The sequence below is a fragment of the Streptomyces bugieae genome, from assembly GCF_036352915.1.
GTDB lineage: Bacteria > Actinomycetota > Actinomycetes > Streptomycetales > Streptomycetaceae > Streptomyces > Streptomyces endophytica.
Map to the genome: position 1 here is coordinate 1 of NZ_JAZBJP010000006.1, position 230,686 is coordinate 230,686.

200 protein-coding genes and 24 pseudogenes (1 of these 224 cut by a window edge) are annotated in these 230,686 nt (G+C 69.2%); 88 read left to right on the top strand and 136 right to left on the bottom strand.

The annotated features are described in order from the left end of the window. Positions 1–816 precede the first annotated feature (816 nt). The 10 genes from V2J85_RS14165 to V2J85_RS14210 form a co-directional block, all read right to left on the bottom strand. Entirely contained in the window at positions 817–1,515 is a 699-nt protein-coding gene (locus V2J85_RS14165) for a restriction endonuclease (RefSeq protein WP_330821761.1), read from the bottom strand. Positions 1,516–1,675: 160 nt separating this feature from the next. Continuing rightward, entirely contained in the window at positions 1,676–3,937 is a 2,262-nt protein-coding gene (locus V2J85_RS14170) for a DEAD/DEAH box helicase (RefSeq protein WP_330821762.1), read from the bottom strand. 122 nt (positions 3,938–4,059) lie between these two features. Continuing rightward, the gene (locus V2J85_RS14175) at positions 4,060–5,094 is read right to left on the bottom strand and encodes a hypothetical protein (RefSeq protein ID WP_330821763.1); all 1,035 of its coding nucleotides are present in this window, start codon (positions 5,092–5,094) and stop codon (positions 4,060–4,062) included. Next, complete coding sequence (locus V2J85_RS14180) at positions 5,091–8,444, bottom strand: SMC family ATPase (protein WP_330821764.1); 3,354 nt, start codon at positions 8,442–8,444, stop codon at positions 5,091–5,093. Before V2J85_RS14180 ends, V2J85_RS14175 begins: the two co-directional genes overlap by 4 nt. A gap of 39 nt (positions 8,445–8,483) precedes the next feature. Continuing rightward, entirely contained in the window at positions 8,484–9,653 is a 1,170-nt protein-coding gene (locus V2J85_RS14185) for a metallophosphoesterase family protein (protein WP_330821765.1), read from the bottom strand. A gap of 74 nt (positions 9,654–9,727) precedes the next feature. Continuing rightward, entirely contained in the window at positions 9,728–11,497 is a 1,770-nt protein-coding gene (locus V2J85_RS14190) for an ATP-binding protein (protein WP_330821766.1), read from the bottom strand. A gap of 734 nt (positions 11,498–12,231) precedes the next feature. Then, positions 12,232–13,308, bottom strand: a complete 1,077-nt coding sequence (locus V2J85_RS14195; RefSeq protein ID WP_330821767.1) for a Wadjet anti-phage system protein JetD domain-containing protein — start codon at positions 13,306–13,308, stop codon at positions 12,232–12,234. Then, positions 13,305–17,819: a coiled-coil domain-containing protein gene (locus V2J85_RS14200; protein ID WP_330821768.1), complete on the bottom strand. Its 4,515-nt coding sequence runs from the start codon at positions 17,817–17,819 to the stop codon at positions 13,305–13,307. The genes V2J85_RS14195 and V2J85_RS14200 overlap by 4 nt, the downstream gene beginning before the upstream one ends. A 9-nt stretch (positions 17,820–17,828) precedes the next feature. After that, the gene (locus tag V2J85_RS14205) at positions 17,829–18,629 is read right to left on the bottom strand and encodes a hypothetical protein (protein ID WP_330821769.1); all 801 of its coding nucleotides are present in this window, start codon (positions 18,627–18,629) and stop codon (positions 17,829–17,831) included. After that, entirely contained in the window at positions 18,626–20,041 is a 1,416-nt protein-coding gene (locus tag V2J85_RS14210; RefSeq protein ID WP_330821770.1) for a hypothetical protein, read from the bottom strand. Before V2J85_RS14210 ends, V2J85_RS14205 begins: the two co-directional genes overlap by 4 nt. A gap of 244 nt (positions 20,042–20,285) precedes the next feature. Between V2J85_RS14210 and V2J85_RS14215 the strand changes: the two genes are divergently transcribed. Next, positions 20,286–20,675, top strand: a complete 390-nt coding sequence (locus tag V2J85_RS14215) for a VOC family protein (RefSeq protein WP_330821771.1) — start codon at positions 20,286–20,288, stop codon at positions 20,673–20,675. Between the two features lie 436 nt (positions 20,676–21,111). Here V2J85_RS14215 and V2J85_RS14220 read toward each other — a convergent pair whose 3' ends face one another. The 4 genes and pseudogenes from V2J85_RS14220 to V2J85_RS14235 all read right to left on the bottom strand — a co-directional run bounded on the left by V2J85_RS14220 (position 21,112) and on the right by V2J85_RS14235 (position 25,940). Next, positions 21,112–21,786, bottom strand: a complete 675-nt coding sequence (locus V2J85_RS14220; protein ID WP_330821772.1) for a helix-turn-helix domain containing protein — start codon at positions 21,784–21,786, stop codon at positions 21,112–21,114. Between the two features lie 32 nt (positions 21,787–21,818). Then, entirely contained in the window at positions 21,819–23,981 is a 2,163-nt protein-coding gene (locus V2J85_RS14225; RefSeq protein ID WP_330821773.1) for a hypothetical protein, read from the bottom strand. Positions 23,982–24,002: 21 nt separating this feature from the next. After that, positions 24,003–24,608: a helix-turn-helix domain-containing protein gene (locus V2J85_RS14230; RefSeq protein ID WP_330821774.1), complete on the bottom strand. Its 606-nt coding sequence runs from the start codon at positions 24,606–24,608 to the stop codon at positions 24,003–24,005. 476 nt (positions 24,609–25,084) lie between these two features. After that, a pseudogene (locus tag V2J85_RS14235) lies at positions 25,085–25,940 on the bottom strand (IS5 family transposase). A gap of 170 nt (positions 25,941–26,110) precedes the next feature. Between V2J85_RS14235 and V2J85_RS14240 the strand changes: the two are divergent. Both V2J85_RS14240 and V2J85_RS14245 read left to right on the top strand, forming a co-directional pair. After that, the gene (locus V2J85_RS14240; RefSeq protein WP_330821775.1) at positions 26,111–26,728 is read left to right on the top strand and encodes a hypothetical protein; all 618 of its coding nucleotides are present in this window, start codon (positions 26,111–26,113) and stop codon (positions 26,726–26,728) included. 113 nt (positions 26,729–26,841) lie between these two features. After that, a protein-coding gene (locus tag V2J85_RS14245) for an IS5 family transposase (protein ID WP_419836784.1) occupies positions 26,842–27,776 on the top strand; the annotation gives its coding sequence in 2 pieces (ribosomal slippage) (positions 26,842–27,219 and positions 27,222–27,776; 933 coding nt in all). A gap of 7 nt (positions 27,777–27,783) precedes the next feature. On the opposite strand, the gene V2J85_RS14250 is transcribed toward V2J85_RS14245, so the two are convergent. Both V2J85_RS14250 and V2J85_RS14255 read right to left on the bottom strand, forming a co-directional pair. Then, on the bottom strand, positions 27,784–28,008 hold the full coding sequence (locus V2J85_RS14250; protein ID WP_330821776.1) for an e9imm peptide: 225 nt from the start codon (positions 28,006–28,008) through the stop codon (positions 27,784–27,786). A gap of 131 nt (positions 28,009–28,139) precedes the next feature. Then, a complete protein-coding gene (locus V2J85_RS14255; RefSeq protein ID WP_261958258.1) occupies positions 28,140–28,523 on the bottom strand; it encodes a winged helix-turn-helix transcriptional regulator in 384 nt (127 codons plus the stop codon). Positions 28,524–28,696: 173 nt separating this feature from the next. Here V2J85_RS14255 and V2J85_RS14260 point away from each other — a divergent pair, with 173 nt between their 5' ends. Then, positions 28,697–29,047: a RidA family protein gene (locus tag V2J85_RS14260; RefSeq protein WP_330821777.1), complete on the top strand. Its 351-nt coding sequence runs from the start codon at positions 28,697–28,699 to the stop codon at positions 29,045–29,047. A gap of 60 nt (positions 29,048–29,107) precedes the next feature. Here the strand turns inward: V2J85_RS14260 and V2J85_RS14265 are convergent, their stop codons facing one another. The 9 genes and pseudogenes from V2J85_RS14265 to V2J85_RS14305 form a co-directional block, all read right to left on the bottom strand. After that, positions 29,108–30,082, bottom strand: coding sequence for a helix-turn-helix transcriptional regulator (locus tag V2J85_RS14265; RefSeq protein WP_261958256.1), 975 nt, complete (start codon positions 30,080–30,082; stop codon positions 29,108–29,110). Positions 30,083–30,160: 78 nt separating this feature from the next. Then, on the bottom strand, positions 30,161–31,102 hold the full coding sequence (locus V2J85_RS14270; protein WP_330821778.1) for a VOC family protein: 942 nt from the start codon (positions 31,100–31,102) through the stop codon (positions 30,161–30,163). Positions 31,103–31,191: 89 nt separating this feature from the next. Then, the gene (locus V2J85_RS14275) at positions 31,192–32,319 is read right to left on the bottom strand and encodes an FAD-dependent monooxygenase (RefSeq protein ID WP_330821779.1); all 1,128 of its coding nucleotides are present in this window, start codon (positions 32,317–32,319) and stop codon (positions 31,192–31,194) included. 76 nt (positions 32,320–32,395) lie between these two features. Further along, positions 32,396–32,545, bottom strand: coding sequence for a hypothetical protein (locus tag V2J85_RS14280; protein ID WP_330821780.1), 150 nt, complete (start codon positions 32,543–32,545; stop codon positions 32,396–32,398). 42 nt (positions 32,546–32,587) lie between these two features. Further along, positions 32,588–33,447 (bottom strand): annotated as a pseudogene (locus V2J85_RS14285) (IS5 family transposase). 14 nt (positions 33,448–33,461) lie between these two features. Next, entirely contained in the window at positions 33,462–34,652 is a 1,191-nt protein-coding gene (locus V2J85_RS14290; protein WP_330821781.1) for an IS110 family RNA-guided transposase, read from the bottom strand. Positions 34,653–35,010: 358 nt separating this feature from the next. Continuing rightward, the gene (locus tag V2J85_RS14295) at positions 35,011–35,451 is read right to left on the bottom strand and encodes a hypothetical protein (RefSeq protein WP_330821782.1); all 441 of its coding nucleotides are present in this window, start codon (positions 35,449–35,451) and stop codon (positions 35,011–35,013) included. An 855-nt stretch (positions 35,452–36,306) separates the two neighbouring features. Continuing rightward, positions 36,307–38,154: a PE-PGRS family protein gene (locus tag V2J85_RS14300; protein ID WP_330821783.1), complete on the bottom strand. Its 1,848-nt coding sequence runs from the start codon at positions 38,152–38,154 to the stop codon at positions 36,307–36,309. A 282-nt stretch (positions 38,155–38,436) separates the two neighbouring features. Next, a pseudogene (locus V2J85_RS14305) lies at positions 38,437–39,265 on the bottom strand (IS5 family transposase). A gap of 356 nt (positions 39,266–39,621) precedes the next feature. Between V2J85_RS14305 and V2J85_RS14310 the strand changes: the two are divergent. Next, positions 39,622–39,813: a hypothetical protein gene (locus V2J85_RS14310; RefSeq protein ID WP_261958248.1), complete on the top strand. Its 192-nt coding sequence runs from the start codon at positions 39,622–39,624 to the stop codon at positions 39,811–39,813. 107 nt (positions 39,814–39,920) lie between these two features. Here the strand turns inward: V2J85_RS14310 and V2J85_RS14315 are convergent, their stop codons facing one another. Continuing rightward, entirely contained in the window at positions 39,921–40,340 is a 420-nt protein-coding gene (locus tag V2J85_RS14315; protein ID WP_261958247.1) for an SgcJ/EcaC family oxidoreductase, read from the bottom strand. A gap of 72 nt (positions 40,341–40,412) precedes the next feature. Here V2J85_RS14315 and V2J85_RS41300 point away from each other — a divergent pair. Together V2J85_RS41300 and V2J85_RS14320 are read left to right on the top strand one after the other, a co-directional pair. Continuing rightward, positions 40,413–40,556: pseudogene (locus tag V2J85_RS41300) on the top strand (IS701 family transposase); the annotation flags it as partial. Positions 40,557–40,584: 28 nt separating this feature from the next. Continuing rightward, a pseudogene (locus V2J85_RS14320) lies at positions 40,585–41,004 on the top strand (transposase); the annotation flags it as partial. Positions 41,005–41,171: 167 nt separating this feature from the next. On the opposite strand, the gene V2J85_RS14325 reads toward V2J85_RS14320, so the two are convergent. The 3 genes from V2J85_RS14325 to V2J85_RS14335 all read right to left on the bottom strand — a co-directional run bounded on the left by V2J85_RS14325 (position 41,172) and on the right by V2J85_RS14335 (position 44,536). Further along, positions 41,172–43,325 carry a S1 family peptidase gene (locus V2J85_RS14325; protein ID WP_330821784.1) on the bottom strand — a complete coding sequence of 718 codons (2,154 nt, stop codon included), beginning with the start codon at positions 43,323–43,325 and terminating at the stop codon, positions 41,172–41,174. Further along, positions 43,322–43,654, bottom strand: coding sequence for a trypco2 family protein (locus V2J85_RS14330; RefSeq protein WP_261958245.1), 333 nt, complete (start codon positions 43,652–43,654; stop codon positions 43,322–43,324). The genes V2J85_RS14325 and V2J85_RS14330 overlap by 4 nt, the downstream gene beginning before the upstream one ends. 117 nt (positions 43,655–43,771) lie before the next feature. Then, a complete protein-coding gene (locus tag V2J85_RS14335) occupies positions 43,772–44,536 on the bottom strand; it encodes a hypothetical protein (protein WP_330821786.1) in 765 nt (254 codons plus the stop codon). A 324-nt stretch (positions 44,537–44,860) separates the two neighbouring features. On the opposite strand from V2J85_RS14335, the gene V2J85_RS41305 reads away from it, so the two are divergent. The 3 genes from V2J85_RS41305 to V2J85_RS14350 all read left to right on the top strand — a co-directional run bounded on the left by V2J85_RS41305 (position 44,861) and on the right by V2J85_RS14350 (position 46,357). Then, a complete protein-coding gene (locus tag V2J85_RS41305) occupies positions 44,861–45,244 on the top strand; it encodes an ATP-binding protein (RefSeq protein WP_419836778.1) in 384 nt (127 codons plus the stop codon). A 143-nt stretch (positions 45,245–45,387) separates the two neighbouring features. Then, complete coding sequence (locus V2J85_RS14345; protein ID WP_315975520.1) at positions 45,388–45,726, top strand: hypothetical protein; 339 nt, start codon at positions 45,388–45,390, stop codon at positions 45,724–45,726. 187 nt (positions 45,727–45,913) lie between these two features. Next, positions 45,914–46,357, top strand: a complete 444-nt coding sequence (locus tag V2J85_RS14350; protein WP_330821787.1) for an integrase — start codon at positions 45,914–45,916, stop codon at positions 46,355–46,357. Positions 46,358–46,423: 66 nt separating this feature from the next. On the opposite strand, the gene V2J85_RS14355 is transcribed toward V2J85_RS14350, so the two are convergent. Together V2J85_RS14355 and V2J85_RS41310 are read right to left on the bottom strand one after the other, a co-directional pair. Beyond that, positions 46,424–47,320, bottom strand: coding sequence for an aminoglycoside phosphotransferase family protein (locus V2J85_RS14355; protein ID WP_330821788.1), 897 nt, complete (start codon positions 47,318–47,320; stop codon positions 46,424–46,426). A gap of 135 nt (positions 47,321–47,455) precedes the next feature. Continuing rightward, positions 47,456–47,695: a Ku protein gene (locus V2J85_RS41310; protein ID WP_419836779.1), complete on the bottom strand. Its 240-nt coding sequence runs from the start codon at positions 47,693–47,695 to the stop codon at positions 47,456–47,458. A gap of 278 nt (positions 47,696–47,973) precedes the next feature. Between V2J85_RS41310 and V2J85_RS14360 the strand changes: the two genes are divergently transcribed. From V2J85_RS14360 to V2J85_RS14370, 3 genes are all read left to right on the top strand, one after another. After that, on the top strand, positions 47,974–48,609 hold the full coding sequence (locus tag V2J85_RS14360) for a TetR/AcrR family transcriptional regulator (RefSeq protein ID WP_261958242.1): 636 nt from the start codon (positions 47,974–47,976) through the stop codon (positions 48,607–48,609). Then, entirely contained in the window at positions 48,606–50,006 is a 1,401-nt protein-coding gene (locus tag V2J85_RS14365; RefSeq protein ID WP_330821789.1) for a carotenoid oxygenase family protein, read from the top strand. Before V2J85_RS14360 ends, V2J85_RS14365 begins: the two co-directional genes overlap by 4 nt. A 751-nt stretch (positions 50,007–50,757) precedes the next feature. Beyond that, positions 50,758–51,666, top strand: coding sequence for a hypothetical protein (locus V2J85_RS14370; RefSeq protein WP_330821790.1), 909 nt, complete (start codon positions 50,758–50,760; stop codon positions 51,664–51,666). A 166-nt stretch (positions 51,667–51,832) separates the two neighbouring features. Here the strand turns inward: V2J85_RS14370 and V2J85_RS14375 are convergent, their stop codons facing one another. Further along, the gene (locus tag V2J85_RS14375; protein WP_330821791.1) at positions 51,833–52,711 is read right to left on the bottom strand and encodes an IS5 family transposase; all 879 of its coding nucleotides are present in this window, start codon (positions 52,709–52,711) and stop codon (positions 51,833–51,835) included. A 268-nt stretch (positions 52,712–52,979) separates the two neighbouring features. On the opposite strand from V2J85_RS14375, the gene V2J85_RS14380 reads away from it, so the two are divergent. Then, entirely contained in the window at positions 52,980–53,447 is a 468-nt protein-coding gene (locus V2J85_RS14380; protein ID WP_330821899.1) for a GNAT family N-acetyltransferase, read from the top strand. Here the strand turns inward: V2J85_RS14380 and V2J85_RS14385 are convergent. Beyond that, positions 53,448–53,719: pseudogene (locus V2J85_RS14385) on the bottom strand (IS630 family transposase); the annotation flags it as partial. A gap of 753 nt (positions 53,720–54,472) precedes the next feature. Continuing rightward, positions 54,473–54,781, bottom strand: a pseudogene (locus tag V2J85_RS14390) (SDR family oxidoreductase); the annotation flags it as partial. A 268-nt stretch (positions 54,782–55,049) separates the two neighbouring features. On the opposite strand from V2J85_RS14390, the gene V2J85_RS14395 reads away from it, so the two are divergent. From V2J85_RS14395 to V2J85_RS41315, 5 genes and pseudogenes are all read left to right on the top strand, one after another. After that, positions 55,050–55,586, top strand: a complete 537-nt coding sequence (locus V2J85_RS14395) for a TetR-like C-terminal domain-containing protein (protein WP_261958238.1) — start codon at positions 55,050–55,052, stop codon at positions 55,584–55,586. Between the two features lie 672 nt (positions 55,587–56,258). Continuing rightward, positions 56,259–57,464 (top strand): NAD(P)/FAD-dependent oxidoreductase, encoded by a 1,206-nt coding sequence (locus V2J85_RS14400; RefSeq protein WP_330821900.1) that lies wholly within the window; start codon positions 56,259–56,261, stop codon positions 57,462–57,464. 135 nt (positions 57,465–57,599) lie between these two features. Next, positions 57,600–58,820 carry a cytochrome P450 gene (locus V2J85_RS14405; RefSeq protein ID WP_330821792.1) on the top strand — a complete coding sequence of 407 codons (1,221 nt, stop codon included), beginning with the start codon at positions 57,600–57,602 and terminating at the stop codon, positions 58,818–58,820. A 45-nt stretch (positions 58,821–58,865) separates the two neighbouring features. After that, positions 58,866–59,066: a ferredoxin gene (locus tag V2J85_RS14410; protein ID WP_330821793.1), complete on the top strand. Its 201-nt coding sequence runs from the start codon at positions 58,866–58,868 to the stop codon at positions 59,064–59,066. Between the two features lie 99 nt (positions 59,067–59,165). Next, positions 59,166–59,329 (top strand): annotated as a pseudogene (locus V2J85_RS41315) (ISAzo13 family transposase); the annotation flags it as partial. A 433-nt stretch (positions 59,330–59,762) separates the two neighbouring features. Here the strand turns inward: V2J85_RS41315 and V2J85_RS14415 are convergent. From V2J85_RS14415 to V2J85_RS14430, 4 genes are all read right to left on the bottom strand, one after another. Continuing rightward, entirely contained in the window at positions 59,763–60,833 is a 1,071-nt protein-coding gene (locus V2J85_RS14415) for an MBL fold metallo-hydrolase (RefSeq protein ID WP_330821794.1), read from the bottom strand. A gap of 111 nt (positions 60,834–60,944) precedes the next feature. Then, positions 60,945–61,475, bottom strand: coding sequence for a carbonic anhydrase (locus tag V2J85_RS14420; protein ID WP_330821795.1), 531 nt, complete (start codon positions 61,473–61,475; stop codon positions 60,945–60,947). Positions 61,476–62,126: 651 nt separating this feature from the next. Then, a complete protein-coding gene (locus tag V2J85_RS14425; RefSeq protein WP_330821796.1) occupies positions 62,127–63,995 on the bottom strand; it encodes a virginiamycin B lyase family protein in 1,869 nt (622 codons plus the stop codon). A 619-nt stretch (positions 63,996–64,614) separates the two neighbouring features. Then, entirely contained in the window at positions 64,615–65,040 is a 426-nt protein-coding gene (locus V2J85_RS14430; protein WP_330821797.1) for a hypothetical protein, read from the bottom strand. A gap of 603 nt (positions 65,041–65,643) precedes the next feature. On the opposite strand from V2J85_RS14430, the gene V2J85_RS14435 reads away from it, so the two are divergent. Next, positions 65,644–65,913 carry a hypothetical protein gene (locus tag V2J85_RS14435; protein ID WP_330821906.1) on the top strand — a complete coding sequence of 90 codons (270 nt, stop codon included), beginning with the start codon at positions 65,644–65,646 and terminating at the stop codon, positions 65,911–65,913. Here the strand turns inward: V2J85_RS14435 and V2J85_RS14440 are convergent. Beyond that, a pseudogene (locus tag V2J85_RS14440) lies at positions 65,862–67,090 on the bottom strand (transposase). The gene V2J85_RS14435 and the pseudogene V2J85_RS14440 sit on opposite strands and share 52 nt — an antisense overlap. A gap of 373 nt (positions 67,091–67,463) precedes the next feature. Between V2J85_RS14440 and V2J85_RS14445 the strand changes: the two are divergent. Beyond that, positions 67,464–68,099 (top strand): hypothetical protein, encoded by a 636-nt coding sequence (locus V2J85_RS14445; protein WP_330821798.1) that lies wholly within the window; start codon positions 67,464–67,466, stop codon positions 68,097–68,099. Between the two features lie 675 nt (positions 68,100–68,774). On the opposite strand, the gene V2J85_RS14450 is transcribed toward V2J85_RS14445, so the two are convergent. After that, the gene (locus tag V2J85_RS14450; RefSeq protein WP_330821799.1) at positions 68,775–69,488 is read right to left on the bottom strand and encodes a tectonin domain-containing protein; all 714 of its coding nucleotides are present in this window, start codon (positions 69,486–69,488) and stop codon (positions 68,775–68,777) included. Positions 69,489–70,335: 847 nt separating this feature from the next. After that, positions 70,336–71,766, bottom strand: coding sequence for a cellulase family glycosylhydrolase (locus tag V2J85_RS14455; RefSeq protein ID WP_330821800.1), 1,431 nt, complete (start codon positions 71,764–71,766; stop codon positions 70,336–70,338). Positions 71,767–72,329: 563 nt separating this feature from the next. Between V2J85_RS14455 and V2J85_RS41320 the strand changes: the two are divergent. Together V2J85_RS41320 and V2J85_RS14465 are read left to right on the top strand one after the other, a co-directional pair. Further along, positions 72,330–73,538: pseudogene (locus tag V2J85_RS41320) on the top strand (Tn3 family transposase); the annotation flags it as partial. Positions 73,539–73,671: 133 nt separating this feature from the next. Continuing rightward, the gene (locus V2J85_RS14465) at positions 73,672–74,088 is read left to right on the top strand and encodes a YkvA family protein (RefSeq protein WP_330821801.1); all 417 of its coding nucleotides are present in this window, start codon (positions 73,672–73,674) and stop codon (positions 74,086–74,088) included. Between the two features lie 25 nt (positions 74,089–74,113). On the opposite strand, the gene V2J85_RS14470 is transcribed toward V2J85_RS14465, so the two are convergent. Beyond that, positions 74,114–74,824, bottom strand: coding sequence for a TetR/AcrR family transcriptional regulator (locus V2J85_RS14470; protein WP_330821802.1), 711 nt, complete (start codon positions 74,822–74,824; stop codon positions 74,114–74,116). 126 nt (positions 74,825–74,950) lie between these two features. On the opposite strand from V2J85_RS14470, the gene V2J85_RS14475 reads away from it, so the two are divergent. From V2J85_RS14475 to V2J85_RS14490, 4 genes are read left to right on the top strand one after another with little or no spacing between them, the layout of a single operon-like run. Continuing rightward, positions 74,951–75,292 (top strand): darcynin family protein, encoded by a 342-nt coding sequence (locus tag V2J85_RS14475; protein WP_330821803.1) that lies wholly within the window; start codon positions 74,951–74,953, stop codon positions 75,290–75,292. Continuing rightward, positions 75,289–75,540 (top strand): hypothetical protein, encoded by a 252-nt coding sequence (locus V2J85_RS14480; protein ID WP_330821804.1) that lies wholly within the window; start codon positions 75,289–75,291, stop codon positions 75,538–75,540. The genes V2J85_RS14475 and V2J85_RS14480 overlap by 4 nt, the downstream gene beginning before the upstream one ends. Further along, on the top strand, positions 75,541–75,702 hold the full coding sequence (locus tag V2J85_RS14485) for a hypothetical protein (protein ID WP_330821805.1): 162 nt from the start codon (positions 75,541–75,543) through the stop codon (positions 75,700–75,702). Further along, positions 75,699–77,297, top strand: a complete 1,599-nt coding sequence (locus V2J85_RS14490) for a multicopper oxidase family protein (protein ID WP_330821806.1) — start codon at positions 75,699–75,701, stop codon at positions 77,295–77,297. The genes V2J85_RS14485 and V2J85_RS14490 overlap by 4 nt, the downstream gene beginning before the upstream one ends. A gap of 98 nt (positions 77,298–77,395) precedes the next feature. On the opposite strand, the pseudogene V2J85_RS14495 reads toward V2J85_RS14490, so the two are convergent. Further along, a pseudogene (locus tag V2J85_RS14495) lies at positions 77,396–77,648 on the bottom strand (site-specific integrase); the annotation flags it as partial. Positions 77,649–78,341: 693 nt separating this feature from the next. On the opposite strand from V2J85_RS14495, the gene V2J85_RS14500 reads away from it, so the two are divergent. Then, on the top strand, positions 78,342–78,773 hold the full coding sequence (locus V2J85_RS14500) for a GNAT family N-acetyltransferase (RefSeq protein WP_330821807.1): 432 nt from the start codon (positions 78,342–78,344) through the stop codon (positions 78,771–78,773). A 55-nt stretch (positions 78,774–78,828) separates the two neighbouring features. On the opposite strand, the pseudogene V2J85_RS14505 reads toward V2J85_RS14500, so the two are convergent. After that, a pseudogene (locus V2J85_RS14505) lies at positions 78,829–79,167 on the bottom strand (transposase); the annotation flags it as partial. A gap of 430 nt (positions 79,168–79,597) precedes the next feature. Between V2J85_RS14505 and V2J85_RS14510 the strand changes: the two are divergent. Then, on the top strand, positions 79,598–89,239 hold the full coding sequence (locus V2J85_RS14510; RefSeq protein WP_330821808.1) for an Ig-like domain repeat protein: 9,642 nt from the start codon (positions 79,598–79,600) through the stop codon (positions 89,237–89,239). A gap of 328 nt (positions 89,240–89,567) precedes the next feature. On the opposite strand, the pseudogene V2J85_RS14515 reads toward V2J85_RS14510, so the two are convergent. Together V2J85_RS14515 and V2J85_RS14520 are read right to left on the bottom strand one after the other, a co-directional pair. Next, positions 89,568–89,678, bottom strand: a pseudogene (locus V2J85_RS14515) (IS630 family transposase); the annotation flags it as partial. Then, positions 89,675–90,373 carry an SDR family oxidoreductase gene (locus tag V2J85_RS14520; protein ID WP_330821809.1) on the bottom strand — a complete coding sequence of 233 codons (699 nt, stop codon included), beginning with the start codon at positions 90,371–90,373 and terminating at the stop codon, positions 89,675–89,677. The pseudogene V2J85_RS14515 and the gene V2J85_RS14520, both read right to left, overlap by 4 nt. A 727-nt stretch (positions 90,374–91,100) precedes the next feature. Between V2J85_RS14520 and V2J85_RS14525 the strand changes: the two genes are divergently transcribed. The 3 genes from V2J85_RS14525 to V2J85_RS14535 all read left to right on the top strand — a co-directional run bounded on the left by V2J85_RS14525 (position 91,101) and on the right by V2J85_RS14535 (position 93,032). Then, positions 91,101–91,832: an SDR family oxidoreductase gene (locus V2J85_RS14525; protein ID WP_330821810.1), complete on the top strand. Its 732-nt coding sequence runs from the start codon at positions 91,101–91,103 to the stop codon at positions 91,830–91,832. Between the two features lie 30 nt (positions 91,833–91,862). Next, positions 91,863–92,309: a cupin domain-containing protein gene (locus V2J85_RS14530; RefSeq protein WP_261958222.1), complete on the top strand. Its 447-nt coding sequence runs from the start codon at positions 91,863–91,865 to the stop codon at positions 92,307–92,309. A gap of 243 nt (positions 92,310–92,552) precedes the next feature. Further along, entirely contained in the window at positions 92,553–93,032 is a 480-nt protein-coding gene (locus V2J85_RS14535; protein ID WP_261958221.1) for a VOC family protein, read from the top strand. Positions 93,033–93,291: 259 nt separating this feature from the next. Here the strand turns inward: V2J85_RS14535 and V2J85_RS14540 are convergent. After that, positions 93,292–93,431, bottom strand: a pseudogene (locus tag V2J85_RS14540) (IS630 family transposase); the annotation flags it as partial. A 54-nt stretch (positions 93,432–93,485) separates the two neighbouring features. Here V2J85_RS14540 and V2J85_RS14545 point away from each other — a divergent pair. Continuing rightward, positions 93,486–93,971 (top strand): hypothetical protein, encoded by a 486-nt coding sequence (locus V2J85_RS14545; RefSeq protein ID WP_330821811.1) that lies wholly within the window; start codon positions 93,486–93,488, stop codon positions 93,969–93,971. A 407-nt stretch (positions 93,972–94,378) separates the two neighbouring features. On the opposite strand, the gene V2J85_RS14550 is transcribed toward V2J85_RS14545, so the two are convergent. Continuing rightward, a complete protein-coding gene (locus tag V2J85_RS14550) occupies positions 94,379–94,804 on the bottom strand; it encodes a MarR family winged helix-turn-helix transcriptional regulator (protein WP_330821812.1) in 426 nt (141 codons plus the stop codon). Between the two features lie 54 nt (positions 94,805–94,858). Beyond that, a complete protein-coding gene (locus V2J85_RS14555; protein ID WP_261958218.1) occupies positions 94,859–95,740 on the bottom strand; it encodes an NmrA/HSCARG family protein in 882 nt (293 codons plus the stop codon). A gap of 96 nt (positions 95,741–95,836) precedes the next feature. Between V2J85_RS14555 and V2J85_RS14560 the strand changes: the two genes are divergently transcribed. Then, positions 95,837–96,325 carry a MarR family winged helix-turn-helix transcriptional regulator gene (locus V2J85_RS14560; RefSeq protein WP_410011393.1) on the top strand — a complete coding sequence of 163 codons (489 nt, stop codon included), beginning with the start codon at positions 95,837–95,839 and terminating at the stop codon, positions 96,323–96,325. A gap of 95 nt (positions 96,326–96,420) precedes the next feature. Then, positions 96,421–96,678, top strand: coding sequence for a hypothetical protein (locus tag V2J85_RS14565; RefSeq protein ID WP_330821813.1), 258 nt, complete (start codon positions 96,421–96,423; stop codon positions 96,676–96,678). Between the two features lie 158 nt (positions 96,679–96,836). On the opposite strand, the gene V2J85_RS14570 is transcribed toward V2J85_RS14565, so the two are convergent. Beyond that, entirely contained in the window at positions 96,837–98,150 is a 1,314-nt protein-coding gene (locus V2J85_RS14570; protein ID WP_330821814.1) for an MFS transporter, read from the bottom strand. Between the two features lie 309 nt (positions 98,151–98,459). Beyond that, positions 98,460–98,798 carry a hypothetical protein gene (locus V2J85_RS14575; protein WP_261958215.1) on the bottom strand — a complete coding sequence of 113 codons (339 nt, stop codon included), beginning with the start codon at positions 98,796–98,798 and terminating at the stop codon, positions 98,460–98,462. Between V2J85_RS14575 and V2J85_RS14580 the strand changes: the two are divergent. After that, positions 98,757–98,861, top strand: a pseudogene (locus V2J85_RS14580) (LuxR C-terminal-related transcriptional regulator); the annotation flags it as partial. The gene V2J85_RS14575 and the pseudogene V2J85_RS14580 sit on opposite strands and share 42 nt — an antisense overlap. Before the next feature lie 168 nt (positions 98,862–99,029). Here V2J85_RS14580 and mdlC read toward each other — a convergent pair. Then, positions 99,030–100,649, bottom strand: a complete 1,620-nt coding sequence (gene mdlC / locus V2J85_RS14585) for a benzoylformate decarboxylase (protein ID WP_261958214.1) — start codon at positions 100,647–100,649, stop codon at positions 99,030–99,032. 237 nt (positions 100,650–100,886) lie between these two features. Next, complete coding sequence (locus V2J85_RS14590; RefSeq protein ID WP_315975516.1) at positions 100,887–101,864, bottom strand: Gfo/Idh/MocA family protein; 978 nt, start codon at positions 101,862–101,864, stop codon at positions 100,887–100,889. Positions 101,865–102,375: 511 nt separating this feature from the next. Between V2J85_RS14590 and V2J85_RS14595 the strand changes: the two genes are divergently transcribed. Then, the gene (locus V2J85_RS14595; RefSeq protein WP_261958213.1) at positions 102,376–103,356 is read left to right on the top strand and encodes an alpha/beta fold hydrolase; all 981 of its coding nucleotides are present in this window, start codon (positions 102,376–102,378) and stop codon (positions 103,354–103,356) included. Positions 103,357–103,834: 478 nt separating this feature from the next. Next, the gene (locus V2J85_RS14600) at positions 103,835–104,011 is read left to right on the top strand and encodes a hypothetical protein (protein WP_261958212.1); all 177 of its coding nucleotides are present in this window, start codon (positions 103,835–103,837) and stop codon (positions 104,009–104,011) included. Here the strand turns inward: V2J85_RS14600 and V2J85_RS14605 are convergent. Then, entirely contained in the window at positions 104,008–104,634 is a 627-nt protein-coding gene (locus V2J85_RS14605) for an isochorismatase family protein (RefSeq protein ID WP_261958211.1), read from the bottom strand. The genes V2J85_RS14600 and V2J85_RS14605 overlap by 4 nt on opposite strands. Positions 104,635–104,853: 219 nt before the next feature. Here V2J85_RS14605 and V2J85_RS14610 point away from each other — a divergent pair, with 219 nt between their 5' ends. Further along, entirely contained in the window at positions 104,854–105,336 is a 483-nt protein-coding gene (locus V2J85_RS14610; protein WP_261958210.1) for a MarR family winged helix-turn-helix transcriptional regulator, read from the top strand. 239 nt (positions 105,337–105,575) lie between these two features. Here the strand turns inward: V2J85_RS14610 and V2J85_RS14615 are convergent, their stop codons facing one another. Next, positions 105,576–105,851 carry a hypothetical protein gene (locus V2J85_RS14615; protein WP_261958209.1) on the bottom strand — a complete coding sequence of 92 codons (276 nt, stop codon included), beginning with the start codon at positions 105,849–105,851 and terminating at the stop codon, positions 105,576–105,578. Between the two features lie 515 nt (positions 105,852–106,366). On the opposite strand from V2J85_RS14615, the gene V2J85_RS14620 reads away from it, so the two are divergent. After that, positions 106,367–107,053, top strand: a complete 687-nt coding sequence (locus V2J85_RS14620; RefSeq protein WP_261958208.1) for an HdeD family acid-resistance protein — start codon at positions 106,367–106,369, stop codon at positions 107,051–107,053. A 600-nt stretch (positions 107,054–107,653) separates the two neighbouring features. Here V2J85_RS14620 and V2J85_RS41615 read toward each other — a convergent pair. Both V2J85_RS41615 and V2J85_RS14630 read right to left on the bottom strand, forming a co-directional pair. Further along, a complete protein-coding gene (locus V2J85_RS41615; RefSeq protein ID WP_474064962.1) occupies positions 107,654–107,797 on the bottom strand; it encodes a hypothetical protein in 144 nt (47 codons plus the stop codon). 111 nt (positions 107,798–107,908) lie between these two features. Then, positions 107,909–108,868 carry a LysR family transcriptional regulator gene (locus V2J85_RS14630; protein WP_261958207.1) on the bottom strand — a complete coding sequence of 320 codons (960 nt, stop codon included), beginning with the start codon at positions 108,866–108,868 and terminating at the stop codon, positions 107,909–107,911. Positions 108,869–108,958: 90 nt separating this feature from the next. Here V2J85_RS14630 and V2J85_RS14635 point away from each other — a divergent pair, with 90 nt between their 5' ends. After that, entirely contained in the window at positions 108,959–109,813 is an 855-nt protein-coding gene (locus V2J85_RS14635) for an alpha/beta fold hydrolase (protein ID WP_261958206.1), read from the top strand. 346 nt (positions 109,814–110,159) lie between these two features. On the opposite strand, the gene V2J85_RS14640 is transcribed toward V2J85_RS14635, so the two are convergent. Beyond that, complete coding sequence (locus tag V2J85_RS14640) at positions 110,160–111,074, bottom strand: dihydrodipicolinate synthase family protein (RefSeq protein ID WP_261958205.1); 915 nt, start codon at positions 111,072–111,074, stop codon at positions 110,160–110,162. A 71-nt stretch (positions 111,075–111,145) separates the two neighbouring features. Here V2J85_RS14640 and V2J85_RS14645 point away from each other — a divergent pair, with 71 nt between their 5' ends. From V2J85_RS14645 to V2J85_RS14660, 4 genes are all read left to right on the top strand, one after another. Then, positions 111,146–112,042 carry a LysR family transcriptional regulator gene (locus V2J85_RS14645; RefSeq protein ID WP_261958204.1) on the top strand — a complete coding sequence of 299 codons (897 nt, stop codon included), beginning with the start codon at positions 111,146–111,148 and terminating at the stop codon, positions 112,040–112,042. 298 nt (positions 112,043–112,340) lie between these two features. Continuing rightward, complete coding sequence (locus V2J85_RS14650) at positions 112,341–113,576, top strand: MFS transporter (protein ID WP_261958203.1); 1,236 nt, start codon at positions 112,341–112,343, stop codon at positions 113,574–113,576. 221 nt (positions 113,577–113,797) lie between these two features. Further along, positions 113,798–114,253: a DUF5946 family protein gene (locus tag V2J85_RS14655; RefSeq protein WP_261958202.1), complete on the top strand. Its 456-nt coding sequence runs from the start codon at positions 113,798–113,800 to the stop codon at positions 114,251–114,253. A gap of 39 nt (positions 114,254–114,292) precedes the next feature. Next, the gene (locus tag V2J85_RS14660) at positions 114,293–114,469 is read left to right on the top strand and encodes a hypothetical protein (RefSeq protein ID WP_330821815.1); all 177 of its coding nucleotides are present in this window, start codon (positions 114,293–114,295) and stop codon (positions 114,467–114,469) included. Positions 114,470–114,489: 20 nt separating this feature from the next. On the opposite strand, the gene V2J85_RS14665 is transcribed toward V2J85_RS14660, so the two are convergent. The 7 genes and pseudogenes from V2J85_RS14665 to V2J85_RS14695 form a co-directional block, all read right to left on the bottom strand. After that, entirely contained in the window at positions 114,490–114,891 is a 402-nt protein-coding gene (locus tag V2J85_RS14665) for a hypothetical protein (RefSeq protein WP_330821816.1), read from the bottom strand. Between the two features lie 21 nt (positions 114,892–114,912). After that, positions 114,913–115,136 (bottom strand): annotated as a pseudogene (locus V2J85_RS14670) (IS5/IS1182 family transposase); the annotation flags it as partial. 159 nt (positions 115,137–115,295) lie between these two features. Then, complete coding sequence (locus V2J85_RS14675) at positions 115,296–116,123, bottom strand: SCO6745 family protein (protein ID WP_261958199.1); 828 nt, start codon at positions 116,121–116,123, stop codon at positions 115,296–115,298. A gap of 121 nt (positions 116,124–116,244) precedes the next feature. Beyond that, a pseudogene (locus V2J85_RS14680) lies at positions 116,245–116,498 on the bottom strand (helix-turn-helix domain-containing protein); the annotation flags it as partial. A gap of 86 nt (positions 116,499–116,584) precedes the next feature. After that, entirely contained in the window at positions 116,585–117,604 is a 1,020-nt protein-coding gene (locus tag V2J85_RS14685; protein WP_330821817.1) for a hypothetical protein, read from the bottom strand. Positions 117,605–117,809: 205 nt separating this feature from the next. Next, positions 117,810–118,070 (bottom strand): annotated as a pseudogene (locus V2J85_RS14690) (helix-turn-helix domain-containing protein); the annotation flags it as partial. A 16-nt stretch (positions 118,071–118,086) separates the two neighbouring features. After that, a complete protein-coding gene (locus tag V2J85_RS14695; protein ID WP_330821819.1) occupies positions 118,087–118,509 on the bottom strand; it encodes a MarR family winged helix-turn-helix transcriptional regulator in 423 nt (140 codons plus the stop codon). 163 nt (positions 118,510–118,672) lie between these two features. Here V2J85_RS14695 and eno point away from each other — a divergent pair, with 163 nt between their 5' ends. Both eno and V2J85_RS14705 read left to right on the top strand, forming a co-directional pair. After that, positions 118,673–119,980, top strand: a complete 1,308-nt coding sequence (gene eno, locus V2J85_RS14700; RefSeq protein WP_330821820.1) for a phosphopyruvate hydratase — start codon at positions 118,673–118,675, stop codon at positions 119,978–119,980. Between the two features lie 491 nt (positions 119,981–120,471). After that, positions 120,472–121,032 (top strand): GNAT family N-acetyltransferase, encoded by a 561-nt coding sequence (locus V2J85_RS14705; protein WP_330821821.1) that lies wholly within the window; start codon positions 120,472–120,474, stop codon positions 121,030–121,032. A 129-nt stretch (positions 121,033–121,161) separates the two neighbouring features. Here the strand turns inward: V2J85_RS14705 and V2J85_RS14710 are convergent, their stop codons facing one another. The 3 genes from V2J85_RS14710 to V2J85_RS14720 form a co-directional block, all read right to left on the bottom strand. Further along, complete coding sequence (locus V2J85_RS14710; RefSeq protein WP_330821822.1) at positions 121,162–121,737, bottom strand: hypothetical protein; 576 nt, start codon at positions 121,735–121,737, stop codon at positions 121,162–121,164. Between the two features lie 281 nt (positions 121,738–122,018). Next, on the bottom strand, positions 122,019–122,498 hold the full coding sequence (locus V2J85_RS14715; RefSeq protein WP_330821823.1) for a GNAT family N-acetyltransferase: 480 nt from the start codon (positions 122,496–122,498) through the stop codon (positions 122,019–122,021). A gap of 168 nt (positions 122,499–122,666) precedes the next feature. Continuing rightward, entirely contained in the window at positions 122,667–123,113 is a 447-nt protein-coding gene (locus V2J85_RS14720; RefSeq protein ID WP_330821824.1) for a GNAT family N-acetyltransferase, read from the bottom strand. Between the two features lie 182 nt (positions 123,114–123,295). Here V2J85_RS14720 and V2J85_RS14725 point away from each other — a divergent pair, with 182 nt between their 5' ends. The 4 genes from V2J85_RS14725 to V2J85_RS14735 all read left to right on the top strand — a co-directional run bounded on the left by V2J85_RS14725 (position 123,296) and on the right by V2J85_RS14735 (position 127,152). Then, a complete protein-coding gene (locus tag V2J85_RS14725) occupies positions 123,296–123,436 on the top strand; it encodes a hypothetical protein (protein ID WP_330821825.1) in 141 nt (46 codons plus the stop codon). Positions 123,437–123,475: 39 nt separating this feature from the next. After that, positions 123,476–123,679 carry a transposase gene (locus V2J85_RS41325; protein WP_419836785.1) on the top strand — a complete coding sequence of 68 codons (204 nt, stop codon included), beginning with the start codon at positions 123,476–123,478 and terminating at the stop codon, positions 123,677–123,679. A 233-nt stretch (positions 123,680–123,912) separates the two neighbouring features. Further along, complete coding sequence (locus V2J85_RS14730; protein WP_330821826.1) at positions 123,913–125,388, top strand: lipase family protein; 1,476 nt, start codon at positions 123,913–123,915, stop codon at positions 125,386–125,388. A gap of 624 nt (positions 125,389–126,012) precedes the next feature. After that, the gene (locus V2J85_RS14735) at positions 126,013–127,152 is read left to right on the top strand and encodes an RICIN domain-containing protein (protein ID WP_261958188.1); all 1,140 of its coding nucleotides are present in this window, start codon (positions 126,013–126,015) and stop codon (positions 127,150–127,152) included. A gap of 124 nt (positions 127,153–127,276) precedes the next feature. Here the strand turns inward: V2J85_RS14735 and V2J85_RS14740 are convergent, their stop codons facing one another. From V2J85_RS14740 to V2J85_RS14750, 3 genes are all read right to left on the bottom strand, one after another. Beyond that, positions 127,277–130,126, bottom strand: a complete 2,850-nt coding sequence (locus V2J85_RS14740; RefSeq protein WP_330821827.1) for an ATP-binding protein — start codon at positions 130,124–130,126, stop codon at positions 127,277–127,279. Positions 130,127–130,522: 396 nt separating this feature from the next. After that, positions 130,523–131,932, bottom strand: coding sequence for a serine/threonine-protein kinase (locus V2J85_RS14745; protein WP_261958186.1), 1,410 nt, complete (start codon positions 131,930–131,932; stop codon positions 130,523–130,525). 261 nt (positions 131,933–132,193) lie between these two features. Beyond that, a complete protein-coding gene (locus V2J85_RS14750; RefSeq protein ID WP_330821830.1) occupies positions 132,194–133,483 on the bottom strand; it encodes a PucR family transcriptional regulator in 1,290 nt (429 codons plus the stop codon). Between the two features lie 189 nt (positions 133,484–133,672). Between V2J85_RS14750 and V2J85_RS14755 the strand changes: the two genes are divergently transcribed. Together V2J85_RS14755 and V2J85_RS14760 are read left to right on the top strand one after the other, a co-directional pair. Continuing rightward, the gene (locus tag V2J85_RS14755; protein WP_330821831.1) at positions 133,673–135,196 is read left to right on the top strand and encodes a hypothetical protein; all 1,524 of its coding nucleotides are present in this window, start codon (positions 133,673–133,675) and stop codon (positions 135,194–135,196) included. Positions 135,197–135,385: 189 nt separating this feature from the next. Then, positions 135,386–136,248: pseudogene (locus tag V2J85_RS14760) on the top strand (LLM class flavin-dependent oxidoreductase). A gap of 310 nt (positions 136,249–136,558) precedes the next feature. Here V2J85_RS14760 and V2J85_RS14765 read toward each other — a convergent pair. The 6 genes from V2J85_RS14765 to V2J85_RS14790 form a co-directional block, all read right to left on the bottom strand. Further along, on the bottom strand, positions 136,559–137,203 hold the full coding sequence (locus tag V2J85_RS14765; RefSeq protein ID WP_261958183.1) for a dihydrofolate reductase family protein: 645 nt from the start codon (positions 137,201–137,203) through the stop codon (positions 136,559–136,561). A 372-nt stretch (positions 137,204–137,575) separates the two neighbouring features. Continuing rightward, entirely contained in the window at positions 137,576–138,217 is a 642-nt protein-coding gene (locus tag V2J85_RS14770; protein ID WP_330821833.1) for a DUF998 domain-containing protein, read from the bottom strand. A 334-nt stretch (positions 138,218–138,551) separates the two neighbouring features. Beyond that, positions 138,552–139,418, bottom strand: coding sequence for a substrate-binding periplasmic protein (locus tag V2J85_RS14775; RefSeq protein ID WP_261958181.1), 867 nt, complete (start codon positions 139,416–139,418; stop codon positions 138,552–138,554). A gap of 29 nt (positions 139,419–139,447) precedes the next feature. Continuing rightward, positions 139,448–140,206 carry an amino acid ABC transporter ATP-binding protein gene (locus V2J85_RS14780; RefSeq protein WP_261958180.1) on the bottom strand — a complete coding sequence of 253 codons (759 nt, stop codon included), beginning with the start codon at positions 140,204–140,206 and terminating at the stop codon, positions 139,448–139,450. After that, complete coding sequence (locus V2J85_RS14785) at positions 140,203–141,006, bottom strand: amino acid ABC transporter permease (RefSeq protein ID WP_330821834.1); 804 nt, start codon at positions 141,004–141,006, stop codon at positions 140,203–140,205. The genes V2J85_RS14780 and V2J85_RS14785 overlap by 4 nt, the downstream gene beginning before the upstream one ends. Next, positions 141,006–142,211, bottom strand: coding sequence for a M20 family metallopeptidase (locus tag V2J85_RS14790; RefSeq protein ID WP_330821835.1), 1,206 nt, complete (start codon positions 142,209–142,211; stop codon positions 141,006–141,008). The genes V2J85_RS14785 and V2J85_RS14790 overlap by 1 nt, the downstream gene beginning before the upstream one ends. Positions 142,212–142,335: 124 nt before the next feature. On the opposite strand from V2J85_RS14790, the gene V2J85_RS14795 reads away from it, so the two are divergent. Next, the gene (locus V2J85_RS14795) at positions 142,336–143,463 is read left to right on the top strand and encodes an ArsR/SmtB family transcription factor (RefSeq protein ID WP_330821836.1); all 1,128 of its coding nucleotides are present in this window, start codon (positions 142,336–142,338) and stop codon (positions 143,461–143,463) included. A gap of 644 nt (positions 143,464–144,107) precedes the next feature. Here the strand turns inward: V2J85_RS14795 and V2J85_RS14800 are convergent. Then, on the bottom strand, positions 144,108–145,523 hold the full coding sequence (locus tag V2J85_RS14800; protein ID WP_330821837.1) for a DEAD/DEAH box helicase: 1,416 nt from the start codon (positions 145,521–145,523) through the stop codon (positions 144,108–144,110). A gap of 948 nt (positions 145,524–146,471) precedes the next feature. On the opposite strand from V2J85_RS14800, the gene V2J85_RS14805 reads away from it, so the two are divergent. Next, positions 146,472–146,969, top strand: a complete 498-nt coding sequence (locus V2J85_RS14805) for an N-acetyltransferase (RefSeq protein WP_330821838.1) — start codon at positions 146,472–146,474, stop codon at positions 146,967–146,969. Between the two features lie 348 nt (positions 146,970–147,317). After that, positions 147,318–147,467 (top strand): annotated as a pseudogene (locus V2J85_RS14810) (IS21-like element helper ATPase IstB); the annotation flags it as partial. A 281-nt stretch (positions 147,468–147,748) separates the two neighbouring features. Here V2J85_RS14810 and V2J85_RS14815 read toward each other — a convergent pair. Both V2J85_RS14815 and V2J85_RS14820 read right to left on the bottom strand, forming a co-directional pair. Next, positions 147,749–147,907 (bottom strand): hypothetical protein, encoded by a 159-nt coding sequence (locus tag V2J85_RS14815; protein ID WP_330821839.1) that lies wholly within the window; start codon positions 147,905–147,907, stop codon positions 147,749–147,751. Between the two features lie 17 nt (positions 147,908–147,924). After that, complete coding sequence (locus V2J85_RS14820) at positions 147,925–148,383, bottom strand: MarR family winged helix-turn-helix transcriptional regulator (RefSeq protein ID WP_261958173.1); 459 nt, start codon at positions 148,381–148,383, stop codon at positions 147,925–147,927. Positions 148,384–148,444: 61 nt separating this feature from the next. On the opposite strand from V2J85_RS14820, the gene V2J85_RS14825 reads away from it, so the two are divergent. Continuing rightward, positions 148,445–149,356, top strand: a complete 912-nt coding sequence (locus tag V2J85_RS14825; RefSeq protein WP_261958172.1) for an LLM class flavin-dependent oxidoreductase — start codon at positions 148,445–148,447, stop codon at positions 149,354–149,356. Between the two features lie 26 nt (positions 149,357–149,382). On the opposite strand, the gene V2J85_RS14830 is transcribed toward V2J85_RS14825, so the two are convergent. Then, a complete protein-coding gene (locus V2J85_RS14830; protein WP_261958171.1) occupies positions 149,383–149,655 on the bottom strand; it encodes a hypothetical protein in 273 nt (90 codons plus the stop codon). Positions 149,656–149,689: 34 nt separating this feature from the next. On the opposite strand from V2J85_RS14830, the gene V2J85_RS14835 reads away from it, so the two are divergent. From V2J85_RS14835 to V2J85_RS14855, 5 genes are all read left to right on the top strand, one after another. Next, complete coding sequence (locus V2J85_RS14835; RefSeq protein ID WP_261958170.1) at positions 149,690–150,631, top strand: ABC transporter ATP-binding protein; 942 nt, start codon at positions 149,690–149,692, stop codon at positions 150,629–150,631. After that, complete coding sequence (locus V2J85_RS14840) at positions 150,628–151,995, top strand: ABC transporter permease (protein WP_261958169.1); 1,368 nt, start codon at positions 150,628–150,630, stop codon at positions 151,993–151,995. Before V2J85_RS14835 ends, V2J85_RS14840 begins: the two co-directional genes overlap by 4 nt. 4 nt (positions 151,996–151,999) lie before the next feature. Continuing rightward, positions 152,000–154,762 carry a bifunctional YncE/alkaline phosphatase family protein gene (locus tag V2J85_RS14845; protein WP_330821840.1) on the top strand — a complete coding sequence of 921 codons (2,763 nt, stop codon included), beginning with the start codon at positions 152,000–152,002 and terminating at the stop codon, positions 154,760–154,762. A 265-nt stretch (positions 154,763–155,027) separates the two neighbouring features. After that, positions 155,028–155,252 (top strand): mersacidin/lichenicidin family type 2 lantibiotic, encoded by a 225-nt coding sequence (locus V2J85_RS14850; RefSeq protein ID WP_261958167.1) that lies wholly within the window; start codon positions 155,028–155,030, stop codon positions 155,250–155,252. A gap of 15 nt (positions 155,253–155,267) precedes the next feature. Continuing rightward, positions 155,268–158,657 carry a type 2 lanthipeptide synthetase LanM family protein gene (locus tag V2J85_RS14855; RefSeq protein WP_330821841.1) on the top strand — a complete coding sequence of 1,130 codons (3,390 nt, stop codon included), beginning with the start codon at positions 155,268–155,270 and terminating at the stop codon, positions 158,655–158,657. 39 nt (positions 158,658–158,696) lie between these two features. On the opposite strand, the gene V2J85_RS14860 is transcribed toward V2J85_RS14855, so the two are convergent. Next, complete coding sequence (locus tag V2J85_RS14860; protein ID WP_261958165.1) at positions 158,697–159,158, bottom strand: hypothetical protein; 462 nt, start codon at positions 159,156–159,158, stop codon at positions 158,697–158,699. A gap of 250 nt (positions 159,159–159,408) precedes the next feature. Here V2J85_RS14860 and V2J85_RS14865 point away from each other — a divergent pair, with 250 nt between their 5' ends. Next, positions 159,409–160,626: a PP2C family protein-serine/threonine phosphatase gene (locus tag V2J85_RS14865; RefSeq protein ID WP_410011392.1), complete on the top strand. Its 1,218-nt coding sequence runs from the start codon at positions 159,409–159,411 to the stop codon at positions 160,624–160,626. A 240-nt stretch (positions 160,627–160,866) separates the two neighbouring features. Here the strand turns inward: V2J85_RS14865 and V2J85_RS14870 are convergent, their stop codons facing one another. The 3 genes from V2J85_RS14870 to V2J85_RS14880 all read right to left on the bottom strand — a co-directional run bounded on the left by V2J85_RS14870 (position 160,867) and on the right by V2J85_RS14880 (position 163,491). Continuing rightward, complete coding sequence (locus V2J85_RS14870; protein WP_330821842.1) at positions 160,867–161,751, bottom strand: hypothetical protein; 885 nt, start codon at positions 161,749–161,751, stop codon at positions 160,867–160,869. A 38-nt stretch (positions 161,752–161,789) separates the two neighbouring features. After that, positions 161,790–162,257, bottom strand: coding sequence for a peptidase inhibitor family I36 protein (locus tag V2J85_RS14875; protein ID WP_330821843.1), 468 nt, complete (start codon positions 162,255–162,257; stop codon positions 161,790–161,792). Positions 162,258–162,711: 454 nt separating this feature from the next. After that, positions 162,712–163,491, bottom strand: coding sequence for a class I SAM-dependent methyltransferase (locus V2J85_RS14880; protein WP_261958162.1), 780 nt, complete (start codon positions 163,489–163,491; stop codon positions 162,712–162,714). A 383-nt stretch (positions 163,492–163,874) separates the two neighbouring features. Between V2J85_RS14880 and V2J85_RS14885 the strand changes: the two genes are divergently transcribed. Next, positions 163,875–164,855: a S8 family peptidase gene (locus tag V2J85_RS14885; RefSeq protein WP_261958161.1), complete on the top strand. Its 981-nt coding sequence runs from the start codon at positions 163,875–163,877 to the stop codon at positions 164,853–164,855. Between the two features lie 387 nt (positions 164,856–165,242). Here V2J85_RS14885 and V2J85_RS14890 read toward each other — a convergent pair whose 3' ends face one another. Together V2J85_RS14890 and V2J85_RS14895 are read right to left on the bottom strand one after the other, a co-directional pair. Then, on the bottom strand, positions 165,243–165,635 hold the full coding sequence (locus tag V2J85_RS14890) for a zinc-binding dehydrogenase (RefSeq protein ID WP_330821844.1): 393 nt from the start codon (positions 165,633–165,635) through the stop codon (positions 165,243–165,245). A gap of 173 nt (positions 165,636–165,808) precedes the next feature. Next, positions 165,809–167,602: a coagulation factor 5/8 type domain-containing protein gene (locus V2J85_RS14895; RefSeq protein WP_419836780.1), complete on the bottom strand. Its 1,794-nt coding sequence runs from the start codon at positions 167,600–167,602 to the stop codon at positions 165,809–165,811. Positions 167,603–168,125: 523 nt separating this feature from the next. Here V2J85_RS14895 and V2J85_RS14900 point away from each other — a divergent pair. Together V2J85_RS14900 and V2J85_RS14905 are read left to right on the top strand one after the other, a co-directional pair. Further along, the gene (locus V2J85_RS14900; RefSeq protein WP_261958158.1) at positions 168,126–169,826 is read left to right on the top strand and encodes a cholesterol oxidase substrate-binding domain-containing protein; all 1,701 of its coding nucleotides are present in this window, start codon (positions 168,126–168,128) and stop codon (positions 169,824–169,826) included. 249 nt (positions 169,827–170,075) lie between these two features. After that, positions 170,076–170,567, top strand: a complete 492-nt coding sequence (locus tag V2J85_RS14905) for a hypothetical protein (protein WP_261958157.1) — start codon at positions 170,076–170,078, stop codon at positions 170,565–170,567. A 162-nt stretch (positions 170,568–170,729) separates the two neighbouring features. Here V2J85_RS14905 and V2J85_RS14910 read toward each other — a convergent pair whose 3' ends face one another. Together V2J85_RS14910 and V2J85_RS14915 are read right to left on the bottom strand one after the other, a co-directional pair. Next, complete coding sequence (locus V2J85_RS14910; RefSeq protein ID WP_261958156.1) at positions 170,730–171,059, bottom strand: branched-chain amino acid transporter permease; 330 nt, start codon at positions 171,057–171,059, stop codon at positions 170,730–170,732. Continuing rightward, a complete protein-coding gene (locus tag V2J85_RS14915) occupies positions 171,052–171,723 on the bottom strand; it encodes an AzlC family ABC transporter permease (protein ID WP_261958155.1) in 672 nt (223 codons plus the stop codon). The genes V2J85_RS14910 and V2J85_RS14915 overlap by 8 nt, the downstream gene beginning before the upstream one ends. Positions 171,724–171,863: 140 nt before the next feature. Here V2J85_RS14915 and V2J85_RS14920 point away from each other — a divergent pair, with 140 nt between their 5' ends. Further along, a complete protein-coding gene (locus V2J85_RS14920) occupies positions 171,864–172,319 on the top strand; it encodes an Lrp/AsnC family transcriptional regulator (RefSeq protein ID WP_261958154.1) in 456 nt (151 codons plus the stop codon). A 170-nt stretch (positions 172,320–172,489) separates the two neighbouring features. Here the strand turns inward: V2J85_RS14920 and V2J85_RS14925 are convergent, their stop codons facing one another. Beyond that, complete coding sequence (locus V2J85_RS14925; protein ID WP_330821846.1) at positions 172,490–173,281, bottom strand: SDR family NAD(P)-dependent oxidoreductase; 792 nt, start codon at positions 173,279–173,281, stop codon at positions 172,490–172,492. Between the two features lie 197 nt (positions 173,282–173,478). On the opposite strand from V2J85_RS14925, the gene V2J85_RS14930 reads away from it, so the two are divergent. Continuing rightward, positions 173,479–174,045: a TetR/AcrR family transcriptional regulator gene (locus V2J85_RS14930; protein ID WP_261958152.1), complete on the top strand. Its 567-nt coding sequence runs from the start codon at positions 173,479–173,481 to the stop codon at positions 174,043–174,045. Positions 174,046–174,357: 312 nt separating this feature from the next. After that, complete coding sequence (locus V2J85_RS14935; RefSeq protein ID WP_261958151.1) at positions 174,358–175,125, top strand: carbonic anhydrase; 768 nt, start codon at positions 174,358–174,360, stop codon at positions 175,123–175,125. A 166-nt stretch (positions 175,126–175,291) separates the two neighbouring features. Here the strand turns inward: V2J85_RS14935 and V2J85_RS14940 are convergent, their stop codons facing one another. From V2J85_RS14940 to V2J85_RS14955, 4 genes are all read right to left on the bottom strand, one after another. Beyond that, the gene (locus V2J85_RS14940; protein ID WP_261958150.1) at positions 175,292–176,086 is read right to left on the bottom strand and encodes an alpha/beta fold hydrolase; all 795 of its coding nucleotides are present in this window, start codon (positions 176,084–176,086) and stop codon (positions 175,292–175,294) included. 45 nt (positions 176,087–176,131) lie between these two features. Then, on the bottom strand, positions 176,132–176,455 hold the full coding sequence (locus V2J85_RS14945) for a winged helix-turn-helix transcriptional regulator (protein ID WP_330821847.1): 324 nt from the start codon (positions 176,453–176,455) through the stop codon (positions 176,132–176,134). Between the two features lie 132 nt (positions 176,456–176,587). After that, the gene (locus tag V2J85_RS14950; RefSeq protein ID WP_330821848.1) at positions 176,588–177,493 is read right to left on the bottom strand and encodes an NADP-dependent oxidoreductase; all 906 of its coding nucleotides are present in this window, start codon (positions 177,491–177,493) and stop codon (positions 176,588–176,590) included. An 83-nt stretch (positions 177,494–177,576) separates the two neighbouring features. Next, positions 177,577–178,647: an alkene reductase gene (locus V2J85_RS14955; RefSeq protein ID WP_261958147.1), complete on the bottom strand. Its 1,071-nt coding sequence runs from the start codon at positions 178,645–178,647 to the stop codon at positions 177,577–177,579. Between the two features lie 250 nt (positions 178,648–178,897). Between V2J85_RS14955 and V2J85_RS14960 the strand changes: the two genes are divergently transcribed. Further along, a complete protein-coding gene (locus tag V2J85_RS14960; RefSeq protein ID WP_330821849.1) occupies positions 178,898–179,416 on the top strand; it encodes a MarR family winged helix-turn-helix transcriptional regulator in 519 nt (172 codons plus the stop codon). Positions 179,417–179,481: 65 nt separating this feature from the next. On the opposite strand, the gene V2J85_RS14965 is transcribed toward V2J85_RS14960, so the two are convergent. Then, the gene (locus tag V2J85_RS14965) at positions 179,482–180,711 is read right to left on the bottom strand and encodes a PP2C family protein-serine/threonine phosphatase (RefSeq protein WP_261958441.1); all 1,230 of its coding nucleotides are present in this window, start codon (positions 180,709–180,711) and stop codon (positions 179,482–179,484) included. Positions 180,712–180,937: 226 nt separating this feature from the next. Between V2J85_RS14965 and V2J85_RS14970 the strand changes: the two genes are divergently transcribed. After that, positions 180,938–181,138 (top strand): hypothetical protein, encoded by a 201-nt coding sequence (locus tag V2J85_RS14970; protein WP_330821850.1) that lies wholly within the window; start codon positions 180,938–180,940, stop codon positions 181,136–181,138. Continuing rightward, a pseudogene (locus V2J85_RS41330) lies at positions 181,125–181,295 on the top strand (hypothetical protein); the annotation flags it as partial. The gene V2J85_RS14970 and the pseudogene V2J85_RS41330, both read left to right, overlap by 14 nt. A 99-nt stretch (positions 181,296–181,394) precedes the next feature. Here the strand turns inward: V2J85_RS41330 and V2J85_RS14980 are convergent. The 13 genes and pseudogenes from V2J85_RS14980 to V2J85_RS15040 all read right to left on the bottom strand — a co-directional run. Next, the gene (locus tag V2J85_RS14980; RefSeq protein ID WP_261958144.1) at positions 181,395–182,558 is read right to left on the bottom strand and encodes an oxygenase MpaB family protein; all 1,164 of its coding nucleotides are present in this window, start codon (positions 182,556–182,558) and stop codon (positions 181,395–181,397) included. A 37-nt stretch (positions 182,559–182,595) separates the two neighbouring features. Beyond that, positions 182,596–183,648, bottom strand: a complete 1,053-nt coding sequence (locus tag V2J85_RS14985; RefSeq protein WP_261958143.1) for a polyprenyl synthetase family protein — start codon at positions 183,646–183,648, stop codon at positions 182,596–182,598. Beyond that, positions 183,641–183,919 carry a polyprenyl synthetase gene (locus V2J85_RS14990; protein WP_261958142.1) on the bottom strand — a complete coding sequence of 93 codons (279 nt, stop codon included), beginning with the start codon at positions 183,917–183,919 and terminating at the stop codon, positions 183,641–183,643. Before V2J85_RS14990 ends, V2J85_RS14985 begins: the two co-directional genes overlap by 8 nt. A gap of 156 nt (positions 183,920–184,075) precedes the next feature. Then, positions 184,076–184,702, bottom strand: coding sequence for a hypothetical protein (locus V2J85_RS14995; protein ID WP_261958141.1), 627 nt, complete (start codon positions 184,700–184,702; stop codon positions 184,076–184,078). 46 nt (positions 184,703–184,748) lie between these two features. Continuing rightward, on the bottom strand, positions 184,749–185,483 hold the full coding sequence (locus tag V2J85_RS15000; protein ID WP_330821851.1) for a hypothetical protein: 735 nt from the start codon (positions 185,481–185,483) through the stop codon (positions 184,749–184,751). Continuing rightward, positions 185,480–185,980, bottom strand: coding sequence for a sigma-70 family RNA polymerase sigma factor (locus V2J85_RS15005; protein ID WP_261958139.1), 501 nt, complete (start codon positions 185,978–185,980; stop codon positions 185,480–185,482). The genes V2J85_RS15000 and V2J85_RS15005 overlap by 4 nt, the downstream gene beginning before the upstream one ends. 530 nt (positions 185,981–186,510) lie before the next feature. Then, positions 186,511–187,695 (bottom strand): cytochrome P450, encoded by a 1,185-nt coding sequence (locus V2J85_RS15010; protein WP_330821852.1) that lies wholly within the window; start codon positions 187,693–187,695, stop codon positions 186,511–186,513. A gap of 37 nt (positions 187,696–187,732) precedes the next feature. Beyond that, a complete protein-coding gene (locus V2J85_RS15015) occupies positions 187,733–189,100 on the bottom strand; it encodes an NAD(P)/FAD-dependent oxidoreductase (RefSeq protein ID WP_261958137.1) in 1,368 nt (455 codons plus the stop codon). Further along, the gene (locus tag V2J85_RS15020; protein ID WP_261958136.1) at positions 189,090–189,299 is read right to left on the bottom strand and encodes a ferredoxin; all 210 of its coding nucleotides are present in this window, start codon (positions 189,297–189,299) and stop codon (positions 189,090–189,092) included. Before V2J85_RS15020 ends, V2J85_RS15015 begins: the two co-directional genes overlap by 11 nt. 271 nt (positions 189,300–189,570) lie before the next feature. After that, positions 189,571–190,176, bottom strand: a complete 606-nt coding sequence (locus tag V2J85_RS15025) for a DJ-1/PfpI family protein (RefSeq protein WP_330821853.1) — start codon at positions 190,174–190,176, stop codon at positions 189,571–189,573. Then, the gene (locus tag V2J85_RS15030; RefSeq protein WP_330821854.1) at positions 190,173–191,144 is read right to left on the bottom strand and encodes a GlxA family transcriptional regulator; all 972 of its coding nucleotides are present in this window, start codon (positions 191,142–191,144) and stop codon (positions 190,173–190,175) included. Before V2J85_RS15030 ends, V2J85_RS15025 begins: the two co-directional genes overlap by 4 nt. A 361-nt stretch (positions 191,145–191,505) precedes the next feature. Beyond that, positions 191,506–192,920, bottom strand: a pseudogene (locus V2J85_RS15035) (MFS transporter). A 117-nt stretch (positions 192,921–193,037) separates the two neighbouring features. Next, positions 193,038–193,190: pseudogene (locus V2J85_RS15040) on the bottom strand (short-chain dehydrogenase/reductase); the annotation flags it as partial. Between the two features lie 108 nt (positions 193,191–193,298). Here V2J85_RS15040 and V2J85_RS41335 point away from each other — a divergent pair. Beyond that, positions 193,299–193,399: pseudogene (locus V2J85_RS41335) on the top strand (LysR family transcriptional regulator); the annotation flags it as partial. A gap of 108 nt (positions 193,400–193,507) precedes the next feature. After that, complete coding sequence (locus V2J85_RS15045) at positions 193,508–194,056, top strand: hypothetical protein (RefSeq protein WP_330821856.1); 549 nt, start codon at positions 193,508–193,510, stop codon at positions 194,054–194,056. A 56-nt stretch (positions 194,057–194,112) separates the two neighbouring features. Here V2J85_RS15045 and V2J85_RS15050 read toward each other — a convergent pair whose 3' ends face one another. The 11 genes from V2J85_RS15050 to V2J85_RS15100 all read right to left on the bottom strand — a co-directional run bounded on the left by V2J85_RS15050 (position 194,113) and on the right by V2J85_RS15100 (position 204,119). Then, entirely contained in the window at positions 194,113–194,421 is a 309-nt protein-coding gene (locus V2J85_RS15050) for a hypothetical protein (RefSeq protein ID WP_330821857.1), read from the bottom strand. Between the two features lie 209 nt (positions 194,422–194,630). Continuing rightward, positions 194,631–195,080 (bottom strand): S26 family signal peptidase, encoded by a 450-nt coding sequence (locus V2J85_RS15055; protein ID WP_330821858.1) that lies wholly within the window; start codon positions 195,078–195,080, stop codon positions 194,631–194,633. A 29-nt stretch (positions 195,081–195,109) separates the two neighbouring features. After that, on the bottom strand, positions 195,110–196,993 hold the full coding sequence (locus tag V2J85_RS15060) for an ABC transporter ATP-binding protein (protein WP_261958130.1): 1,884 nt from the start codon (positions 196,991–196,993) through the stop codon (positions 195,110–195,112). Beyond that, positions 196,990–197,550, bottom strand: a complete 561-nt coding sequence (locus tag V2J85_RS15065; RefSeq protein ID WP_261958129.1) for a TlpA disulfide reductase family protein — start codon at positions 197,548–197,550, stop codon at positions 196,990–196,992. Before V2J85_RS15065 ends, V2J85_RS15060 begins: the two co-directional genes overlap by 4 nt. A 55-nt stretch (positions 197,551–197,605) precedes the next feature. Further along, positions 197,606–198,166, bottom strand: a complete 561-nt coding sequence (locus V2J85_RS15070; RefSeq protein WP_261958128.1) for a MauE/DoxX family redox-associated membrane protein — start codon at positions 198,164–198,166, stop codon at positions 197,606–197,608. Between the two features lie 92 nt (positions 198,167–198,258). After that, the gene (locus V2J85_RS15075) at positions 198,259–198,423 is read right to left on the bottom strand and encodes a hypothetical protein (RefSeq protein ID WP_261958127.1); all 165 of its coding nucleotides are present in this window, start codon (positions 198,421–198,423) and stop codon (positions 198,259–198,261) included. 117 nt (positions 198,424–198,540) lie between these two features. Beyond that, positions 198,541–201,432, bottom strand: a complete 2,892-nt coding sequence (locus V2J85_RS15080; RefSeq protein ID WP_330821859.1) for an AfsR/SARP family transcriptional regulator — start codon at positions 201,430–201,432, stop codon at positions 198,541–198,543. Between the two features lie 524 nt (positions 201,433–201,956). After that, positions 201,957–202,466, bottom strand: coding sequence for a DUF2231 domain-containing protein (locus V2J85_RS15085; RefSeq protein WP_330821860.1), 510 nt, complete (start codon positions 202,464–202,466; stop codon positions 201,957–201,959). Further along, positions 202,463–203,077, bottom strand: coding sequence for a nuclear transport factor 2 family protein (locus tag V2J85_RS15090; RefSeq protein WP_330821861.1), 615 nt, complete (start codon positions 203,075–203,077; stop codon positions 202,463–202,465). Before V2J85_RS15090 ends, V2J85_RS15085 begins: the two co-directional genes overlap by 4 nt. Before the next feature lie 179 nt (positions 203,078–203,256). Further along, positions 203,257–203,754, bottom strand: coding sequence for a DUF1877 family protein (locus V2J85_RS15095; RefSeq protein WP_261958124.1), 498 nt, complete (start codon positions 203,752–203,754; stop codon positions 203,257–203,259). 218 nt (positions 203,755–203,972) lie between these two features. Beyond that, entirely contained in the window at positions 203,973–204,119 is a 147-nt protein-coding gene (locus V2J85_RS15100; RefSeq protein ID WP_261958123.1) for a hypothetical protein, read from the bottom strand. A gap of 332 nt (positions 204,120–204,451) precedes the next feature. Here V2J85_RS15100 and V2J85_RS15105 point away from each other — a divergent pair, with 332 nt between their 5' ends. From V2J85_RS15105 to V2J85_RS15115, 3 genes are all read left to right on the top strand, one after another. Continuing rightward, on the top strand, positions 204,452–204,904 hold the full coding sequence (locus V2J85_RS15105) for a VOC family protein (RefSeq protein ID WP_261958122.1): 453 nt from the start codon (positions 204,452–204,454) through the stop codon (positions 204,902–204,904). A gap of 563 nt (positions 204,905–205,467) precedes the next feature. Next, on the top strand, positions 205,468–206,607 hold the full coding sequence (locus V2J85_RS15110; RefSeq protein WP_330821862.1) for an inorganic phosphate transporter: 1,140 nt from the start codon (positions 205,468–205,470) through the stop codon (positions 206,605–206,607). 59 nt (positions 206,608–206,666) lie between these two features. After that, positions 206,667–206,906: a hypothetical protein gene (locus V2J85_RS15115; RefSeq protein WP_330821863.1), complete on the top strand. Its 240-nt coding sequence runs from the start codon at positions 206,667–206,669 to the stop codon at positions 206,904–206,906. A 94-nt stretch (positions 206,907–207,000) separates the two neighbouring features. Here the strand turns inward: V2J85_RS15115 and V2J85_RS15120 are convergent, their stop codons facing one another. The 4 genes from V2J85_RS15120 to V2J85_RS15135 all read right to left on the bottom strand — a co-directional run bounded on the left by V2J85_RS15120 (position 207,001) and on the right by V2J85_RS15135 (position 209,656). Continuing rightward, entirely contained in the window at positions 207,001–208,431 is a 1,431-nt protein-coding gene (locus V2J85_RS15120) for an MFS transporter (protein ID WP_261958119.1), read from the bottom strand. A gap of 22 nt (positions 208,432–208,453) precedes the next feature. Further along, complete coding sequence (locus V2J85_RS15125; protein ID WP_261958118.1) at positions 208,454–208,912, bottom strand: MarR family winged helix-turn-helix transcriptional regulator; 459 nt, start codon at positions 208,910–208,912, stop codon at positions 208,454–208,456. Between the two features lie 140 nt (positions 208,913–209,052). Then, positions 209,053–209,259, bottom strand: coding sequence for a hypothetical protein (locus tag V2J85_RS15130; RefSeq protein ID WP_261958117.1), 207 nt, complete (start codon positions 209,257–209,259; stop codon positions 209,053–209,055). 91 nt (positions 209,260–209,350) lie between these two features. Continuing rightward, on the bottom strand, positions 209,351–209,656 hold the full coding sequence (locus V2J85_RS15135) for a DUF1330 domain-containing protein (RefSeq protein WP_261958116.1): 306 nt from the start codon (positions 209,654–209,656) through the stop codon (positions 209,351–209,353). Between the two features lie 188 nt (positions 209,657–209,844). Between V2J85_RS15135 and V2J85_RS15140 the strand changes: the two genes are divergently transcribed. Beyond that, on the top strand, positions 209,845–210,747 hold the full coding sequence (locus V2J85_RS15140; RefSeq protein WP_330821864.1) for a LysR family transcriptional regulator: 903 nt from the start codon (positions 209,845–209,847) through the stop codon (positions 210,745–210,747). An 11-nt stretch (positions 210,748–210,758) separates the two neighbouring features. On the opposite strand, the gene V2J85_RS15145 is transcribed toward V2J85_RS15140, so the two are convergent. From V2J85_RS15145 to V2J85_RS15165, 5 genes are all read right to left on the bottom strand, one after another. After that, the gene (locus tag V2J85_RS15145) at positions 210,759–210,896 is read right to left on the bottom strand and encodes a hypothetical protein (RefSeq protein ID WP_330821865.1); all 138 of its coding nucleotides are present in this window, start codon (positions 210,894–210,896) and stop codon (positions 210,759–210,761) included. A gap of 215 nt (positions 210,897–211,111) precedes the next feature. Then, positions 211,112–211,540, bottom strand: a complete 429-nt coding sequence (locus V2J85_RS15150; protein WP_261958114.1) for a VOC family protein — start codon at positions 211,538–211,540, stop codon at positions 211,112–211,114. A gap of 159 nt (positions 211,541–211,699) precedes the next feature. Then, positions 211,700–212,200, bottom strand: coding sequence for a nucleoside deaminase (locus tag V2J85_RS15155; protein WP_330821866.1), 501 nt, complete (start codon positions 212,198–212,200; stop codon positions 211,700–211,702). Between the two features lie 38 nt (positions 212,201–212,238). Further along, positions 212,239–212,709, bottom strand: a complete 471-nt coding sequence (cynS, locus tag V2J85_RS15160) for a cyanase (protein ID WP_261958112.1) — start codon at positions 212,707–212,709, stop codon at positions 212,239–212,241. Between the two features lie 104 nt (positions 212,710–212,813). Then, positions 212,814–213,407 (bottom strand): carbonic anhydrase, encoded by a 594-nt coding sequence (locus V2J85_RS15165; protein WP_330821867.1) that lies wholly within the window; start codon positions 213,405–213,407, stop codon positions 212,814–212,816. Positions 213,408–213,534: 127 nt separating this feature from the next. On the opposite strand from V2J85_RS15165, the gene cynR reads away from it, so the two are divergent. From cynR to V2J85_RS15180, 3 genes are all read left to right on the top strand, one after another. Next, the gene (cynR, locus tag V2J85_RS15170; protein ID WP_330821868.1) at positions 213,535–214,497 is read left to right on the top strand and encodes a transcriptional regulator CynR; all 963 of its coding nucleotides are present in this window, start codon (positions 213,535–213,537) and stop codon (positions 214,495–214,497) included. A 119-nt stretch (positions 214,498–214,616) separates the two neighbouring features. Then, complete coding sequence (locus V2J85_RS15175; RefSeq protein ID WP_330821869.1) at positions 214,617–215,525, top strand: arginase family protein; 909 nt, start codon at positions 214,617–214,619, stop codon at positions 215,523–215,525. Between the two features lie 116 nt (positions 215,526–215,641). Then, entirely contained in the window at positions 215,642–216,118 is a 477-nt protein-coding gene (locus V2J85_RS15180; RefSeq protein ID WP_330821870.1) for an SRPBCC family protein, read from the top strand. 105 nt (positions 216,119–216,223) lie between these two features. Here the strand turns inward: V2J85_RS15180 and V2J85_RS15185 are convergent, their stop codons facing one another. Further along, entirely contained in the window at positions 216,224–216,520 is a 297-nt protein-coding gene (locus V2J85_RS15185) for a putative quinol monooxygenase (protein ID WP_330821871.1), read from the bottom strand. A gap of 278 nt (positions 216,521–216,798) precedes the next feature. Between V2J85_RS15185 and V2J85_RS15190 the strand changes: the two genes are divergently transcribed. Then, positions 216,799–217,179, top strand: coding sequence for a hypothetical protein (locus V2J85_RS15190; RefSeq protein WP_330821872.1), 381 nt, complete (start codon positions 216,799–216,801; stop codon positions 217,177–217,179). A gap of 104 nt (positions 217,180–217,283) precedes the next feature. Here the strand turns inward: V2J85_RS15190 and V2J85_RS15195 are convergent, their stop codons facing one another. Beyond that, positions 217,284–217,922, bottom strand: coding sequence for a TetR/AcrR family transcriptional regulator (locus V2J85_RS15195; protein ID WP_261958105.1), 639 nt, complete (start codon positions 217,920–217,922; stop codon positions 217,284–217,286). Positions 217,923–217,991: 69 nt separating this feature from the next. On the opposite strand from V2J85_RS15195, the gene V2J85_RS15200 reads away from it, so the two are divergent. After that, a complete protein-coding gene (locus V2J85_RS15200; RefSeq protein WP_330821873.1) occupies positions 217,992–219,596 on the top strand; it encodes an FAD-binding oxidoreductase in 1,605 nt (534 codons plus the stop codon). 28 nt (positions 219,597–219,624) lie between these two features. On the opposite strand, the gene V2J85_RS15205 is transcribed toward V2J85_RS15200, so the two are convergent. Continuing rightward, complete coding sequence (locus V2J85_RS15205; RefSeq protein ID WP_330821874.1) at positions 219,625–222,018, bottom strand: hypothetical protein; 2,394 nt, start codon at positions 222,016–222,018, stop codon at positions 219,625–219,627. Between the two features lie 287 nt (positions 222,019–222,305). Between V2J85_RS15205 and V2J85_RS15210 the strand changes: the two genes are divergently transcribed. Continuing rightward, the gene (locus V2J85_RS15210; RefSeq protein ID WP_330821875.1) at positions 222,306–223,544 is read left to right on the top strand and encodes a GNAT family N-acetyltransferase; all 1,239 of its coding nucleotides are present in this window, start codon (positions 222,306–222,308) and stop codon (positions 223,542–223,544) included. Between the two features lie 143 nt (positions 223,545–223,687). On the opposite strand, the gene V2J85_RS15215 is transcribed toward V2J85_RS15210, so the two are convergent. Continuing rightward, a complete protein-coding gene (locus V2J85_RS15215) occupies positions 223,688–224,629 on the bottom strand; it encodes an SDR family NAD(P)-dependent oxidoreductase (RefSeq protein ID WP_330821876.1) in 942 nt (313 codons plus the stop codon). A 272-nt stretch (positions 224,630–224,901) separates the two neighbouring features. Then, on the bottom strand, positions 224,902–225,348 hold the full coding sequence (locus tag V2J85_RS15220; protein WP_330821877.1) for a DUF1772 domain-containing protein: 447 nt from the start codon (positions 225,346–225,348) through the stop codon (positions 224,902–224,904). Positions 225,349–225,438: 90 nt separating this feature from the next. Between V2J85_RS15220 and V2J85_RS15225 the strand changes: the two genes are divergently transcribed. From V2J85_RS15225 to V2J85_RS15235, 3 genes are all read left to right on the top strand, one after another. Beyond that, entirely contained in the window at positions 225,439–226,017 is a 579-nt protein-coding gene (locus V2J85_RS15225) for a TetR/AcrR family transcriptional regulator (protein ID WP_330821878.1), read from the top strand. A gap of 93 nt (positions 226,018–226,110) precedes the next feature. After that, positions 226,111–226,695, top strand: a complete 585-nt coding sequence (locus V2J85_RS15230; RefSeq protein ID WP_330821879.1) for a hypothetical protein — start codon at positions 226,111–226,113, stop codon at positions 226,693–226,695. Between the two features lie 151 nt (positions 226,696–226,846). Beyond that, a complete protein-coding gene (locus tag V2J85_RS15235; RefSeq protein WP_261958099.1) occupies positions 226,847–227,371 on the top strand; it encodes a hypothetical protein in 525 nt (174 codons plus the stop codon). A 338-nt stretch (positions 227,372–227,709) separates the two neighbouring features. On the opposite strand, the gene V2J85_RS15240 is transcribed toward V2J85_RS15235, so the two are convergent. Further along, the gene (locus V2J85_RS15240) at positions 227,710–228,087 is read right to left on the bottom strand and encodes a hypothetical protein (protein WP_330821880.1); all 378 of its coding nucleotides are present in this window, start codon (positions 228,085–228,087) and stop codon (positions 227,710–227,712) included. 290 nt (positions 228,088–228,377) lie between these two features. Then, positions 228,378–228,965 (bottom strand): TetR/AcrR family transcriptional regulator, encoded by a 588-nt coding sequence (locus V2J85_RS15245; protein WP_330821881.1) that lies wholly within the window; start codon positions 228,963–228,965, stop codon positions 228,378–228,380. A 70-nt stretch (positions 228,966–229,035) separates the two neighbouring features. On the opposite strand from V2J85_RS15245, the gene V2J85_RS15250 reads away from it, so the two are divergent. Then, complete coding sequence (locus V2J85_RS15250) at positions 229,036–229,929, top strand: NADP-dependent oxidoreductase (protein WP_330821882.1); 894 nt, start codon at positions 229,036–229,038, stop codon at positions 229,927–229,929. Between the two features lie 223 nt (positions 229,930–230,152). On the opposite strand, the gene V2J85_RS15255 is transcribed toward V2J85_RS15250, so the two are convergent. Next, positions 230,153–230,686 carry the 3' portion of a GDSL-type esterase/lipase family protein gene (locus tag V2J85_RS15255; protein ID WP_330821883.1) on the bottom strand. It continues 129 nt past the right edge of the window, so the window shows 534 of its 663 coding nt (coding positions 130–663); the start codon falls outside the window, past its right edge — the gene reads right to left on this strand; it ends in the stop codon at positions 230,153–230,155.

The window sequence follows — 230,686 nt, forward strand, 5'->3', positions numbered from 1 at the left end:
GGAGAGCCTGTCGGCTCTTGAGTTGGCCTGGCGGCCAACTACGGGCCTGACGGCCCGTAAAGTGACATGTCGTCATGCCTGACGGCATGACTGTGTGTTGACTATTTTTGGCCCTGACGGGCCAACAGGGATAGTTGGAGCCCGGGGCCTGGCGGCCCCGCTGTGACGTGTCTGAAGGCGTCATGCCTGGCGGCATGGCTGTGAGTGTCTGTGGGGTGGTGAGGTTCCCTGCCCTGACGAGGCAGGGAGTTGGTTTTGTATCGGCGCCTGCGGCGCCGTGATGTCGTAAGGGTTTGTTAGACAGTTATCCGGTTCCCCTCCCCTCTTGGTGTGCCGGGGCTGGATGGGCCTTGGCCCTGATGGGCCGACAGGGTGTAGTAGAACGAGGCTGGGTGACACCTCGGCATGCCTGACGGCATGTCCGGTTTCTTGTGGTGCTCCGCTGTCGCGGAGCGCATCTTCGTTGTTTTTGGGGGCGTTGTCAGACCCTGCATGTGGGTTCAGGGAGTTGTTGGCCCGTCTGGAATGGCCCGGAATACCACTGGTGGGGTGTGAGAGGGGGATGAGCTGTGGACTGGCGCACCAACCTGCCTGCGCCCCTGCATCTCGCCAAGAGCTCTGATGAGGAGTATCCCGCTCCGTCAGCCGGAGGGCAGAGCGAGTAGGCATGGTGACGGCGAGGCGCGGCGACTTCCAGGCTGATGCCAGCGCAGCTGATGGGCTGTTGGCTGCTGCCATGCTCCGCCGGCTCAAGGTGGGCGGGACCGGTGCACTGTGCTGTCCCCTAGATGCCGCAGAGCGCCCGGCAAAGGCTGGTCACTTGGAGTACGTCTGTTTCCAACGTGCTCGGTGGCGGGATTCTCCCTGTCCGCGTCCGTTGACTTTGGCCAGTGACAGGAGCGATGTCCCGTTGTTCCATAGCCCAAAGAAGTCGCGGTGCACGGTAAGGATGTGGTGGTCGACCGCGAACGCCTCGGCCTGGCGGCTGAAGCGTGTGGTGGCGACGAAGATGGCCACATCTGCAGAGAAATGCACCTTCGCCCCCAGCAGATCGCGTACTTCGCGGCTGGCGATCGTCCGGTGGGGTGCGTATCGCTTGCCCTGGATCACCATGGCCCGGCCGTCGGGCAGCCGGCCGAGCACATCGGCTCCGTTGTCTCCGGCCCCGCCTACCGAGCGCACTTGTGTGCAGCCGTCACGACGGCATAACTCAGCGACCAATTCCTCGAACTGAGTGCCGGACATGGTGTCGACTGCAGCCAGCGTTCGCTGTCCCGCTGCGATCTGTTCTTGTTGTCTCCAGACGGCGTCGCCACTGCGCAGCAGCTTGTCGGTGCGCCATAGTCGCCACACCATCCAGCCGACTCCTGCGGCGGCAAGCGCTGCGCCGATATACGGCCAGATCGCCGGGCGTAACAGGGCCAGCAGGACCAGTGCGGCGAGCACGCTTGCTGCTGCCTTGTAGCGGGCGGTGCGGCGTCTGCGGACAGTGCTGCTCTTGCGCTTGGCCGCCATGTACGCCCCCTCTTGCACCGGCCAGATGGATTCTCCCCTGCTGTGCAGTGTGGGCATGCCGAGCGGCTCCGCTAGGGCGCAGTCAGGCCATTGGCTAAAACCTCGCTGCCTAGCCCGCTCCAGGTGTCAGCCCGTCCTCCTCAAGGGGTACGTTCACCGGCTACAGGCCGAGTTCGGCCAGCGCTGCTTGCCTGTGCGGGCTGAGGCTGGAGCGGCGGCGGCGCAGGTTGCTCAGCCACTGGCCCAGGCGCACGGGGTCGCCTTCGATCTTCTCGATGTGGCGCTGGGGGACGTTGAGATGGCCTTCCCTCTGGCGAAATGCACGTGCGGCGGCCAGCCCGCGCTGGAAGGCACGCTCGCGCGCCGGCAGGGGGCTCTCCGTTGCTGGGGAGGCGGACGTGACGGGCAGGTCGAGGAGTCCCGACTCCTTCAGCAGGCGTCTTTGTTCTGGGTGAAGGCGGTCGGATCGGGCACGCTGGGCCTCAAGCCACCTCCTCTGTGTCTGGGAGGGCTTCCCGTCGTGTTCCAGGCTCTGGCGGGCGGCGTGGTAGGCCCGCTGCCAAGTGATCGGCCAGGGCGGGTTCCACCACCGGTCCAGGGCAGTGAGGGCAGCAGCACGCTGGTTGGTGAGGGTCTCGGCGCGGGTGCGTTGGGTGGCCAGCCAGCGGCCGAGGGGGAAGGCGTCATGGACTTCCTCGACGGGGGCGGCGAGGTGGCCGTGGCGGGCGGCGTAGGCGGCGGCGTGGGCCAGTGCCCGGTCGAAGGCCTGCTGGCGGGGGTCCCAGATGATGCCGAGGCGTTCGAGGGCGTGGACGCGTACGGTGTCGAGCGTGCCCTTGGTGTGCAGGTGGCGTTGCCAGGTGAGCCAGCGTCCCAGGGGGTAGCTGGTGGGGTCTTCGTAGGTTTGGGGGACGTCAAGGTGGTGGTGGGTGTGGCGGAAGCGGCGGGCCGCTGTGAGGCCGCGGCGCCATTCGGCGCTCTTGGGGGCCAGGACGCGCAGGGAGAGGGCGAGGGCGACTTCTTCGGCCTGGACAGGGCGGTCGAAGCGGAGCCAGGCCTCGGGGTCTTCGGGGGGTGTGGTGAGGCGGTGGGTGCGGGGGTCGGACAGGCGGGCTTCGAGGCGGTCGTCGTGGGCTCGTAGGGCCTGGATGGTGCGCCACAGTGGGGTGTAGGCGTCGGCGCCGAGGAGGTCGTCGGGGTCTTGGTCGGGGGTGAGGTAGACGGGGACGACGAGGGTTGCTTTCTTGCCGGCGCCGGGTTGTTGGCGCAGGGCGCGACCGACGGCTTGGACGGTGTCGACGGGGCTGTTCTTGGGGTCGGCGAAGACGACGGCGTCGATGGCGGGTACGTCGATGCCTTCTCCCAGGACTCGGGCGTTGGAGAGCACGGCCGGGATGTGGGGGTCGGTGTGGGAGGCGAACTCGAGCAGCATGCGGCGGCGGATCTGGGGGGTGTGGCTGCCGCTGATCCAGTCCGCCCATAGGCCGTCGGGTTGCAGGCTAGTGGGGAGGGTGGCGGCTGTGTCGGCGAGGGTGGTGGCGAAAGCGCGGGCGTCGGCGACGCGGTGGTGGAAGGTGAGGATGCGGCGCAGCTGGTGGTCGTGGATGGCGCGTAGGGCGGCGACCTGGCGGCCGGCCAAGCGCAGTCCGTCGACACCGGCGCCGGGTCCGGTGGCGAGCCAGTCGCGCAGATCTTGGTCGGTGACGACGGGGACGAGGATCTGGTAGTCGGCCAGGAGGCCCAGGTCGATGGCGTCGGAGAGGTTGAGGTGGTAGGCGACGGGACCGAACAGGGTTTCGTCGTCCATGGAGGCCACCGTCTCTACTCCGTCGCCGTCCGGGGCGTCGTCGGGGTCCCAGATACGGGGGGTGGCGGTCAGGTAGAGGCGGCGGGCGGCCGGGAGCTGGTCGTCGTGGTGGACGGCGGCCCAGGCCTTGCCGAGGCGGCCTGCGGTTCTGTGGGCCTCGTCGACGACCACTAGGTCCCAGGGGGGCAGGTGGTGGTCGCGGTGGGCTGTAACGACGGCGGGCAGGGAGGCGTAGGTGGCGTAGACGGTGACCGGGCCGGGGCGGTTCGGGACGGTCAGGGTGGTGAATTCGGCGGGGTCGGTGGTGAGGGGAACGTCGGCGCCGAGCGGTTCGTGGTCGAGGGCCTGGCGTTGGGAGCACACGGCGATGGCGCTGCCCTTGCGGCCGGCCAGGCGCCAGGACCGGATCGTCTGGGACAGCAGGTCCAGTGTCGGCAGCAGCACTAGAACCCGTCCGCTGGGGGCGATGCGGGCGGTGGTGCGGGCGGCGATGAGGGTCTTGCCGGTGCCGCATGCGGCGATCACGCTCGCACGGGTGTGCTGGCCAAGGGTGCGGGTGGCGGCGGTGACGGCGTCCTTTTGGTGGGGGCGCAGTTCGAGGGGTGCTGTGGCCATGGGGGGTGCCGCTCCGGGGAATGAACTGGTGAGGCGGTCAGGGGGGCGTTGCAGGGAGATCTTCTCGGCGGTGTGGGCGGGCAGGTGGTTTTGCGGGCGTGGAGCTGGCCGGTGTGTGCGGCTCAGCCTGCGGATGCCACGCGTAGGGCGCGGCTGAGCAGGATGGGGTTGCCCAGGTGGCGGCGTAGTTCTCTCTCCAGTCCGGCGACTGGCACTAGGTTCTGCGGGGCCCGGGTGTCTTTGTACTCGATGCTGGCGTACCGCGGCAGGAGGGCTTGGGAGAGGTTGGCCAGCTCGATCGCCGCGGACGCAGGGATGTCGGCGGCGCATTCCAGCCGCACTACCCCGGCCCACGGGGCGCCGGGTGTGCACGGTAGCCGCAGGTACCAGGCGTGGCGGTGCCAGGAGGTGCCCATCAAGAACACCGGGCTGCGTTCGCCGGGGGCCAGGGTGGCGATCATGGCGTGTAGGTCGGGCGGCAGGTAGGCGGTGCGGTGGGACTTGATGAATCCCAGGGCGCGTGGCAGGTGGGTGCGGCCGCGCAGCGGGCCGTCCACGACCAGGAGGTCCGAGTCTTCGGGGACGCCGTGGCCGGTCAGGGCGGTGCGGGCATGGGTGGCGACGAGGACTTCGAGATCGGTGAGTTGGCGTTGTAGCGCCGTCGAGAGCAGCACTGCGAGGTTCTGGTCTTGGTCGTCGGGGGTGATGGTGGCCTTGTAGGTTCCGGCGGTGGTGGGCACGTCGGCGGCGTTGGTGGCGGTGGTGAACAGTCCACGCCGGTAGTCGATGGTCAGCAGATGCGCGCCGCGGTCGGGGCAGCAGCACACCGTGCCTGCCGCGTACGAGGCGCACAGCGCCATCCGGGCGTCCCGGACTGCGTTGCCGGGGCTTGTGGCCGGTTCGGCGGATGGGGGCTGTTCGATCCAGATGCGGGCCTCGACGCGGCGGACGCCGTCGACGAACAGGACTGCGCCTGGGGCGGATACCTGGGAGGGCGAGATGGGCTTCCAGTCGGCCGGGGGGAGTTCGATGTGGGGGGTGACCTTGGCGGTGGAGTCGCCGATGCCGTTCTCGGTGTTCTCGACGCTGGAGCCGTAGGTGGGGTCCCAGCCGTCGACGTGGAACCGCATGCGGGTGGCTTGTGCTGCGCTGGTCATGTGCCCTGCCGGGTGACGGTGGAGCTGCGGGTGTCGCGCTGGACGCGGAACTGGACCGGGATGTGTTCGGCGAGTGCGGTGACGTGGGTGATCACTCCGACCATCCGCTCTCCCTGGGCAAGGTTCTCCAGAGTGTCGGCGACGGTCTGGAGCGAATCGGCGTCGAGGGTGCCGAACCCCTCGTCGAGGAAGATGGACTCCAGTTTCGTGGCGCCGCCCAGGCCGGCCAGCTGGTCGGAGAGGGCCAGTGCGAGGGCCAGGCTGGCCTGGAAGGTTTCGCCGCCGGACAGGGTGCGCACCGAGCGCGAGGAGTCGGCGTCGAAGTGGTCGATGACGTAGAACTCGCCCTTTTGGTGGCTGAGGTCGAAGCGGTCGCCTGACAACTGGCGCAGTGACTGCGAGGCGCCGGCGACCAGGGTGTCGAGGGCTGAGTTGGCGAGCCACTGGGGGAACTTGTTGGACCGCATCAGCTGGGCCAGCTCGGCGGCTACCTGTTGCCGGGTACGAGCGGCGTCGATCTTGTCTCGTATCGAGGCGGCGTCGGCGAGGCTGCGTTGGATCATTTGTACCTGGCCCCGGGCGCGTTCGGCTGCGACTGCCACCATCCGTGGGGCCTTTGCGGCACGCCCCGGGCCGTCGCCGAGGTCGTGGGGATCCAGGTCGTTGTCGCGCAGGAGTGCCTCCAGGCGGCTCAGGAGCTGCTCGGCTTCGTCGTGGGCAGTCTGGGCGTCGGAATCTGCGCGCACGGTGGCGGCCTGCCGGTCGCTGACCCCGAGGCCGGCCCAGCCGGTCAGGATGGACCAGGCGGCGGCGAGGTCGTCGGTGTCGAGGCTCGGTGGATTCAGCGCCGCCACCGTATCCCGGCCGGCTGTCAACACGGATCGGGCACTCGCGGTGCGCTCTTGCCATTGCTCCTGCTCGGCCGCCGCTGTCTTGGCTGTCTTTCGTGTGTGGTTGGCGTCAGCGGTGGCTGCCTCCACGGCCGCCTCAAGGCGGGCGCATTCCTCGAAGAGGGCCGTCAGGTCGTGTTCCGGCGGTGCCTGGTCCAGGAGCGCCTCGAGTTCGCTCAGGCGGTCGGTCAGGGTCGTCTTCTCCAGGTCGGCGGTTGCGGCGTCCCGGACGGCTGTGGTGTGAGCAGCCTGGGCGTCGACGTGCGCGCGGTCGGCTGCATCCAGCGCAATGGCCGCGCCCGAGTGGGTCTTTTCGGCGTCGGCTGTCTCGACTGCGGCGGCTGCGAGGTCGCGTTCTGCGGTGGAGGTCCGGGTGCAGGCCCAGGCCTCCAGGTCGGCCCAGGCCGCGGTCAGGTCGTCGGTGTCGACGGCCGGCGGATCGAGAGCGGCCACCGTGCCCAGCGTCGAGTGCAGGGTGCTGCGGGCCCGGTCGAGTTCTCGCTGCAGCGCGGCCGCTGCCGACGTGGCGGAATCGTGCGCAGTCTTGGCTTTCTGTACCGCGTCTCGGGCCTGCTGCTCCTCAGCGGTCAACTGGTCCCGGGATGCGGTGAGTTCGTCGAGCTGGGCGCGGTCGGCGTTGCAGTCGCGGTAGGTGCCGGTGGGGCGGTCGGGCAGCAGCGTGCCCAGCCTCTTGTCGAGCAGGGTGCGCTGGGTGGTGAGTTGGTCTACGGCTCGCTGTTTGTCAACGACCGTCGTCTTGGCGTCCTCGTATTGGGCCAGCAGGTCACGGTGTTCTTCTGCGGCAGCGGCCCGCGCCGCCTCGGCTGCGTGAAGAGCGGGGTCGGACAGCGGCGGCGGGAGGGTGGTGACGTTCTGCTCGCAGACCGGACAGGCGTGTCCCACCTGAAGCTTGGGGCGCAGCTGCGCGGCACCGGCGAGGGCGCGGGCCTCGTCGACCGTGGACATGGCCGCGTTCAAGCGCGCTTGCGCGCCGGCCACCGCCTCCGCGGTCTGGCTGGTCGTCTCGACACAGTTGTCCAGTTCGCCAGTGGCGTCCGTGAGCACGCCGATGACGTCGAGGAGTTGGTCGAGTGTCTGGTGCGCGTCCGTGAGCCGGCTGCCGTCGCCGGCGGCGGTAAGCGCGCGGGAGGCCTGCTCGTGCCGGTCGCGGGCCGTGGCCAGCTGCCCGGCGGCGGCTTCGACGTCGTGGGAATGAGCTGCTGCGCGGTTGGTCAGGTCGGTGATGCCGTCGGTGGTACGGACGGCATCCAGCAGTTGTCGGCGACGCTGCAGTTTCTCGTGCGTCTGCCGGGCTTGGTCGCGGCGCTCACGGGTCTCCTCGGCGCTGCCGCGGGCCTTGGCGACGGCGTCCTTCGACGCTTGCAGCCGTTCTTGGCACTGCGTCAACTCTCCTTGGGCGCGCTCCGCATCGGCGATGACGCCGTCGCGGCGCCCAGCCAGACTTGCCTTCTCGGTGTACCGGTCGCGGGTGACGGTCAGGTCGGAGCGCTGCGGGCCCGACTGAGCCTCCTTGGTGGCGTCGGAGAAGATCTGAGCGGCTGCGTCGGCGGCGTCACGGGCCTGCCGGGCAGCTATCTGTGCCTGTGTGGCCTGACCTTGCAGCTCTTCGATGCCGTCGGGGGTGCGGATGGAGGTCAGAAGATCGGTTTCGCTGCGCAGCTTGTCGGCTCGGGCGCCGGCCTCGTGCGCGCGGGTGTGTGCCTCGGTGACACGAGGCACGAGTTGGTCGACGGTAACGGTCAGCTGTTCAAGCATGGCAACACGCGCCTGTGCGGCGGCCTCGGCTTCGGCGGTGGCGTCGGCATGCCGGCTCAGCTGGCCTTCGAGGACCTCGATCTCCTTGGCTTCTTGGTCGGCCTGGGCGCCGGCGCGCTTGCCGATGCCTTCGTACTGGGAAGCGCCGAGGAGTTTGAGCAGGATCTGCTGCCGGTCGCTGACTTTGGCCGACAAGAACCGGGCGAAGTCGCCCTGGGGCAGGACGACGCACTGGCAGAAGTCGTCGAAGGACAGCCCGAGCAACTGCTCGATGAGCGGGTTGAGTTCCTTGATCTCCCCCGCCAGTACCTCCGGCTGCGGTCCGTCTGCCTCGACGGTGACTGCGGTGGGGTCGGTGAAATGCACCAGGCTCACGGCCTTCTGCTGGATCTGCCGGCCGATGCGGCGGACCTCGCGGGCGACCTGGTAGCGCTGCGATCCGACGTCGAAGGTGAGCGAGACCGTGCAGCGGTTGCTCGTGGGGGCGAGCGCGTAGGAGATGGCGTTGCTGCGTCCCCACCGGTAGGCCGACCCGTAGAGGGCGAACGTCAGCGCGTCGAGGATGGTGGACTTGCCCGATCCGGTGGGGCCGACGAGGGCGAAGTAGTCGGTGTCGGTGAAGTCGACCACGGTGGGGGCGCGGAAGCCGGCGAAGCCGTTGAGCTCCAGACGAACGGGACGCATCTGCAGGATTCCTTTTGGGCGGAGTGTGGGCCTGGGGCTTCAGGGACGGGTGGTCGAGCGGGTCAGGTCGTCGTGGAGCTGGTTGAACAAAGCCGTGACCCGGTCGTCGCTGACGCCGACGCTGTGGCAGTAGTCGGCAAACAGCTGCGCAGGCGTCTTGACGGGCTGGTCGACGCTGATGCCCGCCGTGGCGCCGGTATCCGCATGATCGGGGTGGATCAGGATCTGAAGGGCGTTGGGGAGGGCTTCGTGCAGGTCGTCGCGCATGCCGGCGTAGCCGGGCTGGGTGACCACGAGCCTGAGGTAGTCCTCGCCGTAGCCGGCGGGGTCGGCGGTGAGCTGGGCGACGGTTCCCTCGACGGTGCGCAGTCTGCGGCCGGCAGTGACGGGAATGTCGGTGATGTTTGCGGGGGTGCCGGGGGACGCCTCGACGAGGCAGGCGACGTGGGTGTTGTTCTGCTCGCCGAAGTCGATGGCGTAGGGGGAGCCGCTGTAGTGCACCGGGCAGGCGGCCGGGATCTGCTGCCGGCGGTGCAGGTGCCCCAGGGCCACGTAGTGCGCCTCGGCGGGGAAGATCGCGGCGGGCACGTGGTATTCCATGATCGATTGGGCGGGCCGCTCTCCGCCGCCGAAGGTGCCGCCGGTGCAGGTCAGGTGGGCCATGATGATGTTGACGGCGTCCGGGGTGAACGCTCCCGTCAGATTGGCCAGGACATCACGGACGAGCTGGTCGTATGCGCCGACGTTCTGCGGCGGGGTGTTGGCGATGATCTCGGCGGCGCGGACGGCGTAGCGCTGGGAGAGGAACGGCAGGACAGCGACGTTGACGTGCTCGTTGGTGGACTTGGCGCGGAAGGTGTGCACGCCGCCCTTCGCTGCTGGTCTGGCCTGTCCGTAGACGTGGATTCCGGCGACGTCCATCAGTGGCTTGTAGGCCTCGAACGTGGCGCCGTGGTCGTGGTTGCCGGCGATGAGGATGACCTCGATGTTCTGCCTGGCCAGGTGGAGCAGGGTGCGCACGACGAGCTTCTGTGCGTCTGCGGTCGGTGCGACGTTTTCGTAGATGTCGCCGGCTATGAGGACGGCATCGACGTCGTTGTCGAGAGCGATCTGGGTGATCTCTCGCAGGACGCGAGCCTGGTCCTCGAGCCGGTTGCGGCTCTTGAGGGTTTTGCCGATGTGCCAGTCGGAGGTGTGAAGGAACTTCACGGGTGGGTCCTTTGCGGGTGGCTGAAGCAGAGCGGCATGTCGCGTTGGTGCGCCGGGGAGTGAGGTGGCAGGCGTCAGTAGGGCGGCTCGTCGATGGCCCCGTCGTCGGTGTCGTCAGGCCACGGATCGCTCTCGGGCCGAGGCAGCCTGCTGAAGGGGTCCGGTCGCGCCGCGCTGCCGGTGGCCTGGCCGGCTGCGCGGGTGCCGGTGGTGAAGGTGGGGTCGGCGACTTCTGAGAGCCGGGTGGCCCAGGCGGGGAAGGGGAATCCGACTGCCAGGGGCACCGGGATCTCCGGTTGGGAGACGAACATGGTGCCGGGTCTGGCGAGCGTGGCGCGCTGGCGCTGTGAGGGGGGCAGGAAGCCGTACTCGGGGCGGCCGGCCTCGGCAGTGTCGAGCCTGCCGACGATCTTGATCGAGGAGTTCGACACGATACGCCGTTCCACCTCGGAGGCGGTCTGCTGGGCGCCGATGAGGATAATGCCGAGCGAGCGGCCGCGTTCGGCGATGTCCAGCAGTACGTCCTTGATCGGGGAGGATCCCTCGCGCGGCGCGTACTTGTTGAGCTCATCGACCATTGTGAACAGCAGCCCGCCCGGGCCGGCTTGCTCCTTGCGGTCGGTCTCCGCAGCCAGCACGACACCGACAACGAACCGTTGGGCCCGTTCCGGCAGGTTGTGCAGGTCCACCACGGTGACCTGTTGCTGCGAGGTGTCGATGGAGTGCGCAACCGGGCGGTCGGTGCTCGTGTTCAGGTCTCCGCGCAGCAAGGGCCCGAGGGGCCTCTGGGACGACCGCAGCCGCCGCACGAACGCGTTCACCGTGCCCAGGCCGATGGCCGGGCCCGCCCAGTCCGGGCGGGTGACGTCATCGGTGACCTTGTCAGAGATGAAGTCGATCATCTCCGCCCAGGTGCGGAGGGTGGTTCCGTCGATGACGACCGCGCCGTCATTCCCGGCGGGCTGCGCTTCGCGGCGCAGCCGGCTGGTGACCTGGTGGACGACGATCGTGTACTGGTTCTTCTCGTCTTCGACGTCGGCGAACACGTACGGGAGCAGCTCGCGTTCGCAGAACTCGGCCAGGGTCCACCAGAACGCGGTGACGCCGCTGGTCCTACCGGTGACGTGGGGGCGGCCGGTGGTGTCGCCAGGCAGCGGCGGGGCGTAGAAGCCGGCCGAGGCGAAGGGGCGGGCGGGCAAGCCGAGTTGGGCGTACATGGCGCGCAGGGTGTCGTCGAGGCGGGCGTTGGGCTGGTCGACGAACAGCAGGTCCTCGCCCTTGACCGAGAAGATCAGGGCCTTGGCGTTGACCGCGCGGGCCCCGAGGGCGCCCGAGGTGAACAGCGAGTGCATCAAGAACAGCGCGAAGCTGGTCTTGGTTGCCACTCCTGAGATACCCGAGATCGATACGTGGGCGCCGCGGGTGCCGTCCAGGAACTCGAGGTTGAGATAGATCGGTTCGCCGTCGCGGCCGATGCCGGCGGGGATGCGCGCGTCCATCCGGTCGAAGTACAGCGCGGCGTCCCGGGCGGTGCCCGCGGCCCGGGTGGCGACCTCGCCGGGGCGTGGCGGGACGTAGCACTCGGGGTCGACTCGAGTGGTTGTGACCTCGGCGATCTCCTGCACGGTCGCCGGCAGGATTCCGTCGGCGATGAGGAACACATCCGAGCCGAACGCGGCACCCTCGTGACGGGCGACCACTTCGGTCACCACACCGGAGGTGACGATGGTGCCGCGCCCGGGTATCTCCCGGCGGGTGCTGACCACGTCGTCGAGCTGCAGGTAGGCGTCAGGGGAAAGAGCAACGTGGAATTTCAAGGGAGTGGAGTCCTCAGTGCCTGCCACCTTGCCCACCTCGTCTTCGGCGTCGCCGCTGGTGGGTTGGGCTGCGAACGACCGCTGGCCGGTCACGGGGGGAGAACTACGGCCGAATACGGTGTTGTCAGCGCCGTGAAGCTCGGCGTCGGTATCGCTCATCGGCCGTTCCCTGTCTCGGTCTCACCGTGTCGGGCACTACCGACTGACGGTAGACATCGTTTGTCGAGGCACCGAACTATCGGGTGGTTCTGTGAGTACAGACCGTAACTAACGGGATGCCTGCGAGGGGAGGTTTTGCGATAACGGAGAGGAGAAACGGGGCAAGCCGAGAGCCGTGCGCTGACGCAAGCCGGAGCACATGGACGAGAGATCATGCCTGCCCAACGGGCCGTAGGGGCCACGAAAACCTGCAGGGTGCTGTAGGGCATCTGAGCGGCGCGTTGCGGCCATGGACTATGTCTCGACAACGCTGATATTGGGTGTGCCGAACTCACGGCGGACCAGCTTCAGCCGCTACATGGCCCGGGGCTGAGGGAGGCGGGGCCTGCGAGGTTTGCCTCATCTTGTGGCACGTGCACTGGGCCGTGGCATGCGGCGGGAGGACGACAAGCGGGGCGACGGCCGCGATGGTGCGCGCGGGGTGGATCGATCAGGCGAGGCGGATGGCCGGCAACGCCTTGTCGCGGGCTGCTAGCAGCCACGCTCGCGGCTTCAAGAGTGCGAGCGCTCACGCCCTGTCCAATCGTCACGCGCAAATCCAGTCAGTTGGGGAATCCGAGGCCGTCCCGCCACTCACTCGTATCGACGCGCGCCTGCAGAGCGCGCGTACCGACTGCCTCTTGCGCAAGCCGACAGCCGGTGGTGAGAAGGGACGCTGCCCGCGTTGCCAGGGGCTCGGGGAGCCAGCTGGCGAGATCATTGGCCTTCCCCACGGCGAGTGGCGCTTGGCCAGGCTGGGGCGCCCCTATGTCGAGCAGTAACCGGTACAGGCCTGTCGCCGGATGTACGGGAGGCAGCCTGTGCTGCGCAGCCTTTCGGTGTGCACTGGCTGGGATCCGGAGCCCATCGGCGTCGATGTCACCGAAGTATGCGATCGCCCGTACCTCTGTCATGTCGAGGACTGAGGCAACCGATGCCTCGAATGCCGCCCCTGCGCCCCAGGCCACCCAGCCGACATCGCCGGGGTCGGCAGTCAGCACGCGAGTGAGGGTGTCGAAGGTGTCGGCATTCTCCACCACGAAGAGGACGGGGCCCTTTCCGGTCCGGCGGGCCGGCAGGGGTGGGTGCGCGCGGAAGGTGCGTAGGAGTTCAAGCGTGAGCCGGCCTGGTGCAAACAGGGAGGTTCCGAGCAGGGTATCGAGGCGCTTCTCGTGTCCGAGGACTTCGAGAGAACGTTCCCTCAAGGGTGAAACGTCGTCGTCGCGGCCGCAGTCACGCAGCCAGTCGTTGATTGAGCGCAGGACGCCTATCTGTCCCAGCGTGAGGCGAGCTGAGGCTGCCCAGGCAAGCTCGGGGCGCCACGCGATCGTGCGGGCCAGTGCTGCTGCTGTGGACGAGGGTTGCGGAGCTGGCAGCGTCACGCGAGTCGGCAGTGCGGGGGCTGCTGACGTGTCCCGGGAACGGGAGAGGTTGATCAAGCCCACGGCGGCGAGCGCTTCGAGTGCCTCAGCGAGGTCTGTGCGGCGGCTGGGGCGCATTGCGGAGGCGGCGTCGGCGATCGCGAAGATCGTCCACAGTTCTGCGAGGGTGAGAGTTCTTCGCGGCCATTCTTCCAGCGCTGCGGCGAGCCTCAGAGCTCGTGGCGACAGCATGACGTCGCCTGATATCGAGGGATTCACTGCGTCTCCGTGGGCCGACGGTAGACACGGGTTGCAGTGACCGTGCCTGGCGCTTTGTCAGGGAGGCCGGATTCTTCGTCCTCGTATGGATCGGGCAGTTGGGCGCGCACGGTGTCGGCGACTCGGATGTGCTTGAGTCCGGCCCGCAGGTCGGCGTCGTTGCGCATCCGGATCCACAGGGGGAACGCTGCCAGGGCGCGGTCGTCGGACAGTCCAGTGGTGTAGATCAGCTGCACACCCAGGGCTGAAGCCACGCCTTGCTGCAGGTCGAGGAGGTAGGACGCGCTTGCCTTGCCGATCGGGTTGTCGAGGAACAGTACGCCGGAGTGGCGGTTGCGCATCTGGCCTCGTTCGTTAGCTCGCAACGCTGCCATGGTGCAGTACAGGATGATCGCGGCAGTGAGTTCTTGTCCTCCGGAGAACACACTGTTCATCTGCTCGACGGGGACGCGCTCGTCACGCAGGACAGAGTCCGGCTTGAGTACTTCGACGGTGAAGCCTTTGGGGACGGCTACCTCGGCAGAGCGCAGCAGGAGTGTGATGCCGTCGCGCTTTGGGGCACTGCCGCGGGTTCCGATCTGGCGGGTCGCTGTGGCGGCAGCGATGTCGTCGACCAGTTCGCCGATGCGGGCGGCGAGCAAGCTCGGGTCGGGGTCGGTAAAGCGGATGCGGAGGAACTCCTTGTTCTCCCAGTCTCCGAGTCCGGAGGGTAGTTTCGACAGCCGTGATGCGGTGCGTAGGGTTTTGAGCGCCCCGTCCGTGAGCGCGGCGAGTCGCTCGACGATGAGTTTGCGGTGCTTGCCGGCGTGGTCCAAGTCGGCGTTCAGCGTGGCGAGCCGCTGTGCAAGCTGTTCGGCGAATTCTGTGGCGCGGGCGCCCAGCTGTTCGCGTCCCAGGCTGATGATGGCCCGTCGGGCAACGTTCGTCATTGTGTCGAAGCGAGTTCCGCTGACGAAGTGGACTGCGGCAGCGATGAGGTCGTTTAGCTCATGGTCGACGGCACGTGCGGCGGCGCGGGCTTCACGGAGATTGCGCCGCAGCCGGTCGGATTGCTCGCGAGCGGTCTCTACCGACTGTTCGTAGGGCTCGGCAGTGTTGGGGACCGGTTCCGTGGCGGAGGACGGCCCCGCCAGTGAGCTGGATGTGTCCTCAAGGGTCGCTTGTATGGGTTGGAGCACTTCTCGGAAGCTACGGGCGGCTTCACTTGCCTGCTGGGCCTGGCGCTGCAGGTCTGTGGCGTGCCGTGTCACGGTCTCCAGGGCTTCTTGTGCGGCACGATGTTCGGCCTGTGCGGTCACCAGGAGCTGGCGTCCCTGCTCTACGGAGGTCGGGCGGCGTGTCTCGGGGAGAACGATCCACACGTTTCGGTCACGTTCGGCGCCGGGGCTCGCGGCGCGCAGCTCACTGCGGAGCTGTCCGATGCGTTCAACCGCTGTGCTGATGGCCGTGGTCAGTCGCTGCTTCTCACGATTTGCCTGGGCGATTGCGGCCTGCCGGCTGGCGCGATCGGTGCCAGCTGCTGTGGTGAGCAGTCGTTCGGCTTCGGTAATGACTTCGGGTGTGAGGCTTTCGACGTCGGTGCGGCGCCGGGCAGCCTCAGCCATGGCCTGGTCTGCCTGTGACAGCAGGTCCTGGCCGACCTCAAGGCTTCGGTAGACGTCGGCTGCTGCTGCGTAAGCCTGCTGGAGAGCCAGCAGGCTTTCCCTTGGAACGGCCGCAGCCACCTCGCCGCTGGAGGTGACAACTTCGGCTGCAGCGGCGAGGTGGCGCTCGGCTCGGTCGCGGGCGTTTTCCGCCTTCCGCACGGCCTCCTCGGCCTGCTCCAGCTGCTTTTCTCTCTCTGCCGTCGCCTCGTCTACGGTGCGGCGAGCTGATTCTCTGGCCTGCTCCAGCTCTCCCGCTCTTCGCTGCGCGTCGGCAGAGCGCTCCACTTGTGCCGCGAGGCGTTCGAGGACGCCTGCGGTGTCCGCGACGCCCCTCTCCTGTGCACGTAGTTCATTAAGTCGTATGGAGCAGCCGTTCTCGCGTTCTGCCCACGATTCCACTTCTGTAGTTGCTGCTGTTGTCTGTGCCTGGGCTGTGGTGACGGCGGCGTCGGCAGCGAGGACCTGCTCGGTCAGGTCGGTGAGACGACCGGCTGGGCAGGCGTTGCGCCAGGCAGCCAGTTCCGCAGCAACATCTCGGGTGCGACGTACCGCCACGTTGAGCGTCTCGATGTCCTGGCCGCGGTGGTCCATGTCCTCTCTCAGCTCCGCTCGGCGGGCCTCGGCCGCTGCCTCGTCGAACATCGCCGGATTGGTGTCGAGGACGAAGCGAGTGCCGGTCAGCTCGGCTGCGGTGAGGAGCTGCACGCCGCTGCCGACGGCGATTGCGGCTGTGGGCAGTAGCTGTGCTGCCTCGATGGCGGCACGGGCTTGCGACAGCTGCGTGGCGTCGACAAGCACAACCCCGTCTGCGAGTTCGGGATGTGCAGCGATGAGTAGGGCACGCTCGTCGGCGGCGGCGTTTTGTGCCAGGTACCGCCAGCCGGTGTGGGCAGAAATGCCTGAAGCGCGCAGGACCTCGACAGCGGCCTCGGTCTCGGGTCTGGCTGGTAGCAGGCCCCCGTCACCCAGGGCGGTCAGCAACCGGAGGTCGTTGTTCTGTGCGCCGCGCAGGCCGTCCAGGCGTTCCTCACGAATGCCAATGTCATCGGCAAGCTGACGGGCGAGTGCTTCGGCCGACGCGTCGAGGGCCTGGGTGTCGAGGTTGTCCACCGCCAGGGCTGCGAGGACAACTTCGTCCCCGGCGAGCCGGGAAGCCCGGGTAGTCAGATGCTGCAATTGCTGTGTCAGCGGCTCCCGCTCGCGCTCTTTGCCCAGCAGTACCTCGGCGGCCTTCCGCGCGCGAGCCTGGGCAGCCTTCAGCTCCCTGGCGACCTCGGCAGCATCACGTTCCGTCGCGGTGAGCGCCTCACGCAGCCTGGTTGCGTTCCTTCGCGCCTCCGCAGCGGCAGCTGGCACGTCAGTGCCAACCAAAAGGAACCCCTCGGAGACGGCCTGGTCCACTGCGCGGGCAGTCTCTGTGACCTCAGCCAGGGCAGACTTCTGCTCACTGCGGGCCTTCTCTTCAGCGCGCAGCGCGGTGGTTCGCTGCTCGTCCGCCTCGCCAGCGGCCACCTTGTGCTCTTCGGCCTCCTGATTGTGCTGCTGTGCTCGCGTGCGGTCCTTGGCTGCCTCGTCATGCAACTTCGCCAGGAGTTGGGCTGCCGCCGTGTCGCGTGCAGCCAGGGCGGGCCGTGCGTTCTCTTCGGCGTCGGTGATCTGTTGCGTCACTGCCTGAGCATCAGCGGCTGCTTGATCGCGTGCTTCGACTCTCTCGCACGCCGCCCAGCCAGCCAGCTCGAGCTCGGTGGCAGCAAGCCCGTCTCGGGCGGCGTTCTGCTGTTCCTCTGCGACCGCGAGTTCGAGAACAAGCGTCTGCCGACGGATTTCGTTGACGACATCACGCGTCCGGTCACGGTCGCTCTCGGACGTACTGGCTTTGGCTGCCGCGGTTTCGTAGTCGGTGCTCAGCCGTCGGGCAGCAGCCTGCTCAGCAGCGTGCCTGGCTGCAACTTGAGCACTGAATGTCCGAACGCCCTGCTGGCTGTGCTCCAGCGTCGCTCGCGCCTGTATGGTTTTGGAATATGCGGTACCGACCGGGCGTAGGGCGGCCACGGTGCCGTCGGCGAAGTCGCGCTCCAGCAACATCGCCGAGCGATCGCCGACGGTGGTTGCGTAGCTATCGAAGTTTTCCGCCACGCTGACCGCATCGGCCGGGTCCATGACGACTGTGAGCAGCCAGTCGACGAACTCCTTGCTGCTCTTGAACTTGAACGCGCTGGCTGCCTCCCCTTCATCGGCGTTCATCTGTCGCTGGATGGCGAACAGGTCGGGTTCGATGCGCAGGCTGCGCAGATGCTCGAGCCACTCCCCCTGGTGGGAGCCGATCCAGGCCAGCTGGGTGGCTGGATGGCTGCGGTCAATCTCCTCCAGCGCTTCCTGAAAGCCTCCCAGCCTTAAGCGGCGGCCGTCGGCAGTGAACGGCAGCGTGGCCACCTCTACGGCGGCGGTGGGGCGCAGTGACCACCATGCCTCGCTGAGCTTGCGGCCGTCGCTGGTGCTCTTGCGACGCCACTGGTAGGTCTTTCCCGTGACGACCCGCTCACCGGTTTTGACGTGCATCCATTCCAGGACGACATGCCCGGCGTCGTCGCCCACGACGAATTTCTCTATCACGTCGGACGCGCCGCCGAGGGTGTTGCGTTTGCCGGGAAGGATCACGGAGAACAGCAGTTTGAGCAGCACACTCTTGCCGCCGCCGTTTTCCAGTAGGAGCAGGCTGTAGGGGCTGGGGCGGCGCGGCGGTGCATCGAACAAGGTGCCTGCGCCGATGGGGGCTCCCACATCGGCGAAGTTCAAAGTGACGTCGGTGAAGCGGGCTCCCCGTGGGCCGACGCCGAACATGCGCACTCGGTTGAGTTCGTACACAGCCGTCCCCTACAGCTTGGCAATGTCGTCGGGTGCCCATTCGACGGCGGCCAGCGTGCCCGTCCCGTCGGTGATTGCGGTGATGCCGAGTGCCAGAAGCTCCTCGAACATGATTGCGCCGGCCTCCCGGACCTGCGCCCGATAGCGCGGCGTCGTGCGGTAGGTACCGCCCCGTGCGTCACCGGTGCGTACGAGCAGGCCTTGGTCGGCGAGGAAGGCGACTGCTTTGCTGACGATGCCTGTGGTGGAGCTGGCAAGTTTGCGTCCGTCACCGGTCGCTCCGGTCCGGGCGCGGCGCGCATAGACCCGCCACACCGTCTCCAGCCCCGGCCGGTCGCTGGAGGGGTCGGTGTCCTCTCCTTCGGCCGTCGCGCTCTCGGCGAGCGCCGTTGCAGCCTGCCGTACGAAGGCCTCGACTCCCTCTACGGTGATCCGGCCGAGGTAGCTTTCGTCGGCCAGATCGGCCGGCCGGGGGAAGGCAAGGGCGGCGGCACCCAGGTGAGCCAGGGCGTGGAGCACCCGCTCGTGCGCTTTCCCCTCGCCGCCGGTTCGGCGGGCGTAGTCGGACATCCGGATGGCGAACACGCTCTCTTCAGTAGAAGCGACGACCGCTCCTGTGCGCTCGGTGACCTCGAGGATGACCAGGTCCAGTCCACGGGCAACGGCGGCGGTGACGGCGGCGAACTCGTCGTCGGCACGGAAGCGCCGCACGAGCCGCCGGTATTCCTCGTCGCGGGAAGGAACGAGTTTGGGCCGCAGTCCGAACCCGATCAGGCGTGAGGCTTCGGCTGCGGTATCTGAGGCGCTCATGCGGCTCCCCTCTCAGGCGTGGCAGGGGTGAGGTCTGCGGTAAGGGCACCCATGGCTGCCCTTTCGCCGTCCTCGCCAGGACTGGCGGGATGGCACAGACTGGCCCGGGCAACGATGAGGTCGGCGCCGGCGAATTCAGGGTCGCTCAGCGGAGTATCGTCATTAACGGCGATGAGGACCGAGGCCGCACGGTGCCGGATGGCGGGGCCGATCTCTTGCGCCGCGAGTGCGAGAACCCGTACCACCACGAGCAGCGGCAGCTCAGGGTGCAGTTCGCGAGCTTCCTCCAGCAGACCGGACAGGCGTCGCGGGGCCTCCACGTCCAGGTCCAGGAGCCATTCCAAGTGTTCGTAGCACTCGTCCGGGAAAGCCGGCAGTTCTGCGGCGTCGGACAGCTCCGGTTCCTCGATCTCGCTCCCCACCACTTCCCGGACCACCGGTGGGGTCACCAGCAAGGTGAACAGGTCAACCAGTCGCAAGGCCGGGCGCACGCTCAGGCCGGCCACCCGCGTGAAGTACGCAGCGAGCACCCCCTCGGCGTCGCGGACGGGCAAGGCCAGTGCGGGCTGTAGCAGTTGAGCGTGCAGGTCGAGGTCGGCTCGTGTCGGCTGCGGTGCGAACGTCTGCCGATCTTGCTCGGCCCGAAAGCGCCGTCCCGCGTTCTGCAGCGCTGCCTGAAGTTGCTCGTGGCGCCGCAGGCAATCACGGACGATCCCGACGAGCGTCGCGGCCTGCTGCTTGCGGACCGGCGTATCGGCTGTGTCCCGCGCCTCTGTGATGTTCACCAGGATGGCATTCTCTGCCCGGCAACGGGCCTCGATGTGCTCAAGCGCCTCCTCGATGAACATCGGCATGGCGGTCAGCCAGTCCACAGTGCGCACGTCGCGGCTGGTCGCCTCGAGCCGCTGGCGCAGCATCTCGCCGTACTGAATCGTCCGGTACCGTGCGGCCTGAGCCGCAGACTGGGCGTCGGACAGCCGACCGCGTCGAATCAGCGTCTCGAGCCGCACATCCGCGGCAATCTGCGCAGATTCGATATCGACCTCCAGCGCGCCGACCAGGACGTTGACCGCCTCATTCGAAGCACGTAGGTAGATCCCGCCGTCGGCTCCGGGGACCTCCTCCAGAAGCTTGAAGTCGAAGTCACGCCGCTCGTAGTGGCCGTCCACGCCCGTAATTCCGTAGACAGCGCGAAAGCCGCGATCAGCCGATCCCACGTTGAGCAGGTTCTCAAGCACCCATCCGGCAGCGTGCTCGTGCTCATCCGCAGAGCGGTCCGGTGCCTGTTCGGCGGCGTACCGGGACAGTTCCTCAACGGTCCGCTCGGGAGAGGCGCCGGCGTCGAAGTCCATAGCGAGGGTCACCAGATCGATCGCGTGCAGTGCAAGCTCGCTCATCTGGTACGCGCTCAAGTCGGCTGTCTGTACTGAGGACTTACGGGCATCTAGGTCGTGCAGCGGTGCTGTGCACGCCAGCGCTTTGATGCGCTGTGCGAATCCGGTGTCTAAGGGTGCAGGTGCGGCATCCACTCTCTAAACGGTAAGGGGGAGCACTGACAACGGGGGCCCGGATGGCCGAAGTTGTCAGCGGCTTTCTTTCCGAGGGGGACGACGTAGCACGATGCTGCCACCACCCGTGCGCGGATATCGTCGGTAGATGACCACTCACTTACGGTGCCTCACCATCCCAGCTCAGGATCCTGCAGCACTCGCCCGGTTCTGGGGCGAGGTCCTGCTCCGCCCGGTAATCGACGGCAGTGACGGCCTTCACCTGCAGATGGTCGAAGGCAATGAGCCGCAGGTCCTGTACTTCCCGCAAGCGCCGATCCAGTCGGTTCCGGGCGGCGGCCCGTTCCTCAGTGTCGGGGCACTATGCGGCACACTCGCCGACGAGGTCGAACGGCTCACTTCCCTGGGCGCCGTGCTCGTCCACGACTCCCCCAGCGATCTATCATCCGTGATGATGACGGACCCAGAAGGCCATCAGTTCATGGTCGAGTTGAGCGATGAGGAGCTCATCGACGACGAACTCGGCCTCATGCGGTAGAAGCGCATTGTCCTGGCAAAGGTGTTGACGCGAAGCGAGTCGAGGATGGCGCCGGGACGTTGGTCGAAGTAGAGGGAAATGCAGCAGGACCCATCGGGGCCCACGGCGGTCCGAGTGCGCTCGGCGGTGGGCACTGCTGTGGTGCTCTGGTAGGGGGCCCTGAGGAAGTGTGCATCGCACGACCGTTCCCTCGAGGAGCGAGTGCCAGGTGATCTCACCGCAGGTTCGCAGGCCCATCTTCGGAGCTTCCCCACGCTCGGCGATTGCCGTCGCACCGCTTGCAGGATGCCTGTCTCGCTGAGCATGGGCCTCCCCTGTTTCGGCTGCGGTCCGCTTCCCCGAGGCCGCGGTTGGCACCGTAGCCAAAACGCACGGCTGGCAGGGCCGAACCGAGCAACCGGTAAGGGGCCGAGGTGCTCATACGCTTGCGTGGGTGTTAGCGGGGTCGCCAGGTGCGGATCTCGAGGTGGGTGATGTGGGCGCCGGGGTGGATGCGGCCGGTCTCCAGGAGCCATTGTGTGACGGCAGCGGTGACGTCCCCACCTGCTGCGTCTGCACGCTGGGCGAATTCGACGGCGTCGAAGCCTCCGGTGGTGGCGGAGCCGTAGGAGCGTTCTTCGGTGTGGTCGGCGCGTTGGATGACGTCGCGGCGGACGCCGGGTGAGTCCGCGCGGCTGCCGGAGGCCAGGGTGAATCCGCTCTTGGGCATGCGCACCGTGAAGGCCAGGCGGAGCCTTTGGCGGGCGGCTTCGGCGATCAGGGGGCGGAGGCGGGCTGCGCCGGAGGCGATGGCTTGGGCTCCGGCGCGGCCGGTGCCGGTGCCGGTGGGGGTGATGAGGACGGCTTTGGTGCGGACGCGGGCGCGGGTGCCGGCGGCGGTGGTGCGGCGGGTGATGTGGGGGGCGGCGAGGGCGGCGAGTTCGGTTGGGTCGGTGATGCCGGCGTGGACGGCGGCGATGACGTGGCGGAGTGCGGGGACGAAGGCGGCGCCTTTGTGGCGTGTGTAGAACTGGGAGACGAGGGAGGGGTCGCGGTTGATGATGTGGGCGATGTCGCGTTTGGTGTAGCCGGCGGCGCGGAGTTGGTCGGAGAGCTGGGCTGCTTCGTTCAACTCGGCTTGAGGGTTGTGGTGTTGGGGTGGCATCAGGTGTCACCGTCGGTGGGGGTGCGGTGGGCGTGGCGTCCGGCGTCGCGCAGGGTGAGGAGTTCGTCTTCGGTGGTGGGGGCGGGCAGGGGGCCGGGCAGGTGGCCTTTGTGGAGGTATTCGCCGGGTTGGCCGTGGTAGGGCCAGTTCTGGGGTGCGGTGAGGTAGATGGCGTCGGTGCGGAAGGCGACGACGGTGCCGGGGGGTGCGTGGAGGGCGCCGACGTGGGTGTTGTCGTCGCGCATGCGCATGGACAGCAGGGCGGCGCGGGCGCCGGACCAGATGGTGGCGGCCCATTCGGGGTGGGCGTTGGGGTCGCGGGCGAAGCCGGTGGGGCGTTGCCAGGTGACGTGGTCGTCGTCGAAGCCGATGATTTCGGCGTCGGTGGGGATGTCGCGTTCGGCGGTGCGGGGGGTGGTGCCGGTGACGGTGCGGGGGCGTTGGGCGAAGGAGCCGATGCCGTACAGGAGCAGGGAGCGCACGGCGCGGGAGGCGAGGTGGGCGGCTTGGCGGTGGGTGGGGTCGCCGTGGAGGGCGGCTTGGGCTGAGAGGGAGGCCCAGGCTTCTTTGAGTTTTTTGGACCAGTCGTCCAGGGGCTTGCCGTCATCCCAGAGCAGGCCGTCGAGGATTTCGACCTTCCAGGGCGTAAGGGGGTTGGACAGGGCGGTGTAGATCTCGGGGCCGCCGGCCCAGGTGGTGAAGGTGGTGCCGGGGGTGCGGGGGTAGTGCCAGGCGCGTTCGCCGGGGGCGGGGGCGGGCAGGATGCCGACGTGGTTCCAGCCGTCGGGGACGGTTACGCGGACCTGCCAGTGGCCGCAGCCGAAGAGGGCTTTGGTCTGCTCTTTGCTGCTCCAGGAGGCGAAGGTGGCGGCGGTGATGCGGCGGGGGGTGCCGACGGGGGATTTCCAGGTGTGCTTGGCGTAGGCGAAGGTGCGGTCGTATTCGACCAGGGCCGGCAGCTGGTCGGGGACGTCGGGTGGCGTGATCAGTTCGGTGCGGCCCTGGCCTGCAGTGGCATGGAGGAGGCCGCGCAGTTCTTCGGACAGGACGGGGTAGCCCTCGGCGAACTGGCCGCGGGCGGGGATGGTGCGGGTCCACAGGTCCCGGCCGGTCTGGGAGGGGGAGCCCATGATGACGGCGTCGGGCCAGTGGGATCGTAGGGCTTTCCACAGCAGGACGAAGGCGTCACGGATGATGGTGGGGTCGGATCCCTCGGTCTCGAACCACTCCCCCACCGAGCGGATCTCGACGTGCTGCTCGCCGCCCTCGCGCTGGAAGCGGGCGACGGGGTGTCGTGCGTGGACGAAGTGGCCGGCCATGCGGTCCTTGCCGCGCCCGGTGTCGGTGCGCCACCCCGGGATGGGGGCGTTCAACCAGGCGGCGACGGCGTCGCGCAGGAACGGGTAACGGCCGGCATCGTGGTGCCAGGGGTCGCCCGCGGTGATGTAGATCCGCTCGACACCGTCCGGGATGGTGTGGAGGACGGCTTGCAGGATGTCGGCCGCCGACCGGCTGCCGAGATCGAGGTGGTGGGTCTGGTCGCGGTAGACCAGCATCCCGGTGGCGGTGTCCAGGAACGCTGTCGAGCGGGCCTGCTGGGTGAAGTTCGGCCGGGTCGAGGCCAGGTTGGCGGTGTGGCCGACCCACCGGTCGCCCTCGGCCCCTTCAGGCAGGGACGGCAAGGACCGTGGGGTCTGGGGCGACTCCGGTAGGGATGGTGGGGTCGCGGGAGCGGCAGGGGGTGGGGCGGGAGGCGTGTCGGTCGGCGCAGTGTTGGGTGGCGCCTGTGTGGCGGAGGCCGCTTGCGGGGATGCGCCCGTCATGGACGGCGCGACCGCACCGGGAGTCGCAGCAGGAGCCTGTGCGACAGGTTCTTCGGCGGGCTGGGCGTGGATTTCCGCGGCTGGTGGGGGCGGCGGGGTCTGGGCGGGGGCGGTGAGGCTGTCCGGTGCCAGGATGGGGGCGATCGCGACGACTTCGGCGAGACTCAGGCCGGATGCCGGTGCGATGCGGTCCGCCTTCGCCTTCTCGTAGGCGGCCAGGGCGGAGATGCGGCGCGCACGCTGCGCCTCGAGCTTGGCGACCTCGGCCTGCTTCTTCTTGATCTCATCGCGCAGGCTGCGCAGCTCGGCGAGAGCAGCGGTGTAGGTCTTGCTGTCCATCGCGATCCCTTTGGCAGTGGGTTAGTTGACGGCGTTGCCTGCAGCGACGTAGGCGATTGCCCCGCCGGAGTGAGAGGTAAGGCGGGTGCCCAGGAGCAGGTTGGCGACGGCGCGGTCCTGGGCTGCGGGGGCAGTCAGGTGCTTTGTGGGGTGATTGAGGTCGGTGACGTAGCCGGCCAGGACAGCGTCGGGAAAGGCGTGACGGCCCTTGGTGTTCTTCTCCCAGCGTTCCAGGCCCGTCAGGACGGCAACCACATAGCCCGACAGGGTCACCGGCAGCACTCCCCCGGCGGCCACGCTCGCCGCGTCACATCTCCACCAGCCGCGCAGCGCCTTGAGGAGATCGTTGGGAGCAAGGGTGGCAGCGAAGCCGATCCAGCTCCGATCCGGATCGTTTGCAGGCTGAGCCGTGTCGACACGCAAGACGGCGACCTCGTTGGCGTCCAGCCTGTCCAGGGGGGCGGGCTGGCGTGCGCGGAGGGCTTGAACGACTTCCAACGGAACCATGACGCGCACCCCCCGGCGGGCAAGGCCCGGCAGCAGCCCGGCGTGCACGAGGCGCCGGAAGGTGGTGACGGCGCAGCCGAGCTCTTCGGCCGCCTGCCCTGTCGTCAGCAGCACTTTCACCACCCTCTTTACATGCGGACTCTGATATCGGATCGGGCTTGATTTTACGAGGTACCTGAAGGCTGGTCAAAGGAGGGCATGCACGTGAGTGGGCCCGGGGCATTGCGCGCCCGGGACGACATCGGGTGTGGGGGCGCAGGTGGTTGAAGCGTGCTTCATCCGCGGCGAGGCCCGTGGCCCCGACTTCAGCAGACGGCTTGCGATGGCGCCGCGACTGCGGCCGGACCTGGGCAGGGGAATCGGGATGCCAGGTGGGTGCTTTCATGGGCGTCCAGGGACCTCCGGTGCGCTGGGAGGGGACAGTGAGCGTACGGCCCCTCCGGTCAGGTTCGGGAAGCGGCCTCCAGCAGGCGCACCACTGGCCGCCAACAGTTGCCTAAGCCTGGAAGACATGGGAGGAGCCGCGGTAGTGGGCTCCTCCTCCCGGTCTGAGTCTCTGCTGGACCTTGGGGACTCGAACGCACTAGGGTCCGTCTTCAAACGGATCTTGCCCAGATCAGGAACGATGTGAGGGTGACCGCTGCTTCGTAGGAGGTGGCGGTCTTCTCGTATCTGGTGGCGATGCCGCGGAATCCCTTGAGCTGGTTGAAGCAGCGCTCGATCACGTTGCGTTGCCGGTAAGTGTCCCGGTCGAACCCTGGCGGTCGGCCGCCGTGGCAACCGCGCCTGACCCGGTGCCGTCGCTGGTCGGTCTTCTCTGAGATGGTGTGCGCGATGCCGCGTTTCCGCAGGTAGGTGCGGAAGCCGCGGGAGCTGTGGGCCTTGTCTGCGATGACCTGGTCGGGCCTGCAGCGTGGTCGGCCCAGGTGCGGGGAACGCGGATGCGTTCGAGTAGCGGGCGTGCGCAGATGCTGTCGTGACGTTGGCCGGGCGTGAGCAGGATCGCGAGCGGGCGGCCCTTGCCGTCGCATGCGAGGTGGATTTTGGTGGTCAGTCCGCCTCGGGATCGGCCGAGGGCGTGATCGTCCGGTTCGTCCGGCTGGTGCTGCCCCCTTTTCGGCCGGTGGCAGCGGCGTGCTGGTGGGCGCGGACGATGGTGGAGTCGATCTGGACGAGCCAGTCGATGTCGCCGGCCGCGTCCGCGTGAGCCTGGATCGTCTGCAGGGCTCGGGTGAACACGCCGTCGAGGGCGTAGCGGCGGAAGCGGGTGTAGACGGTCTGCCATGATCCGTAGCGTTCTGGCAGGTCGCGCCAGGAGACACCGGTCCGGATCTTGTAGACCATACCGTTGATGACCTGCCGGTCCTCCACGCGAGGCCGCCCCGTGGCGGCCCGCGGTATCAGCGGAGCGAGTAACTCCCACTCCCGATCGGTGAGTTCATGACGACATATCACCCCGCCATGATCCAACACCCGATGATCTTTGAAGACGGACCCTAGGGCGTGTCCGGCCGATCATGCGGCTGATCCTGTACCGATCTGATCCGGGAGGTTGGGAGGGACACAAGGAAGCGCCGGGCCGGAGGATTCTTGGCGCGCTGGCCCTGGTAAAACAGTGACTGGTGGGTATCCAGGAGCGCGAGCGCAAGATGTACCGGCCGCTGCGGCGGGCCGGCCTCGAAGTGATCCCGGACGCCGTGCCGGACGGCACGATGCCGTTCGTCTTCGGATATCGCCCCGAGGACATCGTCGGCCGCTTCTCCCACCGCTACGAAACCCCACGGCTCGTCGAGCGTCTCAACGAGGACTGGTACGACCTGGCGGTCTCCTCCGGCCTTCTCGACCACCGGCGCGAGTTCCTCGTCCTGCTTCCCCACGGCACGCACACGCACCAAGCCGCCCTGCAGAAGCGGAGCCAGCCCTATGGCCGCCGTGCCGCACCGGAAGTCTGGACCCGGGTCCGGCTCCTGGACCACTGGGACATCATGGGCCGGGGTGCGGCATCGGCGTTCCTCGGCATACGTGCGGGCCACCCGGGCTTCGGCATGATGGCGCTCGACAGCAGCGTGTACATCAGCTGCTCGACCGGCGAGGTCGGTGTCGACGTGGTCGCGGTGCGCCACCCGGCCCGCTCTGAGAACATCCTGCAGGAGCTGGAATGGTACGCAAATTGGGACTATCCCCGCGCCGACAAGGAGTTGCAGAAGCGGATCGCCGTCTGGCTCGCGGGCCGCGCATAGGGGACCGTCAGCCGTTCCGACCGATGACCACACCTCCCGGCGGCGAGGTCGGCAAGATTGTCGCCGTCCAGCTGATCATGTGACTACTCCGTTGCCGAATCGTTCACGTGGTCATGGGGCGGGGTGACCTCACGGATGCCGAATGGGAGCGGCTTCGGCCGTTTCTGCCTGTCAGTAACGGTCGTTGTGGCAGGTGGCGGGATCACCGGCAGGTGATCGACGGGATTCTGTACCGGGTCCGGACCGGGGTGCACTGGCGCGATCTGCCGGAGCGGTTCGGGCCGTGGAAGACGCTCTATGAGCGCCATCGGTTGTGGTCGGCCGACAGCACCTGGGAACGTCTGCTGCAGCAAGTCCAGGCCGCGGCCGACGCGGCTGGCGACATCGACTGGGACATCTCGGTGGAGTCCACCATCGTGCGCGCCCACCAGCACGCGGCCGGCGCCCGCACCGACCCGCCGCCGGCCCTTGCCGGCTCAAAGGGGGACGAGACGCTGGTACACCAGGACGAAAGTCCGTGGCAGAGCCTCGTCGGCCAGCTGGCGGAGGTGGTGCGGGGGACGAGGGCCTGGGCCGCTCGCGCGGCGGCTTCACCAGCAAGTTCCACCTGAGTGCGGACGGTTTCTGTCGCCCGCTGTCCCTGATCGTCACGCCGGGGCAGCGGGCCGACTGCACCCAGTTCGTGCCGGTGCTCGAGAAGATCCGGGTCCCCAGACTTGGGCTGGGCAGGCCCCGCAAGAAGCCTGACAGTGTCGCGGCCGACAAGGCCTACAGCAATGGTCCTTGCCGTCAGTATCTGCGGCGGCGCGGCATCCGGCACACGATCCCGGAGAAGGCCGACCGCCAGGCCGCCCGCCTGCGCAAGGGATCGCGAGGCGGACGGCCACCGGGGTTCGACGAGGAGCGGTACAAGAAACGCAACACCGTCGAGAGGGCCATCAACAGGCTGAAGAACTCCCGCGCCGTCGCGACCCGTTACGACAAGCGCGGATATGTCTTCCTCGGCACTGTGACCGCGGCTGCCCTGGTCATCTGGCTACGGGCTTGAGGCCCTCTCACAAGGCGAAAGGCCGGTACTCCAGAGCCTGATCGACGACCTCGGGAGCTGTCAGGTGCCGCCCCTTGGGCCAAAAGATCAAGTCGCATACGTAGCCGCTCGGACAGCCAAGGGCCTTGCCCAACGCTTCCATCACACCGCACATCTCGGCATCGTCAACGTGGTCCGCGTCCATGATCTTCTGCACCAACGCAATGGCCGCTTCACGAGCCACCTCCGTCACAGCCACCCCTTCCAGAAGAGGACCAGCCTAGAGAGTCACATGATCGGCCGGACAGCTCCTAGTTGGCTCCTCTGAATCGCGGGCCCCTCCGATCGTCACCCGCAGTCGTCCGCAGTCGTGCGCCGTCGTCCTCAGTCGTCGAAGCGGCGGCGGGCGGTCTCGATGTGGCCGAGGTACTGGTGGGTCCAGTCGCACATTCCGGCGACGGTCGCGCGCAGGGCTCGCCCCGGCTCCGTAAGGGTGTACTCGACCCGTGGCGGCACGGTCGGATGCACGCACCGCTCGATCAGACCGTTGCGCTCCAGCATGCGCAGGTTCTGGGTGAGCATCTTGTGGCTGATGCCCTCGATCTCGTTGCGCAGCGCGGTGAAGCGCAGGGTGCGGTCACCCACGGCTTCGATGATCAGGAACGCCCACTTGTTGGCGACATCCGAGAAGATCTCCCGCGCCAGCGAGTCCGCGCGCGTCAGGTCCGCTTCGTCCTTGGACGATCCCTTGAACTGCTTGGTCACCATGAGGTTCCCCAGTCATCGAAGAAAAGTGCGTTCTTCCATGTCAGAAGCCACTCTCTTATGGTTCCTGAGTAACCACAAGAGACCAAAGGCGTCTCTTACGGCAAAGAAGCAGGCAGCATGGCCATCACCCTGTTGAACCCAGCGGACTGCCGGAGGTCCCCGTCTACCAGCAGGTGTCGATCGCCTCGGGAGCGAAACTGGTCTTCATCGCCGGGCAGGTCGCCTGCGGCGCTGAAGGCACCACGGTCGGTGAAGGCGACCTCGCCGCGCAGGTCGAACAGTGCTACCTCAACATCGGCACCGCCCTGGCCGAGGCCGGCGGCTCCTTCGACGACGTGGCGAAACTGACCGTCTACGTCGTCGACTGGACCCCCGACAAGATGCCCCTACTCCTGGAAGGGGTCACCCGGGCCGCCGACAGGCTGGGAACCACCCCCGTCCCGCCGGCCACGCTGCTGGGCGTAGCGGCACTGGACATCCCCGAGCACTTGGTCGAGATCGAAGCTACTGCGGTCTTCGACTGAACGGCTGGAGTCACGCCTTGGCGCGGAACCCTGACCACCACCAGTTCCAGGGGCGGTTTGCTACCGGCGGGCCGCCGTTTCGGAGGGCAGTTCGTCGAAGCGGTCGCGGTACTCGGCGGCGAAGCGGCCCAGGTGGGAGACGCCCCACCGATACGCGATGGTGCTGACGTGATCGGTGGAGGTGAGGACGTCCTCGCGGATCCGGTCCAGTCGCAGATTGCGCACGTAGGTGAGGGGAGACAGTCCGAGTTGGGCGCGGAATGCGGAGCTGACGGTCCGTGGGCTGCAGTCTGCGGCGGCGGCAATGCCGCTGAGGGTGAGGCGTTCCGAGAGGTTCGTTTCGATGAAGGAGAGAGCCGCGCGTAACGAGCGCGGGTGACTGGGTTGAGGGCCGTCCCGAAGCTCGCCGGTATGCGTATGGGGCTGGGCCAGCAGCAGGGCGGTGGCAATGCACCGCAGCTGGCTGCGCGGCAGCTCCGCACGCTGGAACAAGGGGTCTCCTGAGTCCAGCTGCTCCACGAGGGAATGCACCAGCAGCCGCACCGCCCGGCCCTTGGGTTTGGCCAGGTCCAGGGCGAAGTCGAAGCGTACGGTGGATGTCGGCAGTTGCCCGGTGAGCGCGGCGAACTCCTGGTCGACGAGGGCGGCATCGATCCGCAGACCCAGAAAACGCGTCCGGCTGCGGGCGGGGCGCAGCTCCTGAGTGTCTCCGGGGTTGACGACTCCTGCGGTGGCCTTGTCGAGGGTCGCGTGCAGGCTGCCGCAGGTCGCCGCGATGGCGCCGGAAACACCTATGTTGACGAAGTAGGAGCGGCGGCGGCCGGACGCCGAAGCGACGCGGACGTCGAGTGGCGAGGCGAAGTAGCCGACCGCGAAGTCGGAGGCGGCGACGCCGCGCAGTTCGTGCTCTCCGCTGGCCAGGCCGTCCAGCGGAGAGGTGGTGATCGAGCCGCCGAACAGCCGGGTGGCAGCGTTGAGCAGATCGACCGGGTTGCGAGATTTGGTGATGCGGAACGTGTGCAGGGGAGTGGTCACAGCTTCACCCGTGGACGACGGCGTCATGGTGGGAACTCCTTTTGCGGCCGGACGTTGGCCACCTCGGTCCGAGGACGCTCAGATCGGCGGGGCGACGAACAGCCCGGGGTCGACGTCATTGTGGGACTTGGCGGCAATGTATTCGTTCATCTGGTTGGCCGTGCCCCACTGGTCGGCGCTGGCCGGGTCCGTCAGGTCGAAGAGGTGTGGATGCCAGGTGTCCTCGTCCACGACTTCGAGCTCGGTGGTGTACTCGACGGTGTTGCCCGCCCGGTCGAGGTAGTAACTAAAGGAGTTGTCACCGGCGCGGTGCCGGCCCGGACCCCACAGGCGCTCGATGCCCAGCCGCTGCATCCGGCCCGTGCCGCGCAGGAACTCGTCCACCCCGCGCATCTCGAAGGACGCGTGATGGAAGGCCGCATGCGGACCGCGGACGATGCCGAAGCTGTGGTGACAGGTGTTGCAGCGCAGGAACCACATCATCTCGCCGCGGCTGCCGATGCACAGGGTGTCCGAGAGCCGGAAGCCGAGATGCTTGATGTACCAGGCCACCGTGGCTTCGGGTGTGGGCGAGTTCATCAGCACATGCGACAGCCGCACGGGTATGGACTCCCGTGCCTCGATCGTGCGGTGCCGGCGTGGGGTGACGTCGGCGGAGACCTCCACCACTCGGCCCTCGTTGTCGAAGAAACGGACCGCATAGCCGCCTCCGGGAGTGTCCAGCATCTTCGGTTCCCGCACCAGCTTCACACCCTGCGCGATCAACTGCGCGGCCAGGGCGTCGACATCGGCGGGGTGGGCGGCACCGAAGGCGATGAGGTCGGTGCGCTTCTGCTGGTCCTCGCGCAGCCGCACCACGTACTGCTCCGGGGAGCCTTCGGCCGCCAGGAACGAGACACCCGTGTCACCGGCGGTCTCCGTCAGCCCCCATAACTCGGTGTAGAACTGGCGCTGTTCGGCGAAGCTCGGCATGGCGACATCGATATGCCGCAGGTGGGTGATCAAGCTTGTGTCGCTCATCGGTCACTCCTCGTATGGGGTGGATCGGCTGAGGTGTTCGGTCAGCCGGTCGATGACAGTGGGCATCGACGGTGGGCATCGGATGGAGGTTACGCGGGCTCGGCCATCTGCTGGTGACATGCGTTGACCAGCGGGTACGCCTTGTGGTGATGCTGTGCCTGCTCCAGGCCGACGATCGCCACCGAGGTCTGAACGAGCGTGCGGCATCGCCGTGCACGCCGGTTGACGAACGACTCAAGCCCCGCGCCGACCGACTCATGACACGCGAGTTCGTGGGCCAGCACGAGCCCGTCCTCGATCGCCAGGGCCGCGCCGCTGGCCATCTGCGGTGCCGGCGCATGCGCGGCGTCACCGATGACGACGCCGTTTCCGCGGTTCCAGGCACCCGCCAACAACGCCGTCTGGACCGGGCGGCGTACCACCGACTCCGACGCGGACACCAGAGGGCAGATCTCCTTCACCCGCCCCGGGAAGGCCCCCAGGAGCTGCCGCAGACGCGGGGCGAGTTCGGCATCGGGTAGGGCGCTGTGTCCTACTCCGTTCTCCGTGAGGAACACGTACGCCTGGCTGCCCGAGATGGGGATGAGTCCAGCTGTGTTGACCTCGCCGGCGAACTGATGGATACGCGTGGCCCACGGCGGCCGCGGCACCAGGGCCCGCCAGACCATCTGCCCGTGGTAGTCGAGCGAGGTCGCCAAGCCCAGCAGGGCCCGGACCGACGAGCGGATGCCATCCGCGCCCACCAGCAGCGCGAACTGCCGGACCGTCCCGTCCGAGAACCGCACACGGACCAACTCCTGCTCCTGGTCCACCGCCGCGACCGTCATCCCGTAGTGCACCACCACCCCACTCCGCTCGGCCGTCTCCCGCAGGATCCGGTGCAGTACGGGGCGCGCCATGCCGACCATCGCCGGCCGCTCCGCGCCGATCAGACGCGGCAACTGGACCCGGTCCGCAGACTCGCCGTTCACGTCCACATGTGTGATGCCGGCCATCCCATAGCCCTCGGCCAGACACCTGCCCGCGAGTCCCAACTCGTCCAGCGCGCGCAGCGCAGGGCCGGTCAGGCACAGCCCCCACCCCGACGTCGCCGTCGCCGGGGCGGCCTCGGCGATCTCGACGCGCCACCCCCTGCGCGCCAGGGCCGACGCCGCCGTCAGACCGGCGACACCCGCGCCCACGATCACGGCCGTCCGCGCGCCGCGGCAGCTCTTCATCTACGCCTCCTGAGCACCGAATTCACCGGAACCCTAGAAGCCGCCGCGGCTCCGCCCTATCCGTATCGGGAGGCGGCTATCCGCTTCCGGCAATCGATGAATGGCGGTGGTGTCCCTCGCGGCCACCGCGCTGGCCCGGCTGCGGCATGGGGATTTCGAAGTGGACCGTGTCGACGCCGGGGCCGTGTTCGCCGGTGGTACGGGCGTCGAACACGTCCTTGGCCATGCTGTGCCAGAAGCCTTCGGCTCCTAGGCAGTTTCGTTTGGATCATCGGGCGGACCAGAGGAAGATGCCTGCGATGTGGAGTCCGGCGAGGTGGATGGTTGCGGTCTTCTCGTAGCGGGTGGCGATTCCTCGCCACTGCTTGAGGCGGTTGATGCACCGTTCGACGGTGTTGCGCTGCTTTTAGGTCTCGCGGTCGAAAGCCGGCGGCCTGCCGCCCTGGCTGCCACGTCGCAGTCGGTGCCCGCGCTGGTCGGCCGGAATCGGGATCACCGTCCGGATGCCGCGTTTGCGCAGGTGGTCGCGGATGGCGCGGGAGGAGTACGCCTTGTCCGCCAGGACCACGTCCGGCCGGGTCCGCGGCCTTCCGCGGCGGCGGGGAACGCGCAAGCAGGCCATCACGTCCGTGAAAGCGGGTGCGTCACCAGCCTGTCCGGCGGTGAGAACGAACGCGAGGGGCCGGCAGCGGGCATCTGCGACGAGATGAATCTTCGTGCTCAGCCCGCCGCGGGACCGGCCTATGGCATGGTCGGCCGGTTCTCCGGCTGGGGCCCCTTTTTGCGGGCCCCGGCCGCGTGCTGGTGAGCCCGCACGATCGTGGAGTCCACCGACACGGCCCAGGTCAGGTCCTCGTCCGCGTCGGCCTGCGTCATCGGCGCGGTGAACACTCGCTCCCAGGTGCCGTCGAGGACCCACATCTGCAGCCGGTTGTAGACGCCTCTCCAGTTGCCGTATTTCTCCGACAGGTGGACCCACTGCGTTCCGGTCTGGAACTTGAAGGCGATCGCGTCGATCACCTCCCGATGGTCACGCCAGCGTCCACCCCGCTTCGGCGTCCGGTCCGGAAGCAACGGCTCAATCCGCGCCCACTGCACATCACTTAACGGCACACCGGGACCAACGATTCCTAATCTCGTTGTCAAGCTGCGACGGTGACGGGTGGTATCGCCTCGTAGCACCGTCCGTCACGGAGCAAGGCCCACAAGACATTCACGCGCCGTCGGGCGAGGGCAAGGACTGCCTGGGTGTGCCGCTTGCCCTCTGCGCGCTTGCGGTCGTAAAAGCGACGCGATTCGTCGCAGGAGCGGATGCTGATCAACGCGGAGGTATAGAAGACACGTTGGAGACTGCGACTGTATCTCTTGGGCCGGTGCAGATTGCCGCTGATCTTGCCCGAGTCGCGAGGAGCCGGGGCGACGCCGGCGAACCCGGCGAGACGGTCAGGGGTGCCGAAGGGCGCCATGTCCCCGCCCGTGGCCGCCACGAACTCAGCGCCGAGCAGGGGCCCGACGCCGGGCATGCTCGTGATCACCTCGGCGTGCTTGTGCTCGCGAAACCGGGCCTCGATGAGCTTGTCGACCGCGGTCACCTGCTCGTTGAGGCGCATCACCTCCTTCGCGAGCGTGTGGACAAGCTGAGCCGTCGGCTTCTCGCCGGTCACGCTGGTGTGCTGGCTGTCGGCAGCCGTCACGGCGGCCTGGGCGAGCTCGCCGGCACCGCGGACCTCGCGGTTACGCAGCCACGTTTCCAGTCGGCGGGCTCCGGCCCGGCGGATGGCGGCCGGGGTCTGATATCCGGTGAGCAGGACCAGCGGCCCAGCGTTGGTCAGGTCCAGGGCCCGCTCCAGTGCCGGGAAAATGCCGGTGAGGTGACCTCGCAACCGGTTGATCACGCGAGTGCGGTCCTCGATGAGATCGCGCCGGTGGACTGTGAGGATCTTGAGCTCGGTGACCAGTTCGTCGCCTGGCCGCAATGGATGAAGGTCCCGTCGGACCCGGGCCTGGTCGGCGATGATCGCCGCATCCTTGGCATCGGTCTTGCCTGCACCCCGGTAGCCTTCGGAGGCCCGGTTGACGGCCATGCCGGGGACGTAGAGCGTGTGCTGTCTGTGGCTGAGCAGCAGGTCGATCACCAGGGCAGCCCCACCGTCGGCCAGGTCGATGCCCCAGATGACCTCATCGCCCAGAGCCAGTACGGCAGCCAGCAGCTGCAGGAGCTCCGACTCGTCGTTGGCGACCCGCCTCGACAGGAGTCGCTTGCCGGTCTCGTCGATCACCACGCAGTGGTGATGGGCCTTCCCGGCGTCGATGCCGGCCCAGATCGCTGTCACGCACGCTCTCCAACTCGTTCGTCTCCTGCACCACAGACGACCTCGCTGGCGAGTCCCTACTCAGCGATCGGATCGCAATTCCTCATCAGCAGCCGAGTCGTCGCGGGGTGTCGGGCGGCGAATCGTTGGAAGCCACGGACGGCAGACCACTGAAAGCCACACCCGACACCCCTGGGTGAGCCAACCCTACGAATGGCTCGCTCATCCCGATCAACAAGGTAGGGACCACTGATCCAAACGAAACTGCCTAGGAGCGCTCACGCCACTGACCCAACCCGCCTTCGCTGATGCGGCCCGCGATGAGCTTCTGGCCTCTGTCGTCAGTCACCTGCGCTCTCGCGGCAGCGTTCGCCCAGCGTTATCCAGGACGAAGAACGGGATCGATCTCTGCCAAGACCTCAAGCAGCTGATGTGCCCCCAGTGCGACACGGTCGTCGGTGTCCCGCGACATCTCCTCGCACAGCCGTATCGCTTCGTCCCGGTCGTCGGAGAACACGCCGAATGCATCGACGATTGCGGTGTGGATCCAATCGCTGGGATTCGAATTGGCGACTGCCAGCGCGGACGCGACGATCGTCAGCCCGGCCCTGTCTTTCCGCCGAAGCAATGCTTCCGCGGTCCGCCAGGTGACGAAGGTGTCACCTGGGTCGAGCACAAGCTCCAGCAGAAGCCCGCGGGCCTCCTGTATCTCGGCGAATGCTGCCAGGCTGTGACCGGCATCCGCCCGGTCACGGTAGTCATGACTTCGCCCGAGCTCGCCCAGTGCCACGACAGCTGCATGCCGCAGGTCAGTGTCCACCTAGGGGCCCCCTCCACGATTCCCGTCAAAGTACCAGCGAGGCGCCCTACGGGATGATCGCTGGGTCAGGCTCTGGTCAGCGACGATCACGGTTCGGGCGACCTCAATGCGTGCTTCCAGCACATCGCTCAGCTCAACGGCTGTGTGCTCCAGTCCAGATCTGGAAGTTGAGCCGAATGCTCGCCGGCGGCTGCGCTTGCTGATCAACCGCGCTTCGACGAACCGCCGCTGCTGCCGCCCACCTGGTCCGGCAGGCTTTCGACGCCCACCTGCGCCAGGTCGGCGACCCGGACAGTGTCCAGGTCGTGCCGTTGATGGGGCTCGCCTGCGAGCGCACCACCCCGCAAGAGCAGCTTCGCCGGGACACCGGAGTCGGCTCCGACGAGCTCGGTTCTTGAACCTCCTGTTAGCCACGCCCTGGGGTCGCTGCCTAACCGGGACCAGGATGACAACGTGGCGCGCTGGGTGAAGTTGGTCAAGCGCAACTGGACTGACTACATCGTCAGCGGATGAAGCGAAGGTTGAGGCGCCCCGGCTTGGGTTGGCTGCCCGCAGTCAGCCTGCCTGGCGGGGCGCACCAGGATGGATGGTTTCGTACTGGGTTGAGAGGCTCTACGAGTTTCTTGGTGACGACGGCCACGAGGTGCGCTGGGGCATCACCGGCCAGCAATGCGCTCACGCACTCGATGGCTTTCGCGGGCGACAGCACCGGCAGCCACGGGCGCAGGGACCGCACAGCGTGCACGCGTCCCTGCGTAGCGGCGACTCCGCGTATGGCGTCGTGGAGACCGTCACTGCGGTGCGCAACGGTAGCCCACGTATCCGGGCTCGCGGAACAGCCATCGGTGTACCGGCTCATGGCTCCGGCGTGGCGCTGGCCGGAGGCTGGATCCGCTGCAGCATCTGTTCCATGACGGGGATGGGCAACGCCGGGTGCTGGGCGGCGGCTTGCGCGGTGTCAGTGTCCCGAAGCAGCCGGCTCAGCATCTGCGCGGGCAGTCTGGGGTGCCGGGCAGCGGCGTGGCGCACGCGTTCGTGCGGGTCGTCGAGCAACCGCACGGCCGACGCGGGTGTCAGCCGGGAGTCGGTCGCGGCCCGATGTCGAACTTCCTCATCGCCGTCCCGGTTGAACCGCTCGACCAGCTCGACCGTCGACTCCGGGTCATCCAAGGCGAGTTGCCGCATCCGCGGGTTCGGATCGCCGGCGTAGCGCAGCAGGTCGCGGCGGGGGAAGTTCGGGTGGCCGTGGGGGCGATCGGGGGTACTGAGGCTGCCGGTCCACCACTGCCACACCCTCAGCAGCATGTCCGCGGGGGCGTCGTCGCAGGATTCCGTGAGGAAGAGTTGGACGACTCGGTCTTCGTCGCGGGCGAGGCGTTCGACGACGTCCGGCGGAAGGTGCCGGGCCCGGGCGACGCTCCTGCGCACGAGGGGGTGGGTGGAGGCGGCCAAGCGGCGCATGGCGCCGGGATCCCGGTGAAGTGCCACGACCCAGTCGAGCGGATGGTGGTGGCCGCTCGGGTCGAAGTCGATGGGGATGCCCGCCCGCTGTTTCTCGGTGAGGTCGGAGCGAGTGGCCACCACGAAACGGACGTTTCCGTCGGGGTCCTGAGCGAGGAGGCTGACCAGGTCCGGGTCCAGATGCGGGTTGCCTGCGAGGGAGCAACGCTGGGCCGGATCGCCGTGGTGGGCCAGGTATTCGGCGAGGTCGCGCTCCAAACGGCAGGTACCTATGGCGCGGTCTGGTCGTTCCGCGGTGTCAAAGACCGATCGAGGCATCGGGTGCTCCTGGTGGTGCTGAAGCAGCGCCTCCATGCGGGCCGTGCCGGAAGGGTCTCCCAGAAGCGTGCGCCGAGTCGGAGCGTCCAGATGAGGCCAAGCCCTCCGGCAGGCCGAGGCCCGTACGGACGGGTCGACGTCGGCGGCCAAGGCGGTGAGCAGCCCTACGGGTAGTCCGGGAAGGCGGGCAGCCTCTGCGCGGACCCGTGCGGACGGATCCGCAGCGAGCTGCTCGTAGGCGGCATCGGTGAGCTCGGCACACCGGTCTGCCGCGAGCGTGGTGAGGATCCACCGGCGCCGGGATTCCTGTTCACCCAGGATCAGGCGGGCCCACTGCTCAGCAGTGATGTTCGGCTGGGCCTCGGCCAGCAGCTGCCGCATCTTCCAGTCCGGGTGGGCCATGGCTGCCTCGACAACCTCCGTCGGCAGTGGGCGCCACAGGAGGAAGTGCGACAGGCCCAGGAGGCGGGCGCGCAGGTCATCGGGCGTGGCCGGGTTGAGAGCCAGCCCGTGCGCCCACATCTCGCACAGCCTCGCCGAAGGCTCCGGTCCCTGAAGCAGAGCCGCCCAAGCGGCTTCCCGCTCCCGAGGGGTTTCCTGGGCAGCCACCCGAGCGGCTGCTTCCTGGTGCTCTGGGAGGTGGTCCAGCAGAGTGAACCAGACCTCGTCCTCCTCGGTTGTCACGCCGATCAGGGTGCTGCCGTCCGCCGCGAGGGTGACGAACTCCGGCTGCCCGGGCCGCTCGCCGAGGACTCCGGCGAGGTCCCACTGACCAGTGAGCCGGACCCTTGTCCAGCGCCTGGGCGCACATCCCGTCCAGTTGCCGGCGACATCGATGAGGAATACGCCGTCCTCGCCAATGATCCCGTTGCCCACCGCCAGTCGGTGCCACTGTGCGTTGAGCTCGGCGACCAGGTCAGGCACGTCCTCCCCCACGGCCACGGTCGGCCTGGCGCCTCCCGAGATGACCGGTCGCCACGCAGCTCGGGGCGGCAGTACCTCCTCGATCCTCCAGTCCCCCACAACTTCCAGCCCCGCGCGTTGCAGCACCGCTCTGAGCTTGTCTCTCCCACCCGTCATGGGAACCATCCTGCCCGATTGGTTGTCGTCGGCGCGGTAGGCAGACTTTGTGCGGTCAACCATCGCCTTGCCAAAGCGAGTTCGCTCCCTTTTTCACTGCCCGCCCCTAGGCCAGTGTCCGCAAAGTCAGGGCAGCCAGAGTCGTAGGCAGGCGATGGTGACCAGGGCTTCGTAGTGGCGGGCGCGTTTGTCGTAGCGGGTGGCCAGGGCCTTGTTGTGCTTGAGCCGATTGAAGCAGCGTTCGACGACGTTGCGTCGCCGGTAGGCGGTGCGGTTCAGGCGGCACAGGCTCTCGCCTCGACGGATGCGGCCGTTGATCTGGTCAATCCGCTCGGGAATCGCCGCTTTGACACCTCGTCGTCGCAGATAGGCACGGATCTTCGTCGACGAGTAGCCCTTGTCCGCGACGACGCGGTCGGGTCGTGTCCTGGGGCGGCCGGGCCTGCACCGCTCGATACGGATGCGGGCCATCACGGATTCGAACTGGGTGCAGTCGTTGACGTTCCCGGCGGTGAGTGTGAAGGCCAGTGGCCGCCCTTGCCCGTCGCATGCGAGGTGGATCTTCGTGGTCAGTCCGCCGCGGGACCGGCCGATCGCCTCGTCCGGCCAGGACCGCCCCCTTTTCGGGCCCCGGCCGCATGTTGGTGGGCCCGTACTGTGGTCGAGTCGATGCACACGACCGTCCAGTCGACGGCGCCGACGGCATCGCAATGCTGCTGAACATGGGCCAGCAGTCGTTGCCAGGTGCCGTCGGCCGACCAACGAAGCGTTCGTACACCGTCTTCCATTGTCCGTACCGCTCGGGTAGATCCCGCCAGGCCGCCCTGGTGGACAGCTTCCACAGAATGCCGTTGACCACCTGTCGCCGATCCCGGACCGGCCGGCCCATCCGTGACGGAGCCAGTAACGGCTCGATCACCGACCACGGCTCATCAGTCAACTCATGACGACGCACCACGAACAGACCAACGCGACAACCACTTTGCGGACACGGCCTAGTACTCCAGCTGTAGATCGTGATCTTGCTGGTCGGGGCCTCGCCGCGCTCCGCGTTGCCAGGAGCAAGCCCGCCGCAGCCGCCCCGAGGCGGCCTTCCGCCTCATCGGGCGTCGCTGGACGACACGGCGCGACAAGGCACTAAAGAAGTGATCCGGAAGCTCTCGAACTGGCCGTGCTCTCCGACCGGTTGCCCCGGGCAGAGGTCAAGGCGGTCGGCGGCTGGTGGAACCGGCATTTCGGCCCGGAGCTCAACCTGGTCGGCGCGGACCGCGCACCGGTGGCTCGCGAGGCCCGATTCGTCGGCTCGGGCAAGTGGCAGCGCACTCCCTTCGATGCCCACGGCCTGTCCGCATTCTTACGCCGCGCCGCCTCCGCGTACCAGGCTTCGATCCCACCCGCGGCCTCGCCGCCGCCCCCCTCTCCGGCACCGCCACGGACCTGGACACCGCCCCGCTCGACCTGCTGTGGGCCCCGGACGACATCCTCGCCGGCTGGCGAGGCTGACCTGCCCGCCGGGCCAGCGACACAAAATCCCAGGTCGGAGGCAATCCGACCTGGGATTCTTGGGCTGAGTACCCTGCCCCTACGGCGCCGACAACCTGCGCGAGTGGTCACTCGGTTACGGCGACGGCTGTGTTTTGGCCAGCGGAGATCCACCACTGTCCTTCCCTCTTCACCAGCACCCACGTCCCTACATTGGCACGCATGTGTTCTGACACGACGATGGGCTGCCGGAAGAAGACCACGGCGACGTCCGGGGTCGGGAAGGTGATGCGCTCGATTTCATACCAGGTGTTGATTCCCTCTGCATGCCCGGTCAGGCGCTCGCTGTGATACGCATGAATCTCCTCCCAGCCAAAGAACCGTGTGCCGTTCACTGCCGTGAAGACGATATCCGCGGTGAACCGCTCGTCGAACTTCGCGGCGTCATGCTCAGCGAAGGCTGATCCCAAATCAGCGAAAATTTTCTCAATGAGGCGCGCATCATCATTATTGGTCTGAAATCCCTGAGTACCCGGGCGATCGGTCATTCTTCGCTCCCTGGTTGAGACGGGTGCGGCCACCGTTGATCATCGTGAGTTGTGTGGACTGACGAAGAGACGGTGGCCGCGGCTCACAGCATAGATCCGGGCCGTTGGCGGAAGGCGTTCGAGGTGGCCGTGGGCCGTATCGCGGGCCGGTTCGCCCGGGTCGAACCCCGGCTGCGGGCCAGGCGGTTGGTGCTGGGGCTGCTATCGGAGCTGCCACCGTCTCCTGGCCACGCTCGTGCATCTCCAGATCATCGGCCGCAAACGACACATCGTCACCGACACACTCGGTCTCCTTCTTGCCGTCGCCGTCACCGCCGCAAGCGTCCACGACTCCGCGGCCGGCACCCACCTCCTGGCACAGGTCGCGGAGCAACACCCCGCTGCCACCAAAGCCTGGGCCGACAACGACTACAAGACCAAAGCCGTGGAACACGCCGCCCAGCTCGGCATCGACCTCGAAATCGTCCAGCGCGACCCCACAGTCCGCGGCTTCCGCGTCCAACCCCGCCGCTGGGTCGTCGAACGAACACTCGGCTGGCTCATGCACCACCGACGCCTGACCCGCGACTACGAAACCCACCCCCACCGGTCAGCCGCCATGATCCAACTGGCCGCCATCAACCTCATGACCCGCCGCCTCGCACACGAGACCACACCCAACTGACGCGACAGCTAGGCCAAATAAAACAGACATCGAAGAACCAAACGCTCACTTAGTGGCCCGGCCTAACGTGCTTCCCATGACAGCTCACCGCCGCGGAGACTGTGCCGTCGCCGCCGTACGAGCCGCAGGCGACACGGGACGTGATCCCCTCCGGACACCCCACTCATTCACTTGGCCACGTCCTTGGAGCCCCGATACAGCCCACCGAACTGCTCGGTGAGCCTCTGGTAAGCCTTCGCCCGATCCGCGGGTGAGGCTGACTGGGCGTCACGCGCGATGTCCCTCCACACCGTGCCGTCCTGCTTGGACCTGAACTCCTTCAGGCGCTTCTGATACTCCTCGTCCCAGTCCTGGACGATGCCGACCCAGAGAGCGGCAACCACCCCTACCAGCGCAAGCACGAGACAGGCCACGAACCAGAAACCACTGTGCGCAATGACTCCGGCGACCAAGGAGAGCACCGCGAAGAGACACACCCTGGCCACCCCGGCCGCGAAGCCCTCATCGCGCAGCCAGCGACCCAGGTGTTCCACCGGCGGACGATACGCCGCCCCCAACCGCAGAACTCCTCGTAGTCGGCCCAGGAACGCGGCCAGCGAAAGCGCGCCGAACTCACACGAAACCTTCCAGGCGACGTCCGGTTTCAACCAGCCCCAAACAAGCCAGGAAACAGAGATCAGGACCACGCCCCACATACCCATCCATGCCGCCGCGCGAGTCACCGCGCCCAACCGGGCCTTGAACGAGCACCGCTCCGCTTCGAGCAAAGCCCAATCCCGGTCTCGCCCTTCTCGCGCGTGCTGCAGGACCCGCTCCAGCCGGGCGTCCGCCGCTTCCTTCGCGGTGCGCTTGGCTGCTTCGGCGTGTTCGAACTCGGTCGTCGCGTATTCGGCAAGGGCGGTACGCACCACCCACCCGATGGCCGTCTCCGCACCACCGTCCCGCGAGCGCATCCAGTCGTACCACTCGACCCGTCCAGTGGGAGGAGGCGTCGCCCGCTCACCGAAGGTGTGCAGCCGGGCCACAGAACTGTGACGGGTGAGGAGACCCACCAGCAACAGTGCTTTTGCCTCGCCGCGCGCCCACTCGCTCATCCCGTTCGGCAGACCAGGCGCACGTTCGATCATCCGCAACCAGGCTGCCTGCGCCTCGGTCCAGGCGTCCTGCATCCCAGCCATCCAGCGCAGCTGGGTGAAACCCGCCAAGGTTTCCAACAGGTCGCCCTCGCACAGAGCCTGGTACAGCTCCAGCTCCGGACCGCTGTTGTCGAATCCCCGGAGACACGCACGGGCCAGCATCTCCCCGGTGACGGCGGTACCCCGCCAAACCGGCTCCCCTTCCGGATCGAGCCGGCACAGCAGGCGCAGCACCTTCAGGTCGTGCCCCAGCTCCGGATCCGTGACCCATTGATCGGTCGGCTCTCGGTGGGTCTCGACCACGTCGGCGACAGGATCGCCGAACTGACGCAACCACGCCGACAGTTCCCGCACCCGGTCCGAGCCGTCTCGCGCCGCCCCCACAACTTCGAAGAGCTGCTCGCGGGCAACGGCCCAACTGGCGCGCAGGGTCACCGCCAGGTCCCGCGGGGTCGAATGAAGAACACCGGCCAATCGAAACGGCTTCGGCCGGCGGGAAACGGATGAGAGGTCGACCGTGAACGGGCGGTTTCCGGTGTACCGCTTCACCGCCGAAGTGAACGACGCGTCATCGAGAAGCGCTCTGCTCTTGATCGCTTCCAATCGCTGGTGACGCCAATTGCGCGGCGCCTCGACAACCAGGCCCAGAAGTCCACCGCGGGCGAACAAGGCGGCACCTGACATGCCCTCCCACGGCGATCTTCCGCTCGCCAATTCGGGTGAGACGTCCTTGACGTCCAGCACGTATCGACCGCGCACCATACCGGACGCCGGGCGTAACGCGCACTCGATGTGCTCGATGTCCAGGTCCCGCCCCTGGCCCCACTGAGCCCGAGGGAACCCCATCGCCTGGCAGCGGACCGGAGACTCGTCCGTGAGCCGTGCCCAGGTCACCGGCTGCAGACGGGCCGCAGTTTCCGGTCGGACCAAAGCTCGGCGCGACACGAGCAACGCGGCGTCGCACTCCGCGTCATGCCGCCGCCAGACGACTTCACACTGCTGAGCCCCGCTGCCACGCACCACCATCGCGCGTGCGCTGTCGTTGTCGCCGACGACGTGAGCGGCTGTGAGCACCAACCGGGCCGCGAGTAGATAGCTGCTGCCCGTCTGGCCGTTGCACAGCACAGCAGCGACACGCTCATGGCTGGGGCCGAGCGAACGCCCCTCAGGCAGGCCGCTGGTCACAGGGGCCCTGCGGTGGTGAGACCGGCGGTGCCGCCTTCGCCGTCCGCGGCGACGAGCAGCGGATCACCGTCTGTCCGCCGGGGTTCCAAGGTGAACGACACGCGATGGGTGCGAGTCCTGCTTCTTCCCGCGTCTACCTCTCCCGAGAGGACGTACGCCTTGATTCCGCCCCGTGCCCGGACATCCCTGCGCAACTCGACGGTGAATTCCATCTGGATGGGTCCGACTTGGAAAGTGACGTCGTTCCCTGCTCCTCGTGCGGCCGCATTCAGCAACTCGTTGCGAATGGCTTCCACCGCTTCGGCGAGTTCGAAGTCCCTGGCCGTCAACGCGCCCCCTCGGTCGATGGTCCTGCTTGAGATGTCTGTCTTCAGGTTTCTGTCACAGCGTGAGTCGAGGTCTCACAGCCGCGTCGGAGTGGCCCCGATGCGGGCGAGCCCCCGGACTCAAGGGACCTCTTCCCGCAAAAGCGTCAGAAGGTCCTCGTGCTTGCACCCCCAGAGGCGGGCGACCTCGTTCGGATCACGCAGGTCCTCGACCAGCGTCATGTGCCTGGCCAGGTGGCTTTCGACCTGCTCCCGATTGGCCTCGCCGTTACCCGAGGAGACCCACTCGGACAGCTCCGCGACGTTCGCGGCCAAGTCGTCACTCGCGCTTGCCTTGAACTTCCACCGCAGCCAGTTCGTCCCTTTGAGCACGGCCCGAGCACGGTCACTGGCGTAAGAGAGACCCTGGGTGTGCGGGGCGTACCGGAGAAGACCGGCGGACTCGAGGATCAGGAGGGACCGCACCAGGCCCACGTCCTCCTCGCACCAGTCGGACGGCGAGGGCGCGGGCAGGTCGTCACCAGGCTGGGCCCGTTTGACGTCCCTCGCCGCATTCACCCAATTCGCGGCGGCGTTGGCGTCTATGTTGGCCCGTGCCCGGAGTCCGCTCGCACCCAGTTCGAGAATGTGATCGGCGGTGGCGACCCCTGCGGCGATGAGCATCATGGGGTTCACATCAGCCCGCTTGCGCAGAAGGGCGGTCACCGGGGTGTTGCTCAACCTGTCCTGAGCGCTTCGCTTCTTCTTGGCGTCCCGCGCCTTGAAGGCGTTCAGCTGCGCTTCCTTGTGCAGGGCCGCGATCTGCTTCAGGATCGGGGGTTCCTTGTCGATTTGAAGCTTCAGCCACTGACGGGCGGCGTTGCGATCTAAGTTCTGTCCGGGCACGGATGCAGGATCCGGCTGCGCACCAGCACTCACAGGCCCTCCGAGTAAGGTCACTGCCAAACAGGCGGTCATTATCCCCGTCTCGAAGTCGGAACAACAAGGCGATCGGGGTGCGCGGGCTGCAACGGCGCACGTACAGGACCCCGCCGTACGGGCCCCATCCGTCTCTTCCCGCGCACTGCGGCCTTGCCGAATCCGCCTGCCCCGTCGCTCGATGCCGGCTTTCTCCATGCCGTGTACGGGCTTCCCGCCGTCGCGTACAGCAGCGTCCGGCACAGGCGCTTCCCCTGGTAAGACGCCGGTCACCGTCGCGACGCTGACAGCATGCGCCTCTCCTCCTCCCCGCACAGTTCGGCCTCCGGGTCCACGGCGACGGCCGAGTTCGCCTTGGCCTTCACCTCGACCCCGCGAGGCGCCCGCCTGGCCCGGCTGTTCGTCTCGCACGCCCTGGACTCCTGGGATCACCCCTACGACAGTGACATCAACGAGACACTGACCCTCATCACCGCGGAACTGTGCGCCAACGCCGTACGCCACGGACGGGTACCGGGCCGGGACTTCCACGTCCGGCTGGCCAGGGAGGCTGACGGCGAGCGGCTGCGCCAGTCGCCCCTGTCGGGCAGTTCGAGTGCCAGGTCGAACCACCACACGCCCGACCGGTCCCGGCGCCGTCGGAGCACCTGCGCCTTCAGGTGCTGCCCGTCCTGAAGGGTGACGTCTGCCAGCGGGGCCGAGACGTCCAAGGGGAAGCCGTCCTGGTCATCCTTCACGGGCAAGCTCGGCTCAGCCGGCTCGACATGCTTGAGTGCCGTGCGCGCGGAGACCGGGTCGGGGCACGAGGCCCAGAAGGGGTGAGGGAAGACGGTGGTGACAAGCTCCAACTGGCGGGTGCGCAGGTCGTTGACCGGCTGGAGGTCAGCCACCACGCCATGATCCAGTACCGGCTGCCCAGCACCGGTGAGATCGTCGCGCTGTTGCAGATCGCCCCGTCGAAGACCGACCAGGAGCGAGTCCTGCTCGTCAGCCCCGAGCTGGCCGACGTGCCGGCCACGATCATCCGCCGGGTCCGCCCTCCCCCCGCACCGGCACCATCCCGTTCCTGTCCGCCTACGATTACGAGGAGCGCACCTGGAACCCGCCGGCACCCCTGCTCTTCCAGTGGGACCGCGGCGGTGAAAACTCCCGCATGACAGGCGAGTTCATCCGGAACGCGCTGGGAGACGTCCTGGACTTTATCGGCCTGACCGACTCAACCGGCCAGCCCCTGGCCTTCGCTCCGCACGACTTCCGGCGCCTGTTCATCACCGACGCCATCCGCTCCGGCCTGCCACCGCACCTCGCCCAGGTCATCGCTGGCCACGCCACATCAACACCACGATGGGCTACAACCCCATCTACCCCGCCGAGACCATCGAAGCCCACCGTGCCTTCATCGCTCGCCGACGCGCGCTCCGCCCCGCCGAGGAATACCGCACCCCTACCAACGCAGAGTGGGAAGACTTCCTCGGTCACTCCGAACGCCGCAAGCTCTCCGTCGGCACCTGCGCCCGCGCCTACGGCACCGCCTGCATTCATGAGCACGCTTGCGTCAGATGCTCGCTCCTCCGTCCTGGCCCGGCCCAACGGGCACGTCTTGCCGAGATCCGCGACAACTTGATCGCCCGAGTCGCCGAAGCCGAGACGGAAGGCTGGCTCGGCGAGGCCGAAGGTCTCCAGGTCAGCCTGGCTGGCGCCGAGGAGAAGCTCCGCCAGCTCGACTGGGGCCACGGGCAGCATACGGTCGTGGGCCTTGGCATCCCCACCACGCATGGTGATCGATGAACCCACGAAGGTCGGCTGCCGCATGACCATCAACCAAGATCGACAACAAGTTCGAAGAAGCGTGCATCAAACGCCCTTCAGAACACGATCAAGTGCCGCCCGGCCTGCAGGTCCCCAGTTCGGCTTGCCGCCGGGAAGGCCTCGATCTCCGTTCTGCCCCATGAGCATCAGGAAGAGGCTCTTCATAGCGGCCAGCCCGCGGGCGCGCCGGATCGTCGCCTCGTCTGCATGCGCGTACATGTCGAAGAACCGTGAGGCCGTGCCCGCGGGTAGCAGCACCCATGCGGCGGCGAGGTCCCACGCCGGATCGCCGGCGAACAGGTCACCGAAGTCGACGATGCCCGAAAGCGTTCCGTCCGAGACGACGACGTTCGCGGGATGGAGGTCGCCGTGCACCCACACCGGCGGGCCCTCCCATGCGTGGGCCGCAACGGCGTCGTCCCAGACGGCCCGGATGTCGGCAGCGATGTCGTCGGGAGCAACCGCCTGGAAGAAGTTCTCGAAGCCGTCCGTGCAGTTCTTGGGATGGGCACCGCGGTCCGTAGCGATCGGCGCCTCGGCGGGCGCCTCCACATGGAGCGCCTGGAGGAAGCCCGCCAGCGTGTCGGCCGCGTGGTCGCCGCGACTGATCGAGCCGTGGTCCAGCGGCTCGCCGGGAACCCACGTCATCACGGTCCAGTGCTTGGGGAAGCGCTCGGACGGTTCGCCGAACCGCACCGGGGTCGGCACCGGGAGCGGCAGGCGCGGGGCCAGCACGGGTAGCCACCGCCGCTCCTTGAGCTGGAGCTCCGGGGTGGGGTCCATGCGCTGCATGCGCACGGCCAACTCGTCCCCGAGGCGCCACATTTGGTTGCCCCAGCCGCCCGCCACCTCGCGGATGGCCAGTCCTGCAAGGTCTGGATGTTGCTCCTGCAGCAGATCGCGGACCAGGTCTGCGGTGATCTCGATCTCGGTGTCGGTCATGCGAAGCCACAGTACTAAGGCGGCAGACGGAGCGGGCTCTCGTTCTTCGGATCCTCTCGCTGTGATCCCTCTGGCATCACCAATTCGGTTTCAGAGAGCTACGGATCAGAGGCTTGGGACAGACCAGCCCCAAGTTCAGAGAAGCGAGCGGAGAGCCAATTTGCATACACCGACCCGCCCGGTGCGAGCCAGCGCCTCAACCAACAGTGCATACGGACGTTGGGCCCCGGAGCCGGCGGCTCCCACCCAGTACGGGCGCGCATACAGCAGCGGATCGGTCTCGTCGGTCCCCACGAAGCCCAGGACCTCGATCACCCGCTTCGTTGGCAGCGGCAACGCATCCAGGTCACACTGCGCACGCACGCCCGACGACACGGTCTGCCGGAGCCGACCTGCATGCGCCTTGGACGACGGCTCCCTGCCGGTGCCTGCCTTGGACGCCTATGACGCGGTGGTGAGCATCCTGCGCACCACGCTCAGCGAGTAGGCCCCTTACGGCCAGGTGCTATCGCTGCACCGGCCCGTACGGGATGGCTGTACGGGCCCCGGTGGTGGGGACATTGCCGAACCCCGCACCTGCGAGGTCTTTCCCAACCGTGGCCGACCAGGCACAGGGTCGGTAACAGTGTTTCCTCTGCGCTACAGTGTTACTCATGAGCACGCTCTATCAAGACGCGCTACGGGCCGGCCAAGACGCCGTGCGCACCACGATCCTCGATTGCGCCATCAACCTGCTGGTCACGGACGGGCCCGCCGCGTTGACCATGCGGCGGATCGCCACCGACATCGGCTCCTCGACCAAGGTCCTTTACACCATGTTCGGTGGCAAGGAAGGGCTGATCGATGCGCTGTACCGGGAGGGCTTCGCGCGGCTGCGCCGGGTTCAGGAACAAGTACCGCGCACGGAAGACCCGTTGACGCACCTCACCCACCTCGGGACGGCCTATCGGGAGCACGCGCTCGCCGAACCGGCCTACTACCGGGTCATGTTCGAGCAGGCCGTACCGGGCTTCCGGCCGAGCGCGGAGGCCCTCGCCATCGCCGAGACCGCCTTCGACACCTCGGCCGCCGCCGTGGCCGCCTGCATGGAGGCCGGGATCTTCCAGCCGGGCGATGCCCGTGAAATGTCAAAGATCTTCTGGGCGGCATCGCACGGCGCGGTGAGTTTGGAGATCGCCGGACACTTCACGCCCGACGACGGTGCCCGGCGCTACGACGCGCTGATGGCGGCCGTGGCACGGGCGTTCAGCACCCAGCACGAGTCGAAGAACGAAGGACAAGGAACATGACCACCACCCGCAACCGCTACCTGTCGGGGAATTTCGCCCCGGTCACCGAGGAAGTCACCGCCTACGACCTGCCCGTGACCGGACGGATTCCGGCCCATCTCAACGGCCGCTATCTCCGCAACGGCCCCAACCCACTGGGCATCGAGGACGCCGCCGCGCACATCTGGACACTCGGCGCGGGCATGGTCCACGGGGTGCGCATACGGGACGGACGCGCCGAGTGGTACCGCAACCGTTGGGTCCGTTCCGGCACGGTCGCCGACCACCTCGGCGAGCCGCGCCGCGGCACCCCGATCGACGAACAGTTGGACATCTCGCCGAACGTGCAGGTCGTGGGCTTCGCGGGCAGTACGTTCGCACTCATCGAGGGCGGTATCCGTCCCTACGAACTCACCTACGAGCTGGAGACGGTGGGGCCCTGTGCCTTAGGAGCGACCCCGGAGGGGTACAGCGCCAACGCCCACTCCCTCTTCGACCCACGCACCCGCGAACTGCACTCGCTTGCCTTCCGCTACGGCTCCGATGACGTCCAGCACATCGTGATGAACGACTCCGGCACGGTGCGGCGGACCACCACCATCCCGGTCCCCGGCAACCCGTACATGCACGACTTCGCGCTGACCGACCACTATGTGCTGCTCTTCGACTCACCCGTGGTGTTCAGCCCCGCGCATCTGTCCACCGGGGTGCCGTTCACCTGGGATGACCGCCGTGGCGCGCGCGTGGGGGTACTGCCGCGCGAGGGTGGCGAGGTGCGCTGGTTCGGGCTCACACCGAGCCTGGTGGGGCACACCCTCAACGCGTACGAGAGGCCGCACGAGGACCTGCGCGGGTCGGGCACGGGCGGTTGTGACATCGTCGTCGACGTGATCCGGCATCCCGAAGGGTTCGACATCAGGGACGTCGGGTCCAGTCGTCCCACACTGGACCGGTGGACGATCAACCTGACGGCGGGAACGGTCCGGGAAGAACGCCTCGATGACCGGGTCCAGGAATTCCCTCGCCTCAACTCCCGCTATACGGGCCGCCCTTACCGGTACGGCTACGCCGCAGCGGTCGAGCTCTACGCCCCGCCCTCCGGCCCGGAAGACGACCGGCCGGACGAGGGGTTCAGCAATGCGCTGCTCAAACACGATCTGAGCCGGGGAACGACGGAAGCGCACGAGTTCGGGCGGGATGCAGCCGTGGGCGAGGGGGTGTTCGTCGCGGCGGAGTCGCCGGCGGCGGAGGATGACGGGTACGTCATGGCGTACGTCTTCAACCCGGAGCGGTCCGCATCCGACCTGGTCATCCTCCCTGCACAGGACTTCAGCGGCGAACCGATCGCCCGGATCCACCTGCCGGTGCGGGTGCCATTGGGTCTGCACGGGAGTTGGGTTCCGGAGGAAGACCGGTGAACGGGGACCGTCAACCGGCCGCCTGACCTGGCCGTAGCGCTCCGGAACGACGGGTCGTAGCGCCTGGGAACCACTTGTAGCTGCCCGATGAGACCGCGGCTTCGCCTGAGGCGCACCTGCCCGCGTACCCACCCACATGCGCGACGGCGGCAACAAGGCTGCACCTGCTCAGTGCTCAGTGGTCATGTCAAGCTCAATGCCTGGTGATCAGGTTGCAGGACGCTTCAGGGCGCCGGCCTCGGCCCTGGGGGCCTAGGCAGTGTCCGACGGGTCGCGTGGTGGGACTCATGCTGGCCTTGGTGTGGTCTCGCACCGGCTATCGGGACGCACGGCTCTGCCCGGGACGTGGTCTCGGGCGCGCCAGGACCAGCCTTGCGGTGCACATCGCTCGTTCGGGTGGTTGATGTACCGAGTGGTTCTGCGGGGTTCGCACTTGGCTCTTAGCTGGCTGGGACTGAGTGAACTGGCCTACGGAACGAGGTAGTTGGTCTTGATTCGTCATGTGCTTCGAACCTTGCTCGTCGCGCCCTTGGTGACGGGCACCCTGTGCACCGTGTCGCCGCCCGCTCAGGCGGACAGTACGACGTGCGGGGAGAAGACCTGCCGTGCGGAGTTCACAAACAACTGGAGGGACACCGAGTTCACCGTGCCGGCCGGTGTCACGTCCATCACCATGTATGTGTGGGGTGCGGGCGCCGGTGGCGCCGGTGGTTCCACTGGCGGTGGTGGCGGTGGTGGCGGTGGCACCGCTGTGAGCCTCGCCACCAACGCCCGGCATCCCGGTGGTGGTGGCGGTGGCGGGGGAGGCGGCGGTGCGGGCGGCAACGGCGGCTCCAGCGGCGGCTACGCCTTCGGCCGGGTCAAGGTGGACCCCGGGCAGAAGCTGAAGGTGTCTGTTGGCACGGGCGGAGAGGCCGGCACCGCCGCCCGGGTGGGCAGCCATGGCGGGGCGGGCTCCGAGGACGAGGACGGGAAGGCCGGGCAGGACGCCTACCGCCCCGGCGCGGGCGGCATCGGCGGCGGCTCCACGATCACCGACATCGAGGCCCGCCGCTGGCTGCTCTCCGTCTACGGCAGCTCCGCTGGCCATCCCGGCGCCGGCGGACACGGCGGCAAGGGCGGCTGCGCCGGCCATACCTTGCCCAACTGCGTCGAGGAGCCCCCCTACCGCTACCGCGGTGGTGACGCCGGTGCGCCCGGCGGTGGTGGTGCAGCCCAGGCCGTAGGTGACGTAGGGGCCTGCGGGACCGTTGGCGAGGGAGTCACGGGCGCTTGCTACGACTCCAGGGCCGGCGGTCAGGGCCAGAACGGCAGCCAGGGCACGATCGGCACACGCGGCGGCGACGGCAGCATCGGCCTGCTGGGCCAGCCGGGCGGAGAGGCCGGTGAACCCGGCAAGGGTGCCGCCGGCGGCATGGGCGGCCAGGGTGGCAAGCCCCAATACACCGACATCGCACCCCCGGAGAACGTGGGCCTGGGAGGCGCCGGCGGTACCGGCGGTACGGGCGGCGACGGCGGCAAGGGTGGGCGCGGCGGGGTCGGGATCAACCGCCGCCCCGAGGGCAGTGGGCAGGCCGGGCACGGCGGACTGTTCGGCACAGACGGGCAGCCCGGCGGCAATGGCTACGTCCTGATCATCTGGGACAAGCCCGCTTCCTGACGCAACAGCTTCTCCCAGCCACTGCCTATATTCCGGGATATCGCGAGTGACGGCCTCGACTCCCTGTGACGTCGAGGCCATCACCGCCGGACGGTCCGCACAGACACGTGGGTCCTTGCTGGCGACGAGGATTCGCTTGAAGCCTCGCTACGGTCTGCCCGGCGGGTCATGAGCGAAGCCAGAGGCGCAGGGCAGCGACGGTCACGGTGCCGTGGAAGATGTAGGCCCTTTTGTCGAATCGGGTGGCTACGGCGCGGAAGCCCTTGAGGGCATTGTTCGTTCGCTCGACTTCGTTGCGGCGCCTGTAGATCGTCTTGTCGAAGCCCGTGGGCCGGCCGCCCGCGCTGCCGCGGCGCTGGCGGTTGGCTCGCTGGTCCTTGCGCTCGGGGATGGTGTGCTTGATCTGCCGACGCCGCAGATACCGGCGGTTCCCGCGGGACGAGTACGCTTTGACGCCACCCAGGTGATCGGGGCGTGTACACGGGTGGCCGCCCGGGCGCGGGACACGGATGCGCTCGAGGAGCGGGATCAGTTGCGGGGCATCGCCCCACTGGCCTGGTGTGATGACGAACGCGCGTGGACGTCGGCCGCCTTCACCGGCCAGGTGGATCTTGCAGGTGAGTCCGCCCCGGGAGCGGCCCAGGGCTTCATCTGAACGATGCTGGACAGGCTGGCCGCGTCGTCGAGGAATACGTGGCGCGTCGGTGCGGGCGCCCGCAGCGTGCTGATGGGCACGGCAGGAAGTCGAGTCCACGCTGACCATGCTCCAGTCGATCCGGCCTTCGGTATCGGCGTCGGCCTGGACGGCTCGCAGGATCTTCTCCCACGTGCCGTCCGCCGACCACCTGCGGTGCCTGTCGTGCACGGTCTTCCACTTCCCGAACCGTGCTGGCAGATCACGCCACGGCACACCGGTCCGCTGCCGGAAGAGGATGCCGTTGATCACCCTCCGATGGCTCTTCCAACGCCCGCCTCGTTCCACGTTCTTCGGCAAGTGCGGCTCCATCCGAGCCCACTCCTGATCCGACAGATCGCCCCGCCCCACACCGGCCGGAACGATGTGAAAGCTGGTCTGGTCACACGACCCATGGGACAGTGCCTAGTGCTCTGACCGGGAAGGTTCACCGGGCGCGGCTGAGGTCGATGGGACGGGGCCGCAATCTGGCCGGGTATGCATGGGCCGGTGTGAAAACCGTTGGACACCTCCTGGACGCGCCACGAAGATTCCCGCTGTGTCAGACAAAGCCGAGCGTCGGGCCCCAGCCTCCACGAGGGGGAAGTCCGTGCGATTCGTTGAGTTATCGCGCACGACCATGGTCGCCTTGCTGAAGGACGACCTGGCTCAAGCCAGTGCGGAAGCAGGTGTCGCTCTCACCGAGTACTTCGTCACCGACACGGCAAAGTGGGTGTGGCAGTACCGGGTCAATCAGCTGACCTCGGATCCGGGTTGCGCGGGGTGGCTCACGCAGATCGTGGTAGCCGAGCCGGAAGGTGCCGTCGTGGGCTATGCCGGGTTCCATGGGCCGCCGGATGAAGCGGGCATGGTGGAGCTCGGTTATTCGGTGATCCCCCTCTACCGTCGTCAGGGCTACGCCAGAGCGATGCTGACCGCATTGGTACGTCGGGCCGTTGCAGAAGCCCGAGTCAGGACCGTGCGGGTGACGATCAGTCCTGACAACACGGCATCCCTGGCCACGATTTCTGGATTTGGCTTCGTCGAGGTCGGAGAACAATGGGACGAGAAAGACGGCCTCGAACTCATATGTGAAGTTCCTGTCTGATCACACTGCCGCTGGAAGCGGTCGGCCTCCCCAGCGGATACCTTTCTCCCTGCAGATGTGGGCGCGTTCCTTGCGCTGGGCGGCGAGCACGTCGGGGTGGCGGGCGTTGGTGTTGCGCCAGCGGAGATAGGCGTGCAGGGCCCGGGTCTGCGCGGGTGGCTGCGGTGGTGGGAGTTGGCCAGGGTGAACTGCCGCAGCGGGCCGAAGTGGGCCTCGATTGGGTTGGCCCAGGAGGCGTAGGTCGGAGTGAAGCACAGCTCGACCTTGTGGCGGCAGCCGCGATGTACGCAGCTGGCCTCGAACCGCTTTCCCCGTATCCCGGCGCTGCCGCACCCTGGACCTGCTGCTGCTGCCTCCAATGCGACGAAACCGTGCAGCCGACCTTGAGTAATGTCTGCCGGGGATAGAGTGGATGCCGGTCCTGTGCAATGACGCAGCGTGCCGATAGGCAGCGACAGGTGCTCGCAGACGAGACCGAACCGGAGATGCGCCAGGCTGGGTTCAAGCCGCTGGCGGAGTATCCAGGCCGGCCCCGTGACCGGTGGCGCAGCAGGTGCACGAGGTGCGGGAACATCGTCTACCCCCAGCCTCGATGAGGCGCGGGGGGGGGGACGGCTGGGCTCCGTGCACTCCGCGGGTCTGGATCTGTCCTGCCCAGCGCTGGTGTACGTCATGGAGCACCCGGAGCTGGGCGCCGTGAAGGTCGGCCTGGCCTCCGTCCGAAGCCCTCGGCTGAAGTCCTTGCAAGATCGAGGATGGACGACATATCGCACGGCAAAGTTCCAAGTGGCCGCGGACGAGCCTGATACCACCAAGGCTGCGCAATTGACGCAGCTCAACAAGCGCCTCCTCGTGGCGATCGGCCAAGGCATAAACGGCGGCCAGGTTGTAGGTGATGTCAGTGATCTCGCAGTCGGCCGTGGCATACCGCCTGGCCAACAGCAGATCCGCCTTCGCCTGGTCGTACCTGCCGAGACGCTTGGCCATCGCCCCTCGATAGGCGAACAGTCGTGCAAGGACAGACGTCAGCCGGCGGCGAGTGCCGTGGCGCCACCGTCCACGAGCAGATCGGTGCCGGAGATGAAGCTTGCTGACGAGCCGACGAGGAAGGCGACGGCGTCGGTGATGTCGGCCGCTGTTCCGGCTCGCTTGGCGTTGGAGGCGGCAATCATCCTTCGCATCACGTCCCCGTGTTCGCCGGCGAGTTCCGCCTGCCCCATGGGGGTGGCGATCGCTCCGGGACTCACGGAGTTGATCCGTGCGTTCCGTGTGCCCCAGGTGGAGCTCGCGGCCCTCACGCGCAACAGGTTGGCTTCCTTGGAGAAGGTATAGGCCGCCCCTGGGCCGGAGAATCGCCGACACCGATGACGACGATTACTGACTGGCTCATGTCTTCCACCTTCTCGATGGCCGGCAGAACTGCCGGGTTTTGGGGGCGTGCGGGGCTACGGGCCGGGTTTCGTGAACCGTCGGAGATGCCGTTCCGGCGAAGTCTCGCATGAACCCGACACTTGTCGGGTATCCCACAGGTGTGGGTGACACTACAATGACTCCGTGCCCGCTCAGCAAAGTGACCGCCGCTCCCGCCGCTCCCGTACCGCAATGGAGGCCGCACTGCTGGAATTGATCGGTGACCGCGACCTCAGCCAGATCTCGGTCTCCGACGTGACCGGCCGCGCTGACGTACACCGCTCGACTTTCTACGAGCACTACACAGACGTGCATGACCTGGCCGCCTCGGCATGCACGGAGATGTTCGACCAGTTGCTCTCCGCCACCTCGGCGCTCTCGGTGACGGGGGATTCCTCGGAGAAGGACGTGTCCCCCTCCCTCACAGCGGTGTTCGCCCATGTCGCCGAACATCGCGCGCTCTATGAGGCTCTTCTCGGTGCCGATGGCAGCGCCCGGGTGATCAACCACCTCCTGCAGCGCATGACGGAATCCATCCGGCCGAGACTTTCCGCCCGGCTCACCGACCCCGATGGCGGTACGGAGGACTCCGCGGCCGCCTTTGTCTCCGGAGCGCTTCTCGGCACCATCGCAGACTGGCTCCACCGCGGCTGCCCCGGGACGCCGGAACGCTTCGCCACCGCGATCTGGCCGCAGCTGGTCGCCGCGTCACTCGCCCGTCCGGCCTGAGCACCCCGCCCTCAGGGGCCGCCGACCGAGAACCCTGCGCCGGAGCGGGCTACACCCGTGAGGCGATGAGACCGCCGTTGCCTGGCGCCGCCCCTCCCTGACCCGCCTTACGCGACCCCGCTCGCGCCCCTCGTTGCACGCGAACGATGCGTGCGCTCATGCCGTAACCCCACCGGCCTCGCGCACCGCGATCAGCTCTCCGCCCCTCCCACGGCGACACCACCGGCTCCGCGCCCGCCCGTTCGGCACGGGGCCCTCCCTCTGATGTGTGCCCTCGCCCATCAGCCTGCGCAGAGGGGCTTGGGGACGCACATTCACTGCGCCCCAAGACCCCCTCTCCCCTGCCGCCGCGAGCTCCGGACCCCGAGCCGCCGGACCCGCCGCATCCGCGTGCACATCCACCCCCGCTCACACAGCCCCAAGGTCCACAGCCGCTTGCAATACGACAGCTGTCGGTTAACCTACAGATGTCGGGCACAAATCGAGGTTGCGGCACCGGGCTTCCGCCCAGGCCCGTGAAACCCCGTGCCGTCGCGCGTCGGCCGTGCCGCACAGTTCCCTGTCGAAATGAAGTGAGGAAAGCAGCGTTCACATGTGGAACCGAACTGACCGAGGCCCCTTTCCCGGAGCGGCTTCCCCTCTGGGCTCCGTGGACCCCGCGGACGAGGCGTGGTGACCCGCCCCGGCAAGGTGGTGATCGTCGGCGGCTCGTCGGCCGGCCTGGCGACAGCGGAGGCACTGCGCCGTCAGGGCTACGAGGGAAGGCTGACCCTCCTCGACGCCGAACGTCATCTCCCCTATGACCGCCCGCCGTTGTCGAAGCAGGTGCTGACCGGCGCCTGGGAACCGTCGCGGACCCAGTTGCGCTCACAGGAGCATCTCGCCTCGCTGGAGGCGGAGTTCATCCGCGCTGAGCCGGCTGTCATGTGCGACGCGGTAGAGCGTGCGGTGACCACCGCCACGGGGCGCGTGGTGCGTGGCGATGCGCTGGTCATCGCCACCGGGCTGCGCCCCCGAATATTGCCGGACCAGGAAGAACTCGCGGGAGTGCATGTGATGCGCACCCTCGACGACGCGCTGGCGCTGCGCAGTGACCTGGCGGCCGGTCGACGCCTGGTGGTGGTGGGCGAGGGTGTGCTGGGTGCGGAGATCGCCGCCTCGGCCCGTGGCATGGGCGTGGAGGTCACGCTCGCGGGCTTCGGGTCCGTCCTGCTGGGCAGTCAGGTCGGCGGCAGAGTGGGGGGCTTCCTCACGCGTCTCCACACCGAGCGGGGGACGGATCTGCGCCTCGGGGTCGCTGTCGAGGCCCTGACCGGCAGCGGGGGCAGGGTGTGCGGGGTCCGTCTGGCCTCGGGAGAGGTCCTGCGCGCCGACACGGTCGTCGTGGCGATCGGGGCGCGGCCGGCCACCGAATGGCTGGAAGGCAGCGGGCTGGCGCTCGGCGACGGCGTGGAATGCGATGCCTACTGCCGTGCCGCTCCCGGTGTCTACGCCGTCGGAGACACGGCGTCCTGGCATCACGAAGGGCTGAACAGGCGACTGCGCCTGGAAAATCGCACCAACGCGACCGAGCAGGCCCAGGCCGTCGCGGCGAACCTCCTCGGCGCCGAACGCCCCTACACTCCGACGCCCTACTTCTGGACCGATCAGTACGACGCCAAGCTCCAGGTGCATGGCCTGCCCACCCCGGCCGCCGAGACCCACATCGCCGAAGGCGACCCGGCCCAGGGACGCTTCGTCGCTGTGTACCGGGAGAACGGCGAGGTGACCGGCGTCCTGGGCTGGAACATGCCCAAACAGGCCCGGCTGCTGCGCCAAAAGCACCTCGTCGGTCCACGGAACGGACAGCCGACAACCACGGTCCGCTCCGCACCATGACCCGCCGCACCAGGCCCGGCAGCCCTCCGCAGACGCACAGACAGGCGTGGGAAGCGGGTGCGAGGTCACCGCCAGTACGCGGCACCCACGTCCCGTCCCCGTCGATTCCCGTCAATTCCCGTGAAGGAGAAGCACATGAGCCCGAACGAGCAGATACTGCAGTACCCGTTCGCCTACGAGACCGCGCTGGAGCCTGCCGCCGAATGGACTGAGCTACGCGGCACGTGCCCGGTGGCCACCATCACCCTGCCCGACGGCAGCCAGGCCAAGCTGCTGACCCGCTACGACGACGTCAGGGAGATGCTGGCGGACCCCCGCTTCACCCGGCAGGACCTCTTCGGCGGAACCGGGAATTCACAGGGGACAGCCACCACGTCGGCCGCAGCGGACACCTCGGAGTCGCCCCTCTCCGTGCCCAAGCACGGCGAGGACCACCAGCGGTGGCGCCGGCTGGTGGGCAAGTGGTTGACCGCCAAGCGCATGGCCGCCCTGCGGCCCCAGATGGCCGCGATCGCGGACCAGCTCCTCGACGAGATGACCGGGCGCGGCAGCTCCGCCGACCTCAAGGCGCACTTCGCCTTCCCGCTGCCGGTCTACGTGATCTGCGGCATACTCGGCGTGCCCGCCGAGGACCGGGACCGCTTCTCCTACTGGTCCGACAACTTCCTCAACCTCACCCGGTACTCCGCACAGGAACGGCAGACGGCGGTCGGCGAACTCGTGGCCTACATGTCCGGCCACATCGCCGCCAAACGCGCCGAGCCCACCGACGACCTGCTCAGCACCCTGATCGAGGACAGCAGCGGCGAAGGTGAGGCGCTGACGGACGGGGAGCTGCTGAGCACTGGCGTCGCTCTGCTGGTGGCCGGACACGAGACGACGGCCAACATGATCGGCAAGATGGTCGCCACGCTGCTGGCCGACCGCACCCGGTGGGAGCGGCTGTTGGAGAACCCCTCGTTGGTTCGCAGCACCGTCGAGGAGGCGCTGCGCTTCGACGCCAACGGCGGGTTCGGCCTGAGGCGTTTCCTCACCGAGGACGTCGAGATCGGGGGCGAGGTCCTCCCCAACGGCACCACGGTGGTGTGCGCCATGGCCGCGGCGAACCGGGACGAGACCGCCTTCGACAACGCCGCCGAGATGGACCTGGCCCGCACTCCCAACCCCCACCTGGCCTTCGGCGCGGGACCCCACTCCTGCCTGGGCCAGGCCCTGGCCCGCACCGAACTCCAGGTCACCCTCGAAGTTCTGCTGCGCAGGCTCCCCTCCCTCGAACTGGACATCCCCGCCACTGAGCTCGAACGCCTGGAAGGACTGCTGGTCGGGGGCCTCAGCGAGGTCCCCGTCCGCTGGTGACGGCACGACAGCACACATACGCCCCCGACAGAAGGAGACCCCCACATGAAGATCACCGTCGACGAGGAGAAGTGCTGCGGCGCCGGACAGTGCATCCTGATCGCCCCCGAGGTCTTCGACCAACGCGACGAGGACGGAATCGTCGTCGTCCTGGAACCGGAGCCCCCGCACGACCAGCACGCCCTCACCCGTGAAGCGGCCGCCGTCTGCCCGGCCTCCGCCATCCAGGTGCACGACACCCCCTGAACCTCTCCGTCCGGCAGCAGTGGGGCGGCCCGCGGAGCCGCACCGGCTCCGCGGGCACCGGGCTCCTCGGAGGTCCCGCCTCGGAAGCGGGCCTGACATGGCTGCCCGCCCTGGCTCGTCTTCCCCGACCAGGTCCTGGCCACCGTGCTCCACCTACGGGTCACCCTGGCTGCGGAACTCCTCGCCGTACTCTTCGGCAACAGTCGCACAGCCATGCACGCACCCTGCTGAAGATCAGGAAACTGCTTGAAGCACACGCACTGGCGAAGAGGCAGTATTTCGGGCACGCCGAGCTGCGCTGGCCTGGCGGGGGTGCGCTGGTGTGCGGTTCGACCCGGCACACGGACAGCGTGCACGGACGGATGCGGGCGGGAACCAGCGCGGTCTACGTGGTGAGTGACGAGGTGGACGCGGTGCACCGCCGGGTGGTCGACGCCGACGGTGAGGTTCTCGAAGCGCCGCATGGGACCCGGTTCGGGTCGGGCGCGACGGCGTACGTGCACGGTGCGGGATCCGGAGGGCAACTTGTGGACCTTCGGCACTTACTACGGCCCCGGATACTCGCGTCGACAACGCTCAGCCGGCCAGCTTCCACCTCCCCGGGCGCCCATCCGAGGTACGCCCGGAAGGCCGTTCGCGTGCCGTCGACGCTGCACTTCCTGCTACACCGGTTGAGCCGGGACTGCTGAGCCGGAATCAGGCATCACCTGCCTGTGGGGCGCTGAGTGTGTAGGTGGTTCCGACACTGGTCTGCACCCATGCGTCCGGGAGAGCTGCGGCGAGGGTGTGCTGGGCACGCCAGCCGGTGCAGTGACCGGGGACAATCAGCTCGGGTGCGAGTTCGGTGAGCGCGGCCACCGTCGGGCCGATGACCGGCTCGAAGGCGGGGCCGCTCAGATGGAAGCCGCCGATGAGGGCCAGCAGTTTGCTGACGCCGGTCAGCCTCATGGCGTGACGGATGATGTTGACCACTCCGGCGTGACCGCACCCGGTGACGATGACAAGCCCCCGGCTGCGCACGTTGATGACGAGTGCCTGGTCGTCGATGACGGCGGGGTCGTGTCGCCAGCCGTTCCCGTCCCAGGCTTGGTGTGCCGGCGGCATGCCGTGCTCGAACTCGGTGACCCGGTCCACCTCGCCGGTGATCAGGATGCCGCCGGCCAGCAGCGACGGCTGCCGCCGCTCGATCACCTCGAACCCTTCGCGTTCCAGGGCACCCCGTGACAGCGTGGGCATCTCCAGACCCTGGCCGGCGGGTAGTGCCAGGCGGCGGCGGGTCCAGACCGCGGGATGGACGGTCAGCGGCAGGCCGGAGCGCCCGCGCAGCCGGGCCAGGCCGTCGAAGCCGCCCGCGTGGTCGAAGTGTCCGTGGCTGAGTACGACGCCCTGCAGGCCGCCGACATCGACGCCAAGACGGTCGGCGTTCACCGCCAGCCCGTCCGGCGACGCGCCGGTATCGAACAGCAGCGTGCTGCTCGCCTTCCCGCTCTGGACGGTGACCAGGGCGGAGAAGCCGTGCTCGGCACGCAGCCCCGCGAGGGCCTCGCCGCCGGCGAACTGCCGCGCGGCGGTCCGACCAGCACCGATCGACGCACGGGTGACCCCTTCGGCAGAGGCCAGCAGGGCGTCGAAGGTGTTGTCGACCATCGTCGTGACCCTGACCTCGTCGACCTCGGGCAGCGTCACCGGGTCGACAGCCGGTCCCTCCGCGACGCGAGGCGCTGACCACGCTGCCTCGGCCGCCGAGCGCCCGTGATCGTCGCACATGCTAGAAAGCGCCTCCCCGCCGATACGACCGGCCGGGGAAGCAGATCCCGGTACAGGCCGCAGGCCCACGGCGGTCGCGCCGGCCGGACCGGTCGCAGGCGCCGCGCGGTGTCATGCTTCCACTCGCGCGGGCGGGACGACGACATCGATGAGCCCGGTGGCCACGTCGTACACGAGCCCTGAGACGAAGACTCCGGCCGGAAGCTTCCCCTTGAGGATCTCGACGTCGACGCGGACGGCGGCGACCGGGTCGGTGACCGCCTTGGCGTCCAGGTCTCCGGCCGGAACTTCGAAGTAATCGGCCAGCAGCTCGGGGAACGCGGCCAGGTCCGTGATCCCGCAGTCGGTGTGGTGCAGGACCGCATAGTGGACGTCGCCCGAGCGAGGGCCGCCCGTGCGGGCCTGGACGACCTTCGAGAGCATCTCCAGCGTCCGGAGTGTCGCAGGTGTGACCCGCCCTCCGACGTTGCGGATCACCGCTGCCTCGCCGAGCTTGAGCCCGAGCACGTCGGACGGGTCGACACGAGGGTCGACGCATCCGATGACCGTCAGACTGCCCCTGGGCATGAGCTTGAGGTCAGCGAACGATCCGCCGTCGGCGAATCCGGCGTTCCGCCTGGCCAGCTCGTCCGTGTCGATCACTGTGACGGCAACCCCTTCTTGCTCTGGGCCTGGACCCCCGGTGACGCCGACGGCGACCTCCAGTTGCCGCCCATCGTGGCCCGCCGCTGCCTCCCATGCCACTCGACTGTGCGGCAAATCATGATCATGCAGGTCAATTCATGACCACGCCGAGTTCGTGCACGCGTTCGTGCGCACGGTGCTGCCTGGAATCTCGCCCTTTGCACTCGGCGCCTCGGTCGGAGGCCTGACGGCACTGGATCTTGCCGCTCACTACGGAGAGAGCTATCAAGGTGTCGTCGCGATGCCCCTGTGGATCAGTAGGGTCGGGAGAGTTCCTACGCATGGGCTCCCGCTCCTCAAGGCTGTGCTGTCAGAGTGGCCGTTGGGTAGCCGATGTACGCCGTCGTTGCCGTCATCAGCGTCGCTGGGGCACCCTCCAAGCGCAGCTCGCGAGCGCGGAGTCGGGTTTTTCTGCCGCCCTTCCTGCGCCGTGGTCTGCTGGATCACCGTGCCGATGCTGGAGCCGCCGTCACGGCCGGAGCCCCGCCTCCGGAATCCACACGTGTCGCCAAACCCCTCGACTGGTCTGCCAGCTCGCCCAGTTGGGCCACGGCGTGTTCCTCCCGTCGCAGCAGACCAGGTGACGTGGGGGTTTCGGAGCCGGTGAGATCAGCCCGGGAGGGGGATGAACAGCAGGATGCCGTGGGCGGTGGCGGCGGTGTAGCAGGCATTGCCTGGGAAGGTGGCGGTGTAGAAGGGGGTGCCGATGGCGAAGACGGGGACGATGGCGTTGTGGATGGTGGCGGTGCCGTTGGCGTCGGTGATGGCGGTGCCGAGGTTGACCGGGCCGAAGAGCGTGGTGGCGGTGAAGGTCACCGGCTGACCGGCCACCGGCATCCCCGAGGTGGTCGTCAGAGTGGCGCTGAGGGTGGGGATGTAGAACTCGGGCAGCGGGGTCAGCCGGAGCCGGATCGTGCCTGGCTGCGCGGTCAGTGTTGTGGGGGCGGGGTTCACGGTGACGGGGGTGCTGGTGGTGGAGCTGGTGAAGCAGCTGTCACCGCTGTAGGCGGCGGTGAGGGTGCCGGTGGTCAGGGCGGTGGTGGTGAAGCAGGCCTGCCCCGAGGCGTTGACGGGGACCACCTGGGTCTGGCTGTTGGGGAGGGTGAAGGTGACCGTACCGGTCGGCACCGAGGTGGTGCCTGGTGCCGGGGTGATGGTGGCGCACACGGTCACGCTCTGCCCGCAGGTGGAGGGGTTCGGCGTCACCGACAGCGCCGTCGTTGTGGGGTTGGGGCTCACGGTGACGGTGGTGGGGTTGCCGTTCACGGTCGCGGTGAACGAACCGGCGGTGTAGGTGTGGGTGGTCTGCCCGCTCCCGGTGGCGTCCAGAGGGACGGTGACCGTGGGGCTGGCATCCCCGAAGTTCACCATCGCTGTCCCGTTCGGAGTCCCCCCGGAAATGTTGAACGTCACCGGTTGCCCGCACACCGGCGACGCCGGCGAGGTCGTCACCGTCAACGGCGAAATCTCCGTCACGTTGGCCGAATTGGCGTTGGTGACGTAGACATTGCTGTTCTGCGCCGCCGCCACCGAGAACGGGAACGCGCCGACGGGGACGGTGGCCAGGACGGTGTTCGTGGTGCTGCTGATCACCGTCACATTGTTGGAATTGCTGTTGCCGACGTAGACGTTGCCGGTCGGCGCCACCGCCACCCCGAACGGGCCCCCGCCGGTGGGAACGGTGGCCAGGACGGTGTTCGTGGTGCTGCTGATCACCGTCACATTGTTCGAAACGGTGTTGGTGACGTAGACGTTGCCGTTCTGCGCCACCGCGATCACCCCCGGGACCGTGCCGGCGGGGACGGTGGCCACGACGGTGTTCGTGGCACTGTCGATCACGGTCACGTTGTTCGAGGTCTGGTTGGCGATGTAGACGTTGCCGTTCTGCGCCACCGCCGCATAGCCCGGGAAACCACCGGTGGGGAGGGTGGTCAGGACGGTGTTCGTGGCGCTGCTGATCACCGTCACGGTGTTCGCGTTCCGGTTGGCGACGTAGACGTTGCCGTTCGCCGCCACCGCCACCGCGTCCGGGACCGCGCCGACGGGGACGGTGGCGAGGACGGTGTTCGTGGCGCTGCTGATCACCGTCACGTTGTTGGAAGTGCTGTTGGCGACGTAGACGTTGCCGTTCGGCGCCACCGCCAGCGCGAACGGGCCCCCGCCGACGGGGACGGTGGCCAGGACGGTGTTCGTGGCGCTGCTGATCACCGTCACGTTGTTCGAGCTCTGGTTGGTGACGTAGACGTTGCCGTTCGCCGCCACCGCAATCATGGCCGGGTCTGAGCCGGCGGGGACAGTGGCCAGGACGGTGTTCGTGGTGCTGCTGATCACCGTCACATTGGCCGAATTGGCGTTGCCGACGTAGACGTTGCCGTTCGGCGCCACCGCCACCGCCAGCGGGGTCGTGCCCGCCGGGATCGTCACCGTGGAGAAGGCCGCACTGAACGGCGCGGCCACAAGCCCCCGTACAGCGGCCACCTCAGATCCACTGGCCGGTACAACCGGCCGAACCCCGCGGGCTACCGCCGGAGCTCCCAACCAACCCGTAATCGATTCCATTGCAAACCTCTCTCAGCTGAGAGGGCCGCCCAAGAACTCCCACCGGGGCCCGCGTCGCACAGCGCCGGAATACGCGAACCGGATCACCGCTTGCACACCGGGACAGAGAGAGGACACAGCGACACGTACCACGCACCGGCGCAGCGGCGCAGCGCAGGGGTTGCCCATCTCTCCCCGGAGAGATGGGCAACCCACCGGAAAACGGTCACCACCATTAACCCGAAATAGCCAATGGAACACCACCGTCTTGACTCAACTATCACCCGGACGGGTCAATGCACAGCCCAACCCGGGCACGCCGTACGAGAGGACGAACTGCCACGCGATGTGGCCCGGAAAGGGGCCCGCTCGTGGCGGGCCCCTTTCGGGTGGTGTTGTCGGTGGCGTGTGCTGGCCTGTCCGGCCGATCTTCTCGGGGTCGCGACAACAGCTACGGCGCCTCGCTGGGTTGTCGGAGCCGCCCGAGTACGCCCAGCACGAGGACGATCCTCCGCCTTGCTCCCCAACTCACTTCCCTTTGTTGCCCTGTGCTACCTCATCAGCAGCCCGGGAACGTCGCCGCCGGGGTTTCGAAGGTCCCTTGCCCCTGGACCTTGAGCAGGCCAACGGCGCTCTTGCAGGGCCAGCTCATCTTCCAGGTGTTGGCGGCCCGGTCGCCGTCACTGATGGTCTCCAGCCCGGCGTACGACGACGAACCGTTCATGCGATACCCGAGTTGCGCCTTGATGTTCGCGCCACCCTTTTTGGTGTAGATGACATCGATGGACTGGGGCCGACTGTTCATGACGATGCAGAGCTGCCCCTTACTCAAGCTGGTGCACTTGACATGGTCCGACCCTGACATCACCTTCTGCGACGCGCGGGTGGGCGTCGCCTCGGCTCCGGCCGCATGAGCCGGAACAGTGACAAGCGAGAAACCAACGGCCTCACACGCGGCGGCTGCCAGTGAGACACGACGAATCATGAAGATCTTCCCGTTCGGAATTTTCCTGACCGTACAAAGGATTGATCACTGGAGCGACCCATTTTCGGACAAACTTCCGCCTTGTTCGAGCCGAAGGCATGAGGGGATGTCGCTTGGTCCGCGAGTCCCCGGGCGGGGCCGTGAAGCCGGAAACAATGGCGTCGGGGCCCGACACGGCCGAGGAGATCGCAACGCTCGGATCCTGAACCCGGCCGACGCGCCGCCATTGATCGACCAGCGGGACACCGCCGGCGCTGACCTGCTGGAACTCCTCGAAGCAGCGACCAACAGCGACCGACAGCAACCGTGGCACGGAGAATCCGTTCCGGTAGGCCGGACCTCTATCCAGCCGACGATCCTCGGTTGGCGAAACGGGGTCGTTCGGAGTATTGGTCCTCCCGCCGCCCCCGTGCCGTCCGTGGAAGGACCCGCTGTGCCCACCCCCATCTCCTGACCGCCCTGCGTTCCCGGCGATACCCTGGTCCCTGAGCGGGACATCACCCCCGCCCACTTCCGCTCCGGCGACCAGGTCGCCGTCCTCAAGGGCGTGGCGGGCCGGGAGCTGTGGGGCGACTCCTTGAAGGTGGTCACCTCCTCTTAAAGGTGGCCACCTCCTCCTGGCACACCCCGACCGACGAGGTCGGCTGGCGCCTGTACGGCCCCAACGGCGGCGAGCGCCCTACCTCACCGCCCACCCCGCTACCTCGTCCACATCTCCCGCCGGTGCGCCAACTGCCTGATCTACCTGCGGGCCCTGGAGACTGCCTGCTGCCTCAGATCTCCACCGCGGGTGACGTGATCGACTGCGGCTGGTGCTGGACTCACCACCTCAACCAGCTCGTCCACGTCAACGGCGCCAGCGGTGGCCGGTGACACTCCCCGTCCGCCGCGCGGCCCGGTCCGGTCTCTGGCCCTGCTGCGCGCCAAGGACCGCGCCACCCACGGCTGCTGCAGGGACCAGTGCCCGGATCAGCTGACCGCCGACCTGCGTGAACCCGACGCCACCTGGCAGGAGTCCGCCGAGGTGTGCGCAAGCGTCGCGTGGGCAGCGCGTGCCGCCGGCCGCAGTGTGCTGGAGCTCCTGCGTGCTTTCCGAACCGGAAGGTGTGCTCGAGATCGAATCTCCTGAGGAACACCTGCCACCACACGTCCACGTCTGCTGGGACGGCGCCGGTTTTCGAGGACCACAACCACACCGGCGGGGCCTCCCGGTCTTTCGACAGGTGGTCGGCCTTGAGGCGGACCAGGGTGCCCTCGACGATGGGGAGTTCGCCGTCGTGCTCCAGCCAGGCCGAGCGGTGGGTCAGCCTCGGGTGGACCCGGTCCCCCGCCTGGGCTTCGGCCTTGCCGTAGTTCACGGTGTCGGTGGCCGTGGTGATCGCCGGTTCGGGCCAGGTCTGGGGCTTGGTGAAGCGGAACTCCGGGCCGTGCTTGGGCGGGCACCCGCCCTTGGGGTCGTAGATGCGGGGCGGCTTCGGCAGGCGCATCACTCGGTCGCTGCGGATCCGGCCGACCAGTTCAACGGGAAGATCCGCAGTACCCAGGCCAGACGGGTGACCTCATAGCCGGCGTCCATGACGATCGTGATGTCCGGGTCCCCGGACTGCCATTGGCCGGCCGCGACGAGCCGCTCGGCCACTGCCCTGATCTGGGCGGCAGTGATCGCGGTCGCGTCGTCCTCGGGCCCGATCCGGACCACGTCCAGGATCCCGGTCCATGACGTGGCGCCGGGCTCCAGGACGGCGACGAAGGAGTACGGCCAGCCCGGGATGAACTGCGACGCGGACTTCGCCCGCCCGTAGACATGGCAGAACAGCCTGTCCGCCGAGCACGGTGCGTCCGACCGCAACCATGGCGACACGTCGACCGCCAGCACCAGGCGCCACCCCTCGAATCGGGGCAGCGGCAGCCCGGCCAGCAGGGTCCGCAACCGCTCGATGTCGATCCCGCCGCGGTTGAGGGCCCCGTACAACGCTCCGTGCCCACGGCGGTGTTCGGGCACCATCGTCAGATCGACCGGCGAGACCACCGGGCCGTCCACGCACAGCACCGCGCCGGTGAGCTCGAACAGCTCATCCCGTCGGGCGGACAAGCACGCGTAGAACTCACCCCGGAAGCGTGACGCTTGCGCCAACGCCTCCTTTCTGAGCCCGGATAAGAGCACACTCATGCCACGGCCTTCGCACGGTCCAGATGCCTACTCGACTTGGCACACGATCGCGTGAAGGCCGCCCTACGTGCTCGACGAACTAGGCAAAAGGGCCTCAAGTTCGAGACTTATTCGAGCCCGTTTCAAGGCACGGGTTCATCTGCAGAGCTGGGTACATGCTCAGGCAAGGGTTCAGGCTTCCCCCGTCCGGCCGAGGGGGGCAACGGTGATCGAGATGGCATGCGTACAGGCGGAGATCCGAGGGAGTCGGGGCATGAGCGACAACGGCGCGTTGTACGGACTGCTCGGGGCGCTGGGGGGAGCTGGAATTGCCGGCCTCGCGACGGTCTACGGCCCGGCACTTCTGCATCGGCGCCAGTCAGAGCAGAGGACGAGTGAGGAGCAGACTCGTCGAAGGGAAACAGAGATCACTCGGCTGCTGAAGATGCGGACCACGGGTCGAGCATGGGTCGATGCGCTGGAGCGCACTGTCCAAGATCTGGAAGCCCACCGTCCTGTGGACGTCGACCGATTCGATGAGAGCATCGACCGAGTCAGCGCAGAGGCTACCGAGGCTGGGCACGCCCTCGCTCACAGTGGTCTTTGGCTCGAATCGCAGGACACGCCACCACACGGCATCCCTTTGGTCCAGGCTCCCCCTGGCCGTCCGGAAGCGGCCAATGTAAACGGTTCGACCTCCGCAGCCCTGTCCCAACTCCTGGGCCGGTTGCGAGAGGCGACCCGCGAAGTCCGTGCCGAAGTCCTGCAGAGCCCTGCCCGGCAGGAAGTCCCGGTACGTCGCGAGATTCTGGATGCCCTGGAGCGGGTCAGGGCCGCGCGTGCACAGCTGAATGCCGTTCTCCTCGAACAGATCGACCACATCAACGGAGGTCGCGCACGCCGCGCATAGAAGTGGGATGGCCTGTTCCCTGTGTGGGGTCTACAAGACCGCTGACTGACTCCGGCAAAGCCCACCCTTCAGGGTGGCGGCAGCCCCTGCGTATGCCGCCTGCACCCAGCTAAGTACATGATCTTGTACGCCGACCGCCCCGAAGATAAAGAACAAGCTGAGTGCGTGTTTCTGAAGCCGAATTCTGAGTCGCCTGGAGTCCTACGCTGGCCTGGTGTCCGAGGACGCCGGTCGGTCGGGGGAACGGATCTGCCGGCGCTGCGGCGAGCGGCTGAGGCCGGGAACCCGGCCCGGGGCGGAGTTCCGTTCGTCGGTGTGTCGCTCCAGGCAGTGGCGTCGGGAACGACGGTTGCGTAAGCGGTTGGCGGCCGTTCAGGGTGGCACCGGCGAGGTGGAGTGCCTGGAGTGCGGGGCCGGTGGGCGGCCGGCGTCGACCGCCGATCGGATGCGGTGTTCTGTTCGCCGCGGTGCGCGGATCAGAAGCACGCACTCACCGGCTCCAGGTTCAAGCCTTCGGCACACCCAAACTGCCCCGACAGCAGGCGAAAACGGCTCCATTCGAATCCTGGCTCACGCACAACCGCGGGTCAGGAAGGCGGACGCCCGAACGCCCCGGACGTCGGTGCGGGCTCCCAGCCATCTCGGCCGAGAGCCCGCACGCTCGGGCGGCAGGTGTCAGCTGGGCTGGTCGCCGGTGTAGCGGTAGATGTCGCCGGCGCTGTTGATGTGCCACGCGTTGCCGTCGGCGCCAGCTGCGATGTCGGTGGCGGTGCCGGGGATCTTGATCCACGGGTTGGTGCCGCTGGCGTCGTTGTTGGTGTACCGGTAGATACTGCCGGCGGGGTCGACGCCCCACACGTTCGTCCGGGAGCCCACCGCGATGCGCTTGAGGCTGCCGGGGACGCCCACCCACGGGTTTGAGGCGTCCTGGTCCCCGGTGTACCGGTAGACCTGGTTGCTGCTGTTAACCCCCCACACCGTGCCGTCCGCGCCGGCGCCGATGTCGCTCAGCCCCCCGGGGACCTTCACCCAGGGGTTGGCGTCGTAGTTGGTGTACCGGTAAACGGCGCCGGCGGAGTCCACCCCCCACACGCTCGTGCGGGAGCCCGCGTCGATGCGGACCAGGCTGCCGGGGATGCCCTTCCACGGGTTCACGCCGTCCTGGTCCCCGTGGTACCGGTAGATCTGGTTGCCACTGTTGACCCCCCACACCGTGCCGTCCGCCGCGGCGCCGATGTCGCTCAGCCCCCCGGGGATGTTGATCCAGGGATTGCCGTCAAAGTTGGTGTACCGGTAGACGGCGCTCGCCGCGTTCACCCCCCACACCGTCGTCCTGGACCCCGCCGAGATCGCCGTGAGGCTGCCTGCAACCTTCACCCAATCAGCCATGAAACACCCTTCGTTGCTGCAGTGGTCACTGCCATCATGGGCGGCGGGAGGAGCTGATAAAGCGTGGAATTTCTGTTCTAGAAGTAAATAGGACAGTAAGTCGATGTTTGGTTTCCCGCAGCCCTTGCGGGACCGAGGGAAGCGGCGGCCCACCTCGGAACAGATCGGCCCAAAGCACCGTCACTCCCAGGAGCGATCGACAAAATCGTCGGTCCGTGACTGCGACGGTTCGCAGGCACGGACCGAGAGCGAGCTTCCGCGCTCAACGGCAACCACGGACGTACCAGCCGACGATCTGCGTGGACGTCAAGACGCGCCGCGGCCGGGAAAGACCGGAACAGCCCGAGACGCCGAGTTGTGTGATCTTTGCGGGGCTGTAGTTTCGGACAGTTCAGAGTGGTATGCCCTCGTCCGGGACTCGTCATCGATCCATGCGGTCGCCCCGAAGTTCGACGGGAAGCGGATGCTCGTCGGGTGCACTCAGGAGCATCTGAGAGAGCTGGTCGAGCAGTACAAACGTCGGCCGTTCGTGGACGCGGCGCTGTGGGCGGGGAAGATCGCGCGGGCGACCCAACGAGCCCCGCACTCGGGACACTCGACCTCGCCGCCACCGCCCTGCACGGCCGCCAGCCGCTTCCGCAACCGCCGTTCCGTACGCCACTGCCTGGCACGACATGCCGAAGAACAGAACGACGCATCAGGTCGGGCACCCGGCCGAAGCCGTTCGCCACAAACCCGACAGTTCCACTCCCCGGCCCGCCCGGTGTCCTTGAACACCAAGCCAGCGTAGGAGCCAAGGCTACTCGGAACCGGGGATCAAAAACACGTACTGAGCGGGTCGGGTGGGCTACCTCGGGCTGATCGTGACCCTGTAGGTGGCCCCGGCCCTGCCGTGGGTGCTCACGCTGACGGTCTGGCCGTGGCCGTCCCAACTGGCCTGGCTGCCTTGGATATCGACGCGATAGCCGCATGGGTACGTGTCCCTGGGCACGGTGATCCGGGTGGGCCCCTTTGCGTTGTCGCGGGTGCGGAAGCTGAGCGTGTAGGTGCGGGTAGCCGGGTCGTACGCGTACTTGAGCGGGTCGCCCGCGACGGCCCGCGCGTACGGCTGCACGAGCAGTTGGGCGTTGGGCTTCGCGGCGCCCGTCTGGTCGAGGAAGCAGTAGCCGCCGCCCCGGCACCACTGCCACCACGTCCAGCCACTGGAGAAGCGGTCCAGGGAGGCCGTCATGTCGGTGACGAACTGGCTTGCGTGCGGAACGTAGGGGTTGCCGCCCCACTCCCCCACGATCACCGGCATGCGGTGACGGGTCGGGTAGTCGCTGATCGCGGCCTCGTAGGCGGGGATGAAGGTGCCGTTGGGGTCGTAGTCGGCGCCGGTTTCCATCGCGGTCTCGTAGAAGTGCGGCGCGTAGCCGGCGTGCGGGTCGTCGATGTGCCCCATCCGGGTGGGGACGCCGAGACCGACGATGACAGTTGGTTCGACGAATACCCAGGACCTGTGGTCGACCAGGCGGATCGCCCGGGCAAGGCGGTTCCACAGCTCGGTGAGCTCGGTGGCCTCGAAGCGGGCCGCGGCGGCGGGGAGGTCTTCGCCTTCGAGGAACTTCGCGAACGGCTCATTCATCAGGTCGTAGCCGAGCAGCGCCGGGTGCCTGCCCAGGGCGGAGGCGACCGTCATCCACATGCGAGCGTGCGCGGCGCGGAGGTCGGCGTCCTTGTACAGGTGGTCAAAGGCGGTCTGTACGGATGGCTCGAAGTACTCGGAGAACCAGTCGTCGGGTATCGGCGTGAACGGTAACCCCTCGTCGCGGGTGGCCCACTTGGGGATGCCACGGGAGCCGAAGTGGGGGCCGTATACGTCCTGGTGGGCGTCGAGGATGACCTTGATGTGGTAGCGGTTGGCCCAGTCGAGAATGCGGCGCATCTTGGTGAGGTAGCCGCGGTCGTAGTGCCCGGGGGTGGGTTCGAGGTCGTCCCAGAAGAAGGCGAGGCGCGCGAGGTTGAAGCCCCGGCCGGCCATGTCTTTGAGGTCGCTCTCGTGGATGTCGGCGAACGCGTTGGTGCCTCGGCTGCTCTTGTCGGCGAGGTTGAAGCCGCGCCACTGGAGCGCGCGGCCCTGGTCGTCGGCGATGAAAGTGCGGTTACCGACCGTGACCCGGTCGGGGGCGCGGTCGGGGGCGCGGTCGGGGTGGGCCTGGGCCTGCGCGGGGAGGACGCCGAGCAGGAGAGCGGCCACGGCGAGGACGGCGGGCGCGACGCGGGAGGTCAAGCGCATGCAGGAGCCCCTTTCGAGGATGGCTGCTGGGCGGCGTGCTACTGGCCGGCCGGATGCTACTGGCGGGTGGATGAAGTTCCCAGGGGTGCACGGGAGTTGGCGGGGCCTCCTTCTCCGAGGGCCCCGGTGCGTCATCACCGGGGGTTTCCCCAGGGTCTTCGCCTGGGTCTCCCTCGAGGCCTTCACAGGGGGTTTCCTCGGGCTCTTGCGGCGCTCGGCCCGTGCCAACCACCTCAAATCCAGCTACCTGCACGGCTTCCTCACCGGCTCGCCGAACTGGTTCGGCAATCCCCGCCTCGGCCGTCGCGCACTCCTGACCGGACACCCGCCAGAACTCCTGCAACGAGTGCTGGCCCATACGCGTTCGTCTTACCGACACCGCAAGCCGGCGGACCACCCCGCCTTCACCAACACAGGCCGCGCCCTACCCCGGATATACGCCAGCCGACATTGAGCAACCGGGGGCTGAGGAACATCGGAACGAATACCGGCGCTAAGCCCGTGGGGTCTCCGTGCGGGTTTTGACCTGGGCTTCTGCGGGGGGCTGAACTTCGGCAGTCGTGGTCGGCTCGTGGCAGCGCCTGGTGCTCTCGGCGCCGCACCTGGAGCCGGGCACGGTGGACTGGAAGGCGTACATCTTCTGTGTGCTGGAGCAGTTCCATCGGATGCTGCGCTGGCGGGAGGTGTTCGCGAAGAACTCCTCCAAGTGGGGCGATCCTCGGGCGAAGCTGCTTTCCGGAGCGGCGTGGGAGCAGGCCAGGCCCACCGTGCTGGCCTCCCTCGGGCTCCCCGGGGATGCGGGCAAGCACTTGGCGACCCAGGCCGCGCTGCTGGACGGAACGTACCGGGAGGTCGCCGGGCGCCTACCGGACAACGCGCAGATCGTCTTCGACGACGACGGGCGGCTGCACTTGGCCGCGCTGGAGCCGGAACTCGAACCGGCCTCGCTGCTGGACCTGCGGGCCGCGGTGAACGCAATGCTGCCCCGCGTGGACCTGCCTGAGGTCCTGTTGGAGGTGTTCTCCTGGACCGGCGCCGACCAGGCGGTCACGTCGGTCACCGGCGGCGAGGCGCGGCTGAAGGACCTGCACGTCACGATCGCCGCGCTCCTGGTCGCCCGCGGCTGCAACGTCGGCTACACCCCCGTGATCGGCGGGATCGACGCGCTGAAGTACGGACGGCTGAGTCACGTCGACCAGACCTACCTGCGCCTCGCGACCTACCGGGCCGCGAACGTCACACTGATCGAGCACCAGGCGTCCATCAGCCTCACGAGCGCGTGGGGCGGCGGCGTCGTCGCCTCGGTCGACGGGATACGGTTCGTCGTCCCGGTGCCGAGCGTGTACGCGCGGCCGAACCCGAAGTACTTCGGCCGCCGCGGCGGCGCCACCTGGCTCAACATGATCAACGACCAGGCCGCCGGGCTCGGCGGGAAGGTCGTGGCTGGCGCACCGCGCGACTCGCTGTACGTGCTGGACATCCTCTACGACCGCGACGGCGGCAAGCGCCCGGAGATGATCGTCACCGACACTGCGTCGTACCCCGACATCGTCTTCGGCCTGCTCACGCTCGCCGGATTCACGTACGCGCCGCAGCTGGCGGACCTGCCGGACCAGAAGATGTGGCGCATCGACCGCACTGCCGACTACGGGGCCTTCCAGGACGCAGCTCGCGGCCGGGTCGACCTGGCCAGGATCGAGCGGCACTGGGAGGACATCCTGCGGATCGTCGGCTCCATCCACACCGGAGCGGTCCGCGCCTACGACGTGATAGTCAGGGCGGTAGCCGGCGGCGTTCGAGGAGGCGGCCCTGCCCGCCGACCCGTGCGTCCCTTGAGACCGCAGCGAGCTGCCCGGCTCGGCGCGACGGCGGGCTCTGGACTGATCGGCGTAGGGAAGTGCGCGCATGTGGTGGGACATTCTGATCGGGATCGGCGACGGCCTGTTGTTCGCGTGGCTGGCGCTGCTGATCGTCCTGCTGCTGATCCGTCCGAAGGGCGCCTTGCTGGGCGAGGCGCTGCGGCTGCTGCCCGACCTGCTGCGGCTGCTCAAGCGGCTCGCCGGCGACAAGACGATGCCGCGCGGGGTGCGGGTCCGGCTGGCGCTGCTGATGGTCTACCTGGCCAGCCCGATCGACCTGATCCCCGACTTCCTGCCCGTCATCGGCTACGCGGACGACGCGATCATCGTCGCCTTCGTCCTGCGCAGTGTCGTACGGCGCGCGGGGATCGAAGCGGTACGCGCGCACTGGCCGGGCACGGAGGACGGCTTCGCCGCCCTGTCCCGCCTGAGCGGGCTCACCCGCGCAGACCGCCCGCTTTAGTCGGGACCGCGCGGCTACGCGGCAGTCATTCCCACGTGGCCCCGAGGAAGGCCAGGACCTCGTACAGGGTCTGCTCGAAGAGGGGTTCGGGGTCGGCGAGGGCGAAGTCGAGGTGCCCGAAGGCTTCCATCGAGACGATCCCGTAGAGCCTCACCCACGCCTCGATGAAGACGCGCAGCACCGGGAGGGGCACGTCCTCGGTGAGGTGCTCGCGCAGCTCCTCCAGCTGTTCCAGCCAGGCCGTCTCGCCGCGCCCGCCCGCCGGCGGGGGGATCACGTCTTCCTTCCACAGCTGCGTCATGAGACCGAGGAAGACCCCGCCGAAGCGCCAGCTCGCCTCGTGGGACGGGTCCTGCGGCGCGGTGCCCGCGTCCGCGACGGGCTTGCCGAACAGGAGGCTGAACTCGCGGCGGTGGCCCAGGACCCACGTACGCAGCTCACGGGCGGCGGCAGCCAGCTTCTGTCCGGTTGGCGCGCCTGGGTCGCGGTCGCGGGCGGCTTCCAGGGCGCGCGCGAGATCGAGGTAGAGGTCGGCGACGACGGCCTGGACCAGGGCGCGGTGGTCGGGGTAGTAGCGATAGAGGCTGGGGGCGGCCATGCCGAGTTCGCGGGCCGTGGCCCGCAGCGTGAGCGCGCCGGGCCCTTCCGCGGCGAGCAGGGCCCGGGCCGTGCGCACGATCTCCGCCGCGGTCTGCTCGCGCATGCGAGCGCGTCGGTTGGGCGGCTGTTCTGCCATCGACTGCTCCTGCTCTTCCTGCCTGCGGCGGCCCGGATTCCGGACCGCCCTTGACTTTGCTAACACTGTTAGCTGTAGCTTACCCCGTAAGTGAACGCCGTTAGCTGTTGTTGGGGGACTCTCGCCATGCCGTACATGATCATCCTTGGGTATTCGTTCTCGCCGCAGTGGCTGGCGTTGGACCGGGCCGAGCGACGCCGCCTGAAGGACGCCCACATCGGCCCGATCGCAGCGCGGTACGCGGACCGGGTGCGGATGCGGTTCTTCGACGCCGAGGCCTTCCAGACCCAGTTCAGCGACTTCGCCCTGCTGGAGACCGAGGACCTGCAGGCGTACTACTTCCTCGTCGAGGAGCTGCGGGACACCCCGCTCATCAGCCAGGGGTACCTGACGATCAAGGACATCTTCCTGGGCGTCGAGGACGGCCACCAGGCGTACGAGCGCATCCTGGCCGGAGCCGGCTCATGAGCGCCGGCACCGCCACGTCGAGCCGGCCCCTCGCACTCATGCGCGGTGCCGCCGCCGCTTTCCTGCTCGGCACGCTGGCCCAGGCGGCGCTGGCCGGGCTGTTCGTCACGGGGGATGTGGAACTGCTGGCCTGGCACGACGCGAACGCTCAGGTCCTGGCCGCCCTCGCCCTGGTCCTGGTCCTCGCCGCCGTTCTGATCCGATGGCGCGTCCAGGGGCCGCGCTGGCCGATCGCGGCCACCGGGTGATTGCTCGTACTGGTCGGCGGCCAGCAGGCACTCGGACACGCGCGGATCCTGGCCGGGCACATCCCGCTCGGCATGGCCATCTTCGGCACCGCTGCCGCGCTGACCTGCTGGGCCTTCACGTACCAGCCCCGGCCCCGGCCCGTCCCGGAGGAGGGCCGGTGACGCCGCAGATCTCCCGCCGACGCATGCTGGGCCTGCTCGCGGGCAGCGGCGCGGCCCTGACCCTCGGCACCACCGGCTACGCGCAGTTGGCCGGCCCCACCACCGGCCGCATCCTCACCAGCGCCGCCGCCCTGCCCGAACCCTTCACCGTGCCGCTCCCGATCCCGCCCGTGGCCCGGCCCGCATCCACCGATGACGGCCGGGACCTGTACGACCTCGTTCAGCGCGAAGCGGACATCGAAATCCTGCCCGGCCTCAAGACCCGCGTATGGGGGTACGACGGGCTCTTCCCCGGCCCCACCTTCACCGCCCGCACCGGCCGCCCCTCGACCGTGCGCGTCCTCAACACACTGCCCGTACCGACCGCCACCCACCTGCACGGAGGCGTCACCCCGCCGGACTCCGACGGCTACCCCACCGACCTGCTCCTGCCGCTCGGCTGCACCCCAGGCCGGCGTAAAGACCTCCTTGAGACCCAGCGCAACGGTCACGCCATGCACGTGGCGCCGTCCGACTGGAACGTACGTGAGGGCTACCGGACGTACGAGTACCCGCTGAACCAGCGGGCCGCCACGCTCTGGTACCACGACCACCGCATGGACTTCAGCGCCCCGCAGGTATGGCGCGGCCTCGCCGGCTTCTTCCTCGTCCGCGACGATGAAGAGGACGCCCTTCCGCTGCCCCGCGGTCAACGGGACATCCCGCTGATGCTCTGCGACCGGGCCTTCGACGCCGACGGCACCTTCCGCTACCCCGCCCTCGATCCCACCTGCACGGGTACGCCCGGTGTCCACGACGCCTTCATGGACGGGGTGCTGGGCGACGTACAGCTCGTCAACGGCGCTCCCTGGCCTGTGCTTGAGGTCTCGGGCACCCGCTACCGCCTGCGGCTGCTGAACGCCTCGAACGCCCGCCGCTACCAACTCGCGCTAGAGGTGGAATCAGGAGGGCGGGGCACGTTCACCCGGATCGGCAGCGACGCCGGCCTGCTCGCCACCCCACAGCGACTCGCCAACCTCACCCTGGCCCCGGCCGAACGCATGGACGTCATCGTCGACTTCTCCGCCTACCCGGTCGGCAGCCAGGTCACCCTGGTCAACACCCTCGGCGAGAGGAGCATGCGTCAGGTCATGCGCTTCTGCATCGTCCGCCGGGAGAAGGACGACAGCACCGTGCCGGCCCGGCTGCCCCGGATGGAAACGCTGTCCTCGAACGATGCGGTGGCCGTGCGCCGCTTCGACTTCCGCCGTACGGAGGGAGGCGATGACCAGCAGATGTGGACCATCAACGGCCGCCCCTTCGGCACCGCCACCACGCTGGCCTCACCCCGCCTGGGCACCGTCGAACGCTGGCGGTTCAGCAGCGACTTCCACCACCCGGTCCACGTCCATCTCGCCCACTTCCAGGTCCTCGCCCGAGGAGGCAGACCTCCGCGAGCGAGCGACGCCGGATGGAAGGACACCGTGGACGTCCGCCCGTACGAGGTGGTCGACGTCCTGGCCCGCTTCGACGGCTACCGCGGCCGCTACATGGTCCACTGCCACAACCTCGAACACGAGGACATGGCCATGATGGCCAACTTCCAGATCGTGTAGACGCCCCGAACCCCGCAAGCGCCGGCGACCGCCTTCAGGCCGCGCCGGGCCGGGACGGCGGGGCCGTCGTAGCCGCGCTCGCCACACCAGCCGAGTCAGGACAGCACCGCGGCTCGGCGCGAGCTCCAGGTGTTCACCGCGGAGGTACCCCAGAGCAGTTCGAGGGTCTCGCCGATCTCGTCGTCCGCGACCGAGGCGAGCGGCCGGGCCTCGCCGAGCCGCTCGGCGGTCTTGCCCACCCCGATCCCGTAGTTGCGGATCGTTCGGGTTGCCGAGCGAGTCCAGGAAGACGTCGGCCGCCATCCGGACGGTGAGAGCCTTCCCGGTCGGCAGCTGTACGACGGCGGGCACCGCTTCCCTCTTGCCACAGATAACAGGGCCGCTTCATGTAGCGGCCGGAGAACGTCTCCCGCAGGTGACGGATCAAGTTACCGCAGACATTGGGGTGTTATCTGGGAGACGACTTCAGACCGGGCCCGCCGTCGGCGAACCATCTGCCGCCCACCGGGGACGACGAGGGCTTAGCGCCGGTTTTCGTTCCGATGTTCCTCAGCCCCCAACCCCTCCCGCCCCGACACGACCGATCCAAGGCGGGAGACACAGGTCCACAGGTCCTTTGCCGAACCCAACGTCCACAACATGGGAGGCACGTCTATGCCAGGCGCGCCTCGACAACAACTTCGTACACAAACTCCGGCACGCCACCGGAGTGCGCAGGACCAAGCCGCAGCTCTGGCCGTCACCGCCCGACTTATCCACTCACCGGCTGCGCTCGTGCGGCTATCGACCCTGGGTGTACAGCCGCGCCCAAAAGTGGACGTGCGGGGCTCGAGGGCTCCGGAGGTTCCGGAGCGCCCGAGTGCCCGAGTGCCCGAGTGCCGGAGCGACCGTGACGAGTGAGATCGTCGTTGTGGACGGTGAAGGCAACGAAGAACCATATGACTCCGGCAAGTTGTAGGATTAGTTCTCGCCGTAAGGATCACGGCGCGACCTTAGGAATGACTTCAGAGCGGAGCCACCTCGCTGATGCCTATTGCTGATCGCGTGAAGGTCTTTGACCTGGAGCCTGGTGACCCGCGCCTGGGCAGCGTTCTCCCGGTCCTGCAGGAACTCCGCCCGCATCTGACTCCCGAGCTGTTCCACAGCGTGTACGAGGAGGGGTACGGGCAAGGACTGCGGTTCCTGGCGGCCTTCGATGACGACGGTGCCTGCCTGGGGGTGGCGGGATGGCGGATCGTTGTCAACACCGTCGCGCTGCGCTCTCTTTATGTGGACGATCTGGTCGTCGCCACGGCCGCGCGCTCGGGCGGGGTGGGGCACGCACTCCTGGCGCACCTCGAAGAACGCGCCCGCGAACTGCGCTGTCACTCGCTGGAGCTGGACTCGGGCACCCAGCGCACCCAGGCCCACCGCTTCTACATGCGCGAAGGACTTACCATCGCCGCCTTCCACTTCCTCAAGTCCTTCGACGACTGATCCGACTCAGTGATCGTTTGAGAATGCGGCGCGTAGTCGCCCCAGGCAGATGAGGGGCGAACGCCAGGCCGTCAGGCGTCCCTGCCGCCCGGCACCGGTCCGGTCGGACGTCCAGGACTTCGGCAGGTACAGCTGCCGGTCGGCCAGGGTGCGGCCCCGCGTCGAGGCATCGGCCGCGAACGCCGCGACCTGGCAGTTCTCTGTACGTCCCGCCCGTGCCCGAGTACTGCCGCTGCACGCCGGCCGAAGTCGTGCCCTTCTTGCCGAGCAGCCCGCGCACGTAGTCCCGCATCCGCCGCCGCAGATCGCCCCGGCCGAACCGGTGACCGATCCGCAGCAGCACCCCCTCCAGCTCCGAAGCCCAGACATCGTGCCGCGCATCATCTTGATGCACTGGTCCGTTCGAGTGACACCGAACGCGGAGTGTTGCCACCGCCGTCACCGGAATGGGTTACTGACACCGTCCGATTCCGGCGGGCCGCCCATCCTTTCCGGGGGAGTGGAAGGCGTCCTGCCCTTTTCGGTGCCTCGTGCTGACGAGGCATCCCGAGCGCGCTCCTCCGTTGAGGCATGCAGGTCAGGGCCGTTCGGCACCCCGCGTGCGCCGAGCGGTGCGACAGGCCCGTGAGCTGGCCTGGAGCCGTCATGCATGCAGTCCGTCAGGTTCGCCCCGTGTCCCTCACCGGCCTGCGCCGCGCGGTCGTGGCCGTGGTCGTCAGAGGCTGCCGGCTCCCGGCACTGACCACCGCGCCTCCCATGGAGGGACGCCCAGGGGGAGGCGTCGATGTGGTCACCGGAGCGATGACCCGGGCGAGGACGGTCGCATGCTGACGCCGGAGCGCCCGAACGGGGCTTTTCTGATCACCGACCGGGACGGGAACTGCCTCGCGGTCATCGACCCGGCCTCCCGCAAGGTCGTGCCCACCCTGAACGCACCGGTGCCGCTCGCCGTGCGGGGCGCGGCCGACCAGTTGGTGCTGCGAACCTCCGCGGACCGCGCCGATCTGCCGCGGGCGCTCGACATCGGCGCCCTGCTGCACGGCCTGCCCGGGCTGCTGAACCGGCCGGCCGCCGCATTGGCGTCGCTGCGGCGGACCGACCTCACCGGCCGGGCCGCGGCGCCCGGTCTGCAGAGCCTGTCCGGGGTCTTCCCCGACCAGGGCCCGTACAGCGGCGGCACGTTGGTGACCATCGTCGGGCGCCGCTTCACCGGCACCACCGCGGTGTACTTCGGCACCCGGCGGGCGGCGAGCTTTTCCGTGCTCGACGACCGGACCATCGTGGCGGTGACGCCCTCGGGCACCGGCGCGGTCCCGGTCACCGTCACCACTCCCGGCGGCAGCGCCCGCATCGGATACTTCTTCTACCTGTACTGGCCCAGCATTTCGCGGCTGATGCCCACCACCGGCCCGGTCGGCGGAGGCAATGTGGTGGAGCTGGTGGGCGTCAACCTGCACACCGCGCTGCTGGTGCGCTTCGGAGACGCGGTGGCCTTCCCCACCGCGGTCTCCGACAGCCAGCTGCTGGTGACCGCTCCGCCCGTCGCGGGCCCCGGCACCGTCCCGGTCTCCGTGACCACCCTGGGCGGGGTGAGCAACCAGCTGCTCTACACCTACGTCGCGGCGCCCTCGGTGACCGGCGTCAGCCCGAGCACCGGACCGATCGGGGGCGGCACCACCCTGGTGGTGAGCGGCACCGGCCTCAGCCGGGCCACCGCGGTCACCGTCGACGGGGTGCCCGCGGTGTCGTTCCGGGCGTTCTCCGACACCCTGCTCCTGGTGGTGACGCCGCCGGGCACGCCGGGCCCGGCCGACCTCGTCATCACCACGCCGGGTGGCAGTGTGACCGTGCGCGGCGGCTACGGCTACCAGGCGTCCACCCGGACCACTGTCAGCTCCGCGCCGGCGCCCTCCGTGGTGGGGCAAGCGGTCGCCTTCACCGCGGTGGTGACGGGGGTTCCGTCCACCACCGGTACCCCGTCGGGCACCGTCACCTTCGACTTCGGCGACGGCTCGGCACCCGTGCCGGCGGCCCTCACCGACGGCACCGCCACGGTCAGCCACACCTACACCGACGCCGCCGAGACCCCCTACCAGGTCACCGCCTCCTACGGCGGCGACGTCTTCTTCACCGCGTCCACCGGCACCACAACCCAGGTGGTCGGGGCGGCCTCGACCACCACCTCCGTGCGGTCCGCCCCCGATCCGTCGCTGGCCGGGCAGTCCGTCACCCTCGTCGCGCGGGTGGCTCCCGTACCGCCGGGGGACGGGGCGCCGACCGGGGCGGTGACCTTCGACTTCGGCGACGGCTCCCCCACCGTCACCGCCCCGCTGGCCGGCGGCGCCGCCACGGTCGGTCACACCTACCCCGACGCCGCCGAGACGCCCTATGCGATCACCGCCGCCTACAGCGGGGACGCCGACTTCGCCGCCTCGACGGGCACCGACACCCAGACCGTCCAACAGGCCGCCTCCGCCGTCGGCGTGAGCGTCGCCCCGAACCCGACCGTGGCCGGCCAGCCGGTCACCGCCACCGCGACGGTCACCGCCGTCCCGCCCGGTGCGGGCACCCCCACCGGCAGCGCGACCTTCGACTTCGGCGACGGCACCCCCACCGTCACCACCCCGCTGACGGGCGGGACGGCGTCCGTCGACCACGCCTACGCCGACGCGTCCGCCACCCCGTACATCGTCACCGTCACCTACAGCGGCGACGGCGACATCGCCCCCTCGACGGGGGCGGCCACCCAGACCGTGGGCCCGGCCTCCTCGACGACCGCGGTCACCGTGACGCCCGATCCCTCGACGGTGGGCGAGCCGGTGACATTCGGGGCGACGGTCACCGCCAGCCCGCCCGGCGCGGCCACCCCCACCGGGACGGTCACCTTCGACTTCGGCGACGGCACCCCCACCGTCACCACCCCCCTCACCGACGGGGCCGCCGCCACCTCGCACAGCTACGCCGGTGCCGCGCAGAGCCCCTACACCGTCACCGTCACGTACAACGGCGACGCCGACGTCACCGCGTCCGTGCAGACCGTCGTCCTGGCGGTGCAGCCGGCCGGCACCACCACCGCCGTGGTCTCCGCGCCCGACCCCTCCACCGTGGGGCAGGAGGTGACGTTCAGCGCGGCGGTCACCACCGTTGCGCCCGGCGCGGGCACCCCCGCCGGGACGGTCACCTTCGACTTCGGCGACGGCACCCCCACCGTCACCGCGGCCCTCACCGGCGGCACCGCGCAGACCACTCACGTCTACGGCGCCGCCGCGGAGACCCCCTACCACGTCACCGCCACCTACCAGGGCAGTGCCGACTTCACCGCGTCCAGCGGCACCGACGACCACACCGTCGAGCCGGCCGACACCACCACGGCCCTGACGTCGGTGCCCGACCCCTCGCCGGTGGGCCAGTCGACGACCTTCGTCGCCAAAATCACCCCCGAGACGTCGGCCGCCGGTTCGCCCACGGGCACCGTGACCTTCGAGTTCAGCGACGACAGCCCGCCGGTGACGGCGCCGGTCGCGGGCGGTACGGCGACCGTGAGCCACACCAACCCCGAGGTGTCGGACAGTCCGTACACGGTCGCGGCGACGTACAGCGGCGACGACAACTTCAACCCCTCGGCGGGGGCGGACAGTCAGGTGGTCGTCAAGGCCGTCTCGATGACGACGGTCAGCGCGACACCGGCTCCGTCGGTGACCGGACAGACCGTCGCCTTCAGCGCCACCGTGCAGGGCGTCCCGGCGTCCTCGGTCATCCCGACCGGCACCGTCACCTTCGACTTCGGCGACGGCAGTACACCGGTCACGGTGCCCCTGACCGGAGGCACCGCCAGCACCACCTACGCCTACACCAACGCCTCGCAGAGCCCGTACGCGGTGACCGTCAGCTACGGCGGCGACACCAACTTCACCGAATCCCGCGGGAGTTCGCTGCACAGCGTGGAGCAGTCGGCCACCGTCACCACCGTCACCGCCGCGCCCGACCCGTCGGTGACCGGTGAAGCGGTGACGGTCACCGTCTCCCCCGTCGCACCCGGTGCCGGCATTCCGACCGGCGAGGCCACCTTGGACTTCGGCGACGGCAGTCCGGTCCTCACCGCCCGGCTGGTCGACGGCTCGGCCACCGTCACCCACGTCTACGCCAGCGCCGCCAACAGCCCCTACACCATCGCCGCCCACTACAGCGGCGACGGTAACTTCGCCCCGTCGGACGACACCCTCGTGCACACCGTGGCACCGGCCGCGACCACCACCGCGGTGACCTCGTCGGCCTCGCCCTCGGCGGTGGGCCAGACCGTGACGCTGATCGCGCGGGTGACGCCGGTGCCGCCGGGCGCCGGTGCCCCCACGGGGTCGGTCACCTTCGACTTCGGGGACGGCTCCCCGACCGTCACCGCACCGGTCTTGGGCAATCTGGCCACCGTGACCCACGCCTGGACCAGCACCGCGGGCAGCCCCTACACGGTCACCGCGTCCTACGCCGGGGACGGGGACTTCATGGCCTCGGTCGGCACGGCCGTGCAGAGCGTGGCGACGAGCGTCTCGACCACCTCCACGACGGTCAGCTCGTCGCCCGACCCGTCGGACGTCGGCGGGACGGTGACCTTCACCGCGGCGGTCGCGGTGGTCCCGCCCGCCTCGGGCGCCCCGACCGGCAGCGTCACCTTCGAGTTCGGCGACGGCTCCCCGGCGGTCGCGGTACCGCTGGCCGGCGGTACGGCGACGGCCACCCACGCCTACTCCGCCGCCGGCGCCTACTCGGTGACCGCGGTCTACAGTGGCGACGCCGACTTCGCGGGGTCGTCCGGGCTGGACACCCAGACCGTCGACCGGGCCGGTTCGACGACGCTGGTGTCCGCGCCGGACCCCTCGACGACCGGCGAACCGGTCACCTTCACGGCGACCGTCACGTCCGCCGCGGCCGGCGCCGGCACCCCCACCGGGTATGTCACCTTCGACTTCGGCGACGGCTCACAGGCGGTCCGGGCACCGGTCGCCGACGGCACCGCGGTCGCCGTCCACCCGTACACCAGCACCGCCGGCAGCCCCTACACCGTCACCGCCGCCTACAACGGCGACACCAACTTCACCGGTTCCTCCGGCACCGACACCCAGACGGTGAACGCCGCAGCCACCACCACCACGGTGGTCGCCTCGCCCCATCCGTCGTCGGTGGGCCAGCCGGTCACCCTGACCGCGGCGGTCTCCACGATCGCCCCGGCGACGGGGGACCCGACCGGCACGGTCACCTTCGACTTCGGCGACGGTTCCCCGCCCGTGACCACCGCCACGGTGGCCGGACTGGCGACCGTGGTGCACGCGTACACCACCACCGGAGGCAGCCCCTACACCGTCACGGCCACCTACCACGGCACCGTCGACTTCCAGTCCTCCACGGTCACCATCACACAGACCGTGGTGCAGACCGCGGCCACCCTCACGGTCACCGCCGGCGCGGGCCCGTCGGTGGTGGGCGAGCCGGTGACCGTCGCGGTGACGGCCGCGGCGGTGCCGCCTGGAGCGGGGGTGCCGACCGGCACCGTCACCGTCGACTTCGGCGACGGCACGCCCCCCGCCACAGCTGCGCTGACCGGCGGCTCCGCGCTGTTCACCCACGCCTGGACCAGCAGCCTCGGCAGCCCCTACGCAATCAGCGCCGTCTACAACGGCAGCGGCGACTTCACCACCGCGGTGGCCGGCGCCACCCAGACGGTCCTGCCGGCCGCCACCACGACCACGGTCGCCGACGGGCCGGAGCCGTCGGTCGCCGGCCAGCCGGTCACCTTCACCGCGACGGTCGCACCGGTGGCGCCGGGCGCCGGCACCCCGACCGGCACCCTGGCGTTCGACTTCGGCGACGGCACCACACCGGTCGCGGTGCCCGTGGTGGCTGGGCTGGCCACCGCCCAGCACGCCTTCGCCGGCACCACCGGCAGCCCCTACACCATCACCGCGGCCTACGGCGGCGCCCCCGACTTCACCGCCTCCGCCGGCGCCACCGGCCACGCCGTCGGCCGGGCGGCGTCCGGCGTGGTGATCACCATGGGGCCGGACACCTCGGTCTCCGGCCAGCCGGTCACCGTGACCGCGACGGTCACCCCGACCGCGCCGGGCGACGGCACCCCGACCGGCACCGTCATCGTGGACTTCGGCGACGGCACCGCACCGGTCGCGGTGCCGCTCGTCGGCGGGGCGGCGACCGTCACCCACACCTGGGCCGGCGCCGCCGGCAGCCCGTACGTCGTCACCGCGTCCTACGGCGGGGACGCCGACTTCGGGCCCACCACGGCGACCGCCGCGCACACCGTGACCGCGGCCGCGAGCACCACCTCGATCGCCGCCGTCCCGAACCCGGCGGTGCCCGGCCAGCCGGTCGCCGTCACCGCGACGGTCGCGGCGGTCGCCCCCGGCGGCGGCACCCCGACCGGCACCGTCTCCTTCGACTTCGGCGACGGCTCCCCCTCGGTCACCGCCCCCCTGACGAACGGCACGGCGACCACCAGCCACGCCTGGGCCACCACCGCCGGAAGCCCCTACACCCTGACCGCCACCTACAACGGCGACGCCGACTTCACCGCGTCCGGCGGTGCCAGCACCCTGACCGTCGGCCCGGGCACGACCACCACCACCCTCACCGACCTCCCGGAGCCGTCGGTGACCGGCGGTCAGGTGTCGTTCTTCGCCCGGGTGACGCCGGATTCGCCGGGCGCCGGGGTACCGACCGGGACGGTCACCTTCGACTTCGGCGACGGCACCGCACCGGTCGTCGCGCCCGTGTCCCGGGGCTGGGCGACGACCACGCACACCTTCACGGGGGCGGCCGGCCCGTACACGGTCACCGCCCACTACAGCGGCGACGACGACTTCACCGCCTCGGCGGGGGTCGAAAGCCACACCGTGCAGCCGTCGTTGACGACGACGGTGGTCGACTCCTCGCCCGACCCGTCGGTGTCCGGGCAGCCGGTGACGGTGACCGCCACCGTCACGGCGGTGGCACCGGGCGCCGGGACGCCGACCGGGACCGTGACGTTCGCCTTCGGCGACGGCAGCGCACCGGTGGCGGTGCCGCTGACCGGCGGCACCGCCTCCGTCCCGCACACCTGGACCACCACCGCCGGCAGCCCCTTCCCCGTCACCGCCACCTACGGCGGGGACGCCGGGTTCACCGCGTCGAGCGGCACCGGCACCCAGACCGTCACCCCGGCGGCCACCCTCACCACCCTGGCCTCCTCCCCCGACCCCTCGGTGCCCGGCCGGTCCGTCGACCTCACCGCCACCGTGGCGCCGGTCGCCCCGGGCGCGGGCACCCCCACCGGCACCGTCACCTTCGCCTTCGGCGACGGCACCCCCTCGGTCACCGTGCCGCTGACCGGCGGCACCGCGACCACCCCGCACACCTGGACCACCACCGCCGGCAGCCCCTACGCGCTGACCGCCACCTACCACGACAACGACGACGGCGACTTCGACGCGTCCACCGGCACCGACACCCAGACCGTGGGCCCGGTGACCGCGACGATGACGCTGTTCTCCTCCCCGGCCCCGTCCACCGCGGGGCAGAACGTCACCTTCACCGCGCGGGTCTCCGCGGTTCCTCCGGGCGCGGGCACCCCCACCGGGACCGTCACCTTCGACTTCGGCGACGGCACCGCGCCGGTCACCACCCCGGTCCTGGGCGGGGTCGCGACGACCGACCACGCCTACGCAACCACGTCGGGCAGCCCGTACCAGGTCACCGCGTCCTACAGCGGGGACCCCGACTTCACCACCGCCACCGCCACCGCGTCGCACGCCGTGACGGCCAGCGCCGCCACCACCTCGACGACGGTGACTTCCTCGCCCGACCCCACGGTCACCGGCCAGCCGGTGACCTTCACCGCCACCGTGGCCCCGACGCCGAACGGCGGCGGGGTGCCGACCGGCACCGTGACCTTCGACTTCGGGGACGGCACGGCGGCCGTCACGGCACCGCTGGCCGGCGGCGTGGTGACCGTCGTACACACCTACACCCGGGCCAACGGCAGCCCGTACGGCATCACCGCCCGGTACGGCGGCGACGCCAACTTCAGCTCGTCCTCGGGCGCCGACACCCAGACCGTGCTGCCGGCGGCGACCACCACCACGCTGGCCACCACCCCGGACCCCTCGGTGACCGGTCAACCGGTGACCCTCACCGCGACGGTGGCGCCGGTCGGTCCCGGGGCCGGCGTGCCGACCGGCAGCGTCACCTTCGACTTCGGCGACGGCACCCCGGCCGCGTCGGCGGCGCTGTCCGGCGGGGTGGCCCGGATCGGCCACACCTACTCCAGCGAGGGCGGGCCGTACACCGCGACGGCGAGCTACAACGGGGACACCAGCTTCACCGTGTCGGCCGGCACCGACACCCAGACCGTCGGCAAGGCCGCCACCACCACCGCAGTGGTCTCCTCCCCCGACCCCACCGTGGCCGGCCAACCCACCACCCTCACCGCCACGGTGACCCCGGCCGCCCCCGGCACCGGCACCCCGACCGGCACGGTCACCTTCGACTTCGGCGACGGCAGCCCCACGGTGACCGCGCCCCTCAGCAACGGCCTGGCCACCACCACGCACACCTACACCACCGCGTCCGGGAGCCCCTACACGTTCACCGGCACCTACAGCGGCGACACCAACTACACGACGTCGACCGGCACCGACACCCAGACCGTCGGCAAGGCCGCCACCACCACCGCAGTGGTCTCCTCCCCCGACCCCACCGTGGTCGGCCAACCCACCACCCTCACCGCCACGGTGACCCCGATCGCCCCCGGCACCGGCACCCCGACCGGCACGGTCACCTTCGACTTCGGCGACGGGACGAGCCCCGCCACGGCCACCCTCTCCGGCGGTATCGCCACCGTCACCCACACCTACACCGGCACCTCAGGGAGCCCCCACACCCTCACCGGCACGTACAACGGCGACACCAACTACACGACGTCCCACGGCACCGACACCCAGACCGTCGGCAAGGCCGCCACCACGACGTCGCTGGCCTCCGCACCCGACCCCGGTGTGGTGGGCCAACTCGTCACCCTCACCGCTACGGTGGCGCCGGTCGCCCCGGGAACGGGCACCCCCACCGGCACCGTGACCTTCACCTTCGGCGACGGCACGGGCCCGGCCACCGCCACCCTGTCCGGCGGCGTCGCCACCGTCACCCACACCTGGACCACCCGCACCGGCAGCCCATTCACCGTCACCGCCACCTACAACGGCGACACCAACTACACAGCCTCCACCGGCACCGACATCCAGACGGTGAACCGGGCCGCGACCACCACCACCGTGACCTCCGCCCCCGACCCCTCCGTCGCCGGACAGAGCGTCACCCTGACGGCCACGGTCGACGCGCAGGCTCCCGGGGCGGGCACCCCGACCGGCACGGTGACCTTCTCCTTCGGGGACGGCACGGGCACGGCCACCGCCCCCCTCTCCGGCGGGGTCGCCACCCTCACCCACACCTACGCCGGGACCTCCGGCAGTCCGTTCACCGTCACGGCCGGCTACAACGGCGACACCAACTACGCGACGTCGAGCGGCACCGACGCCCAGACAGTCAACAAGGCCGCGACCACCACCACCGTGACCTCCGCTCCCGACCCGTCGGGAGCCGGGCAGAGCGTCACCCTCACCGCCACGGTGGTGCCGGTCGCCCCCGGGGCCGGCACCCCCACCGGCACCGTCACCTTCACCTTCGGCGACGGCACCGCCTCCGCCACCGCACCGGTGTCCGGCGGCGTCGCCACCGTCACCCACACCTGGACCACCCGCACCGGCAGCCCGTTCACCGTCACCGCCACCTACAACGGCGACACCAACTTCACGACCTCCACCGGCACCGACACCCAGACACTCAGCAAGGTCCCGACCACCACCACGGTGACCTCGACCCCCGACCCCTCCGTGTCCGGCCAACCGGTCACCATCAGGGCGACCGTGTCCGCCACGTCCGGCACCCCCACCGGCACCGTCACCTTCACCTTCGGCGACGGCACCGCCCCCGCCACCGCACCGGTGTCCGGCGGGATCGCCACGATCACCCACACCTACAACAGCACCACGGGCAGCCCGTTCACCATCTCGGCCGCCTACGGCGGGGACGCCAGCTTCGCCGCGTCGACCGGCACCGACCCCCAGACCGTCAACCGGGCCACCACCTCCACTGTCGTGGTCTCCGCGCCGAACCCTTCGTCGACGGGCGACACGGTGACCGTCACCGCGACGGTCACCGCGGTGTCCCCCGGGACGGGCACCCCCACCGGCACCGTCGCCCTCGCCATCACCGGGCGCACCCCGCAGGTCGTCACCCTGGTCAACGGCCGGGCCAGCGCACAGTTCAACCCCCTGCCGAAGGGGACACACCTGGTCACCGGCAACTACAACGGCGACGTCAGCTTCGCCCCGTCGAGCGGCTCCACCCTCCAGACGGTCACCAACTGACGCCCCTGGAAAGGCGATCGGTTCCGCGGCCGCGTACCGCGGGACCGACCGCCTTCCGCCTCCAACTCCACCGCCTACCCCTGGGCCTCAACACTCCCATGGTCCCGCTTCCGGAACAGCCACCAGGCCACCGCCAAATGCTGTCACCACCAACGCCGCACCCGGCATCACGAACTCCGACAACATGGCGGCCAGTCAGCTCGCCACACTCGAAATCAAGCCGTTGACCAGCGGCAATAGCTAAGCAGGCCCAGGCTTGGAGAACTACGGGCCCAGGGCCAAGCCGGTGCCGGCCAGACAGCCGTTGATCACGTCCAGCCGGTATTGACCTGTAGCAGGTCATGCCCACTATCGACACTCGCTCGGAACCGCGACCGCGCACCCGCACGACCGGCATGCGGCCCCGGCGGCCCCAGGTCCTTGCACGCGGCGGAGTCAATGGGAAAGGAGCTGCTGGCCGCCGTCGATGTCGTATGTGCCGCCGGTGAGCGCGTCGTTGCACATGAGGTGAACGGCCAGCGCGGCAACGTCCGCAGGGCCGACGACACGTCGGATGGGAAGCGTGGAACGCAACTCCTCACGCCGGGCATCGAGCTGATCACCCAACAGCGAGGCCGACAGCGGCGTGTCGACGAATCCGGCAGCGATGAGGTTCACCCTGATCGGCGCCAATTCGAGCGCCAGGTTGGCGGTGAGAGCAGGCAGCGCGGCCGTAAGGGCGGACGTGATGCTCATCCCCACGCCGGGACGCCGACCGCCGGTACCGCCCATGAACAGCAACGTGCCGCCGGCTCGGACCTTGTCGCGGCTGTAGAGGGCGACACCGAGTGTCAGGGCGAGCCGCTGCCCGAACTCACGGCGAGCGTCCTCGAGATCCATGCCGGACAAGGGCCGATACGAAGGACTGCCAGCCGTCACCATCACATGGTCCACCGGACCGGGCAGCCCCTGGAAGAACTGCTGGAGACGGTCGGTGTCGGTCGCATCGAACGCCGCCGTGCTGAGCGGATGCAATGCGTCCGCAGCTCGTTGCAGCCGTTCGGGATTGCGGCCGACCAGGACCAGCCTGCCGCCATCTGCCCGCACCTGCCGCGCGGTTTCGAGGCCGATCCCCGAGCTGGCGCCGATGACCACGACGGTCTGACCCGCGAGGATGGGCCGACGGAGAGCGACGGAATCACTGGGTGCCGCAGTCACGACAACGCATCGCCCCTCACGCCGGACATGTCACCACCAGGAGCCATTTCGCTGCCCGTCCTTCTCGCCTCCGGATATCGGTCTTTGCTCCCATCGTCGCGCTTGCGGCCACTGATCGCCTGTCGGCCAACCCGGCGACGTTGACGACGAGCAAGCTGTGGTTGAGCGTCTCCGACAGATCAATGACTACCACGTGATCGTCCTCGGCGGCGGCGCTCCGGGCGAGCACACCCCCTGACCAGCGAAATGGAACGACCTCAGGCATGAAGTCGGCGAGAGCGCGCACGCGGCAGGGCCCGCACACTCGCGAGATGGCAGAGGTGTCCCCCGACGCCTCCTCGTCGCGCTTCCGGCCATTGACCACCTACAAGCCGAATCTCGGGTGTCGAAGCCGACGAAAGGAAGTGCAGGTCCGGTTCAACTTCGATCCGGGCTCCCCTGAGGTGCTCTCCTTGGCGACAATATCGAGTCGCTGAGACCCGGCAGCACTGACCGCAGCCGGCCGCCGGACCGGCCCGTGCCGTCGCATTGGCAGCGATCCGGAGCGGCACTTACGCGTGCAGCGCCACCGGCAAACCCAGGAGCGCACGGGCCAGCGTGCGCCGTGCACTGTATCGCCGCAATCTGGACGCATGACCTCTCGATGCACGGCGAAAGGTGACCAATGAAGTTCGCAGTCATTGGCGGTACCGGTCTGATCGGGTCGCAGGTCGTGAGGAAGCTGAACGCCGGCGGGCACGAGGCCGTGCCGCACTCGCCGTCCACGGGTGTCGACGTGATCACCGGCCAGGGCGTGAAGGAGGCGGTGACCGGAGCCGACGCTGTCATCAATCTGACGAATTCCCCGACCTTCGACGATGCCTCTCCCGCCTTCTTCCAGACCTCGATGGACAACCTCCTGGCCGCCGCCCAAAAAGCCGGGGTGGGGCACTTCGTCATCCTCTCGGTCGTCGGCGGGGACCAGGTGACCAACCTCGCCTACTACCGCGCCAAGGTCTTGCAGGAAGACATCCTCAAGGCCGGGCCGATCCCCTATTCGATCGTCCGCGCCACCCAGTTCATGGAGTTCATGGGCGCCGTCATGTCCTGGACCACCGAGGGCGACACCGTCCGCCTGCCTAGCACCCCACTCCAGCCGATCGCTGCCCAGGACGTCTCCGACACCGTCGCCGAAGTCGCCGCCGGTACCCCTCTGAACGGAACCCTCAACGTCGGCGGGCCCGACGTCCGTCCCCTCGACGAACTCGGCCGGATCACCCTGAACGCCCGCCCCGACGGCCGCACGGTCGTCACCGACGACACCGCCGGCATGTTCGCCGCTGTCGACGGCGATGTGCTCACCACCCATGGCGACGCACGCATCGCCCCCACCCACTACACCGACTGGCTCACCTGACCCGGCCGACCCAGCACTGGAGACCTCGCCATGTCGAACAACGAACAGGCAGCAGGCGGCGCCGGGAGCCAACCGCGCTCAGAAGCATGGAAGACGGCGCTCACCGTGCTGCAGTCGGCGAAACCGCCGTTCGTTCCGGAGGGGGCGGAGGCAATGACGGTTATCGTCGAGTTCCCTCCCGGCGATCCCGGCACCCCTCCGCACCGCCACTCGGGACCTGCCTTCGGCTACATGCTGGAGGGGGAGATGCTCTTCGAGCTGGAAGGTGAGCCGGAGCGGGTGATCAAGGCCGGGGAGACGTTCTGGGAACCGGGCGGCGATGTCATCCACTACCAGGACGGAAACAACCGGACGGACTCCAGGAGCCGCTTCCTCGTCACCATGATGTGCGCACCGGGTCAGCCCATGCTCACCCTGGTCGACGACGAAGAGCTGGCCCGCCGCCGGCACCTGCGCGCTCCTCGTCCAGGCACGTGACCTGCCGCTGGCAGCCGGGACTGACCGCGATGAGCTGTGGGGCGTCGCCGCAGTGCACCGGAGTGAGCATGTAGCTTTCCGCTCCTGAGCGGCGACATGGCAAGGCGTGCGTGTCCTTCAACGTGCGTGGTGCCGTTTGCGGCCGCAGGTCATGGCCGCGAATGATCAGTGGTGGAGCGTCGGTCTCCGGTCGTAGGTCCAAAGCCCGTTTCGGCACCTGCGGGCGTGTGCCAGCATCGCCCCATGTCTCACTCCTGGCCCAGCCACCTCGAGGTGGGAGCGGTCCGCTTCGCCCGGCCGACCGCGAACTACGACGACGTTCTGGTCTTCTACCGCGACGTCCTCGGCTTGCCGGTACTCGCCGAATGGCGCGGCCACCACGGCTACGACGGCATCGTCGTCGGCCTGCCAGGCACCCCTGTGCACATGGAGCTCCTGCAGCACGGCGATCCACCCCGCATCCCCGAGCCGCACCCGGAGAACCAGTTGGTGCTCTACCTCCGCGGCCCCGAAGCCGTCGCCGTCGCCGCCCGACGGCTCGCGGAGCACGGGCACAGCCCAGTGCCCGCCGCGAATCCCTACTGGCCGGAACGCGGCGCCGTCCTCTTCGAGGACCCGGACGGCTGGCTGGTCGTACTGGCGCCCTGGGTCTTCGGTGAAGAGCCCCCGCCCGCCGTCCGTGCGAAGGAGCACGGGACCTCGCGCCCGAGTACCGCGCCGTGATGTCGGACTGACCACAACGCTCAACAGGCCAACGGCAGCGCTCAGTCACACTCATCCCACGATGATCGTTTGACGGCACACCGACCCGCGTTCCCCCTCTGACCGACGTACTCGGAGAGGGCCTCAATTCCCTCCCGTCTCTGCGGTCGTAGCGTTGCCGGTGGTCCCCAGCGGCCAAATCCCCAACGGCGAAGTCCACGCAAATGCTGCGCCACACCCACCTCACACAACACAAAGCTGCTCCAAGCCTCCATTGGGGGGGCTGGAGGTTGAGCGGCCCGAACTCATCCATGCAGAATACGGCTTCGGGCTCGCCCTCCTCGGTGTGACCTCGCCGTCGGCGATCGCGTAGAGATGCTTCGTGGCGTACTCGGGGTCGTGTGGGGCCTGCCAGGTCTTTGTTACGTCGTGGTGCACGGTAGTGCCGTCCGCCCGCCGTGCAGGATGGTCTCCATGAATGCTCTCTTCGATCTCCCCGAGCCCCGTCGGGTTTTGCTGGGCGAGTACCCGCTGTGGGACGAGGCTCTTGCCCTCGTCAATCGGGATCTTGCGGTGACCTTGCCAGACCAAGGACCTCTGCAACTGCAGGGACTCCCCCCGTACAACGAGGGCGAGGCCGAGAACGTCTACATAGCCCTGGCCAACGGCGAGTGGCACGGCAATGTCTTGGAACCGGACTCGGCGGACAACCCTGTCCTCGCCTTGATGGCAATCGCCGACGCCGCGCAGGAGACTGTCACCGAGTGTCTGTGGCAGGCATGGCCTCTGTGTGACGAGCACAACCTCGGCATGCATCCGCGCGCGGCAGACGGGCAGCCCTCCTGGTGGTGCGCGGGCGGGAACCGGCGCGGACCGGCTCACATCCGTGCGGCCGTAGGCGGCCTCGACAGCCCCGTCAGCCCACGCCGGCCCCACTGCACACGCCGACGTGAAAGCTGATCGTCTGCTTCACCGCAGCCGCGCAGCATCCGAACGGGCTGCCGTGACATGAGAAGGGCCACGCCGGTTGGTGTTGTTGTGACGCCATACCTGGCCCGCACCAACCTGTCTCGCCGTGAATCTGTTGCTGGCCGCGCTTGCGTGATGGCTACGGGCACATGCGGATACGCCGCGTGGTTGGACTGGCAGCACCTATCCGGGTGCATGTGAGCCCAGGCAACCCTGGAACGGCCAACCGCCGGCTTGCCTGATGCAGGCGTCGTTCTGGCCCGTGAGGGAGAATGTCGGCTTGAGTCGGTCACTTGGGTGGTGTCGCCGAGTACTTCACTCGACGGATGAGCGTCTGATGTGGCACGGCTGAGCGCATCAGTTGGCGGGTGGGGCGAAACTGGGCGTTCCGCGATGGCTCATGGCGTGGAGGCGACGCCCATCGCTGTGTCGAGGTTGCGGGTCATGCGTTCGAGGACGTGGACGGCCGTGCAGTACTCGTCCTGGGAGATGCCGGCGGTGGAGAGTTTGCGGAACGCGTCGACGCGCTCGGCGACGTGGGCCAGGCGCAGACGGCCATCGGGGGTGAGGGAGAGCCGGTCCGGTGCGGGACGAGTCGCCCAGTCATCGACGAGCACGGCGTCAATGGCGGCGGTCAGCGTGGGGATATCGGCGTTGGCGGAGAGAGTGGACAGTACCTCTGCGTCGGTGACGCGAGGGGTGTCGTGGATGACGTTGAGGACCTGCCAGGCGATCCGGGTGAGCGCGACCTCCGCCAGCATGTCGTTCATGTGGCGGGTGAGGGCCTTGTCCGTGCGGTTGAGCCAGTAGCCGATGGGTTTCACGATGATGCTCCTTCATTGAGTGGCAAGGGTGGGGGTGCGCTCTTGGTTGGGGTCTCACTGATTCGCCGGGGCGGGGGCCAGGAGTGCGGACCATTCCTGGTCGGCGGCCCAGTCGGCGAAGCTGTGCCAGCCGACTTCGGGGTAGTCGCGTCGCAGCCCGGCGACGTCGACATCGAGGCCGGCGGTGGTGAAGTACTCGAACATGGCGGCCAAGTCGGCGGATCGGGAACGGACATGGGCGAGCGGGACCTCTTGGTGAGCGATCGGCCGGTCGGTGGCCACCGCGAGGATCTCGGCGATCTGGCCAGGGGTGCACTCGTCGGAGGCGATGTCGAGGCGACGGCCGGCGAACTCGTCGCGGCGCTGGAGGACCAGCGCCGAGAAGGCGCCGATGTCGGCGGCGGGGATGAGCGTGAGGGGCCGGTCGGCAGGCATGGGCCAGGCGAAGGTGTTGTCGCGCAGCCCGTCGAGGGTCCAGCCACTGGCGTAGTTGTCCATGAATGCCGCCGGGGCGATCACGGTCCAGGGCACGTCGGCTGTGTGGAGGTACTGCTCGACCAGGTACTTGCTCTCGTAGTGCGGGACCGCGGTGCCGCGGTCGGCGTGGGCGGCGGAGGTGAGGACGATGTGTCCGAGGCGGGCGGCTGCCGCGGCGTCGACGAGGGCCTTGCCCTGCCGGGTTTCGGTGGTGGTGTCGGTGCCGAACGGGGTGGTGACCGCGAAGAGGGAGTCCGCCCCGGAGAGGGCGACGTCGAGGGAGGCGCGGTCGTCGAAGTCGGCGTGGCGCACGTCGGCTCCGAGGCCGCGCAGGGCGTCGGCGGCGGGCGAGTCGGGGCGGCGGGTGAGCGCGCGCACGTGGTGGCCCGCGGCCAGTAGAGCGCGTGTGGTGGCTCCACCCTGGGCTCCGGTGGCCCCGGTGACGGCGATGGTGAGCATGGTTCCCCCAGTGGATAGTATTGGTGCGCGACGCATTCACTGCGTCGCGCAGTGAATACTACGCAGAGACTGCTGCGCCGCGCAGCGATTTGGAGTGTGATCCAGGTGACAGACGCACGCCGGGACCGGCTGCGCGAGGAGCTGTCGATGGAGTCGCGCCGCTATCTGGCGGCGTATGTGCTGTTCAACCAGGCTGTCGCCGATCATCTCGGGCTGCACCCGACTGACGTGCAGTGCCTGAGCCTGCTGACGGCCGACCCCGGGCCGCGCACCGTGAAGCAGATCGCCGAGATGACGGGTCTGACCACGGGGTCGGCCACACGGCTGGTGGACCGGCTGGAGCGTGGTGGCTATGTGGTCCGCGCGCCCGACCGGCAGGATCGACGCCGGGTGCTGGTCACGCCCGTGCCCGAGCGCATCGCCCGCGTCACCGCGGTGTGGGACGACCTTGGTCCGGCGTGGCAGTCGCTGCTCGACGACCACAGCGAGGCCGAGCTGGAGGTGATCGCCCGTCATATGCGACGGGCGTACGAGCTCAGCCACACCCAGATGCAACGCCTACGATCCACGCCGAAGCCAGACTGAGCCCTCCAGCGGCACCTGACTGGGAGAACGCACGACTTCACCCAATACACCAACTGAAAAGCTCAGCCCCGCCAGCTCGGGCGCTCACTCGCCAGGTGAAGCACTCAGCCGCAGGTGGCTGGTGCTGCATCGGCGAAGGTGAACAGCCCGGGCTCTGGTTCGGGTTCGGGTTCGGGCTCGGGCTCGGGCTCGGGCTCGGGCTCGGGCTCGGGCTCGGGCTCGGGCTCGGGCTCGGGCTCGGGCTCGGGCTCGGGCTCGGGCTCGGGCTCGGGCTCGGTGAGGATGCCGCGGGCCACCAGGCGTTCCAGCTTGGCGCGGGTGTTTTCGGTGTGCGGATCGGGACTGTGAATTGAACCACCACGGGATGTGCCCGGCCGCGCAGAACGTAAGGCGAGGAGACCTATGTGCCGGGATCGTCGCCCCAGAGTTCTCGCTGAGGTTGCGGGTTGGCGAACGCCAACTCCCAGGGAACGAGTGGCTGTGACAAGCACCTTCGATACAAGCCCAGGCCTCACAGGCTCTGCCGGGCTGCACTCGTGATCTCACCGCGGCTCGGAGACTCCGCATCATCGCCACCAGCGTTCGGCTCGGCGTCCCGGTCTTGCCCACCATCAGGCCAGGTGAGACCTCGTGCGAAGTGAGCCCATGCCGCCAAGACCATGCAGGCGGCGATGATTCCGCCAAGCGTCATGACCATGGACGGGGAACTGTGGTCCACGACGACTCCGCCTGTCAGGGCTCCAAGTGAGAAGGTCGCTTGGAAGGAGGCGGTGAACAGCACTGAGGCGGCCTCGGGTGCGTGCGGTGTCGCTTTGGCGAACCATGTCTGGGACGAGACGGGAACAGCCCCGTAGGCGACACCCCAGACGATCAGCAGAGCCACGGCGCCGATCGCCGAGCGGCCCAGGATCGGCAAGAGCAAGGTGACCACCGCGATCAGGCCGGCTGCCAGGCCGAAGACGGCACGCGGTCGGCGGGTGACCATTGCACCGCCCAGGAAGTTGCCGGCGATCCCCGCGGCGCCGTAGATCAGCAAGAACAACGTGATCTGCTGGGAGCTCGTGTGTGTGACCTGTTCCAGGAATGGGGTCACGTAGGTGTACGTCCCGAAGTGAGCCAACACGACGAGGAATGTCAGCAGGAGCGCGAAGCGGGTGTTCACGCCGCGGAACATGGCGCGCAGGACGCTCAGCCGCGTGCCCCCGGCGGGCGGGGGTGCCGGCATGGCCAGGAGCAGCATGATGAGTACCCCGATGGTCAGGGCGCCCATGACGACGAACGTCACCCGCCAGCCTGCCAGATCACCGATGAAGGTCCCGGCCGGGACACCAAGCACGGAGCCCAGGGGAACTGCGGAGAAGATGACTGCGGTCGCTCGGCCAACGGATTCAGCGGGTACCAGGCGTTCGGCCAGTCCGGCTCCGATCGACCAGAAGCCGCCGATGGTGATGCCGACCATGATGCGGGAGACCAGAATGAGCCAGTAGTTGGATGCGGCAGCGGCCAGGAAGTTGGCCATGGCCAGCAGGGCCATGAACACACAGAGCATGAGGCGGCGGTCGAACCGTGCGGTCGCCACTGTGAGCAGGGGTGCGGAGACTGCTGCAAGGAGTCCGGGCATGGTCATCATCAGGCCGGCCATCCCGTCTGAGATGGTGAAACTGGATCCGATCGATGTGAGCAGACCAATCGGCAAGATCTCAGTCGTGACGATCGAGAAGAGTCCCAGCATCACCGAGGCGACGGCCAGCCAGCCGATGAGAGGCGATCGCGTCGGCAATCCGGTATCGCCGGAAGGAGTGGTGGCGGTGGTCGTCGAGGCCATGAATTCCATCCTGTGAAGCGCCAGTCATTGTGTGATCAATTCACCAGGTTCCACGCCTCAGGGGCTGGTAATTTTGCGACATCATCTTTGTCGGCAGGGGTAATGTCGCAGAACTGCCATTCCGATCCTCTGCCCTGCACTGCTGGTCAGGAGCTTGAAGGGAGGGGGGGCTTTCCGCCCTCGATCCGGCTCGCTCGACTCCACAGCCATCGGCGACTTGAGCAAGTAGGCTCCCAAGCCGCTCAAGAAGACGTCGCCGCAAATGAGGCTGGCAGCGTTGTTTCTGGCCGCTCAGGCGGCCGCTGCCTTCTACGAGTATCCGCCGTTGGCGCTGACGCCCTTCTGGACGCAGCACAGGGCGATGTCCAGCGCGCCTACTCCCGACCCGCCGAGATGTTCGGGAGCGGCCACCGGGCCAGCGGAAACCAGCGGAACCTCAGCTTTCTGACACCCGATCTGGTCCACCTCGCCCTGGCACAGGGAGACCTTGCGAACGCACAGCGATACGCCGCCGCGCAACAGCGCGCCGACCACAGCGGCGGCCCCAACCAGCTCGGTGACGCCTACCGCTGTCAAGGCTCGCTGAGCGAGGACCCCGATCTGCTCATGGAAGCGCTCACCCACACCGAACGCCTCGTTGCAGAGCACGTGGCCGAGGGGTGTTCCCCTCCCGAGATCGCATCTCGGCTGTCCATCGCCCGAAGCACCGTCACCACCCACGTGTCCAGCATCCTCAGAAAGCTGGCGATGACCTCACGGGGCGACATCGCGGCGGAGGTGACCCGCCGGCAGAAGTTTGGGTGGCGCCTCGTAGCGGCCCCATGGACGACGGTGGCACGGGCGCCGACGCCGAGGGCGTTGCTCTGCTGGTTGGTGGGCTCAAGCCAGGCGTGGGGCGACCTTCTTGACCTTGTTCGTCCGGACGTTGATGAGGGTCGGGCGTTCCCGGTCGTCGACTCCGGCGCGGAGCATCTCGGCGACCTGGTCGGTGTCGGTGGCTTCGTGGGCGTCGATGCCGTAACTCGCGGCGGTGGCCACGATGTTCAGATCGGGCAGGTCCAGGCCGGGAACGCCGGTGGTGCTCTCGATGTCGGCGAACTGTTTGAGTACTCCGTATTCCTCGTTGGAGGAGACGACAATCGTCAGTGGGACCTTGTAGCGGGCGGCGGTCCACAGGGACGTGATGGCATAGTGCATCGACCCGTCGCCCATGAGGGCGAGCACCGGGCGGTCCGGGGCACCGAGTTGGGCACCGACAGCGGCGGGCAGCCCGAATCCGAGGCCCCCGCCGACAGCGGACATGTGGGAGAGGGAAGCGCCGGGCCGTACGAATGACGTGATCGGGATTTCGTTGGAACCGGCTTCGGTCACGAACAGGGCGTCCGCCGGAGCGGCGTGGCCGACAGCCGTCCACAGGTCCGCGGCCTGCATCGGGACTTCGGCCCGTTCCGGACGGGGTACGTCGGGCCTGGCCTTGGGGGCGGTGCGCGAAGATTCGGAGATCTCGCCCAGCACAGCCTCCACCGCGGCCCGGACGTCCGCCACGTAGGCGTCGCCGACGGGTGCGCGGGCGGCTTCGTCCGGGTCGCTCGTGATGTGGATGAGGGAGGTGCCCTCGGGCAGATACGAGCCGGGGATGTAGGGGTAGTAGCGGAAGACCGGGCCGCCCAGCGCCACGACGAGGTCGTGGCCCTTGAGCTCTTCGGAGATCCAGCCGGCGCCGGGCGGGAGCATGCCCTGGTACAGGGGGTGGTTCTCGGGGAAACCGGACAGGCCCGGGAGCGGTGCCGTCCACACAGCGGCCTTGCTGCGTTCGGCCAGTTTCACGACCGGGTCCCAGGCTCCGGCGTGCTCCAAGTCGCCGTGGACGACGAAAGCGGGTGACTTCGCGGCGGAGAGCCGGCCGGCGATCTTCTTCGCCAGGTCCTTGCGGAACCCTCCGGCGTGGATGACCTCGCGGTCCCGGATCACCTCGATCTCCGCGATCTGGGCCTCGTCGAGTTCGTAGGGCAAGTCGTCCATCGGCACGGAGACGAAGACCGGTCCGGTGGGCGGAGACATCGCGACGTGGATGGCGCGGGCGAGGACCGCGGGTACCTCGCTCGCGATGGCCGGCTCGGCGGACCATTTGACGAACGGACGTGGGACCAGGACGGCGTCCTCGTTGGTCAGGAGGCACTTCTGATTCTGCATGACACGACGCTGGTTGCCCGCGATGACAATGAGCGGCGTCTTGTTCAGGTAGGCGTTGTACAGGGCGCCCACTGCATTGCCGAGGCCGGGCGCGGTGTGCACCATCACCAGCGCGGGACGTCCGGTGATCTGCGAGAAACCGTCGGCCATACCGACCGGCACCATTTCCTGCAGCCCCAGGAGATAACGGAAGTCGGTGGGGAATTCCTCCAGCAGGGTCAGTTCGGACGAGCCGGGATTGCCGAACCATGTGTTCAGACCGTGCTTCCTGAGCAGATCGATGGTGGCTTCACGGACGGTCGTCACAGCATGTCCCTTCGCCGCGCACTTGAATCGTCGTTCCCATGAACGTCGGCGATGCACGGAGTTTTGGATCCGGCCGCCGGTCCGAATGCAGAACCGGTAGGGGTATTGATGCGGTCCTTAGTCGCGAATTTAGCAGCGCGCCAGAGAGAAACCCGGCGTACCGCTCGCGTGTTATTCGGTACGTGGGCGCTCGGGAAGCGTCGGCGTAGTGGCTCGCCCGAGTCCTGACGAGCCCGCCTATGAGCCTTGCTCTGCGAGTGTGACCTTCCGGCCGGTCCGTGCCGCCTCTCGGATCCTTTCCAACATGCCCTGCCGCCGGACCGCGTGCCGGAAGTCGGGAACGCCGTCCGTGTCCGGCGCAAGGCTCCCGGTGATCTGGTCGCGCAGAAGCGCGTACTCGTGGGCGACGTTGTAGGCGGGCTCGGCGGATCGCTCGGTCCATTGCGTCAGCGACCGCTGGTAGCGGGGCGGAACCGAAAGTTCGGTCAAGACACCGTCATTGCCTCGGGCGCCGTACAACCGCAGCTGCCCCCACCACCACTGAGCCTGATCGGCCTTGACGACGAGATCGCCCTCCGTGCCGTTGATCTCCCAGTGGAACTCGGTAGCACGGGACGTTCCACCGCGGAAGTGCACAGCGGCCACGGCCCCGGATTCGAGCAGACCGGTGACGGCGATCTGGTCCTCTGCACTCTTGGCCGCGACCGCCCCGCTCGTCACGTGGATGACCTCGGGACGCAGGTTCTCGATGTGAGCCGACACCTCGCGGAACTCCCCGAGCACCATGGCCAGCACGTCGACCGAGTGCCCGAAGGGAATCGACAGCAGCGTGGCGCCGCTCGTGACGTCCAGCAGGTACGCATGGCTGTCGTCGTACGTGGCGCCCCAATAGCCACCCGACCCGAGCATGCTGGTCGACAGCACCCGCCCCACATAGCCCTCGGCGACCAGATCCCGCAGATACCGAAGCGGCGGAGCCGACCGGACCTGCAGGCCCACGGCAGTCAGCACCCCCCCCCTGCGATGCGCCAGGTCCGCCAGCTCCTCGGCCTGCGCGAGATCGGCACCCAGCGGCCACTCGCTGAACACCATCTTTCCCGCTTCGAGCGCAGGCCGGATGAGCTCCAGGTGCTGCGGAACCCTTACCGTCACGACCACGAGATCGACTTCCTCACAGCGGGCCAACTCCTCCGCACTGCTGAAGGCCAGCGGCACCGCATACTTCTGCCGGCCGCACGCGCCGACTCGTCGCTGCTGGCGCTGAGCGCCCGCAACTCGTATCCGTCGAGCCCGGCCAGCGCCGGCACATGGGCGGCGGCCGCCCACCCGCCGCTCGCGCTCAGACCCACCACACCGACACGAATCGGTCCCGGACGAGGAGAAACGGACGTCATATGCACACCCCACGCGTTCGCGGCCTGATCTTCCGCCAACGATCAACAGCCATGTAGGACACGACCTACGAACACCGCAGGGGCCCTGTGCACGGATCGCGATGGCCCGTGGTTCGCAGCCGACGGCAACCTGAGCCGGGGAGTGGCTTGCCCGAGGCGAGCGGACGTTCGCGCAGTGGCACGGTTGCTACGACGGAAAGCCAGTCGAGCCGGTGCTCTACGCACGGCACCGGACGGTCATCGGACCACCCGATTGGAGTGCACGGCCGCGCCTGCCGGTGCGGAGGGGGGAACACTCAGATGCCATAAGTCTCACCGAAAGCGAGAACGCCATGGCAGCATGCCCGGCCCCCGGCTCACGGCGCCGAATACGTCGCACACACGTCATCGCGGCCGGGTGCGCCTTGGCCCTGTGCACGACCGTGGCAGCTCCTGCCGCCGCGGACGGCGGCACGACCACGACCACGGCCAAACCCACCATCGTGCTGGTGCACGGCGCGTTCGCGGACGCCTCCAGCTGGAACGGGGTGGTCGAGCGGCTCGAACGCCGTGGTTACGCCGTCATCGCCCCCGCCAACCCGCTCCGCGGGCTGTACAACGACTCCACCTACATCGCCTCCGTGCTGGACAGCATCAAGGGTCCGATCGTGCTGGTGGGCCACTCGTACGGCGGCTCCCTGATCAGCTCGGCCGCCGCAGGCAACCCCCATGTGAAGTCCCTGGTGTACGTATCGGCACTCATGCCCGACGTGGGCGAGAACGGTATGTCCCTGGCCGCCAGGTTCCCCACCGAACTCGGCACCGCCACGAACTCCGTTCCCTACCGGGCCGGCGGCGTCCACGGGACCGACCTCTACCTCAAGCCCGACAGGCTCCATCAGGTCTTCGCCGCCGACCTGCCGGAGAGCACCACAAGGCTCATGGCGGTGACCCAACGCCCCGTGGCCACGACCGCGTTCTCGGAGAAGGCCAAGGTGGCGGCCTGGAGACACATCCCGTCGTGGTTCCTCGTCGCGAAGCAGGACAAGACAATCAACCCCGACCAGGAACGCTTCGAGGCGAAGCGTGCGGGTTCACACACAGTGGAGATCGACTCCTCCCACGTGGCCATGATCTCCCACCCCCAAGCGGTCACCGATCTCGTCCTCCAAGCCGCCACTGCAGCCGATTCCGCCCGGCCCTCGCTGCCCGCCACGGGGTCTACCTATGACGCCCGGGCCGAGACCGCGCTCACCGGCCTCGCCGCCGCCTCGTTGGTCGGGGGCGCGGGGGCACTCCTCCTGAGCCGCCGGCTGAGGCGCCCCGCGCCCTGACCACGCCGCGGGGACGGACGCGTCAGAGTTCGTCACATGAGGGGTTGGGGTGTGGTTCCAGCCCGCGTTGGAGGTGTGAATGAGCAGCATCAGCGACCGGGCCGTGCTCTGCGTGTTGCTGTTCGCCGAGGTCTGGTTGGCGAGTTGGAGGATGTGGGAGTAGCCGTCGATCCGGTCGGTGGACCCCTCTACTTGGGTGGACACCTCTACCGGAGCCAGCAGGGCCCGAGCGATGCGGGCCAAGGGAAGATCCTGGGGCCGGAATCGACCTGCCCACGGGGGGAGAAAGCGGCCGAACGCAGCGACATCGACGTGCTCTTCGAAGACTGCCGGAGCCGATCGACCTCGAACTCGACCACGCACAGCGCTTGCTCTACTGGACCGATCGCGGGGACCGGGCGCGCGGCAACACCGTGAACCGCGCACCGATGCACCGGCCGGACGGACCGCGTACGCCCGAGAGCGTCCCAGATACCTGATGGAAGGCATCGGCATCGCCCTCGATCCGGATGACAGGCGCATCTACGCGACCGACCTGGGCGGCAGCGTCTACTCGGCCGGCCTCGACGGGTCGGACCGGCGGGAGGTCCTGGTCGCACAGGGCAACCTCACCGGCATCGCGCATGCCGTGCTGCCGGCCGGATCGAGCGTCTAGGCCTGGTAGGCCGCGGAGATCTGGCCGACCAGGACGGCGAACGGCATGTCGAGGGCGGCGTAGGAGGCGCCGGCCTCGGGGAGACCGTTGTCGGCGAGGGCCTCGACCAGGAGGGTGGCGTAGTCGCTGACGATGACACCGGCCTGCTGCATGCGCAGCAGGCCCGCCTCACGCTTGGTCCGGCTGAAGGTGCCGGAGGCGTCCACGGCGACATAGGCGTCGTACCCGGCAGCCGTCGCGGCGATCGCGGGCAGTGCCGCACACACTTCGAGAGACACCCCGGCGAAGATCAGCTTCCGCCGACCGGCGGCCTCGATGGCCTCGCGAACCCGGTCGTCATGCCAGGCATTGACCGTGCTGCGGTCGATGATCTTGTGTCCGGCCGGAAGTGCCTCCACCAGCTCGGGAGTGGTCGGCCCCCACATGCTGTCCGCCGCGGTGGTGGTGACGACCAGCGGGACACCCAGCACGATCGCCGCCCGTGCCATGGCCACCACGTTGTGCTTCAGCTCGCCGACCGGGATGTCCCGGACGCCGGACAGCAGGCCCACCTGGTGGTCGACCAGCACCACTGCGGCGTTCTCCCGGGTGATCGGCTCCAGGAACTTGCTGTGTTCGCTCATCATCCGCTCCTTCGTGATGGAGCCAGCCGATATAGTCACCAATCTTGATAGTCAATTTTAGTGACCTCTTGACGCTACGCCTCGGCCCTCCGGAGCGCAAGCGCCCGCCCCTGCGGGGCCGCCCGGGACCGGGTCGACACCGTCCGAGTCCCTGGACGGAGGAATAAAATCGCTGGTGACCCAGCACAGCGGCGGACGAGCGCCGGGACGGGAGAAGCGTTGAGCAAGCACCACACTGGGGACCCGGACCTCGGCGTGCTCGCCGCCCAGGTCCTCTTCTCCGTTCAGCGCGAGCTGTTCACCGCGCTCGCCGAGCAGGGCTTCGACGACATCCAGCCCCGCACCGGCGCCGTCCTCGCGTACCTGCGTACCGACGGCATCCGGGCCAGCGAACTCGCCCGCGCCTCCGGACAGCACAAACAGGTCATCGGCACCCTCGTCGACGACCTCGAACGCCTCGACTACGTGGAACGCAAACCCGACCCCGCAGACCGCCGCGCCAAACTGATCTACCCCACCGAACGCGGCCTGCTCCAGATGGAGGCCGCCGCCTCCATCATGCGCACGATCGAGCAACGCCACGCCAACGCACTGGGCGCACAGGAGTACGCCAGGTTCAAGGAGGCACTCCGCCGCGTGGCCGGTCTCCAGCGCGAGGCCCGAGCCGACAGCCAGGCGCCGGAACACGGCCAGGGCGGCTGAACGACCAGTGATCACCGCCGTCGTCGAGTGCCCAGACCAGGTCCACCACCCCCAACGGGTATGGCCCGGCGGGGCGTCGGCAGGACGAGCTGGCCCAGGATTGGCGCGCCCGAGGCCGCGCCGGCCAGCACGTCCCGCACTGATCTCCGCCCCCGTCCCCCGTCCCTCGCCCCTCGCCCCTCGCCCCTCGCCCCTCGCCCCTCGCCCCTCGCCCCTCGCCCCTCGTAGCTGACGGTACGTCAAGACACCTCGACGCAAACGGCATCCTGGTCATGGTCCCACCCTGAGTCGACCAGGCCGATCACCTCGACTTCCTGCGGGCGCCCGTCGCACAGCACGACCGCACGGTGCCGGATCTTCGCGCGCAACGTATCCACGGCCTTCTCCGCCCGGTACTCGTTGACGAGGCCCAGATCGGCGGAGAGCGCCACGATCACGCCGATGAGCACAGCGTCGCTGCGCTCGCCGACCACATACGAGCAGCCGATCGCGTCAGCACAGAACCGGACGAGCACGGACGGTGACCGACGGGTGGGTGCCCCGGCACGATCCCGGATGAGCCGACAGCAGCACAGTTCCACCGTCGGTCCCTCTCTGCTCCCGACAAGGGACCATCCGCAGCACTCCGTGCCCTGCCGTCCCACGCGCAACCTGCTTCGGTCAGCCGGCCATGGCCGGCTAGCCCGAGCTCGCCCGACACCGCAGGCCACCCTCCGCAGGGCCGCCAAGTGGACCGGCGGCCCTACCGGACGGCCAGGAAGCTCGCGAGCGTGCCTCCAGCGCGACCGAAGGGCCCGGATGATGCAGAGCCGAGTTCCACCACGCAAGGCTTGCGGGGCCCGGCTTCCAGGGCCCGGCCCAGCGATCACACCGGCGACCACCACTTCCAGGACAGCCATCGCGCAAAAAGCGCTCGTGAGGGTATGTCGCCACCGAAGCGCCCTTCGCCCTTGCCGGGCGATCGCGGGCCGAACGGGTGACGATGGAAACGACCCATCCGACCACATTGCCCCTGGAAGGGTGATCTGGAATGGCATCTCCCTCCGATTCCACCTCAGGCACCGGCCCTCCGCGCCCGGCAGGCACCGGGCCCCAAGACGCCTCCGCCACCGAAACCCTGGGCGCCCTGGCGAACGCGGGCTGGCAGATCGCTCTCACCGCGGGCGTGGCTGCCATCGCGCTGGGCATTGTGGTTCTTGCCTGGCCGAAGGGGACGCTGCAGGTCATCGGTGTGCTCTTCGGCATCTACCTGCTGCTCGTCGGGGCCTTCCAACTGGCCGCCGCGTTCGGCGCGCACGTTCCCGCACATCTTCGGGCGCTGCATTTCCTCGCGGGAGCGGTCTCGGTCCTGCTCGGACTGATCTGCTTCCGTGGCACCCTGCAGTCGATCCTGCTGCTCGCCCTGTGGATCGGCTTCGGCTGGCTGTTGCGCGGCATCATGGTGACGGCCACGGCGGCCTCCGCCCCGGCCATGCCGGCGCGGGGCTGGATGATGTTCTCGGGAATCATCGGCATGCTGGCGGGCATAGCGCTGATCGTTGCGCCATTCGCCTCGATCGCCGCACTCACCCTGGTGACGGGCATCATGGCCATTGTCCTCGGGGTGGTTGAGGTAATCCACGCCATCAGAATGCGGGTCGAAGTCGGCCGTCTCCTTCCCGGCGCTGCGCCCAAGCGGCGTCCCCTGTTCCACTCCACGCCACATCCCCAACACTGATCACGACAGAGGCTCCGACGCCCCGCCCGTGCGGCGTCCGCCACCCGGTGCTCCGCCGCGGCGGAAACCTCGGCAGGACCGTCAAGACGGACCTCATGGGTCGCCTTGTTCATGTTCCCTATAGCCGGGCCGATGCACTCATACATCTGCCGTAGGAGCTGGTCCCTGGTCTCCTGGTCTCGCGTCGCGTCGACGTCGTCGATCTGCCAGGTGACCTCATTGAATGCGTGCGCGCAGTCCATCATCTCCCGGTAGGTGGATCGACGCCGGTCGCGCTGCTCACGAAGGGCCTCTGCCGTCGTGGTTGTCCGGGCCTGGGTCAGCGCCGCGCGCGAGGTTGCCCGCGCGGTGATGTAGCTGGCTCCGAGCGCGGTCAGCGCAGTGAGGACGCCGACCCACAGTCCGCTGTTCGCCATGATCGAGGATTCTGCCAGCCGGCAGTACCGTCGGGACAGCCCGCGCATCGAACACCGGCCGTGATCTGTGACTGCCAGGGAGCTCCCCATCAACCGGCCGGCGGTGGGAAGTCTCACCTGGCCAACTGGCACGAGCCCCGGGGATGGGGAAATACGTGAACTCAGCCCAGGGAACACGTGAGCCTCACGGATCGAGGTCTCGGACGGTGGCTGTTCCTTGCCAGTCGCGGTACGACATGCGGGCGCGCTCGGACCGGCGGCACGCGGCCGCCAGTTCCAGCAGCTTGCCGGGCGTGATCTGCGGTTCGTCGGGGCTGGGGGTGTGCACGAAGGCGGCGTCCCTCTCGCCCAGCCCCCCGGTGGGCGATCCGTTGCGGCAGTACCTGACGCAGTTTCAACAGTGCTGAAATTGCGGCCTGGTCGCCGCCGAGAGCGCCGCTCAGGGCTGCTTCGCGCAAGAATCCCCTACTCGTGTGTGGCCCAACCGCCGGTCGAGCGCGGCACCGACGTCGGGGCAGTTGTTGCGGACGATGTCGAGGAAGGCGCTCAGCACCGGGGAGCGGTCGCGGTCGGCGAAGGACAGGACCAGGTCGGGCAGCGCCGTGCGCGGGGTCACCTCGCAGAACCGGATGCCTGGGCGTGGGACCGACAGCATGCGGGAGGGTCCGAGGCCCACGCCGACCCCGCAGGCGGCCAGGCCGATGATCGTGTGCACGTCCCTGGCGACGGTCGCACCGTCCAGTGCGGCGGTGTCCTCGCCCAGCAGGGTGCGCAGCCCGGCGGTGACCGCGGGCTCGTCCTCCCCCGCAGCCACGATCAGCGGCTGCCGCCGCAGCTGGTCCACGCTCACCGACGCCTGGCCGGCATAGGGGTGCGCGCTGCTGACAACAGCGATCAGATGGTCGTGACCGATCGGTACAGACACCAGGTGCTCGGCCCCGGCGCCCCGTGGCGGTCCGAGGGTGACGGCCACGTCCAGTTCTCCGGCGATGAGAGCGGTGGCACTGCGGCCGGACGCCATCTCGTGCAGTTCCAGCCGTACGTCGGGCCGTTCGCGGCCGAACCGGCCCAGGACGTCCGGCAGCGGGTCGAGTAGCGCGGAGGCGATGAAGCCCAGGCGCAGCCGGCCCGTCTCGCCGCGCGCTGCCCGGCCGGCATCCACCGTGGCCGCCGTCATCTCCTCCAGCGCCCGCCGCGCCCGGGCGAGGAACGCCTCGCCCGCGGCGGTCGGGAACACGCCCTGGCGCGTACGGTCGAACAGCCGGGCCCCGATCTCGCGCTCCAGGTCGGCGATCTGCTTGGACAGCGGGGGCTGTGCGATACCCAGCGCGTGGGCCGCCCGGCCGAAGTGTCCATGCGCGGCGAGGGCGAGTGCGTACCGCAGATGCCGCGCCTCCATGATCCCCCTTTCATACCTGCAAAGTATCGCCAGGCAGTGTGCCAGGTCTTCCCATGGATGCCGCTGCTGTCGCCGACTGGGATGGGAACCATGACGCCCTCCCTGAACACCGATGTGAACAACACCGTCTTCGTTCTCGTCCACGGCGCCTGGCACGGCTCGTGGCAGTGGGCGGCGACACAGCGCGCGCTCGCCGGTCTCGGCGCCGCGGGCGTGGCCGTCGACCTGCCCGGTCACGGCTTCGACGCCCCCCTGCCCACCGGGTACCTGTTGCCTGGCCGGCCCGGTCTGCTGACCGAGAGGTCGCAGCTCGCCGACGTGACGATGGACCACTGCGCCGATGCAATCCTGGACACGCTGCGTCGGGTCCGCCGCTACGGCCGTGTCGTGCTCGTCGCCCACAGCGCGGGCGGCGGCCCCGCCTCTCTGGCCGCGGAGCGCGCGCCCGAGCTGGTCGACCGCATCGTCTACCTCTCTGCGTTCGTCCCCGCCGGCCGCCCCCGGTTCTTCGACTACCTCAGCGCCCCCGAGAGCGCCACCGCACGAGGACAGAGCCTCAGCCTCGGTGATCCCCAGGCGCTGGGCGCCGTACGGATCGATCCGATCTCGTCGGACCCCGCCTACGCCGAGGAGCTGCGGCAGACCCACTACCACGACACGCCCGCCGACCGCTTCGACCGCTGGCGCTCCGCACTCAGCCCCGACCTGCCGCTGGCCGTCCCGGCGACCCCCATCACGCTGACCGCAGCGCGGTGGGGCCGTATCCCCCGCACCTTCCTGCGCTGCGCGGAGGACCGGGCGCTGCCGCCGGCCGCACAGGACCTGATGATCGCGGAGTCCGACCGGGCCATAGCGGGCGAGCCGTTCACCGTCCACACCCTGCCGGGAAGCCACAGCCCGTTTGCCGCCCGGCCGCGGGAACTCGCGGAGGCTCTGGTCCGGTGAACGCTCGATGGCGCGGACCTCGGCCGCCAGGGCGTGGGGGACCATCCCGGAGGTTGACCCGGCCGCCTGTCCCGCGGTCCGGTCCATGCTCCCGTTGCACTGCACTTCGTGATGCTCCGTCAGCGGACCGACCTCGCCGCTCCAGCGCTGCCCGTGGTGGGAGCCCTCCATGTCGTACGTGGCGAACGTCAGGGTGCCGTCGGAGGACAGGCATGGCGCCCCCGCCGGCCGGTCGGCCGCCCGTGCCGCGTGACCGCCTGGGCCGGGCACGACACCGACCCGACACCGACAACGTCGGGCAGGTCCGCACTTCCTGCGGCGGCGACGATGGCCGCGAGAGCCTGGTTCAGTGAGCCGCCGTTGCAGGAGCGCCGCTGCCGGCCAGGAGCGCCGCTCGACGGACCGAGCTCGTGGAGGCTGCCAGCAGCGGCATCCGGACGGCCGGGCTGGGAATGCGCCCCTGGGCGTGCAGCACTCCCTTGATGACTGTGGGGTTCGGCTCGGCGAAGAGCGCAGCGGACAGACGGGACAGCTCGGCTCCGAGCCTGCGGGCGGGTGCGCCGGAGCCGCGACGCCACAGCGAGATGAGTTCGGCGTAGTCGGCGGTACGGAGATTGGCCGAGGCGAGAATTCCACCGTGTGCGCCCGCCGCGACGAGGGGTGATATGACGACGTCGTCGCCACCGAGCACGGCGAAGCCGTGCGGTGCGCAGGCGAGCAACTCGACCGTGGTCGCATCGATCACACCGGTCGCGTGCTTGACCCCGACGACCTCTGGTAGGCGGCCGAGTGCCGCAAGCGCGTCGGCGCTGAGCGTCTGCCCGGTGCGGTAGGGGATGTCGTACACGATCAGAGACATGCCGCCGTGGTCGGCCAGCGCGGTGAAATGCGCCAGTGTGCCCGCTTCACCGGGACGGATGTAGGGCGGCGCGGGAACCAGCGCCGCGGCTACGTCGCCCCTGGTCGCCAGCTCGCGCAGCGACTCGATGGCGGTGGCGGTGTCATTGGTGCCGACCCCGACGATCAGCGGGGCGCCGTGTTCCCGGCAGGCGGCTGAGCAGACGTCCACCACAGTTCGCTTCTCCTCCGCGGTCAATGTGGCCGCTTCCGCGGTGGTGCCGAGGGCGACGATCCCGGAGGCGCCCGCCGACAGCGCCTCGTCGGCGAGTCGGGCCAGCGCATCGGGAGCCACCCGCAGATCGTCGGTGAACGGAGTCACCAGGGGGACGTACAGGCCTGTGAAATTCGGATCGGACTTCATGCTCCCACCCTTGCTCATGCCGATCCTGTAGGTCCATTGCCGATTTCTGCCGAGATACCTAAGCTGAACTTATGCTCGATGTGCGTCGCCTCTACCTGCTTCGCGAGTTGGACCGGCGGGGCACGATCGCCGCCGTGGCCGAGGCGCTGACCTTCACCGCATCAGCCGTCTCCCAGCAACTGAGTGTGCTGGAACGCGAGGCAGGCGTGGCCTTGCTGGAACGCAGCGGCAGGCGTGTGATCCTCACGCCCGCCGGCCGGTCCCTCGTCGCACACGCCGATGCCGTGCTGGAACGCCTGGAACTGGCGGTCGCCGAACTCGCCAGCGCGCGGGAGGGCATCGGCGGGTCGCTGCGCATCGGGACCTTCCCCTCCGGTGGCCACACCATCGTTCCCGCCGCACTGGCCGAGCTGGCCCAACGGCATCCCGCGCTGGAACCGATGGTGCAAGAGATCGACTCGGCACGCGTCTCCGACGGCCTGCGAGCCGGCGAGCTCGACGTGGCCCTGGTCCACGACTACGACTTCGTACCCGCGTCACCGGACACCACCGTGGACGAGGTGCCCCTGCTCGAGGAACCCATGTACCTCGCCACCAACACCGCGACCAAGACCACCAGCCGCGGCAACACGCTGGCCGAGCTGCTCGGGCCGTATGCCGAGGCCCCTTGGATCACCGCGCGGGAAGGCACGACGGGTCACGCGATGGCCGTGCGCGCCTGCCAGGCGGCCGGGTTCCAGCCGAGAATCCACCACCAGGTCAACGACTTCCGCACAGCGCTGGGCCTGGCCGCCATCGGGCAAGGGGCAGGATTCGTACCGGAAATGGCCACGGCGCATCCCCCCGCGGGCGTGGTGTTGACCAAGTTGCCGTTGTTCCGTCGATCGAGGGTCGCCTTCCGCGCGGGCGGTGGTACCCATCCGGCGATCGCCGCATTCGTGGCCGCGGCAAGAGCAGCGGTGGGCTAGCGGCAATTCTTCACCCTGCCGGCTCCGCACAACGTGATGATCAAGCCGGCCCACTTGATCACCCGAGTTCTCCGTTCTCGCCGCGTGTGACTCCTCCCGTTCTCGTCGCGTGTGGCTCCTCCCGTTCTCGTCGCGTGTGGCTCCTCCCGTGAAGCCCCTGGGCACGCTCTTCACACGCGCATACGCGCTGAGCCTGCCGAAGATATTCCGTTGACCGAGGGACATCCGAGGCAGGAAAGTGTCGCCCTGGTCAAGACCAACGGCATACGGGGGACGGTGAGCGGTGGCTGGCTCGGGCATGGCCCACGACCTGCAAGTCAAGGAGACCTCGTCTGAACTGCCGCTGTGGGCAGCGGACTTCCGGCTGTTCTTCACCGCCCGCACCACCTCTCTGCTGGGCGACGCGATGCTCCCCGTCGCGATCACCGCCGCCGTGATCCGGGCGGGATACGGAGCGAGCGGGGTGGGCTATGCGCTGGCCGCGCTCGTAGCCCCGTTCGCAGCACTGATCATCTTTGGTGGGGTGCTGTCCGACCGCTTCGGCGCCCGACGGCTGATGGTCATCTCCGACACCGTCCGACTGTGCTTCCAGGCAGTGCTCGCGCTGCTGTTCCTGCTGGGTACGCCACCACTGTGGCAGATCCTGTTGCTGCTGGCCCTGGTCGGGGCAGGTAGCGCACTCTTCCAGCCGGGAGTCGCCAGCATCACCCCGCGTATAGCCCAGGACGTACAGAAGGCCAACGCCACCCTCCGCATCTCGGAGTCCGTCACTGCCGTCATCGGCCCCTCGCTGGCCGGCCTGCTGCTGGTGGTCTCCTCACCGGCAACGGTGGTCGCCCTCGACGCCTTGACCTATGCGGTCAGCGGCACCTGCCTGCTCCTGCTCCGCTCGGTCCCGATGGGCCCGGCCGCGCGGGACGGCGCCTCGTCGTTCCGGGCCGATCTCGTCGAGGGATGGCGGGAGTTCCGGGCCAGAACCTGGTTGTGGAGCGTCATCGTCGTCTTCATGCTCTGGCAGTTGGCAGGCGCCGGCCCCACCATGACCCTCGGCAACAGCACGCTGGTCACCGACTACGGGGCACCGACGTTCGGCCTGGTCATGTCGTCCCTCGGTGCGGGAAGCGTGGTGGGTGGAATCGTCGCGATCAGGCTCCGCCCACGGTATCCACTACGGGCCGGCGCCCTCTCGATGATCCTCTGGGCGCTCATGCCGTTGGGTGTCGCTCTCGGCCTCCCCGCGCCGATCATCGCCGGGTGCTACGGGGTGAGCGGCGTGGGCATGGCGTTCTGGATCGTCATGTTCCACACGAGTGTGCAGACGCACATCCCGCAGGACGTCCTCGGCAGGGTGCACGCGTACGACGCGGCCGGCTCGCTGGTGATGAAGCCCGTTGGGCAGGCGGTCGCAGGGCCGCTTGCGGTCGTCGCAGGCACGGCGCCGCTGCTGTGCGTATCCGCGTCCATGGCGCTCGTCGCCTGCGCCCTGCTGCTGGCAATCCCAGCCGTGCGCGGCCTGAAGCGCGTGGAGCGCTGAGCCACCGGTCCCCCCAACTACTCAACAGGTACGCGTGATGTCTGTCTCGGCCGGAGTTCCAGCTGACGTTCGTGACCGGCGCGGCTGAGGCCGGCAAAAGGAACCGGGTCACAGCTGATCTCCATTGCAGCGACGGGAGACCGCCCAGCCATGACAATCCCCGAAAGTCAGCTGCAGCACTACGCTCTATCTCAACGATCAAGAAGGAGAAAGGAGGAGGCATGAAACCCTGCGCGGAGTGCGGTGTTCCCATGAACTCGCGATCCTGTGACGACCTGTTCCAGGCCTTGCTCGCGTTGGACCACGCGCGGCAGGAACCGTGGGGGCCGTTACACGGTGTCTCAGTCTCGTGCTTCTTGCTCCAGCACCCCAGCCAACTTCCCGCCGACGATGGTGCGATGGCCTGGACGCTGCTGCACGCATATCTCGAAGGCGGCCTCGATGAAGTGAACCAGCTTGTCGATCAGGCTCGCCTTGGCAACTCCCATCGCGTGAAGAACATCCCTCCACGAGTCGTCCGCGACGTGGCCCCGCCACGACGGGACGCGCCGCCATCGCGTTTCTCCGTCACGATCGAAGATGTCGCTGTCGACGGGACGTTCCCCGCCGAAGGGTTCGCGGAACGCGTCAAGGCCTGGGCTGCCGCCACGGTCGACGCATGGAGCCGCAGCACATGACCGCAAGACTGTGGGCTCGCCGAAGAGCGGGCCCACGGCATGCCTGACGGAGCCGATGCCGCCGCTCGGGTCGACCGCGCGGCGCCTACCACTCAGGCACCGGCACTCCCCTGCGCTCCCCCGTCCGCGCACGTCATCGGCATCGTCATCTTCATCTTCATCGATCTCACGGACGCGTACTCGTTCAGCCACCCGCACAGCCTGACGGCCACGTGACACCCAGGACCGGCGGCGCGTCAATCACTCCTGTAGACCTGCCACCGCCGGTCTGTCAGTGCTCGGATCAGTTCGGCGTCGTACTGAGCGGCGTGGAAATGGAATGCTGGGGGCCGCACCTTGCCCACGGGCACCTGCCAGTCGGACCACTCCACCATCCCGCCGTGCCGCTGCACGAACACGGACAGGTAGCCACAGCATCCGCCCGTGCACTCAGGCTCGCCCAGCACTACACGTCGCCCCTCGCCGGTCGCCCAGAGGGGACCGTGACCGTCGGCGGGCAGTGCCTCCTTCGCAAACGGGCCGCGGCCTCCCTCTCCCACCGCCTCTGCCACCACTTCCTCGCCGTTGATCCGGACCTGCAACTGGGCAGCCCAACGGAAGCCCGGTGGCAACACACTGACCTCAAGCCGATGGAACACCCGAGCACCCTATGTGGTGCCGTCGTAGCGCAGCCCGAGGCGCTTGAAGCACAGCAACCAGGAGATGCTTCGTTCGACGACCCAGCGGACTCGACCGAGGTGGCTGCTGGACTCGACGCCGCGCCGGGCGCCGGGCGCCGGGCAATGCTCACCTTGATTCCACGCTGGCGCAGGTACGGGCGGCAGCGGAGGTAGTCGTAGCTCTTGTCGGCATGCAGCGTGTCCGGACGACGCCAGGGTCGGCCGGATATCGAGCCGGACCACGACGACGACATCGCACGGCTCGTCGGCACCGGGATGCGGCCAGGAAGTCGACGGTCGGGTCGAGCCCCGCGGGCGCGAACACCGCGCCGACAACTCGCCGTACCGGACGGCGGGCTCCTCGTCCCGTCAGTCGCTGCTCGTCACTGCGACCCCGCGGCCACCAGCGTCGCGGTGATGGGTTCGAGCTCGGCGACCAGCTCGTCGAGCTCGGCGGGAGACAGCGCGTCGTACGGCGGGGCGGCGAGCTCGTCGGTAAGGGCTTCGATGCGTTGCTTGGTCTCGCGGCCAGCGTCGGTGAACCGGCCGTCGGCGTCGACGAGCCCGCGCTCGCGCAAGCCGTCCATGACCGCGGCCAGCCGTTCCTTCGGCAGGTGATGGAGGCGCCCGAACGACTCCGGCGGGTGGATGCCCCGTGCCAGCGCGTCGAGCACATGGGCCTCCGTGCCGCCGATGCGCGCGCCGACGAGAGCGGCGACGTGCCCGTCACCGCGGTGTTCGCGCAGCATGGTCGCGGAATGCCACAGCCGGGCGACCGGGTCGCTGGGCACCGGAAGGGTGCGCATCCCGGCGTACATCACCCGACCTTCCGTGGGCGCGCTCGTCGCGGCTTTGGTGGTCAGGTCGGCGGCGCGCACCAGGCCTGGGGAGTCGGCCAACTCGTCGCCGAGGATCCGCCGTACGGAGGCCGCGCTGCCCCGCTCCCGCGCGGCGACGGACGCCTCGGGCGGGATCGTCTCCCATGCGCTCGGGATGTGCCGCGCGGCCTCCCCGTCGGCGAAGCTGTAGAAGGCCGCGTGCACGACCTGTGCCGGCACCCGCCCGAGCGGCGCGGCGCGGCTGGCGAAGTAGCCGTCCCAGTAGGTGCGGTGGCCGAGCGCGGCCAGCTCCTCGTTGCACTCGTCGGCGAAGTAGGTGACCAGGCAGATCGGCTCCAGGAGCTCGAACATGCGGCGGGCGGTGTGCGTCATGGCCTACATCATGCCTGTGGTGACGCCCCGTGGAGCGGTACGGGCCGCTGAAGCGCGTTTCCGGAAATTCTGTCGGTAACCGGGCGGGAACCAGGGGCTGGTCCAGGGGGTTGCAGTGGCCAGGAGCTGGCCGTTCGAGCAACGCGGCGGTCCGCGCGGGCAGTCGCCGGCCGCCAGCCTCGGTCGCCCGCTGCGGGGCCGGTCGGCCAGACCGGTCACCCCGCAGGCATGGAAGAGGCCGATCCGGCGGCGCACCGTGGCCGGGTCGTACTCCACCGGTACGGCGATCTGTGCAGGTGACAGGCCGTGCAGCGACAGCAGCACCATCACCGCCCGCACCACTGTCCGGCCCCGGCCGCGCAGTAGGCCGCGCAATCGCTGGCATCTCCCTCAACCGGCCGGGGGCCTCGCTCGTCACGGACCCGTGTCGCGAGCCCGATCGGTGACCCCTGCGAGGAAGCTCAGTGGGCCCTGTAGCGGGTGGCGAGTGCGTGGAACGCTTGCTTCGGTTCCCAGGGCATGTCGGGGTAGGCGCGCTTGTCGGCGGGATAGCCGCTGTGCTCGTCCAGGACTTTGACGATGCCGTAGGAGGCGAGGTCCTCGTCCGGTCCGGATGTCCGGTGAGGTGTGCTGAAACCGGCGAAGCTGAACCAGAAGACGGAATCGACGCCCTCCCCCTCGAAGACGGTCATGAGATCGTCGAGGTAGCGGACCTGCTCGCCCTCGTCGCGCACCAGGCCGGGTTTGAGGGTGACGCCGTCGGCCTCCCTCGCCATGTACCAGCCGGCGCCGCCGTGCTCTCCCGCTCCCCGGTAGGTGCAGCAGCCGGCCTCCATGATGGCGACGGGCTTGCCGTGGCCGCATTCCTTGCGCAAGTCGGTGCGGTAGGTGGCCGCATTGCGCAGGCTACGGAAGGCGTCCAGGCCGACGATGTCGAACGGGGCCCAGTCCACGCCGTCCAGAGGGCAGGAGGCGTAGCTCACGCGGCCGCCGAAGAGGGGCCGCACGGCGTCGACGACCTCCCCCAGGAAGGCGTTGACCTTGTCGGGGATGCCCTGGAGCGCGGCTTCGCGGCCGGGGCCCGCCAGGACCGGAATGCGCTCGTTCAGTGTGTCCCCGGGCAGGTAGCCGCGGGCGAACACACTGAGTTCGCAGCCGGTGACGAGGACGACCTCGGCGCCGTCGCGCCGCAGTCGCTCCGCCCGCTCGGCGCAGTCGGTCAACAGCGGCAGCATCTCGGCGTTCGACAGCTCGCAGGGAAACGGCGAGAACCAGACCTCCAGGCCCGCCTCCGCCGCGTACCACGCCGTGGTCTCGATACGGTCCGGATCGCCCCCGGTGATACGGACAGCGGTGCAGTGCAGGTCCTCCGCGACGACACGCATGTCCCGTTCGACGTCCCGAACGTCGAAGACGGGGCGCGACGTGTCGCCGTTGGGAAAGGTGCCGGTGTCGTAATGGATGCCCTTGCCGCGCAACATGACGAATGCCTCCGGTGGGGTGACTGTGTCTGCCGTACGGCGTCATCGTCCAAGGTGCCGCTGCGTCAGCTTCAAGGCCGCACCACGGCCGGCCTGTCGGTCAAGGCGTCCTTCGCCAACACCGCAACCACCTGGCCCGACCCGCCGACGACAGGTTCATGCCTTCTTCCGCAGCCGCTCACCCGGCCAACTCCTGGCCGCGCACGTTTGCCGAAAAGCGATAGTTGCGCGACGAGGTGCCCACCGTGTGGTCACGGGCTGGGATGAGGGTGCCGTCCACGATCCGCAATCGCTCGACATCGGCGGCGGGCCGCGGGGCCGGCGCCAGTGCGTGCAAGGGCCCAAACCGCAGGATGACCCGGCAGACAGTGGCCCGGGAGAACCCGAAGAGCGGGGCGAGCTGCCGCACGGTGAGGCTGGTGCGGTAGTACACGGCCGCCAGCAGCACGCGGTCGGCCAGCGGGAGGCGCCGTCAACACCCTTCAGCGTGCGGCGAGCCGCTCCAGCAGGGCGGCGCTCTGCGCGAGCAACGCCCGCTCCTCATCGGTGAGTTCGGCCTCGATGGCCTGCGCGAGCCAACCGGCCCTGCGGCCGCGCTCCGCTTCGAGCGCGGCCCGGCCCGCGTCCGACAGCTCGACCAGCGACTTGCGGCCGTCCGTGGGGTGCGCCCGGCGCGTGATCAGGTTCTGTTCCATGAGCAACCCCACTGCCCGGGCCATCGACTGGGGACGTACGCGCTGATCGGCGGCGAGGTCGCTGGTGGTCATGGCGCCGTTGCGGTCGAGTGCACCGAGCACGGCGGCCTGGCCCAGCGGGATGCGGTCCTCGTGTTTGACGCGTCGGGTGAGCTTGCCCATCGCGGTGCGCAGTTCGGCGGCGATGGCGGCGGCTTCCGAGGTGGGCATAGGGCATTTTACCCCGTTGACCAGCAAAGCTGCGCAGCTGACCTGCACAGCAATGCTGTACAGCAAAACTGTGCAGCATTGCTGTAGTGTTTGGTGTTGTCGGGCTCAGCGCCAGCGCTGTCGCAGCCGGGGCCACGGCACACGACAACGGGAAGGAACTCCCATGTCCGCAACGGCAGTTGGATCCGTCAACGCCACCATCGAGACCGTCACCGCCCGGCGGATCATCGACAGCCGGGGCAACCCCACGGTCGAGGTCGACGTCGTCCTGACGGACGGGTCCCTGGGGCGCGCGGCTGTCCCCTCAGGTGCCTCCACCGGCGCCCGGGAGGCCGTGGAACTGCGCGACCAAGACTCCGCGCGCTGGCACGGCAAGGGCGTCGACCGCGCGGTGGCCCACGTCAGCGGGGAGATCGCGGCGTCCGTGCGCGGCCGGGACGCCGCGGACCAGGCGGGCCTCGACGCCGCGCTGGTCGCCCTCGACGGCACCGCCACGAAGTCCCGGCTCGGCGCCAACGCGATCCTCGGCGTCTCCCTCGCCGCCGCCAAGGCCGCCGCGGCGGCCCACCGCCAGCCCCTCTACCGCTACCTCGGCGGCGCCGACGCCCACCTCCTGCCGCTGCCGATGATGAACATCGTCAACGGCGGCGCCCACGCCGACAATCCGCTGGATTTCCAGGAGTTCATGATCGCGCCCGTGGGCGCGGACTCCTTCGCCGAAGCCGTCCGCATGGGAAGCGAGGTCTTCCACACCCTGCGCCGCGATCTGCTGGCCGCCGGGCACTCCACCGGCGTCGGCGACGAGGGTGGCTTCGCGCCCGCACTGCGTACCGCCGAGGAGGCGCTCGACTTCGTGATGACCGCCATCGAGCGCACCGGCTACCGCCCCGGCACGGACATCGGCCTGGTCATGGACCCGGCGTCGTCGGAGTTCTTCCGCGACGGGGTGTACGACTACGCGGGCGAGGGGGTGCGCCGCACCCCCTCCGAGCACGCCGACTACCTGGCCAAGCTCATCGACGCCTACCCGGTCGTCTCCATCGAGGACCCGATGGCGGAGAACGACCTGGACGGCTGGCGCGAGCTGACCGCCCGCGTCGGCGACCGCTGTCAGCTCACCGGCGACGACGTGTTCTGCACCAACGAGACGCTGCTGCGCGAGGGCATCCGCACCGGCGTCGGCAACTCGGTCCTGGTCAAGGTCAATCAGATCGGAACCCTGACCGAGGCACTGGCCGCGGTGGCCACGGCCCACCAGGCGGGCTGGACGGCCGTCATGTCGCACCGCTCGGGCGAGACCGAGGACACCACCATCGCGGATCTGGCGGTGGCGACCGGCTGCGGTCAGATCAAGACCGGCTCGCTCTCCCGCTCCGACCGCACGGCGAAGTACAACCAACTGATCCGCATCGAGGAGGAGTTGGGCGACTCGGCGCGCTTCGCAGGCCGCTCCGCACTGCGGCGGGCATGAACAGCAGGCAGAGGTAGAGACCACGCGGGCCCCCACATCGAGGGGGGCCCGCTCGCGTGCCGGGGAGACACATCGTCCTGGGCTGTTCACCCCCGCGCGACCTGCGCCTTCCCGAACCGGTCGGCAGGGCCGGCCGAATGGAACCTCGGCCTGTGCTGCGGCTGATCCCGCCATGCGCTCTATCGCGATGGTCCCCTGCTGCGTCATGTGATGCGCCCTCGGACGGTCTCCCGAATGCGCCCGCCCCACTCCCGGGCCGCGGCACTCCGGCCCGGGACCACGGCTCGCCGAAACTCCCGGATCCCAGCCAAGCCCGTGCCCAGGCCGACGGCCCGGCAGACGCGCGAGTGGTAAACCCATTCCACGGCCCGGACCGCATCAGGTGCCCCCTGGCCGTCCCTCTGCGGCGCCGGAGCGTACGTCACAGTTGCGCGGGGGCACCCGGCCAAAAGGGATTGCCTCGGATGCGTAGTTCAAGTTGGCTGGGCGGCATGGCTGAACTGCGTACCGATCGCCTTGTCCTCCGTCGATGGCGTGACTCCGACCTTGAACCATGGGCGGCGATGAATGCCGATCCTGAGGTTAGGGAGCACTTGGGCGACCTGCTGACCCGCGAACAGAGCGATGCCTCCGTGGCGCAGTTCCAAGCGGAGTTCGATCAGCGAGGCTACGGGTGGTGGGCGGTTGAGGTGCGGGCCACGGGTGGGTTCATCGGCTTCGCGGGCTTGGATCAGGTGGATGACGAGATGCCGTTCACCGGAGTGGAGATCGGCTGGCGGCTCGCCCGCTCGGCCTGGGGGCAGGGCTACGCTACCGAGGCGGCGCTGACAGTCCTGGCCTACGGTTTCGACACCCTTGAACTGTCTGAGATCCTTGCCGTGACAACGGCCACCAACTCCCGCTCGCAGGCGGTGATGCGCCGGATCGGTATGACGCGGGACCCGGCCGACGACTTCGACGACCCCACCGTGCCCGAAGGGCCCCTGCGTCCCAACGTGTTGTACCGCATCGCCCGTGGTGCGGGGAGCCGACGCGATCGGCGCGAGCCGTAGCTACACCGCCGGCTCAGTGCGGCCCGCGGGGGCGGGCGCCGACCCGGTCGATTCCGCAGAACACCCTCATGGGCTTGTCCCCTCGCCGCGGTCCGACTGTGGCTCCACTCGCGACCGGGTGGGCACTCCTCAGAGGCGGTCGTCGACCAATGAGTGGTACAGCGTGTACTGCTTGAAGCTGACGCCATCGGCAGTGGTGGCTTCATGAGAGGCGGTGTCGCTCCATTCTGCGACGACGATCGCACGCTCACCATGTGGTGTCAGGTGGGTGTGCGCAGCGAGCAGCCCCGGCGCTGGCACGACGGGGATCTCCACATCGCCCGCCGCCACCGTGCTCACCACGAAGACGCCAGCTGGTCGTTCCGCGTCGTGAACCACGCTGTGATGGAGGCGGGTTCGGGCCAGTCCAGGACGCTCGATACCGGGCACGAGCGTGTCCACGCGACTGACGACTTCTGCGCGGCGGGCCCGGGCCCATGCCAGGTGGTCTGCATCGCTGGTCCACTGCGCGTAGAAGAGGAGGTTGGCGCCGTCCGTGGACAGGAAGACGTGCTGTGCCAGGCGCCCGGAAGGTGTCTCGGCTGCCGCCCATTCATCCATCAGAGCGTCGACGGCTGTGCGCGAACGCTCGGCGGTACCAGTACGCCACTCACTCAACAAAGCCGTTCCAGCCGCGGGGTGAACGAGATCCAGGAAGCGTGTCATGGACGTTGACTCTCATACATCAAGTGCACTTGAGGTCAAGGCCTACTGAGTTTGAACTCGTGGAGTCGTAGGGGCTGACGGCTGCCGGCGTACACGCGCATGTGCACGGGCAGGTACAGCTCGAAGTGCCTGCACAAGCTCCACCTGGTTCCGGAGTGCTGGGGCACCGGGATCACCAATGTCGTCGGTGTGCGGCATCGTGCTCGCGGTCAAGGACGCCTATGGGCGTCGCGGTGCAATGGTGCTTCACAGCACTCCGGGCTGCGGCCCCTGTTCCGGCGTCATTCTGTGAGGCGGCGCTCCATGAGGAGGGTCTCGCCCTCGCATGAGACCTGTCGGAAGCCGGCCTTCTGCCATGCCCGTACGCCACGGAGGTTGTCTCTCGCCGGGTCGACCGTCACGCGCCGCCAGCCGAGATACCCGCGGAGGTGCGCGAGGAGGGTGCGAGCGGCGTCCGGTCCCAGGCCGCGCCCGCGTGCCTGGGCTGTCAGCACCATGTCGATGCCGCCTTCGGCCGTGTCGGCGTGCCAGTACTGCGCGTATCCCACCGGTGTTCCATGGGCCAGCACGAGGAAGGACTCCACACGGGGTCGGCGCCGCCCCAGGTACTTCTCGGCCACCTCTTCCCGCGGTTTCGGCGCTCCTCCCCAGTACTCGACGAAGTCCGGGGTCGCGAACCATGAAGCCAGCAGATCCAGGTCATCCTCGCTCGTGGGGACAAGCCGGGTCAGCGCCCCTTCGAGGGCAAAACCATCAGCCATCGGTCACACTCCAACTCGAACTCGCTGTATCGACGTTGGCCCGCCGACAGGTCGACTATCGGTTGAGGCCCCGGTGCTCTGGTGTGCGGCGCGTTGTGAATGCTGCGCAGTTTCACGGGCACGCCGCCACACCCGCGCCCCGAACCGTTCGCCGTTGGCGTGTCGAGCTCATCGCGCTTCCAGCAGATCTGGCGATGGTCGGAAGCCTGCCCGCCGGTAGACCGGCACGCTGCGCTCGGACGGCCAGACGATGAGCACATCCGAACCCAACTCCTGAGCATGCTGCCGTAGGGCCCTGAGAAGGGCAGCCCCGAACCCGAGATTGCGGTACTCGGGCATCACGTAGAAGTTCGTCACGTAGCCGACAGGGGTGTTGTCCTCATAAGGGTCTGGTACGCGCTCGACCAGGTGGAGAAAGACATGCCCGCAGATCTCTGCGCCCCTCTCGACCACCCAGGCCAGCCACTGCCCGCCGTCAAGCCGCTCCCGGATCCACTGTTCAGCCTGCGTCATGGACCGGGCCGGAGCGGAAGAACCGCCTTCGTGGTCCTCTTGCTTGAACGCCCATCGCAGCCGCGCCAGTACGGGAGCATCAACGCCCTGGGCCTGGCGCACGGAAGTCTGTGGTCATGGGAAAAGTCTTACGTGTTCCGACCTCGGTCGGCTCCTGGTTTTTCTGGCTTGCACCGGCGGGGAACGCAGGCACCATCGCTGCGTGCGGAAGTTGCTGGTGCGTAACGGTCCCGCCGGGCCGTCGAACGGGACGAGGAAGCCGTGGCCGGGTGGGTGAAGGAGGTATGGCCCTGCGCCGAAGCCAGGCGGCGGCCCGTGGAGCCTGGCTCGTCTCGCCGGAGTCCCTGCGCAGTTTCCTCGCCCTGGCCCGCACCGGCGCCGACCGCCACCGCACCGTCCACGTGCGGCGGAAGCGTCTGACCTGAGGCGCGGATATCCCCGAAGTCCGCCAGCTCGCCGTCGCCATCGCCGTCGACCACGGATACACCGAGATCTCCGCATTCATCGAAACCGGCCACAGCAACGCCAAGAACAAAGGCATCAACCACGTGATCAAGCTTGTCGCCCGCAACGCCTTCGGGTTCCGTAACGCCGACAACCAGCGAATACCGACACGCTGCGTCACCACTCCACGAGCCCGCGGACACCTCCGCACCGCGCAACTTTGAAACCCCCAAATGGGGCGCCTCCACCGTCCACCCGAGTCACTGGAAAAACCGCGACAATGCCGTTTCGTGTCACCAGTTCATTGAATTGTTCACCAAGGTCCCGCTTGAAGTCGGATCCTATTCCGAACGAGTGAACCAGAGCCCGCAAAGTCCTCGCACCCGGCAGGAAACCGAGTATGCGAATACATTGAATTGGAGATGTTTGACAACGACTGGAAGTTCAAGGAGCAAATATGGCCGAGGCACAACAGTCCACTCCGATCACGCCTCAGGTGGCCATGACCCTGGCGGCAATCGCATCAACGGGAGCGACTCCCCGTCCGTCGGGGGAGACCCTGCAAGCCCAGACCGACCGGATCAAGTCCGGCATCACCCGGCAGTTGTCCAACCCCCTGACGAAAAGCTGGTCACCGACGTGGCTCGCGCTGAGCCCGGACAACGCGAACATGGCGTACATCGTCAAGAACAACGACCAGATTGCCGTGGTCATCCGCGGGACGAACGCCAACGTGACCGACATTCTCGAAGACCTCGACGTCGGCACGGTGGTGCCGTTCACCGCCAGCGGGTCCCCGTCTCCCATCTCCGTGTCGAAGGGAGCGATGGACGCCTTCACTCAGATCGTCGACATGCGTCAGATCGGCAGCGGCACCACTCTCGTGCAGGCGCTCGCCGGCCTCGTGACGGGGGTGCCGCAACCGACGGTCTACGTGATCGGTCACAGCCTGGGTGGCTGCATCGCGACCATGGTCGCGCTGTACTTGAAGGCGCAGACCTGGCAGAAGAGCCAGCCGCAGTTCGGCGTGGTCACCTTCGCCGCACCCACCGCCGGTCTGGAGAGCTTCGCCAACTACCTCACCTCCCAGTTCGGGAGCATGAACCAGCGCTACGTCAACGCCTACGACGTCGTCCCGCTGGCCTGGGCCGATCTGCCCACCGCGGAGAGCTGGTACCCGAATCCCGGACCAGCGGCGACCCTCGACGTGAAGGTGCTCCTCGGGACGATCGCAACTCTGCCCGGGAACAATGTCTACGTCCAGCCGGGCACTGCCGTCACCAAGAACACGGACTACATGGTCCGCGACGACAATTTGGTCAAGGCCTCGCTTGCGGACTTCATGGGCCAGGTCGCATTTCAGCACGCCAACTCCACCTACCTCAGGCTGCTGGATGCACCCGCCCTCCCCGAGCCGCCGGTGGTGACCGGCGTGATTCCCAGCTTCGGCGCAGCGCGCACACAGGTCACCATCAAGGGCAGCGGCTTCAGCAAGGACAGCCAGGTCGACTTCGGCCCCGTCCCCTGCCAGAAACCCCTCACGTTCAACCCCGACGGCAGCATCACTGCCGAGGTGCCCGACGGGACCGGCATCGTCAACGTGTATGTCACCAACCCCCTGGGCACCTCCGCGGCCGTCCCGCTCGGGCAGTTCGCCTACGGCGGGCCCGAACCCGTGGTCGTCACCAACGTCACCCCGGACAGGGGCAAGGCCAACGACTCGGTCACCATCTCCGGCGCGGGCTTCGCGAAAGGCGCCGCCGTGCATTTCGGAAAGAACGCCTCTCCATCCGTCCAGGTCGACACGGACAAGATCGTCGCCAAAGCACCCTTGTCGGGCAAGACCACAAGCACGACCGTGGACATCACCGTGACCGTGAACGGCTACTCGTCCCCCAGCAGTCCAGCCGACGAATTCACCTACACCGGGTAACGCCAGAGTCGGTCAACTCTCCTGATGCGGGCAGCAGTCACCCCGCTATCAGGACCAGGCAACAAGCACCACCGTCGCCCCGCAACGGGTGACCATGACGGCCTGGACCTCACAGCTGCGGTACGCCGCTCGCAGCTGTGAGGTCCAGGCCCATTTCTTTGGCGATGTGGGGCTTGACCCCACGGTTCCGCAGCAGCGGGCGGTACTCGTCGAAGAGGCCGGCGCTCTTTCACGCAGGTGCGGACCATCGGATACGAGATGTCGGCGGCGCCGTGTTCGTTCGACTGCGACTTCCCCATAGGGCCCCTGCTGCAGAAGCACACTCCACCGTCCTCCCCACCCCATGACGCGCTTGGCCGACATCCGCCGTCGGTGGCAAGTGCCCGTCTCCTTCCGCCGCCGCCCGTCCCTTAAGCCTCCTTCAGTTGATGGATGTAACGGCGCGTGCGCACCCGTACGTTGACACCGCCGCAGCAGGCCACAGCTAGGGGCAGAGCGCTCCCTCGCCTCCTTCTCGGAGCATGTTTGAGGAGAGGGACGAGGGTGCTGCGTTGCTGCGGCGGAAGGGGCCGGTCGTCGAACCGGCCTCGCAGGCAAGAACTGCCGAAGGAGAACAGACCAATCATGATCACCGAGTCGACCCCTCACGGGCCAGTGCGGCGGACGTTGGCCGCATTCGCCGCGGTCGCCTTCGCCACGCTCGCCACGTCGGTGTCTCCGCTGACGACCGGAACGGCCCATGCGGACACCGCCGCCTTGGCGGGCCTGTCCCTGTCACCGCGGTTGCCCCAGGCAGACGGCCTCGCGCCGTCCCTGGATCTGGCGAAGGACTCGCCCGACTACGGGACCGAAATCGTCGTCAACAAGAGGCCGATGGCGAACTGGAGCATCTTGCCCAACGGTGACGGGAGCTTCCTGATCCGCAACGACAAGACGCAGAAGTGCCTCGACTTCAACACCGACAACAACCATCTCGTCGAGCCGGTGTACTGCGACCAGGCCAACACCAAGCAGAACTGGTATCTGCAGCCCTCGGACGCTGGCGGCGGCTACTACCTGATCCGAAACGTCAACACCAACCAGTGCATGGACGTGTTCGGGGGAAGCGGTAACGACGGCGCGACGGTCGGCCTCTCCAACTGCCACGGCAACAGCAACCAGGAGTGGATCATCGGGCCGACGCCCAGCCCCGGGTACACGGGCCCCAGCCTGTCGGATCTGGCCACCGCCTACGCTCTCAAGCAGTGCAGCAACAGTTCCAGCATCATCAAGTCCTGTGACTACACGGTCACCGGCGACAGTGTGGCGTCCGTGGGGAACCTCAAGCGGGTCAGCTCCAACGTGTGGAACAACAGCACCGATCCGGCAGACCGGACCATCACCTGGACGCAGACCTCGGCCGAGACCAACACGGTGGGCAGCTCCATCACCGTCACCAGCGAGGTCGGGGTCAACATCGAAGTCGTCTCGGTCAAGGTCAGCAGCGCGATCAGCGCACGCTACGAGCACTCCTGGACCCAGACCAACACCGTGAGCGACGCCAACAAGATATCCGTGAAGCCGAACAACTACAGCTGGGCGATGCGAGGCCAGCTGATGAAGACGGTGACGGGCAAGTGGACGTTCACCAACGACCTCGGTGACAAGTGGTCCGGCGACGGTACCGCCACGCTCCCCGCCGTCGACGGCACCGACGATCTCAGCAGCAACCTGGTGCTGTGCACGAGCGACAGCCTCGCCAAGGAGTGCGTCGACAACCGGTGACCGGCGTTTCGCACGCCATCTCGTGATCTGACGGCAGGCCGCCGTCGGACCGTTCCCCGGCCTCCGCGAACGGAGCCGGGGAACAACGCGTGGGGCCCGCGCACCCCGGCCCCCAGCGGACGGCTCAGTCCTGCGAAGGTGACCGCCCGGACTGCTGCCGGCGGGTCACCTCAGCGGCGATCTCGACCCGCGAGGTCATCGCAAGCTTTCTGAGGATGCTGGAGACATGGGTGCTGACGGTGCTACGGGCGATGGACAGCCGAGCCGCGATCTCGGGGTTGGAACATCCTTCGGCGACGTGCTCCGCGACCAGGCGTTCCGTATGCGTGAGTGCCTGCCAGCCGTCGCGTGCGCCGGTTCGGGCCCGCTGCGATCCACGGCGGACGGCGACCGCCCGCAGCCGGGACGTTGCCTGCGCCGCGTCCCAGGCCGCGCCGAGCCGCGTGAACGTCTCCAGCGCCTGGTCGAGCAGGACTCGGGCGTCGTCCAGGCGCCCTCGGCGGGCCAGCGCCTCGGCCGCATCGGTGCAGGCGTGTGCCGCGTTGAGTGGTCGCGGTGCGTTGCGGTAGCAGTGGACCGCTTCCATGAGCAGATCGGGGTCCCCGCTCAGCAGACCTTCGCAGCGGTAGGCGTCACCGAGGTGGTAGAGGCCGCCGCTGTCCTCGGCCCGGCGTTGCGCGGCGGCGGCGTAGCGCCGTGCGCTGTCGTGATCCCCCTGGGCCAGGGCGAGTCGGACCAGATCGGGGGTCAGGAAGCCCAGGATCAGTTGGCCGGGTAGATGGCCCACGCCCTCGTCGAACGCCTTGGCCAGTCGGGAGTACGCGCGTCGGTCGTCGCCCCGCGCTTCGTCCAACAGGGCGCCGGCGCACATCGGCAGGTACTCGTAGAAGGCGGCGACCGTCGCGTTGTCGAGCTCGGGCAGCACGGCCGTCAGGTGTGCCTCGGCGAGGGGGCGCTGGCCTCTGTGTGCGGCGATCACCGCCGCCATCGCCCGCAGTGCCCGGCTCATCGCGGCCTGGTCTCCGCAGTCAAGACCCGCTTCGATCTCTGCCAGCGCATCGTCCCAACGCCCCGTGTGGAACGCGAGGAGCGCGCAGGACAGGTGGTGCCAGGGCAGGAACACCCCGCCGATGCGCTCCGCCGGTCTTCGTACGGCGGCGAGGGTCCGCTGGGCATCGGGCCCGAGATCGAGGTCGATGTAGCAGTTGACCAGGGATAGTTGAAGTCCCAGCCACTGGGCGGGGTGCATCGTGTCAGGGGTAATACGGGAGGCCTGCCGCGCCAGTTCGATCGCTTCGGCGTCGGGGGTTTCGATGAAGCGCTTGGCGGCCAGTACGTGCAGGGTGCTGGCCAGAGCGGAGCTGTCCCCGGCCTCGTCGGCGGCGGACCGAGCACGTGAGGCCGTGGCACCGGCTTCGGTGAGGTCGCCCAGCGCGAAGAGGCACACCGCGCTGAACGCCTGGAACTGCACCCGCTCGATCGCCCCGACACCGGGGCTCCGGCATCCGGCCCGCGCCTCCGCCAGTGCCACGTCGGGTCGGTCGCGGGCGAACGCCGCCTGGATGACGATCCAGCGCAGTACGGTTTCCAGCCCGGAGTCAGGCGCCTTGGCCAGGGCCGATCGGGCGCTCTCCTCCGCCTCCACGAGATGGCCGCAGGAGAGCTGCGCGACCGCGTGGTGCAAACGGAGGTTGCCGTATCCGGCGTCCGCGGGGTCGCCGATTTCCAACGCCGTGGTGAGGAGCCGCAGAGCCATGGCGGGGGCCCGTGTGGTGAGCCGGGCGACGGATCCTTCCAGCCAGGTGATCAGGAAATTCGGGCTCGGCACCCCGTTGAGCAGGTGCTCGGCAACCCGTTCCGGAGCCGCGCCGGCCTCGGCGAGCCGCTGCGCCGCCTGCATGTGCAGCATGGCCCGGACCGACCCCGGCACGGCGTCGTACAGCGCGTCCCGGATGAGCTCATGGCGGAAGCGCAGGCCCTGGCCGGTGTCTCTGAGGATTCCGGACGCCTCGGCCTCCGCCATGGCGGTCAGCAGGTCGCGTAGCGGGATGTCCATGACCGCGGCGAGTTCGGCGGTGGTGCAGCCGGCGCCCAGCACGGAGACGATGCGCAGCATCTGCAGCACGTCCTCGCGCAGGTAGCGGAGCCGGTGCGTAACCAGCGCGGTCAGAGTCGGCAGCACACAGGCGGCGGCGACCTCCGCCGTGGCTCCGCCGGCCTCGATGGCGTGCTCGCGCCGCAGTGCGGCGACCAACTCCGTGAGGTACAGAGGGTTTCCGGCAGCTCCCTCGGCCATCCGCAGCAGTCGGGGGCCGGCCTTCCGGCCGCAGTGGTCTGCGAGCAGGGCCGCCACGTCCGGGGTATCCAGGGGTGCCAGTTCCAGCAGGGTACGGTTGCCGGCGATCGTGCTCCGCGACAGATGCGCGACCTCCCCCGCTCCGGGCACGGGTCGATGGGCGCCGACCACGAGAAGCGGCAACTGATGCACCGAGCGCACCAGCTTGTGCAGCACGGCCAGGCTCGCCGGATCGGCCCACTGCAGATCGTCGAGGAACAGGGCCAACGGCCGCTGCGCGCACAGGTCCTCGACCAGCCCGACCATCGCCTCGATCGTCGCCGCATCCGCCCCCGCGGCCTCGTTCCTGGCGCCCGCCACACCGTAGCGAGCATCGCCGCGCAGGACCGCGGCGACCTCCGCCCGCCGCTCGTCCGAGGGGGACTCCTCCAGCCTCAAGCAGTGGGAGATGACGGCGAACGGGCAAGGCTGCGCCAGGTTCTGGGCGCTCGCGGAAAGCACCTGTATGCCCCTGCGCCCGGCGTCCGCCGCGGCCCGCTCAAGCACCGCGGTCTTCCCAAGACCGGACTCCCCCACCACGAAGGCGGCCTGTCCCACGCCGGCGAGTGTGGACTCCGCCAACCGGGACAGCTCCGCCAGCTCGGCCGCCCGACCCAGAAGACGACCTTCGAAAGACATCATCCACTCCCCCGCGCGCCATGCAATGACATGGATTTAATAGCACACGGCTTGGATATGCCTAGTGATTGACCATCCCCCGGACAGAATGCCGCTGCCCGGCGACACGGGCCCACAGGGCCACGTGCCGCGCGGATGGGTCGCCTCTCCCCTATGGCAGCGCAGTGCAGGGGCGAGTCCGAGGAGGGCCAGGCGATTGCTGGGCTTGCGCCCGCAGCGGTGGGCGAGTCGCCGGGCCCGCCCGAGGGGCGGGTGGCCGAGCGGCGGGGTCAGGCCCCGCCGGACCGGGTCCCCGCCCCGCACCCGTCAGGCACGTTGCCGACCAACCCGGGATGCCGTTAACGACCGTGTCACCAGCCCCAGACGAGCTCACGGACTCTCAGGCGAGCCGGCTGTTCATGTCGAGCTCGAACTTGCCGCTCGCCGGGTCTTGACGTCGCGGTAGCAGTACGCCGCGATGGTCGGGAAGATCATCATGAGGTGGGGCCACCACACCGAGACGCCGTAGAGAAAGTCATCCCAGTAATGGATGACAAACCCCACGAGCTGCACAGCGATGGCCGCCACGGCCGCGTATCCCGTCCCGCGCGTCAGGCTTCCGGAGCGCGGTCTGAGTACTGCCGTGAACACCCAGATGACCGCCAGGTCGACCGGCACCCCGATTGCCTTCGGGCCGGCCAGCGAGGCGAGGAGGAGCAACCACAGACATACCGGGAGGACGAACCGTGTCGCGCGACCACGGCGTGCCGGGATATGCGTCGCTGCGGTGTCCGGCCGTGGGAGGAGGCTACTTGCTCTGCGGGTGGGGGTCACAGGCGGGAGCGGGGCCGTCGCTGTCATGGAAGGGGGCTGGGTGGCCCCTCCCGCTGGCGGCGCGGGGCCTGCGGCGGGCTCGGGTGTGCGGTCGAGGTGTCGTAGTGCCTGGGAAAGGTCGGTGGCGTTCGGGTACCGCTGGTCGGGATCCTTTTCCAGCAGCCTCAGCACGAGGTCGTCCCACGCGGAAGGGACGCCGGTGGATACCGAGCTGGGAGTGGGCGGTTCTTGGGCGAGATGTGCCGAGAGGTATCCCACCGTGTCGGGTGCCTGGAACGGCAGTTGGCCGGTGATCAGCTCGAAGAGGAGGCAGCCGAGGGCGTACAGGTCGCTGCGCGGTTCCGGGAAGCCGCGTGCTTGTTCGGGCGCCATGTAGGCGGGTGTGCCCACGATGAAGCCGGTCTGGGTGAGGCGGTCTGCGGTCGCGTAGGGGTCGGCTGCCCTTGCGATGCCGAAGTCGAGGACCTTCACGGTGCCGGAAGGCGTGATGAGGATGTTGGACGGCTTGATGTCCCGGTGCATGATGCCGGCTGCGTGCGCCTCGGCAAGCGCGTCAGATACCAGCGCGCCCCATCGGGCCGCCTCCGCCAGGGTGACGGCACCTCGGCGCGACATCGTGTCCAGGCCCTCGCCTCGGACCAGTTCCATCACCAGGAACGGGACCCGTTCGTTTCCCGCGCCGGTCTCGCCGAGGTCGTGGACGGTCACGATGTTGGGGTGCTGCAGTTGGGCGGTGATCCGTGCCTCGCGCAGGAATCTGGCGCGGGCCTCGTCGCCGCGGCTTCCGCCACCGGCGAGCAGGGAGATCACCTTGACCGCGACAGGCCGGCCCAGCGTCTCGTCCTGGGCCTCCCATACTTGCCCCATGCCGCCCTCGCCGAGCTGCCGCACCAAACGGTAACGGTCCCCGAGGAGCTGGTCTCGCATCGTCACGCCTCCCCCGTTTCGCACATCCCTGTCCTCCCGCTGCCGCACCGGCACGATGGGAAGCATGACGCCACCGCGAGGGCTCCATGCCCGATATCCAGAAACCCGCCGAACGGCAGGGGTGTTCGCCAAGGCGGCCACCCTGGTCCGAATCAGCTTTCCATGCCCGGCGGGTCTCCGGCAGCGGAGCGGTGCCGTCGAGTGCCGCTCGCGCCGGGCTTCCGCCTTGACGTCAACTGTGCAGCAGGCGGGGACCGGAAACCGCCGCGAGGCTGCACGATGGTTGCCTGTCGGGCCGTGCTCACCCCACGGCCGGAAGCTCGGGCCTCAGCTCGCCGGGCCGTGGATCCGGCGGTGGGCCAGCGCCCACCAGACCTCCGCCAGATCGGCCGGATCGCGCAGGCTGGTTCCGGTGATCTCCTCGAAGCGCCGGAGCCGGTTGCGCAGTGTGTTGGGGTGGACGTACAGGGCGCGGGCGGCGGCCTCCAGTCGCATCCCCTGCCGTAGATAGGCGGCGACGGCCTCCTCCAACTGGACGCCGTCCTCGCCCCGTTCGGCCAGCGGCGCCAGACGCAGCCGGACCAGCTGTTCGCCCACGGCCGGCAACGCCACGACCGTGGCCCGCAGCCCCAGTTCCTCGTGGGTGAACACTCCGACGAGCCCGGAGCCGACCGCTGCGCGGAGGGCCTGGGTGGCCCGGACGAACTCCGTGGCGAGCCTGGACGCGGGCGCCGGGGCGCCCAGCCCCACCACCAGACCGCGACACAGCCCCTCGGGACGCGCCGCCAGCAGCCCCGCCACCTCCCCGTCCACCGTCGTGACCAGTGGCATTCCCGAGGCGTCCAGGGCGAGCCAGGGGCGCAGCAGATCGACGGTGCGGGCGAGGGCGCCGTCGGCGGAGTCGGGGTACCCGGGCCCGCGCGGAGCGGGACCGGGGACCGGGAGGCAGGCCAGGCCGTCGGGCTCGGGAGGGCCGGGCAGCCGGGCCCGGAACGGGAGGCGCAGTGCGCTGCGGTCGTAGGCGTCGTCCAGCTCGCCGTCCTCCGGACGGCCGTCGGCGTCGATTTCGGCCCACCGCGCCTCGCCGAGCAGCAGCGCGCGGACCAGCGCCGCCCGCCGACGATCGGTCACCGTTCTTCGCTGGAGGTCGGCGCGGCAACTGTGGACGATGCGCAAGGTGGTCGCGGCCGCCCAGGCGCGGAGCGTCTCGGCGATCGGCAGCAGGTCTTCGGCGGTGCCTTGCCGGGCCGCCATCTCCTCGCCGAACCGCCGCCAGACGATGTCCGAGCCGATCCGGTAGGCCGAGATGATGTCCTCGACGGGCACGGAGCGGGCCAGCGCGGTCACTTCGGCGAGGTGCCCGGCCGGCAGGTCGTACGCCGGGCCGCTGCCGTGCACCGTGCCCTGGGGTGACCGGTGCCCCTCGCCGGACCAGTGCTGCACCAGCGACAGGCCGTTGCGCAGCGACACCGTCACCCGCGGCCGGAGCTGGTCCGCCGAGACCGCCGCGTAGGAGGGGAGTTGGGTCCGCAGGGCGTGGATGACCTCGTTGGTGAGGGCGTCCAGCCCGGCATGCAGTGCGGCAACGGCCCCCGGCACCCTTGTGGAAGTCTCCACCCATCCCCTCCCGACTCGGTGTCTTTCCCCATGGCGAAAGCGATCATTCGTCGCCATGCTACGAGGAAGCCGCCCGAACCCCTACAGATGTTCGATCATGGACGACTTCTGTGCCGTCGTCAGGATCCATCGGGGACCGGTAGGCGGCCCGCTTTCCCCAACACCCCCCGCACTTCCCCAAGGAATTCCATGGCTGTTTCCTGGCGCCGTATCGCGGTGCCCGCTGCCGCGGTCGGCGTACTCGTCCCCGCCGCCCTCGGCACCCACGCCCTGCTCTCCGATTCCAAGGACCCCGGCACACCCCCGGCCGGTATACGGACCGCCGAGTCCGCGGACCCGGACGCCGCGGCGCACGACGGTGCCGGAGCCTCCGGCCCGGAAGGCGCCGTCGTCGCCAAGCCGTCCGACGCGCCCGCCGGCTCCGGCCGTTCGGTCTCCGTACAGCTCTCGTCCTACGACGCCCAGCGCAAGCAGGCGGTGCTCAAGCCGTCCGCCGGCAAGACCGTGCGCACGGGCGACGTCATCGCCGCCGCGCCCAACCGGCACGCCCCCTCGGGAGCGCTGTTCAAGGTGGGCAAGGTCACCGACTCCCGCGGCGGCGAGGTCCGGGTGACCACCGCCCCGGCCACGCTCCCGGAGCTGCTCGGCGACCAGAAGGTGGACCGGCGCGCGGCGCTGCTGCCCGGCGAACTCACCGTCAAGCCGCTCTCATCCGGCGTCAGCGTGCGCACCCCCTCCGCCGGCACCGGCCAGGCCACCCCGTCCAACGGCGCGAGCACGCCGTCCGACGAGCCGAGCACGCCCGCCGGCGACGGCCCGGACGCATCGGCCGGAGCCTCGCCGAGCCCGTCGGCCGCCGCCTCCGGAACGCCGCGCAACGGGCTCGCCCGCACCGGCGCGGCCGCCACCTCCCCGGGCGGTACGCTGCCGCCCGAGGCGAGGAAGGCGCTCACCACTCTGCGCCTGGGCGTCAACGTGCCGCTGCCCAAGGGCATGGAAGCCACCGGTAAGTCTCCCGCCCGGCTCTCCGGCGAGGTGGCGTTCCGGCCGGAGCTGATCTTCCAGTACAACAAGCGCGGCGGACTGAACCTGCTGCCGGAGCGCGCGGCCATCGGGCTCGGCGGCTCCTACTCCTACGGCTGGCAGGTGCACGGCAAGGTGCGCGGCACCGCCGACACCGGGCAGGTCTCGGTGCCGCTGGCCGCGGTCACCGGGCGGCACGTCTTCTGGGTCGGCCCGGTTCCCGTCGTGGTCAGCACCGAGGTCACCTTCACCTACCGCTTCACCGCCGGCGGGCGCATCGTGCTCGACGCCGACCAGCGCACCTCCGGTTCGTTCGCCGTCGGCGCGAAGTACGACCGCGGGCACGGCTGGCAGCCGCTCCACGAGGCACACCAGCAGACCAAGGGCGGTACGCCCCGCGTCGAGGGGGCGGCCACCGCGACGGCCCGCGTCGGCGCACATGCCCAGGTGTTCCTCTACGACACCGCGGGGGTCGGCGGCGACCTGTCCGTCCACCTCACCGGGCGGGCCGCGGCGGCCACCGGCGGCGGCGCTCCGGCGTGGGCGCTCAGCGCGGGCTACGACCTCAAGACCCAACTGATGCTGCAACTCAAGGTCTTCGGCATCCAGATCGTCGACCTCAGGACCACGCCGTTCGCGCTGCACGACGAGCGCAAGCTCTTCGGCCACGGAAAGCTGCCGCCGGCCTGAGTCTGCCGTTCCGGCACGTTGGTGACACACGACATGTGCCGTTGTGGTGCTGGAACGGGCGAGGGCCTTCCGCCTCGGTGGGGATGGCGACATCTACCGCCGAGTGCAGGAGGCCCTCGCGCCCTTGGTGCCGTCCGGCACTCAAGTCCTCCGGTTACCGCTTCGTGGCCGGCTGCGCATCCTGCTGGGATGCGCTTCTCCATCAACATCCCGAACTTCGGTGACTTCGCCGACCCCCGTAATGTCGCGACCGTTGCCGCTGCCGCCGAACAGGCCGGCTGGGACGGGCTCTTCGTCTGGGACCACGTACTGCACCGGCAGCACCAGGGTCGTCCCTTCGGAGACCCCTGGATGCTGCTCACCGCGGCCGCGCTGGCCACCTCCCGGATCCGACTGGGCACCCTGCTGACGCCGGTCCCCCGTTACCGTCCGCAGCAACTCGCCCGCCAGGTGGCCACCCTGGACCACCTCAGCGGCGGCCGGGTGATCTTCGCCGCTGGCCTGGGCGGCCCGATCGAGGACGAATACCGCAGCTTCGGCGACGCCGCCGAGCTACGCCTCCTGGCCGAACGGCTCGACGAGGGACTGGACCTGTTGGCCCGCTTCTGGTCCGGCAAGCAAGTGAACCACCACGGCCGGCACTACGAAGTCCGGGACGTGACGCTGCTGCCCGCCACCGTGCAACGGCCCGGTCCGCCGGTGTGGATCGGCGGGTTCTGGCCGCGTCGTGCGCCCATGCGGCGGGCAGCACGGTGGGACGGCGCGATGCCGCTCTTCGAGACGGCCCGGCACGGTCATGTGCCGGACGTGGCGGAGGTACGGGAACTGGTCGGCTACGTGCGCGAGCACCGTACGGCCGGGGCTGAGCGCCCCTTCGAGTTCGTGCTCGGCGGTGCCACGCCCCCGGACGCAGCGAAGGCCAGGGACCTGATCGGTCCGCTGCACGACGCCGGCGCCACCTGGTGGGACGAGCGACAGGTCCAGACCGGCCCCGACCTGGACCGCCTCCCCCGGTGCTGCGTCGCATCGAGGCGGGGCCGCCCGTGGTCTGATCAGCCATTCGAGGTTGTGCCGTACGCGTTCAGCATCCCCCTGGGGAATCGTGCCGTGCGGGTGGGGAATTACACGACCGGCGCGCCCCTCCCCCGCCGACCGTACGGCGCTCCGCCTCTAAGGCATCATCGTGGCGCAGACGGCGGCCGCGACCGCGCGGCGTGTGACGGACCGGCTCTGCTCCACCGGCACGAGCTGAGGAAACCCGCCCATGCGGCTGACCTGACGGCCTGAGGCGTGACGCGTCGGCCCGCCTCAGGGCGGCCCCGGGAGGCAAAACGGCCGGCCGGGGCCAGCCCTGAGGACTGGTCATTTCCGCCAGAACAGGTGGTGCGTCACCCCGCTCGGGCTGGGCACGACCTCCAGGTGGAACCGGTCGAGCAGCTCATCGGGGGACTCCCAGAGTCGCAATCCGGACCCGAGCCGCACCGGCGAAACCGCCACGTGCAGGGTGTCGACGAGGTCGGCGTCGAGAAACTCCCGGATGGTGCTCACCCCGCCGCCAAGCCGGACGTCCTTGCCCTGCGCTGCCTCCCGGGCCTGCTCCAGGACCGTGGCCGGGTCGCCGGCGACGAAGTGGAACGTGGTGTCGGACAGCGTGAACGACGGACGCTTGTGGTGGGTCAGGACGAATACCGGAGTGCGGAACGGGGGCTCGTCACCCCACCAGCCCTGCCACTCATGGTTGTGCCAGGGCCCGCGCTGGGGCCCGAACTTGTTGCGGCCCATGATCTCAGCGCCGATATTGCGGGCGTAGTCCCGCGTGAAGTAGTCGTCCAGGCCCCGGCTCCCCCCGGGGTCGGTGCGCATGGGCCAGCTCGCCGTGGCGCCGGCCCAGGCAAATAGCCTCTCGGGCTCGACATGACCGAATGGTCTCTCCAGGGTCTGGTCCTCACCGGCACCGATTCCGTCACTCGAGACACTGAAGTTCTGAACTCTCAGCAGCTGAGCCACATGTTCCTCCTGTGGTGTCGACAACGGTGGTGAGACTTGAGACTTGCCGAGCCGGGAAATCCCATCGCTGCGTCCATGATCGGTCAGACACTGGGCTACCCGGTCAGGGCGCCTGCTGGTGTAGGGGAAGGTAGCGCGCCGAGAGGTACAAGGTGGCATGGGCATACCGGGACCTGGACGAGGCAACCCATGAACCGGGATTTCCCTCATGACGCAGCCTGGCGTACAAGACGGCAATAGTGCCGACCCGGGGGCGGACTGTCCGGCGCACTCACGGAAGAGGTGAGCTTTCTGCGTGAGCCTGGACTCCGCTTCTCGTACAGGGGCCGGCCCTCCCCGTACCTCTGCGTGGGCGCCCCGAGGAACGCGTCGTCACCCAACGCGCCGCGCACGATCGCTGCGAAGACTCGCCACTTCGCCCTCGTTGTCCGACCGGCGGCTACGGAGTATGGCGAGAGCCATGACGAGGCTCCACGCGTCCAGTGCGCAGGCCGCGATACGTTCCAGACCGCCCATTCCGATTCCGGGGTCGTGCTGGCCGAAGAACATCCAGGTCGCGAGTACCGCAGCGACAGCCATCGAGAGGGTTATGCTCCGCAGTCGGCCGAAGAGTGAGTCCCGGGAGGAAAATCCGGTGAGGAGAAGCCCGAGATTTCCCAGCCCCATGATGAGCAGTGCGCCCCCGACATGAAGATTCTCGTCGACATCTGCCGGAACAAGGCCGACCAGAACCCACCCACCGGCACTTACGGCGAGCAGAATTCGGGAACCAACCGATATCCCACCGCGGCCCCAGCACGCTCCCGCCAGCAGTATGCCGGCGAGCAGCAGTACACCGTGGACGGCGAAACTGGCGTTCATGGCGCCGTGCAGCGGCGAGCACACATATCGGGGCCGGGAGTCATCCCAGATCCGGCAGCCGACGTTGCCGAGATCGCTGATGTTGTTCTTCGCCCAGCTGAAGGGAGTGTGCCAGCCGGCCTCCACGACCAGTTGGACAACGAAGAACTGCACGGTGGCTACGACCCATGCGGCCGCACCAATCCTTGCTGTCGCGGAGGTGCGGTATTCGGAGTGCGATGCGGATCTCGTCTTCATCACGGCCTTTCAGGCGCCGAAACGGTCACTTTTCTGTCGTGAACGTTCTCAGCCGACGGGGTTCCTGCGCATCGCTGCGACGAGGGAGAAACGGAGCCCCAAGAGAGGGAGCCGGGTACTGGCTCTTTCGGGGGAGGCGCCGACCGAATGACGGAGGGAGTACAAGGGAGAGACAGGGAGGACAACGGTGGCCGGGCCGACGTACCCGTCGACCCGGCCGCCCTCGCCGACCTCCGCTCGGCCGCTGTGCTTACTTCGCGGGAGCCAGATCGGTTCCCGCGACCTGCTTGGCGAGGTGGGGGTGCTTCTTGATCAGGTCGGCGGCGATGGGGTCCTGGAAGTACTTCTTGTACATCTTGACGTAGGTGCCGTCGTCGATCATTGCGTCGATCTGGGCGTCGATGTCCTTGAGGAGCTTCGGGTCGCCGTTCTTGCGCAGCGGGAAGGCGCTGCCTTGAAGGCTGTCCTGCTCGACAGCTATGCGTACGGGCTGCTTCTTGACGTACTCGTCGGCATCGGCGCCGCCGAGGACGATCGCCTCGACGCCGCCGGAAAGCAGTTGGGAGATCAGCGCCGTCTGGTCCTTGAACTGCACGAGCTTCGCCTTGGGCATCTTCTTGGCGATGAAGGCTTCCTGGACCGCGCCGCTGACGACTCCGACCCGCTTGCCGTCGAAGTCCGAGAGGCGCGTCTCCGTGCCGCTCTTCTTGGTCACCACGGAGGTGAAGCCCCAGTAGTACGGCGTGGTGAAGGAGACCTGCTTGGCGCGCTCGGCAGTGGCGCCCACGCCCGCGACGCCGATGTCGTACTGCCCTGCGGACAGCCCCGCGAGGATGCCCTGCAGGTTCGTGGTCTTGTACCGGACCTTCACATCGAGGCGCTTGGCTGCCTCGTTCATCAGGTCGACGGCGAAGCCGGTGGGGTTGCCGGAGGCGTCGGTCATCGCGAAGGGCGGCTGCTCGGCCTGGGTGCCGGCGGTGATCACTCCGTTCTGTACCAGCTTGTACCGGGCGGTTGCCGCCTTCGCCGAACTGCTGTCGCCGCCGCAGGCGGTGAGGGGGAGCAGCATCGTGGCCGCGACGCCGGCGAGAAGTGATCTGCGCAGGGTGCTGTGCATGGGAGGGGCTCCTGTACGGGGGACGGCGTTCAGAGGACCTGGGAGAGGAACTGGCGCAGCCGGGGGTGGTCGGCGCGTTCGAAGATCCGGTCGGGGGTGTCGATCTCGGCGAGGCGGCCGTCGCACATGAAGGCGACGCGGTCGGCGGCCTCCCGGGCGAAGCCCATTTCGTGGGTGACGACGGCCATGGTCATGCCGGCCGATGCGAGGTCCCGCATCACGGCGAGCACGTCCTTGACCAGTTCGGGGTCGAGCGCGGAGGTGGCCTCGTCGAAGAGCATCACCTCGGGCTCCATGGCGAGCGCGCGGGCGATGGCGACGCGCTGCTGCTGGCCGCCGGACAGCTGGGCGGGCCGCCGGTCGGCGAAGGCCGCGAGGCCGACCTCCGCCAGGCGGCGCAGCGCGCGCTGCCGGGCCTGCTCGCGGTCCATGCCCTTGACCGCGGTCAGGGCGAGCGTGACATTGCGCTCGACGCTCATGTGCGGGAAGAGGTTGAAGTGCTGGAAGACCATGCCGATGCGGGCGCGGGCGGCGTCGACGTCGGCGCGCGCAGCCGTCAGACAGGTCTCGCCGAGCCAGATCTCGCCGGAGTCGGGAGTCTCCAGGAGGTTGAGGCACTTCAGGAGAGTGGACTTGCCGGAGCCGGAGGGACCGATCAGGCAGAGGGTCTCGCCGGCGCGTACGTCGATGGTGATGTCACGCAGCACGGTGTGGCTGCCGTAGCTCTTGCTGAGACCGGTGACCCGCAGTGCGGCAGGGGTGGCCGGGGCCTTGGTCATGGCGGTCATGCCTGCACTCCTGCGGTGGCCGAGACGGGGGTCGGGGGGACGTCCGCGTCGGCGACGGCCGGCGGGTTGCCGCCCTTCGGGCCTTCGCGCAGCCGCTTGTCGAGATGGTTGACGACGTACGTCAGCGGGATGGTCAGGCACAGGTAGCACAGGCCGGCGGCGATCAGCGGGGAGGAGTTGTAGGTGCGGGCGACCTCCTCCTGCGCGATGAAGTACAGCTCGCGCTGCCCGGCGGCGAGGCCGAGCAGGTACACCAGCGAGCTCTCCTTGATGTCCTTGACGAACTGACCGGCCATCGCCGGCAGCACACGCCGGATGCCCTGCGGCACCACGACCAGGCGCATCGCCTTGAGATAGCTCAGGCCGAGGCTGCGGGCCGCCTGGAGCTGGCCGGGGTCGACGCTCTGGATGCCGGAGCGGAAGATCTCCGCGGTGTACGCGCCGGAGATGATGCCGATCGCCAGGATGGCGTAGCCGAACGGGTCGGTGCCGAAGGGGCGGATGCCGGCGGCGGGCAGGCCCACACCGATCAGCATGACCGTGATGATCACGGGCAGGCCGCGGAAGATGTCGACGTACAGACGGGCGGGAAGCCGTATCCACCAGCGGTGCGACAACAGCAGCAGGGCCGCCAGCAGGGCGATGACGATGCCGACGACGATCGCACCGGCCGCGATGGTGAGGGTGTTGAGCAGCCCCTCGGTGATCAGCCTGGGGAAGGTCTGGGCGATCAGATCCCAGTTGAAGAACGTATTGACCAGGGCATTGGACGCCAGGTCCGGCTGGGAGGAAGGGTCCATCACGACTCCTGACGGCGATCGGGGGCACAAGCGGGGACGGATGCCTGGAACTCCTCGCGCACCGAGGTAAGGAATTCCGGGTCGTCGAGGAGGTCGAGGACCAGGGCCGCGAGGGCGGTCGCCATCGTTTCGGTCACGGCGTGGGCTTCCGGCGTACGGGCTGCCTCGCGCATCTGCGCGGAATGTCCGGGAGTCCCGCGGGGGCAGATCTGCACGTACGGATGGATCACAGGCATGTGCACGGACACATTACCGATGTCCGAGGAACCTGCCGGATTCGCGGGGGACGGCGGCTCCAGTTCCAGGCCGAGGCCGGCGGAGTGGACGGCGAGCCGGTCGGCCATCGTCATGTTGTTGTTGCGCTCGGTGTAACGGGGCGCGGTCTCGGCATGTTCGACCGTGGTACCGGTGGCCAGCGCGGCACCCTCGGCAGCGGCGAGTACCCGGACCAGCAGCTCGTCGAGGGCTGCGGAGGTGGCCTCGCGTACGTAGATGTCCAGCTCGGCGCGCTCGGGCACGACGTTGGGGGCGTCGCCCCCGTGCGTCACGATGCCGTGGACACGGGCGGTCGGCGGGACGAACTGCCGCATCGAGTCGACCGCCGTGAGAAACAGCTGCGCGGCGGCGGCTGCGGAGCGGCCGTCCCAGGGCGCCTTGGCGGCATGGGCGGCGACGCCGTGGAAGGTCAGCCGCAGGTGGCTGGCGGCCAGCGCATGCCGGGCCCGCAGGCTGCGGTCGGCCGGATGGAACATCACCGCCGCGTCCACGCCCGCAAAGACGCCGCGCTCCAGCATGAGGATCTTGCCGCCGCCGCCCTCCTCACCCGGGGTGCCGATAACCTTCAGCATTCCGGCGTGGCCGGGCCGGACGGCGACCGCGGCGAGAGCGGCGATCAGGCCACCGGCGGCAATGAGGTTGTGGCCGCAGCCGTGACCGATGCCGGGCAGCGCGTCGTACTCCAGCAGCACCGCGATCGTCGGGCCGTCCGCCGCACCGCGGTGGGTGGCGGTGAAGGCGGTCGGCAAGTCCGCGACTCCTTTGTCCACCTCGAAGCCCGCCGCGGCGAGCCGGTCGGTGAGCTGCTCGACGGCGTAATACTCCTCGAACCGGGTCTCCGGCATGGCGTGCAGCTCGAGACTCAGCTCCTTCAGCGCAGGCCGGTGCTCGTACACGACGGCACGCAGATCGGGGAGAGGGGAATGCATGGACGCTCCGAGTGGTGCGACGTTCTGGGGTTGCCGGAACGCTAGGAGCTGCCCGGAGGGCTTCGACTATGGTTACCGCACTCGCGGTAAGTGGCCGAGGTGAGGCATGGGACAGGAGGCGACGATGAGCGTGGTCCTGATGCTTGCCGGAGCGGCCCCGTCCAGCGTGGTCGTCGGCGCCTCGCCACTGGCCGAACTGACGGCGGCGCTCCACGCCTACACGGAGGCCGAGCACCACCCCGCGACGATCCGCTGGGCCCGCAACCTGGACGCCGGGCTTGGAGGCGATGGCCCTGCCCACGACGAGGGGACGGTCGCGTCCCTGCCCGCGGGGCTTCGGCAGCGGATCATGGGCTGGGCGCCGCTGTGGGCCTCCTACCGCGCCCGGTACCTGCTGCCCCTGCGCGCGGCGGCAGACCGCCCGCTCGACGCCGAACTGGCAGATATCGCGGACCTGCCGCTCCCGCGCTTCGCCGAGCTCACCGGCTATGCGGTGCGCGGCGGCAACTCCGGAGCCCCGCTGGACCGGGTGCTGCACGACTCCACGCAGCGGGACGACCTGCTGGCCGCGGCCGAGCTGCGCTCCACAGCGCGAGCCGAGCTCGCCCGGCGGCTGCTCGACGCTCCCGACGAACTGCGCTCGGACCTGATCAACCTGCTGTCCCAGGCAGCCCAGGCCCTGGAGCCGGATCTGACGCGGGCAGCTCGTACGATCGCCACCCACGTGGCACGGCTCCGCGCGACCATCGAACGCAGCGGCCCTGGCCAGGCACTGGCCGGACTGGACCCCTCGGCCTCATACCGCAGCGGGCCACCCCGGGTCGTCTTCGACAAGTTCCACCACGGCATCGTGAACGTCGCCACCACGCGGCTTCTCGTGGTGCCCTCGGTCTTCGGCCGCCCCCATGTCCTGGTCAAGCACGAGCCGGGACCGATAGCCGTCATCCAGTACCCGCCGCTCACCGACGGCGCCGCACAGCCCAACTACGCGGATGTCCACCGTCGGCTCGAAGTCCTCCGCGACCCCGGCCGTCAGCGCATCGCCCGGGCCATCGCACGCGAACCCCTCACCCCCTCGGAACTGGCCGCCCGCAGCGGCATGACCCTCCCCCAGGTATCCCGCCACCTCGCCCGGCTGCGCCAGGCGGGCCTGGTGACGGTCGACCGCGCCGGCCGCCGTGCGTACTACCAACTGAGTCTGGAGCCGGTGCGCCGCATCGGCGATGATCTGCTCGCCGCACTCTTCCGCTGACCTCGGGGCACGGGAGACAAGTGCCACACGTTCAGCTCCGTTCTCCTCCCCATGATTCTGGCCACCAATCGGCGCTGGCGGACGGCGGCGGGGCGAGCAACACCCCCAGCCCCGATGGGGTTCCACTCTCCCGAACCTGCACATGTCTGAAGCGCAGCTGCCGGCACGCGGTGCTCGGCGAACACGTTCGACGAAGACGGTGTCCTTCCACTCCGCAGAGGGCTGGCACAGACTGGCCCCCTCTCCCCCGTTGCCCGCACTGGTCGTCAGCCCGAACCCGTGTCACCCGGTCCAGGCGAGTGCCGACCGGACCGTCGGGGAAGCGGCCCGGCCCTTCTCAGGGATGCTGCAACAGCCCGTCCATCAAGGTGAGTTGCTACGACGGGCCGCGTAAATACGGACGGCCCCGAACAGAGCTGCCACCACGAACCCGGCCCTGAGGGGGCGACCTGCGGGCTGGCGCCACGGAAGGAGGAGGCACAAGACCGTTGCCACCCCCAACGCAGATCGCCGCCCTGGCCCGGCTGTTCGCGTAGGGCAACGGCCTCGCCCCGGTTCCCGGCACCAGGCGCGTCGCCCGCGTGGAGGAGAACACCGCCGACGCCATCGAAGCTCAGGTCATCCGGCTATCAGCGCAGCGGCTCTCAGCCGCCGCGGCGCACCCGGGCCGCCTTGCGGGCCTCGGCGAGCTTACGGGCCTCGATGGCCTTGCGGGACTTGCCGCCGGTGCCGCGGGAGGTGTCCTTGCTGGTGCCCAGGCCGCGGAAGGGGGCGTTGGCGTTCTTGGCCCGGGGCGCGGCGGGCCCGCCGTCGAGCGGGATGCCGGAGGGGGTTTTGGCCCCGGTGATCCGGCTCAGCTCCGCCTCACCCGAGCGCACCTTGGTGATCGTCGGCTCGATGCCGGCCTCGGCCATCAGCCGGCTCACCTCGTGGCGCTGGCCGGACAGCACCAGCGTGACGACCCTGCCGGACTCCCCGGCCCGGGCGGTACGGCCCGCACGGTGCAGATAGTCCTTGGGGTCGGTGGGCGGGTCGACGTTGACCACGAGATCGAGGTCGTCGACGTGCAGACCACGAGCCGCGACATTGGTCGCCACCAGGACGGTGATCTGGCCGTTCTTGAACTGCGCGAGGGTGCGGGTGCGCTGCGGCTGGGACTTGCCGCTGTGCAGGGCCGCGGCGTGCACTCCGCTGGCCCGCAAATGCCGGGTGAGCTGGTCGACGGCGTGCTTGGTGTCCAGGAACAGCAGCACGCGGCCGTCGCGGGCGGCGATCTCCGTGGTGACGGCGTACCGGTCGGGGCCGTGAACGACCAGCACATGGTGGTCCATCGTCGTGACCGCGCCCGCGGACGGGTCGACCGAGTGGACAACAGGGTCGTGGAGGTAGCGGCGGACCAGATGGTCGACGTCGCGGTCCAAGGTGGCCGAGAACAGCATCCGCTGGCCGTCGCTATGCACCTGGTCGAGCACCTCGGTGACTTGCGGCAGGAAGCCCATGTCGCACATCTGGTCGGCCTCGTCGAGGACGGTGATCCGTACCCGTCCCAGGCGGCAGGCCTTGCGCTCGATGAGGTCGTGCAGTCGGCCAGGGGTGGCGACGACAACCTCGGCCCCGTCGCGCAGCGCAGCGGCCTGTCGGCCGATCGACATGCCGCCGACGACCGTGGCCATCCGCAGCCGGAGCGCGTCGGCATACGGCGCCAGCGCCTCGGTGACCTGCTGGGCCAGCTCCCGGGTAGGCACGAGGATCAGGGCGAGGGGCTGTTTCGGCTCCGCGCGCCGCCCAGCCGTCCGTGCGAGCAGCGGCAGGCCGAAGGCGAGCGTCTTTCCCGACCCGGTGCGTCCGCGCCCCAGGACGTCGCGTCCCGCGAGGGCGTTGGGCAGCGTGGCTGCCTGGATCGGGAAGGGCTCGCGCAGGCCGAGCTCGGTGAGCGTTCGCAGCACCTCGGCCGGCAGTTCCAGGTCGGCGAAGGAGGCGACCGGCGACATCGTCGGGGTGAGGGGAACTGGCCGGGCAAGGTCGCCGTGCGAGGTGCCGAGGCGGTCCGGGTGATTCATGAAGAGCCTTCCGCATGGGGAACGTACCGAGGAAGGCCCGGCAGGAATGAGCAGCCGACGAACAAGGGAACCGGCTGGGCAGAATGGCCAGCCGGCACGGCCGTGCAAACGTTTGAGGCTAACACGAGAGGAAAGTACGACCCGGCACTGTGGTACCGATCACTCCGCAGCCGTCGGTGACGCAACACAGACTCAGAGCCACTTCCGACGTGTGCGGCCGAGTTCCCTATCAGGGCGTAGTCATCACGGAAGAGCCGCCAGCATCACCTTCACATAGCCCTCTGGCAGAGTGCGACCAGGCCTGCGGTGCCACCAGCGGGAGCCGGCACACCAGGCACCTCGTGAGGGGACAGGGCGCAATCCGATTCCGCCCCAGCTGCCTCACCATCCGCCCGTCCAGACGACCACAGCGGCAGACTCGCAGAAGTGAGCTTCTTCGGTGGCGCAGGCTTCTCCCACCGGCGGATGACGTCGCCCAACAGCGGCCTGGCGAGCCGGAGCTGGGCGTCTGCGGCGATCACCAGCCAGGTCCAGCGGTCGACTGCGGCTGAGCCGCGAATCCGCAGCCCGGCCCGGCCGAGGGCCTGTTCGAGCATCCGGAACCTGTGCTCCGGGTCGAATCTCCGCAGGAAGGACTGCCAACAGCGGCCGACGCCCGCCGTGGTGGCGTCGGCGCCCGACCACCACAACCACGGTGAATGACGAAACGGCGGGCGCCGACTCACGCGTGTGCCCGTGCCATCCGCAAGGGTGGAGGTGGCGGGAAGGAACCCGCCGTTTTCGGAGGGCGCTCCGGGCGTGTCACACGCTGAGCGCGTCGCTCGCACACGGGCCCAACGCAGCACTGCCAGCGCACGATCCCGTCCGTGTCGAAGCTCGGTGGCCGTCCGCCGTGGCGCCCCTTCCGACCGGATCATCCCGCGCCGACCGGCTGTAGCCTCGGGCCTTATGAGTTGGCTGCCTGACGATTTCGTCCACCCCGTCTACGTGGCCGTGCCCGACACCGCGCTTCACCTGCGGCCTATCCGGGAAGCGGACACCGCGCTCGACTACCCCGCCGTGATGGGCTCCCGAGAACGCCTGTGGGAGATCTTCGGCCCGGCCTGGGGCTGGCCCAACGAGACAATGACCTATGAAGCGGACCGCATCGACTTGCTGCGGCACGAAAAGGAGATAGCCGCGCACCAGTCGTTCAACTACGCGCTGCTCAACGCGGAAGAGACGGCGCTCCTCGGCTGCGTCTACATCGACCCGCCCGAGCGCACCGGCTCCGACGCAGAAGTCTGCTGGTGGGTGGTGGACAACCTCGCCGGCAGCGAAGTGGAGCGCGCGCTCGACGTGCTGGTCCCGCAGTGGATCACCGCTGACTGGCCCTTCCAGCAGCCCCGTTACCTGGGCCGCGACATTACCTGGCAGGACTGGCTCGCACTGCCGCGCACCTCGTGACACACCCGAGACGGCTCTTGGATCAGGTCCTTCAAGAACGCCTGATCGTTGCGTGGATCTGCCGTTGACGGATGCCCAGTGGACATGAATCGAGCCGCTGCTCCCCGACCGGTCGCCGCACCGCGGCGGCCGATGGCGCGGTCAACGGAAGGGGATCGACCCGATCGGAGGGGCTCGGCAGCAGCACCATGTGATCAGAGCTCGAACATCTGGCCCGGGCGGCCGGCCTCGCGCTTGCAGCGCCTTGAGAACCGGGGTGCTATCGAGAGATCCAACGAGGACCTCAGGAACGGATACAGGCAGGTCGCAGCAGCGACTCTCGTGAGGGAACAAGTGCCGGCCCCAGATGGGTGGATGAACACCTTCACCGATCCCCGTCTCTGCGCGGCCAGCGCCGCCCCACTCACCCGCAACGGCGCGATCATCGAGACGGGCACCGGCTCCTACCGGCTCGCCAGCACCCCAGCCAGCACGGAACAGCGCACTGCTGCCGAATGACTTGAACGGCGCGTGCCGGGCCGCCGTCCACCAGCCAGGATGGCAGGCGGCCCCATCCTGGCCGGGCCGTCAGCCGCGGCACTCATCGCCCGTCTTCGGCCAATACGGCGTAGGCCGGGGACGCCGCAGTGCTCGCAGGAACCATTCGGGCAGGTCCTGGGGTACGGGAGGGGGTAACTGACCACCCTGCCAACGGTGTTGACCGGGACGCTGTTCGGCCGGCTGGACGTTTCGGCGGCGTTGTCATCGCCGGCCTGCCGGTACCAGCCGGCCAGTTGCTCCTACGGCTGGTCGGCGTAGGCCAGGTGCCTCCGCATCCACGCCACGCGACGCTCCACGGAGTGCACCTGGAGCTCGCCGGCCAACCCGCCCTCCATGGCGAGTCCGCCGGCCGCGCGAGCCCAGTCGCCGGGGTGTGAGATCACCGCGTCGCTGAGCATCAGCTCACCGAGGGCCTTCAGGCCCCGTCCGGAGTTCTGATCAGCACCTGCAACGCCTTCACCAGGCGCACCGCGTCCTTCTCGCCGAGTGGGGCGAGAAACTCTCGTTCCGCCGCCTCGCGGGCGTCCTCCGCATCGGCCCGCGCCCGTTTGCCCCGCTCCGTCAACTCAACGACATTGCGGCGGCGGTCCTCTTCGCTGCGGCGCCGCTCCACCAACCCCTTGTCCTCCAGCGCGTCGACGAGCGCGACCATCGTCGTGCGGTCCACGCCCAGCCGCCGCGCGGCCTCCAGTTGCGACAGCGGACGACCCGCCGCCAGCACCGCGAGCACCGCCAACTCCCGTGCATCCAGCCCGTACGGGGCAAGTGCGGGCCCGGCATGCTCGGCCAGCCGCAGCTGCGCGTGCTTCAGCAGGTAGCCCAGCCGCGCGCCGAGCAGCTCCTCGACCGTGGCCCCTTCATCATTCTCCGCCATCCCAAAATCTTAGCCATCGCCTGATAGTCAGGACAGCTGACGATCAACTACCCTGATGGCTATGCTCATTGACGCACCGCACCGCGCGCTCCGCTTCGGCGTCAAGACGACGCCCATGCACCTGGCCTACGACGACATCCTCCGCGTCTGGGAGGAGGCCGACGAACTACCCGAACTCGACGACGCCTGGCTGTGGGACCACCTGATGCCGCTGGCCGGGCCGCCCGGCGGCGCTGTCCTGGAGGGCTGGACGCTCCTGGCCGCACTGGCCGCGCGCACCACACGACTCCGACTCGGTCTGCTCGTCACCAGCAACATGCTGCGCGCCCCCGCCCACCTCGGAAAGATCGCCACCACCGTGGACGTGATCTCCAAAGGGCGCCTGATCATGGGCCTGGGCGTTGGCGGCACCCGACAGCCCGACGGCCCCAATCCGGCCGTCGCCGAGTACGCCGCCTACGGCCTCCCGCTCCCGAGTCCCGGTGAGGGCCTGGCCCGCCTCACCGAGACGATCACCATCCTGCGCCGCATGTGGACCGAGGAGGTCTTCGATCACGACGGCCCCTTCACCACCCTGCGCGGCACCCGCAACGGCCCCGGCCCGGTCCGACCCGGCGGCCCACCGCTGCTGCTCGGCGGCTGGGGCGACCGCACACTGCGCATCATCGCCGAGCACGCCGACATCTGGAACGTCCCCGGCCCGCCCCACAACGGCACCGACTGGATCGCCGAACGCGCCCGCGTCCTGGACGCGCACTGCGCGGCGATCGGCCGCGACCCCGCCGAAATCACCCGATCCGCGCAGATCATCGTCGACTACGCCGACCCCGCCGCCACCCGCGCCCACGTCCGTGCACTCGCCGCCGCCGGCATCCGGCACGTCGTGCTCGCGCTGCCCCGTCCCTATCCGGACAAGGCGGCCCGCTGGCTCGTCGACGAGATCGTCACCCCTGTCCGGGAGAACGACGCTTGACGGTGCCTGCATTACACGGCTGCGCATCACGCCCTGCTCGCGACAGGCTCCGGAGCGGCGGTGTCCGGCAGGCGGGGCACGGTGGCCCGGTGTCCCACGGCCGCCAGTCGTTCGGTCAGGTACGGGAACCAGACGCTGTCGTCGCTGGACACGATCTCTCGGGCGGGCAGCGGGCCGGGGCGGGCCTTGTCACCCCGGCGCTCCTCGGTGCCCGCCCGGGCATCGTCGCGGTGCTGCCGGTCGTCAACAGTTCCATGAGCATTCAACTGACTGCATCTGGTCATCGTTGTGCCGCGCATCTACGGTCCTTGAGGCTTTCGAAGGAAGGGACTCATGGACGCACTCCTCGCAGTCCGGGCTCGCGGGATCACCAAGTGCTTCGGAGATGTCGTCGCGCTCGACGGCGTCGACCTGGAGGTGACGCAGGGGCAGATTCACGGCCTGGCCGGACCGAACGGCGCCGGCAAGACGACCTTGCTCGGCCTCCTGCTGGGTCTGGCCGTCGCCGACAGCGGCAGTCTCGACATGTGGGGTACACCGGTCCGACGGACGCTCGACGCGCCCGACGGAGTCGCGGGCTTCGTGGACGGACCCGGTCTCTACCCCTCGCTCACCGCCCGGCAGAACCTCGCCGCGCTGGCCGCGCTCCGCGGTGACGACGCACGGACGACGGCGATCGACGACGCGCTTGCGCAGGTCGGGCTCACCGATGTCGCCGACGATCGGGCCCGCGGCTTCTCCCTCGGCATGCGACAGCGGTTGGGGCTGGCCGCGGCGCTGCTCACCAAGCCCCGGCTGCTGGTGCTTGACGAGCCGTCCAACGGCCTGGACCCGGCCGGCAAAAAGCACGTACACGGTGTCCTGACCCGGCTCGCGGCGGACGGCACCAGCGTCGTGCTCTCCAGTCACCGCATGGACGACCTCGAGGCCCTGTGCTCCGACGTCACCATCCTCGCCACCGGGCGGGTCGTCTTCTCCGGGCCGCTGAGCAAGCTGGCCCCCGAGGAGCAGGAACTCGACTACCGGGTACGCACCTCCGACGCGCACGCCGCCCGCCAACTGGCTGCCGAAACGGCCGGGATCCGCCTTGTCGACGATACCGGGGCGCGATACGACGCGAAGGTACTCGTCGTACGCGCGCAGGCCGCTGCCCTCGACCAACTGGTGGTGCGGCTGGTGCAGGCGGGCGTCGCAGTACGCGAGCTCTCCCCCCTGGTATCGCCGCTCGAGGCAGCGTTCCTCGCCCTCACCGCACCTGAGGAGGCCGGACGATGACCGCCACCCTCACCCACGCCCAGCCCCACGGTGCCGGTACCCGCCGCGCCTCGGTGGCGCGTTGCTACCGCTTCGAGCTGGTCAAGCTGGTCTCGCAGTGGCGGATCCGCCTGCTGGTTCTCGCCTGCTGGATCGCGCCGGCGCTCTTCGTCGCCGCGGTGAGCCAACAGAGCTCGCTCCCCGTCGACACCCTTTTCGGCCGCTGGATGCACGCCACGGGATGGGCCGGACCGCTGGTGATGCTCGGTTTCGCGGGCACCTGGGCGCTTCCGCTGCTGACCTCGGTGGTCGCCGGCGACGTCTTCGCGGCCGAGGACCGACTCGGCACCTGGCGCCACCTGCTCGTGGCGGTCCGGTCCCCCAGGCGGATCTTCGCCGCGAAGGCGTTCGCCAGCCTCACCGTCCTCCTGCTGCTCGTGGCCGGAATGGCCTGTTCCAGCGCGGCCGGTGGAGCCGTGGCGGTCGGCAACCAGCCACTGGTCGGCCTCGACGGCCACCTGCTGACGCCGACGGACGCCGCCGTCAAGGTCCTGCTCGCCTGGGTCTGCGTCCTCGCTCCGACACTCGCCCTCGCCGGAATCGGACTGCTCGGCTCCGTCGCCCTGGGGCGCTCCCCGATGGGACTGCTGCTGCCCGTGCTCGTCGCCCTCGCGATGCAGCTCGCCCAGATGATGCCACTGCCCGTCGCCGTACGCCTCGCCCTGCCCAGCTACGCCTTCATCGCCTGGAGTGGTCTGTTCACCGGCCCGGCCCAGCTCGCCCCGCTCCTGATCGGCATCGGTGTCAGCCTGGCATGGGCCGTGCTGGCGACAGTGCTGGCCTATCTGCTGTTCCTGCGGCGCGACTTCACGAACCTGAGCTACGACGGCTCGGGGCGCCGCGCGGTCACCGTCGGAGTGCTGCCGCTGATCGGGCTGGTCGCCGTGACGGCGGCGGTCCTCACCACGTCGATCACGGCCACGGCGACCGGCTCCGGGATCGGGCAGGACAAGGTGCAACGCTCGGTCGCCACGGCATTCGCCCACCTGTACCGCATGCAGACCGAGCAACTCCACCGGCCCGCCGTCACCGAGGCCCAGCTGAAAGCCACGGCGACGTGCAACAAGGGCAGCCTCCAGGTCGCCGCGCAGGGACCGGGCAACGACTGGCGCTGCGTCGTCTCCTGGCATCTCCCCGGCGTCCAGGCCGTGGGGCAGGCCATCTATCAGCTCGACGTGACCCCGGACGGGCGGTACATGGCCGATGGCGATGGACCGAAGGAAGTCAACGGCTACTTCCTGGTGCGGACCCCGGAGGGGGACACACCGAACCCGTTGTGGCAGTTCGACGGCAATGTCGAACTTCTCTCCACCTCGAAGGGATGACTCCATGCAGGTCATACGCCGCCGTCGGCATGACGGGAACGACCGTTCCGGCCCTCTCGACAGACGCGTCAGCCGCTTCAGCCGCCGCAGTGCCCTGGCAACGGCCACCGCGGTCGCCCTCGCCGCCACCGCCGGCATCGGCTATGCCCAAACGCACCAGTTCGGCACCGCCCAGGTCGGCCAGAACACGGCAAACGGCCAGGTCATCTCCAGCGACCAGTACATCGCCCCGTACGGCGACCGCCTCGTCATCGACAACGGCAAGATCATGTCGTCCTCGGTCAGCCCGGACGGCACCCACATCGCAGCCTCGCTGACCGACGGCGGAGCGGCGCTGGCCATCGTCGACCGCGAGAACTGGAAGGTGCAGCAGCTCGTCAGCGCCTCCGCATCGTCGAACCCGCGCATCAGCAGCAACTCCGTGGGCCAGGAAGGCCCCACGTACTCGCCCGACGGCAAGCAGCTGTGGCTGGGCCAGACCGACGGCTACACCAAGTTCACCGTGAGCCCGGACGGCAGCGTCACCAACCCGACGTTCATCCGGATCCCGGCGGACGGACCCAAGCGCGCGCTGGTGGGCGAGCCGGTGTTCTCGTCCGACGGCTCCACCGTGTACGCCGCGGTCAACGGCCAGAACAGGGTCGTTGCCCTCGATGCGGCGACCGGGGCCATCACACACAGCTGGGACGTGGGCAACGCCCCGCGTGACATGGTCAAGGTCGGCGACAAGCTCTACGTCAGCAACGAGGGCGGCCGTCCGGCCAAGCCCGGCGACACCACGATCAACTCCTACAACACCCAGGTGCCTGCCAACCCGAAGACCGGTGCCACTACCACCGGCACGGTCAGCGTCATCGACCTGGCGAAGCCGGATGCCGCCGTCGGGAGCATCGACGTCGGTCTGCACCCGACCGCCCTGTACGCCAAGGGCGGGGCACTGTTCGTCACCAACACCGCCACCAACAACGTGTCCGTCATCAACACCGCCGGCGACAAGGTCGTGCAGACCGTCGCCACCCGGCCGTGGCCGGAGGCGTCGGTGGGTTACGAGCCCAACGCGGTGACGCTCACCGACGACGGTCATCTGCTGGTGACGCTCGGCCGCGCCAACGCGGTCGCCGTGTACAGGTACAAGAGCCCGCAGGAGCCGGTCAGTTACGTCGGTCTGCTCCCCACGGACTACTTCCCCTCGGAGATCGCCACGGTCGGCAACCAGGTACTGGTCTCCAACACCCGTGGTATCGATGCCCGTCGTCCCAACCCCAGCGGCGCGCACGGCACCCACGACACCACCTCCAGCCTGCAGCGGTTCACCCTGCCGGACGACAGCGTCATCAGGTCCGAGACGGCCAAGGTCTTCAAGCAGAACGGCTGGATGGGCCACTCGGTCAAGAAGACCGACGGCAAGAGCGACACGAAGCCGGTAGCGGTCCCGCAGCGGCTCGGCGCCCCCTCGACGATCAAGCACGTCTTCCTGATCGTCAAGGAGAACCGGACCTACGACCAGGTCTTCGGCGACATGCCACAGGGCAACGGCGATGCGAAGCTGGCGCAGTTCGGCGAGAACGTGACGCCGAACCAGCACGCGCTGGCCAAGCAGTTCGGGCTGTACGACAACATGTACGACATCGGCACGAACTCCGCCGAGGGCCACAACTGGCTGATGCAGAGCGACAATCCGGAGTACACCGAGTCCTCGGCCGGTGAGTACCAGCGCAGCTACGACACCGAGAACGACGCTCTTGGCCACCAGAAGTCCGGTTTCCTGTGGACCGGTGCGCAGGCGGCGGGCAAGTCCGTCAAGGACTTCGGTGAGTTCCAGTCGGTGGAGAGCAAGCCGTCCGGAGCGTCCTGGCAGAACCTGTACTGCGACGCCAAGACCATGGACGCAACCGGGCAGCGCACGGCCTACCCCATCAACACCGGGTCGGCGATCCCCTCGCTCAACGACGTGTCGGTGCCCGGCTTCCCGATGTTCGACCTCGACGTCCCGGACATCTACAAGTACCAGATCTGGAAACAGGACTTCGAGAAGAACGGGCCGGCGAACCTGAACATGTTCTGGTTCTCCAACGACCACACCGGTGGTCCCGCGAGCCCGTCCGCCCAGGTCGCGGACAACGACCTCGCGGTCGGCAAGATGGTCGACAAGATCTCGCACAGCAAGTACTGGAAGAACTCGGCCATCTTCGTCGTCGAGGACGACTCCCAGGCCGGCCTCGACCACGTCGACGGGCACCGGGCCCCGATCCAGATCATCAGCCCCTGGGCACGGCACGGCAAGACCGACAGCCACTACTACACCCAGATCACGATGATCCGGACCATCGAGCAGATCCTCGGGATCCACCCGATGAACCAGAAGGACAGCGCGGCCAGCCCCATGAGCAGCGCCTTCACCCCCTACCCGGACACCACCCCGTTCAAGGCGCAGCCCAACCGCGTCCCGCTCACCGACGGCCTGAAGACCCTGCCGCCCTGCGGCCCGGACACCCCGGCACCACAGAACCCCCAAGCAGCGACCGTCGCGCCCGCGAAGGTACCCGCGGACAAGCAGGACCTGGCGGCAATCTGGGACAAGTGGAAGTCCAAGCAGCGGCTGACCGGCCCCCACGCCGTCCCCGACTACGCCAACCCCGCCCAGATGAACCACCTCACCTGGTACGAGACGCACAACTGGAACAAGCCGTACCCGGGCGAGAACAAGATCTACGCGCCGAAGGATGTGCCGGGGGCGTACCTTCCTTCCTCCGAGAACGACGGCTGATGTCTGCCGGAGACTGAGGAGCGACTGGCTTCACCGCGGCCTGGACCTGAGCGGTCCGGGCCGCGATCAGCCCGGAACGCAGCCGCTCCGGGCCGTCGGGTCGCCTTCTTCTGACCGCCGCACGTGGAAAGCTGGCGGGTCGACGGCGTGCGTCCGCAGTCAACGGGTGTGCGCTTCCGGTCAATGACTCCCCGGACTGCCTCCGATGACACTACTGGGCGACAACGAACGCCGGCCATCGAGAGAGGGCAGCATGTCGATATCCATGGACACAGACACCATCATCCGCGCCTGGACCGATCAGAGCTTCCACGACTCCTTGTCCGAGGAGGAGATCCGCGCCATCCCGGCCAACCCCGCCGGGGAGTTCCAGGAGATCCTCGCCTTCAACGGCACGCACGCGATCGAAGCCAGCACCGTGTCCATCGTCTGTATCACGTCGTGCATGTTCACCTTCGGGTACACCTCCGACAACTGCTGTGCCGGCTAGCGGAGTTGCGCTCCCGTGTCCGCGTCGCATTCCGGCCCGCCTGTTCGTCTCGACGCCCGCGCGAGCCACTGGTATCTGGCAACCCGCCTGGACGAACGAGTCGCTGCCGGCAGCGCTGCCCTCGGCGACGCGGGCCACGCTGCCGCAGCCAGGAGGCTGGATGCCCTCCGCGAGCAGTTCCCGTATTCCGATGACGAACTGTTCACCCGCATGCTGCGGCAGCGAGGCCTGACCCCACTGGACTTCGCAGCGGTGTGCCAGGAGACCGCGGAAGAAGTACGCATGCGCTTCGCGCAGCCTCCGCCGTGGTTGTCGAAGCTGCACGGAATGCCGCTGGTGGGAACCGCCGACGCCCCGTTCCTGGCGTCGGCGCCCGGCTTGCCCGGCGCTCAACCCGGCCACCGGCAGGACCGAATGGCCCGCCTCCTCGGCTTCCTCTCCCCCGTCTTGGAGCGCGGAATCGACACTCTCACCACCGGTGTGCGGGACATCCTGCGCTCCTCCGGCTCGGTGACAGACGCTGACCGGATGGGTGAACTACTGGCCCGCACCTGGCCCCGGCGGGCCCTGACTCGCTTGGTGCTGCGCGTGTTGATCCTCGAGCTCAACGTGGCACGGTTGCAAGGGAAGCTCACCGGCACCGACAGCGAGGCGCGGTTCGCCGAGTTCGCTTCCTGGCTTTCCGATCCCGTCCGCTGCCCGTTGCTGTGGGAGAGCTACCCGCTCCTGCTCAGGGAGTGCTGTGCCACCGTCGATGCCTGGGTCGCCGCTCGGCTGGAATTCTGTTCCCACCTGTGCGCGGATCGGGAGTTGGTCGACGAGCTCGCACCGGCCGCCGGCGCGAGGGAACTGACCGATGTGGCGTTCGAAGCCGGAGACGGTCACCGCGGCGGGCGTTCGGTCGGCATCCTGACCTTCGCCGACGGGGGCAAGGTCGTCTACAAGCCCCGCTCGCTCGCCGTCGACCAGCACTTCCAGGCTCTGCTGAGCTGGGCGAACGATGAAGGGTTCGAACCGGCCTTCCCGGTGTTGCGGGTGGTCGGCTGCGGCGACCACGGGTGGTCGCAATGCGTCGCGCCATCGGACTGCACCGATCCTGAGCAGGTCGGGCGTTTCTACCGCCGGCACGGTGGCTACCTCGCCCTCGCACATGCCCTGCGCGCGACGGATCTGCACTTCGAGAACGTGATAGCGGCCGGCGAGTTTCCCTACCTGGTCGACCTCGAGGCGCTGTTCGGCGCCGACCTGCACCGTGCGGGCGGCAGCAGTGACGAGGTCGCCTCCGCACTCACCGCCTCGACCGTGCTGGCAACCGGTCTGCTCCCCAACCCGGTCGTGTCGTTCGATGACGCTGACGGCGGACGCACAGACCTGTCCGGCATGGCCTACCGCCCCGGCCAGTTGACGCCCGGCAAAGTGGCGACCTGGGCGGATCCCGCCACGGACACGATGCGTATCGTCCACCGCCGGATGCCGATGGGCGGGTCCCGGAACACCCCTTCACTCGCGGGCCGGGCCGTCCTCCCCACCGATCACGTCACACAGGTGACAGCCGGCTTCGAAGCCATGTACCGCATCCTCCACCGTCGGAAATCCGAGCTCGCCAGTCCCGGCGGGATGCTGGAGAGCTTTCGCGGCGACACGGTTCGACGGGTGTTGGAGGCCACCGAAACGTACAGCGCCTTCCTCTGGGACAGCTATCACCCCAACCTGCTGCGCAACGGGGTGGATCGAGACCGGTACCTCGACCGCACACTCACCCGATACGACTCTCTGCGCGTCGGTCCGTCCTTGGCGGCCAGCGAGCGACGCCAGCTGGCTGACGGTGACATACCCCTCTTCACCAGCACTGTCGACGGGCGCGGCCTGACCGGGGGTGAGGGAACGGTCATTGATGACGCCTTGGAGACGACCGGCCTGCAGGCCGCCCGCGATCGCATCATGGGTCTCTCCGCCGCTGACATGGAGCACCAGCAGTGGGTGATCAGGTCGGCATTCGCCTGCGTGGCAACCGAGGAACTCCACTCGTCCTGGCCGGTCCACACCGTCACCACCACCGACCACAACGTTGCGCCGAGCGCCCTGATCGACCATGCGCGCCGCATCGGTGGCAAGCTCCTGGCCTCCGCGGTCCGGACCGCGGAGGAGATCGGCTGGCTGGGCATCTGTCCCTCCGGTCCATCGGCCTGGCGGCTCGGCCCCACCCTGTCCGGCATGTACTCGGGCGCGGCCGGGATCGCCTTCTTCCTGATGCACCTCGGGCTGGTCACGGGCAACGCCGGCTACACCGAGGCCGCCGCCGACGTGGCCCGATCACTCGCCCGCCGGGTACGACGCAACAGCGACCTGCCGCCTCCCCCGGCCGAAGTGCCGGCCCTGGGCTTGACCGGAGAGGTCGACGGCGGGCTGTACTTCGTGGCGCACTGGTCAGCAGCCACCGGTGACCTCGGTCTCCTGGCGGACATGATCGACCACGTGCTGCCCCGGCTGAGGAAGACGGTGCGGAGGACGACGGCATCGGACCTGGTGGACGGGCTCGCCGGTACTCTGATGGCCCTCAGCGCCGCGCATCACGTCCTGCCCAGCGATGCGGTCGCCGAGGTGATGGAGCAGTGCGCGGAAGCCGTCGTCCGAGCCAGGACCCTCCTCACCGTCGGGGCGGGCTGGGCCTTCACGGCAGCCGGGGACAGGCCGCTGTGCGGAATGTCGCACGGGGCGTCCGGCATCGCACTGGCCCTCGCCCGCTGTGCGCAACGGCTGGGAACCACTCGCTACGACGAGGTCATCCAGGACGCTCTCCGGTACGAGGACAGCCTTGTCGATCCCGAACGGCGATGCTGGCCCGACCTACGGCCGGCAAGCGGGGATCGCACCATGACAGCCTGGTGCCACGGCGCACCGGGGATCGGGACCGCACGGGCGACGCTGGCCGCGTACGGCGACCCGGGCATCGCGAAGGCAGCGGCCGCCGGCCTCGAGACCGCGGTGGAGGCCACCTTGCGGCACTACGGTGACGCCGGTGTCGTCACCGTGCGCAACCTCTCCCTGTGCCATGGTGAGCTGGGCAATCTGGACTTCCTCGCCACGGCGACCCGCGGCGTGGACAACCCCGCGGCTCGGATCGTCACCGCCCGGCTAACTCACGCGGTATGCGCAACCCTGGACGAACGCGGGCCCATATGCGGTGTGCCCGAAGGCATCAGCACTCCCGGGCTGATGACCGGCATCGCAGGCATCGGCTACGGCCTGCTCCGTTCCGCGGCCCCCGATCGCCTCCCCGACGTGCTCTCCTTCGAACCGCCCAGGCCGGCCCATCTGACGGCCGGTGTCACCGGTCCGAAGACGAGTGCTGACCGCCGCAATGGCAGCGCTCGGCCCCCATCAGGCCCAGGCACCGACGATTGACCGGGCTTTGACCCTGCATACGGCCGAGGAGATCACCCGTCATCTGGCCGACCTGGGCTGCCAGGACGTGCGCGCTGGTGCAGTCACCCCGGCGGCCTCCCGCACACCGCCGGCGAACACGGCGCACGTGTACGCGATCACAAGGGCCGTCCACTCCCAGGAGGCAAACACAATCACTGGTACGACGAACATCGAATGGACGGCGGAGACGACAAAGGCCGCCCGCGCCCAGCCTCCGCCGGTCACCCGCCGACGTACGGTCGCCCAGTGACGCCACCAGAGTCCGGCGGCCACCGCGGCACTGCCGGCCATCACGGCAGCGCCCAGCCGGGCCACATCAGCATCGGTCACGCTCTCAGGGTCCAGTGCGGGCGAGCCGGTCATGTGCACGCTCAGTGCGACCGCAGTCCATCCGAGGGCCACCGCGCTCAACAAGGAAGTCAGAACTGCTGCGCGCCGCCGGGACCAACTGGCTCCGGAATGCATGGAGTTCGAATTCATGACTCATTCTAGCCACCGCTCGGAACAGGGACGCGATCACGAGCCTCCCCCGGGGATTCCCCCGGGGGCTGATGAAGGCCGGCCCATGATGGCCGCCGCACGAAGTGTGCCCGGGTCGGTCTCAGCTCGCCGCCCCTGGCCACCGCTCCCCCCTCGCCGCAGCCCGCACCCGGCACCCGGCACCCGGCGGCCGGCACGATCATGCCTGACATGAGAGATTGGGATCGGTGTGAGAGTGGGCACGGAAGGGGTGATCCCCGTGTCGGACCAAGCACACGCGTCCGCCGGTCCAGACACAGCCGTCGACGAGAGCCGCCTGGAAGAACTGATCATCGAGGCGCAGACAGCCCTGCCGTTCGAACTGCCCGCCCTGGCGAACCGGTGCGCCTCCGCCCTCGGCCTGGACGCTGCGCTGATCTACCTCGTCGACCTGCAACAACAGTTGCTCATCCCGCTCGACGAGGCCATGGAGCCACTGCCGGTGGACCGCTCGTCGGCCGGCTGGGCGTACCGCACGGTCTCCCCGCGGGTGGCCGAGGCCGATGACGGCATGATCGTCTGGCTGCCGCTGGTCGACGGTGCGGAGCGGCTGGGCGCGCTGGCGGTGCGGACTGCCTCGCTCGACGGGGCGCGGATGCGCCGCAGCCGCATGCTGGCCCATCTGCTCGCCATGCTGATCACCTCCAAGCGCGCCTACAGCGACTGGCTCGCCGGCCTCGCGCGCACCGCCACCATGCGGTTGCCCACCGAGATGCTGCGGGCCTTCCTGCCACCCCACACCGTCGGCAGCAGAAGGTGCGTCTCGACCGCGGTCCTGGAGCCGGCATACGACGTCGCCGGTGACGCCTACGACCACTCGGTGGTCAAGGACATTCTGCACACCATGATCCTCGACTCCATGGGGCACGATCTGGCCGCCGGCCTGACCACCTCGGTCGCCATGGCGGCGGCACGGAACGCCCGCCGCGGCGGTGGGGACCTGGCCGATGTCGTCGGCTCCGTCGACCAGGCGCTTGCCCAGTGGCTGCCCGACCACTTCTGCACCGGCGTGCTGTGCCGGCTCGACGCGGTCACCGGGGTACTGCAGTGGGTCAACTGCGGTCACCCGCCGCCGCTGCTGATCCGTGCCAAGCGGGTGCTCGACGGCGTGCTGGACAGCCCCCCGCAGCCTCCGATCGGCCTGGTCGGAGAACTCGCCCCGGCAGCCCGGAAGGTCCACGAGACGACACTGGAACCGGGCGACTGCGTCCTGCTCTACACCGACGGTGTCGTAGAGGCTCGCGACGCAGACGGTGCGGAGTTCGGCCTCGGCCGGTTCACCGACTTCATCATCCGCTCGTCCGCCGCCGGTCAGCTCCCGGCCGAGGTGCTGCGGCTGCTCATCCACGCCATCCTCGATTACCAGCGCAATCAACTACGGGACGACGCGACCATCCTGCTCTTCGAGTGGCGCCCGCAGCACCGGTGACGCGGTGGTGCACCGAGCCTCGCTGTGCTCGTACACCGTCTTCGGCCGGAGCGCGCACTCGGCCGGCACGTCCGGGGCCATCGCGAGCTGCTCGGTGACGAACGCCTCCGCCGGCGCCGGCGCTGACACCCCACCTGGTTCGTCCGGCAGTAACGTGCCGAGCGAGCATCCGCACCGTCGCCCACCCCGCCGCGCCGCACAGCGCCGCACAGCAGCCGGCGCGCGGGCCGTGCGCCGCAATCAGGCCCCCCTCTTGGCTGGAGCGGCCAATACCCGGCGGGCGCGGGTCACCGCTGACTCCCAGTCCTGGGTAACCGACTGCAGCGTTGACAGGTCGCGAGCCGAGAGCCTGCTGACTTGCCTCCTGCGGGCGCGCAGAAGCTCGGCAGGCAGGTGAGTGCGGCTCGCACACTCACCGTCGGAAACGGCCACCGCTCTCTCCAGGCGCTGAAAGCGCGCGCCCTTCGCTCCCCGCTCGTGCTCCAGTTGCAGGCGAGCCACCGCGGCGTCCGGGCTCGCGTACGTGTAGCCGGCCTGCGCCATACAGGCGCGCCACCGGACAAGAGCGGCTCGGTATCCGGTGTCCGTCAGCGCCTTGCGACTGGTCTGGTCGTCGAACTGCTGGGGTATGTAGGAGACCTCAGCCCACGTGTGCACGTCTCCGGCCAGTGCCGTACGCGCACGTGCGACACAGCCGGCGGTGGGAACGGTGGCCGTTGCCTTCCCCTTCAACGCGACACCGGTCCTCGGCATCCCCGGCCCGAACTGCGCGCTTCCGAAGCGCTGCCGGTCCTCGGCGGACAGAGAGGACGCGTACGCGTTCGGGTTCCCGGCCGCGGCGGAACTGTCATGGGCCATCGATATTCCGTAACCGCGTCGCCTGCGGGCAGCCAGGTCGATGGTGGCGGCCTCGTTCTCGGGTGACGGCAACGTCACCTTCGGGGCGGCCGGAAGGTGGAACCCGGCCTTGCTCAGGCATGTGCGATCCAACTGGTCGAAGGCGGCCTGGAGTTGATCCGCACCGGTTGGCCAGCGGCCCGATCTCGTGGCCACGTCCGTCATCGCGGCGGACACCGGCGGGCCGGTCGGCTGCGCGGAGGTGCAGCCGACCAGCCCCGCAGCCATGGCACATCCCGTCAGAAGCGCCGCCGCTGCTCTACTGATCACCTTGGAGTGCACCAGTGGTTGGAACTGATCGACTTGTCGAACGACGGGTCGTTGTAGCCGCCCTCCGATACCGGGGCCGCGAAGTCCCACACCGCGTCACCGAGGGACAAGCTGTGGTATCGGCCGGTGTAGCCGGCGCCGGGCCAGAAATAGACCGTACACAGCGTGCCGCCGTTCTGGATGGAGTTGATGCAGTCGTTCCAGTTGTGGTTCTTGCAGCCAGTGCTGTTGTAGAGCTTCGTGAAATCGCTGTTGTTGTCGGTGACCTCGCCCAGCGTGCCTATGCCGTACTTGTTGGGCCAGAAGCAGGCGGTGCCGCTGTACGTCCTGCAGCCGCCGTCCTGGACAGTGTGTGGCGCTGCCGCCTGGCGCTGAGCGGCGGAGGCCGAGGACGTGAACGCCGTGGCCCCGGCGACGAGGGCGACGGAGGCCAGACTCGTCGCCGCGCACTTGCGTAACCGCATCGTGTTCTCCCGTGTCGTTGATGGGAACGAGGAAGAGCGAACAGGCCGCTGAGACTCATGGGCACACCAGGCCCAAGGTTCCGAAACCGGATCCCCGTCATCGCCGGAGGTTTCGGATTTCACCACCACGATGTACCGCTGTCGGATCCACACCGGCCTACGCCGTTCCGCGGCTGGACCAAGGGGATCGCTAGAAGGTCCGTGCCCTCCCCCGTCGGACAACCCGAGTATGGCCGGCCCGCCCCGGCCCGGACCACGGCTCGCGAACCCTTGGCACCACCACGGGACGGCCCACCTCCTGACCAGGCCGGATCCACGCACCACGGACATCTTCCTGGGACACCGGCCCTCTCTACGGGCGCCGCCTTGCACCCGCCGCGCCAGGCGGTGCACACACTCGCACCACGGTGCACCGCCAGGCGGACCGGTCAGACTCGGGTCTCGACCTGATGCTTCACAGCCGCCGGACGCGCAGCGCGCCGGTCAGCATCGGGAGAGTGAACTCGCCGCCGGCGGTCTCCGGTCTCCCCGCGAGGAATGCGCGGATCCGGCCCAGCGTGGCCTCGCGTTCCTCTTCCGGCATGACGAGCATCCCCGCGCGCGTCGCGAGGGTCGCGACGAGAGAGTCGGCGGTGCGGCGCTGCCCGTGGGGGAACTCGGCCTGCTCCGGCGAGCCGAACCGGGCGGCCACGCCAGTCTTCGGAAGGTGCATGTCCGCCGTCGCAGCGCGCCAGCTGGTGGGCGTGTCGCGCGGGCCGATGGCCGCGCTCCCGCTGATCCGCGCGAGCCCGGCAACCCACTCGACCTGGTCGTCCATGAGGTTCCACAGGCCGCCCAGGAGGCCGCCGGGTGCGAGGACCCTGGCGATCTCGGGCCCCGCGACAGCCATGTCGAACCAGTGCATGGCATTGCCGGCCAACACGGCATCGACGGAAGCGTCCGGCAGCGGTATCGCCTCGGCACTACCTGACAGGGCACGGACGGCCGGCAGCGAGCGGCGCAGCTCGGCCAGCATCTCCGGGTCGGGCTCAACCGCAACGACTTCGGCACCCAGCGCGACCAGCGTGGCGGTCAGCTTGCCGGTGCCGGCGCCCAGGTCGAGCACGCGTGGGCCGGGCGCGGGTGCAAGCGCCCAACGCACCGCGGCCTGCGCGTAGTCCGGACGGTGCTCAGCGTATGCGGCCGCCGCTGCACCGAACGACGAGGCGTGACATAGCCGTTCATCTTGATCCATCCGGCAACGCTATCGACGCAGCTGGCGGCCAGCTACCCCCTCACCACTTCGGCGACGGCCACCCGATGACTCAGCACGAGAACGCACGACTTGGCCTCCCACAGGCGAATGCAACGAGCGCGAGGGGCAGCGCTGCATGGATCGGGGCTGGGGGCGGATCGTGAACGTCCCGCCGGAACCGCCCTCCCTCCGTGGTCGTCTTGTGCGCTGACTGTGTACGAAGCAGGGATATGGGGGACGTAGTGACGCGGAACGTGACGAAGGCCGGTCTCATAGTGGTGGCCATGGCGACGGTGCTCGGGGCCTCGGCCTGCCGCGCGGAAGCCGGCGCCGCGGCCGGAGGAAGCGGCGAAACGCACCCCGCGCACGGGAAGGGGACGTCCATGGCCTCCGGGGGCAGGGCCTCGTCCGGCTCGGCGCCGGTGTCTCCCGGCACCGTGGGGAAGTCGTCCGGTATCGCGCAGACCGCGGCGTCGCCCATCACCCGGCACGTGCCGTGGAACCTGGACATTCTGGACCAGCGGTCGCGGCCGCTGAACGGGAATTTCACCACCACCGCCACGGGCAAGGGCGTTCACGTGTATGTGATCGACACCGGGATGGACGTCGCTCACAAGGAGTTCGGCGGACGGGCGCGCCTCGGCGCCGACTTCGTGGGCCCGAAGGACTCCGGTGACTGCTTCAGCGAGGCGGGGATGGGCCATGGCACCTTCGTCGCGGGCATCATCGGCGGCACGAGATACGGGGTGGCGCCGAAGGCGGAGCTCGTACGGGTCCAGGGCATCCAGTGTGAGAGCGAGGGCGGCGGCTCCCCGGCGGCGGCCGAAGCGGCCTTGGTGAAGTCGGTCAAGTGGGTCACCGCGCACGCGCAGAAGCCTGCGGTGGTGAACATGTCGCTCAACCTCGACCACCGGTCAGCCGCCCTGGAGTCCGCCGTGAAGAAGATGGTCGACGCGGGGATCCCGACGGTGGTGTCGGCCGGCAACTTCCATGACGACGCCTGCAAGCACTCCCCGGCCGGCGTCCCCGGCACGATCGTCGTGGCGGCCTCCACCTCGAACGACCGCGCCTGGAGCGACGGCGGCTCCTACGGATCGGGCTTCGGACGGTGTGTGGACCTGTACGCCCCCGGCCAGAAGGTGACCGCCGCCCTCGCGGGCGGCGGTACGACCACGGACAATGACGGCGCGACGTCCTGGGCCGCGCCCCATGCGACCGGCGTGATCGCGCTGTACCTGTCGGCACACCCCCACGCCACGGCCAACGAGGTCCACCTCTGGCTCGACCACACGGCCACCCGCGGTGTCGTGCGCGGCGTCCGCTCCGATACCCCCAACCGGCTGCTCAACGCCGGCGGCCTCTGACCTGCCCCGGCCGCCCCGGTCGCACGGTCGCCAAGCGCCGCGCCGTACCGGAATGGCGGGCGCAATTCGCGTGGCCAGGACGGAGGCTAGCCGCGCCCAGGCGATCTTCTTGGCGCGGGCTGCGCCGGTGATACGTGCCGCGTCGACCATGAGCTCGTCGCGCAACGTTCGGATCACCGGCAGGGCCGCGAGGTGGACCTGCCATATGAGGGGATGCCCTACCCGTACCGTGCGCCGCGGCCCGGCCGCCGTCCTCGGCGCACGGCACGCCCCGCCGAGTGGTCACCGCCACTGACAGCCCTCAAGTGGTGTTGTCCGCGGCCTCGCCGGGGGCCGACCCAGGGTCCGCCCGGAGACGACGAGACCGGGAGGCGGTACGAGCAGCGCTTACCCGCCCGCCGAGTCGAAGTGGATCAATGGCTTGATGATCCCTCCCTCCTTCGAGGCCATCATCGTGAATGCCCGCTCGATCTCGTCGAAGCCGAACTCATGCGTGGTCATCGGCGTGGGATCGACTTTCCCGGTCTCCATCAACCGGAAGATCCGCCGAAGCCACCCCCTGCCTCCGCGGTTGAACCCGCCGTAGACCTGCTTGTCGGACATGCCGTATCCGAACGGCTCCAGGGGGATCCGCAGCGGCTCGGGGGACTCGCCGTGGTACCCGACGTTGGAAATGCGCCCGCCCGGCTTCGTGACCCGGAAGGTCGCCTCCCAGGGTTCGGGGATCGACTTGGCCATGACGCCGACCTCGCCGACCTTCCGGAGGACAAACGCTTTCACGATGGCTTACCTGCCGTTCGCTGCAAGTGAGTGGCTCACCTCATCGCCTTTCCCGCCCCAGCGCGCCCGACGGTGGTCAGCGCGGCACCTGCCACCCGTTCGGGCGCACCGGATCCCCGGCCCTTGGCGACGTGGCCACGGGCCGGGGGCCTGGCCTTCGTAGGCCGTGGTGGTCAGGGGTAGGAGACCACCGTGGACGGCACCGTCGAGGTGCCCGAGGTGGCGGCGCCGACGTCGTTGATCACGTGCTCGTACTGGCCCTTACCGCCCAGCGAGACCACGAGCAGATCGTGGAACTTCACACCCGGCTTGTGCGGGGCCTCGAAGCCGTGGTCCTGCCGGATGGTGGGATCCACGTTGTAGTAGCAGTAGCTGCCCAGGCCCCACCCTTCGTGGGTGGTCACCGTGTCGGCGATCTTGTACGCGGCGAAGCCCTTGGTGTTGCCGTTCTGGACCGCGGCCTGATTGGGCGCGTCGTACGCCTTCTCGTTCTGGAAGAAGACCGTACGGCCCCGCTCGCCGCGCCACTCCACGTCGTACTTGTTGAAGTGCTCGACGAACAGCCCTGTGGCCAGGACGTCGGCACCGTTGACGCGGATGCCGTAGTCGGCGCGGTTGGTCTCCCAGCCCACCCCGTCCCCGTGGTCGGCGCGCCAGACCCAGGTGTGATCGATGATGGTGTGGTTGCTGTTGATCACCATGCTGGTGGTCGCCTTGCCGGGGCCGGCGCCGCCGATCCGTACGAAGACGTCCTGCACCGTCGTCGGATTGGCCGCGTGGTCCGCGGAAGCCCCGTCGGGGCCGACCTCCAACAGCGTGGCCGAGTTGACCGGGCCGGCGTCGATGAGGAACCCCGCCAGGCGCACCCCGTCGACGTCGGCGACCTTCATGGCGGTCACCCCGTTGTCCGGCACGATGGTCGCGTATCCCAGCCCCAGGACCACGGTGTTCGCCCGCTGCACCTCGATCGGCCGGTCGACATGGTAAATGCCGGGCGTGAGAAGCAAGTTGAGGCCCTGGGCCAGTGCGGCGTTGAGGGTTGCCGCGTCGGTGCCGGGCTTGGCCAAGTAGAACTGGCTCAGCGGAAGGGACTCGCCCCGCGGTGTGCCGTTGCCCCAGGTGGTGCCGCGGGCGTTGACCCGCTTCTCGGGGAGGAACACCCGGTAGTCGCCGCCCGCGAGGTAGAGGAAGGGCTTTTCGCGCGAGATCGGAGTGGTGTCCAGGGTGGTGTACGGCGGGTCGGGAAACGTCTGCCCGGGGGCTCCCTCGACCCCGGAGAACACCATGTTCCACACGGCGTTGTGCCAGCCGCCCACCGAACTGTCGCGCGTGTACCACTGCTGTTGGGAGTACGGGCCGACCGTGCCGTCGATCCGGCTGTCTGCGATGTACCCGCCGCTGGCCCAGCCGTAGCCGTCGGGTGCCAGGTTCAGTCCGCCCTTGACGTGCATCCGCCGGAACGGTGCCGCCTGCGCGACGGCCCACCGGTTCGTGCCGTTGACGGGGATGAGCGCAAGGTTCTCCGCCGAGCGCCAGAAGTTCTGCGTCGCATTGCCGTTGAACCAGCCGGCGTCGACGGTCACATCGCCGTTGATGGTCGTGTCGTCGGGCGACAGCCCCAGGCCCGCGATCGAGGTGTAGAAGCCGAGCTGGGCGTTCAGGCCGTTGTACGTGCCCGGTTTGAACAGGAGGGCGTACCTGGCGGTGCCGAACTGGGCCGACTCCTGCTGCTTGAAGATCTCATCGAGCTTGCCCTGGATGTTGGGCGTGGCGGGGTCGAAGACCAGCACGTTCGGGCCGAGGTCGCCGCCGCCGGGCAACGCAGCGGCAGCGGGCGCCGCGGAGGCTCGGGAGGACAGGACGGGCAGTCCGGCGGCGGGGAGTGCGGCCGCCATCGCGGCCAGGACTGTGCGGCGTGAGGGTCTGGATGTGCGGTGAGCGGTTGCGTCTGCGGGGGGTGTGGGCATGGAAGCTCTCCTGATTCGGATTCAGGAAGTGAACTGATGACGTTCATGGGAGCGCTCTCTTGCTCGTTGCATGTTCACCATGTGTGAATAGCGCGTCAAGGGTTCTGTCCAGAGTCGCGGTAAGTCCCCGCTGATGTACCGTCAATTAGCTGGTGCTTTGGGCAAGTTGCTAACCATTTAACCGCGGCCGTAGGCCAGCCTGCCGACCGCGATGAGCTGACCGCTGCGTATTCAGGAGGTGTTGAGAAGCAAGAGGCCCGTCGATCCCACGCTTCCTCCTGTCGGCGACCGCACCTCACTCCCCCGCCGTGATCCGAAGGCCCAGGCCCCAAGCAAGAAGGAAGGAGCGGAGGCTGCGCTCGCAGGTCAATGCAAGGCGTGGCATGGCATGGCCATTGCACCTGACGGCCCGTCACCCTACACTCCCCGCACCCCCACCGCACCGGGGCGCTCGTACGGTCTCACTCCTACGATCCCGTGCGCGGTGCAGCGGGGCGGCGCGCCGCGTGCCGGAAGGACTGCCATGTCCGACGACAGCGCTCGAAGAACTTCCCTCACCCGCCGCACACTCCTGACCGCGACCGCCGCTGCGGGGCTCGCCGCGGCAGCCGGTCTGCAGCCCTCGCATCGCATCCCCGCGGGCAGCGCCGCGGCCACCCTCACCCCGCCGCCCGGCTTCCCCGCCGGCATCCCCCTCTCCCAACAGGCCTTTCGCAACTGGTCGTTAGAGATCCGCGTCGAGGACGTCTGGACCGCTTCGGCCCGTACCCCCGACGACGTGGTGACCCTCGCCAACTGGGCCCACGAGCACGGCTACCGTCTCCGAGCCCGAGGCAAGGGCCACACCTGGTCACCGCTGGTGGTACCCGCCGGCGCCGACACCTCCCGCACCATCATCGTCGACACCACCTCCCACCTCACCGCGGTCAGCGTCCGCGGCGGCACCCCCGGGAGCGTCACCGCGCAAACCGGGGCGACCCTCGACACCATCCTCGCCCGCCTGGAGGAGTCGGGGCTCGGCCTCGCCACGACCACTGCGCCCGGCGACCTCACCATCGGCGGGGTGCTCGCCATCGGTGGCCACGGCACCGGGCTGCCCACCGCCGGCGAACACCCGCCCGCGGGCTCCGGCTTCGGCACCCTGAGCTCTCTGGTCACCTCTCTCACAGCCGTGGTGTGGAGCGCGGCGGAAGGCCGCTACGCACTCCGGACCTTCACTCGCTCCGACCCCGACATCCGTGCCTTCCTCGTCCACCTGGGCCGCGCCTTCATCACCGAAGTGACCATGACCGCCGCGGCCAACACGCGTCTGCGCTGCCGGAACTGGTACGACGTCAACGTCGCCACCGTCTTCGGTCCCCCCGGTACCGGTGGCCGGACGATCAGCTCCTATGTTGCGGGCACCGGACGCGTCGAGGCGATCTGGTTCCCGTTCACCGATGTGCCGTGGCTGAAGGTGTGGAGTGTGGCACCGACCAAGCCCCTACTGGCCAAACAGCTCGACGCGCCCTACCCCTACTCCTTCGCCAACCGTGTCACCGAGGACATGTCGGCGTTGCTCGGCGAGATCGCCGCCGGCGGGGGCGACAAGACACCTGACTTCACGAAGCTCGCCATGTCCATCGTCGGCTCCGGGCTGATCGTCACCGGCACCTGGGACGTCTGGGGCTGGTCGAAGAACAGTCTGCTGTACGTCGAACCCACGACACTGCGCATCGTCGAAGCCGGCTGGGCGGTACTGACCTCCCGGGCGAATGTGCAGCGAGTGGTGAGCGACTTCTACGGTCACTACAAGAGCGTGCTGGCCGCTCACCAGAGCCGCGGCTCCTACCCCGTCAACGGCCCGATCGAGCTCCGCATCACCGGCACCGACCCGCACGACGGCCCCTTCCTCTCGCCGGCCCTCGCCCGCCCCGACCATCCTGAATGGGACACCGTGGTGTGGCTCGACTTCGCCACCTACCCAGGCACTCCCGGCGCGGCCCCCTTCTTCCGCGAAATGGAGCAACGGATCTGGCAGACCTACACCGGCTCGTACGCGACCGTACGTCCCGAGTGGTCCAAGGGCTGGGCCTACACGGACAACGGCCCGTGGACGGACCCTGCCACGCTGGGCAACACCGTGCCGGCCGCGTTCAACGACTGGCGCACGGCCCGGAACACACTCAACTCCTACGATCCGGCTCGGGTGTTCTCCAACGCCTTCCTCGACACGCTGCTGTGACCGAACGCGATCCATCGAGGCGTGCGAGGCAGCGGCTGGCGGTGACGCACCATGGGGAGCAGGTGAGCGGCGGCATCGCCGCCGCCTGCCGCTCCTCCGGCATCAGCCGCCAGTGCTCTTGCACCGCTGGCTGCGGCGCTACGGGGCAGAGGGGCTGGAGCGGCGGAAGGACCGCTCCAGCTCCCCGCACCGGATGCCCACCTGATATCGGAGTGCGAACTGCCTCGGGAGAGTGTCACAGTCACTGTCGTGACCTTGATGGACGTACTCGTCGACTTCGCCCGCACTGGCCGGATCGGGCCCCTGAACTGCGGAATGACTCTGGCTGAGGCGGAAAAACTCCTCGGCCCGGGGCGCCCGCACCCCGCCCACATCATGAAGGGGCCCGATATCGACGGCTACCCGTACTCCTGGGACGGGCTGCAGCTGGTGGTCACTCAGCGGGCCGTCAGCGGGATCTGGATCAACCTCTGGCCCGGTTCGACCGCCCAACTTCCGCCGCTCGTCCTGCCTGATTCCGAGTCATGCGACGCCACCGTCCTCCGTGAGGAGCTGATCGCCGCCCTGGACAACGCAGGCTGCCGACATGCGGTCAACAGCGCCCTCACCTTCGGCCAGCAGGCAAGCCTCATCACCCAACCCGCTGACGTCTGCGCGGTTTTCAGCCTGCCGAGACGGGACAACCACGTGCCGCACCGTGATCGGCACTACCTCGACGTGATGCACAAACACACGGCTTGACATCGCTGATTCCACAGAATGATGCGGTTGGCGTGAGCTTCGACGGGACCTGAGTTCGGGGGGCGGGAAGGCCCGCGGTGACGGCCGGGGGGAGCCGCCGGTGCTCGCTGGTTCTTTGATGCGTTGGTGTCACCGCTTGCGGCGATCCGCTGCTGGAGCGGGTCAGTGTGCGAAGAGGGTGCTGGCCAGAGCGACGTTGACGGTGGTGCCGCCGATGAGGCTCAGCAGGGTGTTGCGGCGCCACAGGTGCAGTCCGATGGTGACGGCGAGTGCCACCAGGGGTGGGATGGCGCCTGAGTGGGGCAGCGGGAGATCGCGCAGGCAATAGGCGAGCAGGATCACCATGACGCCGGCCGGCATACGGGTGCTGAGGTACTGGACGGTCTTACTGGAGCGCAGCGGAGCCAGGACGGTGAAGGGCACGGCACGCAGGGCCCAGGTGATGGCGGCCGAGACCGCGGCGGCCAGGAGTAGGTAGCGGATGTCAGGCATGGTGCGACCTCTTGCCGGTGGCGAGGTGCCGGGCCAGGAGAGCGGCGGTGAACAGGGAAAAGGCCACGAGCAGCAGCTGCCCGGGGAAGAAGAGACGGGCGGCCAGCGCGCTGAACAGTGCGAGGACGGGGGTGGGCAGGTCGTTGCGGCGTTCGGCGACGGCGTCCGTGGCCAGGATGGCGAACAGGGCAGTCATCGCGAAGTCCAGACCGGTGATGCGGTCGGGTATCAGTGAGCCGAGCAGGGCGCCGGTGGTGGCACCGCCGACCCAGTACAGCTGGAAGATCCCCTGCAGCGACAGGATGCGTGCGCTGGACCATGACTGGGCCTGCCCGCCGGTGGTCATGGCGTATGCCTCGTCGGTCAGGGCGAAGGTGCTGTAGCCCTTGGCGAGGCGCCCGCGCACGCGGTGCAGGGGGAAGGACAGCGCGTAGAAGACGTGCCGGACGTTCACCAGGAATGCGGTCAGCGCGATCGTCGCCAGGGGCGTGGCCGCGACGGTCAGGCCCACGAGCAGGAACTCGAACGAGCCGGCGTAGACGACGGCGGCGAACAGCGGCGCGCACCACCAGGGCAGGCCGGCACGGGTGATGACCACGCCGAGGGCGAGGCCGAGCGGCAGCAGGGCCAGCCCGACGGAGGTGGAGTCTTTCAGGGCCGCCAAGGCCTCGGACGACGGTCGAGGCGGGGGCGCGGAGGTAGGACAAGGGCGATCGCCCACAGCGGTCGAATGCGCGTGCATGCCGCAATTTTAGAAGGGTTCTCGACACATTTGATTTCAAAAAATTCCTCTACCATGCACTTATGGGCAATGAACTCAGCCTCGATGGCGTAGATAGAGAAATCTTGTTTCATCTGAGCCAGGACGGTCGGCTGACGAACGTGGAACTGGCCAAGCGGGTCGGCCTGACCCCGCCACCGTGCCTGCGCCGTCTCAAGCGACTGGAGGAGGCCGGCGTCATCACCGGCTACCGTGCCGTCATCAATCCCGAAGCGGTCGGCCGCGGCCTGGAGGTCATGGTCGACGTCGAGGTCTACGCCAACGACCTCAAGACCATCGAGACGCTGGAGGAAACGCTGGCCTCCTACGAGGAAGTCATCGAGTTCCGCCGGATGTTCGGCCGCCCCGACTACTTCCTGCGCGTCGCCGTCGCCGACCACGCCGCCTACAACGCCTTCCTCACGGCCAAGCTCACCGGCCTCCCCGGCATCCTGCGCGTCGAGTCCCACCTGACCATGAAGAAGATCAAGACCGACTGACGTTCATGGTCCCGGCGGGTGCGGTGACCGCCATCCGCGTGCCACGCCATGCTTCGGCCGACGGCCACGCGGGGCTGCGATCCGACCTCGCGGCCGGGCTCAGGACGGTGCGCACCGCCCCGACGCGCCGCCGGTCATCGTGACGTGCGCACTCGCACTGAAGCGGACGGCTACCGCTTGTCCCGCTGGGCGGCCACGACCTGGCTGATGGTGCGCTCGGCGCTGGAGCCGCGCTGCACCTTCTCCGCGAAGGCGGGGAACTGCCCGGCGATGGCGCTGAGCACCTTCAACTCCACCGGCGCGACATTGACTTCGCACAGATCGCGCTCGACGGCCCGAACCACTCCCGCCACCACCTGTCCCGGGGAGACCGTGCGCACGCCGGCCGGCGGGGTGGCGCCCGTGACGGCGAACATGCCTGCGTCGCGTACGGCGCCGGGTTGGACCAGCGACACCCCCACCCCCGTACCGTGCAGGTCCTGGCGGAGGGAGAGCGCGAAGCCGCGCAGTCCGAACTTGGCCGCGCTGTAGAGCGAGGAGTACTTGGTGGCCGCCTTCCCGGAGATCGACCCGACGAAGACGATATGGCCCCGACCTGCCTTGACCATCCGGGGCGCGAGCGCGCGGGTCAGCATGACGGGGGCGCGCAGGTTCACGGTCAGCGCGCGGTCGATCTGCTCGGGCGTGTAGTCGAGCAGTTCGCCGCTGGAGGGCAGAGCGGCGTTGGCGATCACCATGTCCACGTCGGGGCATGCCTCGGCGAGGCGGTCGACCTGATCCGGGTCGGCGAGATCGGCGGTGACCGCTCGGGCACCGAGCTCGTCGGCGAGCGCCTCCAGGGCATCGGCACGGCGCCCGGAGAGGACCAACTTGGCTCCCTTCGCAGCCAGTTCACGGGCGATGGCCTGACCGAGACCGCCCACGGCCCCGGTCAGGAGAACGGTTGATCCTGCGATGCGCATAAGACGAGCCTCCCGGAAACTGTTCGTTCGAACGAACAGTATGGAGGGTGGGTCACCCTGTCAACAGCGGATGGAGTCGCTGATCCGCCTGGAGCACCGATCCGCTTGCCGCCCGGCCTGAGGTCGGTCTGCTCTGGCCGGAACGGCTCCCGGCCCTTCCCACCAGCCAGGAAGGCGCCGCTGGCACAATGACTGCCATGTCCAAGCCCCCCGGAACCCGGCAGAGCATCATCGACGCCGTCCTGCGCATCATCGGTGAGGACGGCGTCGCCGCGGTCACCAATCGGCGGATCGCCAAGGAGGCCAACGTCTCCCTCGGATCGGTCACCTACCACTTCGCGACCCAGCACGAAATGCTGCGCGAGAGCCTGCTGCACTTCGTCGCAGAGGAGACCCGGCGCCTCACCGAGCTCGCCGCCCAGTGCCAGACCGACGGAATGGACGCCGATCGGGCCGCCGCCACAGTCAGCCAGGTCGCCGGGGGTACGCCGTTCGACAGCAGGCACATCGCACCCTTCGAGCTCTACATCCAGGCCGGCCGCGACGAGCGGTTGCGCAGCGCGGCCGCGGAGTCCTTCGCCGCATACGACCAGTTGGCCGCCCGGATCCTCACCGGTCTCGGCGTACCCGACGCCGAGCGGCTGGCGAGCAGTGCCATCGCGCTGGTCTTCGGGCTGCAACTGCGCAGCCTGGCCACCGGTCAACCCGCCGAGGAACTCGTCGACGCCTTCATGCTGCTGGCACGCGGGGCGCAGCACTCCTGACCCTCGGGGCCGGCTCGGGGTACGCCAGGCCCCTGGCGCCCGCCACGTACGAGGCATCCACGTCGCGTGGCCCCGGGGCGACGCCCCCCGCAGCCAGGAACGACAGACCTGACGAGCGCACCGGCGCCGGGCCGTCCGTGAGGGCGGCCCGACGTCCGGCACTCCCCTGCCGTCCGGTGCGGTGGTGTGGGCCGTTGGCGGCAACGTAGCCGGCGCCCGCTTGCGCCTACAGCCAGGTCACCCGGACCACGCGAACAATCAGCCTGGTCAGGACACAACGACGTGTCTGCGTGGCTTCGGGAGGTACGAGCGATGGACAGAGCCGGACATCCGGACCGTAGAGCGCTGCTCGGCATCGGACTTGCTGGCGCCGCGGCAGCCCTTGCCGGGTGCTCCTCGACGAGGACTGCCGCGCCGACCAGCGCTTCGCCCGAAGCGCGGGCCGCCCAGACGACCACCGCATCGCCCCAGGCCCGGCCGACCACACCCGCCGCGGCGTTCGCGAGGCTGATGGAAGGCAACAAGCGCTGGGTGAGCGGAGACCTTCACCACCCCGACCGGGATCCGAACCGGCGTCAGCTCGTGGCCCAGCACCAGGAACCTTTCGGGTCGATCCTCTCGTGCATCGACTCCCGCGTGCCGCCTGAACTCCTCTTCGATACCGGCCTGGGCGACCTTTACGTGATGCGCACGGGCGGGGAGGCGATCGACCCGGTGGTCACAGGTTCCGTCGAGTACGGGCCCATGACGAGTGGCACCCCGCTCGTCGTGGTCCTCGGGCATCAGCGCTGCGGCGCCGTCGCGGCGGCGTACAAGTCCCTTCGGGACGGCAAACCGCTGCCCGGCAACCTGCAGGCGATCGTCAAGGCCCTGGAGCCGGCATACAGACAAGCAGTCCGGCAAGGCGGCGCCGACCCGGTCGAGACCATGGCCCGCGCCCAGGTCACCGTGACCGCGGCGGATCTGCGCTCCAACCAGGACCTGGGCCCGCTGGTGGCGAAGGGCACCCTGGCCGTGGTCGGCGCCTATTACTCACTCGACACGGGCAAGGTCGAAGTCCTGAGCGGCGCGCCCTCCTGACCGGCCGGCCGAGGCGAACGGAAGGGTCTCGTGACAGAGCGAGGGTTCGTGTCGCACGCCCGACCGCCGGCCTGAGACGCCGTCCGCTGCCCGCCCAGGTGTGCTGAAGGCCGGACGCCCGGATCGCAGTTGAGCTCTGCGGTCCGGGCGCGAGGGCCGACTGGCGTCAGGCGCTGTGCTGGTCGAGGAATTCGGTGATGAGCTTCTGCCATTCCTCGGGCCGTTCGACCATGGGCAGGTGGCCGGTGCGGATCTCCACGAGCTGGGCGCCGGGGATGGCATCGGCGAGCTGGCGGTGCAGGCGGGTGGAGGTGAACCAGTCCTGGGTGGTGGAGATGACCAGGGTGGGTGCCTGGATGCCCGGCAGGTCTTCGCGGACATCGACCCGGGGGGCCAGCTCGGCGTGCTCGGGGGTGCCGTCCGCGACGCTGGCGGCGGTGAAGGCGAGGGCCTGCTGGAGTTGCTCGTTCGGCATCGCCTCCAGCGCGTCGGCGCCGAGGGCCATCATCGTGAGGAACTCGGCCAGCAGTGCGCGGTTGCCCGGCTCGGCCAGCTTGCGCCAGATCGGCAGGGCGAGCGCGAGCCGGTTGTCCCGGTGGGGGAAGGTCGCGGTCAGTACGAGGGCGGTGACGCGCTCGGGGTGCCGGGCGGCCGCACGGATCGCCACGGGTCCGCCGAGGGAGTAGCCGGATACCGCGAAGGTGTCCAGGCCCTCGGCGACGGCGGCGGCGACGAGCTGGTCGGCCAGGTCGTCCAGCGACAGCGGCGTGGCGGAGCGGGGAGTGTCGCCGCTGCCGGGGTAGTCGACGCCGACGACGGTGTGGTGGGCGGCCAGACCTTCCAGGATCGGACCGTAGGTGCCGGCCACGCTGCTGCCGGCGCCGTGCGCGAGGGCGAGGCCGGGGCCGGAACCCAGGACGGTGCGGGCGAGGGTCGCCTCGGGAAGGGCGCGTGCGGACATGGGAAGTTCCGTTCTTCGGAGAGGGAGCGGAGGAGAGGGACGGGATCAGGTGGTGCGGTGGTGCGCCCAGGAGCGGATCTGCTCCAGGGCCGGTAGGAGGGCTCGGCCCTCGGCGGTGAGGGTGTAGGTGGCGGGTCCGGGCGGGAGCCGGTCGTGGGTGACGAGCCCGGCCTCGACGAGTTCGCGCAGCCGGTCGGCGAGCACCTTGGTGCTGATCGAGCCGATGGCGGTGTGCAGTTCGCCGTAGCGGGCGGGACGGGGGGCCAGGGTGTGGAGGATGATGCCGTTCCACTTCTGGCCGAGGACCTCGAACGCGTCGATGAGGTCCGCATCAGCGGTCAGCGGCGTGAGCGTGGGCCACGCTGTCATCGGGTCCTGGTACTCCGTCCCTGGTTGTGCGGCGATGCGGGGGGATGGGCCGCAGCCGGCCGAGAGGTTCCGGCTGCGGCCCCGTTGCCGCCTTGTCTGCTCCACGACAGGGCGAGGTGGCAGCACGGCGCGTCAGGGAAGGAGAACGACCTTGCCCTGATTGCGTCGGGCCTCAAGGTCGGCGTGGGCGGTGGCGGCCTCGTCGAGCGGGTAGGCGCGCCAGACGGGCACGTCGAGATGGCCGCCGGCGGCCAGTTGCACGAGCTCCGGCAGAGATTCTTCGGCCTGGTCGGCGCTTCCGGCACTGAAGGCGACGCCGTGCTGCGCGGCGGACATGTCGGCGATGGTGATGACATGTGCGCTGTCGCCGGTCAGGGCGACGGAGTCGGCAAGCACGCCGGCTCCGGAGGCGTCGAAGACGAAGTCGACTCCCTGCGCGGCCGCGGCCGTCACCCGCTCCACCCAGCCGTCGCCGTAGCGGACCGCAGTGGCTCCGAGCGCGGTGACGCGCTCGATGTCGTGCTCGCCGGCCGTTCCGACGACGGTGATGCCGCGGGCGACGGCCAGCTGCACCGCGATGGTGCCCACGCTGCCGCCGGCACCGTGGATCAAAAGGGTCTGACCCGCTTGCACCCCCAGCTGCCCAAGGACACGGAACGCGGTCCGGCCGACCGTGACCAGCGAGGCGGCGACCTCCCACGACAGGGCAGCGGGCTTGGCCACCGGCCGATCGAGCAGGGCGTGTTCGCCGTAGCTGCCACCGACGGTGCCGCCGAGGACCTCGTCCCCCACGGACGCGTCGGCTCCCTCGCCGACGGCGTCGACGACGCCGGCCGCGTCCAGGCCGGGGATCACGGGAAAGCGGGCGGGAACCGCGCCGGCCATCAGACCGGATCGGATCTTGATGTCGAGAGGGTTCACGGAGGCGGCCCGCACTCGGATGCGGACCTGGCCGGGGCCGGGCTCAGGAAGGGTGACCTCCGACAGTTGCAGCACCTCGGGCGGGCCGTACGCGGAGAAAGTAATCGCTTGGGACATCGGAAAACTCCCGGGTAGAGGTGAGGAGAGGGGAACCGCAGGCGCTGTGGCTCACCAGGCGGCCACCTCGGCAGGGTCGCCGCTCAGGCGGTGTGGGTGGGGTAGTCGGTGTAGCCGCGGTGGTCGCCGCCGTAGAAGGTGGCCTTGTCGGGGGTGTTGAACGGACCGCCGGTGGCGAGGCGCCGGGGCAGGTCGGGGTTGGCCAGGAACAGCGCCCCGTAGGCCACCATGTCCGCGCTCCCGTCCTCGATGAGCTGCAGCGCGTCGGGGCCGGTGACGTCGGGGTGGGTGAACGGGTTGAGGACGAAGGTGCCGGGCCAGTCCTTGCGCAGCCGCGCGGTCAGGGAGCGGTCCGGGCCCTCCATCAGGTGCAGATAGGCCAGTTCGAGGCCGGCGAGCCGCTCCAGCAGTGCCCCGTAGACCTCGGCCGGGTCGTCCTCCGCCATGTCGTTGTACACGTTTCCGGGCGAGATCCGCAGGCCGACCCGGTCGCTGCCGATCGCCTCGGCCACGGCCGTGACGACCTCGACGGCGAAGCGGATCCGGCCCTCGGTGGTGCCGCCCCAGGCATCGGTGCGCTGGTTGGAGTTGGGCGCGAGGAACTGGTGGATCAGGTAGCCGTTGGCGCCGTGGATCTCCACGCCGTCGAACCCGGCCTCGACCGCGTTGCGGGCCGCTGCGGCGAAGTCGGCGATCGTCTGCCGGATCTCGGCCTCGCTCAGCTCCTTCGGCGTCACGAACTCCTTCGGTCCCTCGTGGGTGTAGACCTGCCCCTTGGCGGCCACCGGCGACGGCCCCACCGGCACCAGGCCGTCGGGCAGCAGGCTCGGGTGTCCGATCCGGCCGGTGTGCATCAGCTGCGCGAAGATCACCCCGCCCTCGCGGTGCACGGCGTCGGTGACCGTGCGCCACGCCCGCACCTGCCCAGGGGTGTGCAGGCCGGGGGTGTCGGGGTAGCCCTGGCCGACCGGCGAGGGCTGGATGCCCTCGGTGACGATCAACCCCGCACTGGCGCGCTGCGCGTAGTAGGTCGCCATCAGCTCGGTCGGCTCGGCACCGGGCCCATAGGCGCGGCTGCGGGTCATCGGCGCCATCACGACGCGGTTTGCCAGGGGCTTGCCGCCCAGGACGATCGGGTCGAAAGCAGTGGTCATGGTCTCTTCCTCCGGGTGAGTGGTACTCCGCGGCCGGGACGCTGTGGTGCCCGCACCAGCAGATGCCTGTCCGAACAAGTAAAGCACTTGTCCGAACAGGTAATGCCCTTCAGCCCACTCTCGCTTCCCGATGTGAAGCACATAACACTGCGACTACCTGCTCATACGTGCATGTACATGCGCATCGACTCCGCGGCAGCCCAGTCAGCAAGGTAGGATCACACTGCCTAAACAGGGAAGTGAGAAACGGATGACGCAGTCCACGCCGGAAGCCGGGAACGGCCCCGCAGAGATCGGGCAAGAAGCCACCGTCCCCGTGCCGGCCGCGGCCAGTGGCGGACCGGTCAGTCACGCGATCTTCCGCCTGGCCCGCCTGCACCGCATGTTCGCCGGACAGCTGCTGCGCCGCATCGGCCTGCACCCGGGCCAGGAACTGGTCATGATGCACCTCTGGGAACTCGGCCCCCAGCGTCAGACCGACCTGGTACGGCTGATGGACTCCGACGCCGCCACCATGACCCGCACCGTCCGGCGCCTGGAGCAGGCCGGCTTCGTCCGCCGCCGCCCCTCCCCCACCGACAAACGCGCCTCACTCATCGAACCAACAGCGGCCAGCCACGCCCTGCGCGACCAAGTCGAGCAGGTCTGGAGCCAGCTCGAAGACCTCTCGACAGCGGGCCTCACCGACGACGAGCGGACCGCGGCCCTGGCCACCCTCGAACGCCTGGAGCGCAACCTCGTACAGGCCGCCACCCATCCCCAGTCATAGCAACGGGGCAGGTAGCAGGCTGCGCGGCCAAGCGCGCAGACCTCTCGGGTGAGGAAGGGCGCTGGTCACAGCCGGACGATGATCAGTGCGACGTCGTCGCGGCCGCCGCCGGCCAGGCCGAGGCGGGCCAGCAAGGTGTCGGCCAGGTGCTCCGGGGCGAGCTGGTGGGACTGGCTGAGGGTGTCTGTCAGCCGGGCCAGGCCGGTGTCGATGTCTTCGTCGCGGCGTTCGATCAGGCCGTCGGTGTAGAGCACGAGGGTGTCGCCGGGGCTGTAGATGGCCGTGGCCTGGGGACGGGGGACGTGCAGGGGGCGAACCCCCAGGGGCGGGTCGGTGGCCCGGTCCAGCAGCTCGCAGGTGCCGTCGCCGTGCACCAGGATCGGGGGTGGGTGGCCGGCGTTGCTGTAGATGATCAGGCAGCTTGCGGGGTCGACCAGCGCTTTGACGGCGGTGGTGTTCAGCGCGCCCTCGACCGAGCGGGCGTACAGCCCCAGTACCTCAAGGGCCTGGGCCGGCCGCTCCAGGGCGCGGATGGCCGCGCTCAGTGCGCTGCGGAGCATTCCCATGACGGCGGCGGCCTCCAGGCCGTGCCCGACGACGTCGCCCACCGCCACCGAGAAGCGGCCGTCGGTCAGGTCTGCCACGTCATACCAGTCGCCGCACACGTTCAGCGATCCGGCTGCGGGCAGATAGCGCACGGCGACGTTCTGGTGCCGGGCCAGGTCAGGTGACTGGAGCATGCCCTCCTGCAAAGTGACGGCCACCTGGCGCTCGCGGCCGTGGGCCTGCCGCAGCTCCTCGTTCAGCCGCTGTAGCTCCCGGGCCCGCGCGTACAGCTCGGCCTCCAACGCTTCGCGCTCGGTCAGCTGGCCGGTCGGCGGCCTGGCCCCGGCGGTGCGAGCCTGGACGAACGCGGTCACGTCCTCCACCCGGTGGATGATCCACACCACCGTGCCGTCCGGGGCGAGGATCGGCGTGTTGATCGGGGACCACCACCGCTCCTCGAAGACCCCCGGCCGGCCCATGATGGGGATGTCGTACTTCTGCAGTGCCATCGGGTCGGGCTCGCCCGTGGTCAGGACCCGGTGCAGCGAGGCGCTCAAGTTCCGCACCCCGTCGGCCTGGGGGTCGGCCGGGTTGTCCGGGAAGGCATCGAAGACGTACTTCCCGATCAGGTCTTCCCTCGTCCGGACAGTCGCGTCGAGGTATGCCTGGTTGACCTCCACGATCACCAGATCCGGCCCCAGCACCAGATACGGGCTCGGCGTGGCGGCGAACAGCGCCGCGTAATCCATCCCCGCCACGGCCACCGTCCCTTCTCCGGCCTTCCTCCCGGCACCCCCTCTGCCCGCTCCTCTCACGCTACGATCCCTCCCGCTCACCCGCCTGCTGCGACAACGTCGGCCGCTCCATCGCGCCCGACCGCTTGCGGGACAGCGGGCGGGGCAGCCGGCCCCGCCCGTTTCCGCCGACCGCCTCGAAGCACGGCCACCGTGTCTGGTCCGCGGTTACATTCACGCCGTGACCAGCGCGAATGCCGGGCTCGACCGCCGGAGTCTGCTGAGGCTCGGCATCGGCGGGCTCGCCGCCGTCCTGGCCGGGTGCGCGGCGGAGTCCGGTCCCGTGGAGCAGCTGCGGTTCGCCACGGGCCGCAGGGCGGGCCGTACCACGCCTTCGGTCAGGCACTGGCCGACGCCGTCGCCACGAGCGGCCACCGGCTGAAGATCATGCCGGTGGGCACCGCGGCGAGCGTGGACAAGGGAGGTTCGCCGAGCTGTGCGCAACCGGAGCGGTGGCCACGCACCGTGAGGACCACAGGACCATCGACCACCCGTCGGTGGGCCCGATCACGGTGGACTGCGACGTCCTGACCGACGGCGACTCCGAGCTCAAGATCGTCGTCATGACCACCGTGCCCGGAAGTGAGGACGAGGGCGGCGCCCGTGAGTTGCGCCGACCTGCGTTGTGGCCTCGTGCGTCAGGGGGTAAGGGTGGCGGCCGGTGGGGTCCAGCGGCGGCTCGCAGGCACCGTGTCGGAGATGCCGTAGTCCTTCTTCAGGTGTTCGGGGATGGCGTAGTGCATGACGCGGCCGCGGGTGAGGGAGGACAGTTCGAAGATCGTGGTGAGGTGGCCGAGGCGGTCCAGGGCCCAGGCACCGAACGGAGAGCGGTCTTCGACGGTCTCCAGGACACCCAGCAGGTGCGGGACTGCTTTGACGACGGTGTCCCACGGGGTGCGCGGGACTTTCAGCCAGTCGGCGCAGGTGTCGCCGATGAGGTAGCGGATGAGAGCGGAGACGATCGGGTCGAAGAATGTTCCCGGGACGACTTCCTCGTACAGGTCGATCAGCTGCCGGGTCAGGTGGGCGCCCTCCTCGGAGGGACCCATGTGCCGGACCATGTACAGGTCGAGGAACTGCCGTGCTTCCTGAAGGGTCTTGGGCACGGCGTTCTGGTCGACGCCGAGCATGGCGCCGACCACCCGCCAGGCGTAGAAGTAGGCCTGCGCGCCCTCCTCCGACATGTGGATGCCCAGGCGGTGCAGGCTGTCGAGGACCAGCAAGGAGAAGAACATCTGCCCGCCGATCATGTCCTCCAGGCAGATCGGCACACCCAGTGACGCGATGTCCCAGCGGTCTTCCCGCTGCAGGTGGTGGCGGATGGAGGCGTGCAGCAGGCGGACCTTCTGCGCGGCGGGGATGAAGCGGCTGCCGGCTTCGAAAGCACCGGGCTGCATCAGGTAGACGGTGAACTGCCCGGTCTCCGCCATCCGCTTGGCCGGGTACTTCAGCGAGTGGGTCGCCGACAGCAGCTTCGCCACGTGCGGCACGACGTAGCAGGCCGGCATGGAGGCGAACGACAGCGCCGTGGAGATGTGCACGTTGTTGTCGAGGAAGAACAGCCGCGCCTTCTCCATCTCCCCCCAGTCCACCCAGGCAGGCGGAACGCTGGTTGCCTGCAGGTACTCGCGGGCCACGTCGGGCAACCCGTCGGGCAGTGGCGCGCCCGCGGTGGAGACGTACCGCATCAGGGTGTTGAACGTGCCCACCTCACCACGTTCGAAGAGAGCGGCCACGGTCGCATCCGCGAGTTCGTCGCCGACCTGGCGCAGGGCGTCCAGCGACGCCTCGGTGTAGGTCATGACAGAAGACTCCCTTGGTGTGTGCCGCCTTGCCTTGTCAGTACTCGCGATGCGTGGCCGAGTGAGCCAGGGTCTGCAGGGCTTTGGCGGCGGGCGGGGGCAGGCGCAGGTCGTCCACGGCGGCCAGGGCTTCGTCGACGCGCTGGGAGATCATGGCTTCGACGCGGTCCGGCGCCTTCAGCCGGAACATCAGCTCCCGGGCCGCCTGCAGACACCGACCGTCGGGATCCGAACGGCCCAACAGGCCCCGCAGCAGTTCCCGTTCGGTCTCGTCGGCCAGGCGCCATGTCTCGGCGAGCAGCGCGGTGGGGCGGTAACCGCGGAGGTCATCGATGTTTGCCTTGCCCGTGACGTGCGGGTCCCCGAACAGGCCGAGCAGATCGTCGCGAAGTTGGAAGGCCTCCCCCAGCGGCACGCCGTAGGCGCGGTAACCCGCCCGCATCCGCTCACCGGCCCCGGCCAGCGCACCGCCGATCAAAAGGGGCTGTTCGACGGTGTACTTGGCGGTCTTGTAGCGGATCACCTTCAGCGAGGCCACCGTGTCCGGGGCGCCTGCGGTGTGCAGGATCTCCAGGCACTCACCCGCGATCAGCTCCCGGGCCAGCACTCCCCACAAGGGACGGGCCCGGCTGAGATAGGCCGCCGGCAGCCCACTGGTGGCGAAGAGCTGTCCTGCCAGCGACATCAACGCATCGCCGACCAGCATCGCCAGTGATCGTGCCGCATGGGCGGCACGAGGGCGGCGGCGCACCGTCGAGCGCAAGGCGAGGTGAGCGGTGGGCCGGCCGTGGCGTAGCGGGCTGTCGTCGATGAGGTCGTCGTGGACGATCGCGGCGGCGTGTACCAGCTCCATGGAGGCCGCCGCCCGCACCATGGCGTCGCTGTCGGGCTGGCCGGACGCCCGCCAGCCCCAGTAGCAGAACGCCGCCCGCAGCCGCTTGCCCTGCGCGACCGCCGACTCCAACTGCCCGGCGACCGGGCCGAGGGCCGGATCGATGGCCGTCAACTGATCGGCCTCTTCGCTGACGACCTCTCGCAGCACGGCGTCCACACGGGCCTTGAAGGCCGACGCATCCCACTGCTCAGGCACCGTCACGCGCCTGCCTGGCCAGGACGTGCTGGGCCAGAACCTCAAGATGGGCCGGCGGCACGGCCGTATACCGGTCCACCACCAGTCGTCCACGTGCCCTCAAGTCCTGCTCCGCCTCGGCCGCCAGCTGCGCGGCATCCGAACGACGCAGCAACCCGCGCACCGCCCCCACGACCGACCCGACCGTGCTCAGCGCCAGATCGGCCAGACCCGCCACCAGCAACACGGCCTGCTCGTCCAGACCCTCACGCCGTCCAGCCTCAGTCGTCACGCTTCCCCCTCATGAACCCCCGCGCGATGCCGGTCGCGCCCCCTCACATGGTGACCACCCGGTTGCGGGGGCAGTCGCAGAACTCACCAACGAGGGATCACCTCGCACATGCGTCCGCGACCGCGGCGCTTCCCGCTCGGCGGGTGTCTGTCGCGTTCACCGGCCCTTCGCGGAGAGGTCGCGGGTTGCTTCGAGGAGGGGCAGCGGGAGGACACCGCCTGCCGGCCGGCTGTCGGAGGGTTCTCCGTGCGGCTGGACGGACATGACGACGGCGACCTGGTAGTCGCCGGGGTGCCTGTCCACGTCGGACCACGTGGTGCCGTCGCAGAGGCTGTCGATCGCCAACGTCCCCGTGTACGGGCGCCGACCGACGGGATACCCGATGGCCGGGCTGCCGTCCGGGCCCTTGTCTGCGGCGGGCTTCTGGCGGCCGACGACGACGCCGTGCTTGAGCAGGCGGGCCGTGGGCGGGACCTCACCGATCGGCAGGCTGAGCATTTCCTTCCGGTCGCCGGAGGTGATGCGGTAGGCGGTCCGCAGCCCAGAGCCTTGGCGCCGCAGGGACGTGACGGTCAGTTGCAGAGGCTCGTCGGGGCCGCTGACGACGACGGGGCGATCGACGGTGCGGCCGCAGGGCAGCGAGCGGTCCTGCTCTCTCAGTGAGGGGCTCGTGGTGGTGGAGTCAGGATGGGCAGGATCGACGGTCACCGCGTCGGACCGGCTCCCGCATCCGGCGAGGACGAGCAGCAGGACGGGGACGGCGGGCAGCAGGGTGCGGCGCATGGGTTTCTCCGTGAAGTCGTGAGCTGTCGAGAGCGGTGCCGAGCATTCATCCGACCAGGGGGGCGCGGGCCACTACCAACGCATCGGGGGCCCAGGTTCCGGGGGGCGCCGCGCGCTGGGTGGCGAGGACGACGGCCACTTCGTAGCCGCCCTTCCACATCGCACTCCAGGTGGTTCCCGCGCAGGGGCGGCCCGGTACGGGTGCGAGCCGGACGTGCTGGGGACGGTCGGGGGCGACGGTCGTCCGGCGCGCGGTGTTCTCCTCTCCCGTCGGTCGGTTGGCCGGTGGTCCGGCCGGATCCTGACCGGCCACCACCCGGCCTTCTTTCAGGACGAGGATCCGCGGCGCACCGGACAGTTCGGAGGGTGCGGTCGCGGTCGCCGCGTAGCTGACCCGCGGGGCGCCGTCGGGAGCCTTGCGCACACCGGAGATGCGTACGGTCACGGTTCCCCGGCCGGAACTTGCCGGGATTCTCGTACCGCAGGTGTAGTGAGGGAGCGGTGGTACGCCGGTCTGGTTTCCGCCCGGTGGTGTGCCGCCAGTCGCTGTGGGCTGCCGGTGGACCGAGCCGGTCGGTGTCCTGGTCTCCGGTGGGGAGGTGGACGGCAACGTGTTCAGCACCGCCGCGGCGGCCACGGCCAGGCCTGCCCCGGCCAGGGCGGTGTACCGGACGCTTCTGCGCCGGCGCACCCGGCTCCGCACGCGGTCGGTGTCGATCTCCGGCGGCGGTGTGCGGTGCGCGGCGGCCAGCAACTGTTCGCGCAGCTCCTCCGGCGTCATGTCTCCAGCCTTTCCTCCGCGACGTGATGTGCGCGTGTTCGCAACCGGGCGCCCAACCGTGCCAGCGCGTCGCTCAGATGACGCTTGACCGTGCCTTCACCACAGCCGAGGCGCGCCGCGATGTCCGCGGTGGACAAGTCCTCGTAGTAACGGAGCACCACGCAGGCCCGCTGCCTCGGCGACAGTCCGCGCATGGCGTCCATGAGGTCGATCCGGTGCATGACGTCCGTGCTGTGGTCGGCAACCGGTGCCGTGGACACGAGCCGTGGAAGCGCGCGGATCCAACGGGCACGGCGCCGGTGCAGATCCAGGTAGCGGTTGAGCATCGTGCGGCGTACGTACGCCTCCGCCTCCCCCAATTCCCACGCACGGCGGGGCCGGGAGAAGACCCGTACCAGTGCTTCCTGCACCAGGTCGGCAGCCTCCATGCGGTCGCCGCACAGCAGGAAGCCGTACCGATGCAGCTCCGCGCCGCGCTCCTGCACGAGCTCGGCCACAAGCCTCGACCATTCGGCCACATTCCCTCCGATCCCCTCACCCGGTATCACGAACAACTCGCCCGTCCGGTTGGGGGCTTGCCGCGAGAAGATGGTCGAGCGCGGCCGACCTGGGCCATCATCCGTCCACGATCGGTGAATCGGCCGGGAGATCCTCCGCGCCGCGAGCACCCTGCGGCGGTCGTCGGCGAACTCGCGGCGAGACGCAGATGATCACCGTGACCGTACTGCTGCTCACGCTCGCGGCCGTCACGGCGTGGGGCCGGTTCGGGCCGTACTCCGTCCAGGCGCGTATCGGGTGGTGCTCGATCCGCGGGAATCGCCCTCACGCCGGCCCGGATTCGGCCGACCGTCTTGCGTGCAGCGCAGGCAACTGGCGTGTGCGGGGCGGGAGTCCGGCCAAAGTCAGTCCGGCCAAAGTTCGCCGAAGGAATCAGTCACACACCACCGACCGGATCCGGCCCAGGCATCCCGGCCGGCCCGCGCCCACGACTGAGCCCGCATCAGAGACGCACCGCCCCGTGGCGGCCTCAGAGGTCGACGGGCAAGTGGCGGGGGCCGCGGAGCATGGCGTTCTGCCGGTAGGGGGGCGGGTCCTGGGACAGGCGTGCCGAGCCGAGCCACGGGATCAGCGCGCCGAGCGCGGACTCGGCCTCGATGCGGGCGAGGGGTGCGCCGTAGCACAGGTGGATGCCGCCGCCGAAGCCGAGGTGCTCGATGTCCGGGCGGGTGGGGTCGAAGCGGTCGGGGTCGGGGAACCGCTTGGGGTCGCGGTTGCCCGAGGCCAGCACCAGGACGACGGACGTGCCCGGGGAGATCGTGGTACCGCTGACCTCGATGTCCGCGTGGGGAACGCGCTCCCGCATGTGGACCGGGGGTTCATAGCGCAGCAGTTCCTCGACCGCTCGCGGCAGCAGGGCGGGCTCGCGCCGCAGGTGGTCCAGATGCTCGGGTTGGCGCAGCAGGGTGAGCACACCGTTGGTGATCAGGTTGACCGTGGTCTCGTGTCCGGCGATGAGGAGCAGCACGGCGGTTTCCGCGAGTTCCTCCTGGGTGAGCCGCAGGGCCGGGTCCGGTTCGTTGACGAAGGCGGAGAGCATGTCGTCGCCCGGCCGGCCACGGCGCTGCTCGGCGAGGTTCACCAGGTACCCGCCCATCTCGATCCGCGCCTGGTCGCCCGCCTTGTCCGCCTCGGTGGTGTCCGCTTCGGGCCTGACGTCGGCGGCTGCGACCAGGGCGTCGGACCAGGCCCGGAACAGCGGCTCGTCCTCGCGCGGCACGCCGAGCAGACGGCAGATCACCGTGACGGGCAGGGGGTAGGCGAAATCGTCGACGATGTCGACCTGGCTGCCCGCCTCGAACGGCTCCATCAGTCCCTCGGTGATCCGGTCGATCTCGCCGCGCATGGCGTCGACCCGGCCCGGACTGTGCGGGGGACCGAACGGCCGCATGGCCAAAGTGCGCAGCCGGTGGTGCTCCGGGTCGTCGAGCCGCAGGAACGGCGGCTTGTGTGTCACCTCGCCACGGGTACGGGGATCGACACTCATCCGCGGGTCGTGGAGCAGAGCTGCGATCTCGTGGTAGGTGCCGACCAGACAGCTGCCGTCCGCCTGCCGCACCACGGGACCGGCCTCGCGCAGTTCCGCGTACAGCGGGTAGGGATGGGGGCGACTGGTGTAGTCGGTGATCCGTGCCAGCAAGGTGTCGGGCTCCATGGTGACTCCTCGTGGTGGAGCGGGACGTGGCTCAGCCTCAGGGCCGTACCACGGTCAGTCGGCGATCGGGCAGATAGCCCGTGAGTGCCACGGTGGGGCCGTGGGACAGCCCCTTCGGATCCGGGACGTCGGACGGGATCGGGATGTCGGCCGCGATCGCACGGTCCGCCGCTCCGGTCGGGGGCGGGAACGGAGCGGCCGTCTCGATCAGGCTTCGGTAGTAGTCGAGCGACTTGGCCATGTCGACGGTGACCGCGGCGGTGACCCGCCCTTGGTAGCCGTAGACCATCGCCAGACGGCGCGCCTCCAGAGAGCCCTGGGCAATGACCACATGGTCGGAGTAGGTGGGCACCCCCACCGACTTGATGTTGAACCCGAACTGAGTCGACCAGAACGTCGGGATGGCCAGGTGCGGGCGCTGCAGTGGCCCTGGATTGACCATGTTGTGGGCCGCCACCTCGGCCTGCTCGACCGCGTTGCCCCAGTGCTCCAGGGAGAGCATCTGGTATCCGAACAGCGGGTGGGGAAAGCGGGACACGTCGCCGGCCACGAAGACGTCGTCGGTGACGATCCCGTACATGGTGAAGGCCCGGCAGCCGGCGTCACAGGCGATCCCCCGCGGGCCGGCGGCCAGCCCGGACTCCGCGAGCCATTCGACGTTGCGGACGGCTCCCAGCGCCACGACGCACAGGTCCGCGTCGACGCGGGTGCCGTCGGACAGGTCCGCACCGGTGAACCGGCCGTTCCCGTCGCCGCGCAAGGCGGTGACCGTGACCCCGCAGCGCAGGTCGACGCCGTGGTTGCGCTGCATGACAGCGGCAAGCCTCGACAGGGTGCCGCCCAGCGCGCCCACCAGGGGTGCGGGCCCGCGTTCGGCGACCGTGACCGCCAGCCCCCGTTCCCGGCAGGCCGAGGCGATCTCCGAGCCGGTGAAACCGGCACCGATCACCAGCACCCGCTGCGGCCCGGCGGCCAGACACTCGGCCAGCCTTCCGGCTTCGTCCCGGGTACGGAGCGTGAACACCCCGTCCAGGGCGGCCTCCTCCGGGTTGGGCCAGGGCCGCGCGCGGGTCCCGGTGGCGATGAGCACCCGGTCGTACGGCAGTGACTCGCCGTCGTCCAGCACCACCCGTTTCCCGAGCAGGTCCAGCCCCGTGGCAGGTGTCCCCAGCCGCCAGTCGGCGTCCGGGTCCCGCCGCATCGGCAGTCCGGTGGTGTCCGCCGCCGCCTTGCCGAGGAGCACCTGCTTGGACAGCGGCGGCCGGTCGTAGGGCGGATGGGGCTCGTCGCCGACCACGGTCAGTGAGCCGGTGAAGCCCTCCGTACGCAGCGTCTCCGCGGCCCTCAACCCGGCCAGCGACGCGCCGACGATGACGACACGGCCGTCTGCGAGGTCACCGGGCACCGGCGCTCACCTCCTCACCGAGGAGGATCGCCTGTACCGGGCAGGCCACCGCGGCCTGGCGCACCCGCTCGATCTGGTCGTCGGGGACGGCAGGGGCGTACAGCAATCCCTCCTCCCCGTGCAGCTGGAACACTTCCGGCGCGAGGAACACGCACTGCGCATAGCCCTGGCAGCGCGTGAGGTCCACAACGGTCCGCATCCTCACCACTTCCTCCGTCGCCTACCCCCCTCACTTCCAGCATGGGGCGAGATCCGGACGCCCGCACCCAGCGAGCGGCGCCCGCCGGTGACGAAGGGCCGGCCCACCGGCTCGTCGGACCCGGGCTACCTCGCGGCCGTCATCACCGATGCCCGTGGCGGTGGTGACACCGAGGCCTTCAGGCATTCACCGGTCGGGTATCGGAAGTGGTGGCCTGAGCACCGTTCGCTCCGGCCGGCGGCACACCCTCGGCCTCGTCCGTCACGGGGTGTCAGCCGGCGGACGGCTCGTCGGCGAGGTAGGGCGGAGCCGGCTCGTACTGGATGTAGCGGCGGACGGCGCGGGCGTGGTCGCGGCCGTGGAGGCGGCCGATGAGCCACAGGGCCATGTCGATCCCGGCCGAGACGCCCTGGCTGGTGATCAGGTTCCCATCGACGACGTAACGGGCGTCGCGGACCACGGTGATGTCGCCCCTGGCCTGCAGGGTGTCCTCGAACAGGTAGTGGGTCGCGACCCGGCGGCCGCGGGCCGGACCTGCCTCGTGCAGCAGCAGGGCTCCGGTGCACACCCCGGCGGTCCAGGCGGTGCCGGCGGCGGTCTTGCGGATCCAGTCGATGAGCACGGGGTTGGACACTTCGCGGCGGGTCCCGTTACCGCCGGGGACCAGGAGGACGTCCAGCGGAGGGTGGTCGTCCAGGGTGTGGTCCGGCAGCACCCGCATGCCCTTGTTGCAGCGGACGACGCCGGGGCGTTCGGCGATGAGCAGCGCGGTGTCGGCATGGTCGCGCAGCATGGAGGATGCGGTGAACACCTCCCAAGGCCCGGCGAAGTCCAGCTCCTCCGCACCGTCGAACGTCAGCAGTCCGTAGGTGGTCATAGGTACTCCCTGGTGGAACGGAATCGGTCGCGGTAGTCGGACGGTGCAATGCCCAGGTGCCGGTGGAACGCGCGGCGCAGCGTCTCCGCGGTGCCGAAGCCGTACCGTCGTGCGATGGTCTCGACGGGGTGGCCGGACTCGGCGAGGGCCCGTTTCGCCGCCTCGATGCGTACGCCCTCGACATACGTGGCGGGCGGGATGCCGAGTTCGGCCGTGAACCTGCGCTGGAGGTGACGGGGGCTCAGCCCGGCGTGCGAGGCGAGGTCGGCGATGCCGTGCCGGGCACCGGGGTCGGCGTGGATCGCCGAGACCACCGCGCGGATGGGATCAGTGGACGGCTGCCCGGACCACAACGGCACGCTGAACTGCGACTGGTTGCCGGGGCGGCGCAGGAACAGCACCATCTCCTGCGCGATGGCGTGGGCGACCTCCCGGCCCACGTCGTCCTCCACCAGGGCGAGTGCCAGGTCCATCCCCGCCGTCACCCCGGCCGATGTCCACACCCGCCCATCCCTGAGGAAGATCGGATCGCAGTCGACGACCAGTTCGGGATGCTCCCGTATGAGTTGCTGCTCACGTGCCCAGTGGGTGGTCACCCTCCGTCCCTGGAGCAGTCCGGCGGCCGCCAGCAGGAACACCCCGCTACACACCGAGGCAACGCGTCGGGCGCCGGCCCCCGCGTCGGTGATCCAGCCTGTCAGCGCCCGATCGTGACGGGCCTGGTCGACTCCTCCGCCACCGGCGACCACCAGCGTGTCGATCCCCGCAGGGTCCAGCTCGGCCACACCGTACGGAACGTGTACCGGAAGGCCGCTGCCGGACCGTACCGGCCCCGGTCGCGGTGCCGTGACCTGGCAGGAGTACCTGCCGGTGTGTTGATGGGCATGCTCGAACACCTCGTACGGACCGAAGAGGTCAAGGGGTTGGAACCCCTCGAAAATCACGAAGACGATGCGGCGCTGATCCACCTCTCCACCCTGCGATCCGGCATCGGATGGCGTCAACGACAGATACCCCACGCTTTGCGCCATACCAGGGGTGTGACAGCAGCAGTGGGACGGCTTGGCACGGTCCGGCCCGCCGACACGACCGCCACCGGGTGGCCACGAAGGGCGAGGGCACTCCCCGCGGACGGCGAGTTGCCCGTAGCGCGTGGCAACTATCCGATGCCGTACGGCTGTTCACGGAGCGGGGTACGTGGAGTTGGAGTGGGGAATGGGAATGGGAAGGGGAATTGGTGTTGGGTTGTCCGCCGGCTCCCGCTGCGCCGTCACGCGACACCCAGCACCAGTCACCCCCGCGTCCCGGCCCCCAGGCTCGCAACCAACCTCACGCTTCCTCTCCCCTACGCCCGTCCCGCGGCAGCGTGAACGTCGCGCCGGCCGTCAGTACGAGCCCGGCCGCCGCGATCAGCATGCTCCACCGCATACCGGCCAGGAAGGTCTCCGACCCCGCCAGCAGCGCCCCGAAGCCGCCACCGCGATCGCTCCGCCCACCTGGCGGCCGGTGTTGAGCACCGCGGCCGCGGTACCCGCCCGGTCCGCGGGCACGGCGTCGAGCAGCATCGCGGTCAGCGCCGGCACCGTCAGCGCCCCGCCGAGGCCGACGGGCACCATCAGCGCCGCCACCACCCACACGTTGGTGTGCGCGCCGACGGTGAGCAGTGCCAGCAGGCCGGCCGTCCCGAGCAGCTGTCCTGCGACCATCGGCACCCGCGGGCCGAACAGCCCGGCCAGCTTGGCCGAGGCCAGGTTCACCACGGCGACCAGTGCCGTCATCGGAATGAACATCAGGCCCGCGTGCAGGGCGGACTGCCCGCGCTCCTGCTGCAGATACAGGCTGAAGATGAACACCCCTCCGTAGTAGGCGGCATTGAGCATGAAGCCGACCACCAAGGACACCGCCACCACCCGCGAACGGAACAGCGGCAGCGGGAGCATCGGATGCGCGCCCCTGGCCTGCGCGGTGAGGAAGGCGGCTGCCGCGGCGGCAGCCACCAGCAGCGACACCACCACGAGCGGCCGGCCGAAGCCCTTGTCGCCGCCCTCGATCACGCCGTACGTCAGCGCGCCCATCGCGACCACCGCCGTCACCTGCCCCACCACGTCCAGCCGTGCGGGCAGCCGCGGGGAGGCCGGCACCCGGGCCAGCAGAGCGAGCGCCAGCAGGCCCGCCGGGAGGTTGACGAAGAAGATCCACCGCCAGCCGACGGAAGCGGTGAGGGCCCCGCCGAGCACCGGTCCGGCCGCCACCGCGACCGCGCCGCCCACGGTCCAGAGGGCGATGGCCCGAGCCCGCTTCGCCTGGTCGGGAAAGCCCTGCCGGACCAGGGCGAGGGACGCCGGCATCATCACCGCCGCCGCACCCCCCTGCACCAGCCGCGCCACCACCAGCACACCGAGGTTGGGCGCGAACCCGCACGCCGCCGAGGCCAGCGCGAAAAGCACCAGGCCGCCGCCGTACGCCTGGCGCGCCCCGATGCGGTCGGAGAGGGAACCCGCGGAGAGCATCAGGGCGGCGAATATCAGCGTGTATCCGTCCACCACCCACTGCAGGCCGGACATGCCGCCGCCGAGGCTGTGGCCGATGGCGGGCAGTGCGACGGTCACGATCAACGCGTCCAGCGAGATGAGGAAGAAGCCCAACAGGGCGGCACCGAGCACCACGGTGGAACCACCCCGGGCCGCCTGCGGCGTATCGGCCGCGGCGCCGGAGGCAGAGGAGGAATTGAGTAGCGATTTCATGAGGGCACTCCTGAAACGGTCTTGAAGGCGTGCAATCGAGAGGGGAGGTGGAGGTCAGGAACGACCAATGACTGGCCGGCTGGGAGCGGGAGCACCCCGGCGCGGTCAAGTAAGCGGATCGGGATGTGCGGCGGCCGGGTCGGCCTGCGCCTCGGTCCGTCGGGCCGTGCCAACCACCGTGTCACCGGCGGCGACCGCAGCCTCGGCAATGACTCGCCCGAATCCGCTGCGCGCGCCGGTGACCAGCCAGACCTTGCCGTTCTCGGTCATCTCTTCGTCTCCCTGGTCAACTGCCGTTCGGGACCCGCCCGTCGACAGCCACCATCCTTCGCCGGGATCCGGGGTCACGTCCAAGACCAGTCGTGATAGCTATGCGTTATGGGTGTCCATGGACACGATCCGCGCTACTTCGCCGCAGTAGCCGAGGAGTTGAACGGCACACGGGCCGCCGAGAGGCTGTCGTCTCCCAGCCCGCGCTCTTAGCCTGGCCGCAGATCCCGAAAACGTGCCGATCACCTAGTCGTCAGGGTGGCCGACCATGGGACGGCCACCCTGACGGAGCGGGCAGAGAAGAAGGAGAGACCGGAATGAAGCGGCAAGAGGACACAGTGACACTCCGAAGGAAGTCCCAGCGCATCCTGCAGTGGTTCTTCTCCGTTCTCCTCCTCGCCCTCGCGGCTCTCGTTGCGAAGAGAATGGGCTTCAATGGGCCAAATAAGGCTCAAGTTGGCCTCACGGCCTCTTTTGCGACCGTATTCTTGATACAGCGGATTTTTCGAACTCGCGTGCTCATCTCTCAAGATGAGGTGTGCGTCGTCAACGCGGTATTCAAATACAGCGTGACCCGTGACGCCATAGCCCAAGCCCTCATCGACGCCCAAGGGAATTTAAAGCTAAAAACGACAGCGGGTGAGGAGGTTTACATAGCGGCCTACAGTGGCTCACTCATAGATCATTATGTAGGGAGCGCGGACAGGGCGGCCGAAGTGATCCGCCAGCGCCTGAAAGCGAAACCGACGGCCTCACGAAACTCTACCGTCCGGAGAAGAATCGCAATGTCCTGGCTCTCGGAGATTTGGCTGGCCGGCGCGGTGATCTGTGCGACGTGGACCGCAATTGGCAATGCGGTTGGCTAGAGTTGTAGCCGCAGTCAATGAGTAGGCATGCAAACCCCAATGCGGGATCGAGTCAACTACTCCACCGCATACAGCAGCTTGTACTCAACGCCATCCGCCTGGAAACGCAGACTGCGCTCACCAGGCGTATCCGTAATCCAGTGCTTCCCGAGCGTGTCAGTCTCCACCCGATCGTCGTCCTCCCCGAGGGAGACAGCGATCTTTCCCGTGAAGTCGCAGTCGTACTTGACGGTGTACATCCGGTCTCCCAGCACCGTTCCGTTCCACACAGTGCCGCGATCCTGGACAACGAGCCTCGGCTCATCGGAGCCGCTCCAGCCCTCAGTCGTGACGCACTTGAGCTTCTCCAGATAGAGCTTGGCCATACCGTCCCCTGTGAAGGATCCTTCCCGACACTGCACATCCTGCCGAAGCTCAATAAACGATCACTAAACGATCAGGTGCGGTGTCCGCCGCCCAGGCGGTGCCCCGCCCGGCACAGGGCGCACCGCGGTAGCCCCCGTCGGAACAGCCAGGGGGCGCCGGCCGGCCGGTGCCGCGGCGTGGGTTCGGGAGGGCAGCCGCTGAACCCCGGTCAGCGGGAAAGCGAGCGCCACACCGTTCCCACGACATGCGCGGACGCGAAGTAGCCCCGGTGGCGGGAGTCGAAGCTGGCCGTCGGATTGTCCCCGAGCAGGACCAACTGTCCGTGGGGCACGTACCGCTCGGGAACACCGGCCAGTGCGGCCACCCGGTCGCGGGGCACCGGGTCCCCGGGCACCGCGGCCACGCGCTTGATCAGCAGGGCCGGGCCCGGCACCGCGCGGGTCGCGGCGGTGGGTACCGGGGCGGTGGTCGGGCCGGTGGCCGGGAGGTCTCGCACCACGACCACCTGGCCCGGTGCGGGCAGGCGGCCGCGGCGTACCAGGACACGGTCGCCGTCCCGGTAGGCCGGTTCCATGCTCGCGCCGCGCACGGTGACCGCGACCAGCCGCCGTCGCAGCGCGGAGGCGGTCAGGACGAGGCCGACCGCGAGTACCGGCACTCCGGCCACCAGGGCCCATGACGCCGGCCTCATGACCACGCCGCACCGGGCTCGGCGCCCACCGGCTCGCCGTCCGTCCGGTAACCGGTCGCCTGCAGGGTGAACAGGCGGGCGTACTCGCCGTCCAGCGCCATCAGCGCGTCATGGCTGCCCTGTTCGGCGATGAGGCCGTCCTTGAGCACGACGATCCGGTCCGCGTCGCGTACCGCGCTGAGCCGGTGGGAGATCAGCAGGCCGGTGCGGTCGCCCCGGTGGCCGCACAGGGCGGCGTGGATCTCGTGCTCGGCCGCGGCGTCGAGGCCGGCCGAGGGTTCGTCCAGGATCATCAGGTCCCGCCCCTCACGCAGGAACGCGCGGGCCAGCGCCAGCCGTTGCCACTGTCCGCCGGAGAGCATCACCCCGCTCTGTGCCCCGTCCCCCTCGGGGCGGGTGAAGAAGATCCGCGACAGGAGGGTGCGGTAGCCGTGCGGCAGGTCCGCCAACTTCTCGTGGATGCCGGCCCGTTCGGCGGCAGCGCGAAGCCGCTGGTCGTCGTGGAGCGCGTCCAGATCCCCGAGCGCGATGTTCTCCGCCGCCGTCATGTCGTAGTGCATATAGTCCTGGAACACCACGCTGAGGCGTCGGCGGTAGGCGGTGACGTCCACCTCGCGCAGGTCCACTCCGTCCCACAGGATCGCTCCGCGGGTGGGGTCGTAGAACCGGCACAGCAGCTTGACCAGCGTGGACTTCCCGGCTCCGTTGAGCCCGACGAGCGCCAGCGCCCGGCCGTGCGGGATGTGCAGGCTGACCCCGCGCAGGATCCACGGATGCGCGTCGGAGTATCGGAACCACACGTCGCGGAGTTCGATTCCACCGCTCAGGGCGGGCAGCGGCCGGGGCGCCGCCGCGAGGGGCAGATCGGGACCGGCGGTGGTCACCGCCAGGTAGTGGTCGAGCAGCAGCAGCGCCTGGTGCGTGCGGGCGACCTCCAGCGCGAGCGTGGCGAGCGCGCCCTGCACCCCGGCCACCGCGGCCACGAACAGGGTGACGTCACCGGGCGACAGGTCGCCGGACCGCGCCGCGCCCACCGCCCACACGAGTCCGCAGCCGGAGATCAGCGCGGCGAGCAGCCCGAGCCCCGCCTGGGCGCGGACCTCCCGCCGGTCCACCGCTCGCTTGGCGGCGTCGGACGTGCGCCGCTCGGCCAGCATCCGCCCGCGCAGAAAGCCCCCGATGCCGAACAGCCGCACCTCCTTGGCGGCTTCCATGCTGGAGAGCAGATCGTTGTAGAACAGCTCCCGCCGCTCGGCGGGGCCGATGTCCCACATCATCCGCGCCCGCCGTCGCGACAGCGCGATCTCCGCGCACAGCACCGGCACTCCGGCCACCAGCACCAGCCCGGTCAGGACGGGACTGAGCACCAGCAGCGAGCCGACGAACCCGGTGAGGGTGACGGCGGCCCGGACGAGGCCCAGTGCCCCGGAGACGGTTTCGTTGGGGGTGCCGCCGGCGGTCTGCTGGGCCAGCCGCAGTCGGTCCAGGAAGTGGGGGTTCTCGAACCGTTCCAGTCCGACGAACCCGTCCACGGCGGTGAACAGCCGGTCCTGCATGAGCAGTCCGACCCGGCGGTCGAGCTCCGCGCGCAGATACTGGCCGACCTGCGGCGCCGCCCCGGTCACGACGCCGACCGCGGCGAGGCAGAGCCCCAGCCCGGTCAGGGTCCCGGTCGAGGCACCGGCGACCAGGTGATCCAGGATGAGTTTGGTCAGCAGCGCCGTGACGACCGGCAGCCCGCCGGTCGCCAGCGTCAGCAGCACAAAGGCGACAAGGGTGCCGGGCGCGGCCTTGGCCGCAAGCGACCACGCCGTGGTGACCCGGGCCCCCGTGTCCCGGGTCACCCGGCGTCCGCGCGGTGTTTCGTCCGTGTCCGTCATCGCGCCGCGGTGACCGGTCGGTCCAGCGCTATGCGGTTCGCGGTGACCAGGACCCGGCCGTCGCCGTACGGGGACACCCGCAGCACCGTGGGGAACGAGCGCGCCCGGAACGCGGCGCTCAGCGGGTCCTCAGGCCCCTCCTCGACGACCACGCGGGCGACCGGGGACAGCTCGGCCACGAACGCGGCTGCCTCGGCGGGATCGCCGACCACGACCGCCACCACCTGCGCCCGCCCACCGGGCAGGGCCCGCGCGTGGTCCACGAACGCCGGCATCTTCTCCCGGCACGGCTGACAACCGGGGGCGAAGAACGCCACCAGCGTGTCCGCGGCGAGCATCCCGCGGCTCAGCCGCTCGCCGTCCACGGTGGACGTGGTGAACTCCCCCACCTCCTCCCCCACGGCCATGTCGAGGGTGTCGAACCGGCCGCCCGGGCCGCTCGTCCCGGACAGCCGCTCGGAGTGCTCCCGCAGCCGTTTGATCACCCCCAGGGTGAGTACCAGGTCCAGCGTGCACAGCGCTCCGACGAACACCACTGCCGCAATCAGGAAAGACATCGCCCAACTCCCCTTGTCCGTACGGCCCCTGCGGTGCCGGGCCGATGTTGATCCCTCAGTCGCGGGCGGGTTCCGGCCGGGCCGGCAGCGACGGGCGGAACAGCGCCGCGAGGTCTTCGAGCCTGGTCACCAGCGCCCCGACGACGGCCCCGCCGGCCACGGCCACCGCCGCGTACGCCGGTGCGACCGCTCCGATGTCACTGCTGCTGAGCGCTCCCCCCGCCGCGATCAGCGTCAGCACACCGTTGCGCAGCACATGAAGCCGGCCCATCGGGGTGCCGGAGGCCCCGAAGCAGCGGCACTCCGCACGTACCCCTCGGACGACCATGAGCGCGGCGCCCGAGGTGAACGCCAGCAGCAGTCCGGCAGCGAGGAGGAACGCCACGAGGCCCGCAGGCGCCGTCAACGGGCTTGCCAGCAGCAGGAGGAGCACTGCCACCTCGCTCCCCGCCACGAGCACGGCGCAGGGGCGCACCCAGCCGGCCGGCAGCAGGTCCATGGTGGTCAGCGACTGCGCGAACCGGGAGAACGCGGCCCTGCTGCGGACCTTGCCCAGCGCCGCCGCGCCGAAGACCACGGCAAGGCAGGAAGCGCAGGCCACAGCGAGTATGTCCACGGTACGGATCCCCCTTCATGCGCCGGAGCCGGCCGGGCGGCGCGGCTGTGCGCGACCCGGCCGGACGACGGTGATCTGTCAGAACCGCGCCGTCAGAAGCAGCCGCAGCGGATGAACGTATTCGTGCACTGGTCCTTGACCCAGGTGTGATTCCACCGCGCGCAGCCGGACCCCGGCCCGCCGGTGACGCACACATAGCAGCCGGCGGCGGATGCCTCGGCCTTGGGCACGAACCGTTCCAGGAGCCTGCTCCCCATCGCTTCGATCTTCCGGTACACGTCCACACTCCCTACTCGTTCCAGGTGCCGTATTGGCACCTCTCACGATGCTCGGGCGGTCCTGGACAAACCTTGTCCAATTCTTGAATGAGCTGGTCAGGAGCGGTTTTGGAGTTTGCCGCGGAGCCGGTGAAGGTCCGCGTCGTGGTGTCCCGTGGCGTGCAGGAGGTCCGCCGCCCGCTGCCAGGCCGCGCGGGCCGCCGCGGTGTCCCCGCCGGCTTCGTGGGTGTCGCCGAGATGCTCCAGCGTCTCGGCCTGGTTGTACTGGTGGCCGAGTTCCTCGTTCAGATGCAGGCTCCGCAGGAAGCAGTCGGCCGCCTGCCGGTGGTCGCCGAGGTGCTGGAGCGCGTACCCGAGGCTGTCCCAGGTGTTCGCCTCGCCGCGGCGGTCGCCGAGATGCTGCTGCAGGGCGAGCGCCTCCCGGCAGAAGTCGGCCGCTTCCTCGTACTTGCCGAGCTGCGCATGGTCCCAGCCGGCGGCATTGAGGGCCCTGGCCCGGCCGGTCTCGTGGTCCGCGGCCTCGAAGCGGTCCAGTGCGAGCAGATCGTGTTCCAGGCCCCTTTGCTGATCTCCCCGGCGCTCCCACAGCCAGCCGAGGTTGAGGTGGGTGTGGGCCTGGCCGACCGTGTCGCCCAGCTCCCGGTACAAGTCGAGGGCCTGTTCCAGGTGGGCCTGCGCATCGTCGAAGCAGCCGGTTTCGCAGCAGGAGTTGCCCAGTTCGCGGTGGGCACGTGCCTGGTACGAGCGGTCGGCCAGGGCGGTCGCCGCTTCGAGCCCGGCGAACTGCGTCGCGGTGAGCTCGTCCCACAGGCCGCGTCGCGCCAGGAACGTGGGCAGGACGGCTGCCAACTGCCAGGTTTTGACGTGCAGTTCGGCATGGCGAGCCTGAGCCACGAGGGAGGTCAGCACGGCGTGTTCGGCGGCGAACCACGCCAGGGCGGCCTGGTGGTCGGCCAGCTGGACGGGCGCCGCGCCCGGCAGCGCCGGCGTCAGGGCGATCGGCTCTCCGTGGGGAGACAGCAGCCGGTCGGCGGCATGGGCGGTGTGCAGATAGTGGTCGACCAGGCGCTCGAAGGCGGACCGGCTCGCCGGGTCCGCCGCGGCCAGCTCCGCGGCGTAGGCGCGCAGCAGATCGTGCATCGTGTAGCGGTCGGGCCGGTGGGCGGTCACCAGGTGCGCGCGGACCAGTTCGGTCAGGGCCCGGCCGACCTGACGGGGCTCGGCCCCGGCCAGAGCGGCCACCGCGGCCAGGCCGATGTCGGGCCCGGCGAGCAGACCGAGCAGGGGGAAGATCCGGCGTGCGGGTTCACTGAGCGCGCCGTAGGACGAGGCGAAGACGGCCCGCAGGTCGGCGGAGTCGTCCCCCGCGTCGAGGGTGTCGAGGGCGCCGCCCGCCCCGTGCAGATCGCGGATGAGCCCCTGCAGCGGGAACGTCGGATGGACGGCGGCGCGGGCGGCGATGATGCTGATGGCCAGCGGCAGACCGCCGCACAGCTGGAGCAGACCGGCGGCCGCGGCGGGTTCCTTGTGCACCCGCTCCCGGCCGAGCCGGCGGGTGAGCAGGGACGCGGCGTCGGCGGTGGACAGCGGGCCGAGCGTGAGAAGGCGGGCGCCATGCGTGGTGACCAGGCCGGCCAGGTGGTGGCGGCTGGTGACGATGACGACGCAGGTGGGGCTGCCGGGGAGCAGGGGCAGGACCTGTTCGGCGTCGCGTGCGTTGTCCAGGATCACCAGGATGCGGCGTCCCTGGATGAGGCTGCGGTAGAGCCCCGCCCGGGCGTTCAGCCCGGTGGGGACGGATCCCTCGGGTGCGCCCAGGCTGTCGAGCAGGTCGCGGAGGGCCGAGGCGACGGTCGTCGGCGTCCCGGAGGGTTCGAAGCCGCGCAGGTTCAGGTAGAGCTGTCCCTCGGGGAACTGGTCCAGCCGCTGGTGCGCCCAGTGCAGGGCGAGGCAGGTCTTGCCGATGCCGCCGGATCCGCCGATGCCCGCGATCGGCACCGTACCGCCGTGGCCGGACGGCGGTTCCAGGAGCCGGTCGAGCTCCGCCATGGCGCGCCCCCTCCCGGTGAACACCGGTGGGGGCGACGGTAATTGACGCGGCACCGGGAACCGCGCCTCTGCGGGGACCGCCACCGGCGTTGGGCGGTGCCCCTCATCGGAGCCGGCCCCGGGGCCGGAGCCGGATGCGGACCCGGAGCCGGATCCGGAGCCGGGAGGCGTGTCGGCGAGAGGCCCGCCCGCACTGTCGACGGCCAGGAGTGGCGCGCCTACGAGGATGTCCTGGTGCAATTGCCGGAGCGAGGGGCTCGGGGCGAGTCCCAGCTCCGCGTCCAGGAGTCGGGTGATGCCCCGGTAGACCTCCAGCGCCTGCGGGGTCCGGCCCTGCCGGTGCAGGGCGAGCATCAGTTGCGCGGCGATCCGCTCGTCGAGGGGGTGTGCCTGGGCCAGCAGGCGCAGCGGGGCCGGCAGTTCGGATTCCCGGCCCTGCCGTAGCAGCACGTCGTTGAGGTCCAGCTCGGCGGCCAGGCGCTCACCTTCGAGGGTGTCGCGCAGCGCGTTGAACCACGGGGTGTCCGGCTCGGCCGGCGTGTCGCCGGGCCACAGCCGCAGCGCCTCGGTGAGCAGCCGTGCGGCGTGGGTGTCGTCCCCGGCGGAACGGGCACGTGCGACCAGGTCACGGAAACGGTGCAGGTCGACCGCTTGCGGGTCCACCTCGCACACATAGCCTTGCGGGTGGCGGCTGATCGACGCGCCGAGCGGCTCGATGACGCGACGCAGCCGCGACAGATAGCTGTAGAGCGTCGTCGCGGCGCGCTGCGGCGGGCCTTCGCCCCACAGCCGGTCGATCAACCGCTCCACGGAGACGGGGCGATTGGCGTCGACGAGAAGAGCCGCGAGCACCTGACGCTGGCGCAGATGCCCCAGATCCACCTCCCGGCCGTCCACCTGCGCACTGATGGTCTGAAGCAAGCAGAATTCGACGGCCACCCCGTCCCCCTCCCCCGTCCCCCTCCGCGTCAGTGTTCGGGCATCGGAGAGGGGAATCAAGGGACATCCAGGACTTTTTCCGTCCACCCGGTGCGTGAGCGCGGTCGTCCGCCCGGGTGCTCCAGCACTCCACTACTCCAGAACTCCAGTGCTCCAGTACTCCAGTCAGAGATCGTTGCCGGAGATGGTTCTTCCTCGGTAGTGGCAGTGCCGGGCCGTGGCTTGGTGGCGTCTGCGCCGGTAGGACCGGTTCAGGGAGTGTGTGACTGGGCCGGTCTGGGGCTTGCGTCCGGGGCTTGGGGCGAGGAAGCAGAGCGTCCGGGGGCCGCCGGATCTCCGCCACGGTGAGGAACGGTCCCGGTGGCGTCGTTTCTGCTGGCACACGGCGCTCATACGGATTCGACCCGCCGTTCAATCGCCCTTCCACGGCGCCGAGTTATACCGATCAGCCCTCAGCAACCGACAGCCTTCGCTCGAACCGACCACTTCACGCACAGGGCCGGATCCGGCGAGTCGGCAGCAGGTCAGTGATCGTCCCCGTCACCCGACGCCGTCTTGGAGAAGCCGTCGTGCCAGGCGGCCTTCGCCCCGGAGTCTCCGATGCGGTAAACGTCCACGACGGCTCCCGTGGCCACGACGAGCGACAGGAGCACAGCCGCGATGCGAGCCGGCGCGACCGACCGGCGTGCGCTGCGCGAGGTCCCGGCCGCGGCGTTGCGGCGGGCCACCCACCAGACGGCGACCGCCAGGACGAACAGACCCGCCGCCCAGGGAAGCAGGCCGTCGCCGAGTTCGGTGTGCCGGCGAACCAGTGCATTGCTGTCGACGTGCCCCTCCAGCCACTCCCCGGCATTGGTGGTCAGCGGCACACTCGCGAACGTGACCAGCGCGAACAGCGGCAATGCGATGCCGATGCGCTGCGCCACGGCCGGCCAGATCGCACAGGCCACCAATGCGAGCGCGGTCAGGGGAACGAACACGACGACGAAATGCACGAGCAGAACGTGCGCGGGCAGACCGTTGATCAAGCTCATCGGCAGATCCTCCTCCGGCGGGTGAGGACAAGATAGATCGAAAGGGCGCGCCAGCCGGGCAATGCGGAGCTCTCAGTTTGCTCTGAATCCCGGGTGGGCGGTCCCGGTGGTCGGTGAGGACGGCTCTGGGCCGGAGCTGGTGTGGTGAGTGCTCTCCGCGGCCGGGGGGGGGTGGAGCGTGGGCCGGCCCGTCGACGGTTGGCAGGCGCACGAACAGGAAGCTCCTGGGGAACGCGCGCCCACCAACGGATCACCGCGCCCCAGGGGCCCCCTTCGCGTGCCACTTTCGCGTGCCACGTCTCAGTGGTTCTCCGCGCCAGGCGCCGCGGGGGACGCCAGGGCAGCCTGCATCGCCACCCCGTCCACGTAGGAATGCTTTCCCGCACGGCACCGTTGTCGACCAGGACGAAGTCCGCCAGGTCCACGTCCACGGCAGCACCGGACACGGACGTCCCAGACAGCTTCCACTGGACGACCCAGAAGTCCTCGCCGGTGCGTAGCGAGACGAACGTGAAGGTCAAGTCCGGTACGAGCGAGAACACTTGGGCCACCGCCTCCCGGATCGCCGCCCGCCCCCGCACAGGAGCCTGGCCCGAGTGCAGGTGGAACACTGAGCCGGCGTGTGAAGTTCGGCGATCCGGTCAGGGTCGGGGGCCTCCCAGCCGGCGGGGTACCGCTCCAACGCCACCCTGCCGTCGCCACCCGGTACGTCGAACTCGCCATGCGCTACGAAGCAACCGTGCAGGCCGCCGTCATCAACGAATGCCTGTAACCGGCACGTGACCACGTCTCAAGCCCACACCGCCTTGACTACGGCGTGGCCTACTGCAGCCGCTCGCTCGTAGAACCCCACGAGGTCCCTGTGATGGTCGAGGAACTCCTGCCTGGCCTGTGCCTCGTCTTGGCCGTAGCGGCGAAGCTTGGCACTGGCGACGTTCCACAGCTCTTCGAAAGAGACGCTCGCAAGGAACTCTGCTGCCTGTGACACCCCGGCCGGCTCCAGAATCATCAGGGGCGGGTTCGAGGGGTCGGCTTCGGCGCTGTGTGCCACGGGGCGACCGCCGTAGATCGGCAGCGTCCACAGCTTGCCGGCGTCCGCTTCGAGGACATCGGCAGCGGCGTAGAGGTCATTGACAGCGTCCCAGACCTTGTCGATCGAGTCGGCGATACCCGCTGCGTACTCCTCGGGGTGGTCGTCCCAAGCCGCCCACATAAACGCCGCGAGCCAGGTGTGGTCGTCCCGGATCTCGGACTCCGCGACGGCACGAAGGTGTAGGTGGATGCTCACAGCGACGAGCCCTTCAGTCCGTTCGGCCCGCCTATCAGGCCGAACGGACAGAACTTACTCGACGACACTGACAGCGAGACGTCACGTCTCCCGGCGCGGAATCCCAGGAGCTGTCAAGGCGCCTTGAGGCCCCAAGCGCCGTGTGTCATCGAGATCAACCGCTGCGGACCAGCCATCCGACGCACCTTTCGCAACGTGCCCTGGCCGGCCCACCGAAGTCAGCTGCGGCCGGTGATGACGAAGAACGGGTTCGGCACCAGCCACACGATGCATTGCAGGAGTCGTTCCAGGTCGAGTACGGAAAGGGCGCCCGGGCTCTGGCCGGGCGCCCACGGGTTGCAGCGGGCACCGTGGCGCGATGACATGGAAGGCGGAGGCCATCCGCGAAGGAAGCGCCGCCACGGGGCCCAATGCCATCGCCAAGGCGCCGATTGCCTTCGGCTTCTCTCCGTCCCGGTGAGCGGGTGCGCCGCCGCCGGTCCCGCCGGTCGCCGCTGCACGAGTGTCGCCCGAGGGATGCCGAGACGCCCTACCGCGGCGCCTCCGTCAACCGGCACAGCCCGACCAATGGAAACGGCTCCCTGGACGGCACCGGGCTGCAGTGGCGCAACGGCGCCGCCGCGATGTAGCGCCTCGGCGGCGTTGGGCTTGTGGAATTGGTGCGCCGGGTATCGCGGTCGGCGGAGAAAGGCCAGAGATGGACAACGACGGCATTCCGGCCCCGAATGAGGGGCTTCTGATGACGCATTTCTTGACGGTGCGTGATGTGGCACGTTCGCGCCGCTTCTACAGCGAGGTGCTCGGCGGGCAGGTCGTCCTGGACGAGAACCCTTGCATCGTGCGGCTCGCCAACAGTTGGATCATCATGAACCCGGGCGGAGGCCCGACCCCGGACAAGCCCGACGTGACACTGGTCCCACCCAGCGAACCGCACACCGTCTCCAGCTTCATGAACCTTCGGGTCGCCGACATCGAGGATTGCTACGCCCAATGGAGCGCGAAAGGAGCGGAGTTCCTGACGCCGCCGATCGACCGGCGTGCCGAGGTCCGCTGCTACCTGCGCGATCCTGATGGCTATCTGATCGAGGTCGGGCAGGCCACCGGAATGCTGGAAGGTATTTTCGCCCGCACCGACTCCGGTCCCGAGTAATTCAACTTCCCCCAGTCCATGACGCTGCGCTCCCAGGCAGGTCCGGCCCCGTGTCGTCCCTCCGATCTGCGCAGGCCACCCGGCAAGGGCGGTCGAGGGCTTCCCGCCACAGTTGTCCGCAGAGCACCTTTGCCGGCGCTCAGGGGCCTGCTGGACGCGAGCCAATCGCCGTCTGATCCGACAGAGGCGCTCCGCAGTCCTTTGGTGGCGCGGCTTCCCGAAGACTGAGCCCAGCTTGATCCACCGGACAGGTCCTCGTCGTCCCGCTTCAGGCCAGTGATCACCTATGAGTCGCATCTCGCATCTCGAGTGCCGAAGCCGACGACATGACGTGCGGGTCCGGTTCCATTTCGATCCGGGCTCTCCTGGGGTGCTCTCCTTGGCGAAAATATCGAGTCGCTGGGACAGGCACGGCACCTGAGCGCCGCCGGCCGCCGGACCGGCCCGCGTCGTCGCATTGGCAGCGATCCGGAGCGGCACTTAGCGTAGGAGGGGACCGGCAGTTCGCCCGCATGGCACGGTGGGCTCGCGCGGCCAGACCGCCCTCGACGTGGAGGACCGGGATGGCATCTGTTTCCTTCCTGCTCGTGGCCGTGATCCTCACCGCCCTGGCCTTCGACTTCACCAACGGGTTTCACGACACCGCCAACTCGATGGCCACCTCCATCGCCACCGGGGCACTGAGCCCCCGGGTCGCCGTCGCCGTCGCGGGTCTGCTCAATCTGGCCGGAGCCTTCCTCTCCACGGAGGTGGCCAAGACGATCTCGGGCGGCATCGTCCAAGACAGCGAAGTGTCCCTGGTGATGATCTTCGCCGGGTTGATCGGGGCGATCCTGTGGAATCTGGTCACCTGGCTCCTCGGACTGCCCTCCAGCTCGTCCCACGCACTGTTCGGCGGGCTGATCGGGGCGGTCTGGGTGGGGGCCGGGGGTTCCGCGGTGCGCTTCGGCGCGATCATCGAGAAGATCGTGATCCCTGCGGTGGCCTCACCGTTGGTGGCCTGCGTGGTAGCGCTGTTGGCCACCTACCTCGCCTATGTGATCACCAGGAGGACCTCGGCACGCACCGTCGGGAAGGGCTTCCGTGCCGGACAGGTCGGGTCGGCGTCCTTGGTGGCACTGGCGCACGGCACCAATGACGCGCAGAAGACGATGGGGGTCATCACCCTGGCGCTCATCTCGAGCGGAGTGCTCAGCCATGGCGCGGGGCCGCCCTGGTGGGTGGTGCTGAGTGCGGGGCTGGCGATCGCCCTGGGCACATACGTCGGCGGCTGGCGGATCATCCGGACCATGGGCAAAGGACTCACCGACATCCAGGCCCCGCAGGGCTTCGCCGCCGAGACCAGCGCGACCGCGGTGATCCTTGCCTCGTCGCACATGGGTTTCGCGCTGTCGACCACCCAGGTGTGCACAGGCAGCATCCTCGGCGCGGGACTGGGCCGCAGGCTGGCACACGTGCGCTGGGGCATCGCAGGGCGGATCGCGGTGTCCTGGCTGCTGACACTGCCGGCCGCGGCCGCCGTGGGAGGCATGGCAGCGTGGGTGGCCGGTCGGGGCGAGCTGGGGGTGGCCCTGGTGGCGGGTGTCGCCCTGACCGCCGCGGCGGCTTTCTACGTGCTCTCCCGCCGCCGCCCGGTGAACCCGGAGAACGTCAATGAGATGCCGGCAAGCGCTACGAAGCCCACTGCCAGGTCGGCCGCCTGAACCGGCCCGACCAGCGGCCGAGCCGTCGCCGAGGAAGAGGCAAAGGAGGGAGAAACGGGATGGACATCGACTGGGGCACTCTGGCCGGGGTCTTCGGAGTCAGCCTCGGCATCACCGTGGTGGTCGTCGTGATGTTCTCGCTCGGCCTGGCGGCGTGGGCCCGCGCCGGACACGGGGAGCCCGCCCCCGACACGCCCTCGGGTCGACACCAGAAGGTGGCAGCTATCACGGCCGTGCTGTGCTTCGCCGCCTGCCTCACGGTCACGGCCTACGGGATCGATCTGATCGTTCCCGGCTGACCCCGCCCCTGCTACCTCACTCGCCCGGTGGGCGAGGTGCCTCGCGCAAAGCCCCCTCCACGATGCCGTCGGCGATGGGGTTCTTGCAGGTCGGTCAGTGGTTCGGTGCCTGGGAGATTCGGGTGCGCAGGGTGCGGTCGGCAACGGTCATCACGACCAGGACGACGCTGATTCCCACCATGATCCAGGCAACCAGGTGCATCCCGTGGTCCGAGACCTGGGTGTGGAAGACGACGCCGGTGAGGGCGGAGGCGGCGATCGAGCCAAGGTAGCCGAAGGTGCGCAACAGACCCGAGGCGGTGCCGAGTTGTTCGGCGGGCGCCTGGAGGTAGAGGGCGGTCTGGTTGCCGGCCGCGGCCGTTCCCATGGCGATGCCGAAGACGAGGGTGACCACCACGACCCAGCCGATCCAGGCCGCGGTACCGAGCAGCAGCACGCCGGCTGAGCCGATCAGGCAGGCCAGGCCTGCGGCGATGACCGGACCGCGGACGAGGTTGCGCCGCGAGACGGGCGAGATCACCAGGCCGGACACGAGGGTCATGGGCAACAGCAGCAGTCCGGCTTCGGTCTCGGACAGGCCCCGGACGGTCTGGACCCACTGCGTGACGCCGTAGAGCACGACGTAGACGCAGAGCAGGACCAGTCCGAAGCGAAGGTAGGTGCTGGTCAGGGCTCGGTTGCCGGCGAGCAGGCGGAAGTCGAGGAACGGCGTGCGGGCGCGCAGTTCCCACCGCACCAGGGCGATCCACAGCGCAACAGAGATCGTCAGGAGGTACCAGTGCGCGGTGGGCAGGCCGAACAGGAACAGCAGCAGCGCGATCATCGCCGCGGCGAAGCCGGCTATGCCGATGACGTCCAGACCGGCTGCGATGCCGCGGGCGCTGAGGGTACGGTCCAGCGGGTCATCGGAGGAAACCCAGCACAGCGTCGCGACCAGGGCGACCAGGGCGACCGGGACGTTGATGAAGAAGACTGCTCGCCAGCCCAGCGCGCCCACCAGCACCCCACCGAGGGGCAGCCCGAGCGAGGCGGTGGCGATACCGGCGATCTGCAGACCACCCAGGACTGCGCCCGGTGGCTTCTCCAGGCCCGCGTCCCGTGCGCGTCGGCGGATCAGCAGCATGGCCGTCGGATAGGCGCACGAGGTGCCCAGGCCGAGCAGCACCCGGCTGATCAACAGCGTGAGGAGGTCCTGGGCGAAGCCGCCGACGAGTCCTCCGACGATGACCAGCCCGATGCCGGTGAGGAACACGCGCCGTGGCCCCAATACTTCGGCGGCCTTGCCCGCGGTGGGTTGCGCGATCGCGCTGGCCAGGTACAGGGCCGTGACCAGTGCGGCGGTCTGCCCGATCGAGACGCCCAGCCCGTCGGCGATCGGCACGAGAGCGGTGGCGACCAGGGAGCTGTTGATGGGGTTGAGCGCCGAACCGATGAACAACGGAGTGGCGAACCGCCACGAGAACGGATGATCGCGCGACGTCTCGATCACCGCCGGGTCACTGGTCGAGGGCCGGGAAGGGGGCATCGGGATCTCCAGTACGTCGTGCTCACAGGAGCTGGGCGAGACGTTCGATCAACCGGGCGGCGGCATCGAGGGTCGCGATCTCTTCGCTGGTGAACGACTCGGCCAGCACGCCGGCGACCTGATCGACGATGGCGCTGCGGCCCGAACGGACCGCAGCTCGGCCCGCCGGGGTCAGGCTCAGGATCGCGCGGCGCCCGTCGCCGGAATCCGGCCGTCGCACGACCAGATCACGCTTCTCAAGGCTCGCGATCGTGGCCCCCATCGCCTGCGGGGTGATCTGCTCGCGTCGGGCCAGCTCAGCGGTCGTGGACGGACCGAGGCGATCGAGCCGCGACAAGGCCGTCAGCTGCGGCACGGTCAGGTCACCCTCGGACAGCCTCTCCTGCGTGCGCCGCTTGAACGCCCCGACACCCACCCGCAACCGGGTGGCGGTCTCGCGGACCGCGGCGTCCTGCGCGGTCGGCTTCTGTACATCGCTCACGTTTAGAAGGCTAGCCTTCCAAACGTGACCTTGTAAACCCAGCCTTCCAATATTCGGGCGGCACCCGGTGCGCTTCCATCCCCGAAGCAGGGCGGCCGGCTCCAGTGCGCCGTCCTGGCGCAGCCAGGCGCGCCCCTGGGCTACAGGATGCGCCCCTGGTCATCGAAGCCTTGTGTCCGCTGGACCGATCTGTCGTGTGAGAAGCGGTTCGCGGTTCGCTTCGGGCGAGGGTGAGTTTCGTCGACGAGGTCAGCGAGACAGTCCAGCTGGCCCGGACGTCGCATCGCTTCTTCGATCCGCCCGACAGGGATCAGGCCGTCGAGGACGTCGACGACGAACTGGGACACGGGGCATGGCTTCGCACTCGTCTCGTGAGTCGTCGTTCAGCACCGTGTGCGTATCAGGTGACGGATGCTCAGCGATGGCTGGGCCCGCCGGTCAGTCGATGCCTTCGATGATGCGGAAGTCGCGCTCGACGCCGTCGGGGAGGGCCACCAGCGCCTTCTGGTATGCCTCGCTCTCGTATGCCGCGACGGCCTGTTCAAAGCTGTCGAACTCGATCAGAACGACGCGTTGCGTGATTCCGGCCTCGTGGGCGACGACTCGACCACCACGGGACGGAATCCGGGACAGGGTGCGCCCGCCCCCAGCCTGGACAGCCGGACCGGCCAGCTTGTCGTAGGCAGTCAGCCCCTCAGGGTCGGATATGGCGGGGTAGACACTGACCCAGTAGCCCTTAGCCATGGAAACCTCCTGTGTTCGGCCGGACACGTCCGACTTCGCATTGACACTCAGATCGATCGATCCCGGCGACGGCCACCGCGGTCAGTTGAACCGTCATATGCGCAGGTTAGGGCTTGATGCGCGGGCGAGGGAAAGACCGGTACGGGATAGGCTCAGAACGGATCGTTATCAATCGGCAGGGAGGGCACGTGGCGCCGGATACGGTGAGCCTGCGGTACTTCCTGGTGCTGGCGCAGGAGTTGAACTTCACCCGCGCGGCCGCACGGATCGGTATCGCACAGCCCGCACTCAGCGCCCGGATGCGCCGATTGGAGGCGGAACTCGGTACGGCCCTGCTGGTCCGCAACACGCGTAGCGTCGTATTGACCACGGCCGGTGCGGCTTTGGCGGAGTCCGCGCCGCCCGCGCTGGCGGCGCTGGACCGGGCATGGGACACCGCCCGGAGCGCGGCGGCCGGTGAACTGGGCACGCTGCGCATCGGATACAGCCTCAGCGCCGGGGCCGAGACGGCACCGGCCCTGGTGGACAGGCTGATTCGCGGCAACAGCGGACTCGAGGTCGGCGCGGTCCCGATGGCGACACCGGAGATCTCCCCCGCGGTCGCCGACGGCCGCATCGATGCCGGGATCACCCGCGGTGAACAGCCGGGCCGTGGCGTGCGCCGGTTCCTGCTGCGGCGTGCGCGCATCGGGGTCCAGCTGGCGCAGCACCATCCGCTGGCCGAACACCCGGAGATCGAGATCGCCGACGCGGCCGCGTATCCGCTGAGACTCCCGGACCGTGCGGCCAACCCCGTGATCCACGATCAGCTGTCCGCACTGTTCCGAGACACCCGACCACACCCCCGATTCCACACGCCCGCAGTCTCTTTCGACATGTCTCAGCGCGACCTGCGCGACGGGGGCACCCTCGCCCCGGCCGGCGAAGCCGCGGCCACGGCACAACCGGCCGGTCTCACCTGGCGACCGCTGCGGGGCGCGCCCAGCCTGACGTTCCACCTGGTCCTCCCACGCGAGCAGTCGCCGCTACACCGCCGCATCCGTGCCGTCGCCAAAACCCTGGCGCACGAGCTGCACTGGCTGCCGGACTGACGCGCAAGAGGTCAAGCGAGACGGACGCCTGCGGTGGCGAGGCCGAAGACCTTGCGCCCGGCGGACTTCGCGGTGATGACGACGACGGCGGTCTTGCGGGGGACAAGCACGGGTAACCGGCGGGAACGCCCGCCGTCAACGGCGTCCATGACGTCGGTCAATGCTTCACGCCAACCACTGTTCCATTGCTCCCCGAGGCCGGCTTCGTCCGGCCACGTCTCGACATCACCGCCGCGGAGGTATCGCCCTCCAATCTCCTGCTGAACATGGCCCCTGACCATCTGGCCGCCGCCGGGCAGGCGCTGGCCGACCACCCCTCGGTGCACGGCGCGTTCGCGAGGTCGGGACCCGGCTCGTAGGACGCTCAGTCGAGACAGAACTCGTTGCCCTCGATGTCCTGCATCACGATGCACGAATCGTTGCCGTCATACAGGAGTCGCACGCGTACCGCGCCGAGCGGGATCAGTCGTGCGCACTCGGCTTCGAGCGCGGCGAGGCGCTCTTCCCCCACGAGCCCGGTGCCGACCCGCACGCACAGATGCACCCGATTCTTGACGACCTTGCCTTCGGGAACGCGCTGAAAGAACAGTCGCGGGCCCACACCTGTGGGATCACTGCAGGCGAACCAGGAACCTCGATCCTCAGGCGGCCGCGACCGGTCGAAATCGTCCCAAGTGGCAAACCCCGCCGGTGGCGGCGATACGACGTACCCCAACACCTCGCACCAGAAACGAGCGACGCGCTCAGGTTCTGCGCAGTCAAAGGTGACTTGGAACTGCTTGATCGATGGCATCGGCGCACCATAGCAGGGGGCTCTGTTGCTCATCTCCCCATAGCGATCCGCACGTTGACGGAAGGATCGTCCTTGCGAGCCGCTGCTGGGTCGTGGCGTGGGGCCGGCCCTGCCGGAGCCGGCTCCACGCCACCTTCTCGGTCACCTCGCGCAGGCGGTTCAGGAGGAGGTGGGAGCGCCGGCGACACGGCGCTCGCCACCGTTGCGCTCCTGCCAGAACCGGTAGACCTCCACGGCTGCGTCGCGGGGCCCGTAGCGCATGGGAAGGCGACGCTCGGTGTGGTCCTTGGCGAACTCCTCGTAGAAGGTGTTCAGTTCGAAGTACTTGCGGTCGTCGACGTAGTGGGGCTCATAGGCGTCGCGGGTGGTGAGGAAGACGACCTCGTCCGGGGAGCAGTAGTACAGCGAGCCCAGGCACATGGGGCAGGGGTGGGCCAGGACGTAGATGGTGGTGCCGGTCAGGTGCTCGGTGCCGAGCTTCACGCACGCCTCGCGGATGGCGAGGATCTCGGCGTGGGCGGTGGGGTCGTTCGTCTGGGCGACCTTGTTGCCGCTCTCGGCGAGGATCTCGCCGTCCTTGACGATGACGGTCGCGAAGGGGCGGCCGCCCTCGGCGACGTTCTGCCGGGCGAGGTCGATGGTGCGCTGGACGAAGTCCATGGGGTTCCTCCAGGGAGGGGCTTGCGGGCAGGGGGCGCTCAGAAGGGCTTGGTCGGCAGGTACTTGCCGTCCAGGGTGATCACCGCGCGCTCGCCGCCCTCGGGATCGGCGACCTTCTTCACGTCGAGCTTGAAATTGATCGCGGAGATGATGCCGTCGCCGAACTGCTCATGGACCAGGGCCTTCAGCGTGGTGCCGTAGACCTGGAGCATCTCGTAGAAGCGATAGATCGTCGGGTCGGTCGGGATGCCGCCGGGGATCGAACCGCGGGTGGGGATGGTCTGCAGCAGCATCACCGCGTCCTCGTCCAGGCCGAGCAGCTCTGCGACCGCCTTGGCCGACTTCTCCGGAAGGGCGTGCTGGCCGAGCACGGCGGCGGTGGTGAAGGCCACCGACAGGCCGGAGGCCCCGGCGATCTGCTCCCACGTCAGGTTCTTGCGGGTCTTGGCCTCGACCGCCTGCACGGCAAGGTCCTGGCGGGCGGCGGGGTCGATCTGTGCGTGCACCATGAGGTGGGGTTTCCTTTCGGGGGTGGTAATGCCTGGTACGCGCTTGCGCACGTCGGTGGTGGGACGGGGGCCCGTGCCGCGAGGGGCGACGCGGGAGGTCGAGGTCAGGGCGCGACGGCGGCGGAACGGCAGGCAGGGTCCAGCTCGTCGACGCGGCCGGTGGGGATGTCGTAGACCCAGCCGTGCAGGGTGACCGTCCGCTCCGCCAGCGCACGTGCGAGGGAGGGGTGGGTGGCCAGGTTCGCCAGCTGCGCGAGCACGTTCTGCCGTACCAGCGCATCGACGTCACCGGCGAGGGCGGTGCGGGCCCGGGAGGCGTCCGCATGCCGCAGCCAGTCGGCGATCGCCGGAGCGCCGGACAGGTCGTGGTGGTGGGCGAGGGCGGTCATCGCACCGCAGGCCGAGTGCCCGCACACCACGATGTCTCGCACGCCCAGGACGGCGACGGCGTACTCGATGCTCGCCGCGACCCCGTCGGGAGCCGGGCTGTAGGCGGGCACGAGATTGCCGGCGGTGCGGATGACGAACAGCTCGCCGGGCTCACTGCCGGTGATCAGCTCCGGGACGACACGGGCGTCCGAGCAGCTGATGAACAGCGTGTGCGGGTCGTGGTGACCGGCCAGATGGGCGAACAGGCCCTCCTTGGTCGGGAAGACGTCCCGCTGGAACCGCGCGACGCCCTCGGCAAGGCCATGCATGGGGTCACTCCCTTTCGGTGGATGCCGCCCTCGCTGGGCTGGCGAAATCCACGATGCACGACCTGCATCTATAGCGTCCAAGACTTACTGTCCATAGCCCTCATAGTCCACATCTATACTTGGGTCCATGGCCCTGGAACTGCGCCATCTGCGCTACCTGCTCGCCGTCGCCGAGAACGGCACCTTCACCCGCGCCGCCGAAGAACTGCACATCTCCCAGCCCACCCTCTCCCAGCAGATCAAGCAGCTGGAGCGGATCCTCGACGTGCAGCTGCTGGACCGCACCGGCCGCACCGTGCGCCTCACCGACGCCGGCGTGGCATACGTCCACCACGCCCGCCGCGCCCTGCGTGACCTCGCCGCCGCGGAACGCGCCGTCCACGACGTGCACGACCTCACCCGCGGCCACCTGCGCCTGGCGGTCACCCCCACCTTCACCGCCTATCTCACCGGCCCGCTCGCCGCCGAACTCCACACCCGCCACCCCGGCATCACGATGACCCTGCGGGAGATGCCCCAGGACCGCATCGAATCCGGCCTGCTCGCCGACGAGATCGACCTCGGCATCGCCTTCACCGGCACCCACCTCCCCGGCATCTCCGCCACCGAACTGTTCACCGAAACCCTCACCCTCGTCACCAGCGCCCGCCACCCCGCCGGTCACGACCACCCCCTGCCCGTAGACGACCTCGCCGGACTCCAACTCGCCCTGCTGAGCGGCGACTTCGCCACCCGGGGCCACATCGACGACTACTTCACCCAGCACGGCGTGAGCCCCCACATCGCGGTGGAGGCCAACTCCATCCAGGCCATCACCGAGATCGTCCAGCGCACCACACTGGCCACCGTGCTCCCCGACGCCCTCACCCACGACCACCCCCACCTCATCCCCATCCCCCTCGACCCGCCCCTCCCCAGCCGCACCGTCGCCCTCCTCACCCGCACCGACGCCTACCGAAGCTCCGCCGGTCGCGCCTTCACCCGCCTCACCCACGACCTCATCCGCACCCGCCCCTACACCGGACCGGGGACCGGTACAGCCGCTGGCTCCGAAGCGGATGCGGATCTTGAGCCTCCGGCGGAGCACTGACCGGGACCCGCGCACGGCACGTCCCAACGACCCGTAAGCCGCCGGCACCAGCCAAAGAGCGTCGAACGGGTTTTCCCCAGCCCCGGACATTTCCCCGGAATCTGTGTGACGATCTTCCAATGCGTCGCACCGTACTGATCGATGCCCCGTCCAACCTGGGACTGCGGCCGCCCGCGCCCGGCACCGTCCCCGGCTGCGCCAAGCTCGCCGGGGCGCTGCGCGAACAGGGCCTGCTGCGTCGACTGGGCGCGCTGGAGGGCGGCGTCGTGGTGCCGCCGCGCTACGACCTCACGGGCTGGCGGGAGGGGGTGGACGGGGACTTCAACGCCGCGGCCCTGGCCGAGTACACCCGCAAGCTGGCCGCCCGCGTCGAGGACCGGGTGCGCAGCGGCGACTTCCCGGTGCTGCTCGGCGGGGACTGCAGCATCCTGCTCGGAGCGGTGCTCGGGCTGCGGCGGCTGGGCCGGTACGGCGTGGCCTACCTCGACGGGCACGGCGACTTCAGGCACCCGGGGAACGTGGCCGTGTCCGGGCCGCTCGGCGCCGCCGCCGGAGAGGGCGTCGCACAGATCACCGGCCGCGGACAGGCCGACCTCACCGACATCGACGGACTGCGTCCCTACGTCCGCGACGAGGACGTGAACGTGCTGGGCATCCGTGACGCGGACGAGAACCAGGAAGAGTTGACCCAGCTCGGCATCCGCCACACCCCCGTCGGGGAGATCCGGCGGCGCGGACCGGAGACGACGGCCCGTGCGGTCCTCGACCACCTCCAAGGGCGTGCGCTCGACGGCTTCTGGATCCACCTCGACGTGGACGTCCTGGACCCCTCCGTGATGCCGGCGGTCGACAGCCCCGACCCCGGCGGACTGCTGACCGACGAACTGCGGGCACTACTGGCCCCGTTGGCCGCCTCGCCGCGCTGCGCCGGGGTGAACGTCACCATCTACGACCCCGACCGCGACCCCGAGGGAAAGGGCGCCGTGCTCCTCGCCGACCTCCTTGAAGACGTCCTCACGCAGCCCTGACGCGCACCCCCTGACCACACCCGGCCACACCGGCGCGGCAGGCAGGCACCGTCCAGCGTCCCCTGAACCCCAAGTCCGGCGACACCAAGACGTACATGATGAGGAGCGTGCACACCGTGGACCAGGAGAACGTGAGCGCCACCCTGACTGTCGCCGTACCCGCAGCGAAGGTGTTCGCGGTGCTGGCGGACCCGACGACCCATTCCGCGATCGATGGCACCGGCTGGGTCCAGGAATCCGTCGACCGGGCCCCGCTGACCGAGGTGGGGCAGATTTTCCGGATGCACATGTATCACGCCAACCATCCGAACGGTGACTACCAGGTGGCCAACCAGGTCCAGTTGCTCGACCCGCCGCGCGCCATCGGCTGGCGGACGGGCACGGAGAAGGACGACGGCCACCTGGAGTTCGGCGGTTGGATCTGGCGTTACGACCTTGCGCCGCTGGGTCCGTCCGAGACTGAGGTCACGCTCACCTACGACTGGTCGGCAGTGCCGCAGTCCATCCGGGAGTACATCCAGTTCCCTCCGTTCGGCCCTGAGCACCTCACCAACTCACTGCAGCACCTGGCCGAGCTCGTCGCCGGCAAGTGATGTCGTCGACCGGCCCCCGCAGCCGCTGACACCGACGTCGGCCCCGGCCCCGCACGTGGGGTGCGCGGGGCCGGGGCCGACGCCGATCTGTGCGCCTGTCCGAACTCACACCGGCGCGACGGGCGCGCTCGGGTGTACTTCACGTTCGATGCGCGGCGTGATCTCGGGGAGGTAGATGTCCTGGATAGCTGCGCCGGAGCCGTGGGCATCCCAATGTCCACGACTCGCCCAGCGCTCGACCAGGACGAATCGCGCGGCGTCCTCGTGCGACTGGTACGCCTCCCAGCTGACGCAGCCGTCTTCGGCCAGGCACAGCGGACGCATACGGGCCAGAGCTTCCGCAACGTGGCCGACGTCTTCGGCTTTGGGCACGCGGATGATGACGATGAGGTCGAACATCATGGCTCCTCGATCGAGGCCGGACACAGCCCGAGCACCCTATCGCGACACCCAGTTGACCTGCGTAAACTTCCCGGAAAGGGAACCTGGTGCTGCGCCGCCGAAGCGGCGGGACACGGGATTGCCGGACGTCCTTCCTTGGACCACGGACGCGTGACTCCCACCGGCGGGCTGAGACTGCGTCATGCTCATTGATCGATGTGGCCGGCCGGCCATAGGTTGTCCGCATGAGGGGCGGATTACGGGAACGGTGGCGGAGTCAGCCCCGGTGGGTGCGATGGATGCTCGCGGTGTACCTGATCGGCTTCCTGGAAGGAGCCTGTGCCCACCTCCTGGATCTGATCCGCGGCGGCATTCACGCCTATGCGTCCTTCGCGCCGGTGCCGCTACAGGTGTTCTTCGTCAGCCTGGTGGTCCTCGACCCGCTGGTCGTCGTGTGGGTGGGCCGGGTCCGCTCCGTGGGCATCCGGCTGGCCGCCGGGGTGATGGTGCTGGATGTCATCGCGAATTGGATTGTCAACTGGCCTTCGTTGCAGATGAATCCGGCATGGTTGCTGCGTCCGGTGGGCTTGCTGCCCCTCACGCTCTTCGGCCTGTTCGTCATCGCGTCCTCGGTCCCCTTGCTGCGGTCGGTGAAGGGGGCGGCGGGGCGTCTCCGCTGAGCCGGCCTGGTGCTCCGTAGGGACCCGCGCAGGAGACCTGCCGGGTGTCCGCGCCGTGGGGTGTTCACGGCTTGTGACAGCTGGGAGCGGGAGATCTGGCCGGCTCATGTGCTGTCGTCGCCGGTCGCGAGGAGGGTGCGGCTGGCCGCGAAGAGCCGTGCACAGCGTTGGGCCATGGCTTCGGGTGACTGGTCGGGGTGGTTGACCCACCAGCGGACCAGGGCGGTGCACAGACCGCGCCAGGCGTATTTGAGGGCGTCGGCGTCGAGCGGGTCGCGGGAGCCGGTCGCGTGCAGGAGGTCGGCGGTGCCGACCGCGGCCAGGTCATCGATGGCGCCGCGGTAGTACGCCGCGCGTTGGGCGGCGTCGCTGTCCGGTGGCAGCGTGGCGTCGTAGAGGACGGACCATGCCTCGCGCTGCTCGTCCAGGGCGGTGAACAGGGAGTGCAGCACGCGCAGGGGGGTGGGCGGTGCGCTGGGGGCGTGTTCTGCCATCGCGCCGCGGATGGCGTCCAGGAGCCGGTCGCCCACCGGGTTCAGGCAGGCGAGGTAGAGGTCTTGCTTGCTGCCGAAGTAATGGTGCAGCAGTGGTTTGGTGACGCCCACGCGGGCGGCGATGGCGGCCACGGTGGTGGCCTCGTAGCCGTGGCGGCCGAACTCCTCGGTGGCCGCGGCCAGGACCTGTTGTTCGCGCGCGGCCCTGGGCACGCCCTTGGTGCCGGCCCTGGAGGGGAGCGTTGTCATGGAAGCCGATATTACCCTAAGGTAATTTTCCGTTGGGTAAATTCCCCGGACCGCGCTGGGAGCACACGCATGCCTGCCACCCCGTCCCACCCCGGAACCTCCCGCACCCGCTCCTGGTGGGGCTGGGGCTACGCCGACGCCCACCCCGACAACGCCGAATGCGCCGCCATGGGCGCCCTGCTGCCGGGCACCCTCGCCCGCCCGCTGCCGATACCCCGGGTCGCCGACCTGGCCATCGCCCGCCCCGGCGCGACACCCCCGCCCGCACTGGCGCACCTGATCACCGCCGACCCCGCAACGCGCGCCGCCCACGCCATGGGCAAGGCCTATCGCGACGTCATCCGGGCCCTGCGCGGCCGGCCCGGCCGGATCCCCGACCTGGTCGCCCACCCGACCACCCATCAAGAGGTCGCCGACCTGCTCGACTGGGCCGGCGGACACGGCGTGGCCGTCATCCCCTTCGGCGGCGGCTCCTCGGTGGTCGGCGGCGTGGAGTACCGCGGCGACGCCCACCGCGCCGTTCTGTCGCTCGACCTGACCTCGATGAACCGGGTCCTGGAGATCGACGCCACCAGCCGCTCGGCACGCATCCAAGCCGGTGCGCTCGGCCCCGTGCTGGAAGAGCAGTTGCGGCCCCACGGCCTCACCCTGCGCCACTTCCCACAGAGCTTCGAGTTCTCCACCCTTGGCGGCTGGCTGGCCACCCGGGCCGGAGGCCACTACGCCACCGTCCACACCCACATCGACGACTTCGTACAGTCCCTGCACGTGGTCACGCCCGCCGGCGCCAGCACGTCCTGGCGCCTGCCCGCCTCCGGCGCCGGACCGTCACCCGACCGCCTGTTCCTCGGCTCCGAGGGCGCGCTCGGCATCATCACCGAGGCGTGGATGCGCCTGCAGGAGCGCCCGCGGTACAAGGCCTCGACGTCCGTCACCTTCGCCGACTTCCACCAGGCGCTGGACGCGGTGCGTGCCATCGCCCAGTCCGACCTGGCCCCAGCCAACTGCCGGCTGCTCGACCCCGGCGAGGCACTGCTGTCCGGCGCCTCGCACGACGGCTCCGCCGTCCTGGTCCTGGGCTTCGAATCCGCCACAGCCCCCGTCGACGACCGCCTCACCAGCGCTCTGGACCTGGCCCGCGCCCACGGCGGCCGCAGCGGGGCGCCGACGGCGGACCGTGACACCCCGGCCGACACGGCCGTGCGCGCCTGGCGTTCGGCGTTCCTGCGCATGCCCTATCTGCGCGACGGTCTGGCCCGCATGGGCGCCGTCGTCGAGACCTTCGAGACCGCCGCCACCTGGGACACCCTTACCGCCCTGATCGACGCCGTACGCACCCAGGTCGGTGCCGCCGCCTTGAAGGCCACCGGCCACCCGGCCACCATCAACTGCCGTCTGACCCACGTCTACCCCGACGGCGCCGCCCCCTACTTCACCGTGGCCGTCGCCGGCCGCCCCGGCGACGAAGTCGAAATCTGGGACGACATCAAAGCCGCCGCGGGCGACGTCCTGCACCGCCACCGCGCCACCATCACCCACCACCACGCCGTCGGCCGCGACCACCGCCCCGGCTACGACCTCCAACGCCCGGAGCCCTTCGCGCTGGCACTGCGCGCCGCCAAGGACGCCCTGGACCCCCACCGCATCCTCAACCCGGGAGTCCTGGTCGACTAACCGGACCGCAGCGGCTGCCTACCGCCGTTCATGCGCGGGCGAGGAGCGTGGTGGCGTGGGCGCGGAACTCTTCGTCCGCGCGGGTCTGGTAGCGGAAGCGTGTCCTGGTCGGTTGGCCTGTGTTGTCCAGGCGCCGTGGATCGGCCAGTTCCTTGCGCAGGAGGGCGGGCAGGCCGGCCGGGAGCGACTCGGTGGGGACCTGACGGTGGAGGCCGGCGGCGATGGTGGCGCGGGCCGAGCGGTCGGTGGTCCAAGCCGTGAGCAGTGCGGTGTCCGCGGCGACCGTATCGGGGCCGTTGCCTGGGCCGCTGACTGCTCGGAGTGCCAGGGCGGTGCGGGCGGTGGTGAGGACGTGGCCGTGGGGCGCGCGGAGGCGAGCCCGGAGGGTGGGGGCGAGTGGGGCCGCCGCCGGGCCCATCGCTGCGACCAAGTCCAGGGCCTCGTGGGTGACGATCCGGTCGTGGGCGTTCTCGATGGTGGCCTCAAGAGCGGTGGTGAGCACCGGCAGTACGGAGGCTGCGTTGTGTTCGGCGTGCCACAGGGCTCGGGCGGCCCCGATGCGGGCCTCCGGGGAGCGGTCGGTGAGGAGGCGGTGCAGCAGGGGTGTGTGGTCGGCGGCGTCGGGGCCGATGCCGTCGGGGTGTTGGAGCAGGAGGAGGCCGGCCCGGTGCAGCCCGGTTTCCTGTTCCTCGGCGCGGTCGGCCAGGGCGTCGAGGAAGGGGGCGATCACGCCGGCAGTTTCGTCGAAGCCCGTTGAGCTCAGTGCGGCCAGGAGGCGCGCGGCCTCGTCGAGGGCATGGTCGTCGTCGGGGTGGTCGCTCATGTGGTCGGCGGCTTGCTGCAGCCGGGCTCCCAGGGCCGGCACCAGCGTGGCTGCGTGCGGGCCCAACGCCCGGCACCAGTCAGGCAGTTCTTCGGGGACGACCCTGCCGTAGAGCAGCTCCGCCAGGTGGTGGGCGCCTCGCCTGTCTTCGGCGGCGATGAGGAGTTGGAGGCATGCGCCGCCGGCGCTGCTCTGCCAGCCGTGGTCGGTGCGGTAGCCGGAAGCGTCGGCGATGCGGTGGGCGGCATCGAGGATGTCGGGGGTGAGGGGCAGACAGCAGCAGCGCAGTTCCTCGGCCGCGGCAGCGGCGACGGCTGCGGTGACGCATGCGCCTGCGACCGAGGCGGCAGTGGAGGGGGAGGTGTCCGCAGGGCTTACGTCCTCGGGCTGGGAATCCGGCTGCCCCTCGGTCTGGGTCTCCAGGGACTCGGCGTAGGCCGTGAGGACCGTTCCGAGCAACTCCGCGACCTGTGCCGCGTGTTGTGGGGGGACCCGCCAGGCACCGTAGAGGTCTCTGATCCGGTCGAAGGTGTCCGTGCGCACGGCGGGAACGGCCCGGCGCAGCTCGTGCAAGACCAGCTGGTGACGGTCGTGCAGGCGGGCGCCGAGTGCTCCGTGAAGGTCGCGCAGGGCGTCCACCAGCCGCATCTCGGTGTCTGTGGGGTAGGCGCTTGCGCGCAGGGTGCGCAGGTAGGACAGCATGGTGTCGGAGTCCGGGCCGCCGGGCGGGGGCGGCGCCGGCTGGTTGCCGGCCCGGTCGAGCGCGGTGAGGGCGCAGTCGGCGGCGTCCGGTGGCAGCGTGTGGGGTGCGTGGGCCGCCAGGGCGGTGAGCGCGGCGAGGACGGTGGCGGGGTCCTGTTCGAGGAGTGGGACCTGTTGCCCGGTGCTCAGGCTGAGGAGCAGGTCGATCGCTGCTTGGAAGTCCTCGGTTGGCGCGCCGGCCCTGGCTGGGTGACCGGCCTGGCCGTCGGGGAGCCGGCCGAACAGGTCGGCCAGGTCCTCGACGAGCGACTGGCGGGTGGCCGGGTGGGGTTCGGTGCGCAAACCTGCCGTCAGCGCGGGCAGCAGCGCGCGGGGTTCGTCGGTGCACCGGACCAGGAAGGTGGCCGCGGCCGCTCGCACGTCCGCCTCGGCGTCAGCGAGCAGGGGAAGCATCGACGGCACCGCGGCGGTCAACGCCCGCTCGGCGAGAAGCTGATGGGCGCAGGCGTACTCCTCCCACCACTCGTCCGGGTCCAGCCCGGCAGCAGCTGCCTCGGCGAGTACCGCCTGCGGGTCGGGCATGGTGGTGCCGTATTCTTCGGCGGCCGCGTTCGCGGTGGCGGCGATGCTGGTCAGCAGGCCGATGACGGGGCCCCGGTCGGGCACGTTCGGGTCCTGGGCGAGGGCCAGCAGATGGGGGATGCACGCCAGCGTCGAGTCGTACACGTCGCCCTGGTGATGAACGCCCCCGTACAGCGCGTCCAGGGCGCGCTCCCGGGTGAGGGCGTCGTCGGACCGCAGGTTCTGCAGAAGGGCGGGGACGTCCTCGGCAGTTCCATATGCGTGTATCAACTTGGCCCAGTCCACGTCCACAGGCGTGTCCAGGTTCGCGTCCATGTCGGTCCTCGTCCCCATCGGTAGTGGCCCAGCAAGCTAACAGTGGAGAAACGCAGTTCCCAAAGGACAACAGGGCCGCCGCAGACCCGGTCCAGCGGCCCGGCCACAAGCGCGTTCCCGCGGAGCCTGTCCGGCCACCCCCGGTCCGGGCCGGCCCGGACCCAGGCTGTGCTGTGAACGGCCGCGGGCCCGGCCGTAATTCGCTTGCCTTGGCCACGGGCCAACGCTGCACTGTGGCGGGGCACCACGAGTCGTGGTGCCGGTATTTCGAGGAGGCAGCGGCAGCGATGAAGATCCGTTCCACGACCGACCAGGACTTCGACGTCTTCGTCGACACACTCCATGCCGCGTTCGGCCGCTTGCCGGAAACCCCGAACAAGGACGGCGGCGGGGTCTGGTGGTCGGCGTTCGAAATGGACCGCAACCTGCTCGCCATGACGGCGGACGGGCGGCCCGTCGGGACCGCCGGTGCGTACTCCTTCGAGCTCACCCTGCCCGGTGAGACCCTCGTCCCGACCACCGGGGTGACCGCCGTCGGCGTCCTGCCCTCGCACCGACGCCAGGGCGTGCTCAGCGCGATGATGCAACGTCAGCTCGCCCAGTTACGGGCCCGCGGAGAGTTCCTCTCCGTACTGCTGGCCTCCGAGGCCACGATCTACGGCAGGTTCGGCTACGGACCGGCGACCTACACGCAGCGTCTGACGGTGCCGCGCCACCGGGCCGCCCTCGCCCTCCCCCGGGCGCGCGGAACGGCCGACGCTCCGGCGACCGGTTCGGACACCGGCACGATCGAGGTGCTGCGGCGGGCCGAGTGCGGCGAGATCCTGGAGGAGGTCTACGACCGCTACCGCCGCGCCCAGCCGGGCGCGCTGTCCCGGCCGCACCGCTGGTGGGCCTCGGGCGCGGGGCAGCCCCCGATCTCGTCGGCGCCGCGCTACGTCGCCGTCCACCGGGACTCCGACGGCACCCCGGACGGTTACGCCAGCTATTCGGCCGGCGAGCCCGACTACACCCTGACGGTCGACGAGACCATCGCCGCCGACGACGCCGTCTTCACGGACCTGGCCCGGTTCGTCCTCGAACACGACCTGGTCACTCAGGTCGTGTTCAAGCACTTCCCGCCCGGACATCCGCTGCGCTGGCAGTTCGCGGACTTCCGCGCCGGCGAGGTGAGCGGCGACACCGACTGGCTCTGGGTGCGGCTGCTGGACATCCCGCGTGCGCTGACCACACGCGGCTGGTTCATGGACGGCGAGCTCGTCCTCGACGTCGAGGACCCGTTCCTCGGCGAGCACGGCCGCTACCTGCTGACCGTCCGGGACGGCAAGGCCGACTGCGGCCCGACGGATCGGGAACCCGACCTGTCCCTGGACGTGAGCGACCTGGGCTCGATCTACCTCGGCGGCACCGCCCCGAGCACGCTCGTGCGTGCCGGACACATCCGGGCCCACCGCCCGGGCGCGGCCACCCTCGCCGACGCCCTCTTCCGCGCCGAGCGCTCCCCGCACTGCCTGCACTGGTTCTGACCGCGCGCCCCCGTTGGCCGGGCCACGAGCTGCTCGCCGAGGTCCGCGCCAACGGCCGGCTCGGCGAGCTCGAAGGACTCCACGTCAGTCTCTGCCGCCGCGACCTGCTCGACACCCTGTTGGCCAACGCGCGCGTGTCCGAGCTATTCGCGGAAGGTGCTGGGGTCGGCGCCGGTCAGATCACGGCTTGCGTCCCACAACCGTGCCGCGACGGAGGGGTCGGCGAGGTGGTTCCACACCGGTTCACGTCGGGGCTCGCCGCGCAGGCCGAAGACGCGCGGTCCCCACAGCTGGCCTCCGCGTACGGCCGGGTCGAGCACCGCCCGGACCGCGGGCCATGCACCGGCGTGCTTGCCCTGGACGAGGAGGGCCGCAGGTGCCGCGCTCAGCCGTGCGCCGGTGGTTCGCACATGGACCGGCGGCCGTGACGGCGTGAGGGAATCCAGCGCGCCGCCGGGATGGACCACCACGCTCGCCACCGTGCTGCCGGCAGCACGCAGGCGCCGGTCGAGTTCGACGCCGAAGTACATCTGTGCCAACTTGGAGCGCCCGTAGGTGCGCTTGGGCCGGTAGTCCTTCCGGGACTGCAGGTCCTCCAGGTCGAGCCGCTCGGACTTCGCCGCGAAGCTGCCCATGGTCACCACACGGGCCGCCGGCGCAGCCGACAGCAGCGGCATCAACCACTGGGTCAAGACGAAGTGCCCGAGGTGGTTCGTGCCGAACATGAGCTCGTGACCGTCCCCGGTCTCCTCGCGCGGCGGGTCGTCCAGCGCGACGCCGGCGTTGTGGACCACCGCGTCGAGGCGTTCCACCTCCAGTGATTCCACCGTTGTTGCGAGCGACGAGAGGTCGGCGAGGTCCAACCGCACGGCCCGCACCCGTGCGCCGGGGACACGCGCACGGATCGAGGCCATGGCGGCCTCCGCCTTGGCGGGATTCCGGCTGCCGAGTACGACGGTGGCTCCGGTTTCCGACAGCTGCTCCGCGACGAAGTACCCGATGCCGGCGTTGCCGCCGGTGACCAGGAAGACGCGGCCATCTGCACCGGGCAGTCGTTGGACATTCCAGGGCGGGCTGGACGGCATGACGACAGGGCTCCCTTGCTGTTGAAGGCGGCTGCGGCTGCCACCCGTTGGGTAACTCGACCCCCACGGTTCCAGCGGCCACCGACACATCGCCCACGGATCACCGACAGTCCCGCCGGCCGGCCGACATCCTGCCGACGCGGCGTGCGCAACTGACCGCTGCGGACTGGGAGTTCATCGAGCCGTAGCTGCCGATCGGCGCGTATGGCCCGTACCCGGTGTGGCTGCGGCAGCAGTTCGAGGGGGTGCTGTGGCGGTGTCGGCCCGCGGGCTCAGGCGAGGGCGGCGACGAGCAGGGTGAAGGCGGCGATGATGACGGCGACGCGGACGTAGTGGAAGCGGTCCCAGCGGTTCATCTGCTCCTTCCAGTCGGCGGGCCGATTCTCGGGGGTCCATGTCTTGCCCCGGTTGTTGATCGGGACGAGCAGCAGGAGCGACATGATCACGCTGAGGATCAGCAGCGCGCCGGCGGTGGCGGCGAGACCGGCGCCGGGGCGGTGCCATCCGGCGATGGCCCAGACGGCGACCAGGACGAGCGAGCCGATGTACCAGACCGGCATCAGGGCGCCGAGCATCCGGCCCCCGTGGGCGCGGCCGAGTTGGCCACTGTCCTCGGGGAGGGCGTTGAGGATCGGGTTGATGACGAAGGCGACGGAGAACTCCACCCCCACCATCACGCCGACGACCACGGTGGTGACGATCTCAAGTGCGTTGAGCATGCTGACTCTCCCGAGATCTAGCATTGATAGCTGTCTTGGCAACGCTAGCCCTGCTGCCGCTCACTTGTCTAGCGGTGCTAGGATCGACTCATGTCGGTACAGGAACGCAAGCAGCGCGAACGGGCGGAGCGCGAACGCCTCATCGTGGCGACGGCCCGCGAACTCGCCGAGCAGCAGGGCTGGGACGCGGTCACCACCCGACGGCTCGCCGAGCGCATCGAGTACAGCCAGCCCGTCCTCTACAGCCACTTCCGCGGCAAGCGCGAGATCATCGGCGCCGTCGCCCTCGAGGGCGCCGCCGAGATGGCCGCGGCGCTGCGGGCCGCGACCTCCGCCGCAGACGACCCCCGCACCCGGGTCACCGCCCTCGCCCGCACCTACCTCGAGTTCGCCGAACGCAACCCGGCGGTCTACGACGCCATATTCCAGCTCGACGGTGGCCTGGCGTTCGCGAAGGAGGACACCCCGGAGCCCCTGAAGGACGCCTTCGCCGCCCTGCTGGAGACTCTCGGCGAGGTCACCGGCGACGGCGTCCACCCGGGACTGTTCACCGAGACGTTCTGGGCGGCGCTACACGGGCTGGCCACCCTGACCCGGGCGGGACGGCTGCCGCCTGGAGACGCCGAGCGGAGGGTGGAACTGCTGGTGGACCGGCTCGCCATGGTCTGACACACCGTCCCGGCGGGCACGCAATCGGGGTCCCCCGTTGCCCCCCGTTGAATACCGGTGGCACTGAACTCGGATCTGCCGCATGATCACGTCATGACGAGTCCTGCTGCCTTCCGGGACCAAACCAACTGGTCCGGTGGCTACTACGAGCTGGCCATAGAGGTTGGATCGAGTGATGACGGCCAGCTGCAGGCCGTCCTGAGTGCTCTGTGGGCCGCCGCAGACGTTCACGGGTGCTTTGGGCAAAGAGACCGTGAACCCGAGGAGCAGGATTCCGTGCCGTGCACGGTTGGCTCTCTGACCGAGTTCGGCCACCTTCACGGTCAGGTTCGTCTGCCGACGGGCCAACTGGTCGTATGCGGCTGCGTGGCGATCCGCGGCGGTGATGAAAGCGGCGACTGGCTGGACTTTTACGTCCCCCTCGGTGCGCTGGATCACGCGGGCCTTGCGTACTGGGACGGTCAGCCGTTCTTCAGGTCCAACGTGATGGACGACTGGCTGGCTGCCATCGGGACCGAGGCTTTCAAGAGCGCCTCCTTCAGCCTGGGGGTCATCGGCTTCGAGGTCTCTGGTTGCACCGACGCATCGACGCTGGCAGGAAAGCTGCCGCGGACCCGGGACATCGGATACCTGCTTCCACAAGGCGACGCCTTGCTCTATGGCGCCGCCAACACCTGAGGCCGCATCGGCGCCTCCGGAACCGCCCGTTGGAGCAGTTCCCACGACTCGTTCGGCGCCAGCCGTCAGCGGGATCGCCGTTCAACGATCCCCACCACGACCGACAGCCTGCCGAGCCGCCCACATGAGATGACGTCTAGGATCGCCTCTCATGCGGGTCATCCGGATCGCGCTCCTGGTGATGGGAGCGGTTGTCGCGCCCTTCTTCGGGTTCCTTCTCGGCGCGATGGCTGCCGCCGTCCTCGTAAGGCCGCTGACCGGTGACCCGGCCACCGTGGACACGGCGATCCCGCTGGTGGGCCTCGGCGGAACTACTGCCGCCGTCGTCGGCTGGATCAGACTGCTGCGCCTCGCGCACTACCGGCACCTGCGACGGCTGCGCCGCTCCGGCCCGGCCGTGCAGGGCAAGGTCGTCGCGGCGCGCACGTCGTTCGCCAAGAACCCGCGGGGTCCTGGCCACTGGACGGTGCGGCTCGAGGTGGTCTGGACGGATCCCCGCAACGGACACACCCACCAGGCGAGCAAGGCTTTTCGGTTCGCCGAGCGGCACGGCGAAGACGCCCACGACTTCCAGCGTCGCCACCGCGCCGAGTCGTCGATCGGTGTACTGCCCGGTCGGCGGCGTGGGTTCTTGCTCGACGTCCCGGAGCTGCCGGCCTGGTGGGATCGCTGGTAGCAGCCTTCCAACCTGGTCGTGCCTGGGAGTTGTCTTCACATCCAGGGCATCAGCTCCAGGGCATCAGCTGATCACACCGCACAAGCCACCGCCGAAGGTCAGCGCCATCGAAATCCAGCGTGAATCTGCTCGCGTCCGGCTCACCGATGCTTGCCATGCCTTCCGGGCGTGGTTTGCCCGTTCACATCCCGGGCCGAACGTCCGCGAGAGGAACACCGCGAGCCGCATCGCCGAAGCCCGCGAAACGGCTGGCTCGTTGAGGCCGAAGAGCTCCAAGTCAGCTTCGACGCCGCCAGCGGCGGGTGTGCGGCCCTGCCGGTGACGGCAGGACTTGTACCTCAGCTCGGCATGCAGGAGCGAAATCGGCGGAGTAGCTCACGCGCGGCAGGGCTCTCGGCGTCGAAGGTCTGGCCCTGTTTCCCGGTGGGAACGTCTGAGCTCCAGATGCGTGCTCCGTGGCAGCGGAAGCAGAAGGCGATCTCGAAGAGCAGATCGGAGGAGCTGCGCGCCCGGACTCCCCAGCCAGGGAGGAAGCAGCGGTACATCTCGCCGCCGGGCAGATCGGCGATCAGCGTCAGGGCCTGTTGGGCTTGGTCACTCTCCCAGATCGCGACAGTGTCCCCGGTCAGGTCCTCCGAGGTGAGGTGCCTGGCGGGATCGGTGATGCGGACGACCTCAAGGAGGTCGGCCTGCACATGAGTGAGGGGCAGCAGCATGCTCCCCAGGCTCCCCGATCACGACGCCGTTGGCCAAACCAGCCGGGAGGCATGCCCGGTCCTGCGGCAAGGGTGCGTGGTGCGTCGTATGGCCTCAAGTTGCTCCGCCAGTACGCTGTGACCAGCAACATGCGGCCTTCCAATGGGTAGTTCCACGGCCGTCTGCACCGCGCTTCGGCCGGCAGCTCGCGGCGCACCGTGGTCACCAACTTGCCCAAGCAGCGGGCTGAGCCCGGTGTACAGCTTCTCCTCACCGCCGCGGCCCCGGTCCTACCTGGAGGAACAGTTCCTTACGCCCGTCGCGAAGGGCAGGTGACCTCCCAGGCTGCCTCGATCATCCGGAAGATCTCGTCCACCGCGGCCTCCGGGTCGGCCGCCTCGCGGGCCAGCGAATAGGCGTCGATCACGAACCTCGCGATCGTCCGGCTCGCCGTTGCGGTCTGTGACAGTTCGAGGTCGGCGGCGATGGCCGTTGCCAGTGTCTCCGCGTGGCGCAGCCTCATCGACTCCTCGTATTTCCGCAGGGCGGGTGAGTCGTCGATCATGCGCCAGATCGGGGCGGCGCCTTCCGCCGTGCAATGTCGCACCAGGGCCTGGATCTCGTGCCGCAGCGCAGGGATGAGCGGCGCGTGCGGCGCCCGGTCGGTGACCGCCTGCGTGAGGCGTTGCTCGAAGTCTTCGTCCTGTTCGAACACCAGGGCCTCTTTGGAGGCGAAGTGGGAGAAGAGGGTGGTGACGGCCACGTCCGCCTCAGCGGCCACTTCGCGGATACCCACCGCGTCGTACCCGTTTTCCAGGAAGAGCCGCAGGGCGGTGTCAGCGATCTTCTGGCGGGTCGCGGCCTTCTTGCGCTCACGGCGCCCGGGCGGCACGGTCATGCCCGCACACTACCAGGTACGAAGCTGTAACCGTTTCAAAACACTAACCGTTAGTGCTACGGTCCACCGCATGAAGAAAGTGAGCTTCGCCGAGTTCGGCGGTCCGGACGTTCTGCAACTCATCGATGCCGAGGAACCCCATGCGGGCCCCGGCCAGGTACGCATCGCCGTGCGGGCGGCGGGCGTGAACCCCGCCGACTGGAGGATCCGTGAAGGCCAGGTCCTGAAGGCCCATCCGGTCGTGTTGCCCGCGGGAGTCGGACTGGACGCCGCAGGAGTGGTGGATGAGGTCGGCGAGGGCGTCGAAGGGGTCGAGGCCGGCGACCACGTGTTCGGCGAAGGCTCAAGCACCTATGCCGAGTTCGCCGTGCTGTCGGCCTGGGCCCGGATGCCGGAGGGCCTGACGTTCGAAGAGGCGGCCGGGTACCCCTCCGTGGTGGAGACCGCGCTGCGCATCCTCCGTGAGGTCGGTGTGCGGTCCGGGCAGACACTGCTGGTCAGCGGTGCGTCCGGGGGAGTCGGATCGGCGGTGCTGCAGATCGCCCGCGACCGCGGCATCGCGGTGATCGGCACGGCCGGGGCCGCGAACCAGGACTATCTGCGGAGCCTGGGTGCCCTCGCCACGACGTACGGCGAGGGCTGGGTCGACCGGGTGCGGCAGCTCGGCCATGTCGACGCGGCCCTCGACCTGGCCGGTTCGGGCGTGATCGGCGAGCTCGTCGAGCTGACCGGGGACCCGCAGAAGGTGATCTCCATCGCCGATCTCGAGGCACCGAAGTTCGGTGTCCGGTTCTCCGGCGTGGCCGGGAGCGTGCCGGATGCGCTCGCCGAGGCCGCCGCCCTCATCTCACGGGGAAGGCTCCACATCCCGGTCGAGAAGGCGTACCCCCTCGCCGAGGCCGCGGCGGCGCACATCGACAGCCAAGCCGGTCACACGCGCGGGCGCCGGGTCGTGGTCGTCTGAGCCGCTTCCTGCGCAGTCGCACGCCCCGGCACACTGCATTCCTTGGCGGTGGTGAACGTGCTTCCCGTCGCCGAGTCCGCCAGGCAGGGACAGCTGCAGGTCTTCGAGCTGCTGCTCGCGGCCTGCGATGCGCGCAATGACCACCTTGGTGGGGTTGCCCGGCCGATCAAGGCTTCGCCTGTGACTGGGCGTTGGCCATCGGCCGGGCGGCCGCGAGACGCGGTCATGCGACCAGGCGCAGCCAGGCCGCCGCCAGTGCGGCGTGACCCGCCGGCGTCGGGTGCACGCCGTCCGCAGCCCAGTACTCCGGTCCGCTCACCGCGGCGAGCTCGGCGAACATGCCGTCCGCGGCGAGCAGATGCGCGCCGTACTCGCGGGCGAGCTCGCGTACGACCTGGATCTTGGGGTCCAGGTCGGCACGCCACTCCTTCCGGACCGCAACGTCGACGTGCGCGTCACCGGCCTTGACGCTGCCGCTGATCGGCAGGAGGAACGGCTCGATGAGGATCAGCTCCGTGCCCGCCGCGGCCAGCGGCGCGAGCAGACGGTCGTAGCCTGCCGCGAAGTCCTCCGCGGGGATCACATGGCCGTCCGGGTCGAGCGTGTGCCAGCCCATGTCATTGACGCCGACGAGGATCGACACCACGTCCGGGCGCGCGTCGAGCACATCCGCCTGCCACCGGGGTTCGAGGTCCCTCACCTTGTGGCCCGCGATCGCGGAGTTCAGCCAGGTCACGGGCCGGTCCGGGTGCCGGAG

Coding starts and splice junctions, on each gene's coding strand:
- V2J85_RS14165 (WP_330821761.1), bottom strand. CDS start 1,515: ATGGCGGCCAAGCGCAAGAGCAGCACTGTCCGCAGACGCCGCACCGCC.
- V2J85_RS14170 (WP_330821762.1), bottom strand. CDS start 3,937: ATGGCCACAGCACCCCTCGAACTGCGCCCCCACCAAAAGGACGCCGTC.
- V2J85_RS14175 (WP_330821763.1), bottom strand. CDS start 5,094: ATGACCAGCGCAGCACAAGCCACCCGCATGCGGTTCCACGTCGACGGC.
- V2J85_RS14180 (WP_330821764.1), bottom strand. CDS start 8,444: ATGCGTCCCGTTCGTCTGGAGCTCAACGGCTTCGCCGGCTTCCGCGCC.
- V2J85_RS14205 (WP_330821769.1), bottom strand. CDS start 18,629: ATGAGCGCCTCAGATACCGCAGCCGAAGCCTCACGCCTGATCGGGTTC.
- V2J85_RS14215 (WP_330821771.1), top strand. CDS start 20,286: ATGACCACTCACTTACGGTGCCTCACCATCCCAGCTCAGGATCCTGCA.
- V2J85_RS14225 (WP_330821773.1), bottom strand. CDS start 23,981: ATGGACAGCAAGACCTACACCGCTGCTCTCGCCGAGCTGCGCAGCCTG.
- V2J85_RS14255 (WP_261958258.1), bottom strand. CDS start 28,523: ATGGTGACCAAGCAGTTCAAGGGATCGTCCAAGGACGAAGCGGACCTG.
- V2J85_RS14270 (WP_330821778.1), bottom strand. CDS start 31,102: ATGAGCGACACAAGCTTGATCACCCACCTGCGGCATATCGATGTCGCC.
- V2J85_RS14275 (WP_330821779.1), bottom strand. CDS start 32,319: ATGAAGAGCTGCCGCGGCGCGCGGACGGCCGTGATCGTGGGCGCGGGT.
- V2J85_RS14280 (WP_330821780.1), bottom strand. CDS start 32,545: ATGGCCAAGGACGTGTTCGACGCCCGTACCACCGGCGAACACGGCCCC.
- V2J85_RS14315 (WP_261958247.1), bottom strand. CDS start 40,340: ATGACCGATCGCCCGGGTACTCAGGGATTTCAGACCAATAATGATGAT.
- V2J85_RS41305 (WP_419836778.1), top strand. CDS start 44,861: ATGCGCCTCTCCTCCTCCCCGCACAGTTCGGCCTCCGGGTCCACGGCG.
- V2J85_RS14350 (WP_330821787.1), top strand. CDS start 45,914: ATGGGCTACAACCCCATCTACCCCGCCGAGACCATCGAAGCCCACCGT.
- V2J85_RS14355 (WP_330821788.1), bottom strand. CDS start 47,320: ATGACCGACACCGAGATCGAGATCACCGCAGACCTGGTCCGCGATCTG.
- V2J85_RS14360 (WP_261958242.1), top strand. CDS start 47,974: ATGAGCACGCTCTATCAAGACGCGCTACGGGCCGGCCAAGACGCCGTG.
- V2J85_RS14365 (WP_330821789.1), top strand. CDS start 48,606: ATGACCACCACCCGCAACCGCTACCTGTCGGGGAATTTCGCCCCGGTC.
- V2J85_RS14380 (WP_330821899.1), top strand. CDS start 52,980: ATGGTCGCCTTGCTGAAGGACGACCTGGCTCAAGCCAGTGCGGAAGCA.
- V2J85_RS14395 (WP_261958238.1), top strand. CDS start 55,050: ATGGAGGCCGCACTGCTGGAATTGATCGGTGACCGCGACCTCAGCCAG.
- V2J85_RS14405 (WP_330821792.1), top strand. CDS start 57,600: ATGAGCCCGAACGAGCAGATACTGCAGTACCCGTTCGCCTACGAGACC.
- V2J85_RS14410 (WP_330821793.1), top strand. CDS start 58,866: ATGAAGATCACCGTCGACGAGGAGAAGTGCTGCGGCGCCGGACAGTGC.
- V2J85_RS14415 (WP_330821794.1), bottom strand. CDS start 60,833: ATGTGCGACGATCACGGGCGCTCGGCGGCCGAGGCAGCGTGGTCAGCG.
- V2J85_RS14430 (WP_330821797.1), bottom strand. CDS start 65,040: ATGATTCGTCGTGTCTCACTGGCAGCCGCCGCGTGTGAGGCCGTTGGT.
- V2J85_RS14445 (WP_330821798.1), top strand. CDS start 67,464: ATGAGCGACAACGGCGCGTTGTACGGACTGCTCGGGGCGCTGGGGGGA.
- V2J85_RS14450 (WP_330821799.1), bottom strand. CDS start 69,488: ATGGCTGATTGGGTGAAGGTTGCAGGCAGCCTCACGGCGATCTCGGCG.
- V2J85_RS14455 (WP_330821800.1), bottom strand. CDS start 71,766: ATGCGCTTGACCTCCCGCGTCGCGCCCGCCGTCCTCGCCGTGGCCGCT.
- V2J85_RS14465 (WP_330821801.1), top strand. CDS start 73,672: ATGTGGTGGGACATTCTGATCGGGATCGGCGACGGCCTGTTGTTCGCG.
- V2J85_RS14470 (WP_330821802.1), bottom strand. CDS start 74,824: ATGGCAGAACAGCCGCCCAACCGACGCGCTCGCATGCGCGAGCAGACC.
- V2J85_RS14475 (WP_330821803.1), top strand. CDS start 74,951: ATGCCGTACATGATCATCCTTGGGTATTCGTTCTCGCCGCAGTGGCTG.
- V2J85_RS14480 (WP_330821804.1), top strand. CDS start 75,289: ATGAGCGCCGGCACCGCCACGTCGAGCCGGCCCCTCGCACTCATGCGC.
- V2J85_RS14510 (WP_330821808.1), top strand. CDS start 79,598: ATGCTGACGCCGGAGCGCCCGAACGGGGCTTTTCTGATCACCGACCGG.
- V2J85_RS14525 (WP_330821810.1), top strand. CDS start 91,101: ATGAAGTTCGCAGTCATTGGCGGTACCGGTCTGATCGGGTCGCAGGTC.
- V2J85_RS14530 (WP_261958222.1), top strand. CDS start 91,863: ATGTCGAACAACGAACAGGCAGCAGGCGGCGCCGGGAGCCAACCGCGC.
- V2J85_RS14535 (WP_261958221.1), top strand. CDS start 92,553: ATGTCTCACTCCTGGCCCAGCCACCTCGAGGTGGGAGCGGTCCGCTTC.
- V2J85_RS14545 (WP_330821811.1), top strand. CDS start 93,486: ATGAATGCTCTCTTCGATCTCCCCGAGCCCCGTCGGGTTTTGCTGGGC.
- V2J85_RS14555 (WP_261958218.1), bottom strand. CDS start 95,740: ATGCTCACCATCGCCGTCACCGGGGCCACCGGAGCCCAGGGTGGAGCC.
- V2J85_RS14570 (WP_330821814.1), bottom strand. CDS start 98,150: ATGGCCTCGACGACCACCGCCACCACTCCTTCCGGCGATACCGGATTG.
- V2J85_RS14595 (WP_261958213.1), top strand. CDS start 102,376: ATGGCAGCATGCCCGGCCCCCGGCTCACGGCGCCGAATACGTCGCACA.
- V2J85_RS14600 (WP_261958212.1), top strand. CDS start 103,835: ATGGAAGGCATCGGCATCGCCCTCGATCCGGATGACAGGCGCATCTAC.
- V2J85_RS14605 (WP_261958211.1), bottom strand. CDS start 104,634: ATGAGCGAACACAGCAAGTTCCTGGAGCCGATCACCCGGGAGAACGCC.
- V2J85_RS14620 (WP_261958208.1), top strand. CDS start 106,367: ATGGCATCTCCCTCCGATTCCACCTCAGGCACCGGCCCTCCGCGCCCG.
- V2J85_RS14630 (WP_261958207.1), bottom strand. CDS start 108,868: ATGGAGGCGCGGCATCTGCGGTACGCACTCGCCCTCGCCGCGCATGGA.
- V2J85_RS14635 (WP_261958206.1), top strand. CDS start 108,959: ATGACGCCCTCCCTGAACACCGATGTGAACAACACCGTCTTCGTTCTC.
- V2J85_RS14640 (WP_261958205.1), bottom strand. CDS start 111,074: ATGAAGTCCGATCCGAATTTCACAGGCCTGTACGTCCCCCTGGTGACT.
- V2J85_RS14645 (WP_261958204.1), top strand. CDS start 111,146: ATGCTCGATGTGCGTCGCCTCTACCTGCTTCGCGAGTTGGACCGGCGG.
- V2J85_RS14650 (WP_261958203.1), top strand. CDS start 112,341: ATGGCCCACGACCTGCAAGTCAAGGAGACCTCGTCTGAACTGCCGCTG.
- V2J85_RS14655 (WP_261958202.1), top strand. CDS start 113,798: ATGAAACCCTGCGCGGAGTGCGGTGTTCCCATGAACTCGCGATCCTGT.
- V2J85_RS14660 (WP_330821815.1), top strand. CDS start 114,293: ATGCCTGACGGAGCCGATGCCGCCGCTCGGGTCGACCGCGCGGCGCCT.
- V2J85_RS14675 (WP_261958199.1), bottom strand. CDS start 116,123: ATGACGCACACCGCCCGCCGCATGTTCGAGCTCCTGGAGCCGATCTGC.
- V2J85_RS14685 (WP_330821817.1), bottom strand. CDS start 117,604: ATGTTGCGCGGCAAGGGCATCCATTACGACACCGGCACCTTTCCCAAC.
- V2J85_RS14695 (WP_330821819.1), bottom strand. CDS start 118,509: ATGCCCACCTCGGAAGCCGCCGCCATCGCCGCCGAACTGCGCACCGCG.
- eno (WP_330821820.1), top strand. CDS start 118,673: ATGTCCGCAACGGCAGTTGGATCCGTCAACGCCACCATCGAGACCGTC.
- V2J85_RS14705 (WP_330821821.1), top strand. CDS start 120,472: ATGGCTGAACTGCGTACCGATCGCCTTGTCCTCCGTCGATGGCGTGAC.
- V2J85_RS14710 (WP_330821822.1), bottom strand. CDS start 121,737: ATGACACGCTTCCTGGATCTCGTTCACCCCGCGGCTGGAACGGCTTTG.
- V2J85_RS14715 (WP_330821823.1), bottom strand. CDS start 122,498: ATGGCTGATGGTTTTGCCCTCGAAGGGGCGCTGACCCGGCTTGTCCCC.
- V2J85_RS14725 (WP_330821825.1), top strand. CDS start 123,296: ATGGCCCTGCGCCGAAGCCAGGCGGCGGCCCGTGGAGCCTGGCTCGTC.
- V2J85_RS14730 (WP_330821826.1), top strand. CDS start 123,913: ATGGCCGAGGCACAACAGTCCACTCCGATCACGCCTCAGGTGGCCATG.
- V2J85_RS14735 (WP_261958188.1), top strand. CDS start 126,013: ATGATCACCGAGTCGACCCCTCACGGGCCAGTGCGGCGGACGTTGGCC.
- V2J85_RS14740 (WP_330821827.1), bottom strand. CDS start 130,126: ATGTCTTTCGAAGGTCGTCTTCTGGGTCGGGCGGCCGAGCTGGCGGAG.
- V2J85_RS14745 (WP_261958186.1), bottom strand. CDS start 131,932: ATGCTTCCCATCGTGCCGGTGCGGCAGCGGGAGGACAGGGATGTGCGA.
- V2J85_RS14755 (WP_330821831.1), top strand. CDS start 133,673: ATGGCTGTTTCCTGGCGCCGTATCGCGGTGCCCGCTGCCGCGGTCGGC.
- V2J85_RS14775 (WP_261958181.1), bottom strand. CDS start 139,418: ATGCACAGCACCCTGCGCAGATCACTTCTCGCCGGCGTCGCGGCCACG.
- V2J85_RS14780 (WP_261958180.1), bottom strand. CDS start 140,206: ATGACCGCCATGACCAAGGCCCCGGCCACCCCTGCCGCACTGCGGGTC.
- V2J85_RS14785 (WP_330821834.1), bottom strand. CDS start 141,006: ATGGACCCTTCCTCCCAGCCGGACCTGGCGTCCAATGCCCTGGTCAAT.
- V2J85_RS14790 (WP_330821835.1), bottom strand. CDS start 142,211: ATGCATTCCCCTCTCCCCGATCTGCGTGCCGTCGTGTACGAGCACCGG.
- V2J85_RS14795 (WP_330821836.1), top strand. CDS start 142,336: ATGAGCGTGGTCCTGATGCTTGCCGGAGCGGCCCCGTCCAGCGTGGTC.
- V2J85_RS14800 (WP_330821837.1), bottom strand. CDS start 145,523: ATGAATCACCCGGACCGCCTCGGCACCTCGCACGGCGACCTTGCCCGG.
- V2J85_RS14805 (WP_330821838.1), top strand. CDS start 146,472: ATGAGTTGGCTGCCTGACGATTTCGTCCACCCCGTCTACGTGGCCGTG.
- V2J85_RS14815 (WP_330821839.1), bottom strand. CDS start 147,907: ATGCTCAGCGACGCGGTGATCTCACACCCCGGCGACTGGGCTCGCGCG.
- V2J85_RS14820 (WP_261958173.1), bottom strand. CDS start 148,383: ATGGCGGAGAATGATGAAGGGGCCACGGTCGAGGAGCTGCTCGGCGCG.
- V2J85_RS14825 (WP_261958172.1), top strand. CDS start 148,445: ATGCTCATTGACGCACCGCACCGCGCGCTCCGCTTCGGCGTCAAGACG.
- V2J85_RS14830 (WP_261958171.1), bottom strand. CDS start 149,655: ATGCGCGGCACAACGATGACCAGATGCAGTCAGTTGAATGCTCATGGA.
- V2J85_RS14835 (WP_261958170.1), top strand. CDS start 149,690: ATGGACGCACTCCTCGCAGTCCGGGCTCGCGGGATCACCAAGTGCTTC.
- V2J85_RS14840 (WP_261958169.1), top strand. CDS start 150,628: ATGACCGCCACCCTCACCCACGCCCAGCCCCACGGTGCCGGTACCCGC.
- V2J85_RS14845 (WP_330821840.1), top strand. CDS start 152,000: ATGCAGGTCATACGCCGCCGTCGGCATGACGGGAACGACCGTTCCGGC.
- V2J85_RS14850 (WP_261958167.1), top strand. CDS start 155,028: ATGGACACAGACACCATCATCCGCGCCTGGACCGATCAGAGCTTCCAC.
- V2J85_RS14860 (WP_261958165.1), bottom strand. CDS start 159,158: ATGAATTCGAACTCCATGCATTCCGGAGCCAGTTGGTCCCGGCGGCGC.
- V2J85_RS14870 (WP_330821842.1), bottom strand. CDS start 161,751: ATGGCTGCGGGGCTGGTCGGCTGCACCTCCGCGCAGCCGACCGGCCCG.
- V2J85_RS14875 (WP_330821843.1), bottom strand. CDS start 162,257: ATGCGGTTACGCAAGTGCGCGGCGACGAGTCTGGCCTCCGTCGCCCTC.
- V2J85_RS14880 (WP_261958162.1), bottom strand. CDS start 163,491: ATGGATCAAGATGAACGGCTATGTCACGCCTCGTCGTTCGGTGCAGCG.
- V2J85_RS14885 (WP_261958161.1), top strand. CDS start 163,875: ATGGCCTCCGGGGGCAGGGCCTCGTCCGGCTCGGCGCCGGTGTCTCCC.
- V2J85_RS14895 (WP_419836780.1), bottom strand. CDS start 167,602: ATGCCCACACCCCCCGCAGACGCAACCGCTCACCGCACATCCAGACCC.
- V2J85_RS14900 (WP_261958158.1), top strand. CDS start 168,126: ATGTCCGACGACAGCGCTCGAAGAACTTCCCTCACCCGCCGCACACTC.
- V2J85_RS14910 (WP_261958156.1), bottom strand. CDS start 171,059: ATGCCTGACATCCGCTACCTACTCCTGGCCGCCGCGGTCTCGGCCGCC.
- V2J85_RS14920 (WP_261958154.1), top strand. CDS start 171,864: ATGGGCAATGAACTCAGCCTCGATGGCGTAGATAGAGAAATCTTGTTT.
- V2J85_RS14925 (WP_330821846.1), bottom strand. CDS start 173,281: ATGCGCATCGCAGGATCAACCGTTCTCCTGACCGGGGCCGTGGGCGGT.
- V2J85_RS14930 (WP_261958152.1), top strand. CDS start 173,479: ATGTCCAAGCCCCCCGGAACCCGGCAGAGCATCATCGACGCCGTCCTG.
- V2J85_RS14935 (WP_261958151.1), top strand. CDS start 174,358: ATGGACAGAGCCGGACATCCGGACCGTAGAGCGCTGCTCGGCATCGGA.
- V2J85_RS14940 (WP_261958150.1), bottom strand. CDS start 176,086: ATGTCCGCACGCGCCCTTCCCGAGGCGACCCTCGCCCGCACCGTCCTG.
- V2J85_RS14945 (WP_330821847.1), bottom strand. CDS start 176,455: ATGACAGCGTGGCCCACGCTCACGCCGCTGACCGCTGATGCGGACCTC.
- V2J85_RS14950 (WP_330821848.1), bottom strand. CDS start 177,493: ATGTCCCAAGCGATTACTTTCTCCGCGTACGGCCCGCCCGAGGTGCTG.
- V2J85_RS14955 (WP_261958147.1), bottom strand. CDS start 178,647: ATGACCACTGCTTTCGACCCGATCGTCCTGGGCGGCAAGCCCCTGGCA.
- V2J85_RS14960 (WP_330821849.1), top strand. CDS start 178,898: ATGACGCAGTCCACGCCGGAAGCCGGGAACGGCCCCGCAGAGATCGGG.
- V2J85_RS14965 (WP_261958441.1), bottom strand. CDS start 180,711: ATGGATTACGCGGCGCTGTTCGCCGCCACGCCGAGCCCGTATCTGGTG.
- V2J85_RS14980 (WP_261958144.1), bottom strand. CDS start 182,558: ATGACCTACACCGAGGCGTCGCTGGACGCCCTGCGCCAGGTCGGCGAC.
- V2J85_RS14995 (WP_261958141.1), bottom strand. CDS start 184,702: ATGCGCCGCACCCTGCTGCCCGCCGTCCCCGTCCTGCTGCTCGTCCTC.
- V2J85_RS15000 (WP_330821851.1), bottom strand. CDS start 185,483: ATGACGCCGGAGGAGCTGCGCGAACAGTTGCTGGCCGCCGCGCACCGC.
- V2J85_RS15010 (WP_330821852.1), bottom strand. CDS start 187,695: ATGGAGCCCGACACCTTGCTGGCACGGATCACCGACTACACCAGTCGC.
- V2J85_RS15020 (WP_261958136.1), bottom strand. CDS start 189,299: ATGCGGACCGTTGTGGACCTCACGCGCTGCCAGGGCTATGCGCAGTGC.
- V2J85_RS15025 (WP_330821853.1), bottom strand. CDS start 190,176: ATGACCACCTACGGACTGCTGACGTTCGACGGTGCGGAGGAGCTGGAC.
- V2J85_RS15045 (WP_330821856.1), top strand. CDS start 193,508: ATGAAGCGGCAAGAGGACACAGTGACACTCCGAAGGAAGTCCCAGCGC.
- V2J85_RS15050 (WP_330821857.1), bottom strand. CDS start 194,421: ATGGCCAAGCTCTATCTGGAGAAGCTCAAGTGCGTCACGACTGAGGGC.
- V2J85_RS15060 (WP_261958130.1), bottom strand. CDS start 196,993: ATGACGGACACGGACGAAACACCGCGCGGACGCCGGGTGACCCGGGAC.
- V2J85_RS15065 (WP_261958129.1), bottom strand. CDS start 197,550: ATGTCTTTCCTGATTGCGGCAGTGGTGTTCGTCGGAGCGCTGTGCACG.
- V2J85_RS15075 (WP_261958127.1), bottom strand. CDS start 198,423: ATGGGGAGCAGGCTCCTGGAACGGTTCGTGCCCAAGGCCGAGGCATCC.
- V2J85_RS15085 (WP_330821860.1), bottom strand. CDS start 202,466: ATGAGCTTGATCAACGGTCTGCCCGCGCACGTTCTGCTCGTGCATTTC.
- V2J85_RS15100 (WP_261958123.1), bottom strand. CDS start 204,119: ATGTCATCGCGCCACGGTGCCCGCTGCAACCCGTGGGCGCCCGGCCAG.
- V2J85_RS15105 (WP_261958122.1), top strand. CDS start 204,452: ATGGACAACGACGGCATTCCGGCCCCGAATGAGGGGCTTCTGATGACG.
- V2J85_RS15110 (WP_330821862.1), top strand. CDS start 205,468: ATGGCATCTGTTTCCTTCCTGCTCGTGGCCGTGATCCTCACCGCCCTG.
- V2J85_RS15115 (WP_330821863.1), top strand. CDS start 206,667: ATGGACATCGACTGGGGCACTCTGGCCGGGGTCTTCGGAGTCAGCCTC.
- V2J85_RS15120 (WP_261958119.1), bottom strand. CDS start 208,431: ATGCCCCCTTCCCGGCCCTCGACCAGTGACCCGGCGGTGATCGAGACG.
- V2J85_RS15135 (WP_261958116.1), bottom strand. CDS start 209,656: ATGGCTAAGGGCTACTGGGTCAGTGTCTACCCCGCCATATCCGACCCT.
- V2J85_RS15145 (WP_330821865.1), bottom strand. CDS start 210,896: ATGGACGCCGTTGACGGCGGGCGTTCCCGCCGGTTACCCGTGCTTGTC.
- V2J85_RS15150 (WP_261958114.1), bottom strand. CDS start 211,540: ATGCCATCGATCAAGCAGTTCCAAGTCACCTTTGACTGCGCAGAACCT.
- V2J85_RS15155 (WP_330821866.1), bottom strand. CDS start 212,200: ATGGACTTCGTCCAGCGCACCATCGACCTCGCCCGGCAGAACGTCGCC.
- cynS (WP_261958112.1), bottom strand. CDS start 212,709: ATGGTGCACGCACAGATCGACCCCGCCGCCCGCCAGGACCTTGCCGTG.
- V2J85_RS15165 (WP_330821867.1), bottom strand. CDS start 213,407: ATGCATGGCCTTGCCGAGGGCGTCGCGCGGTTCCAGCGGGACGTCTTC.
- cynR (WP_330821868.1), top strand. CDS start 213,535: ATGGCCCTGGAACTGCGCCATCTGCGCTACCTGCTCGCCGTCGCCGAG.
- V2J85_RS15175 (WP_330821869.1), top strand. CDS start 214,617: ATGCGTCGCACCGTACTGATCGATGCCCCGTCCAACCTGGGACTGCGG.
- V2J85_RS15185 (WP_330821871.1), bottom strand. CDS start 216,520: ATGATGTTCGACCTCATCGTCATCATCCGCGTGCCCAAAGCCGAAGAC.
- V2J85_RS15190 (WP_330821872.1), top strand. CDS start 216,799: ATGCTCGCGGTGTACCTGATCGGCTTCCTGGAAGGAGCCTGTGCCCAC.
- V2J85_RS15195 (WP_261958105.1), bottom strand. CDS start 217,922: ATGACAACGCTCCCCTCCAGGGCCGGCACCAAGGGCGTGCCCAGGGCC.
- V2J85_RS15200 (WP_330821873.1), top strand. CDS start 217,992: ATGCCTGCCACCCCGTCCCACCCCGGAACCTCCCGCACCCGCTCCTGG.
- V2J85_RS15205 (WP_330821874.1), bottom strand. CDS start 222,018: ATGGACGCGAACCTGGACACGCCTGTGGACGTGGACTGGGCCAAGTTG.
- V2J85_RS15210 (WP_330821875.1), top strand. CDS start 222,306: ATGAAGATCCGTTCCACGACCGACCAGGACTTCGACGTCTTCGTCGAC.
- V2J85_RS15215 (WP_330821876.1), bottom strand. CDS start 224,629: ATGCCGTCCAGCCCGCCCTGGAATGTCCAACGACTGCCCGGTGCAGAT.
- V2J85_RS15220 (WP_330821877.1), bottom strand. CDS start 225,348: ATGCTCAACGCACTTGAGATCGTCACCACCGTGGTCGTCGGCGTGATG.
- V2J85_RS15225 (WP_330821878.1), top strand. CDS start 225,439: ATGTCGGTACAGGAACGCAAGCAGCGCGAACGGGCGGAGCGCGAACGC.
- V2J85_RS15230 (WP_330821879.1), top strand. CDS start 226,111: ATGACGAGTCCTGCTGCCTTCCGGGACCAAACCAACTGGTCCGGTGGC.
- V2J85_RS15235 (WP_261958099.1), top strand. CDS start 226,847: ATGCGGGTCATCCGGATCGCGCTCCTGGTGATGGGAGCGGTTGTCGCG.
- V2J85_RS15240 (WP_330821880.1), bottom strand. CDS start 228,087: ATGCTGCTGCCCCTCACTCATGTGCAGGCCGACCTCCTTGAGGTCGTC.
- V2J85_RS15245 (WP_330821881.1), bottom strand. CDS start 228,965: ATGACCGTGCCGCCCGGGCGCCGTGAGCGCAAGAAGGCCGCGACCCGC.
- V2J85_RS15250 (WP_330821882.1), top strand. CDS start 229,036: ATGAAGAAAGTGAGCTTCGCCGAGTTCGGCGGTCCGGACGTTCTGCAA.